This is a genomic window from Pseudoxanthomonas sp., from assembly GCF_035999195.1.
Lineage (GTDB): Bacteria > Pseudomonadota > Gammaproteobacteria > Xanthomonadales > Xanthomonadaceae > Pseudoxanthomonas_A.
This window is the reverse complement of sequence record NZ_DASYGY010000009.1, coordinates 2,144,583-2,371,548: the sequence shown is the minus strand read 5'-3', so window position 1 is coordinate 2,371,548 and position 226,966 is coordinate 2,144,583. Positions and strand designations below refer to the sequence as shown.

The window sequence follows — 226,966 nt, the reverse complement described above, 5'->3', positions numbered from 1 at the left end:
GTCGCCAGGCCGCCGGCGCCGCGACATTCCGCCTTCAACCGACCGTCGACGATGTCCGACCCGGAAACCCGCGCACTGGCGTTGTTCGACACCTTCGCCGAACTCGCGCCACCGCAGCGCTCGGCCGCCCTGAAGCGACTGAAGGCGCGCGAGCCCGCCCTGCACGACGCGCTGCTCCGCCTGCTGGCGGCGGATGCCGCCACGCACCCGCTGGAAGACGTCGCCTTCGATGCCCTGGTCGGGGCGCATGCCGGCCACGACGCCGACGCGGCGATCGACCGCATCGGCAACCGGCTGGGTCCGTGGCGGATCGACCGCGTGATCGAATCCGGCGGCATGGGAACGGTCTACGAGGCCAGCCGTGCCGATGGGCAGTACGAGAAGCAGGTCGCGCTGAAGTGCATGCGGGCGGAGATGTCCACGCCCGTGCTGATCGATGCGTTCATGCGGGAGCGCAACCATCTGGCCCAGCTGGACCATCCGCACATCGCCCCTCTGCTGGACGGTGGCGTCGAAGGCGATGGCCGCCCCTGGTTTGCCATGCGCCTGGTGCACGGCACCGCGCTGGACGTGTACGCCAACCGGCATCGCCTGCCGCTGGAAGCGCGCGTGCGCCTGCTGTTGCAGGCCTGCGAAGCGCTGCGCTATGCGCACGGCCGGCGCGTACTGCACCAGGACATCAAACCGTGCAACGTGCTGGTGTCCGCCGATGGCCGCGTGCAGCTGATCGACTTCGGCCTGTCGGCGATGATCGACGGCCTGGAGGGTGGCCACCTGCCGCGCCTGGCCATCACCAACGGCTACACGGCGCCGGAAGTGCTGGCCGGCGGCGCCGCCACGGCCGCCAGCGACATCCATTCGATCGGCGTGATGCTGTACCAGTTGCTGGTCGGCGACTGGCCGCGCCCGCTGCAGTCGTTGCATGCCGGGCTGCTCGGCCGCGCCGCCGCGTCACCCGCCCGCGCTCCCTCCATGCTCGCCTCCACCGCGTCGGCGGAGGTGGCCTGGCAACGCGCCCTGCGCAGCCCGCGCCAACTGCGCAACCGCCTGCGTGGCGACCTGGATGCGATCGCGCTGAAGGCGGCCGCGTATTCGCCGGCCGACCGCCATGCCAGTGTCGATGCCCTGATCGAGGATCTCGAGCACTGGCTGGCGCGACGTCCCGTGGCGGCGCGCGAAGGCGGCCGGGCCTATGTGGTCGGGCGCTTCCTGCATCGGCATGCCGTGGCATGCACGCTGGCCGGCGGCGTGGCGCTGGCGACGGCCGGAGGCGCTGGCGTGGTCGGCTGGTCCTACCTGCGCGACCGCCAAGAGCTGCGCGACATGCAGTCGGTATCCGCCGTGTTCGAGCAGACCCTGGGCGCAGTGACGTTGTCGGGCCTGGCCGAGGCGCGCCCGTCGTCGCGCCACATGCTGGAGCAGACCGAGCGGCAACTGCGCGCACTGCCGCTGCAGTCCAGCCCGGCGATCAAGGCGCGGGCCATGGCATCCCTGGCGCGCAGCTACGCCGCGCTGGGCGACTACACCCATGCCCTGGCGCTGGCGGACGAAGCCCAGCGCCTGCTGGCGGCCGGTGCTGCCGCTTCGATCGATACCCAGGCCATGCTCGCGCGGCTGCTCAACCTGCAGGCCCGGCATGCGGAAGCGCGCGACATCGCCACGCGCGCCCTGGCGCAGTCGGCGCGCAACGCCCCGGTCGGAGACCCGGCCGTCGTCGACCTGCTCGTCGAACTGGCCCGCGCGCACTGGGCGCTGGCCGAATACGACACCGCCTTCGCCACGCTGGCCTTCGCGCTGGACGGCACCGCCGGCGCGTCGTCGCACCCGGCCATGACGGCACGCGCGACGCTGCTGCTCCTTCGCGCCCAATGGCATCTGCAGTTGCTGGAGCTGACCGCCGCCGAGCGCGACCTGCGGGATGCGACGGCAGCCACGCCACCCGGCGCACCGGCCCTGACGAGCGATATCGACGAGACGCGCCTGTCGCTGCTGCTGCTGCAGCGACGGCATGAAGCCGCCGCGCACCTGGCCGCGTCGTTGCTCGCCGACCGCCGTCAGCGCCTTGGCCCCGCGCACCCCGATACCGCGCGCAGCCTGCGCCTGCAGCTGGAAGCGGCCGCGCTGGCGCCCGGGGGCGCAGACGTCGCCGCGCCGGCGCTGCAGACGGCCCGCCGCGCGATCGCGCACGCCTACGGCACCCGCCACCCCGAGTACGCATACCAGATGTTGCTGGAGGCGCGCGTGGCCCTGCATCGCGACGCACGAGAGGGCCTGGCATGGGCGAGGCAGGGCGTCGCGTTGCTCGAGCAGACACTCGGACCCCGTCATCCCGCCACCCTCGCCGCCAAGGAAACGCAGGCGCGCGCGCTGGCCGTGCTGGCCGCCGAGGCCACGACCGACCAGGCCGACACGTGGCGGAATGAAGCGACCGGCCTGCTGCAGGAATCCCTCCACGCCGCGCGGCAACGCCAGTGGCCCGCCCCTACCGCCAGATACTGGCTGGCCTACACGTTGCTGCAGCAGGCGGAACCGGTCCCGTCCGACGACCGTCGGCGCGCCGAAATCCTGTTGCAGGATGCGCTGGTGGAAGCCCGCCGCCAGTTGGGGGCCGGCCATGCCACCACCGTGATGATCCGCGACGCGCTGATCCGGCACTACCAGCCGCCATCGACGCCGCCTGACGCGGCGTCGACCGACGCGCCATCGTCGTCCTCCTGACACGAAGCCGGCGCGTGCGCCGGCCGCGAAGTGCGTGTCAGTACGTGCCGACCAGGTTGAGGAACCAGCCCTTGTGGTCGTAGTCGAAGTCGGTCAGGTCGTCGCTGAACTCGGTGAAGTTGTAGCCCAAACCGATGCGGAAGTTCCTGCCGAGGTCGCGATCGACGCCCACCAGGAAGCCCTGGCGTGTACCGCCGTCATCGACATCGAGCCAGCGGTATTCCGCCAGCGCATGCCACTTCGTGCGCAGGTCGTACCGCACCTGGGCCGCACCGAAGGTGGTGGCCGAATCCAGCCACACGCCGGTACCGCGCCCCAGGCGCACTTCGCCTTCGCGGCGCGCCAGCTTGCCGGCGAACTCCCAGCGCTGGTCCAGCTTGTACACGCCCTCGAACGAGAGGATCTGCGACTTCTGGTCGTAATCCGCGCCGCCCACCTGGCCGAGCGTGGCCAGGTCGTACAGGTAGGTGTAGCGACCGTACAGGCCCCAGCGCTGGTTGTTCCAGGGACGGTAGGCGAAGCCCACATTGCCCTCGATGAAGCGCGCGCTGGCCAGCGGATCGCGCTCGTCGTCGGTGTCGGCGTAGTTCAACCGCGCCGCGATGCGCCAGCTCTCGTTGATCCTGTGCGTCAGGCGGTGGGTGCTGACCCACTGCTCGCGCTGCTCGGCACCCTGGTCCTCGCGCCACTCCAGCTTGCTCTGCCAGTCGGTCTCCGGCGACGTGCGGCCGCCGGAAATGCTGATCGCACGCCGGTCGATGTTGCCGCCTGCGCTGTTGGTGAGCTCGCCATCGGACAGCGTGAAGCCCAGGTTCCAGCCCTGCGCGGGATAGAAATCCATGCCGAACGTGTGCGCCAGCCCCGACTCGTCGCGTTCCTTCAGGAACTGGCTTTCGTTGTACAGGTTGACCTGGTTGGACAGGCGCCAGCGCTGGCCCAGCGTCCAACCGTTCTGCGCGCCGCGGTTGAACAGCGACTCGTAGTCGGTGGTGTCGGTGGAATAGGTGTAGGCGCCATAGACCGAATGTTCGGCGGTCAGGCGATGCTCGGCATTGACGGTGGCGGCTTCGCCACGGTCGCCGGTGGTGACTTCCGCGCCCACGGACGACTGCTGGCCGTACAGGACCTTGCCGCCCAGGGTCAGCGCGTTGTTGTCGGCATACGCGCCGCCATCGTCGTCCAGTGTCACCTGTCCGATGCCGTACAACTCCAGCGTGCTGCCGAAGCGGTGCAGGTATTTCAGCGCGCCCAGCGTGCCGGCGGCATCGGCCGTCGTGCCTTCCTGGTCCACGCGGCGCAGCTCGGCGCTGAAGGTGCCGGCATCGTTGACGCGCCATTCCAGCGTGGCCTGCGCCTGCGTCAGCGACTCCGCGCCGCTTTCGGCGCGGGTGTAGCGCGTGTACAGGCCCAGGTTGGGCGTGAACTGGCCCAGCAGCTCGGCGCCGTATTCGGTCACCGGCCGGCCGGTGTCGTAGCGGGAGATGGAATAGCCGGCGCTGGTGTTGCGCCACCACGCGCCCACGCTCCAGTCCTGTTCCGTCCAGCCCAGTTCCTTGAAGTTGGCGCGCGCTTCCAGCGACTTGGCCTCGCCCTCGCGGAACAGCGCGGTGTCGTTCTGCTGGCTGAAGCTCAGGCCGCCGTTGTCGGAGAAGAACACCGGGGCGCCGAACGATTCGGTCTGCGCGTATTCGGCCTTGACGTAGGTGCCCTTGCCCGCCTGCAGCGTCAGGTCGCCGGCGGCCTGGGTGTAGTCCTCGCCCGCCCGGTTTTCCTGCACGTAGGTCGCGCCGACGCCGACATGATTGCCGAACCAGTGCTTGCCGCGGAAACCGGCGGTCACATCGTCGGCATCGAAGCCGGACGGCACCCATTCGTAGTCCACGATCAGCCGCTGCTCGAAGCCGTCCAGCGGCGTGTCGCGGGTCAGCGTGGGAATGTTCTCGCGGGTGATCTGCGCCAGCGGGCGGGTCAGCAGCACGCGTCCCTGCAGTTCGTCGATCTCATAGTCCGTACCGCGCTGCAGGACCACGCGGTTCTCGGTGCGGCCGGTGGTCAGGTCGCGGATCTCCAGGGTCACCACGTCCGAGCCCGGCAGCAGGTCGGTATGGCGCAGGTAGTACAGGCTGCCGCCGGTACCGATGAACTCGTTGTGGCCCGGCGCGGTCTCGGCCTGCGAGCCGAACACGCGCAGCTCGCTGCCGGGATCGCCCCAGCGGTTGGTCGCGTTGGAGCGCCAGTTCAGCGCCGCACCGTACAGCGAGCGCTGGTACTGCGCATATTCGGTGCCGGTGATGCCGGTGCTGTAGTTGCCCCACAGCGCCTGGTTCTTGTCCCAGTCCACGCGCAGGTAGAAGCGGCCCATCGTGTCCACGTCGCGGTACGTCGTGGAATCGTCGCCGTAGACCGGATAGTAGAGATCCGGGTCGAGGCGACGGAAGATGTCCTGCGGGTCGGCTTCGGTGAAGCCGTCGAACAGGCGCTCGAGGTCGCGCTGGGTGGTGTCGGCCTGCGCCGTGACCAGATACTTGCCGGCGTACTTGGCCTTGCCGTAGAACGCGAGGCGGCCGTCGCTGATGACGTCGTCCTGGTAGCGGGTGTCGTTGGCGAACGCCGCGCCGGAGCCGCTGACCTTGTTCTGTGCGATCGTGACGTCGGCCAGGCCGACGCCGAAGAAGTAGCGGCCGGTGACATCGACGTCCAGCGTGTACGCAGGCTTGGCCGACGGCGCGCCCTCACCCCCGCCCACGCCGATGTCGAACCGGTGCCGGCCCACCGGGACCAGGTACTCGGCCACGAACTTGCGCTCCAGGTCGACCGGATAGCTTTCGCCGTTGATCGTCAGCTGGCCGGGCTCGGGAATGTTGCGGCCCTGGATGCGGATGCGCGAGCCGTACAGCGGGATGTTCTGCTGGCGCAGGCCGTTGTCGGCGAACGCCGTGTCCAGCAGGCTTTGCGCCTGTGCCTGCTCACCGGTCAGCGCGGTGCCGAGTGCGCGCTCCACGCTGCCGCGGAGCAGGTCGGTGCCGCGCTCGGCCTCCTCGGGCGACACCAGCTGCAGCGTCCGCGGATAGGTTTCGTCGAAACTGTCGCCCTCTCCATAGGCACGCAGCACATAGACGAGCTCATCGCCCTTGCGGAACGGATACTTGGACGGCAGCGTGCCGTCCCAGTCCGCCTGGCTGACCGCCGCCACGTCCATCGGCACGGTGGCGATGGGCTCGATCAGGTCGGCGTCGCCGCTGCGATAGAGCGAGATCTCCAACCGCTTGATGAAGGCCGGGTAGTTGCCACGGACGTAGAACTGCACCGGCCTGGTGATGCGCTGCCCATCGAAGGCCACCATCGTCGGCGCGGACACCGAAAGCTCGGGCTGGCCCAGGGTGGGATCTTCCGTCGCCCAGATGACGCCGCCGCCCGGCAGGTCGATGGAGAACTTGCCCATCGCCGTCGCCTTGCCCGGCTGCTCGGTCGCCACGGTCACGCGGCGGTCGGGCTGCAGGGCCTCGGAGGACGAGCGCGCATCGGTTCCCTGCGTCACCGGCCTGTCGTAGCTGCGCGTGCGCAACCGGAACAGCAGGCCTTCCTCGCCGCGGCAGCCGTCGTCCCCGCAGTCAACCGACGCGGCGGCATCGCCGCTGCGCGGCGCCGGGGAGGCCGGCGTCTGCGCCGCGGCAACGGGCACGGTGCCGGCGAGCAGGCCGATCAGCGTGTAGTCCAGTAGCTTCATCTTCATACGCTTCTTCATGATCGGCCCCCTCACTTACGCACGCCGACAGGGGCGGTCGGATCGTTGCTGGCGTCCACGCGCACCTTGGCGCGCACCTCCGGACTCAGACGCGTGGCGATGGCGTCGTAGACGGCCTTGGCGCGACGCATGCCCAGCGCCGTGTTGTAGGCGTGGGAGCCGCGCTGGTCGGTGTGGCCGACGATGGCGATGCTGCCGCCGCCGCGCATCTCGAGCGATGCCGCGATCCTGTCGAGCAGGGGCGTGAACTCGGGACGGATCACCGCCTTGTCGGTGTCGAACAGCACCGTGCCCAGCAAGGCTCCGCCCTCGTCGACGCCGACCACCAGCGAACCCGGGTCGTCGACGTTGCCGCGTGCACTGACCACCAGCGCCTTCGCGGCCTGGTCGTCCAGCTTGGCCAGCAGCGCCGTCTTGACCGCCTCGGCACGCTGGAAGGCCAGGCCCTCGCTGTCGCCGTTGGCGTCGATGACCACTTCGCCACCCCGGTACTTGCGCACCTGCGAGGCCATCGCGTCGATGACCGGCAGGTACTGCGCACGCACCTCGGCGCTGCCCGGGGCGAAGAACACCTCGCCCAGTTCCAGCTCGACCTGCTCCTCACCGCCCTCGATCACCTGCTCCGGCAACGTCACGCCGAAGTCGAAGCGGACCGGTACGCCGGGGGTGATCCGGCGCAGCAGCGGGTTGTCGGTGGTGAACTCGGCACCGGCCGGCAACGTGGACGGATCGACCTTCAGGATGAAGTTGCGACCGCGTTCCCACGTGCCACCCGACACGCCGGTCAGGTGGTAGCGGCCGTACTGGTCGGTCTCGATCAGCAGACCTTCCACCGAGGCGATGCGCACGCCGGGGATACCGCGTTCGTCGATGCCGGCGTTGCGGATGACGTAGTCGACCACGTAGCCGCCCTCACCCTGCGACACACGGCGCTCGACCGTCGGCGTCGCGGCATTCAGGCCCTTCGCCGCATCGCCCGATTTCTCGACGCGGGTATTGCCCGCCGCATCCATGCGCACGGTCACGCCCTGGTCGCTGGTCAGCACGAAGTCGTCGGTGAAGCTGGCCTCGCTCAGGCGCTGGCGGATCACCACTTCCTGCGCATCGGCCGGCTCGGCCACCGACTGGCGGCCCGCGATGGCGCCCACCGCGATGCCGTGCAGCAGCGGCGAGCTGGCATCAGGCTCCGGCTGCGGGCCGGCGCCACGGTCCACCGTGGTGGAGTTGGCGATGTACGCACCCGGCGCGAAGCCGCCGCGCACCCTGACACCGCTCAACGCAGCGCTGTCCTGCCAGCCATCGCCATCGCGGTCGTTGAAGACCGTACCCATCAGCAGGCTGTCGTCGATCAGGGCGTCGGCCGTCAGCGTCACCTCCGCCGTCGCCATGTTAGACAGCGGCTCATCGGTGGCCGAACGCACCTGCGCCTGGTTGACGTGGGTGCCCGGGCGGACGCCGGCACCGACGCGCATCACGTAGACGAGGGTGGCGGTTTCGCCCGCAGGCACGTCGAAGCCGTCGATGCGGATCGGGTACGTCCCCGACACTGTCGCCATCCGGTCGGCATCGCCGGCCACCAGCGAGCCTTCGACATAGGTGAACCCTGCCGGCGGCGTGTCGATGATGCGGCCGTTCACCAGGTCGCTGGTGCCCACGTTCTCCACGGTCAGCGTGTAGCGGACCAGGTCGCCGAGCTTCACCTCGCGCGCACCGGCCGACTTGCTCAGGCGGATCTCGGGCAGGTCGACCTGATGCTCGGTGCTGCAGCTCTGGCAGGTCGGCGGGTCGCCCGTCGTGTCACCGCTGGTCGCCACGACCACGTTCGATACGCGGCCGCTCGCCGAGGCATCGACGGTCGCGGTGTAGGTGAACGTATGCATGCCCACCGGCGTACCGGCCGGCAACGTGCAGGTGATCGTGGTGCCGTTGTAGTCGCAGCCGGCGGGCATCGGACGCGGCACCAGTCCTGCGCCGGGCGTATCGACCAGCGTCACGGTCGCGCGGGTGGCCGCCTGGCCGACTTCGACGGACAGGACGTAGGTGATCACCTGGCCGGGTTCGACCGTCGTGCCATTGCCCGGATCAGCGCTCTTGTTGACGGTGATGACCGGGGCCGCGACCGGCGTTTCGACATCGCAATCCGTCGCACAGACCGGGTTGTCGTCGCTGCTGCCGACCACGCTGTTCCGGACCACGCCGGACGCCTGCGCGTTCACGGTGGCGGTGTAGCTCAGCGCGTACACCCCGGGCGCCGTGCCGGCCGGCAGGGTGCAGACCAGCGGCTGCGTGCCCGAGCAGGTGTAGGCGCCGGCACTGGTCACCGCGCCGAACGTCAGGCCATTGCCTGGCGTGTCGGTCAGCGTCAGCACGCCGGACGTCGGCGCCGCCGCCACCGTGGTGGTCAGCGTGTAGGTCAGCACGTCGCCCGCCACGACCTGGGTACGACCGGCCGGCAGCGTCACGGTCTTGCCGTAGCTGATGATGGCCGGCAGCGGCTCGGTCACGATGGTGTCGGTCTGGCAGCTGCCCTGGCAGGTCGGGGCATCGTCGCCCGTCGCGATCACGGTGTTGCGCACGAAGCCCGTGGCGAGCTCGTTGACGATCGCGGTGTAGGTGACCGCATAGGTCCCCGGCGCCGTGCCGGCCGGCAGCGTGCAGACCAGCGGACTGCCGGCGGCGCAGCTGAAGGCCCCCGCGTTCACCACACCCGGCGTGAGGCCCTGGCCCATGGTGTCGGTCAGCATGACCGGCGCCGTGGTGGCAGCATCGGCCACAACCACCTGCAGCGTGTACGTCAGCGTATCGCCCACCGAAACCTCGGTCTGGCCGACCGGCAGGGTGACCGACTTGCTGTAGGTCACCTGCGGATTCTCGACCGGGGTGTCGATCGTCGTCGTGCACGACGGATCCGTGCTGCCCGCCGGGCAGACCGGACTGGTCACCACCGCCGTGTTGCGGACCGTGCCCGCATCGGCGTCGGCCTGGGTCACCGTGTACGTACCCACCAGCTGGCAGGTCGCACCCGGCGCCACGCTGGCGCAGGTGGTGCTGTTCGGGGTGATCAGCGCATCGCTCACCACCACATTGGTCAGCGTCGTGTTGCCCGTATTGGTCATCGTGACCGTGTAGGTCAGCTCGTCGCCCACCGCGACCGCACCACCGGTGCTGTCTCCGGTCAGCGCCTTCACCAGTGTCTGCGAGGAGCTCTGCGTGATCGGCGTGCTCGTCGTGTCAGGCGGCGAGGTCACCGACGGACCCGTCGGCGGCGTGCCCGTGGCCGTGGCGCTGTTGTTCACCACACCGGCATCGATGTCCGCCTGCGTGATCGCGTAGCTGCCCGTGCAGGTCGTGCTCGCACCCGGGGCCAGCGTCGTCACCGGGCACACCGGCGCCGTGGCCAGCAGCGGGTCGGTGATCGCGATGCCCGTGAGCGTCACGTTGCCCGTGTTGGTCACCAGGAAGCTGTAGGCGATCGTGCTGCCCGCCGTGCTGCCCGTCGGCGCGCCGGCCGTCTTCTCGATCGTCAGCGCAGGCGCCGGGGCGACGACGATGGTCGCGATGGCGGTATCGCAGGTCGGCGGCGCCGTGGCAGGGCTGGTGCAGATCTGGTACGGATAGCCGTAGCTGCCTGCGGTGGTGTTCGGCGCCACGCTGATGGTGCCGTCGGCATTCATCGCGATGCTGCCGGCCGACGGAGTCGGCGCGGTGCCGGGCGTCAACGTGACGTTGGTGCCGATGACGGCGGCTACATTATTGGTGGTGTCGTTGACGATGACGCTCGCGGTGGTACCGCCCGTGGCGGCCACGTTGTAACTGTCGTCGAGCGCGTCGATGACCGGCTGCACGGGCGTCTGGATCGAGCTCGTGCAGCGGGTATTGGCCGGACACGTCGGATCGCCGCCACCGGTCACGGTGGCGGTGTTCGTCAGGCCGGGGGCCGGCGACGGTGCGGTCGGTGTCACCGGAATCACGAAACCGGCGCTGGCGCCGGCGGCCAGACCCGTCCCCACCGTACAGGTGACGGTCTGTCCGGACGCGCTGCAGCCCGAGGGCAGTGTGCCGAGGGCCAGGCCGGTCGGAATCGTGTCGGTGATGGTCGCCGGAGCCGTGGTGGCCGCGGTCCCGGTGTTCTGGACCGACAATGTGTAGCTGGCCGCCACCCCCACCGTGAAGCTGGCGGCGCTTGCCGTCTTCGTCATCTGCAGCCGGGGCGCCACCACGCCGACCGTGACGCTCGACGTGTTGTTGTCGGTGTCCGTATCCACCACGTTCGCCGGCAGCGTGACGGTGGCGGTGTTGGTGACCTGGGTCTGCGCGAATACCGGTGCCGCGAACGCGCCATGGAGAGCCAGCGCCCCGAGAACGAGGACGGAACGGCTCTCGCTGGCCAAACGACGGAATTGAGTCGAGACGTACACGGTGGTCCCTTGCGCTGGATCGGGAGTGAGGCCAGCCGGGACTGCCTCCCCCAAGGCTGTCTTGAAAGTCGCACTGCCCGTCAGCCGGCCGATGTCGGCCTGCCTGAACGGGCACACGTCACAAATCGCGCTTCGTTCCCTGAAGCGGACATTTCACACAAAAACGAGACGCCTATTACACATTTACTTTAATTTAACGTCAACTCGTTGGCGTCAATAGATAAACGCGTGAACTTCATCACAGAAGATCGCGGCATTGACGCCAGAATCCCGCCGATCCCGACAGATGGCCTGTGTCGACAGACCGGCGGCGGCCTGTATCACGCACAACAAAGCTCGCCCCACCGGTCCGGATCAGGACAGGCAGGGGCGGAAAAGGCGGAAATTGCCGGCCTGGCCGGCGGGAATCAGTCGCTCTGCAGTTCGGCGACGAAGTCGTAGGCGTCGCCGCGGTAATACGACCGGGTGGATTCCACGACCCGGCCATCCTCAAGGAACGCCCGGCGCTCGACCAGCAGGCCGGGCGCCCCGACCGGCAGCTCCAGATGGCGGGCCGCTTCTTCGTCCAAGGCCACGGCGCGAAGACGCTGCAGGGCGCGACGCGGGCGGTGCCCGTGCGCATCCAGCGCCTCGTACAAAGAAGTGGTCACGCTCTCCGGGTCCGGCAGCAGGGCATAGGGCACGAGCGTGCGCTCGATGGCGATCGGGGCGCCGTCCACGTGGCGGAGCCGGTACATGCGCACCACGCCACTGCCCGGTGACAGGTTCAGGGCCATCGATTCTTCCGGGGTCACTTCCCCGACCGAGCGCTCCAGGAACTTCACCTGCGGGTTGAGGCCACGCTCGCGCAGGTCGTCGGTGAAGCTGGTCAGGCGCGAGAACTGGCGAAGGATGCGCTCGGCGACGAACGTGCCGGCACCCTGACGCTGCACGAGCAGACCACTTTCGATCAACCCGGCCAACGCTTTGCGGATGGTCACCCGGGACAGATCCAGCAGCTGGGCCAGGTCGCGCTCGCTCGGCAGCGCCTGTCCGGGTCGCAACACACCGGCATCCATCAGGTTCTGCAGCGCGCGACGCAGGCGCAGGTAAGCCACGGCCCGGGTGGATTCCCCGGTCTGCAGCCGCTGGTATTCCTCGAGCAGGTTCGTTTGCATACGAATCAAGATACCAGTGAGGTACCAATGCCGCAACAATCCGCCCACAGCACCACACCTGTTGGCATCGCTTGGTAACGCGGTGGTATTGTTGGCCTCCTCACTCCCGCTGCACCGAGACGCCCGTGACCGCGAAGACCCTGCCTGTCGACACCTTCGATCTCGTCATCTTCGGCGGCACCGGCGACCTGGCGTTGCGCAAGCTGCTGCCGGGCCTGCTGCGGCGCTACGCCGACGGCCAGATTCCCGAGGACAGCCGCATCATCGGCGTGGCCCGCGACAAGCAGGGCGACGCCGAATACCAGGCCAAGGTCGGCGACGCGCTGGCCCGCATCGCCGCCAGCGACGAAACCCTGAAAGCCAAGCTGCCGGCGTTCCTGCAGAAGCTCGGCTACCTGGCGCTGGACGCCACCAAGGACGAAGGCTGGGACGAGTTCGCCGGCCGCCTGCAGACGACCGGCGACCGCATCCGCGTGTTCTACCTGTCCACCAGTCCCACCCTGTTCGTCGCCATCTGCGACCGCCTGCGCGCGCACGGCCTGAACACCGGCAACGCGCGCGTGGTGATCGAGAAGCCGATCGGCCACGACTCGGCCAGCGCGGCGGTCATCAACGACGCCGTCGGCAGCGCCTTCGCGGAACGCCAGATCTTCCGCATCGACCACTACCTGGGCAAAGAGACCGTCCAGAACCTGCTGGCCCTTCGGTTCGCCAACATCCTGTTCGAGCCGCTGTGGAACGCCAGCCGCATCGACCACGTGCAGATCACCGTGGCCGAAACCGTCGGCCTGGAGAAGCGGGCCGGCTACTACGACACCTCCGGCGCCCTGCGCGACATGGTGCAGAACCACCTGCTGCAGCTGCTGTGCATGGTGGCGATGGAACCGCCGGCGGCGCTGCAGGCCGATGCCGTACGCGACGAGAAGCTCAAGGTGCTGCGCTCGCTCAAGCCGATCCGTGGCGAAGACGTCGCCCACCTGTCCGTGCGTGGCCAGTACCGCGCCGGCGCCAGCAGCGGCGCCGCCGTGCCGGGCTATCTGGACGAACTGGGCAAGCCCGATTCGCGCACCGAAACCTTCGTGGCGCTGAAGGCTGAAGTCGACAACTGGCGCTGGGCCGGGGTGCCGTTCTACCTGCGCACCGGCAAGCGGCTGGCCGAGCGCGTGTCGGAGATCGTCATCGCCTTCAAGCAGATCCCGCACTCCATCTTCGAGGACAGCGCCGGGCCGGTGATGGGCAACAAGCTGGTGCTGCGCCTGCAGCCGGACGAGGGCGTGAAGCTGTGGATCATGATCAAGGATCCCGGCCCGGGCGGCCTGCGCCTGCAGCACGTGCCGCTGGACATGAGCTTCGCGGAGGCCTTCGGCGTGCACCAGCCGGAAGCCTACGAGCGCCTGCTGATGGACGTGGTGCGCGGCAACCAGACGCTCTTCATGCGCCGCGACGAAGTCGAAGCCGCGTGGGCGTGGATCGACCCGATCCTCGCCGCCTGGGAGACCCAGCGCGATGCGCCCAAGCCGTACACCGCCGGCTCGTGGGGCCCGAGTGCCGCCGTGGCGCTGGTCGAACGCGACGGCCGCACCTGGCACGAAGACACCGTGTGACGCCGCCGGCCCCGCATCCGCGGGGCCCGATTCCGGCCGCCGGCCGGCCTGCCTTCCCCCGGGAAGCCCCCACTCCCGAGTCCCGCAATGCCCCCCACCGATCTCTCGCTGCAGATCCAGCTGCACCCGTTCCCGGACGGAGACGCCGTCGCCTCCGCGCTGGCCCAGGCCGTGGCCGACGACCTGCGCGCCGCACTCGCGACGCGCGGGCAGGCCAGCATCGCACTGTCGGGCGGCACCACGCCGCGTCGCTTCCTGCAGGCCCTGTCGCGCCAGCCGCTGGACTGGGCGAACGTCACCGTCACCCTGGTCGACGAACGCTGGGTCCCGGACGACCACGAACGCTCCAACGCGCGCCTGGTGAAGCAGCATCTGCTGCAGCATGAAGCCGCCGCTGCCCGCTTCGTCCCCCTGCACCGCGCCACCGACACGCCCGAGGCCGCGCTGGCCGAGGTCGGCGCCGCGCTGCCGGCCTCACTGGACGTGGTGGTGCTGGGCATGGGCGGCGACGGGCATACCGCCTCGTTCTTCCCGGGCGGCGACCGGCTGGCCGACGCCATGGACCCCGCCGCCACCGTCCCCGTACTGCCGATGCGCGCACCCGGCGCAGGCGAACCGCGGATCACCCTGACCCTGCCGATGCTGCGCGATGCCGGCCGCCTGTACCTGCATATCGAAGGCGGCGAAAAGCGGCAGGTACTGCAGCAGGCGCTGTCAGGGCATGGCATCGGCGCGGGCTATCCCATCCGCGGGCTGCTGCAGGGCCTGCGCGCGCCCTTGCAGGTCTATCTGGCCCAGTGACCGGGCCGTGCCGGTGTTGAGGCAAAGACGGCCGCACTGCTTATAATGCGCCCTTGCCCGCGGCGCCCCGGCGCCCGGTCCCGCCTGGATCGCGCAGCGCGTTGTCCGTCGGCCCTCGTTTTCGTAGCCATGCGCGGCCCCGCGGCCGTGCTGCCAAAGGTGGAAAGTGCGTAACTACGACCTGGAATTCCTCAAGCATTTCTCGATGGTGATCGGCTTCCTGATGCTGGTCACCGCCGGCCTGATCGTCGGTGCGTACTTCCTGCACGACAGCCTGCCGCCGGAAGTGAATCCGAAGGCCGCCCAGATCACCGAGGCGCGCATCGCGCCGGCCGGTGCCGTCTACGCCGGCGAAACCGGTGCCGCTGCGCAGGCGGCCGCCGCCGCTGCCGCCGCCGCGGCCGCTTCGTCCCAGGTCGCCTACGGCGGCACGCTGGACGGTGGCGAGATCTACAAGAACCTCTGCGGCGCCTGCCACACCAACGGCGTCGGCAAGGCCCCGATGCTGACCGCCGCCGGCATGGGCGCGCGCGCCGCCAAGGGCGTGGACACGCTGTACAAGCACGCCATCGAAGGCTTCACCGGTCCGGACGGCGGCATCATGCCCCCGAAGGGCGGCAACCCGGCGCTCACCGACGAGCAGGTGCAGGTGACGGTCGACTGGATGCTGGCCAACAGCAAGTAAGGCGCGAGCCTTCGACGAAACGCCGCCTTCGGGCGGCGTTTTTGTTTGGGCTGGCGAGCACTGGATGGATGCCCTCGCCCCGCGCGCGGGGCGAGGGGGAACACGCGGGCACCGCATCGTCCGTCACCCGATCCGTTTACCCTTGCTACCTCGCTTTTCCGGTTGCCTCCCGATGACGTCTCCCCGTTCGCTGCTCATCCTCGCCCTGCTTGCCTCGTTGACGCTGCCCGCCTGCGCGGCGATACCCAGGCAGTCCGTCATCCCCATTGGCCAGGTCCAGGGCGAAGGCGCGCGCAGCGCGCTCGACGGGCAGACCGTCACGGTCGAAGGCATCGTCAGCGGCGCATTTCTTGAGGGCCTCGGCGGCTTCTTCGTGCAGGACAGCGGCGACGGCAACCCGAAGACCTCCGACGCGCTGTTCGTTGCCGTCGAAGAGGGAGCGTCCGTGCCGACCCTTGCGGCGGGCGATCGTGTTCGCGTCCGGGGCATCGTCGGCGAGCGCAAGGCCGGCGGCGACGACACGCTCACCGCCCTGCATGCGCCGGTGATCCAGCCGCGTGGCAGGGGCAGCATCACGCCGACGGTGCTGACCGCGCAGCCTGCGGACTGGGAGCCGTACGAAAGCATGCAGGTCCGCATCGACGCGCCGCTGACGCTCAGCGGCACGCACACGCTGGAGCGCTTCGGCGAACTGATCGCCAGCTTCGATGGCCGCCTCTGGCAGCCGAGCGAACTCGCCGCGCCCGGCAGCACGGACGCCGAACGCCTGGCCGACGACAACGCACGCCGCACCCTGCTGCTCGACGACGGCAGCACGCAGCGCGATCCCGCCACCGTCTGGTACATCAGGGATGGCCTGCCGCTGCGTACCGGCACCGTGCTGACCGGCGTGGAAGGCATCGTCGAACAGCGTCTCGGCAGCTGGCGCCTGCAACTCACCGCCGCGCCCACCATCGCCGCGCCACCGCGCCCGGCCGCGCCGCAGGTTGCCGGCAACGTGCGCGTTGCCGCCTTCAACCTGGAAAACCTGTTCAACGGCGACGGCCAGGGCGGCGGCTTCCCCACCGAACGGGGTGCCAAGACGCCCGACCAGCTGAAGGCGCAGATGGCCAAGCTCACCGCCACCATCCGCGGCCTCGATCCCGACATCGCCGCGCTGATGGAGCTGGAGAACGACGGCTACGGTCCCGACTCCAGCCTGGCCCAGCTGGTCGCCGCTCTGAATGCCGGTGGTGGCGCGTGGCGTTTCGTCGATGCGAAGCAAGGTCCCGGCCCGGACAGCATCCGCGTCGGCATCATCTATCGCAGCGACAAGGTGAGGCCCACCGGCAAGCCGGCCACGCTGGAGGAAGGTCCGTTCGGCGAACGCAGCCGCAGCCCGCTGGCGCAGGCGTTCGTGCGCGGTAGCGGCAAACCCTTCGTCATGGTCGCCAATCACCTGAAGTCGAAGGGCTGCTCGGAAGCCACCGGTCTGGATGCCGACCAGAAGGACGGCGCCGGCTGCTGGAATGCGCTGCGGCTGGAGTCGGCCAAGCGCCTTGACGCATGGCTGAAGAGCGACCCCACCCGCACGCGCAGCGATCGCGTGGTGATGCTGGGCGATTTCAACGCCTATGCGATGGAAGATCCGATGCGCTGGCTGCGCCTGGACGCCGGCTGGGTGGATGCGTTCACCCATGCCGGCGTCGACCGCCCCTACAGCTACGTCTACAACGGCCTGACCGGCCGCCTCGATCACGCCCTGCTCAGCCCCTCGCTGGCGAAGCAGCTGCGCGGTGCGGCCGAATGGCACATCAACGCCGACGAGCAGGATGCGCAGGGCTATGCCGAAGGCGATGCGTCCACGCCCTACCGCAGTTCCGACCACGATCCGCTGCTGCTGGGATTCGATCTGTAGGCGGGACGGCCGCCGGCCACTTTCCTGTGGGAGCGACGTCAGTCGCGATGAACCACCGCGGAGATGTCTTCGCGACTCACGTCGCTCCCACAAGATGGCGAAGGTGGGCCAAGGCCCACCCTACGCGTGCACTAGCGTTCGACCTTCTCCACCAGCGCCTGCAGCTTCTGCACGGTCGCCCAGTTGCGCGTCGTTGCGGCCTTTCCCGCCTTGCCGAGCAGCGCCTCGGCTGCCCTGCTTTCCAGGATGCCGCTGGCGCAGTGCAGGTACGCCGCCTGCGTGCCGACATGGAACTGTTCCGGCGCCACGACGTGTGCCCCGATCGCCGACATCGCGGCGAGAACGTTGGCGTCCGCCACGAACGCCACCAGCAGGCGCGAGGCATCCTCAACCGTGTTCGCGAACGGATTTTCCCTGGCGATCAGCGCCAGCTCGCTGGCCGACACCACGATGACGGGCACCTCGACGCCGAGCCGGGTGGCGATGGCGGCCGAAATGTCGGCGGCGAGCCTCTTTGCAGCACCTCTGCCGACCTTGAAGACCACGTTGCCGCTGTTCAGCAGCGTGGCGACATCCGTGTAGCCGAGACCTTCCAGCAGCGCGCGCAGATCCGCCATCGCAATGCGCTTGGCTTTGCCGACGTTGATGCCGCGGAGCAGGGCGACGTAGGTGGTCATGGCGATGTCGGGTCAGGAAAGCGTGGAGAGGCCGAAGCGTTCAGGCGTCATCGCGGCGATCATCGGCGATGCCGCCCAGACACCACGAGGCGAGACCGGCAATCCCCACGCCAATCGCCCAGCCCACGTGCAGATCGAGATGCCAGTGCAGCTGCGACAGGATCAGCGAGGCCACGAAGGCGAGTCCACCGATGATGCTCCAGGGACCGATCGCAGTATTGCCCGCCCGGTAGAATCGCCCATCGTCGCGGTTGATCGAGGCGCGAAGGTTCGACAGCCTTCCCATGCCGCTCACTCGCGTGCAGGCACGACGGGGGCGAACCGGCGCATGCTGCGTCCGTCCACCACGACGTCCTCGCAGAACATCGCATACGGCCGTACCCACAACCCGCCTTCGCCATACAGCGCGCGATACACCACCACCGGCTCCAGCGTCTCGGAGTGCCGCGCCACCGCGACGACTTCGTAGTCGTTGCCCTTGTAGTGGCGATAGAGGCCGGTGGCGAGTTCGGGAAGTGCGGGGAGTGTGGCCATGGTGATCTCGTCGATCCGTAGGGTGGGCCTTGGCCCACCGGTGCGGGCATTGTCCACGAACGGATCGTAGGACGGAGGACCGCAGGATGGGTTGAGCGAAGCGATACCCTTCATGCGAGCCTCAGATGTGCGGCGTTGGGTATCGCTGCGCTCGACCCACCCTCCTCAAGCGATGTTCTGGCCCCTCAATACCCCGCGGCCTGCCCATCCTTGCGGCTCTCGCTAGCGCCGTAGTACACGCCGGTGTCCGGGTCGCGCTTGATCGCCTGGTAGCCGCCGTACGGGCCGAGCGCCCATTCGACGTGGTGGCCCTTGTCCATCAGCGCGCGCACGGTTTCGTAGGGGAAGCCGGACTCCAGCTGCACCACGCCGCCGTCGGTCATCGCCTTGGCGCTGCCGACCGGGTCGGTGGAGCCGTCGTGCTGCACGCGTGGGGCGTCGCCGGCTTCCTGCAGGGTCATGCCGAAGTCGACCAGGTTCATCACGATCTGCACGTGGCCTTGCGGCTGCATCGCGCCGCCCATTACGCCGAAGCTGACCCACGGCTTGCCGTCCTTGGTGAGGAAGGCCGGGATGATGGTCTGGAACGGACGCTTGCCCGGCGCGTAGCAGTTGGGATGCGGCGTGGCGCCCTCGCAGCCGTTCAGCACGAACATCTCGCCGCGGTCCTGCAGGATGAAGCCCAGGCCGGTCGGCGCCATGCCGCTGCCCATGCCGCGGTAGTTGGACTGGATCAGCGAGACCATCATGCCGTCCCTGTCGCCGACGGTCAGGTAGATGGTGTCGCCTTCTTCCAGTTCCTTCGGCGTACCCGGCTGGACTTCGCGCAACACCTTGTCGGGCGAAATGAGTTTCGCGCGGTCGCGTGCGTACGGCTTGGAGATCAGGCGCGCGACCGGCGCGGGCTGGAACGCGGGATCGGCGTACCAGCGCGCGCGGTCGGCGAAGGCCAGCTTCTTGGCTTCCACCAGCAGGTGCACATGCTCGGGACTGCCGAAGGGAATCCGGCTGAAGTCGTAGCCTTCCAGCACGTTGAGCATTTGCAGCGCGGCGATGCCCTGCCCGTTCGGCGGCAGTTCCCACACGTCGACGCCGCGGTAGTTGGTGCTGACCGGTTCGACCCACTCGCCCTGGTGCGCCGCCATGTCCTCGTACGACAGGAAGCCGCCGTTGGCCTTGAAGTACGTGTCGATGGTGCGCGCGATGTCGCCCTTGTAGAACGCGTCGCGACCGCCGTCGGCGATCTTCTGCAGCGTGTCCGCCAGATAGGGGTTCTTCCACATCTCGCCGGTGCGGGGTGCGCGACCCTCGATGGTGAACTGCTCGGTGAAGCCGGGGAACTTCGACAGGCGCGGGACCGAGCGCTCCCAGTAGTAGGCGATGGTCTGGTGGACCGGATGGCCTTCGCGCGCGTAGCGGATGGTCGGTGCCAGCACATCACGCATCGGCAGCTTGCCGAAGCGTCCGTGCAGCGCGAACCAGCCGTCGACCGCGCCGGGCACGCTGACCGGCAATGGGCCATGCGCCGGGATGTCGGTGATGCCCTGTTGCTTGAAATAGTCGAGCGTCAGCGATTTCGGCGACCGGCCGGAGCCGTTGTAGCCGTGCAGCTTCTTCGTCTTCGGATCCCACACGATGGCGAACAGGTCGCCGCCGATGCCGTTGCCGGTGGGCTCCATCAGGCCGAGCGCGGCGTTGGCGGCGATGGCCGCATCCATCGCGGTGCCGCCCCGCTTCATCACGTCCAGCGCGATCTGCGTGGCCAGCGGATGCGAGGTGGCGGCCATCGCGTGCGGCGCGATGACATCGGACCGGGTGGCGAAGGCGCGACCGGTGATGCGGTCGGCGGCGGACGCGGGAACACCGGCGGCGGCGGTCAGCGCCGTGGCCAGGCACAGCGAAGCAAGAGTGCGCATCGTGGACAGGCAATGGCGCGCGGTGCGCGCCTTCACCCGCCGATAGTACGCGCTACGGCCAGACCGGCGGATTGGCCTGCCAGGCGCCCAGCACTTCGGCCAGCGTGTCGCGGTCTTCCTGGCGCCATTCGGGCAGCAGCGTGGCGTAGTTGCGCGCGTCGGTCCACAGCAGCGGCTCGGTGCGCACGGCGGCACCGTACCACTGCACCGCTTCGTCCCGGCGACCCAGCTTCCACAGCGCCAGCGCGAAGGTCGGCGGCATCCACGACGCCCCGCCCACCGCCCCGATCAGGGGCGTCCACTGCTGCAGCGCGGCTTCGTGTTCGCCCAGGCGGTAGAGGTCCCAGCCGTAGTTCCAGCTGATCGAGCGCCACTGGGTGCCGCCGGTCTGGGCGCTGCCGAGTGCCTGCTGGTAGAGCTGGCGGCCCAGGTCGACGCGGCCATCGTTCAGCGCGATGTGCGCCAGTTGCGCGGTGGCCTCGATGGTCTTGCGGCCGCGTTCGCGCGCCTTCACCAGCTGGTCGACGAGGGCATCGCCTTCGACCCCGGTCACGGCGATCACGGGCGCCGCCGCGCGGTCCTCGTCGAAATAGAATTCCTTCGGCTTAGGCACCGTCTGCGCCTGCGCGGAAAACACCACGGATGCCAGCACGGCGGCCAGCAACATGCACTTACCGGATTTCACGTACGTCCCCCAGACACCCCATAACCCCCGGCGTTCATCCTAACCGCTGCAACGCACAACGGCGGAGTGATGGCGGTCACAGAAAAGGCCGCTGTTACAATGCGCGCCTTCACGCCCGAGGGGTTTTCGGGCCACGCCAGCCGCCTTGGGCCCGCCATGACCAGCACCGCCGAACTCACCTCGCCTTCGTCCGCCAATCTGCCGCAGCTCGGGGTGATCGACAGCGATTACACGCTGGAACACAAGTACACGCGCACCGACGGGCGCATCTATCTCAGCGGTGTGCAGGCGCTGGTGCGGTTGCCGCTGATGCAGCGGCTGCGCGACCAGGCCGCCGGTCTCAACACCGCCGGCTTCATCAGCGGCTACCGCGGCTCGCCGCTGGGTGGCTTCGATCTGGAGCTGTGGCGCGCGCGCAAGCATCTCGAGTCCGCCGGCGTGAAGTTCACCCCGGGCCTCAACGAGGACCTCGGCGCCACCATGGTGTGGGGCACCCAGCAGACCAACCTGTTCCCCGGCGCCAAGGTCGATGGCGTGTATGCCATGTGGTACGGCAAGGGTCCCGGCGTGGACCGCTGCGGCGACGTGTTCAAGCACGGCAACGCGGCCGGCACCTCGAAGTTCGGTGGCGTGCTGGCGCTGGCGGCCGACGACCACAACTGCCGCAGCTCGACGCTGCCGCATGGCTCGGAAGACGAATTCGTCAGCGCGATGATGCCGGTGCTGAACCCGGCCGGCGTGCAGGACATCCTCGACCTGGGCCTGGTGGGCTGGGCGATGAGCCGTTACACCGGCCGCTGGATCGGCTTCAAGACGATTGCCGAGACGGTGGAATCGTCGGCGTCCGTGCAGGTGGATCCGTTCGCGCGGCAGATCGTGATGCCGGAAGACTTCGCCATGCCCGCCGGCGGCCTCAACATCCGCTGGCCGAATCCGCCGCTCGACCAGGAGATGCGCCTGCACAAGTACGCGGTGGCGGCGGCGCAGGCGTTCGCGCGGGCGAACAAGGTCGACCGCATCGTGCTGGACTCGCCGCGCGCGCGCCTGGGCATCGTCACCACCGGCAAGAGCTACCTGGACGTGCTGCAGGCGCTGGAATACCTCGGCCTGGACGAGCAGGCCTGCGCCGACATCGGCATCCGCGTCTACAAGGTGGGCATGACCTGGCCGCTGGAACCGGTGGGCATCACCGAATTCGCCAAGGGACTGGAAGACATCGTCGTGGTGGAGGAGAAGCGCGCCTTCATCGAGCGGCAGATGAAGGAGTATTTCTACAACTGGCCAGCCAGTGCGGGCACGCGTCCGTCCATCGTCGGCAAGTACGACGAAGGCGGCGAGTGGATCCTGCCGTCCACCGGCGAACTCACCCCGGCCACCATCGCCGGCGTGATCGGCCGCCGTATCCAGCGCTTCTTCACGACCGAATCCATCGAACAGCGCCTGCGCTGGATGGAGGAGAAGGAAGCCGAGATGGCGCTGCCGCGCGCCAACTTCCCGCGCGTGCCGCACTACTGCAGCGGCTGCCCGCACAACACTTCGACGGTGGTGCCGGAAGGCTCGCGCGCGCTCGGCGGCATCGGCTGCCACTACATGGTCACGTGGATGGACCGTGACACCGACACCTTCACCCACATGGGCGGCGAAGGCGTGACGTGGTCGGGGCAGGCACCGTTCACCGAGACCGAGCACGTCTTCCAGAACCTCGGCGACGGCACGTTCTTCCACTCCGGCTCGCTGGCGGTGCGCCAGTCGGTGGCCACCGGGGTGAACATCACCTACAAGATCCTCTACAACGACGCGGTGGCGATGACCGGCGGCCAGCCGGTGGACGGCACGCTGTCGGTGCCGCAGATCGCCCACATGATGCGCGCCGAAGGCGTGGACACCATCGTCGTGGTCAGCGACGAGATCGGCAAGTGGAGCAAGCGCGAGATCTTCCCCTCGGGCGTGGAGTTCTTCGACCGCCGGGAACTGGACGACGTGCAGCGCCGCCTGCGCGAGGTGAAGGGCGTCTCCATCCTGATCTACGACCAGGTCTGCGCCACCGAGAAGCGCCGCCGCCGCAAGCGCGGCAAGCTGCCGGACCCGGCCAAGCGCACGATGGTCAACACGCTGGTCTGCGAAGGCTGCGGCGACTGCGGCGTGAAGAGCTTCTGCGTCTCGGTGCTGCCGAAGGAGACCGAGTTCGGCCGCAAGCGCGAGATCGACCAGTCGAACTGCAACAAGGACTTCCGCTGCGTCGACGGCTTCTGCCCCAGCTTCGTCACCGTGCACGGCGGCACGCCGCGCAAGGGCAAGAAGGCGAACGCGGCGGACCTGCTCGCGTCGCTGCCGGCGCCGACGTTCAAGTCGGACCTCGGCCAGCCCTGGAACATCCTGATCACCGGCGTCGGCGGCACCGGCGTGGTGACCATCGGCGCGCTGCTCGGCATGGCCGGCCACCTGGAAGGCAAGGGCGCCAGCGTGCTCGACCAGACCGGCCTGGCGCAGAAGGGCGGCGCGGTGACCACGCACATCCGCATCGCGCGCACGCCGGAAGACATCCACGCCGTGCGCATCGCCGCCGGCGAGGCCGACCTGGTGCTGGGCTGCGACATGGTGGTGGTCAACGACTACTGGGTACTGTCGAAGGTGCGCGGCGAGCGCTCGCAGGTGGTGCTGAACACCTACGAGGCGATGCCGGGCACGTTCACCACGCACCCGGACATGCAGTTCCCCGCCACCGACATCATCGCCGGCGTGAAGGTCGCCCTCGGCGGCCGTGATCCGATGCTGGTCGACGCCACGCAGATCGCGACCGCGCTGATCGGCGACGCCATCGGCAGCAACCTCTTCATGCTGGGCTACGCGTGGCAGCAGGGGCTGGTGCCGATCTCGTTCGACGCCATCATGCGCGCGGTCGAGCTCAACGGCGCGGCGATCGAGATGAACAAGACCGCGTTCGCCTGGGGTCGACTGGCGGTGGTGAATCCGCAGGCCGTGCAGGAAGCCGCCGGCCTGATCCGCAACACCCAGACCGAGAGCGAACGCACGCCGGGCACGCTGCAGATCCTGCCGCCGGGCGAGTGGGAGAGCACGGAGTGGGGCGCGAATACCGCGCCGCGCAACCCGGGCAACGAGAGCGAGCTGCGCGGACTGCCCGACAACGGCGCGGGCAGCGGCGATACCGTCGCCTTCCTGCCGCTGGACGACCTGCGCCTGTCGCGCTCGCTGGACGAACTGGTCGCGCGCCGCTCGGCCTTCCTGACCGAGTACCAGGACGCCGCCTATGCGCGCCGCTACACCGACCTGGTGGCGAAGGTGCGCGCGGCCGAGAACATCAAGGCGCCCGGCTCGACCGCGCTGACCGAGGCGGTGGCCCGCTACTTCTTCAAGCTGATGGCGTACAAGGACGAGTACGAAGTGGCGCGCCTCTATACCAGCGGGGACTTCCAGCGCCGGCTGCAGCAGCAGTTCGACGGCGACTACGAGGTGCACTTCCACCTCGCGCCGCCGCTGTTCGCCAAGAAGGACGCGCACGGCCGCCTGATGAAGAAGGAATACGGCCCGTGGATGTTCAAGGCCTTCGGCCTGCTGGCGAAGCTGCGCTTCCTGCGCGGCGGTACGTTCGACGTGTTCGGCTATACCGAGGAGCGCAAGGGCGAGCGCCAGCTGATCGCCGACTACGCGAAGACCGTGGACGAACTGCTGGGCGCGCTGGATGCGGATCGCCTGGGGCTGGCGGTGGAGATCGCCAGCATTCCCGAACACATCCGCGGCTACGGTCACGTCAAGGAGAAGCACCTGCACGCGGCCAAGGCGCGCGAGGCGGAACTGCTGGGCCTGTGGCGCAATCCGAAGTCGCTGCATATCGTGCAGGCCGCGTAAGAACAGAACCCCGCTCCGGCGGGGTTTTCTTCGTGTGGCATGCGCCATGCGCACGATGTTCAGACACTGGAGGTCCGTGGGAGCGACGCAAGTCGCGAACGCGAGCCTGGAGCAATCTTTCGACACGGATCAGAGCGGATAAACGCCGATGAACAAGACTCTACGGTCGACCCGGATTCCGTAGCGTGCGCCATGCGCACGACCTCATGATCCTCCCGACAGCGCCGCGTCGTGCGCAGGGCGCACGCTACGCTGTCAGCTGCACACACGACTCCTCGCCATCCCCGAAATCACGGTGGGAGCGACATCAGTCGCGAGCGCTGTCCTGGGAAAACGTTCGACTCGGATCAGAGCGGAAGATGCGGATGCATCACGTGGTGCATTCTTCTCGATCCGCTGTTCTCGCTCTGATTCGTGTCGAATGAATGCTTTCGATCCGCGGTCGCGACTCACGTCGCTCCTACACGTATGTCCGTCGTCGCCAGACCAGGCAGCGGTTGTTGGCCGGCATGGGGTTGTCTTCGACCAGTGCCAATCCGATGCCGCGCGCCAGCGTATCGACGGCCTTGAAGTCGCGGATGCCCGAGGCGGGATCGCGGTCCTTCAGCCATTGCTCGAAGGCGCGGTTGCTGTCGCTGGTGAATTCGCCGCCATAGTTGAAAGGGCCGTAGACGATCAGCAGACCGTTCGCTTCCAGCACCTTGCTGACGCCGGCGAAGAACGACTCGACCTGCGGCCAGCCCATGATGTGCAGGCTGTTGGCGGTGAAGATCGCGTCGAAGCCGGCGTCGGGCCACGGCCCGTCGACGTCCAGTTCGAAGGCCGCTGGCGTGTTCGGCAACGCCGCGTCGTCCAACCATGCGCCGATGCCCGCCAGGTTGTCCGCGCGATCACTGCTCTGCCACACCAGCCACGGCATGGCCGCCGCGAAGTGCGCCGCATGCTGGCCGGTGCCGCTGCCGATCTCGAGCACGCGACGGGTGCCGGCAAGATGGCGCTGCAGAACCTCCAGGATCGGGCCCCGGTTGCGCTCGCACGACGGCGCAAAGGGTTTGGTCACGAGGCGTAGCGTGCGCCATGCGCACGACCTCGTATCGCCCGAAAGACCATGACGCCGTGCGCGCAGCGCACGCTACGCAGCCCGCACATAGAACCGCTTCGCACCGCCCTCGCCCGCCCGTTCCTCGACGACGAAGTGGCGCGGATGCGCCTTCAGCAGGTCGCTGAGTTTCTTGTGGCCGTACAGGCGGGTGTCGAAGTCCGGACGCACCTTGCTGAGGTAGCTGCCGACGCTGCCGAGGAAGGCCCACCCCTGGTCGTCGCTGGCCTCCTCGATGGCCTGTCGGATCAATCTCAGCGGCAGCGATTCGTTCCGGGCCGGCTCGGCCGCGGGTGCCGCCGTCGGCTCTGCCTGCGCGGCCGGCTTGTTCGCGGTCGGCTTGGCGGACTTCTTCGCCGGCTTCATGGGCTTCGCCGGCGGCGGGGCCGCCGGCGCGGGCGCCTCGCTGCGCAGCACCTCGACGTAGATGAACTTGTCGCAGGCCTGCACGAAGGCGTCCGGCGTCTTGCGCTCGCCGAACCCGTACACGGTCAGCCCCTCTTCGCGCAGGCGCTGCGCCAGCCGGGTGAAGTCGCTGTCGCTGGAGACCAGGCAGACGCCGTCGAAGCGGCGCGTGTACATCAGGTCCATCGCATCGATGATCAGCGAGCTGTCGGTCGCGTTCTTGCCGCTGGTGTAGGCGAACTGCTGCACCGGGTTGATCGAGTGCTTCAGCAGCGCCTGCTTCCACTGCGTCATGCGGGTGCTGGTGAAATCGCCGTAGATGCGCTTGACGCTGGCCACGCCGTACTTGGCGGTTTCCGCCAGCAGGCCCTCGATCACGGCGGGCTGCGCGTTGTCGGCGTCGATCAGCACCGCCAGTCGCGGCTGCTCTTCGTCGTTCTCGGACCGTCCGAGCGGGCGGGACTTCATGGGCGCGATTCCTGTGCGGGATGCGGCGCATTGTGCACCACGTCGCCGTGGCATGACCGGCGTCACTTGACGCTGCGGCGCGCGCCGACGACAGTCCGGGGGCTTCCGTTTCCGGACCCGATCCATGCAACGACGCGACTTCCTCGCCCTCGGCGGCCTTTCCGTGGCAGGCCTCCTGTTGCCCGGCACGCGCGTCATCGCCGCCGAGGCCCTGCTGGAACCGGGCGACGTGGCGAAGAAGAAGCGCCTGGCCGACGCCGCGCTGGCGGCGGCGACCGCGGCGGGCGCGACCTACTGCGACGTGCGCATCGGCCGCTACCTGCGGCAATCGCTGATCACCCGCGAGGACAAGGTGCAGAACGTGGTGAACAGCGAATCTTCCGGCGTCGGCGTGCGCGTGATCGCGCAGGGCGCGTGGGGCTTCGCGGCGACCCACGACCAGACCGCCGACGGCGTGGCCGCGGCGGCACGGCAGGCGGTGGCGATCGCGCGCGCCAACGCGCGCATCCAGGGCAAGCCGGTACAGCTCGCACCGCTGGCAGGCGTCGGCGAGGTCGCGTGGAAGACGCCGATCGTCAAGAACGCCATGGCGGTGCCGGTGAAGGAGAAGGTGGAACTGCTGCTCGGTGCCAACGCCACCGCGCTGGCGGCCGGTGCCAGCTTCGCGGCCTCGCGCATGTTCGTCATCAACGAGCAGAAGTACTTCGCCAGCACCGACGGTTCGTACATCGACCAGGACGTCCACCGCATCTGGGTGCCCTTCACGGTGACCGTGGTCGACACGGCGACGGGGAGGTTCAAGACGCGCGACGGGCTGTCCGCGCCGATGGGCATGGGCTACGAATACCTGGACGCCAATCCCGCCGACAAGGTCGCGCTGCCCGGCGGCGTGGTGGCGTACGGTGCGTCCTACGACCTGCGCGAGGACATCGTGGCCGCGGCCAGGCAGGCACGCGCCAAGCTGACCGCGCCGTCGGTCAAACCCGGCAAGTACGACCTGGTGCTTGACCCCTCCAACCTGTTCCTGACCATCCACGAGAACGTGGGCCATCCGCTGGAACTGGACCGCGTGCTCGGCTACGAGGCCAACTACGCCGGCACCAGCTTCGCCACGCTCGACAAGCGCGAGCAGCGCTTCCAGTGGGGCAGCCCGATCGTCAACTTCACCGCCGACAAGACCGAACCGCGCAGCCTGGGCGCGGTGGGCTACGACGACGAAGGCGTGAAGACGCGCCGCTGGGACCTGGTGAAGGATGGCGTGCTGGTCAACTACCAGGCCACGCGCGACGAGGTGCATATCCTCGGCGAGGACGCGTCGCACGGCTGCAGCTACGCGGACTCGTGGAGCAGCGTGCAGTTCCAGCGCATGGCCAACGTGTCGCTGGCGCCGGGCAAGACGCCGCTCACGGTCGCCGAGATGGTGAAGGACGTGGAGAACGGCCTCTACATCCATGGCCGCGGTTCCTATTCCATCGACCAGCAGCGCTACAACGCCCAGTTCGGCGGCCAGCTGTATTTCGAGATCAGGAACGGCGAAGTCACCCGCCAGGTCGAGGACGCCGCGTACCAGATCCGCACCCCGGAATTCTGGAACGCCTGCACCGCGATCTGCGACGCCCGCGACTTCCGTCTCGGCGGCTCCTTCTTCGACGGCAAGGGACAGCCCAGCCAGGTGTCGGCGGTCTCGCACGGCTCGGCGACCACGCGCTTCAACGGCATCAACATCATCAATACCGCGCGCAGTCTGGGGTGAAGAGCCGGGAATGGGGATTCGGGAGTGGAGATTCGCAGGAGCGCCACCGCGGTCGGCCCCGGATCGCGCACGCTGTTGCCAATCCCGAATCCCGAATCCCCAATCCCGTCGCTCTATGCCTAAAGTCATTTGACGCTGTCGGCACGCGGGGCAAGAATCGGGAGTGACCTGCGCGGGGATGGCGTGGGCCGCAGCGTTACCGTCGCAGCCCCGCCTGCTCCGCAGGCCCAACCGGTGGAGAACAGCCTTGCAACGTCGTGACTTCCTGGCCCTGACCGGCCTGACCGTGGGCGGCCTGATGGTGCCGTCCTACTTCGGCAAGGCGATCGCCGCCGAGCAACTCCAGTCCACCCTCGATGTCGCGCTGAAGAAGCGCCTGGCCGACGCCGCGCTGGCCGCGGCCAAGCAGGCCGGTGCGACCTACTGCGACGTGCGCATCGGCCGCTACCTGCGCCAGTTCGTGATCACCCGCGAGGACAAGGTGCAGAACGTGGTGAACACCGAGTCCACCGGCGCCGGCATCCGCGTGATCGCCAACGGCGCCTGGGGCTTCGCCGCCACCAACACGCTGACCGCCGAGGGCGTGGCCGCCGCCGCGCGCCAGGCCGCCGCCATCGCCGCCGCCAACAGCAAGACGCAGACCGCGCCGGTGCAGCTGGCCAAGGCGCCGGGCTTCGGCGAGGTGTCGTGGAAGACGCCGATCAGGAAGAACGCGATGGAGGTGCCGATCAAGGACAAGGTCGACCTGCTGCTGGGCGTCAACGCCGCCGCGATCAACGCCGGCGCCGACTTCGTCAACTCCATGATGTTCGTGGTCAACGAGCAGAAGTACTTCGCCAGCACCGACGGCTCCTACATCGACCAGGACGTGCACCGCCTCTGGGTACCGATGACGGTCACCGCGATCGACAAGGCCACGGGCAAGTTCCGCACCCGCGACGGCCTGTCCTCGCCGGTCGGCATGGGCTACGAATACCTGGACGGCGATGCGTCGCAGAAGTACACCACGCCGAACGGCGTGATCAACTACGGCCTGTCCTACGACATGCAGGAGGACGCCATCGCGTCCGCCAGGCAGGCCCGCGCCAAGCTGACCGCGGCGTCGGTCAAGCCCGGCAAGTACGACCTGGTGCTGGATCCCTCGCACACCTGGCTGACCATCCACGAGAACGTCGGCCATCCGCTGGAACTGGACCGCGTGCTGGGCTACGAGGCCAACTACGCCGGCACCAGCTTCGCCACCCTGGACAAGCGCAACGAGGCGTTCCAGTACGGCAGCGGCATCGTCAACCTGTTCGCCGACAAGGTGCAGACCGGCAGCCTGGGCGCGGTCGGCTACGACGACGAAGGCGTCAAGACCAAGCGCTGGGACCTGGTGAAGGAAGGCAAGCTGGTCGACTACCAGACCATCCGCGACCAGGCCCACATCCTGGGCAAGGACGAATCCGACGGCTGCTGCTACGCCGACTCGTGGAGCAGCGTGCAGTTCCAGCGCATGGCCAACGTGTCGCTGGCGCCGGGCAAGACCAAGTTGTCGGTCGCCGACATGATCAAGGACGTCGAGAACGGCATCTACATCATCGGCGACGGGTCGTTCTCGATCGACCAGCAGCGCTACAACGCGCAGTTCGGCGGCCAGCTGTTCTACGAGATCAAGAACGGCAGGATCACCCAGCAGATCGAGGACGTGGCCTACCAGATCCGCACGCCGGAGTTCTGGAACGCCTGCGTGGCGATATGCGACGAGAGCGACTACCGCCTGGGTGGTTCGTTCTTCGACGGCAAGGGCCAGCCCGGCCAGGTGTCCGCGGTCTCGCACGGGTCGTCCACCGCGCGCTTCAACGGCATGAACGTCATCAACACCGCCCGCAGCCTGGGATGACACCTGGAGAGCCGGGCTTGCCCGGCTGCGTCAGACGTAGGTCCTGCCACACAACGAAGAGCAGCGGAGCGAGCTCCGCTCTACAAGGAAAAACTCCATGAGCATCCTCACCGAAGCGCAGGCCAAGGCCATCCTGGACAAGGTCCTGGCGCTGTCCAAGGCCGACGAGTGCACCGCGTCCCTCACCGGCTCCGTCGACGGCAACATCCGGTTCGCGCTGAACAACGTCTCCACCAGCGGCATCGTCAGCAACACCGACCTGGCCGTGCAGGTCGCGTTCGGCAAGCGCACCGGCGTGGCGACGATCAACGAGTTCGACGACGCCGCGCTGGAGCGCGTGGTCCGCCGCGCCGAAGACCTCGCCCGGCTGGCGCCGGAGAACCCCGAGTTCATGCCGGCCGTCGAGAAGCAGACCTACAAGCCCTCGCCCACCTTCAGCGAATCCACTGCCGCCATCACGCCGGAGTTCCGCGCGCAGGTCGCGGCCGATTCCATCGCGCCGTGCAAGGCCGAGAAGCTGATCGCCGCCGGCTTCCTGGAAGACGGCCAGAGTTTCGTCGCCTTCGCCAACAGCAAGGGCAACTTCGGCTACCAGAAGGCGACCGCGTTCAACTACACCTGCACGGTGCGCACCGAGGACGGCCGCGGTTCCGGCTGGGTCGGCCGCAACCTGAAGGATGCGAACGCCTTCAAGGCCGACAGCGACATCCGCACCGCCATGCGCAAGGCCAGCGAGTCGGCCGACGCCAAGGCGCTGGAACCGGGCAAGTACACGGTCATCCTGGAGCCCGCCGCGGCCGCCGGCCTGATCTCCTTCATGATGAACTTCTTCGACGCGCGCCAGGCCGACGAAGGCCGCAGCTTCCTGTCCAAGAAGGGCGGCGGCAACAAGCTGGGCGAACAGGTCTACGACCCGCGCGTCAACATCAGCGCCGACCCGTGGCACCCCGGTGCCGAGGTGATGCCGTGGGACAGCGAGGGCCTGCCGCGCGAGAAGATGGCCATCGTCGAGAACGGCAAGGTGGTCAACCTGCAGTACTCGCGCTTCTGGGCGCAGAAGCAGGGCAAGCGCGCGATCGGTTCTCCGGGCAACCTGCTGGTCGCCGGTGGCACCAAGTCCACCGCCGAACTGGTCGCCGGCACGCAGAAGGGCATCCTGGTCACGCGCACCTGGTACATCCGCATGGTCGATCCGCAGACCGTGCTGCTGACCGGCCTGACCCGCGACGGCACGTTCTACATCGAGAACGGCCAGATCAAGCATCCGGTGAAGAACTTCCGCTTCAACGAGTCGCCGGTGATCATGCTCAACAACATCGAGGAACTGGGCAGGCCGGTGCGCGTGGCCGGCGACGAGTCCAGCTTCGTGATGATGATCCCGCCGATGAAGCTGCGCGATTTCACCTTCACCTCGTTGTCCGACGCGGTGTAACGGTGCTGCCCCTCCCCCGCTTGCGGGGGAGGGCTGGGGTGGGGACCCGACGAAGCCGCCTGCGCATCCGCGCCACGGATCGCACCGACGCCCGCTCCTTCTCTCGACGCCTTTCGATGAAACCCCTTCTGCCCTCACCCCCATCCCAGCCTTCCCCCGCATGCGGAGGAAGAGGCGGTTCACCGTGGGGATGACGCGCAGCGAGTTCCTGCGACTCATGGCCGGCGGCCTCGCGGGCGCGCTGCTGGCCGGCGCTACCCGCGGTGCGCATGCGGCGGGCAACTACGACTTCTGGTTCACCCGCCTGAAGTACGACTCGGGTGATTGGGACGTGGATGCGCGCATGCCGTCCAACCTGATCACCTCGCTGATCGACTACACCAGCCTGCGCGTGGACCCGAAGGAACACGTGCTGGCGCTGTCCGACCCGCGCATGCTGGCCGCGCCGTTCTGCTACCTGGCCGGGCACAAGCTGGTCGACTTCAATCCGGCCGAGAAGCGCAACTTCGAGCGCTACGTGCGCAACGGCGGCTTCGTCTTCGTCGACGACTGCAACCACGACATCGACGGGCTGTTCGCCAAGTCGTTCGAGGCGCAGATGGCGGCGATCTTCGGCGCGAAGGCGATGAAGAAGCTGCCCAACACGCACGCGATCTATTCCTCGTTCTTCAAGTTCGACGGTCCACCGGCCACCAGCTTCGAGCTCAACGGATGGGGCGACGACCTGGTGCACGAGTACCTGCAGGGCATCGAGATCAACGGCCGCCTCGGCGTGCTGTACAGCAACAAGGACTACGGCTGCGAGTGGGACTACGACTGGCGCAACAAGCGATTCCTGGCCGAGGACAATACGAAGTTCGGCGTCAACCTCGTGATCTATGCGTTGACGACATGAACCCGTTCGCCTGCCGCACGCTCTCCAACGTCATCCCAGCGAACGCTGGGATCCATTTTCGCTTTCTCGCGGACCGCACACGAACCATCAAAGATGCAAAAGCAACGTCAAACTGGATCCCAGCGTTCGCTGGGATGACGGTACGTCCTATTGCAACCCGCTGCATTGAAAGCAGTAAGGAAACCCCATGACCACCTCCCTCACCGAATCCGACCTCCAGCAGCAACTCGCGAAGCTGGGCGAACTCCGCGCCGCCATCGCCCAGGCCATCGTCGGCCAGCAGGACGTGGTGGAGCAGCTGCTGATCGGCCTGCTCGCGGGCGGGCACTGCCTGCTCGAAGGCGTGCCCGGCCTCGGCAAGACGCTGCTGGTGCGCTCGCTGGGCGAGGCGCTGCACCTGCAGTTCCGCCGCGTGCAGTTCACGCCGGACCTGATGCCCAGCGACATCCTCGGCACCGAACTGCTGGAGGAAGATCACGGTACCGGCCATCGCCATTTCCGTTTCCAGCCCGGCCCGATCTTCACCAATCTCCTGCTCGCTGACGAACTGAACCGCACGCCGCCGAAGACGCAGGCGGCGCTGCTGGAAGCGATGCAGGAACGCACGGTCAGCTACGCCGGCACCACGCATGCGCTGCCCTCGCCGTTCTTCGTGCTGGCCACGCAGAATCCGCTGGAACAGGCCGGCACGTATCCGTTGCCGGAAGCGCAGCTGGACCGCTTCCTGCTGCACGTCCGCGTCGACTACCCGACCGAACAGGAAGAGCACGACATCCTGGCGCAGACCACCGGCCGTGCCGGCGGCGCGGTGCCGCGGGTGATGGAAGGCGAGGCCGTGCTGGCGCTGCAGCGACACGTGCGCGATGTGCACGTCAGCGAGGACCTGCTGCGCTGGATCACGAAACTGGTGCGGGCGAGCCGTCCCGGCGACGGCGTGCCCGACGAGATCCGCAAGTACGTGCGCTGGGGCGCGGGTCCGCGCGCCGGCCAGTCGCTGGTGCTCGCGGCGAAGGCGCGCGCCCTGTTGCACGGCCGCCTGGCCGCCACGCGCGAGGACATCGTGGCACTGGCGAAGCCGGTGATGCGCCACCGCCTGCTGCTGTCGTTCGCGGCGGAGGCGGAGCAGGTCAGCGCCGACGACGTGATCGCCGCGCTGCTGCGCGGCGTGCCGCTCGCCGCCTGATCGACGCTCCATGGCGCACGACCTGATCCCCGCCGACGTCCGCAGCCGGTTGAAGGACCTGCGGCTGACCGCGCGCCGTGCCATCGGCGCGCAGGGGATCGGCGTGCACCACAGCCGCAGCCGCGGTGCCGGACTGGAGTTCGCGCAGTACCGTGCCTACGAGCCGGGCGACGAACTGCGGCAGATCGACTGGAAGCTGTACGCGCGCTCGGACCGTTTCTTCGTACGCGAAGCCGAGCGCGAGAGCCCGCTGACGGTGTGGATCGTGCTCGACGCCACCGCCTCGATGAACCAGCGCGATGGTGAACGCGGCACGCGCTTCGATGCCGCGCGCCGACTCACCGCCTGCATCGCGGAGCTGGCGTTGCGCCAGGGCGACCGCTTCGGCCTGCTGATGCTGCACGGTGACGGCGTGCGCCTGGTCTCGCCGGGCAACGGCGCACGCCAGCGCGACCAGCTGCTGCTGGCACTGCATGGACTGACGGCCGGCGGCACGTTTCCTGCGGCCGAAAAACTTTCCCCGGTCTGGGAACGCATCGGTGCCGGCGATCTGGTGATGGCACTGAGCGATGGCTTCGACGAGGCGATGGTCGCGCTGATGGAACGGCTGGCCGCCGCGCGGCGCGAAGTGCTGGCGATCCAGTTGCTGACGACGGACGAGCGCGACTTCCCATTCACCGGCGGCCATCGCTTCCGCGATCCGGAAACTGGCGAGGAACTGCTGGGCGATGCCGCCGCGCTGCGTGCGGATTACCTGCAGCGCTTCGCCGAAGCGCAGCGCCTGCTCGACGCGCGCCTCGACGCCAGCGGCATCCGACACGCGCGCTACTACACCGACCAGCCGCTGGACCTGCCGCTGCGGCGGCTGTTCGGCGCCCGCGACGCGGCGGAGTACGCATGAGCCTGGCGTTGCTGCTGCCTGCCGGCCTGGCCGCGCTCGCTGCGCTGCTGCTGCCGCTGCTGCTGCATCTGGCGCGTCGCCACGAACAGACGCCGACCGACTTCGCCGCGCTGCGCTGGCTGCGGCAGAAACCCAAGCCGCGCCACCGCATCCGCTTCGACGAATGGCCGCTGCTGTTGCTGCGCCTGCTGCTGCTCGCGTTGCTGGCGCTGTGGCTGGCGCGGCCGGTGCTGTCGGGCATGGACGACGCACGTCCGTGGATCGTCGCCGTGCCCGGCGTGGATGCGACAGCGATACGCACGCAAGCAGGCGATGCGCAGGCGCGTCTGCACTGGCTGGCGCCCGGCTTTCCGTCGCTGGACGACGCCGCGCCCGCAGGCACACCCGCCGTGGCCAGCCTGCTGCGCCAGCTGGATGCCGAACTGCCGGCGGGCACGCCGCTGACCGTCGTCGTGCCGGCGACGCTGCAAGGCGCGGACGCGGAGCGCCCCGTACTGTCGCGCGCAGTGACGTGGAACGTCGTCGAAGGCGCAATGCCGGCGCCACCCGCACCCGCGTCGGCGCCGCCCACCCTGGCCGTGCGCCACGCGGCAGGCAACGACACGGGACTGCGCTATCTGCGCGCCGCTGCGCTGGCCTGGCAACCCGCGTCCTCGACATCGCCGACGTTGCAGGTCGGCGCGGCTGACGAAGCACTGCCGGGCACCACGATGCCGCTGGTCTGGCTGGTGCCCGGCCCGGTGCCCGCAGCCGTCGTGCAGTGGATCGCGTCCGGCGGCACGGCGCTGCTGGCGAACGACAGCACGCTCGACGGTTTCGCTGCCGATGCAACGCCATGGCGCGATGCCGATGGCGTCCCGCTGGTCGAAGCGGCCACGCGCGGCAACGGCCGCGTGCTGCGATTCACCCGGCCGCTGCGGCCAGATGCGATGCCGGAACTGGTCGAGGCCGACTTTCCGCAGCGCCTGCGTGCATTGTTCGATACGCCCGTTGCGTCTCCCAGCCGCGTGCTGGCGAGCGACTATGCGCCGGTCACCGGCGGCGCGACGTATCCCGTCGCACCGCGCGACCTGCAGCCCTGGCTGGCGCTGCTGATCGCGCTGCTGGTGCTGGTCGAACGATGGATGGCGACGCGACGCACGCGGAGCGTGGCGCCATGACGTGGTCGGCGACCGACCGTCTCTTGCAGGTGCGTCGGCACGCGTTGCTCGGCCAGCTGCTGCTGGGTGCGGCGATCCCGGTCGCCGTGGGTGCGGTGCTGTGGCGGATGGCATCGCCCGCGGTCGCCGTCGTCATCGCCGTCACCGGCATCGCGCTGCTGGCGTTCCTCGCCTGGCGGCGGACCGCCGTGTTCGACACACCGTGGCTGGTCCGTCAGCTCGATGCGCGACGCGCCGATCTGGACGACAGCGCCGATCTGCTGCTGACGCCGCCCGCCGCACTGACGCCGCTGCAGCAGTTGCAGCAGACGCGCGTGCGTGAGCGCCTGCGCGCACAGCCGGCGCCGGACCTGCGCTCGCCGTGGCCATGGGCACGGATCGGCGCGCTGTGGCTGGCCGCCGCCGTCGTGATGGCGGCGACCGCACTGTGGTCTCCAGGCCGCGATGATGCAGGCCCACTCGCCGCTTCGGACGAACCCGCACCGGCCGCACCCGGCATTCCTCATCTCGTCGCCCAGCGCCTGCACGTGGCGCCGCCGGCCTACACCGGCATCGCCGCCCATGCGGAACCGACACTCGATGCGAAGGCGCCGGTCGGCTCGCGACTGACCTGGACCTTGCGCTTCGAGCCGCAGCCGACCGCGGCGACGCTGGTCTTCCACGACGGGCAACGGACCGCACTGACGCGCGACGGCGACACGTGGCGCGCGACGCATCTGCTGGCGAAGTCGACGCTGTACCGCGTGGTCGCTGCCGGCACGGACGGCCAGCCGCCGACGAAGCTGCGCCGGCTGGATGCCATCCCCGACCGCACGCCGGAGGTGAAGGTGCTGGCACCGGACCGCGGCCTCAGCCTGGTGACGGTCGGGCAGGCGCGATGGCCGCTCGCCTTCGAGGCCCGCGACGACTACGGCATCGCCCCGACCGCCACGCTGAAACTGACGCTGGCGCAGGGCAGCGGCGAGAACATCGCGTTCAAGGAACAGGTAATGACACTGCGCGGCAGCGGTCCGGCGACGGCGCGCCGCTTCAGCGCCTCGCTCGACCTGAAGGCGCTGGGCATGGCCGTCGGCGACGACCTGATCGCGCAGCTCACCGTGCAGGACACGCGCTCGCCGTCGCCGCAGCGCGCGCAGAGTCCCGGTCTGATCCTGCGCTGGCCGGCGGACCTGGGCCAGGAAAGCACCGGCCTGGAAGGGCTGGTGAAGAAGGTGATGCCGGCGTACTTCCGCAGCCAGCGCCAGATCATCATCGACGCCGAAGCGCTGCAGAAGCAGAAGCGCAGCCTGGCGGCCGACACCTTCGTCACCCGTTCCGACGCGATCGGCGTGGACCAGCGCATCCTGCGCCTGCGCTACGGCCAGTTCCTCGGCGAGGAAGCCGAAGGCGAGCCGCAACCGCCGCCGACCAACGACGCCGAGGACGGACACACCGACGACGATGGTCACGACCACACCGGCGACACCGCGCACGCCGAGGACGGACACGACCACGGCGGAGCGACCAGCGCGACCGGCGCCAGCTTCGGCCGCGAAGCCGACGTGCTGGAAGCCTACGGCCACACGCATGACCATGCCGAAGCGGCGACGCTGCTCGATCCGGAGACGCGCGCGACGTTGAAGAAGGCGCTGGACCAGATGTGGCAGTCGGAGCTGCACCTGCGCCAGGGTCATCCGGACCGCGCGCTGCCGTTCGCGTACAAGGCGCTGGAGTACATCAAGCAGGTGCAGCAGGCCACGCGCATCTACCTGGCGCGGGTGGGGCCGGAACTGCCGCCGATCGACGAGACGCGCCGGCTCGGCGGCGACCGCACCGGCATCGCGCCGCGTCCGCTGGGCGCGTTGGCGCGCGCGCAGGACGATGAGGCGCCGGCACCGGCGCGTGCCTGGTACGCGCTGGCGAGCGACGGCGTGCCGGCCGACGTGGCGGAACTCGATGCGCTGCAGGCCTGGCTGCGCGGCAACGAAGCGCGCGTGCCGGATGCGCTGGACCTGTTCGCCGCCATCGACGAAGTGCGCGGCGATCCGGCGTGCGCGCCGTGTCGCCAGCGCCTGCGCGCGCTGCTGTGGTCGGCCTCTGCGCAGCCGCCGGCGCAGGTACCGCGTCGCGGCGCGGCGGATGAGGCGGGTCGGCGCTACCTGGACGCATTGCGGCAGGAGCCTGCGCGATGAACCTGGCCGCGTCGTTGGCCGTGCTGCTGGCGCTCGCCGTGGCGATGGCGTGGCTGCGCCTCGCGTTGTGGCGTCGCAGGACACCGCATGACCGCAGGGGTTCGCCGACGCGCTTCGTCTTGTTGTGCGCGCTGCAACCGGTGGTCGCGGTGCTGCTCTATCTCACCCTCCTGCCGCCGCGCCAGACCGCGACCACCGGCACGCTGGTGGTGATGACCGCGCAGGCGGACCGCGTAGCGCTGCCCGCGACGCTGCAAGGCCAACCGCGCGTCGCGTTGCCGGAAGCACCGGCCGGCATCGATGCCGAACGCGTGCCGGATCTCGGGACCGCATTGCGCCGTCATCCGGACGTCCATGCGCTGCACATCGTCGGCGCCGGCCTGGAAGCGCGTGACCGCGACGCCGTCGGCGATCACGCACTCGCATTCTCCGCATCGGCGCTGCCGCGCGGCATCGTGCAGCTTTCTCCCATCGCCCCCGTGGCGACGGGCGCCCCCTTCCCCGTCAGCGGCCGCGTGCATGGCGTCCCGCAGGCGACGGTGGTCCTGCGTGATCCGGCAGGCCAGCGCATCGATGCGACGACGGTCGATGCGCAGGGCGGTTTCCGCCTCGACGGACTGGGCCGTCTGCCCGGGCCGGCGTCGTTCCGCGTCGAAGTGCTGGATGCGCAGCGGTCGGTGGTCGATGCCGCCACCGTGCCGGTGTGGACGCAGCCCGCGCCGGCGCCCCGGGTCTGGGCCCTGGCCGGCGCGCCGAATGCGGAATGGAAGTACCTGCGCCGCTGGGCCGCTGACGCGGGGATGCCGCTGCATCTGCAGATCAGCCTGGGCGGCGGCCTGCAGCTGGGCGACGCGCCGCTGCCGATGACGGCCGACACGCTGCGCCGCTTCGACCTGGTGCTGCTGGATGCGCGCAGCGCCGCCGCGCTCGGCGACGGACAACGCGCAGCCCTCGTGGCGGCGGTCCGTGACGGCCTCGGTGTGCTGGTGCGCACCGATGGCGCGCTGGCACCGGGCGTGCAGCGCATGCTCGGCCTGGCGCTCGCCGGCAGCGACGAAGCCGAGCTCCAGCTACCGCGTCCCGCACCCGACGACGATGCCTGGCGCGCGCGCCGCGGCGCCGGCACGGCGGACGCACCGGTCGATGCGGAGGCGGTTCCGGCCGGCCTGCCGACACTGACGCGGCGAGCGCTGCGCACGGCGTCGCCGGACGCGATCCCGCTGCTGCGCGCGGCCGACGGCACGGCCATCGCGTGGTGGCGGGCAGAGGGACGCGGGCGGATCGGCGCGTGGACGCCGACCGACACCTACGCGCTGGTGCTGGCCGGCCATGGCGATACGCATGCCGCGCTGTGGGCGCAGGCGCTGGGCACGCTCGCGCGGACGGGCACGGAGAGGGCGCTGGCGACGCCGGACGACGCACGCGTGTCGCAACGCGTGGCGCTGTGCGGCCTCGCCGACGACGCCCAGGTCACCGCGCCGGACGGCACCGTCACCCGCGTGCAGCGCGATGCCGCCACCGGCGCCGCCCGCTGCGGCGGCTTCTGGCCGCGCACGGCGGGATGGCACCGGCTGGCAACGGGCACGACGACGGCGCCGTTCTTCGTCCGCGCGACGGACGATGCACCGCACCTGCACGCGACCGTGGTGCGCGAACAGACCCGGCGGCTGGCATCGCGATCTCCCACCGCCGCCGCGTCCGCAACGGAAGGCACCCGCGGGCCGGCGTGGCCGTGGTTCCTCGGCTGGCTGTTCGCCGCCGCCCTGCTCTGGTGGCTGGAGCGACGGCGGCCCGTGGCGACCTGAGCAGACCCGGGTTTCCGGCCCGTTCGTGGTGAGCCCGTCGAACCACAGGCCTTGCGATGCCGAGGCAGACCAGGGCAGCCCCGTTGTTCCGCGAAGCATGTGGCTCGACAGGCTCACCACGAGCGGCATCGAGGCGGCCGCGCCTGATCGACGGAACCTGCCGCACCCTGCTTAACGACTAGCGAATGTCCGGTGCGTAATCTCTCCTTCAGACCCATCCTCCGGAGCTCCGCATGATCCGAACGGCGATCCCCGCCCTGCTGCTGACCCTGTCGCTGGCCGCGTGCACCGCACCCGATGCCGACGAACAGACCGCCGCCGCCGAGCAGTCCCAGGCCGCCGCCAGCGAAGCCGCGACACCCGCGCCCGCACAACCGGCACCCACGGAACTCGCCGGCACCTGCGACGACACCCAGGCGCAGTGGATCATCGGCAAGACGCCGACCGACCAGGAGATCGAACAGGCCAAGACCGACAGCAAGTCCGAGGCCGTGCGCGCCCTCAAGCCGGGCGATGCCGCGACGATGGACTTCAATCCGAACCGCCTGAACATCATCCTCGATGACAAGGGCGCCGCGACCTCGGTCAACTGCGGCTGACCTCGCCCGCGTTGCCGGGCAGCCCTGCGCCGTCCGTCTTGCACGGACGGCGTTTTCCTTACTCTGGCCGCGCCTTACCTGGCAAAGCCGGGTTCTTCCCTGCGGCGCGATTCGTCAACGGAGCCAGCGCCGGGCGCATCGTGCGATGGCGCGATTCCTTGCTGCGCGAGCAGGCGCTACTGCCCGTTCTTCAGCCACGCATGCGCATCGGGCGAAGCATGCAGGCGCTCCATCGCAGCCCGGCAGGCGTCCGCATCACCCCTCGATGCCGCGTCGAGCATGCGTGTCAGCGCCTCGCGGCCGGCTCCGCTGAACAGCGTAGGGCCGGTCGCCGGGAACGTGGCCCCATGCGGCGGTGCTTCGCGGCTTGCCAGCGGCGGCTCGGGAGGCAAGGCACGCTCGCCGAAGATGGGCAGCGGCTGCCGCTCGCCCTGCTCCTGCCGACGCACCGCTTCCTCGAACACGCCCACGATGCGGCTCATGTCGTGGCGGTCCAGCGCATCCACGCCGTGCTGGCTGCCATGCGCGACCGGTCCCACCAGGTTGCCCAACCTCCCAAGCCCGCTCGCCTTGATCGCCTGGCCGGCCAGCGGTGTCTCGCTCAGACCACCTCCGACCAAGCCGGCGACATAGCGCGCGTGCGATCCGAAACCTTCTCGCCCCTCCAGGCTGGATATCGACTGCGATGCACCGATATGCGGCCCGGTCTGGTGCGAGACCACGCTGTTGTTGACCTTGTAGTTGAGGAAGCCGCCATCGAACGCATCCGCCCGGAAGTCCGGTGCCTGCACGGGTGTCATCCGGTGCTCGCCAAGCCACTGCCGATACCCGTCCGACGCCACGATGTTCGCGGCCCCGGGTGCGTCGAAGGTGCGTCCACCCCAGCCGAAGGTATGGCTGAGCACCTGCGCATGCGCACCGCCTGCCGAGTGGCCGGTCACCTCGATCCGGTAGTCATGGCGGCCGTAGGTGTCGTGCACGCGCTTGGCAAAGTCGAGCGCCTGCCGGAACTGCGGGTCCCACGCATCGCCGGGCAGCAACGCCTCCTGCACCCGGGCCATCTGCGCCCGTGTGCGGTCGGTGGCCGGCGCAGGCGCGCCCATCAGATCGAGCAGTTCGCCATCGCGCGCCACCGCGATGTTCGGACCCTTCCAGTCCAGCGGATCGTCGCTCCCGCGGACGGCGATGACGATGCGCTTCTCGGCTTGGTTGGCGAAGGCGTGGATGACGAGGCCGGTTCTGGCGTGGTCGTCGTACGACACGCGCTCCCACATTGCTTCTCCGAGATCTTCCGCGAAAAGGTGTGGCCAATCTGGATTGACCTGCGGGTTTCGGTTGTGGATCTCGTTCTGATCCAGATAGCTGACTCGACTGAAGCGGGCCAGCTGGAGCTCTTTCTCGTGATCCACGCCACGTGACCATTCGGCGGGCGGATCCGGAATCGTGTGTTCGCTCATTCTCGACGTCCCTGTTGGTGTATCGCGGTCTAGTCTTGGCGTTCGTCATGATCCAGGTCGTACAGCTCGATCCGGACACGGCGGGTACTGTTCTGGAGCAGATGCGTGGTCTTGTACTCGGGAAACTCGTTGCAGATGAACACCGTGCCTCGGGCTGGGAGCGGTGGTGGCTTGACACGCTTGCACCGTACTTCTACGGGAATGGTGTCGTCGGAATTGGAAAGACGCCTGCTGCGTTCCTCCGAGCACCGTGGATTGCCAGGCTGGCAGCGCGGCGCGTTCTCATCCCGGCCACGAGCATCGCCGACCACCAGTCGCATGCCCTCCACGAACGTGTCGCCCTCGCGGGCATCCGTCGGCTCCACCATGATCATCGCGTTGCCCCGGATGTTCCATGCACACCGCCCCGACAGGTAGCGGTCCACCACCAGATCGGCTTCCCACGTATCTCCCCTGCGGACCGGGTAGATGTCATAGGCGAACGTCTTCGCGCCTCCGCCTTCCCAGAACCCCGCATGGTTCCAGCAATCGCCTTCGCGGTTGGTGGAGGCGAAGGCGACGCGGAAGCGGAAGTCGAGCGTCTCCGGCGCGCGGCCATGCAGTCGGACGACGTGCATCGGGTTCGGGTTCAACGGTGGATCGGATTGCTCCACCTTCGAGGGCGTGACGATGCGGCCCACGGGCCCTGGCGTCTGGCAGGCCGCCAGCAGTGGCAGCATGAGCAGGGCCAGCGTCGCCGTCCCGACGGTGCCGAGCAAGTGCGCAATGCGTCCGGACATGGTCCAACCTCCGTGTCAGATATCCGCCGGGCATACCGGCCGGTGACCTTATTACCGCATCGGCCCGCCATTTGCGTGAACACGCGGGCCGGCCGCCCGTTCTTCCATTCCGCCGGTCCATCGCATGGCGAAATTGGCCGCTTGATCTGCCATCGCTGACACGTGCGTGGTGCCCGTCCACATCGCGAGTAAAACGCAACGAAACGGCCAGAAAAAAGTTGCTCTTGCAACCAACGCAGTGGCTACTAATAGGTGTTGTTGCGGCATCGCAACAACTGTGATTTAGTCGGGTTTCCGGTGACATTTCGAAGTGCCGCTGCGTGGGCAGGGCACGGTGTCGCCGTCACTCCGGTTTGAGGCGACACATGGCCCCTCGCAATCGCCAAGGCGGCTTTGAACAGGGTCTCTACGACCCGAACGACGAGCGCGATGCCTGTGGCTTCGGCATGATCGCGCAACTCGACGACCAGCCTTCGCGTGCGCTGGTCGATACGGCCATCGCCGCGCTGTCGCGCATGACCCATCGCGGTGGCGTGGCCGCCGACGGTCTCACCGGTGACGGCTGCGGCCTGCTGATCCGCAAACCCGACGCCTTCCTGCGTGCGCTCGCCGGCGAGGCGAACATCGCCGTCGGCGCGCGCTTCGCATCCGGCCTGGTGTTCCTGCCGCACGACGAGGCGCGCGCGGCGCAGTGCCGCGCCACGCTGGAAGCCGAACTGTTCCGCACCGGCGTCGCGGTGAAGGGCTGGCGCGTGCCGCCGACCAACGACGCGGTGTGCGGCCAGCTCGCCAAGGACACCCTGCCGCGCATCGAGCAGCTTTTCGTCGAAGCCGACGAAGGCCAGAAGGACGAAGCCTTCGCACTGGCGCTGTTCCTCGCGCGCCGCCGCGCCGAACAGCAGCTGCGCACCACCGAACCGGATTTCTACGTGGTCACGCTGTCGCCGCATGCGATCGGCTACAAGGGCATGGTGCTGCCGGACAAGCTGGCGACGTTCTATCCCGATCTGCAGCGCGCGGAACTGTCCAGCAGCGCCGTGGTGTTCCACCAGCGCTTCTCCACCAACACGCTGCCACGCTGGCCGCTGGCGCATCCGTTCCGCCTGCTGGCGCACAACGGCGAGATCAATACCATCGAGGGCAACCGCCGCTGGGCGCAGGCGCGCAGCAAGGTGTGGAAGACGCCGTGGTTCGACATCGGCGAATTCGACCCGGTCATCTCGATGCACGGGTCCGATTCGCAGAGCCTGGACAACATGCTGGAACTGCTGGTCGCCGGCGGCATGGAGCTGATCCAGGCGCTGCGCATCCTGGTGCCGCCGGCCACGCAGTCGCTGGAGTTCAAGGACGCCGACCTGGCCGCGTTCTACGAGTTCTACGGCCTGAACACCGAACCGTGGGACGGTCCCGCCGGCATCGTCTCGATGGACGCGCGCTACGCCGCGTGCACGCTGGACCGCAACGGCCTGCGCCCCGCGCGCTGGATGCTGACCAGCGACCGCCACTTCATCGTCGCCAGCGAGGCCGGCGTGTGGGAAGTGCCGGCCGAACGCGTCACCCGCAAGGGCAAGCTGGGGCCGGGCGAGATGATGGCCATCGACCTGCGCCGCGGCGACCTGCTCGACAGCGAAGCGGTGGACCGCATCAACCGCGGCCGCGCCCCGTACAAGCAGTGGCTGCACCAGGGCGTGACCTACCTGCAGACCGAACTGATCGATCCGTCGCTGGTCGAGGAACCGTTCGACGAGAAGACGCTGCGCAGTTACCACAAGCTGTTCCAGCTGACCTCGGAGGAAGTCGAGGGCGTGCTGCGCCCGCTGGCGGAAACCGAGCAGGAAGCCACCGGCTCGATGGGCGACGACACGCCGATGGCCGTGCTGAGCCGGCAGACGCGGCCGCTGTACGACTACTTCCGCCAGGCGTTCGCGCAGGTCACCAACCCGCCGATCGATCCGCTGCGCGAAGACTGCGTGATGTCGCTAACCACGCAGCTGGGACGCGAGACCAACATCTTCCACGCCGGCGCGGAGACGGTGAACCACGTCATCCTCAATTCGCCGGTGCTGAGCCAGCGCAAGCTGCGGCAGTTGCTGAAGATGCCGCAGTACGTCGAGAAGAATCGCCTGATCGACCTGTCGTACGCGCCCGACGAAGGCCTCAAGGCCGGCCTGGAGCGGATATGCCGCGAAGCCGAGCAGGCCGCGCGCGATGGCGACGTCATGCTGCTGTTATCGGACCGCTACCCGCAGCCGGGCCGGCCGATGGCGCATGCGCTGCTGGCTACGGGCGCGGTGCACCACCACCTCTGCCGCGTGGGTCTGCGCTGCGACGTCAACCTGATCGTCGAGACCGGCACCGCGCGCGATCCGCACCACATGGCCTGCCTGATCGGCGTGGGCGCCACCGCGGTGTATCCGTACCTGGCCTACCAGACGCTGTTCGACCTGGGCCGGCGCGGCATCCTGCAGATCAAGAAGGGTGGCGAGCAGACGCAGATCGGCCGCAGCTACCGCAAGGGCATCTACAAGGGCCTGTCGAAGATCATCTCGAAGATGGGCATCTGCACCATCAGCAGCTACCGCGGTGCGCAGCTGTTCGAGATCGTCGGCCTGGATCCGGACGTGGTGGACCTGTGCTTCGCCGAAACGCCTGCGCGCATCGGCGGTGTCGGCTTCGAGCGGCTCGACCTGGAAGCACGCCAGCTCGACGCGCGCGCGTGGAACGACCGCGAATCGCCGGAGGTCGGCGGCCTGCTGAAGTACGTGCACGGCGGCGAGTACCACATGTACAACCCGGACGTGGTGATGACGCTGCAGCGCGCGACGCGCACCGGCGACGCCCGCGACTGGCAGGCCTATGCGGACGCCGTGAACTCGCGCCCGCCGTCGGCGCTGCGCGATCTGCTGCAGCTGAAGAAGGCCGAGGTGCCGACGCCGATCGACGAGGTGGCCGACGCCACCGACCTGCTGCGCCGCTTCGATACCGCGGCGATCTCGCTCGGCGCGCTGTCGCCCGAAGCGCACGAGGCGCTCGCCATCGCGATGAACCGCCTTGGTGGACGCAGCAACTCCGGTGAGGGCGGCGAGGACCCCGCACGCTACGGCACCGAGAAGCGCAGCAAGATCAAGCAGGTCGCGTCCGGCCGCTTCGGCGTGACCCCGGAATACCTGGTCAATGCCGAGGTGCTGCAGATCAAGGTCGCGCAGGGCGCCAAGCCCGGCGAAGGCGGCCAGCTTCCCGGCCACAAGGTCAACGAGCTGATCGCGCGCCTGCGCTATGCCAAGCCCGGCATCGGCCTGATCTCGCCGCCGCCGCACCACGACATCTATTCGATCGAAGACCTCGCCCAGCTGATCTACGACCTCAAGCAGGTCAACCCGAACGCGCTGGTCTCGGTGAAGCTGGTCAGCCATGCGGGCGTGGGCACCATCGCCGCCGGCGTGGTGAAGGCGGGCGCCGATCTGATCACCATTTCCGGCCACGACGGCGGCACCGGCGCCAGCCCGGTCAGTTCGATCCGCTACGCCGGCGTGCCGTGGGAACTCGGCGTGGCCGAAGCGCATCACGCGCTGGTCGTGAACCAGCTGCGCGACCGCACCGTGCTGCAGACCGACGGCGGCCTGAAGACCGGCCTGGACGTGGTCAAGGCCGCCCTGCTCGGCGCGGACAGCTTCGGCTTCGGCACCGGCCCGATGATCGTGCTCGGCTGCAAGTACCTGCGCATCTGCCACCTCAACAACTGCGCGACCGGCGTGGCCACGCAGGACGAGCGCCTGCGCACGCAATACTTCACCGGCCTGCCCGAGCGCGTGGAGAACTTCTTCCGCCTGTTGTCCGAGGAAGTGCGGCAGTGGCTGTCGTACCTGGGCGCGCGATCGCTGGACGAGATCGTCGGCCGCACCGACCTGCTGCAGCAGATCGACGTATCGCCGCGCGAAGGCGTCAACATCGACCTGTCGCGCCTGCTGAAGGGCGCGAAGGTCGACAGCGGCGGCTGCGCGGCGCAGCGCCTGTACGAATCGCCGGACAGCCTGGCCACGCAGCTCGACGGTCTGCTCGCCGAGCCGATCCGCAAGAAGACCGGTGGCGACCATCGCTTCCTGATCCACAACACCGACCGCAGCATCGGCACCCGCCTGTCCGGCGCCATCGCGCGCCAGCACGGCAACCAGGGCATGGCCGATGCGCCGCTCAACCTGCGCTTCCGCGGCGCCGCCGGGCAGAGCTTCGGCGCGTTCAACGCCGGCGGCCTGCAGATGGAGCTGGAAGGCGAAGCCAACGACTACGTGGGCAAGGGCATGGCCGGCGGCCGGCTGGTGGTGCGTCCGCCGCGCGGCGCGCGCTTCGAGGCCCGCAACACGCCGATCATCGGCAACACCTGCCTGTACGGCGCGACCGGCGGCGAACTGTTCGCGGCGGGACGTGCGGGCGAGCGCTTCGGCGTGCGCAACTCGGGCGCGCTGGCGGTGATCGAAGGCGCCGGCGACCACTGCTGCGAGTACATGACCGACGGCATCGTGCTGGTGCTGGGCAAGGTGGGCCTGAACTTCGGCGCCGGCTTCACCGGTGGCCTCGCCTACGTGCTCGACCTGGACCGCGATTTCGTCGACCGCTACAACCACGAACTGATCGACATCCACCGCATCAGCCCGGAAGGCTTCGAGAGCCATCGCCAGCACCTGCACACGCTGATCAGCCGCCATCGCGAACTGACCGGCAGCATCTGGGCACAGCAGATCCTCGACGAGTTCCGCGACTACGTGGGCAAGTTCTGGCTGGTGAAGCCGAAGGCGGCGAGCATCGATTCGCTCAACGAGACCCTGAGGCGGGCGGCATGAGTGCGCTCGGCCTTTCTCCTCCCCCCTCGCGGGGGAGGATGCCCGCAGGGCAGGAGAGGGGGCGCGAGCGCAGCGACGCGTGCCGTTGCTTCCGTGCACTCGATGCGATGGCGTGGCGCTTCGCCGCAACCGGCTCCGGCTCACCTTCTCCCGGCCTTCGGCCACCCTCTCCCATCAAGGGAGAGGGGAATCAGGTACTGTCCTCATGAGCAAGAAGCAGGTATTCCAGTTCCTCGACCTGCCGCGGACGATGCCGCAGCGCATTCCGCTGGAACTGCGCACGTCCGGCGACTGGGGCGAGCTGTACGGCAGGTTCGGTAAGGAGGAGGCGCAGTACCAGGCCGGCCGTTGCCTGGACTGCGGCAATCCCTACTGCAGCTGGAAGTGCCCGGTGCACAACGCCATCCCGCAGTGGCTGCAGCTGCTGCAGGAGAACCGCATCGAGGAAGCGGCGGAACTGTGCCATTCCACCAATCCGCTGCCGGAAGTCTGCGGACGTGTCTGCCCGCAGGACCGCCTGTGCGAAGGCAGCTGCACGCTGGAGGAATTCGGCGCGGTCACCATCGGTGCGGCGGAGAAGTACATCGTCGACACCGCGCTGGCCAACGGCTGGCGGCCGGACCTGCGCGACGTGCAGCCGACCGGCAAGCGCGTGGCGGTGATCGGCGCGGGGCCTGCGGGCCTGGGGTGCGCGGACCGTCTGGCGCGCGCCGGCATCCAGGCGGTGGTCTACGACCGCTATGAACAGATCGGCGGCCTGCTGCAGTTCGGCATTCCCAGCTTCAAGCTCGACAAGCGCGTCATCGCCACGCGCCGCGAGGTACTGGAAGGCATGGGCGTGGAGTTCCGCCTGGGCGTGGACGTCGGTCGCGATGTCGCCCTGTCGCAGTTGCTGGACGACTACGACGCTGTTTTCCTCGGCACCGGCGCCTACCGCTACACCGATGGCGGCCTGCCCGGACAGGACCTGGACGGCGTGCTGCCGGCCCTGCCCTTCCTGGTGCAGAACGGCCGCATCGTCGGCGGCAGCGATCCATGGGGCCGCCCGATCGCCGGCTGGGAAGACAAGCTGGCGCTGCCCGACCTGCATGGCAAGCGCGTGGTGGTGCTGGGCGGCGGCGATACCGGCATGGACTGCGTGCGCAGCGCCATCCGGCTTGGCGCGGCGAAGGTCACCTGCGCCTATCGCCGCGACGAGGCCAACATGCCCGGGTCCGCGCGCGAGGTGGCGAATGCGCGCGAGGAAGGCGTGCGCTTCCTGTTCAACCGCCAGCCGCTGGCCATCGTCGCCGGCGAGGATGGACGCGTGGCCGGCGTGCAGGTGGTGGAAACGACGCTCGGCGAACCGGACGAGCGCGGTCGCCGGAGTGCGGTGCCCATCGACGGCAGCGAATCGGTGCTGGACGCGGACGTGGTGATCATCGCTTTCGGGTTCTCGCCCAGCGTGCCCGCGTGGCTGGCCGAGCTGGGCGTGGAAGGCACGCCGAACGGCCGCATCGTGGTCGGCGGCGGCGACCGCCTGGCGTTCCAGACCACGCATCCGAAGCTGTTCGCCGGTGGCGATGCGGTGCGTGGTGCGGATCTGGTGGTCACGGCGGTCGCCGAGGGACGCGATGCCGCGGGCAGCATTGCGACGTTGCTGCTGACGTAGGGTGGGCTCCGGCCCACCGTGTCGCGGCGTCGCGGACCGTCCCGACACGCTTCGTGGCAACGACGGCGGGCCAAGGCCCGCCCTACGCTAGACTCGCGGCTCTTCCTCTCTTCTCGATCGACATGCGCCTGGGCCTGGCCGCCAACCGCCTGCACCACCACACCGAGGATGCCGCGCTGTTCCGCTGGCTGCGTGCCAGCGAACCCGGTATCCGCGAGCTGGGCCTGGGACTGCACGTGGTAGGCCGCACGCACGATGCGATCGCCGCCGCCGGCATGCTGCGCGGCTACGAGGGCCTGAAGCGCTATCCGTACGGCCGCGATGGCGGCCTGATGAAGCTGGTGGCGGAAGTCGTCGGCCTGGAAGGCGCGGAACGCAGCCTCGACGGTGCGATCTACCTGATCGATCCGGTCGATCCCTCCTCGATCTTCCCCGAAGCGACTGCGCTGAAGCGCCAGTGCGTGATCCACGGCAAGCCGTTCCTGTCGACGGTGGCCTCGGCGCGCGACTGGATCGAGATGGAACGCATCCATGCCGGCTTCGCGCCGGACCGCGGTGCGGACCGGTTCCATGCGCTGGAATCACAGACATTGGCCCTGATCGCGCACGACGCCATGAAGCCGCAGATGCTGGCGTTCGCCGATGCGCACTTCGATGTGCTCTCCCGCTTCGCGCACCGCATGGCCACCGGCACCACCGGCCAGCGTCTCAACGAACTGGCCTGGAGCCGGGGCTGGCCGCAGGACACGCCGTGGGTGGAGCGCTTCCAGAGCGGCCCGCTCGGCGGCGACGCGCAGATCGCCGACCGCGTGCTGGAGCATCGATGCCAGCGGGTGATCTTCTTCGAGGACCCGCACGTCGCGCGCCAGCACGAAGCCGACATCCAGCTGCTGGAGCGCGCGGTGACCACGGTCACCGACGACGCGGTGTGCACCACCTCGCTGGCGGTGGCGAAGCGTTGGTGCGAGGCGGTGACGAAGCGTGCGCTTCTTGTAGGAGCGACGTGAGTCGCGACCGCGCACCCTCATCTCCTGTAGCGCCATCGGGAAACCGGTGACAAGGTGAATCCATTCTCGCGGTCGCGACTCACGTCGCTCCTACAGGAACGGCAGAACGCATGAACACCCCACCCCGCCACCTGCTGAAAGACCTCTCCCTCTCCGCCATCGCGGCCGGCTTTGTCACCGTGCTGGTCGGCTTCGCCAGTTCGGCGGTGATCGTGTTCCAGGCCGCGCAGTCGCTGGGCGCATCGCCGGCGGAGATCAGCTCGTGGATGTGGGCGCTCGGGCTGGGCATGGGCCTGACCTGCATCGCGCTGTCGCTGCGCTACCGCATGCCGGTGGTGACGGCGTGGTCCACGCCTGGCGCCGCCATGCTGATCAGCAGCGCCGCCGGCTTGCCGCTGTCCGATGCGATCGGTGCGTTCCTGCTGTCGGCGCTGCTGATAGCGGTCTGCGGCTTTTCCGGCTTCTTCGAGCGGATGATCAGCCGCATCCCGGTGTCGCTGGCGTCGGGCATGCTGGCGGGCGTGCTGCTGCGTTTCGGCATCGATGCTTTCGCGGCGATGAAGACACAGCTGGGCATGGTGCTGACGATGTTCGCCGTCTACCTGCTCGCGCGTCGCCTGCTGCCGCGCTACGCGGTGATCCTGACGCTGCTGGTGGGCATCGCGTTCGCCGCCGGCCTCGGACTTCTGCACGTGGACGGGCTGTCGCTGCAGCTGGCGACGCCGATCTTCACCGCGCCGACGTTCTCGTTCGCCGCCGTCGTCGGCATCGCATTGCCGCTCTTCATCGTGACGATGGCCTCGCAGAACGTGCCGGGCGTGGCGGTGATCCGTGCGTCGGGGTATCCGATCCCGATCTCGCCGGTCGTCGGCTGGATCGGCGTCGCCAACCTGCTGCTCGCGCCGTTCGGTGCGTTCGCGCTGAACCTCGCCGCGATCACCGCCGCCATCTGCATGGGCCGGGAAGCGCATGAGGATGCGTCGCGCCGCTACGTCGCCGCCATCGCCGCCGGCGTGTTCTATGTGGTGGTCGGCCTGTTCGGTGCGACGGTGGCGGCGCTGTTCGCCGCGTTCCCGAAGGAACTGATCCTGGCCATCGCCGGCATCGCCCTGCTCGGCACGATCGGCAACAGTCTCGCGGCGGCGCTGCGCGAAGAGGGCGATCGCGAGCCGGCGTTGGTGACGTTCCTGGTGACGGCGTCCGGGCTGTCACTGGCGGGTATCGGTGCGGCGTTCTGGGGTCTGGTCGCCGGCGTGGTCACGCTGTTGGTGCTGCGGCGTCGCTGAGCCGCGTTTGCGTTCGGCTCATGCAGGTGAAAGCGGCGTGGAGCATTCAGTTCCAGCGGACCGGATTCACCGGCGGCTGATGCGGAGAGGGGCACGATCTGCGCTCCATCCTTGCAGGAGATTCCCATGCAGACCATCCGCCTTCGCCATCGCCTGTTGACCCTGGCCACGCTCGCCGCCCTGTCGGGCGCCGCGTTCGCCCAGGCGCCCGCGCCCACCGCCGGCAAGGACGCGTTGAAGGAACCGCAGGTGCGCGCGCTGCTGACGGAGAAGGGGTATACCAACATCGACGACCTCGATTTCGAGGACGGTATGTGGGAGACCGACGCCACCAGCGCCAACGGCGACCGTGTGGATGTGCGCATCAATCCCGCCAGCGGTGACGTCATCGCCGAGAAGCTGGTGTCCAGCCTGAGCGAGAACGACGTCAAGGCCAAGCTGGCCGCCGCCGGTTACTCCAAGATCCACGACGTCGATTTCGATGACGGCGTGTGGAAGGCCGAGGCCGAACGCGCCGATGGCAACGATGTGGAGATCCACCTGGCCGCCAACACCGGCGAGATCATCCACGTCGAGAACGATTGATCCCGCTCGCCTGCCGCACGACGTAGAAGGCCGCCCATCGGGCGGCCTTCTACGTTCTGCACGGATCCGTCAGCGTGGCGAAACGGCGGGCGGCCTCGCGAACCGCCATCCCACCAGCATGCCGGCCAGCAGCAGGAGAGCGGCGAGGAACCACGGCGCGCCGGGCAGGTGCGCGGGCGCATCCCTTCCGATGAACACGGCGAACGTGCCGGCGAACAGCAACGGCCCGATGATGCCCGCCAGGCTCGCAAGCCCCATCAGCGCACCCTGCATGCGACCCTGTTCGCGCTCGTCGACTTCGCGGGTGATCAGCGCCTGCGTGGCCGGCGTGGCCAGCGCCCACAGCGCGCTGATCGGCAGTCCGACCAGGAACGCCGCACCCACCGGTGCCCAGCCGTAGACCACGAAACCGAGCGCACCGCAGGCCAACCCGAGCAGCAGGGTGCGACGCTCGCCGAGCGCCCTGACCACGCGTCCGACCAGCAGCGCATTGACGATCACGCTCAGCACGCCCACCGCCGCCAGTACCCAGCCCACTTCCTTCGGCCCCCACTGGAAGCGGTAGCCCGCGAACAGCACGAACACGCTGGGGTAGACGAAATGCGCCAGGTTGGCGATGAACACCACCACGACCAGCCCCAGCACCTGCGGGTAGCGTTTCAGCAACACCAGCGAACCGAACGGATTGGCGTGCTTCCAGTCGATGCGGCGGCTCCGCTTCTCCGGTGCCAGCGATTCCGGCAGCACGAACCAGCCGTAGAGGAAGTTGAGCAGGGCCAGCGCGGCCGAGAACCAGAACGGCAGCCGCAGATCGATCTCGCCCAGCGCGCCGCCGATCAATGGCCCGATCACGAAGCCCACGCCGAACGCCGCGCCGATCATGCCGAACGCCTGCGCGCGCTTCTCCGGTGGCGTGACGTCGGCGATGTACGCATTGGCCGTGGTGAAGCTGGCCGAAAACATGCCAGAGAACACCCGCGCGAGCAGCAGCAGCGGCAGCGTACCGGCCACCGCCATCAGCACGAAGTCCGCGCCCAGGCCCAGGCAGGAGAACAGGATCACCGGCCTGCGCCCGTAGCGGTCCGACAGTGCGCCCTGGACCGGCGAGCTGATGAACTGGATGGCATAGAAGACCGTGCCGAACACGCCCACCCACAGCGCCGCGCGGGCCGCATCGCCGCCGGTGAACTGCTTCACCAGGTCCGGCAGCACCGGAATGATCACGCCGAACGACAGGATGTCGATCAGCACCGTAATGAAGATGAAGATCAGGGCGGCACGACGGCCGGCGTGGGCAGGAGCTTCGGCGTTCACGGACGGCACCGTCGGAAGGTGCGCAAGTGTAGGGCATGCCAACCGCGGTGGTGGAGTCTCGTTGTGGGAGCGACGTCAGTCGCGATCGCAGACCATGGCGGTCCATGATGTTCGATGTTCGCGGTCTGGACGCACTTCCGCACCCTTGGCACCGTGTACGGTGGTACGCGTGCGATCGCGACTCACGTCGCTCCCACAGGTCGGTTCTACAGGACGGCCGCCGAGATCACGTGGCTCAGCCGGTGGCGCTGCCCCGGTTCCAGTTCGATGGCGTCGTTGCCCGCATTGGCCGCTTCCAGGCAGACGAAGCTGCGCCAGCCATCGTCCGGCATGTCGGCAATGGCACGTGCGCCGGCGTCGCCCGGGTTCCACACCACCAGCGAGCGGCTGCCGAAGGTATCCAGCCGGATACGGCGGCCCCCGGCGGGATCGAGCAGGTCGAAGCGGTGCCCGGTGCAGGCATAGAGTCGGTCGCTGCGGCCGGGATCGCGCGGCTCGTGCAGCGACCAGTCGCCCATCTGCACATGCGTGGCCCCGTCGTACTTGTCGTCGTAACGCAGGCCATCGAGTCCGGTGACCGTCGCCTGCATCGCATCGGCCACCCGAACGTAGGTATGCAGCGCCTGCGTCAGCCGATACGGCGCATCGCCGCGATGCAGGGTGTCGATGCTCTGCCGCAGCTCGCGCCCGATATGCACCGACATCTGCAGTTCCAGCGGCACGCCGTCGCGCAGCGGCAGCGCGAGCTTCAGCACGACGGCGCCGTCGGCCTCGCGCTTCACCTCGGTCAGCGACCAGTGCGAGATGCGCGCATGGCCGTGCTGGATCGCATCGTCCGGCTGTCCCTGCCTGCCGAAGTACGGCCAGCAGACCGGCACGCCGCCGCGGATCGCCTTCGGTGGCAACGCGGTCGTCGGCGACAGCCACAGCAGGTCGTCGAAGCCGGTCGGTACGAACGACAGCACCTGCGCGCCGTGCAAGCTGATACGCGCGACGGACAATGGCGTCTCCACGCGCACCACGTCGTCGATGTCCCGCCAGCGTTCGCGGGTCACACCTTCGGGCAGGACCGTCATGGCCGGGACGTCTCCGGCAACGCCACCGGCGGACCCTCCGCCTTCAGGGCGGCGAGGATCTTCGCCCCGGCCCGGCCATCGGCCGGCTGCAGCCCCAGGCGCTGCTGTTCGATGACGATGGCGCGCCGCGTCTGCGTACCGATCATGCCGTCCACCGCGCCGATGGCATGCCCGCGCGCGAGCAGCAGGGTCTGCAGCTCGCGGCGCTGCGGGCGACCGATGCCGGGGTCGTCGGTCGGCCAGGCGGCGACCAGCCCGGCGCCGCCACGCAGGCGATCCGCCAGCAGCGCGATGGCCAGCGCATAGCTTTCCGCCGCGTTGTAGGAGTAGATCGCGTCGTAGTTCTTGAACACGATGAAGGCGGGCCCTGCAGCGCCGGTCGGCACCAGCACGGCGGCGTTGCGGTCATCCGCCGGCAACGGTTGGCCGTCGATGCGGGTCACGCCTTGCGTCACCCACTTCGTCAGCGGCTTGCGATTGGTCCGGCCAGCCTGGGCGAGGTCGAAGCCGGACGGCAGCGTCACTTCGTAGCCCCACGGCTCGCCCGTGCGCCAGCCGGACGTCACCAGGTAGTTCGCGGTCGAGGCCAGCGCGTCGGGAATGCTGTCGATCAGGTTGCGCCGGCCATCGCCATCGAAATCGACCGCGATGCGCTGGTAGGTGCTGGGCATGAACTGGGTGTGGCCGAACGCGCCGGCCCAGGACCCGTTCAAGCCCTCCACGCGCACGTCGCCGGCCTGCAGCAGTTCCAGCGTGGTCAGGAACTCGCCACGGAAGAACGCCTGCCGCCGGCCGAAGCACGACAGCGTGGACAGCGACACCAGCAGCGGCCGCTTGCCGGACACGCGCCCGTAGTCGCTCTCCACGCCCCAGACCGCGACGACGGTGGCCGGATCCACGCCGTACGCCTGCGACACGCGGCCCAACAGTTCGGCATGCGTGGTCAGCATGGTCTGCCCGTCGCTCACGCGCTGGTCATCCACAAGCGCGGCCAGATAGTCCCACAGCGGTGTGGTGAACTCGGGCTGCGCGTCCAGCAGGTCCAGCACGCTCATGTCGGCGGCGAGGCCGTTCGTGTAGGTGTCGAACGTGGCCGTCGTGATGCCCTGCTTCTCGGCGACGGCGCGCAGGCTGGTCATGCAGGCGGTGAAGACGGGGTCGGCCGCAACCGGTGAAGCGACAACGGGCGGCGCGGTCGATGGAGCCTGTGCTGCCGCAGGAATCGCGGCCATCAGGGTCAGCCAGAGAACGGATGCGCGCAGGATCATGGTGGCCTCCCTGGCCTTCGGGGGAGGGCTCACTTTGCCTCGTGGGACGGATGAAGCCAAGTCGCAGCAGGTGGCGCCACATGGTTGCGGATCGCGTGCAGCAACCAGGACATTCAATCGGTCCTGCACGATGACGGCGCGAACAGCACGCCCGCGGGCCATGTCAACTTGACGCCGTTGCCGCTTGATGAAAGCTGCTGCACCCAGCAGTAGAAGGGTTCAAGCCCGATTTCCTGCCTGCGCTCATCCAGCTTAGCGGGCGTCACGATGTCGTAGAACTCGATGACACCCTGCGGACTCCGGAAGTACTGCATGCCATACACCTGCGGCTGATCCGTCAGGCGCCGGTTCCTGTCCACCAGTGACGCCAGTTGCCTGGCGTCGGCCTCACCTGCAAGCACGGCCTGCTTCATGTGCTGGGCCGCCATCGCCTGATGCTGCGGATCCATGTCGGCGTGCTGGCTCAACAGCCATGCGGCCTTCGCTGCGTCTTCCCCCACCGTCGAGCGCTTGGGCCACCCGCACTCGGCGAGGATGCTCCGCATGAACTTCGTATTGTCGGCATCGACCCTCAACACCTTGTCCAACGCCTCCCCTGACTCCGGCGATGCCGCCAGCTCATTGCGCGCGGACTGATCCGCATCTCGGCGCTGCAGCAGTTCACTTCGCAACGTCGCCTCCGCGCATTCGGCCGGCCTCCTGTCGGCTGCGAACGCGAACATCGGAATCGCCAGCAGCAGACAGGCCGTTGCCAGAAGTCCTTTTCTTACCGTCATCTTCGTCACCTTCCCTGGACCCGGATTCGATACTCCACCACCTCCACCGGCGGCACCGTCTCCCACGGCCGCCGATAGACCATCCGCACCGTCGCCTCGCCCGGCTGCTCCGCGCGGAACCACCAGCGCGCGAGCGCCGGCCTGCCGGGCATCGGCGGCTGCGTATCCATGGGTGGCGGCGTGGCGGGACCGGTGGTCCGGGCCAGCACGGGTGCCCCGTCCGAGGTGAACTCCCACTCATAGCCAGTACTGGCATTGGCCATCTGCGCGATCTCCAGCACCTGGCCCACCCGCATCGACACCGGCCCCTCGCCCTGCGGACGGACCAGCCCGTCGTCCGGCAAGGTCGCCGGGGGCGGCGCGCTGCCGATGGCAGGATCGCTGGCGCAGGCGCACAGCAATACGCACAGGCCGGGCAGCAGCAGTGATCGCATGGTCGCGTCCTCCCTGGAGACGCCGCCGTTATACACCCCGGCTTTAGGCCCCGTCCGTAAAATGGCGGCATGAACAACACCCCCCAGGATTCCTCGCTGGGTCGCGAGGTCGCGTATCCCGCGCACTACGACCCGACCCTGCTGTTCCCGATCCCGCGCCAGGGCGCGCGCGACGAGATCGGCATTGCCGCCGATGCGCTGCCTTTCATCGGCCACGACCGCTGGCATGCGTACGAACTCAGCTGGCTGGATGCCCGCGGCAAGCCGCGCGTGGCGACCGCGACGCTGACCGTGCCCTGCACCTCGCCCTGCCTGATCGAATCCAAGTCGCTCAAGCTCTACCTCAACTCCCTCAACAGCACGCGCTTCAACAGCGATGCCGCCGTACTCGAACGCATCGTGACCGACCTGTCGGCACGCGCCGGCGCGGATGTGCAGGTGGTGTTCGGCCTGCCGCCGATGACGGACGCGACGGAAGGCGAATCGATCGACGGGCTGGATGTCGAGATTGACCACTACGGTCCGCCGCGCGCCGAGTTCCTCGCGGCGGATCCGGAAGCACAGGTGGAGGAGACGCTGTCGTCCGACCTGTTGAAGTCGAACTGCCCGGTCACCGGCCAGCCGGACTGGGCGACCGTGGTGATCCATTACCGTGGACCGCGCATCGACCGCGTGGAGCTGCTGCGCTACCTGGTGAGCTTCCGCGACCACGCCGAGTTCCACGAGCAGTGCGTCGAACGGATCTTTCACGATCTGCGCGCGCACTGCCGTCCGGCCTCGCTGTCCGTCGAGGCGCGCTACACGCGCCGCGGCGGCCTGGACATCAATCCGTGGCGCGCAACCGCCGGCATGAATGTCCCGCTCATGAAGCGCGATCTGCGTCAGTAAAGTTACTCAGGTAACAATAGAAGCGTTTTCACGCACGCGCTATGGATTCTTAACAGGGCGCGTGCAAGGCTGATCGCATCCCAAAGGCCCGCCAGGAAGGGTGGATGCAATGAGCACAGAAAAGAAGGCGGATTTCTCCGGTGTGACCGCCAAGGTGGATTCGACTGAGCAACTCGTCGAGAAAGCCGATTTCTCCGGCGTCACCGCCCGAGTGGACAGCACCGAGGAACTTATCGGCGAGCGGACCTACACCATCGAGAAGGGCGACACGCTCTCCAAGATCGCGAAGGACCATCTCGGCAACGCGAATGCGTGGAAGCAGATCTTCGAGGCCAACCGCGACACCATCGACGATCCGGACCGCATTTTCCCGGGGCAGGTCATCAAGCTGCCGCCCAAGCCCGCCGACGCCTGATCGCCCCTCCACTTCATCCACAAGGATCGAACCCATGAAGCACAACCGCATGTCCTATGCCTTGGCCGCCGCACTGGTCGGCACCGTCGCCCTGGTCGGCTGCAAGAAGAAGGAAGAACCCGTCGTCGCGCCGCCGACTGCCGTCGAACCCGCGCCGGCTCCCGCCGAGCCCGCTCCCGCCCCGATGCCGGTCAGCGCCACCAGCGTCACCGTCGGCAACACGGCCGCCGCGGACAAGTCGGTCGCCGCGGTCGGCATGTTCGGCGTGAAGGACAAGATCATCGTGTCGGTCAAGACCGACGCCACCACGCCGGCCGACGCCACCATCGAGGCCAAGCTGACCTTCCAGGACGGCCAAGAAGCCGGCAAGCAGTCCGCGACCGTCAAGGCCGAGGATGCGGGCACCACCAATATCGAGTTCACCAACGCCAATGCCTGGCCTGCCGGCAAGTACAAGGTCGACGTCACCTTGAACGGTCAGCCGGTCGGCATGACGCAGGAAATCGAAGTCAGGTAATTCCCCATCAGCAGGCTCTCTCCCACTGGTGTGGGGCAAGCTCGGGCGTGGAGCGATCCACGCCCGCTTTTTTTGCCCGCGTGCAGGCGGCGACCCGCCTGTCCCGAGGACATGGCCTGCGCCGTCCGTACCCCCTCGTTTTGCCCTGCGTGCGATGGCGCGCGACAATGGCGCGCTGAATTCCCCGTCGCCCCTTGTCGAGAGTCCTGATCCCCATGTCGGATACGCCCCGCATCATCTACACACTCACCGATGAAGCCCCGTTCCTCGCCACCCAGTCGCTGCTGCCGATCGTGGAAGCGTTCACCGCGCCGGCCGGTATCGCCGTGGAGACCCGCGACATCTCGCTGGCCGGCCGCATCCTGTCGCAGTTTCCCGAGTACCTGAGCGACGCGCAGAAGATCAGCGACGACCTGGCCGAGCTGGGCCAGCTGGCGACGCAGCCGGAAGCCAACATCATCAAGCTGCCCAACATCAGCGCCTCGGTGCCGCAGCTGAAGGCCGCGATCAAGGAACTGCAGTCCCAGGGCTACCCGCTGCCGGACTACCCCGACGAACCGAAGGACGAGAAGGAAAAGGACGCCAAGGCGCGCTACGACAGGGTCAAGGGCAGCGCGGTGAATCCGGTGCTGCGCGAAGGCAACTCCGACCGCCGCGCGCCGCTGTCGGTCAAGAACTTCGCGCGCAAGCACCCGCATCGCATGGGTGCGTGGAGCAGCGATTCGAAGTCGCACGTGGCGCACATGGCATCCGGCGATTTCTTCGGCAGCGAGCAGTCGGCCACGCTGGCCAGCGATGGCGCGCTGAAGATCGAACTGGTCGCCGCCGACGGCACGGTCACCGTGCTGAAGGACAAGGTGAAGGTGAAGGCCGGCGAGATCGTCGATGCCGCCTCGATGAGCCGCAAGGCGCTGGCCGCGTTCGTCGCTGCCGAGATCGCCGATGCCAAGGCCCAGGGCGTGCTGTTCTCGCTGCACCTCAAGGCCACGATGATGAAGGTCTCCGACCCCATCATGTTCGGCGTGGTCGTCAACGAGTTCTACAAGACCGCGCTGGCGAAGCACGCCGTCGTGCTGGAGCAGGTCGGCTTCGATGCGAACAACGGCATCGGCGATCTGTACGCGCGCCTGGGCGCGCTGCCGGCCGAGCAGCAGGAGGCGATCAAGGCCGACCTGCAGGCCGTCTATGCCGACAGCGCCGCGCTGGCGATGGTGAACTCCGACAAGGGCATCACCAACCTGCACGTGCCCAGCGACGTGATCGTCGACGCCTCCATGCCGGCGATGATCCGCGACTCCGGCAAGATGTGGAACGCCGACGGCAAGCTGCAGGACACCAAGGCGGTCATTCCCGACCGCTGCTATGCCGGCATCTACCAGGCGGTGATCGACGACTGCAAGGCCAACGGTGCGTTCGACCCGGCCACGATGGGCAGCGTGCCCAACGTCGGCCTGATGGCGCAGAAGGCCGAGGAGTACGGCAGCCACGACAAGACGTTCCAGATCCCGGTCGACGGCACCGTGCGCGTCACCGACGACGCCGGCACGGCCGTGTTCGAGATGAAGGTCGAGGCCGGCGACATCTGGCGCATGTGCCAGACCAAGGACGCGCCGATCCAGGATTGGGTGAAGCTGGCCGTCGGCCGCGCGCGCCTGAGCAAGACGCCGGCGATCTTCTGGCTGGACAAGGACCGCGCGCACGATGCGCAGGTGATCGCCAAGGTCGAGCGCTACCTCAAGGACTACACCACCGACAATCTCGACATCCGCATCCTGCCGCCGGTCGAGGCCATGAAGGTGTCGCTGGAACGCATCCGCAAGGGCGAGGACACCATCTCGGTGACCGGCAACGTGCTGCGCGATTACCTGACCGACCTGTTCCCGATCATGGAGCTGGGCACCAGCGCGAAGATGCTGTCGATCGTGCCGCTGATGGCCGGTGGCGGCCTGTTCGAGACCGGCGCCGGCGGCTCCGCACCCAAGCACGTGCAGCAGTTCGTGGAAGAGGGCTATCTGCGCTGGGATTCGCTGGGCGAGTTCCTCGCGCTCGCGGCCTCGCTGGAGCACCTCGGCCAGCGTTACCTCAACACGCCGGCGAAGGTGCTGGCCAATGCGCTGGACGTGGCCAACGGCCGCATCCTCGACGAAAACCGCTCGCCCGCGCGCAAGGTCGGCGAACTCGACAACCGCGGCAGCCACTTCTACCTAGCCCTGTACTGGGCGCAGGCGCTGGCCGCGCAGGACGAGAATGCGGAGCTGAAGGCGAAGTTCGCGCCTCTGGCGAAAGCCCTGGCCGACAACGAAGCCGTCATCCTCGGCGAATTGAACGGCGCGCAGGGCAAGGCGCTCGACATCGGCGGGTACTACCATCCGGACCTGGCGAAGACCGCGGCCGCGATGCGGCCGAGCAAGACGTTCAACGACGCACTGGCGACGCTGTTGGCCTGACGCGGATCGCTTCGCTGCCGCCTCCAACGCCCGGCCCCGTGCCGGGCGTTGTGTTTTCGGCGACCCTCGTGCCTGCTGCCGCTATCCGGTACCTCCCGCCATGACCGACGCCGCCGATATCCTGTTGTTCTCCTACGGCACCCTGCAGCTGGAAAGCGTGCAGCGCGCCTCGTTCGGCCGCCGGCTCGATGGCGAACCGGATGCGATGACCGGCTATGCGCGGACGATGGTGGAAATCACCGACCCCGACGTGCTCGCCGCCAGTGGCGAACGTTTCCACCCGATCGTCAGCCCCAGCGACGATCCGTTCGACGAAGTGGCGGGCACCGTGTTCCGGATCACCGCCGACGAACTTGCCGCAGCCGATCGCTATGAAGTCGCGGACTATGCGCGCATCCAGGTGCGCCTGACCTCCGGACGCGACGCCTGGGTCTACGTGAGGGCCTGAGTGCAGCGAGGAAGCCGGCGTGGGAGCGACGTCAGTCGCGATTGGGCACCGCGGCGCTTCATCGCGACTGACGTCGCTCCCACAGGATGACCTCCGTGTCTTGAAGTCGCTCAACGGAACAAGGACAGCGACGTCATCGCGCGCAGCCAGCGTTCGCCCAGCCGCTGCACCGCGCGCTGGTGCCGGGCCTTGCCCGCCGCGTCATGGGCATGGTGGCGGCGCTCTTCCTGTCTGGGCGCCGGGTCATCGATGGAATGCGCGACATGCCCCTGCAAGAACAACATGCCCTGGCTCATGCCGCCCAGCTGCTGCCACCACGGCTTCTTCGTTTCCGATTGCATGCGACCGCTCCGTGACGCCGGTGCTCCGGCTTGAAGGATGGCCAAGGTAGGCGCATGATCGGCGCCGAAAAAGCGAAAGCTCCGCAAGCCAGCCTTGAGATGGATTCAAGATGAGCCGACTGCCGCTGGACCAGGTGGATGCCTTCGTCACCGCCGCCCGCCTGCGCAACCTGACCCGGGCGGCCGAGGCCATGCACCTCACCGTCAGTGCGCTGAGTCACCGCATGCGGCTGCTCGAACAGCGGCTGGGCCACAAGCTGCTGGCGCGTGGGCCGCGCGGCGTCGAACTGACGCCGGACGGGCAGCGGCTGTTCGACGCGATCTCCGGCCCGCTCGACACCATCGACCACGCCCTGCGGCGCGCCACGCTGCGCAACGACCACACCGTCACGCTCAGCCTCATCCCGTCGATGGCCACGGCCTGGCTGGTGCCGCGGCTGCCCGCCTTCCTCGCCGCGCATCCGGAGCTCGGCCTCAACCTGCAGTCGAGCACGCATGTGGTCGACTTCGAGCGCGAGCCGGTGGACCTGGCGCTGCGCCTGGGCGGCGGCCGCTGGGCGAACGTGCACGCCGAGTTCCTTTTCCACGAATGGATCACGCCGGTCGCCAGTCCCGCGCTAGTGAAACGGCACGGCAAACCGGCGCCGGACCAGATGGCGAAGCTGCCGCTGCTCGGGGACCCGGCCAACCGCTGGAAGGACTGGTTCGAGCATTTCGGCGGCCAGCCGCCGGCGCGTTACGTGGCGCAGTTCGACGACACCGAGACGCTGCACCAGGCCGCGGCGCAGGGCGTGGGCGTGGCGCTGGCGCGCTGGACGCTGGCCGAGCCGCTGGTGAAGGCCGGCCGGCTGGTGACCCTGACGAGGAAGCGGCTGCAGGCCGACTTCGCGCACTACCTGGTGTATCCCGAACGCAGCGTGTCGCATCCGGGTTTCCGCAAGGTACGCAGCTGGTTGCTGGAACAGGCCGGCGTGGTGGTGGAGCGATGACTCCAGCGCGCGCCGGCTAACATCGGCCGCATGGTCCACGACGATGCCCTCGCCCGCCTGATCCACGACGCGTTCGCGGACTACCACGCGCGTTTCGCGGCGATCACCCGCCGCGCCAAGCGCCGCTTCGAGACGATGGACTGGGCCGGCGCGCGCGCCGATGCCGTCGAACGCATCGCGCTGTACGACCAGTGCATCGCCGAATGCGCGCTGCGCCTGCAGGCGGTGTTGCCGGGCCGGGCCCATGATCGCGAGCCGTGGATCACCGCTCGCGCCGCGTTCGAGCGGCTGATCGCCGGGCAGATCGATCGCGAGCTGTACAAGACGTTCTACAACACGCTCTGCCGCCGCTTCCTGCGCATCCGCGGCGTGGATCCGGCGCTGGAGTTCGTCGCGCTGGACGTGGAACCGACCGATGCGATCACCCATCCGGTCGCGCGCCACAGCTATGCCGTCTCCGAACAGCGTCCGACGGATACGTTCGCGCGCGTGCTCGGCGATTACGGGTTCGACGTCCCATACGCGCATCGCACCCGCTGCGCCGCGGCGATCGCGGTGCGTCTGCAGGACGACCTGGCGCACTGGGGCGCGAATCCGGTCCGCGGCATCGAACTGCTGGACACCGTGTTCTATCGCGAACGCCGCGCCTACCTGGTCGGGCGCGTATTCGGCGAGCACCGGTTCTCGCCCTGCGTCATCGCCCTGGTCAACGATGGCGGGCAGTTGAAGGCGGAAGCCGCGCTCACCCATCGCGGCGACGTGGCGCACCTGTTCGGCACCTCGCGCAGCTACTTCCATGCCGACCTGGCGACGGTGGGCGATGCGGTGGTGTTCCTGCGTTCGCTGCTGCCGGGCAAGCCGATCGACGAGATCTACACCGTGCTCGGCCGTGCCAAGCAGGGCAAGACCGAGCGCTACCGCACCTTCTTCCACCACTTCGCCGCGCATCCGGACGAACGGCTGGTGCATGCCGAGGGCACGCCCGGCATGGTGATGGCGGTGTTCACCCTGCCCAGCTATCCGCTGGTGTTCAAGGTGATCCGCGACCGCTTCGCCTACCCCAAGGCGATGAGCCGGCAGGACGTGGAGGACAAGTACGACCTGGTCTTCCATCTGGACCGCGTCGGCCGGCTGCTGGATACGCAGGCGTTCCGCTTCCTGCGCTTCCCGCGCGCGCGCTTCTCGCCGGCGCTGCTGCAGGAGCTGCGCGAGAGTTGCGGTCAGAGCCTCAGCGAGGACGGCGACGACCTGGTGATCCACCTCTGCTATGTGCAGCGCCGGCTGAGGCCGCTGAACCTGTACCTGCGCGAGCAGAAGGCCGACGCCGCGCGCACCGCCGCGCTCGACTACGGGCAGGCGATCAAGGACATGGCGCGCAACAACATCTTCCCCGGCGACATGCTGCTGAAGAACTTCGGCGTATCGCGGCATGGACGCGTGGTGTTCTACGACTACGACGAGCTGCGGCTGGTCGCCGACTGCCGGTTCCGCGACTGGCCGCAGCCGACGACCTACGAGGAACAGATCGCGGATGGCCCGTGGTTCCATGTCGATGCCGGCGACGTCTTCCCCGAACGCTTCCCGCAGTTCCTCGGGCTGCCCGACGCACAGGCGAAGGCGCTGAAGGCCGCGCATGGCGACCTCTTCAGGCCCGCCTGGTGGCGCGACCTTCAGTCGCGCCTCACCGCGGGCGACTATCCGGATACTCCGCCTTACCCGGACACGCTCAAGCTGGCGTGACGGCGCGCATGCCCCTGCGACAGGCCGCGCGTTACCCTAGCCGCCACGTGGAGACCGCCTTCCCGCCATGAGCACCTACCGCCTCGACTCGATCTTCCGCCCGCGCGCCGTCGCCGTGGTCGGCAGCCAGTCGCGTCCGCGTTCGGTGGGACGCGCGGTGGTGGAGAACCTGCGGGCCGCCGGCTTCGATGGCCGGATCGGATTGGTCAACAAGCACCCGACGCCGATGGACGGCGTCACCATCGCACGCCACCTGCGCGACCTGCCGTGGACGCCCGACCTGGTGGTGATCGCCACGCCCGCGGCCACGGTTCCGTCGCTGGCCGCCGAAGCCGCGGAGAAGGGCGCCGCGGCCGTCGTGGTGTTGACCGCCGCGATGGGCAACGGGCCGGGCTCGCCTGCCGCGCAGCTGGAAATCCTGACGCGCGAGAAGGGCCTGCGCGTGCTGGGTCCGAACTGCCTGGGCGTGATCGCGCCGCATGCGCGCCTCAACGCCAGCCTGGCGAGCCGCTTCCCGAAAGCGGGCGACCTGGCGCTGATCTCGCAGTCGGGCGCGATTTCCGGCGGCCTCGTCGAATGGAGCATGAGCCAGCCGGTCGGCTTCTCCGCCGTGGTGTCGCTGGGCGATGCACTGGACGTCGACTTCGCCGACCTGCTGGACTACTTCGCCACCGACCATCGTACGCGCGCGATCCTGCTGTACGTGGAAGCCATCCGCGATGCGCGCAAATTCATGTCGGCCGCGCGCGCGGCTGCGCGCACCAAGCCCGTCGTCGTGGTGAAGTCCGGCCATGGCCTGCCGGTGCGGGTCACGCCGGCCGGCAGCACGCACACACAGAACCTGGCCAAGCCGAACGCCGTCTACGGCGCCGCGTTCCGGCGCGCCGGCCTGCTGCGCGTGCGCTCGCTGCACGAGCTGTTCGCGGCGGCGCGCACCCTGGGCCAGGTGCGTCCGTTCCAGGGGCGACGACTCGCCATCCTCACCAACGGCGGCGGCGTGGGTGCGCTGTCGGTCGACCATCTGTACGAACAGGGCGGCACGCTGGCGACGCTGTCGGAGGCCACGCGCGACACCCTGGACCGCCTGCTGCCGGTGGGGTGGTCGCGGACCAATCCGGTCGACCTGCTGACCGACATCGACGCCGACCGCTACGCCGCGACGATCGAAGCCCTGCTCGCCGATCCGGAGAACGATGCGCTGCTCGCGGTCAACGTGCCGACGGTGTTGTCGTCGTCGTCGGAAGCGGCACATGCGGTCACCCGTGTGCTGTCGCAGCGCCCCGCGCATGGCGCGCGCAAGCCCGTGTTCACCGTCTGGCTGGGCAACGACCCGCAGGCCGAAGCGCTGCTCGATGCCGCGCAGATCCCGCGCTATCCGAACGAGTCGGACGCGGTGGCCGGCTTCATGCACCTGGTCCGCCATCGCGAGGTGCAGGCCGCGCTGATGGAGACGCCGCCCAGCCTTCCGGAGGATTTCAGCCCCGATGTCGGCAAGGCCCGCGCGCTGGTCGATGCGGCGCTGGACGCCGGCCACGCATGGCTGGATCCACTGGCCACCACGCAGCTGCTCGCCGCCTACGGCATTCCGATGGCGCCGGTCTGGCGCGCGGTCGATCCCGACGATGCCGCACGCATCGCCGCGCCGCTGCTGGCCGACGGCATGACGGTGGCGGTGAAGATCCTGTCGCCCGACATCCCGCACAAGTCGGACGTGGATGGCGTACGCCTCAACCTGCCGCACGCGAATGCCGTACGCGAGGCGGCGGCCGGCATCCTGCAGCGCGCGCGCGAACGCCGCCCGGATGCCCGCATCGAAGGCGTGATGGTGCAACCGACGCTGCTGCGGCCGAAGGCGCGCGAACTGATCGCCGGCATCGCCGACGATCCGGTGTTCGGCCCGGTCATCGCATTCGGCCGGGGCGGTACGGCGGTGGAAGTCATCAACGACCAGGCCGTCGCCCTGCCGCCGCTGGACCTGCGGCTGGCGCACGAGCTGATCGCACGCACGCGCGTCTCGCGCGTGCTGAAGGCCTACCGCGACGTGCCGGCCGCCGACGAGCGCGCGGTCGCACTGGTGCTGGTGAAGCTGGCGCAACTGGCCGCCGATATCCCGGAGATCCAGCAGCTCGACATCAATCCGCTGCTGGCCGACCGTGACGGCGTGGTCGCCGTCGATGCACGCATCGCCGTGGCGCGCGGTCGCGCATTGCACAAGGGCCGCGGCCATCCGCGCTTCGCGATCTTCCCGTATCCGACCGAATGGGAACGGACCATCGAACTCGCCGACGGTCAATCCGCGCTGGTGCGACCGGTGCGGCCGGAAGACGACGCGATGTTCCGCGCGTTCTTCACCCACGTGACCGACGACGACCTGCGCCTGCGCTTCTTCCAGTCGGTGCGCCATTTCAGCCACGAGTTCATCGCCCGCCTCACCCAGCTCGACTACGCGCGTTCGATCGCCCTGGTCGCCGTGCATCCGGACACGCACGAAATGCTCGGCGCCGTGCGCCTGCATGCCGACGCCAACTACGAGACGGGCGAGTACGGCATCCTGGTGCGCTCGGACCTCAAGGGGCACGGCATCGGCTGGAAGCTGATGCGGATCATGATCGAGTACGCGCAGTGGCAGGGCCTGAAGACCATCGAAGGCCAGGTACTGCGCGAGAACCGCACCATGCTGGCGATGTGCGAGAGCCTCGGCTTCCGCGTGAAGCTGGATCCCGACGATCCCACGCTGATGCATGTCAGCCTGCCGGTGCCGAGCAAGGCATGACGCGTCGTGCCGCGCTCATTGGTGCATCGATGGCGCTGCTGGCGCTGGCCCTCGCCGTAATCGCATGGCAGCGCACGCGTCCCGAATCGCTTGCCTCACCCGCTCACGCACCGGCTGCGCACATACCGGTGGCGGCGACGCTGCTGCAGACAGCGCATTACCGCGTGCACAGCACCGCCACCCCGGCGCAGACGCAACAGGTGGCCGACGCGGTCGAGGGCCTCCATGCAGCCTACATGGCGCTGTTCGCCGACCAGGTCCGCCCTTCGGGCCGACCGCTCACGCTGGTGCTGTACGCCGATCGCGAAGAGTTCCAGCGCAACAACCGCAGCCGGCCGTGGGCCGAGGCGTACTACCTGCGGCCGGCCTGCTACGCCTACTACGGCGGCGGAAGGCAGAATCCGTATCACTGGATGCTGCACGAGGCGGTGCACCAGTTGAACACCGAGGTCGCCGGCTGGCGACTGCCCGCATGGGCCAACGAGGGTGTCGCCGGCTACCTGGGCGCGAGCTGGCTCCAGGATGGCGTGCTGACGCCGGGGCGCAGCGATCCCGACACTTATCCGATCTGGTGGTTGTCACGGATGAAGCTGACGGGCAGCCTGCACACAGACATCGCTGAGGCTCGCTTCATCCCGTTGCGCGACCTGCTGGAAGGCCGGGGGCCCGGCATCGACCGGCACGTCAATCTCTACTACCTGCACTATTGGGGCCTGACCCACTTCCTGTTCCACTACGAGAACGGCAGGCATGCAGCCGCCTACAAGCAGTTGCTTTCCCGTGGCGCATCGACACCCGACTTCGAACGCCTGATCGGACCGCTGGGCGATGTCGAGCAAGCGTGGTACGCGTACATGCTGGACGCCATCGCGACGATGCAGAAGTACGAAGCCGAGAACGGCATCGAGCGCTGACAGGAACCGGGTTGCCGATCTTTGCACCCAGCCGTCGTCATTTCCACGGAGGCGACACCCCCGTACCTTTGCTTTCGCGCGTTCGTGTCGCTGGATCCCCGCCTGCGCGGGGATGCCGATCTGCAGTTTCACCGCCACCTCGCGGACGCTCTCCCCGCGCGGCAGTCCGATCAATGCGCGCGGCGCATTCTCCCGACCCTGCACGAGGCTCTCGCATCAGCGGACCTCTCGCCCGCAAGACAGCCGCCCATCTCGGGCACGAACTGCGGATACCGCTTCTCCGTCATTCCCGCGAAGGCGGGAACCCAGCGACTTTCGTGAAACTAGAGGCACTGGATCCCCGCCTTCGCGTGCATGACGCTCTACAGCTTCACCACCACCTTGCCGAAGTTCTCCCCGCGCAACAGCCCGATCAGCGCGTGCGGTGCGTTCTCCAGGCCTTCCACGAGGTCCTCGCGGTAGCGGATCTTGCCCTCGGACAGCCACGCTCCCATCTCGCACAGGAACTGCGGGTACAGCGCGATGAAATCGTGCTGGATGAACCCGCGCACGGTGAGGTGGCGGGTCAGGATCTGGCTCATCAGCCACGGCATGCGGTCGGGTCCGGGCGGCAACGCGGTGTCGTTGTAGTGCGCGACCAGTCCGCAGACCGGGATGCGGGCGAAATCGTTGAGCAGCGGTACCACGGCGTCGAACACGGCGCCGCCGACGTTCTCGAAGTAGACGTCGATGCCGTCCGGGCACGCGGCCCGCAACTGCGCGGCGAAGTCCGGCGCGCGATGGTCCAGCGCCATGTCGAAGCCCAGTTCGTCGCGCAGATAGGCGCGCTTGGCGTCACCGCCGGCGATGCCGACCGTACGCGCGCCCTGCAGCTTCGCGATCTGGCCGACGGTGGCGCCGACCGGTCCGCTGGCGGCGGCGACCACCACCGTCTCGCCGGGCTGCGGCTTGCCGATTTCGTGCAGCCCGACGTAGGCGGTGAAGCCCGGCATGCCGTAGACGCCGAGCGCAGTGGTCAGTGGCGCGACCGACCCATCCAGCCTGCGCTTCAGCAGGCGGCCGTCGGCGATGGCGTGGGTCTGCCAGCCGCCATGCGCCAGCACGAGATCGCCGGCCTTCAGGTCTGGATGCCGCGAGTGGATCACTTCCGACACCGTGCCGCCGTCCATCACCTCGCCGATCTCCACCGGCTTGGCGTACGAACGCCCTGCGTTCATGCGGCCGCGCATGTACGGATCCAGCGACAGATAGCGGTTGCGCAGCAGCACCTGGCCCTCCGCGGGTTCGGGCACGGGCGCGTGTTCCAGGCGGAAGTCGTCGGCCGTCGGCTCGCCCTGCGGGCGTGCGGCCAGCACGATGCGCGTGTTGCGTTCTCCATCAGGGTGGACCATGTCGCGGCTCCGGTGTCGACGATTGCGCTGCAGTCTAGCGACCGCACGTGCGGATGCGATGAAGCGTGCCGCGTGCGCGGTGATCGCCATGCCCCCTGAACATGCTGCGTGCTAGGCTCCGCCCACCTTTCTGGAGGGCTGACGCATGACGATCCGCATTGTTCCGCTGTCCCTGGCGCTGGTGGCTGCATTCGCTGCCTCCACGCCTTCGTTCGCCGCCTCGCCTGCCAAACCGGCCGGCACCGCGCACGCACTGACCGCGGCTGACGCCGCCGCACTGGACGCCACCCTGAAGGGCGACTGGCGCGATCCCAAGAACGTGGCGCGCGACGCTTACCGCCACCCGAAGGAAACGCTGTCGTTCTTCGGCGTGACGCCGACGCAGACCGTCGTGGAGATCACGCCCGGCGGCGGCTGGTATGCGGAAGTGCTGGCGCCGTACCTGAAGAACGGCGGACGGTACGTGGCCGCGGTGGTGGATCCGGCGTCCGCCCCGGAGAAGAGCCGTGGCTATTACCAGCGCAGCGTGGACGGCCTGCAGAAGAAGTTCACCGACGCGCCGGCGCAGTTCGACAAGGCGGCGACGGTGAAGTACGACCCCGCCGCGCCGGTGTTCGGCGCCGCAGGGTCTGCGGATGTCGTGCTGACCTTCCGCAACGTGCACAACTGGCGCAGCGCCAACCAGGCGGAGGGCATGTTCAAGGGTTTCTTCGAGGTGCTGAAGCCGGGTGGGGTGCTGGGCGTGGTGGAACACCGCGCGAACCGGGACGTGCCGGCCGACGACAAGAGCGGCTACGTCAGCGAGGCGCAGGTGATCGCGCTGGCGGAAGCGGCCGGCTTCCGCCTCGACGCGAAGAGCGAGGTCAACGCCAACCCGAAGGACACCAAGGACCATCCGAACGGCGTGTGGACGCTGCCGCCGTCCAACAACCATCCCGAAGCCGACCGCGCGAAGTACCAGGCCATCGGCGAGAGCGACCGCATGACGCTGCGGTTCGTGAAACCGCGTTGAGTCCCGGCAGGTGCGGCCCCGGTCGGGCCGCACCTGCGATCACCCGTTGTCCAGCAGGTTTGGCAGCGCGCGCGCCGCGACGTCGGCGGCATCGCTGACCAGCGCGAAGCTGGTGTCGCGGTGCGACCAGTACTGCGCCAGCAGATCGCCGTCGCGGCGCTGCCCCTCGCCCGCCAGCCGGCCACGCGGCCGCAGATAGAAGCCCACCCGTGCGCCCGAGCCGTCCTGGTAGACCAGCATGGCGGCGGCGCCCTGTTCGGTGGACAGCAGGCGGCCCCCCATCCACCGGTAACCGGCCTGGCTGAGATCGGGCACCCGTCCGGCCTCGCCGAAGTGGCGCAGCAGCCAGCGTTGCAGGTCGTCCGCGCGGGCCGGGTCGAATTCCATCGGCGGCGCATCGGCCTCGGCGAACTGGCGGTACGCGGCCACCGCGTCCGCCATGGGCAGGGCCGACGGCGCCGGGCGCAGGTCGCGCATCTGCCAGCCGGCACCGCCGCCGATGACGAAGGCCAATACCCAGGAGGCGGCGATGCCCAGGCGCCTGCGGCGTCGCGCCCGCAGGCCGCGCCGTATCAGCGCGGGCATCAGCGCCGCATTCGCCGGCCAGCGCTCGGGGTTCGCCGACAGCGCGCGCAGGCGTTCGGCATCCCGCTTCCAGGCATCCACCTCGGCGGCGCGTCCGGGATGTGCGTCGAGCCAGGCGACGATGGCCGCGCGGCGTGCGGGATCGAGGCGGCCGTCCACGTACGCGTGCAGTTCGTCGTCCGTCGGTGCGTCGTGCAGGGGCTTGATGTTCATCGCAAGGCCTTCAGGGCAGACGTGGGCGGCGTTTCCTCCTGCATCGCGCGCAGCGCCTGGCGCGCGCGCGACAGGCGCGACATCACCGTGCCCACCGGGATGCCCAGCGCCTCGGCGGCCTCGCGGTAGGCCAGTCCCTCCACGCTGACCAGCATCAGCAACGCGCGCTGCTCGGTCGTCAGGCCGCCGAAGCCGGCCAGCGAGGTGCGCGCGTCGAACACCTGCTCGGGGGTGGGCGGCGAGGCGTCGTCCTCGGCCGAGAACAGCCGCGCGATGCGCTTCCATCGCGCCGCACGCCGACGCTCGTCGACGAAGATGCGGTACAGCACCGAGAACAGCCAGGTCTGCAGGGCCGCCGGATCGCGCAGGTCGGCGCCGCGCGTCAATGCACGCTCCAGCGCCGCCTGCACCAGATCGTCGGCCGCCGCGGCGTCGGACGCCAGCGAGCGCGCGAACCGGCGCAGGCGCGGAATCAGCGCGTGCAGGGTCTCGTCATCCAGGCGGGGCGGTCGGGCGGGCATGGGCCGGTCGTTGCGGTAACAGGGGTAGGACGTACCACGCATCCGATTATTCCCGTTCCCGGTACGCTCTGGCGGGATACGCCCAACCCGGGGAATAAAGCCGGCGCCCGCGCGTCCCACCCGCATCCCACGCCACAGGAACGCCCATGCCACCCCTCGCCGACGATCCCTCCTCGCCCGCGCCGCCGCCCCGCCCCTGGCGCGCCTGGGCCGTCATCGCCGGCCTGGTCCTGGCCCTGTCGCTGGCCTTCGCCTGGGTGGCGGGCTGGATCGGTCCGTCCGCCCGCCTCACCGCGCCGCGGCTGGTGGACGACATCGAGAACGGCAAACCCTATCCGGGGTTCCGGCGTGCGCACAGCAGGGGCGTCTGCGTCGCCGGTCATTTCGTGCCCACTGCGCAGGCCGCCGCGCTGTCGCGGGCCCGCGTCTTCGACCAGCCCCGCACGCCGGTGAGCGGGCGCCTGTCGATCGGCGGCGCCGATCCGTTCGGTGCCGAGGCGCAGGCGCGCGTGCGCAGCCTGGCGCTGGCACTGCGCACCGACGACGGACAGGAATGGCGAATGGCGATGAACAGCTTCCCGTTCTTCGCCGTCGCCACGACGGCGGGCTTCCGTGCGCAGATGCTGGCGTCGCGACCCGACCCGGCCACCGGCAAGCCCGACCCGGCGAAGATGGCGGCGTTCCTGGCGCAGTATCCGGAAGCCGCGCGCTTCCAGGCCTGGGCGAAGTCCGCGCCCTGGTCGGACAGCTGGGCGAATACCGAGTACAACGGCGTGAATGCCTTCCGCTTCATCGACGCGCAGGGCCGCTCGCGGTTCGTGCGGTGGTCGATGCGGCCCCAAGCGCCGTTCCAGCCGCTGGCCGACACAACGCGCCAGCAGGCCGAGGCGGACTACCTGCAGGGCGAGCTGCAGGCCAGGCTCGCGCGGGGCCCAGTGCGCTGGGACCTGGTGGTGACCGAGGCGGCCGAGGGCGATCCGGTCGACGATCCTTCGCAGCCATGGCCGGCGTCGCGTCCGCAACATGTCGTCGGCACGCTGGTGCTGGACCGCAGCGAGCCGCAGGACGCCGGTGCCTGCCGGGACGTCAACTATGACCCGACGGTCGTGCCGGACGGCATCGCCCTGTCGGGCGATCCGATCCTGGCCGCGCGCGCGGCGGCCTACAGCGTGTCGTTCAACCGGCGCGAACGCGAAACCGCCCGCGGCCAGATCGCGACACCGACGGACACGAAGACGACGGAGGCGACGCGATGAACCGGCACGGTCATTTCGACGCGTTCGCGCGCGCGCTGCACTGGAGCATGGCGGTGCTGATCCTGGCCATGCTGTTCATAGGCGTGGGCATGGTCGCGTCGCTGGAACTGCGGCCGCTGCTGATCGACCTGCACCGCCCGCTGGGCATGGCGCTGCTGGTGCTGGCGGCGATCCGCATGCTGCACCGCTGGCGTCATCCGCCGCCGCCGCTGCCGGCCTCGCTCTCCCGCGCGCAGGCGTTCGCCGCGAAGGCGTCGCATGTGGCGTTGTACGCCGCGATGCTGGCGATGCCGTTGCTCGGCTGGGCAATGCTGTCGGCAGGCGGCTACCCGGTGCGCATGACGGCGTCGTTCTCGCTGCCACCGATCCTGCCGCACGATCCTGTGCTGTACAGCCTGCTGCGGCAGGCACACGGCTGGGTGGGCTATGCGCTGTTCGCGCTGATCCTGCTGCACGTGGCGGCGGCGCTGCACCATGCCTGGGTGCGCCGCGATGGCGTGTTCGAGGCGATGGCGCGCGGAAGGACCCGTGCAGCCGCATCGCCCGACACCCCGCCGCCGACACCCGCAACCTGAAGGCTTTACGCGACACGGCATTGGCGTTGCAATGCGTGTCGTCTTCGACTGCCGGACTGCCGCGCGTGCTGATCGCGTTCAACAAGCCCTTCAACGTGCTCTGCCAGTTCACCGACCGCAGCGATCCGCCAAGGCGGACGCTGGCGGAATTCGGTCTGCCGCCCCGCGTGTATGCGGCGGGGCGACTGGACTACGACAGCGAAGGCCTGCTGCTGCTGACGGACGACGGCGCGCTGGCGCATCGGCTGACCGATCCGCGCCACAAGCAGCCGAAGACCTACTGGGTGCAGGTGGAAGGCACGCCGACGGAAGAGCACCTGGAGGCGCTGCGGCGCGGCGTGGCATTGAACGATGGGCCGACGCGGCCGGCACAGGTCGAACGGCTCGATCCGGTGCCCGCCTTGTGGCCACGCGACCCGCCCGTACGCTCCCGCAAGACCGTGCCGGACGCGTGGCTGTCGGTGACGATCACCGAAGGCCGCAACCGTCAGGTCCGGCGCATGACCGCCGCCGTCGGGTTGCCCACCCTGCGGCTGGTGCGTGCCGCCATGGGCCACACGCGGCTGGGCGACCTGGCGCCCGGTACCTGGCGCCCGCTTTGACGCAGGCCGCGCGGATGGCGACGGATCAGCTCTCGGTGGAACGGGCGGTGCTGCGCGGCTTGCGCGGCGTACCGGTCTTGCGTGCGGTGGACGTCCTGGACGTGCCGTTGACCTTGCGCGCCTCGACGCGACGGGACTTCCCTTCGATCGGGCCCGTGGCCTGCTCCTGCTTGCGCTTGCGGTAGGCCACCAGCGCCAGCAGACCGACACCGATGCCGGTGGCGACAGCGACGGCCGGATTGCGGCGCACGAAGCCCACGGCGAGCCGGCCGCCGGTCTTGGCGACGCCCAGCGCGGCACCGGTCTGCAGCAGCTTGTCCGCGCTCGGCACGGCATGCTTGAGGCTGGTGCCCGCCTGGCTGGCCAGCTCGAGGGCGCGGTCGGTGATGGTGGTCAGCTTGCTCATGTTCATTGCCCCTAGGGTCTGTTGACCGGGACAGTGTCCCCGTCGCGGTGTTTACGTCGCGTCATTCCGTGCCACGGTTGCCCACCGAATGCTGAACGGCGATCATGGCGCATGATCCATGTGCTGCCGAACATCCTCAACGCGGGCGAGCTGGCGACGGTGCGTGAGCTCATCCCGCAGGTGCGGTTTGCCGATGGCCGCATCACCAACCAGGCGTCCACGGTAAAGCGCAACCTGCAGGCGCCGGTCGACGATCCCGCGAACGCGCGCATCGCCGAGATCGCCCGCAACGCGCTGATGCGCCATGCCGATGTGCGCCTGTTCGGACAGCCACGACAGATGGCGCGCACGACCGTGGTCCGTTACGAGCCGGGCATGACGTACGGATGGCACGTGGACGAGGCGTTGTTCCCGTCCACGCCGCCGATGCGCAGCGACCTGTCGTGCACGGTCTTCCTGAATCCCCCGTCCGAGTACCAGGGCGGCGAACTGACCATCCAGCTCGGTTCGCAGGAACTGAGCTACAAGCTGCAGGCCGGCGATGCACTGCTGTATCCGTCGACGACGGTACACCAGGTCGCACCGGTGACGCAGGGTATCCGCATCGCGGCGATCACCTGGCTGCAGAGCTGGGTGGCGGACGTATCGCGCCGCGAGCTGCTGGCGCAGATCGAGGAAGCGCGTTCGCTGGCCGATCCCGCCAACGCACGCCAGCGGGTGCTGCTGGAATCGCTAAGGACCAACCTGTTCCGCATGTGGGCCGATACCTGACGCGCGCGACACGCCTCAGGCCAGCGACGGATGCCGTTGCTGCAACGTGCTGACGAAGGCTTCCGCGTCGACGATGGCCTCCCGGTGCAGGCCAAGCGAGCGCTCCAGGTCGTGGCGCCGATCCTCCACGCTGTAGCCGTGCTGCGGGGCCTTGGAATAGCGTGCCCACGCGGATGACGTCTTCGCCGCACCGATCCAGGCGGCATCCCAGCCGAGATGTCCGGCAATCGCCTCCAGCGTGGACTCCGGGGTTTCCAGCAGTCGCTCGAAATCCACGTGCAGCACGCGATCGCCCTCCGGACCCGCCTGCAAGGCCTTGCGGCGCGCATGCTCGGCCAACCACACCATGGCGCACTGCTGCGACAGCGTCAGGCGATGGAGCTGCAATGCCGCATCGTCCCCGACACGCTCGCGCAGCCACGCCAGCCGTGCGGGCGCGGTGGTGAGCGCGTCGCGCACGGAGTCAGGCGATTTCAGCACCGTGGCCAGATAGGGCCGCAGCGGCATGTCCATGAAGATCGCGCGGGCGCCAGGAAACGCGGCCAGCAACGGCGACACCAGGCTGTTGCAGCTGCTGGTCGCCTTGATGATGCAATGCCGGTCCGGTGCGAGCGGTCGCGCCAGCCGGCCCACGGTGTCGTGCAGCAACGCCTGCCATTCGTCGCGGGAAAAGCGGCCTTCCGGCAGGCCGGCATCGCGTTGATGCTCCGCCAGTCCCCGCAACGTCAGCGGTTCCCGCAACACCTGGGTCTGCGGATGTTCGGCCAGCAACCGACTGAGCAGCGTGGAGCCGCAATGGCCGATGTGGAACAGGAAATGGCATCCGGGCGGCGCGCCGGTCAGCGGCGGCAGCGCGTCCAGTGGCACCCAGCCACCCTGGGGCTTGTCGGCCAACGCCCGCTCATCCAGGAAGGCGGCCCGCGCACGTTGCGTGCGGTCGAGCCGCACGAACAGCATCCGCCTGCCGACGGCGTCCAGCCGGAACGGCATGAAGGCGGCGTCGTGCAGCATCGGGACGGGAGCGGTCATGGCGACAGGCAAGGGTGAAGACGGAAGAGTCTAAGCGTTTCGGCCGACGCGGCCACGCGCAAAGAAGACACGCATCGGCATGCGGTGCCCGCCGCCGAGGGGAAACCGCCGCGAACGTAATGGGTGCGCCGCCGCCGCGGCAGGCGATAACGACGCGCTACGTACCGCGCGGCTTCGCCCGATGGGTCGCCTGGGCGCTCCACGGGTCGTCGGGCCACGGATGCTTCGGATACCGCCCCTTCATCTCCTTCTTTACCTCGGCGTAGGTCGAGTTCCAGAAGTTGCGCAGGTCCGAGGTCACCTGCAACGGTTTGCCGCCGGGCGACAGCAGGTGCAGCAGCACCGGCACGCGACCGTCGGCCACGCGCGGTGTGTCGGCCAGGCCGAACAGCTCCTGCAGCTTCACCGCCAGCACCGGCGGTTGGCCGTGCGTGTATTCGATGCGGCGCTCCATCCCGGACGGCACGCTGATACGCACCGGCGCCAGCTGATCGATGCGCTGCCGGAGCGACCACTCCATGCCCGACTTCAGCGCGTTGGCCAGCTCGTCCTCCTCCAGCGCATCGAGCCGTGTCTTGCCGGCGAAGGCCGGCTTCAGCCAGTCGTCGAGCGTGGCGATCAGCGCGTCGTCGGACAGGTCGGGCAGGCCGAGATCCGGCATCCACTCGCGCAGGCAGCGCACGCGTTCGCGCCATTGCTGCAGCGACTCGGGCCACGACAGCGCGTCCAGGCCGAGATCGCGCACCGCGTCGGTCAACGCGGCGGCGGCGAGCGCGGGATCGACGCGGCCGGCAGGGCGCGCGTCGAAGACGATCTGGTCGAAGCGCGATTCGCGTTGCGCGGACAACGCGCGGCGCGAGGCATCCCAGCGCACCGTGTCTTCGGTGACGAAGCGGTCGGCGAAGTCGCGGCGCAGGCGCTGCTCGTCCACCGGCGCTCCCCGCTGCACCAGGGCGTCGCGGTTCTCGTGCCGCAGTTCGCTGACGACGATCCAGGGTTCGCCCACCAGCGCGCTGTCGTCGAACAGCCGCGCACTGCGCCCGTTCGCGAGCAGGTAGCGGCGTGCGTCCTGCGGATGCCGGAAGCCGATGCGGTCCGGAAACGCATGCATCAGCACGTCGCCCAGGCGATGCGCTTCAACGGACGATGGCGGTGCTGCATGCTCACGCACGCGGCGGCGCCACTGCTTCGCGGCGGCGTCGATCGCGGCCAGGCCGGACCGGTTCACGTCCTGTGGCGCGCGGCCGCTGCGGAACGCCGCCAGCGCACGCCAGCGCGCAGCCAGCGCATCGCCGCCCATCCGCAGCGGATCGCGCGCTTCGACCAGCGCGGCAAGATCGCAGGCGAGCGCGCGGTCCTCGCCCTCGCCTGCCGACAGCAGCATCGCCGCGAGCCGCGGATGCGTGCCGAGCGCGAGCATGCGCTTGCCCAGCGGCGTGATGGCATTCGTCGACGTCAGTGCGCCGAGGCGGCGCAGCAGATCGCGGGCCGCATTCATGGCGCCCGGCGGCGGCGCATCGACGAAACGCAGATCGTCGCTGCCCCACGCGGCCAGTTCCAATGCCAGCGCACCGAGCTCGACCAGCGCGATCTCCGGCCGCCGCTGCGGGTCCAGGCGCTGCGATTGCGGCCACAGGCGGTAGGCCCAGCCGTCGGCGACACGGCCGGCACGACCGGCGCGCTGGTCGGCGGAGGCCTGCGAGATGGTCGTCACTTCCAGTCGGGAGAAACCGCTGTTCGGATCGTAGGACGGCTCGCGCGCCTGTCCGCTGTCGACCACCACGCGCACGCCGGGCAGCGTCACCGACGATTCGGCCACGTTGGTCGCCAGCACCACGCGGCGGCGACCCTGCGGATCGGGCTGCAGCGCTTCGGACTGCTTTTCCACCGGCAGGTCGCCGTGCAGGGCCAGGACGATGAAATCGTCTTTCCCTTCTCCTCTCGGGAGGAGGTGCCCGGAAAGCGCGCCCCGGACCTGATCCGGGGGCGGATGAGGGGCGAGCGCAGCGTTGCTGCCGGAACCATCGCGTCCTTCGTTGCCCCTCTCCCCAACCCCTCTCCCGGCGGGAGAGGGGCTCAACAGTGCCTCCACGCGCGCGATCTCGCGCTGGCCGGGGAGGAACACCAGCACGTCGCCGGGATGCGACTGGACCGCCTGTTCGATGGCGCGGCGCACTTGGGATTCCTGCGATTCGTCTCGACGTGCGGGGACGTGCGACACCTGCACCGGGAAGCTGCGGCCCTCGCTGCTCAACCGTGGCGCATCGAGGAAGCGCGCCAGCTTCTCGCCGTCGAGCGTGGCGGACATCACGACGATGCGCAGGTCCTCGCGTACCTGCGCCTGCACGTCCAGCGCGAGCGCCAGGCCGAGGTCGCCGGCGAGGTGGCGTTCGTGGAACTCGTCGAACAGGATCGCGCCGACGCTCTCCAGCATCGGATCGTCCTGGATCATCCGGGTCAGGATGCCTTCGGTGACCACCTCGATCCGCGTGTCGGGTCCGACCTTGTTCTCGAAACGGATGCGGTAACCGACCGTGCCGCCCACCGCTTCGCCCCGCTGTTTCGCCATGAAGCCGGCCGCTGCGCGTGCGGCCACGCGGCGCGGCTCCAGCATCACGATCTTGCGGCCCTGCAGCCACGGCGCATCGAGCAGCGCCAGCGGCACCTGCGTGGTCTTGCCCGCACCGGGCGGCGCTTCCAGCACCAGGCGCGGATGCCCGGACAGGCTGCGGGCGATGTCCGGCAACAGCGGCGTGATGGGGAACGTGGGGGATGGCATGCGGTGCAAAGGATAAGCCCTTCCTGGTCGAACTCATGCACACGGATGTGGGAGCGACGTGAGTCGCGATGAACTACCGCGGAGGCCACTTCGCGACTTACGTCGCTCCCACATCGCACATCGCAGAACCCAGCGCTTACACCGGCTAAAATGCCACGATGGATCTCATCGACATCGGCGCCAACCTCACCCACGAAAGTTTCGACCACGACCGCAACGCGGTGCTGCAGCGCGCGCGCGAGGCCGGTGTGGTGCAGCAGGTGGTCACCGGCGCCAGCCGCGAACATTCGCCGACCGCGCTGCGCCTGGCGCAGGCGCATCCGGGCGAGCTGTTCGCCACCGCCGGCGTGCACCCGCACCACGCCACCGAGTACACCGACGAGTGCGATGCCGAGATGCGCGCGCTGCATGCGCACCCGGAAGTCGTGGCGGTGGGCGAATGCGGACTGGATTACTTCCGCGACTTCTCGCCGCGGCCGGCGCAGCGCAGGGCGTTCGAGCGGCAGCTGCAGATCGCGGTGGACACCGGCAAGCCGCTGTTCCTGCACCAGCGCGACGCGCACGACGACTTCGTGGCGATGATGAAGAACTTCGACGGCCAGCTCGGCCCTGCGGTGGTGCACTGCTTCACCGGCACGAAGAAGGAACTGTTCGACTGCCTGGACCAGGACTGGCACATCGGCATCACCGGCTGGCTGTGCGACGAGCGCCGCGGTCTGCACCTGCGCGAGCTGGTGAAGCACATCCCGGCGAACCGGCTGATGATCGAGACCGACGCGCCCTACCTGCTGCCGCGCACCGTGAAGCCGCAGCCCACGCACCGCCGCAACGAGCCGATGTACCTGGCCCACATCGTGGCCGAACTGGCGCGCGACCGCGGCGAGGACATCGAGGTCACCGCCGCCGCGACGACGGCGACGGCGCGCGCGTTCTTCCGGTTGCCGGAAACCACGCGCGGCTGAGTCACGCGCGGGGCGGACGACCTTCGCCGGCCTGCCAGAGCGCGTCCAGCCCGTACCGGTAGTTCGGATGACGGGGGCGCCAGTGCAGGGCCTCATAAGTCCCGCTGGCGTCGATGCGCTTGCAGCTGCCGTAGAAGCGCCGCTGCGCGGGCGACGCCTGCACCGGGTCGTAGGGGCGGGCGGGAGGCAGCGGCAGCCCGCTGAGCACGGCAGCATGGGCCAGCACGTCCTGCGGGGCGGCCGGCAGCGTGTCGGCCAGCAGGTAGATCGCGTCGGCGGTGCGCGTGCGGTGCAGCGACGCGACCACCGCATCGCAGGCATCGTCCACGTGGATGCGGTTGAACACCAGGCCCGGTTTCACCACGTGGCGCGCCGTGCCGTCGGCCAGCGACCGCAGCGCATTGCGGCCGGGTCCGTAGAGGCCGGCCAGACGGAACACGCCGCAGGCGACGCCGCGACGCTGCGCCAGCGCCTGCCATTGCGCCTCGGCCCGCCGGCGCGCCTCTGCCGTCGGATCGGTTCCGTCGGCAGGGGACGTCTCATCCACCACGCCTCCCTGACGGTCGGCGTAGACGCCGGTGGAAGAAAGGTAGCCGAGCCAGCGCAGGCGGGGGTTGTCCGCCAGGGCCGCGGCGGCGGTACGCAGCGACGGATCGCCTTCCGCATCCGGTGGTATCGAGCCGAGCACGGCGTCGGCTTGCGCGAGCGCCGCCTGCAGGCGCGCATCGAGCGGCGCGTCGGCGATGAAGGGCAACCGCGAGGCCGCGTCCGCCGCCGTCCGCGAGGTACCGATGCATTCCACCCCATGTGCGCGCAGGCGATCGGCCAGACGGGTACCGGTATAGCCCATGCCCAGCACGACCAGCCGCCGCAGCCACGGCGGAGGCGCGGGCGCCGTCATGGGGTGCGCAGTCGCTCGTAGGCCTGCAGGTGCACCCAGGCGGTGTGCAGGCGGGGAACGGCGATGCCGTGCAGGCCCGCGCGATGGACCATGTCGCCGACGATGTGCGCCGCTTCGACGCGTTGGCCGGCTTCCAGGTCGCGCAGAATCGAAGCCTTCATCGGCGAGCCGGCGGCGGTCAGGATGTCGCGTGCGGTCGCCTGCGCCGTTGCCGGCACCGGCTGTCCGGACGCGGCGGCCACGGCCAGGCATTCGTCATGCAGCGCGATCATGACATCCGCACCCCCCTCGCCCGCGACGATGGTGCCGATCGGCGCGCGCATCAGGCAGGTGCCGGCGGCGAGGGCGGTGAGGAAGGTGTACTTGATCCACTGCGCCTGCGCGATGTCCGCCGTGTGCGCGTGATCGACGCCCGCCCGTGCGCAGGCGTCGGCAAGCGCGTGCAGGCGCGGATCGGGCGCCTGGCCGGCGCGCTCACCGAAGGTCATCGACGCCGGTGTGCCCAGGTGCAGGATCTCGCCCTGCTGGCCGAGCGTCGCGCTGATGAAGCACAGACCGCCGAGCACATGGTCGGATCCGAAACGCGCGTCCAGCGCATCGTAGTGGCGCAGCCCGTTGAGCAGCGGCAGCACGCGCGCACCGGTGTGGACAGCCGGTGCGATGGCGTCCATCGCACTGTCCAGGTCGTAGGCCTTGCAGCTCAGCAGCACCAGGTCGAACGGGGCGGCCTCCGCCAGCGTATCCGCCGTCAGCAGTTGCGCGGACACATCAGCGTCGCCGAGCGGACTGCGGATGCGCAGGCCGCGTTCGCGCAGCAGCGCCGCGCGCGCCGGGCGCACCAGGAAGCTGACGTCGATCCCCGCCTGCGCCAGCCGGCCACCGAAGTACCCGCCGGTGCCACCGGCGCCGAGCACGAGCAGCCGCATCAGCTGCGCAGTCCCACGCCCTTCCTCAACAGCCACAGGCCCAGCGCGGCCAGGCCGACCACGAAGGCCAGCATCAGCGCATACGCGATCCACAGCGGCACGTCGCTGGTGCCGAGCAGGCCGTAGCGGAACGCGTTGACCATGTAGAAGATCGGGTTGGCGTGGGTCAGCGCTTCCGCCCACGGCGGCAGCAGCTTGACCGAGTAGAACACGCCGCCCAGGTAGGTCAGCGGGGTGAGGATGAAGGTCGGCACGATGGCGATGTCGTCGAACTTCTTGGCGTACGCGGCGTTGACGAAGCCCGCCAGCGAGAAGATCGTCGCGCCCAGCAGCACGGTGCTGATCGTCACCAGCGGGTGCGGCACGCGCACCTTGGTGAAGAACATGGCGATCACCAGCACGATGGCGCCCACCATCAGCCCGCGCAGCACGGCGCCGGCCACGTAGCCGAGCAGGATCACCCAGTTCGGCATCGGGCTGACCAGCAGCTCCTCGACGTGGCGGCCGAACTTGGCGCCGAAGAAGCTGGAGCTGATGTTGCCGTAGCTGTTCTGGATGATGCTCATCATCACCAGGCCCGGCACGATGAACTCCATGTAGCTGTAGCCGCCCATGTCGCCGATGCGGCTGCCGATCAGGCCGCCGAAGATCAGGAAATACAGCGTCATGGTGATGGCCGGCGGTACCAGGGTCTGGCCCCAGATGCGCAGGATGCGGGCGACTTCGCGGCGGACGATGGTGCCCAGCGCCACCAGGTTCTTGCGGAACGGCGTGCTGGCGGCGGAGTGCAGGTCGGTCGTGCTCATGCGGCCTGCTCCCGCTTGGCGGCGGCTTCGTCGCCGGTCAGGCGCACGAACAGCTCCTCCAGCCGGTTGCTCTTGGTACGCATGGAGCGCACGCGGATGCCCGCATCGCCCAGGGCGGTGAAGACGCGGTTGAGGTCCATCGCGCGCGGCATGTCCAGGTCCAGGGTATGGCTGTCGCTGGCGGACAGGGTGGTGCCTTCGATCACCGGCAGCTGCGCGGGCAGCTCGCCGTCGATGTCGAACAGGAAGCCTTCGACATCCAGTTTGGCCAGCAGCGCCCGCATCGGGCCCTGCTCGACGATGACGCCGCGGTCGATGATGGCGAGGTTGCGGCAGAGGCTCTCGGCCTCTTCCAGGTAGTGCGTGGTCAGGATGATGGTGGTGCCGGCTTCGTTGATGTCCTTCAGCGTCTTCCACATGCCGCGGCGGATCTCGATGTCCACGCCGGCGGTGGGTTCGTCGAGGATCAGCAGCTTCGGCCGGGTCATCATGGCGCGGGCGATCATCAGCCGGCGCTTCATGCCGCCGGACAGCGTGCGGCTCATGACGTTGGCCTTCTCCCACAGCTGCGCGCGCCTGAGTTCCTCTTCGGCCCGCACCAGCGCCTCGGCGCGCGGGATGCCGTAGAAGCCCGCGTAGTTCACGCAGATGTCGAGCGGCTTCTCGAACATGTTGAAGTTGATCTCCTGCGGCACCAGGCCCAGCAGGCGCATCGCACCGTCGCGGTCGCGGTCGATGTCCACGCCGAACACGCTTACCTGGCCGCCGCTCTTGTTGACCAGCGAACTGACCACGCCGATCAGCGTGGACTTGCCGGCGCCGTTGGGCCCGAGCAGGGCGAAGAAATCGCCGGGCTCGACCTGCAGCGACACGCCCTTGAGGGCCTGCACGCCGGTGTCGTAGACCTTGCGCAGGTCGGAGATGGCCAGCGCGGGCGCCGCCGCGGAAGCCGTTGTCGCAGACGCCATGGGGTACCTTGTGGCGCCACGACGGCGCCCGGGGAATCGAACGCTTATTATAGGCGTCCCGCCGGGGCCGCCCCGGGCCACACAGTGTTCCAGCCGCCTTGGCGATCGCGCATTTCCCGTTGAAACTCGTCGGACGCCGCATGCTGGCGCCCAGCGTGGGCCACTACTGCTTCGTCCGCGACGACGGGCTGCCGCTGGATTTCATCCCCGGGCAGTTCATCCAAGTGCACTTCCACTACGCCGACGGCACCGCCACCAAGCGCAGCTATTCGCTGGCGACCCTCCACGACCATGCGATGGGGCCGGGCGAAGCGGTCGAGATCGCGGTCAGTTACGTGCCGGGCGGTGCGGCGACCGCCCTGTTCGAGGGCCTGCCGGAAGGCGGGCGCGTGGAAGCCAGCGGCCCGTTCGGTCGTTTCTGCCTGATGCCCGGCGACCGCAATGCGCGCTACCTGCTGATCGCCACGGGCACGGGCGTGACGCCCTACCGCTCGATGCTGCCGCAGCTGGCCGCGCTGATGGCCGAACGCGGCGTCGAGGTCGTGCTGCTGCAGGGCGCGCGCACGCCGACGGAACTGCTGTACGGCGACGACTTCCGTGCCTTCGCCGACGCACACCCCGGCTTCCGCTACGTGCCCTGCCTGTCGCGCGAGCGGCCGGCCGATCCGCACCCCGACGTGCGCCAGGGCTATGTGCAGCAGCACCTGGCCGAGTTCGCGCCGGATGCCGCGCGCGACATCGCCTACCTGTGCGGCAATCCGGACATGGTGGATGCCTGCTTCGAGGCGCTGAAGGGACACGGCCTGCCGGTGCCCCAGATCCGCCGCGAGAAGTACGTCTCCAGCAAGTAGCGCCACGTCCGTGCCGGCCGGTACGGGCTGCGGCCGGTGCATGCGTCTACACTGGGGCAGGGGGAACGCATCGCGATGCCGGATCACACCTTCGATGTCGCCTCGCTGTATCCGCGCGATGCCGCCGGCCCCGCGGCATCGCGCTGGCGCGGGTGGGGATCGATGCTGGTCGGCATGGGCGTCGGCGCCATCGTGGGTGCCGCGCTTGCACTCGCCGGGGTCACCCTGGGCCGTCAAGTCGCGGCGCTGGACTGGCTCATCGCTGGCCTGCTGCTGGGGTTGTGGCCGAACGTCGTGCTGCACGAAGCCGGGCATCTGCTGGCCGGCATGATGGCGGGCATGCGGCCCATCGCGCTGGGCATCGGTCCGTTCCGCTACGAGCGCACGCTGGCCGGATGGCGCGGTTATCGCGGCAGCGCACTGCAGGGGATCGCCGGCTTTGCGGCGTTGCTGCCGCACGGCACGACCGGCGGGACACGCGGTGCTCAGGCGATGATGCTGGCAGGCGGCCCGATGGCGAACCTGCTTACCGCCGCCGTGTGCCTCGTCGCCGCTTCCCTGCTCGATGGCTCCCCGCGGATTGAGGGCCTGTTGATGGGCGTTGGCGGCGGCGCGCTGGTACTGGGCGCCGCCAACCTGTTTCCGTTCACGGTCGCGGCGGGATGGCGTTCGGATGGACGCAATCTGCTGGACCTGGCTCGTCGCGCGCCCGATGCCGATCTTTATCTCGCCCTGCAGCGTGTCGTCGGCCTGAGCCTGGCAGGTCAGCGACCGCGCGACTGGCCCGCGAGCGCACTGCCCGCCGCCACGCCTGATCTTCCACCCATGATGCTCGCGTTCTCCGTCCACATGCTGTGCCTGTCGCACACGATGGATCGAGGCGATGCCGAGGCCGCTTCCGCGCACGCACGTTGGCTGGCCCACCACTGGACGGCGGCACCTCCGGGCCAGCGACCCGCGATTGCCACGCAGATGGGCGGCTACGCGGCGATCATCGCCCGCGACGGCGCCCTGCTGTCGGCCTGGCGCCCGCTGTGCGAAGGCGGCCTGCTCGATCTTTCGCCCTATCGCGCGTGGCTGGATGCCGAACTGGCACTGCTGCAGGACGACCCCGCCCTCCCGCAACGGGTCACGCAGGCGCGCGCGCTGCTTCCCCGTGTGCACGACGCCGGCAGTGCGCGGGTACTCGAGGACCATATCGACCGCTTGCTGCAGCGGCAGTGCACGTCCTCGCACTGATTGCCGGCTCTCCGGTCACATCCGTCCCGCCGCAGCGTCATGGCATGCTGGGACCCGCCTCCAACGGAACTGATACATGGCACTTCTTCATCGATCACTCGCACTCGCCCTGGGTGCCACACTGCTGGCCGGCTGCAGCGGCAGCGCGACCGGCCCCGACCAGCAGGCCGTGCGCCACTACGGCGACATCGCGTTCACGCCCTGCACCCTGACCGCACCGCATCTGACCACCACGGTAGAGGCGCAATGCGCCACCTACGAGGTGGCCGAGGATCCGGCGAAGCCGGAGGGCCGCAAGGTGGCATTGAACATCGCGTGGCTGCCGGCCACCAACGAAGGCGCCGCGACGGACGACCCGGTGTTTTTCCTGGCCGGTGGCCCGGGGCAGTCCGCCGTGCAGGTCTGGCCGAGCATCGATGCGGCCTTCCGCGACGTGCGCAAGTCGCGGCACATCGTGCTGGTCGACCAGCGCGGTACCGGCAAGTCGAATCCGCTGGCCTGCAAGGACGGCGAGGGCCGCAACGCCTACACCGATCCGGACGACATGAGCGAAGCGGCGGCGGCCGCCTTCGCCCGCGACTGCGCGGCGTCGCTGCAGGCCGATCCGCGCTTCTACACCACCACCGACGCCGTCCGCGACCTGGACAGCGTGCGCAAGGCGCTGGGTGCGGCGAAGATCAACCTGGTCGGCGGCTCGTACGGCACGCGCGTGGCGCAGCAGTACGCGATGCGCCACCCCGACCGCACGCGCAGTGTGGTGATCGATGGCGTGGTGCCGAACGAGCTGGTGCTGGGCAGCGAGCACGCCCGCAACCTGGACGCGGCGCTGGCGCTGCAGTTCCAGCGCTGCCAGGCCACGCCGACCTGCAGGCAGCGTTTCGGCGACGACCTGCGCGGCCAGTTGCGCACCTTGATGACGCGGTTGGCCGCGGCACCGGTGAGCACCGAGTACCGCGATCCGTCGACCGGCGAGCTGGTCACCGGCGAGGTCACCGCCGCGACGGTCGCGGGCATCACCCGCATGTATTCGTACGTGCCGCAGGGCGCCGCCCTGCTGCCGCTGGTATTGAACGAAGCGCAACAGGGCCGCTACGGCTCGCTGATGTCGCTGTCGAAGCTGCTGGAAAGCCAGGTCGGCGACCAGTTCATGCATGGCATGCAGCTGTCGGTGATCTGCGCCGAGGACGCGGACCTGCTGAAGGCCGATCCCGCCGACGCCGACACCGTGCTGGGCAGCCTGCTCGGCGATACGCTGAAGACGCAATGCACGGCGTGGCCCACCGGCAAGCGGCCGGCCGACTTCCACACCGCGTGGACCTCCGACATCCCCACGCTGATCACCTCGGGCGAACTGGACCCGGTCACCCCGCCGCGCTACGGCGAGCAGGTGCTGCGCACGTTGTCGAACGCCCGCCACCTGACGCTGAAGGGCCAGGGCCACGGCACGTTCGCCGTCGGCTGCATGCCCAAGCTGCTGGGCCGCTTCCTGGAGACCGCCAACGCCAAGGACCTGGACGCCACGTGCCTGGACAGTCTCGACTACGTGCCGCCCTTCACCAGCTTCAACGGCTGGGAGCCGTGAGCCGCGCCCCCGCGCGCCCGCCCTCTTCAATGGACATGACCGAATGATCATCGCCAACGACCTGCACAAGTCCTTCAAGACCAAGACCGGCACGGTCACCGCCGTGGACGGCGTCAGCTTCACCGCCCACGACGGCCAGATCACCGGCCTGCTCGGCCCCAACGGCGCCGGCAAGACCACCACCATGCGCATGCTGTATACGCTGATGACGCCCGACCGCGGCGAAGTGCGCGTGGACGGCCTGGATACCGCGCGCGAACCCGTCGCGGTGCGCCGCGCGCTGGGCGTGCTGCCCGACGCGCGCGGCGTCTACAAGCGCCTGACCGCGCGCGAGAACATCGCGTACTTCGGCGAGCTGCACGGGCTGTCGTCGAAGCAGATCGCGGAGCGCACGAAGGCGTTGTCCGAGGCGCTGGACATGGGCGACATCCTCGACCGCCAGACCGAGGGCTTCAGCCAGGGCCAGCGCACCAAGACCGCGATCGCGCGCGCGCTGGTGCACGACCCGCGCAACGTCATCCTCGACGAACCCACCAACGGCCTGGACGTGATGACGACGCGTGCGATGCGCGGCTTCCTGCGCCAGCTGCGCGACGAGGGCCGCTGCGTGATCTTCTCCAGCCACATCATGCAGGAGGTGGCCGCGCTCTGCGACCGCATCGTCATCATCGCCAAGGGCACGGTAGTGGCCGCCGGCACGGCGGACGAACTGCGGGCGCAGGCGGGTGAGGACAACCTGGAGGACGCCTTCGTCAAGGTGATCGGGTCGGAGGAGGGCCTGCTGGCATGAACATGTTCCGTACCGTCTTTACCGTGATGCGCAAGGAACTGCGTGACCTCTCGCGCGACCGCCGCACGCTCGCGCTCGCCCTGTTCCTCGGCCCGCTGCTGTATCCCGCGCTGATGCTGGGCATGGGCTACCTGACCGAGAACCGCATCCGCACCCAGGTCGACAAGACGCTGGAAATCCCGATGGTGGGCGCCGAACATGCGCCGAATCTGGTGAAGTTCCTCGCCACCAACGGCATCACCGCCGGCAAGGCACCGGACAACCTGGATACGGCGATCCGCACGCAGGAGATCGATGTCGCGCTGCGCATCAGCCCCGACTACGCGGACGACTGGCGCAACGGCCGGCCGGCGCTGGTGGAGATCATCCGCGACAGCACGCGCCGCGATGCGGACATTCCGACCCAGCGCGTCAATGCCGCACTCTCCGCGTACAGCCAGCAGGTCGGCGCGCTGCGCCTGCTCGCACGTGGCGTGGATGCCTCGGTCGCGCGGCCGGTCAGCGTCGGCATGCAGGACCTGGCTACGCCTGAAGCCAAGCAGGGCATGCTGCTGTCGGTGCTGCTGCCGTACCTGCTGATCCTCACCTCGTTCATCGGCGGTGCCTACCTGATCCTCGATGCCACCGCCGGCGAGCGCGAACGGCAATCGCTGGAACCGCTGCTGGCCACTCCGGCGCCGCGCAGCGCGGTGGTCAGCGGCAAGATCGCCGCGGCCTGCGTGATCGGCCTGACCACGCTGCTGCTCACGCTGCTGGCGTTCAAGTTCAGCGCGCAGTTCGCCGGCACGCTGGGACGGCAGTTGAACGTGTCGTTCCTGTCGATGGGCAAGATGCTGCTGATCCTGCTGCCGATGCTGTTCATCGGCACCTCGCTGCTGACCTACCTCGCGGCTTCGGCCAAGAGCATGAAGGAAGCACAGAGCCACATGACGTGGCTGATGCTGCTGCCGATGATCCCGACCTTCGCGCTGATGGCCAACCCGCTGAAGAGCCAGCCGTGGCAGTTCGCCGTGCCGTTCCTTGCGCAGAACCAGCTGCTGCTGAAAGTGATCCGCAACGAGTACATCGGCCCGCAGACGTGGGGCATCTACATCGCCGCAGCGTTCGGCGTGGCGGCGCTGCTGTGGTACGCGGCCGTGCGCCGCTACCACCAGGAGAAGCTGGCCATCGCCGGCTGACACGATCGATACGCCGGCACGAGAACGGCCACCTCGGGGTGGCCGTTTTTTCTTCGAGCTCAGAAGCGGTACTCGTCGCCGAGACGTCAGCGTCTGCGCGGTAACATCGGCATTGAACAGGTCGCCCGTGTTGTCGTCGTAGTTCAGGCCCAGCGCGTTGTGGTGGTCGACGTCGTAGCCCGCACCCATGCCCAGCCAAGGCCTGGTGGAACGCGGCGGCACAGAAGGCGGCGTCCCGACTTCGCTCGAGCGCCGACCCACTTCGGTTGAGCGAGACCGACGCGCAAACGAAAACGCCGGCACGGGGCCGGCGTTTCGTCTCACGCGGAGGGAGCGGCGGTCAGCCCGGGCTGAAACCGATCGTGCGGCGCGTGGTGACCGGTGCATCGACCGGCTCGAAGCGCCAGCGGCGCACGGCGTTGAGCGCCTCGCGGTCGAATACGCGCGCCGGCGTGGCACGCACCACGCGCGCATTGGTCACCGAGCCGTCGGTGCCGACGGTGATCTCCACCAGCACTTCGCCGCTGGTGCCCGAACGCAGGGCTTCCGGCGGATAACGCGGTGCCGGCGTGCTGACCGCGCGCAGCGACTGCGCCGGAGCGGCGGCAGGCGCGGCGGCACGGGCCGCGGCGGCCTGGCGGTTGGCCGCCTCGCGCTGGGCGGCCGCCTGACGCTCGCTTTCCTGCCGGGCCGCTTCCGCACGCGCGGCTTCCTGCTGCTGCGCGAGCTGCTGCGCGGCGGCGGCCTCGGCGGCGCGCTGCTGTTCCGCCTGCTGGGCCAGGCGCTGCTGTTCCCTGAGGCGGGCGTCCTCTTCGGCCTTGGTCTTGGCGGCCTCGTCGGTGACGGCGCGCTGGGCGACGGCCTGCTGCGCGGCGGCGATGTTCTGCTGCAGGCGCGGCAGCGCGGGCGCCTTCGGATCCGCCTTCTCGATGATCGCGGTCAGGCGCTGGGCTTCGGTGAACTCCTCGCGCGCGATGCTCTGTTCGGCGGCGATCAGGGTGTACGGCATCAGGTCGGTCAGCGCGCTGGTCACGCCGGGGTCGTTCGGCAGCTTGTCGCGCAGTGCGAGGTAGTACTCCATCGCGTTGTCGCCGCCGGGCGCGTAGATGCGGTTCTCGCGCAGTGCCTTGGTCGCGGCATCGCGGAGCGTGTCGGCATCCATCGCCTGGACCTCGGCGGACACGGCCGGCGGCGGCGGTGCGGCGGGCGTGGCGGCCGGTGTCGCGGCGGGCGCGGCGGCGTCGTCCTGCTTGGAACACGCCGCCAGCGCGACGATGAGCAGCAGCGGTGCGGCGTAGCGCAGGCGCCCGGTGGTCTGGATCAAGGACATCGTTTCAACTCCCCCAAGTACGTTTCTAATGGTGTCGACACGGCCGGCACTGCGCGCAGGCACGCAGGACCGGAGGTCGCGAATCGGCACGGGCCCGCGCTCGACCGGGCCCGTACGGGCCGGCGTGGCGCGATGCCTTCCGGGTACCCCTACCCGGACGCCAGAGTACGTCGGCGCATCGGAAGCAACACTTGATGTTCGTCACACTTTTGGCGGGCTACCGCCACGCGTCGTCATTTGCCGATGCAGAACGTCGAAAAGATGTGCCCCAGCATGTCGTCGGCGCTGAGGCGGCCGGTGATGTCGCCCAGGGCATCGTGGGCCAGCCGCAGCTCCTCCGCCGCCAGTTCCAGCCGCTCGTGCTGAAGCTGATCGGACGCGGAGCCGGCGTGAGCGGCCGCGCGATGCAATGCCTCCACATGACGCGCCCGTGCCGAGAACTCGCCATCGCCGCCATCGCTGGCCGGTCCGCCGGCGAGCGCACGCAGGCGCACGTGCAGCCGGTCGAGACCGATGCCGTGCGCGGCGGATACGAACACGCGATCGCCGTCATCCGGCGGCACGCTGGCCAGCAGGTCGGCCTTGTTGTGGATCCACAGCACCGTGGCGACGCCGTCGATGCTGTCGGCGATCGCCGCACGGCCGGCGTCCGGATCGCGCGCATCGATCACCGCAAGCGCCACGTCGGCGCGCGCGAGTTCCGCACGTGCGCGGCGCATGCCTTCGCGCTCGATCGCGTCGCCGCCGTCGCGCAGTCCGGCGGTGTCGACCAGGTGCAGTTCGAGCCCATCGAGGCGGATGGTCTCGCGCAGGGTGTCGCGGGTGGTGCCGGCCACGTCGGTGACGATGGCGCGGTCGCTGCCGGCCAGCGCGTTGAGCAGCGAGCTCTTGCCGGCGTTCGGCGGGCCGACGATCACCGCATGCACGCCGTCGCGCAGCTTGCGCCCGCGTTCGGCATCGACGATCAGCGCGTCCAGCTGTTGCCATGCTTCGGCCAGGCGCAGGCGGACCTGTTCGCCGCCGAGCGTGTCGAGCGATTCGTCGGCGAAGTCGATCGCGGCCTCGATGTGGACGCGCAGCGCCAGCAACGACTGGCCGATGTCGTCGACGCGCCGCGAGAAGACGCCATCCAGCGAACGCCGGGCCGCGCGCGCGGCACGCGCATCGGCAGCGGCGATCAGGTCGGCGATGGCTTCGGCCTGGGCGAGATCGAGCCTGGCGTTGAGGAAGGCGCGCTCGGAGAACTCGCCGGGGCGCGCCATCCGCGCGCCGAGCGCACAGGCGCGCGCGACCAGCTGCTGCAGGACGACCGGACTGCCGTGCGCCTGCAGTTCCACCACGTCTTCGCCGGTGAAACTCGCAGGGCCAGGAAACGACAGCGCGATACCGTCGTCGAGCGTGCCGCCATCGGCATCGCGGAACCGCACGTGATGGGCGCGGCGCGGCGACAGCGCGCGCGCGCAGATCGTCTTCGCGATGGTCTGCGCCGCCGGTCCCGACAGCCGCACGATGCCGACGCCACCGGCGCCGGGAGCCGTGGCGATGGCGACGATGGTGTCCTGGGCTGGCGGCATGGAAATGGGTTCGCGAAGGAGCGTTCAGGGTAGCGGAAACACGAAGCCCGCCGGAGGGCGGGCTTCGTGGTCTCGCGGGAGGCGCGGATTACTTCGCGACCGCGGTCTTCGGCGGCGTGGCGGATTCGCCGTGGCGCTTGGTCATCCACCACTGCTGCAGCAGACCCAGCGCGCCGTTGGTGACCCAGTACAGCACCAGGCCCGACGGGAAGAACGCCATCATCACGCCGAACACCAGCGGCATGAACTGCATCATCTTCTGCTGCATCGGGTCCATGCCCGGCGCCGGCGTCAGCTTCTGCGTCAGCCACATCACCAGCATGTTGAGCACCGGCAGGATGAAGTACGGATCGCGCGCGGTCAGGTCCTGGATCCAGGCGAACCACGGCGCCTGGCGCAGCTCGACCGATTCCACCAGCACCCAGTACAGCGCCAGGAACACCGGCATCTGCACGAGGATCGGCAGGCAGCCGCCCATCGGATTGATCTTCTCCTTCTTATACAGCTCCATCATGGCGACCTGGAACTTCTGCTTGTCGTCGCCGTAGCGTTCCTTCAGCTGCTGGATGCGCGGCTGGAACTTGCGCATCTTGGCGAAGCTCTTGTACTGCGCCGCCGACAGCGGATACAGCGCCAGCTTCACCAGGATCACCAGGCCGATGATCGACCAGCCCCAGTTGCCGAGGAAGCCGTGCAGGAAGTTCAACACCCAGAACAGGCCCTGGCCGAGCAGCGCGAGGATCGAGAACTGGCTGTAGTCGACCACGCGGTCGATGCCCGGCGCGTTGATCGCATGGATCTTGTCCACCAGCTTCGGGCCCACCCACAGGCGCGCGGTGGTGGTGGCCTGCTGGCCGGGACCGACGTTCACGCCCGGGCCCATCTCGCGGATCAGCGCGCGCGCGCCGTTATCCGGGGTGTCGAGCGAGATGGTGGTGGTGTCATCCGCCTGCGGGATCCACGCGCTGAAGAAGTGGTGCTGCGGGATGGCGATCCAGCCGCCTTTCACCTGCGCGTTGACGCGGCCGTCTTCCAGATAGTCCTCGTCGAACTTGCGACGCTGGTAGCTGCCGTCCCACCAGGTGGCGCCGTTGAAGCTGAAGGATTCCGGGTTGGTCATGCCGCTCTTGACCACCGGCGGCGTGCGCAGCAGCTGGCGATAGACCGTGCCCTGCCACGTGCCCGCACCGGCGTTGACGACCTGGTCGCGGACCTCGATCTCGTAGCTGGCCCGCTTGAACGTGTAAGTGCGACGGATGGTGACGCCGTCCGGACCCTGCCACACGAAGGGCACGCTGACGCTGTCGGCGCCCTTGGCCAGCGCGACGGCGCCGGTGCCGTTCTCCGGCACGAAGGCATGGTGATCGGGGGCTTTCGAGCCGCTGCTCACCCAACCGCTTTCGGCGGCATAGAAGTGCTGAGGTTCCTGGCTGAAGAGGCGGACCGGGCCGCTGCCCGGCGTCTTGCTCTGCGGGTAGTGCAGCAGATCGGCTTCCAGCACGCTGCCGCCGTCCAGCACCAGGCGCAGCACATCGGTCTGCACCGTGACCCGCGGTGCGGCCGCACCCTTGGCGGTGGCGGTCGGCATGGGCGCGACGGTCGGTGCGCTGGGCACGGTGCCGGAGGCCGTGGCGCCCGGCGCGATCGCGGTGGGCACGGTGCTGCCGGGCGCGGTCGCCGTCTGCGCGGCAACAACGGGAACGGCAGGCGCTGCCTTGTCCTTGCTCCATTCCAGCCATAGCAGGGTCGCCACCATCAGCCAGGCGAAGATCAGGAATACACGGGTCTGGTTCATCAGGCAGGCAGTCTCAACCGGCGTCGGAAACCGGTTTGGTCGGAGAAGAAGGAGTGGGAGGCGGCGCGGGGGAATTCAAGCCCGGCGGCATTGTGCCGCCCGCTGCCGGTGCCGGCAATGCGCCGGCGCGCACCAGCACGCGCTCGAAGGTCGCGCGCAGCTGGTTGGGATCGGCTTTCGCCGCAGCCGGACGCGCCACCACGACATAGTCGCCACCCGGAAGCGAATCGCGCAGGCGCCGGAAGTGTTCGCGCAGCTGGCGCTTGATGCGGTTGCGACCCACGGCCCGCGTGTCCACCTTGCGGGACACGGCAAGGCCCAGGCGCGCTGCGCCTTCGCCCGGCAACCAGTGCAGGCTCATCAGCGGATCGGAGGTGCGGCGGGCCTGTTCAAACACGCGCGCATACTCGGCGCTTGCGCGTACCCGCGCGCTGCGCGGGAAAGTCGTGCTCATTTCAGCAAGAAGCCCGCTCGTGAACGGGCGGGCTCCTTGTGATGCAGGGAACGCATGGAAGCATGGCCGCAGAGCGGCCAGGCCATCAGGCGGTCAGGCGCTTGCGGCCCTTGGCGCGGCGACGGGCCAGGATCTTGCGGCCATCGGCCGTGGCCATGCGGGCACGGAAGCCATGGTCGCGCTTGCGCTTGAGGTTGCTGGGTTGGTAAGTGCGCTTGGTGGCCATGGGGCCCTCGTGCGTGTTCGGGTGGAAAGAACCGGAAATTCTATAGTAACCGCCGGCTTACGGTCAACTCCCTCCGTGCTTTCGATGTGCTCCCGGCCCCGCGCCTCCGTGCCTGCGGCCGTTCGTCCTTTCATCCACATGTTATGCACAGGAGCGTTGGCGGGTCCCGGTGCCGGTGGTAGTCTGGCCGACCCCATGGATTCCGCCCCGCGCTGCCCCCGGCAACGCGGGAAGGCGTATTCCGCCCCCTACTCGCGAGTTGTTGCACCTGATGGATGCCTGGCCCCGTTGCCTCGAACGCCTGGAAGCCGAACTGCCGGCCGAGGATGTCCACACCTGGCTGAAGCCCCTGCAGGCCGAGCAGCGCAGCAACGCCATGGTCCTGTACGCACCCAACGCCTTCATCGTGGAACAGGTGCGCGAACGCTATCTCGGTCGCATCCGCGAGCTGCTGGACTACTTCGCCGGCCATGACGACGTGTCGCTGGAAATCGGTTCGCGCAGCCGCGTGGCGGAGGCGCCCGCCGCGTCCTCGCCCGGCGGCCTCCAGGCGGCCGCGCCGGCGGAACCGTTCGCCGGCAACATGGACCTGCACTACACCTTCGACAACTTCGTCGAAGGACGCAGCAACCAGCTCGGTCGCGCCGCCGCCTGGCAGGCCGCACAGAAGCCCGGCGACCGTGCGCACAACCCGCTGCTGCTGTACGGCGGCACGGGCCTGGGCAAGACCCACCTGATGTTCGCCGCCGGCAACGAGATGCGCCGGCAGAATCCGAACGCGCGCGTGCTGTACCTGCGCAGCGAGCAGTTCTTCAGCGCCATGACCAAGGCGCTGATCGAAAAGTCGATGGACCAGTTCAAGCGCCGCTTCCAGCAGGTCGACGCGCTGCTGATCGACGACATCCAGTTCTTCGCCGGCAAGGACCGCACGCAGGAAGAGTTCTTCCACACCTTCAATGCGCTGTTCGACGGACGCCAGCAGATCATCCTGACCTGCGACCGCTATCCGCGCGAAGTGGAAGGCCTGGAACCGCGCCTGAAGTCGCGGCTGGCCTGGGGCCTGAGCGTGGCCATCGACCCGCCGGATTTCGAGACCCGCGCCGCCATCGTATTGGCCAAGGCGCACGAGCGTGGCGCGCAGATCCCCGACGACGTGGCCTTCCTGCTGGCCAAGAAGATGCGCAGCAACGTGCGCGACCTGGAAGGCGCGCTCAACACGCTGGCCGCTCGCGCCAACTTCACCGGCCGCGCCATCACCACCGAGTTCGCGCAGGAAACCCTGCGCGACCTGCTGCGCGCGCAGCAGCAGGCCATCAGCATCCCCAATATCCAGAAGACCGTGGCAGACTACTACGGTCTGCAAATCAAGGACCTGCTGTCCAAGCGACGCACGCGCTCGCTCGCGCGCCCGCGACAGGTGGCGATGGCCTTGGCCAAGGAACTGACCGAACACAGCCTGCCGGAAATCGGCGACGCGTTCGCCGGTCGCGACCACACGACCGTGCTGCACGCCTGTCGACAGATCCGCACCCTGATGGAAGCGGATGGCAAGCTGCGCGAGGACTGGGACAAGCTGATCCGGAAACTCAGCGAATAAGCCGACGGGCCGTGTGGGGCCACGCTATCCGCGAGTCACGGGACGGTGCTTCACGCTGGAAATCAGGATCAGGTAATCGTGCGGTCCGGGCGGGTTGTCGGCGCCCGTTTTTGCGGGGCTCGTTTGCAGCGTTCAAGGGGTTAGCGCGTGATCGCGGCGCCCTCTCATGTCGCCAGCGGGACCGCGCTGCCCAGCCCGGTGCGCACTGTAGACAGGCGGTTGGGGAAGGGCAACGCATAACGTCGTGGGCAACCGGGCGCACGATCTGTGGATAAGATGTGCGCGTTTTGGAGCCTGAAAGTTGTCCACAGGTTCCGGCACAGCTCCAACCGACCCTGTCCACCGGGTTGGAAAGCCAGAAAAAACAACAGATTCAAATGGTTAGGTGGCTTTTCCCGGCTTTTCGTGCGTACCACCACCACCAGCTTTTAAGCTTTTAGTCTTGAAAATCCAAAGCGAAGGGGCTCCAACACTCATGCGTTTCAGTCTGCAGCGCGAAGCATTCCTCAAGCCCTTGGCCCAGGTGGTCAATGTGGTCGAACGCCGGCAGACGTTGCCGGTCCTGGCGAATTTCCTGGTTCAGGTGCAGAACGGGCAACTGTCGTTGACCGGCACGGACCTGGAAGTCGAGATGATTTCCCGCAGCGCGGTCGACGACGCGCAGGACGGCGAAACCACGATTCCGGCCCGCAAGCTGTTCGACATCATTCGCGCCCTGCCCGACGGCAGCAAGGTCACCGTCAGCCAGACCGGCGACAAGGTCACGGTGCAGGCCGGGCGCAGCCGCTTCACCCTCGCCACCCTGCCCGCCAACGACTTCCCGTCGGTGGACGAGGTCGAGGCCACCGAGCGGATCGAAGTGCCGGAGGCCACGCTGAAGGAGCTGATCGAACGGACTTCGTTCGCCATGGCCCAGCAGGACGTGCGCTACTACCTCAACGGCCTGCTGTTCGACCTGAGCGAGCGGACCCTGCGCTGCGTGGCGACCGACGGCCATCGCCTGGCCATGTGCGAGTCGCAGCTGGAAGGCGCACCGGTCGGCAAGCGCCAGATCATCGTGCCGCGCAAGGGCGTGACCGAACTGCAGCGCCTGCTGGAAGGCGGCGATCGCACGCTGGAACTGGAAGTCGGCCGCAGCCACATCCGGGTGAAGCGCGACGATGTGACCTTCACGTCCAAGCTGATCGATGGCCGCTTCCCGGATTACGCCGCGGTGATTCCCATCGGCGCCGATCGCGAGGTCCAGCTGGATCGCGAGGTGCTGCGTGCCGCCCTGCAGCGTGCCGCGATCCTGTCGAACGAGAAGTACCGCGGCGTCCGCGTCGAGGTGTCGCCGGGCCAGCTGAAGATCAGCGCCCACAACCCCGAGCAGGAAGAGGCCCAGGAGGAGATCGAGGCCGATACCAAGGTCGACGGTCTGGCGATCGGCTTCAACGTCAATTACCTGCTGGATGCATTGTCCGCCTTGCGCGATGAGCACATCGTCCTGCAGCTGCGTGACGCCAATTCGTCCGCCCTGGTCCGCGAGGCCAGCAGCGAGAAGTCCCGCCACGTGGTGATGCCGCTGCGTCTCTGACGTTTCGGTTCCACGTGGAACACTGACATCGCCCGGCCCCGTGCCGGGCGATGTCGTTTGGGAGCCAATCTCATCGGAGCAGCCCCGCCATCGCACGCTTGACGCCGGGGAGCGGGCGCGGGACCGCCGATCCTGCACGCTACAATCGCGTCATGCCTCCCCTTTTCTCACGATCGGTTCGTTGTCGGCGTCCAGTCGCGGACCGCCCGATCATCCTCGAGGCCCGGGAGCAGCAGTGCAGGTAACCCGACTCGAGGCCCGCGGCCTCAGGGGCTTCGAACAGGTGACGCTGGCCCCGGAGCCCGGCCTCAACCTGATCACGGGCGACAACGGTGCCGGCAAGACCAGCCTGCTGGAGGCGCTGCACCTGATGGCATACGGCCGCAGTTTCCGGGGGCGGGTGCGGGATGGCCTGGTGCGGACCCGTTCCGATGCGGTGGAGGTGTTCGTCGAATGGCGCGAAACAGCCCAGTCCCGCACGCGCCGCGCGGGACTCCGCCATACCGGACAGACCTGGGCCGGTCGGCTGGACGGTGAGAATGTCGCCCAGTTGGGGGATCTCTGTGCCGCGCTCGCCGTGGTCAGCTTCGAGCCAGGCAGCCACGCCCTGGTCACCGGTGGTGGCGAGCCGCGCCGCCGGTTCATGGACTGGGGTCTGTTCCACGTGGAACAGGGACGCGAAGCCGGATTCCTGTCACTCTGGCGTCGCTACGCCCGCGCACTCAAGCAACGCAACGCCCTGCTGAAAGCAGGCGTGGGCGGAGCGCAGCTGGATGCCTGGGACCACGAGCTGGCGGAGGCGGGAGAACCCCTCACCGATCACCGCCAACGGTACCTCGATGCCCTCCAGCAGGATCTGGCAGAGGTCGTGGGTGAGTTGGCCCCGTCGCTGGGCGCCGCGACCCTGTGTTTCCAGCCCGGTTGGCGCCGACAGGAGCTGCCGCTGGGCGATGCGCTGTTGCTTGCTCGCGAGCGGGACCGCGCGGCCGGCTACACCACCGTGGGTCCGCACCGTGCGGACTGGCGGATCGACTACGGCCGCTTCCCCGACCGGGAAGCGCTCTCCAGGGGGCAGGCCAAACTCACGGCCCTGTCCTGCCTGCTGGCGCAGGCGCAGGACTTCGCCCGTCGGCGCGGCGAATGGCCGGTCGTGGCCCTGGACGATCTGGCGTCGGAACTGGACCGTCACCATCAGCGACGCCTACTGGACCGCCTGCTCGCCAGTGGCGCGCAGGTCTTCATCACGGGCACGGAACTTCCCCTGGGCCTGATGGAAGGCGTCCATCCAGCTACCCGGTTCCACGTGGAACACGGTGCCGTCCACGCCGCGCCGATGCCCTGAGCCGGGGCTAAGTGCGCACCGGTGCTATAATTCCGCTCTGATCCCCTGACCCGCGCATGGCGCCCACCGACCCGGTGGCGCGGCGCCGGCCTTGCAGCCGACACGAAGCGAATGACCGACGAAACGACCTCTTCTGCACCGAACGGCAACACGTACGACGCCAACAGCATCACCGCACTGGAAGGTCTGGAAGCGGTCCGCAAGCGCCCCGGCATGTACATCGGCGACGTGCATGACGGCACGGGCCTGCACCACATGGTGTTCGAAGTCGTCGACAACTCCATCGACGAGGCGCTGGCCGGCCACGCCGACCATGTCGCCGTCACGATCCATGCCGATGGCTCGGTGTCGGTCTCCGACAACGGGCGCGGCATTCCGGTCGGCAAGCATGCGCAGATGAGCGCCAAGCTGGGACGTGAGGTATCGGCGGCCGAAGTCGTGATGACCGTGCTTCATGCCGGCGGCAAGTTCGACGACAACAGCTACAAGGTCTCCGGCGGTCTCCACGGCGTCGGCGTCAGCGTGGTCAACGCGCTGTCGGAGAAGCTGCAGCTGGACATCTTCCAGGGCGGGTCCCACTACCGTCAGGAATACAGCAACGGCGCCGCCCTGAGCCCCCTGGCGCAGGTCGAAAGCACCACCAGGCGAGGCACCACGCTGCGCTTCTGGCCGTCGGTGACCGCCTTCCACGGCAATGTGGAGTTCCACTACGACATCCTGGCCCGTCGCCTGCGTGAACTCTCGTTCCTCAACTCCGGCGTCAAGATCGTGCTGGTCGACGAGCGCGGCGAAGGGCGCCACGACGACTTCCACTACGAAGGCGGCATCCGCAGCTTCGTGGAGCATCTGGCGCACCTGAAGACGCCGCTGCATCCGCACGTGATCGCAGTCAGTGGCGAGCAGAACGGCATCACGGTCGAAGTCGCCCTGCAGTGGACCGACGCGTACCAGGAAACGATGTTCTGCTTCACCAACAACATCCCGCAGAAGGATGGCGGTACCCACCTGATCGGTTTCCGCGCGGCGCTGACGCGCACGCTGACCAACTACATCGAACAGAACGGCATCGCCAAGCAGGCCAAGGTCAACCTGTCCGGCGACGACATGCGCGAAGGCATGATCGCCGTGCTGTCGGTCAAGGTGCCGGACCCGAGCTTTTCGTCGCAGACCAAGGAAAAACTGGTCAGTTCCGACGTCAGGCCGGTCGTTGAGAGCACGTTCGGTGCACGTTTGGAGGAGTTCCTGCAGGAACACCCCCATGAAGCCCGTGCCATCGCCGGCAAGATCGTCGACGCCGCCCGCGCCCGCGAGGCCGCCCGCAAGGCCCGCGACCTGACCCGCCGCAAGGGCGCGCTGGATATCGCCGGCCTGCCCGGCAAGCTCGCCGACTGCCAGGAGAAGGATCCTGCGTTGTCCGAACTCTTCATCGTCGAGGGCGATTCGGCAGGCGGTTCCGCCAAGCAGGGCCGCAACCGCAAGAACCAGGCGGTGCTGCCGCTGAGGGGAAAAATCCTCAACGTGGAACGCGCGCGCTTCGACCGCATGCTCGCCTCGGCGGAAGTCGGCACGCTCATCACTGCGCTCGGCACCGGCATCGGCAAGGACGAATACAACCCGGACAAGCTGCGCTACCACCGCATCATCATCATGACCGACGCCGACGTGGACGGCTCGCACATCCGCACGCTGCTGCTGACGTTCTTCTACCGGCAGATGCCGGAGCTGATCGAGCGCGGCCACGTCTACATCGGGCTGCCGCCGCTGTACAAGCTCAAGCAGGGCAAGCAGGAGCTGTACCTGAAGGACGACGCGGCGCTCAACGTCTACCTGGCCAACAACGCCGTGGAAGGCGCGTCGCTGATTCCCGCCGAAGGCGAGCCGCCGATTTCCGGCGAAGCGCTCGAGAAGCTGCTGCTGGTGTTCTCCGGTGCGCGCGATGCGATCGCCCGCAACGCCCACCGCTACGATCCGGTGCTGCTGGAGTCGCTGATCGATTTCACCCCGCTGGATGCGGAACACCTGCAGCAGAACATCGACGAGCGCCATGAACTTGCCGCGCTGGAAGCCAAACTCAACCGCGGCAGCATCGGCAGTGCGCGTTATGCGCTGACGTTGCAGACGGCGACCGAACAGCGCCCGGCGGCGTTGCTGTCCACGCGCCGGCACATGGGCGAGGAACTCGTGCAGGTGCTGTCGCTGTCGGCCTTCGAGACCGGCGAACTGCGTCCGCTGCGGGAGGCCGCCGCGCTGTTGCATGGCCTGGTGCGCGAGGGCGCGCAGGTCATCCGTGGCAACAAGGCGCAGCCGGTGGCGACCTTCGCCGAGGCGCAGGCCTGGTTGCTGGAAGAAGCCAAGAAGGGCCGCAGCATCCAGCGCTTCAAGGGCCTGGGCGAAATGAATCCCGAACAGCTGTGGGACACCACGGTCAATCCGGACACGCGCCGCCTGCTGCAGGTACGGATCGAAGACGCGGTCGCCGCGGACCAGATCTTCAGCACGTTGATGGGTGACGTGGTGGAGCCGCGTCGCGAGTTCATCGAGGACAATGCGCTGAAGGTGTCCAACCTCGACGTCTGACGCTGCGCGCATGAGCCAGCCGCATCTCTCGTCCGAGGCGACGGATCCTGCGTCGGCCGCGCTGCCGTTGCGCCGCGTGCTGCCGGCCTTCGCGGTCGATGTGGCGCTCGCTGCGACGCTGTCATTTTCGACATTGATGCTCGGCCTGTTCGGATGGGCCGTGTGGCGGGGCATCCAGCTTGCGCAACAGCACGGCGGTGCACCGGATGCGCACGCCTTGCAGGCACAGATCGGCACGCCGCCGGTTCTCTTCCTCATCGTTACGACGCTGGTCAGCACGGGCGGAACGGCGCTCCTCCTGTACGTCTGGCGTCGCCGCGCCACCGCCGCAGAACGACGTGAGTCCACCCGGCGACTGGGCAAGCCAAGCACCTGGGGCTGGGCGTTGGCGGCGGGAGGCGTGACGTTTCTTTTCAGTTCGCTGATGAGCGCCGGTGGGCGCGCGCTCGGGCTGGATCTCCAACCCAGCAACCTGGATCTGATCCGGGAAGGATTCGCCCGCTTCCCGGTGTTCCTGACGCTGTTCGCGGTGGTGCTGGCGCCGCTGTACGAGGAGCTCCTGTTCCGGCGCGTCCTGTTCGGGCGCCTGTGGCGGGCCGGGTGGCCGGTGCTGGGCTTGGTGCTCAGCAGCGTGGTCTTCGCGCTGGTCCATGAGCTTCCCGGGCTCAACGGCAAGCCTGCGGACAGCACCTTGTTCCTGATCCTGGTGTACGCCGGGATGGGGGCGATCTTCGCTTGGGTATACCGCCGGACCGGCACCCTGTGGGCACCGATCGCGGCGCACATCCTGAACAATGCGATAGCGCTGGCTGTCCTGCAGATTTACGGCGACGCGCCGGCCTAAATGTGATTGACGAAAGTTTAAGACGCGCTTGCCCAGACTCGGGCGTCACGCAACACCGAAGGGGGCACGCATGAAACTCCGGATCCTGGGAACCGCCATGGTGCTGGGCCTCACGGCCTGTGCCACGACCACCTCACCCACCGGGCGCACGCAGATCGTCGGCGGTGTCTCGCAAGCGCAGCTGGACCAGCTGGGTGCGCAGGCGTTCGCCGAGACCAAGGCCAAGGAAACCCTCAACCGCGATGCGCGTCAGAACGCCTATGTCACGTGCGTGGTCAACGCGCTGGTGCGCCAGTTGCCGCCCGCGCAGCGCAGCGTGGCCTGGGAAACGGCGGTCTTCACCGACAAGGAACCCAACGCGTTCGCGCTGCCCGGTGGCAAGGTGGGCGTCAACACCGGCATATTCACCGTCGCGAAGAACCAGGATCAGCTGGCGGCCGTCCTGGGGCACGAAATCGGCCACGTGATCGCGCGGCACCACGAGGAGCGCATCACCCGTCAGATGGGCGCCCAGACGGGCGTTGGCGTCGTCAGTGCATTGCTGGGTGCGCGCTATGGGCAAGGCGCGGCCAACACCGCGAGCCAGATCGGCGGCATGACCGCCCAGACGATGTTCCTGCTGCCGGGTTCGCGGGAACAGGAAAGCGAAGCCGATGTGGTCGGCCAGCGCCTGATGGCGCAGGCCGGCTTCGATCCGCGCCAGGCCGTCGGCCTGTGGCAGAACATGATGGCGGCCAGCGGCGGGCGTTCGCCGCAGTGGTTGTCCACCCATCCCGATCCCGCCAACCGCATCCGCGAACTCGACCGCGATGCGCCTTCCCTCGTCCCCACTTATGAGGCGGCCAGGAAGGCCGGAAACGTGCCGAAATGCGGCTGACACACGCTCCGGTATTGCTGCTGCGCAACACCTGAAACGGTATCCGCCCTCCCCCGGTTTCTGATAGTTTTGCCGGCCGCGCACGCAGACGGCACGGACCACTCCACCGCTGCATGGCCCCACGAGGTTCAGACATGAAGCAACGCACGTCCAAGAAAACCCTTCTCAGCCTGATGCTGCTGGCCGCCTTCGGTGGCGCGGTGGTGGCCGATGCCGTGGCGTACGACGCCCGCTCGGCGGATCGCGGTGGCCGCAAGAACAGCAGCAAGCCCGAAGTCCGCTATCCCGACGCGACCCGCGAGGAACCCAAGGCCAAGGGCTCCAGCAAGATGCAGGGCAAGCTGAGCAAGCTGTTCAAGGCCTACGAAAAGGAAGACAACTTCGCCGAGACGCTGACGCTGGCCAAGGAAATGCTGGCCGAACCCAACGCCAACGAGTACGACAAGGCGATGGCCGCGCAGCTGGGTGCGCAGGCTGCGTACAACCTCGACGACATGGCGACCGCCAAGCAGCTCCTGCAGCAGGCCGTCGACCTGAACGCACTGGACAACAACGGTCACTACCAGTCGCTGCTGATGCTCGCGCAGCTGCAGCTGCAGGACGATGAGTTCGAACCCGGCATGGCCAATCTCGATCGCTACCTGGCCGAGACCAAGTCCAACCGTCCGGAAGACCTCATCCAGAAGGGCCAGGCGCTCTACCAGATGGAGAAGTACGCCGACGCCATTCCGGTGCTGGAAAAGGCCATCGCCGCCACGCCGGAACCCAAGGACAGCTGGTACAGCCTGTTGCTGGCCTCGCTGGTCGGTGCCGACCGTCCGGCCGATGCGGTGAAGATCGCCGAGCAGATGGCCGCCAAGGCGCCCACGGACAAGAAGGCCCAGCTCAACCTGGTGGCGACCTACCAGCAGGCCGACCAGTTCGACAAGGCGGCCGCGGCACTCGAGAAGATGCGCGCCGCCGGTCAGCTCACCGAAGAGAAGGAATACCGCCAGCTCTACGTGACCTACGCCAACATGGACGGCCGCGAGAAGGACGTCATCTCGGTCGTCAACGAAGGCCTGCAGAAGGGCGTGCTGAAGCCGGACTACCAGACCCAGCTGGCGCTGGCGCAGGCGTACTACTACTCCGAGCAGATCCCCCAGGCCATCGAGGCCTGGCAGAAGGCCGCCCCGCTGGCGCCCAACGGCGACACGTACCTCAACCTGGCGCGCGTGCTCTGGCAGGAAGACCGCATCCCCGAAGCCAAGGTCGCGGCACGGGCTGCGCTGGACAAGGGATTGAAGAAGCCGGAAGACGCGAAGAAGATCATTGCGCTGCCATAACGGGATCGACTGACACCGAAGGCCATTAATCCATACGGATGATGGCACCGGGGCGTCGGATTGGTATAAGCTGGGGGTTCCGCCGGTGAAAACCACCTGCAGGGCCCAGAATCAACGAGGCGCCTCGGTGCCCGTATCAACCTTGAGTTAATTGGCGCATGGCTGAACAACTGGTCATCAACAGGTACCGGGAACAGGAAGAGGACAACAGCCTCAACTGGCCGCGTATCATCGGTATTGCCTTCGTGATCGCGTTGCACGCAGCGGCCCTGCTTGCGCTGTTGATCCCGGCGGTCGCTCCGCCGGCGGAAAAGGAACAGGAGCGCCGCACCTCGGTCGTCATCGTCGACGCGCCGCCGCCGCCGCCTCCCCCGCCGCCGCCGCCGCCGCCGCAGGATACGCCGCCGCCGCCGGTCAAGAATCTGGCGCCGCCGAAGACCACCCCGCTGCCGCCGCCACCGGAAGCGCCGCCGGTCGATATCGCCGAGCCACGTCCGACCGACATCGTGACTCCCCCGTCGCCGCCGGCCCCGCCGGCGCCGACGCCGGACATCGGGGCCAGCGTCGACATCTCGTCGAAGAACATGAACCCGCCGCGCTATCCGCCCGCCGCCGCGCGTGCCGGTATCGAAGGCACGGTCATCCTGATCATCGACGTGGATGCCAACGGCAACGTGACCAACGTCTCGGTCGAAAAATCCAGTCGCAACCGCGATCTCGATCGCGCCGCGATGGAGGCGGCACGCAAGTGGCGCTTCAATGCGTCCGTCGTCAATGGCCAGAAGGCCGCCGGCCGCGTCCGCGTGCCCGTGGACTTCAACATGGGCGGCTGATGCCGACAGGCATCGACAAAGTTCAACGTAACCCGCAACACTCTCAATCAACACTTATATAAAGGTAAGCGTCATGCTGCAGGAAACCCTTTTCGCCGCCGCCGCCGGGGGCAACAACGCCGCGAATGCCCTGTCGCAGATGGGCTTCGAGCACATGATGAGCGAGATGATCAACAAGCCCGGCGAGTTCATCGTCTCCTGGGTCGTGTTGCTCACCCTCGTCATCATGTCGGCGATGTCCTGGTACTGGACCGTCATCAACGTGCTCCGCAGCACCCGCCTGAAGGGCCAGGCCGACCGCGTCACCAGCTCGTTCTGGGAAACCCCGAACGCGCAGGACGCCATCCGCCTGATGGAAGAACAGCCGAAGAACGAGCCGTTCTCCAAGATCGCCCTCGACGCCGCCCAGGCCGCCGCCCACCACCAGCGTTCGGAAGGTTCGGGTGAGACGCTCAGCCGCTCCGAGTTCGTCGACCGCGCCCTGCGCCAGGCCGTGACCCGTGAGAGCACCAACCTGCAGGGCGGCATGACGCTGCTGGCCACCGTCGGTGCGACCGCGCCGTTCGTGGGTCTGCTGGGTACGGTGTGGGGCATCTACGGCGCCCTGATCCGCATCGGTGCGACCGGCCAGGCCTCGATCGACGCCGTCGCCGGCCCGGTGGGTGAAGCGCTGATCATGACCGCCATCGGTCTGTTCGTCGCCATCCCGGCCGTGTTCGCCTACAACTTCTTCAGCAAGACGAACGCCGCGGTCATCGCCAAGTTCGACACGTTCGCGCACGACCTGCACGACTTCTTCGCCACCGGCTCGCGCGTTCGCTGAGCCGGCGGTACAAGCAGTCAACGCAACGTTCTAGACGGAGCCCGTCATGGCTTTCAGTAGTGGTAATAGCGGTGGCCCGATGGCCGAGATCAACGTCACGCCCCTCGTGGACGTGATGTTGGTGCTGCTGATCATCTTCATCATCACGGCGCCGCTGATGTCGCACAAGGTGAAGATCGACCTGCCCGAAACCCCCCAGATCGCGAAGGACGAGCAGGACGGTCCGAAGACCCCGCCGATCACCATCTCCGTGAAGGAGAATGGCGACCTGTACTGGGGCGACGAGCCGGTCAGCAAGGAAATCCTCGAGTCGCGCCTGTCCAGCGCCGCCCAGCTGCAGCCGCAGCCGAAGCTCAACCTGCGTGGCGACAAGACGACCAAGATGGGCGTCATCGCCGACGTCACCAAGATCGCGCAGGGTCAGGGCATGCTGGATATCGGCTACGTGGCCACGAAAGAGAAGGGGCAGTAAGCCATGGCATTCAGCAGTGGTGGTAGCAAGGGCCCCATGGCCGACATCAATGTCACGCCCCTCGTGGACGTGATGCTGGTGCTCCTGATCATCTTCATCGTCACCGCCCCGATCATGACGTACCCGATCGAAGTGGCCCTGCCGCAGCGTGTGATCAACCCGCCGCCGCAGATCAAGGAACCGCCGCCGCCGATCGACCTGCGGATCAATGCGGATGGCACGGTCTACTGGAACAACAGTCCGGTGAACGTGGCGGATCTGCAGACCCGCATGGAGAACGAAGTCCAGCGTGATCCGACCAACCAGCCCGAGCTGCGCATCGAAGCCAACTCGGAAGCGCACTACGAGGTGATGGCCAAGGTCCTGGCCGCCGCCAAGAATGCGCAGATGCTGAAGATCGGTTTCGTGCAGTAGCACCGACGCGCAATGCAGCTTTCGACGCCGCCCTTCGGGGCGGCGTTTTTGTATGCGCCAGGCGACTCCCCTTGCGGCGCCCCGGGCACGGGCGTAGCGTCGGGCCTACGGTCCCGACAGAAGGAGGTGTGCCATGGCGTTTTCCGCTCCCGCAAGCCGTTCCGAACTGGCCGAGATCAACATCACGCCGCTGGTGGACGTGATGCTGGTCCTGCTGGTGATCTTCATGGTCACTGCGCCCATGCTGTCGCGGCCGATCGAGGCGATGCTTCCGCAGGCCACGCCGCCGGTGACGCGGGCCGAACCTCCCAACGATCTGGTGCTCAAGGTCGGCATGGCGGGCCATTACACGCTGGACGACCGGCCGGTCACCCTGGCGGAACTGCGGGCGCGGCTGGAGGATGCCCGCATCGCCGAGCCGCGCACCGTGCTGCAGGTGGAAGCGGCCGATGACGCCGACTACCAGCAACTGGTCAGCGCGCTGGCGCAGGCCGAGGCCAGCGGGATCGCCAACATCGCGATGCGGAACTGACCGGCGTCGGCAACGCCGGAGCGGTGCTCAGTCCCGGCTGGCGGCGGCGGCGTCCAGGAGGTCGAGGTAACGGCGTACCGTCGCCTCCAACCCGGCGTACAGCGCTTCGCCGATCAGGGCGTGGCCGATGGAGACTTCCAGCACGTCCGGTACTGCGGCGAGGAAACGACCCAGGTTGTCCTGGCTGAGATCGTGCCCGGCGTTGACGCCCAGGCCCAGGGCCCGCGCCTGGCGCGCGGTGCCGATGCACCGCTCCAGCGCTCCGGCGGGCTCGCCGCGTGCGGCTGCCTCGGCGAACGGCCCGGTGTAGATCTCGATCCGGTCCGCCCCGAGCTGCGCCGCCTGCTCCAGCCCTTCGCAGCCGGCGTCGACGAACAGGCTGACCCGGCACCCCATGGCCTTGAGCCCGGCCACCAGCGGACGCAGGCGCTCGCCGTCGCGGGCGAAGTCGAAGCCGTGGTCGGAGGTGATCTGGCCGTCGCCGTCGGGCACCAGGGTCGCCTGTGCGGGGCGCACCTCGTCGCACAGCGCCAGGAAGCCCGGATATCCGGCTCTCGGTGGCGCGAACGGATTGCCTTCGACGTTCAGTTCCACGCCCTGCATGCGGGTCAGCTGCGCCAGCGCGCGGACATCGTCGGGGCGGATATGGCGCTGGTCGGGCCGCGGGTGCACGGTGATGCCATGCGCGCCGGCCGCCAAGCAGGTGCGTGCGGCGCGGACCACGTCGGGTTCGCTGCCACCACGGGAATTGCGGAGTACCGCGATCTTGTTGACGTTGACGCTGAGCAGGGTCACGGCGCCGGCGGCTCCGTCGGCGGCGGTGCATTGCGCCGCGCCTCGGCCAGTTCACGCAGGCGCCGCAGCTCGACGGGATCGATCATCATCGAGGGATCGCGGCTGGTTTCGCCCAGGCGGCGGGCGTGACGCCCCAGGATCCACGCCACGAACAGGCCCAGCGACACCAGCATCAGCACGACCATCAGCGGCATCGACGTCGTGCGCACGGCCATGAACATGCAGCCGATGGCCATCAACAGGAAAAGCCAGTGCATACCCACCCCCGCGTCTCGGTGGCCGCATCTTACCGCTTCCCTCCCCGCTCAAAAACGGGCGTGCTTCACAGCAGTGGCGACATCAGCCGGGCCAGCGCCTCGGGCAGGCGGTGCCGCCAGAGCGCACGGTCGCGCTGCAGCCGGACCGGTTCGCTCGCGGCGATCTCGCCTTCCATCCATTGCGCCAGCGTGCCGGCCACGCCGGCATCGCGGAACATCATGGAGATCTCGAAGTTCAGGCGGAAGCTGCGATGGTCGAAGTTGGCGCTGCCGACGATCGCCAGCGCGTCGTCGCACAGCAGCGCCTTGCTGTGCATCATCCGCGGCCCGTACTCGTAGACCTTCACGCCGGCCGCCAGCAGCTCGTCGAAGTAGGAGCGCGCCGCCAGCGTGGCCAACCGCGAGTCGCTGACCTTCGGCACCACCAGCCGCACGTCGAGTCCCCCCAGCGCGGCCGATGTCAGCGCCATGCGCGCGGCCTCACCGGGCACGAAGTACGGCGTCACCAGCCAGACACGCCGCTTCGCTTCGTGGATCGCGGCGACCTTGGCGCGATGGATCGGCTCCCAGGCCGAATCCGGTCCCGATACCAGCGCCTGTACCGCAATGCCGCCGCGCACGTTCGCGTCGCTCGCGCTCCACAGGCGCGTGCCCTGGAAGTCCTTGCGCTGTTGCCCGGTCGCGTACACCCAGTCTTCGACGAAGACCTGCTGGATGCTGCGGACGATCTCGCCCTCCAGCCGCAGGTGCAGGTCGCGGAAGGCGTCATCGCACAACGATTCGTCCTCGTCGTCGGTGACGTTGATGCCGCCGGTGAAGGCGACGCGTCCGTCCACCACCACGATCTTGCGGTGCGTGCGCAGGTTCAGCCAGGGACGGGTGAACGGGCGGAAGCGCGTGGGATGGAACCAGGCGTGTTCGCCACCCGCGTCGATCAGCGCCCGCAGCGCGCGGCTCTTCAGGCGGTTCGAGCCCACGGCGTCCAGCAACAACCGTACCTTCACGCCTTCGCGTGCCTTCACCGTGAGCGCGTTGAGGATGCGCTGTCCGGTGCGGTCGCCGTTGAAGATGTAGTACTCCAGGTGGATGTGGTTCTCGGCCTGTGCGATCGCATCGAGGATGGCCTGATAGGTGGCGCAGCCATCGACCAGTTGCTGGACCGACGTAGCGGTCGCGGGCGGCAGGCCGGTCGTCTTCTGCGCCAGCATCGGCAGCTCGGCGCTGTTGCCGTCGCTGGACGCGAACACCTCGTAACTCTCCACGCCCTCGCGTGAGCGCGTGCGACGCAACTGGTGGCGCTTGATGCGCTGCGGGCCGAGCAGGAAGTAGATCAGGTAGCCCACATAGGGCAGCAGCGCCAGCGACAGCAGCCAGCTGAGCGTCGCGACCGGCTCCCGCTTCTGCAGCACGATCCACGCACACAACGGCACCAGGTACAGCAGCCAGGCCAGGGTCACCCAGGCCGCGAGATGGGGCAGGGAGGAAAAGTAGTCGCCCAAGGCGCCGAGCATGTCGTGCATGGGAGGATTCTATGCGGTGTCGCGCCACCTGCGACGGCCTGCGCGTATCTTCCGGACATGACGAAAAAGGACCGACCCCGCATCAAGGGACGCGGCTCCACCGGCTACCTGCCGGGCCGGTTCGCCGTGACCACGCCGGAGGCGACCGACGATGGCTGGCACGACGCCGATACCGAGGGCGACCTCGCGTCGGCGCCGCAGACCCGGGTGATCGAGGAGGTCGCGCGCAGCGTCATCACCCGCAACCAGTCGCCGGACATTCCGTTCGACCAGTCGCTGAACCCCTACCGGGGCTGCGAGCATGGGTGCTCGTACTGCTTCGCGCGTCCGTCGCATGCCTATCTCGACCTGTCGCCCGGGCTGGACTTCGAAACGAAGATCTTCGCCAAGACCAACGCGCCGGAGGTGCTGCGGCGCGAACTGGCGAAACCCGGCTATCGCGCCAGTCCGATCTCGCTGGGCATCAACACCGATGCCTACCAGCCGGCCGAACGCCGGTTGCAGCTGACCCGACGCATCATCGAAGTGCTGGCGGAAACCCGGCATCCGTTCTCGCTGATCACCAAGAACGCGCTGGTCGAGCGCGACCTGGACCTGCTGGCGCCGATGGCGCGGGAACGGCTGGTCCACGTGTACTTCTCCATCACCACGCTGGACAACACGCTGTCGTCGCGGCTGGAGCCGCGTGCGTCCGCGCCGCATGCCCGGCTGCGCGCGGTGCAGCGACTCAGCGAGGCGGGCGTGCCGGTCGGGGTGATGTTCGCGCCGGTGATTCCCTGGGTGAACGATCATGAGCTGGAAGCCTCCCTCGAGGCGGCACGCGAGGCAGGCGCGACCGCCGCCGGCTACGTGCTGCTGCGCCTGCCGCATGAAGTCGCGCCGCTGTTCCGCGACTGGCTGCAGACCCACGTGCCGGATCGCGCGGCGCACGTGATGAGCACGGTCCAGCAGCTGCGTGGTGGCAAGGATTACGACAGCCGCTTCGGCACGCGGCTGCGCGGCGAGGGCGTGTATGCGGACCTGCTGGCGCGGCGCTTCGCGCTGGCGCTCAAGCGATCCGGCTTCGCAGGGCGCCGCCATCCGCCGCTCGATGTCTCGCGCTTCGTGCCGCCGCGCGCGCCGTCGCCGCAGGGCGAGCTGTTCTGACGCGCGTGCGGCGCGTGAGCCGCCGCCGCGAACCCGCTTCAGCCGCTGCCGTACAGCCGTTCCGCGCGCTGGAACAAGACCCAGCTGGTGGCGATGTACTTGGCGCCGCCGAGCGGCCGGTTGCCGCGGTGGGTGTGGGTGAAGGCGGTCGGCGCGATCAGCAGGCTGCCGGTGCGCGGCACGATCCTGCGCTGCTGGTGGAAGAACTCGGTTTCGCCGGCCTCGAAGCCATCGTTGAGGTAGATCGTCCACAGCACATGGCGATGCAGGGTTTCGGCATCGGCCGCCTTGGGAAACAGTTCGCAGTGCCAGTAGGGATAGCCGCCTTCGCCGGCGGCATAGCGCTGCAGGTTGATCTTGCCGGGCACGAAGACCTTCATCACCAGCTTCATCAGCGCGGCATCGTCCATGCCGGCGATGTCGTCGTGGCGCAGGCGGCGCAGCGTGCCGGTTTCGTCCGGCTGCTGCAGCATCAGCGGCGCGATCAGGCTGAAAGGATAGGTGCGGAGGTACTGCTGCAGGCCGGCCAGTACGGCCAGGTTGAGGCGCTGTTCCACGTCGCGCCAGTCGGCCACCCCGCTGATGCCGATGTCGCGGCTGTGCTTGAGCTCCGGATAGAGGCCGCCGCCGACGCGACCTGGCTGGTCCTGGCCGCTAGCGTCGAAGCGCGCCACGATGGCGCGGCAGGTGTCCGCGTCCAGCGCGTCGGGGTAGACCTCGATGAAGTCGGCGGCGGACGGAATAGGCGTCATGACCCGATTCTAGCCGCCGTGCGGCCGGTCAGGCCGCGGCCATGTCGTGCGCGCGGTGATAGCTCACGGCTGCCTCGACTTCCTTCTTCGAACCGAGGAACACCGGCACGCGCTGGTGCAGCTGGGTGGGGCGCAGCGACAGGATGTCCTCGCGGCCGGTGCTGGCGGCGCCGCCGGCCTGTTCCACCAGCAGGCCCATGGGGTTGGCTTCGTACATCAGGCGCAGCTTGCCGGCCTTGCCCGGGTCCTTGCGGTCCCACGGGTAGATGAAGATGCCGCCGCGCGTCAGGATGCGGTGCACGTCGGCCACCATGCTGGCGATCCATCGCATGTTGAAGTCCTTGCCGCGCGGGCCCTCCTTGCCGGCGAGCAGGTCGGTGACGTAGCCCTGCATCGGCGCTTCCCAATGGCGCTGGTTGGACATGTTGATGGCGAACTCCTTCGTTTCCTCCGGAATCCGCATGTCGCGCTGGGTCAGCACGAAGGCGCCCTGCTCGCGGTCCAGGGTGAACGCATGCGTGCCGTTGCCGGTGGTCAGCACCAGCATCGTGCTGGGTCCGTAGATGCAGTAGCCGGCGGCCACCTGCTCGCGGCCCGGCTGCAGGAAGTGCTCGTCGCCCGGCGTCGTCACGCCGTCCGGGCAGCGCAGCACCGAGAAGATGGTGCCCACGGAGACGTTGACGTCGATGTTCGAGCTGCCGTCCAGCGGATCGAACAGCAGCAGGAAGCCGCCGCGCGGGTAGGCGTCCGGGATGGGCTGGCTGTGGTCCATTTCCTCCGACGCGCACGCGGCCAGGTGGCCGCCCCAGGCGTTGGCTTCCAGCAGGATGTCGTTGCTCAGCACGTCCAGCTTCTTCTGCGCCTCGCCCTGCACGTTGCCGGTGCCGGCGTCGCCCAGCACGCCGCCCAGCGCGCCCTTGCTGACCGCGATGGAGATGCTGGTGCAGGCGCGGGCCACCACGGCGATGAGCTGCCGCAGGTCGGCGCTGATGTGGCCGGCGCGCTGCTCTTCGATCAGATAGCGGCTCAGCGAGACGGCGGACGGAGCGGAAGCGGGCATGATGGGGTCCACGGTGAAGGTGCGCGCATTGTCCGGGATGACGAGACCAATGCAAGACCATTCGCTATGCTCGCGTGCCTGACGAGGAACGGTGGAATGGACGAAGCGACCCCGCAGACCTGGCTGGCCCTGTCCTCCGCGCTCGGCCTGGGCCTGCTGATCGGGCTGGTCCGCGAGCGCAGCCCGGGCCGCGCGCACGGCATCGCCGGGCTGAGGACGCACGCGCTGGTGGCGCTGGCGGCGGCGGTCGCCATGTCGCTGGGCCTGCCCGTGCTGCTGGTGGCGCTGGCGGTGACCGGCGTGCTGGCGGCGATGGGGTACCGGGCGACGCGCCAGGACGACCCCGGCCTGACCAGCGAGGTGACGCTGGTGGTGACGTTCCTGCTGGGCGCCATGGCAATGCGCACGCCGGCGCTGGCGACCGCGCTGGCGGTGGTCGTTGCGGTGCTGCTGTACGCCAAGCAGCCGCTGCACGAACTTACGCGGGAGACCTTCAGCGAGCGCGAGGTCTTCGACGGTCTACTGCTGCTGGCCTCGGCGCTGGTGATCCTGCCGATCCTGCCGGACCGGCCCATCGGTCCGTTCGAGGCGATCAACCTGGCGACGATCTGGAAGCTGGTCGTGCTGGTCATGGCGGTCAGCGCGCTGGGCCACATCGTCCTGCGCGTGGTCGGCAACCGCTGGGGGCTGGCGGCCGCCGGCTTCTTCGCCGGGTACGTGTCCTCGACCGCGGCGACCATCGGGTTCGGTCAGCGGGCGAAGGAAACCCCGTCGCTGCTGCGTTCCGCGGTGGCCGCGGCGCTGCTGTCCAACCTCGCCTCGCTGACCCTGTGCGTGCCCATCCTGTGGGCGGTGTCGCCGCCGCTGGTGCGCGACCTGCTGCCGGAACTCGGTGCGATCGCTGCCGTGCTGCTGGCGGGTGGACTGTTCGGCCTGCATCGCGGCGAAGACGATGCGGTGAAGCCGCCGACCTCGGAAAGCCGCATGTTCCGTTTCGGCCAGGCGCTGGGTTTCGCGCTGCTGGTCGCGGCGCTGACGTTCGTCGCGGCGGCACTGGCGGCGTGGATCGGTCCCCGCGGTGCGATGGCCGCTGCCGCGATGTCGGCATTGGCGGAACTGCACGCGGCGGTGGCGACGCTGGCCAACCAGTTCTCGCGCGGCGGGCTGGAAGCGGCCGAGGCGCGCTGGTGGATGCTGGCGTTGCTCGCCGCCAGCCTGACCGCGAAGTCGGTGATCGCCTGGGTCAGTGGTGGTGCGGCCTATGGGCTGCGCGTGTCGGCGGGGTTGATGGCGGCGTTGGTGGCGGGCGCGGCGATGGTGTGGGTGTTCTGACCTGGCGCGTCTGTAGGAGCGACGTGAGTCGCGACCGCGGAACCAACCTGCCTTGACGCCCGATGCCTCGCGCAGATGAATCGATCACGTGGTACGGGCTCCGACCAGGCGAGGCGTCCGGTCGCGACTCACGTCGCTCCTACAAACGCGCACAGGCTCAGATGATCCGCAGGGTGATCGCCTTCAGTACGGCGCGGGTACGGTCGCGGGTGCCGAGCTTGTCGAGGATGGTGGAGACGTAGTTCTTCACCGTGCCTTCGGCCAGGAACAGCGTGCGCGCGATCTCCTTGTTGGAATAGCCGCCGGCGAGCAGGCGCAGGATGGCGACCTCGCGCTCGCTGAAGGTATCCGTCGGCGGCGCTTCGTCGTGGAAACGGTAGCGCGCGCGTACCGGATCCGTGCTGACCGGTTGCAGCAGCGTGTCGCCGCCGGCGACCCGCCGGATGGCGTCGTGCAGGTCTTCCGGCGCGGCGTCCTTCAGCAGGAAACCCTGCGCACCCGCCTCGGTGGCGCGCAGCAACAGGTCGCTGTCGTCGAACGTGGTCAGCAGCAGCACCGGCGTGCGGTCGCCGCGTTCGCGCAGCCTGATCAATGCATCGATGCCGTCCACGCCCGGCATGCGGATGTCGCTCAGCACCACGTCGACCGGTTGCGTTTGCAGCTTCTCCAGCAGATCGGCGCCGTCGTTCGCCTCGAACACCACCTCCACCTGCTGGGCCTTCAACAGCGCCCGCAGGCCCGCGCGGACCAGTGCCTGGTCATCCGCCAGGGCAACACGTACCGTCATGCCGGCAGCCTCACGTCCACGAACAGGCCGCCGCCCGCGGTGCTGCCCAGCTGCATGTCGCCGCCGAGTGCGGCGACGCGCTCGCGGATGCCCGACAGGCCGTTGCCTTCGTGTATGCGGCCCTTGAGCCTGCCGTCGTCTTCTATGTGCAGGTGCATCCCGGCGTCCTCGTTTTTCAGCGACACCGTCAGCGTGTCCGCATTCGCATGGCGTGCAGCGTTGGTGAGGCATTCCTGCACGATGCGCAGCAGCGATTCGGCGATGGCGGGGTCGGAAATCCGCACGCCGTCGGCGATCCGCAGATCCAGCACAGGCCTGGGCAGCGGCGCCGCCAGCGCCCGGATCGCGGTCTGCAGGTCCAGCCCGCGCGAGTCGCGCATCGCCTGCACCACGTTGCGGATGTCGTCCAGCAGCTCGGTGGAAAGCTGCTGCGCGATGCGCACTTCCTCGCGTCCCGCCAACGCCGGGTCGCCGGCCAGCGCACGCAGGTTGATCTTCATCGCGGTGAGCTTGTGGCCCGCGACATCGTGCAGTTCGCGCGCCACGCGCAGCCGTTCGGCATCGCGCGCGCTGTCGGCCAGCAGGGCGCGCGTGGCCAGCAGGTCCGCATTGACGCGGGCCAGCGCGTCGCGGGACTCCTCGGCGCGGCGGGCGTAATGCACGCACAGGCCGGCCAGCGCCTGGAAGCCCATGTTGATGAGCGTCACCGTCAGCGGTGCGCCGAAGTCGTGCTTCGCCATGAGCAGATAGAACGCCACGTTCAACACCAGCGTCGCGCCGATCACCCCGCGTGGCGCCAGCAGGTTCACCGCGCACGCCACCCAGATGACCAGCAACACCTGGGCCGTGCCGATGCGCGGCGTCAGCGCGGCCAGGGACAGCGCCAGCAGCGCCATCACGCACAACGAGGCCAGCTTGGCGGGGCGCCATGCTTCCGGTCCGGTGGCGAGGAACAGGAACGCGGCGGCGTAGCCCGCCCACGCCGCCACGCCGAGCGGAAGGACGTCGGCGGGCATGAAGCGCAGTCCCAGGGCGACGGCCGCGAGCGTGAACACGCCGGCGAGCGTCATGGGTTCGCGAAGTCGGGTCAGGGCCATCCGCATGCGCCCATGCTGTCGCGCGGACGCGGCCGAGGCAATGGTCCGGGCGAAAGTGGTGACTTCCGGCAGGTCGCCTGGGCCTAGAACGCGTCGCCGGGGATACGCACCGTGCCTTCCATCAACACGCGCGCGCTGCGGCTCATCACCGCCTTCGTCACCACCCACCTGCCGTCGACCTGTTTGACGTCCGCACCGACGCGCAGGGTGCCGGACGGATGCCCGAACACCAGCACCTCGCGCGTGCCGCCACCGGCCGCGACATTGACCACGGTGCCCGGCACGGCGGCGGCGGTCGCGATGGCCACCGATGCCGTGCCCATCATCGCGTGGTGCAGCTTGCCCATCGACATCGCGCGTGCCAGCAGGTCGATGTCGCCTGCCTTCACAGGCTTGCCGCTCGACGACACGTAATCCTTCGGTGGTGCAATGAACGCGACCTTCGGCGTCAGCGGACGCTTCGCCGCGGCCTCCACGCTGTCGACGAGCCCCATCCGTATCGCGCCGTGCGTGCGGATCGCCTCGAGCTTCGCCAGTGCGGCCTTGTCCTCGTTGATCGCGCCCTGCAGCTCGGTGCCGTCGTAACCCAGCGCCGCCGCGTCGACGAACACCATCGGCACGCCGGCGTTGATCATCGTCGCCTTGAACACGCCCATGCCGGGCACCTCGAGGTCGTCGACGAGATTCCCGGTGGGAAACATCGCGCCACCGCCGTCGCCATCGCCCTCGTCGGCGGGATCGATGAACTCCAGCTGCACTTCTGCGGCAGGGAAGGTCACGCCATCCAGTTCGAAGTCGCCGGTTTCCTGGACCTCGCCACCGGTCACCGGCACATGGGCGACGATGGTCTTGCCGATATTGGCCTGCCAGATGCGCACCGTCACCATGCCGTTCTCGGGGATGCGTGCCCTGTCGATGAAGCCGTTGGCGATGGCGAACGGCCCGACCGCCGACGACAGGTTGCCGCAGTTGCCGCTCCAGTCGATGAAGGCCTGGTCGATCGGCACCTGGCCATAGAGGTAGTCCACGTCGTGTCCCGGCTGCGAGCTCGGCGAAATGATGACGACCTTGCTGGTGCTCGACGTCGCCCCGCCCATGCCATCGGTGTGCTTGCCGTATGGATCGGGCGAACCGATCACGCGGCACAGCAGCGCATCGCGCGCCCGTCCCGGCACCTGCGCGCGTTTGGGCAGGTCCTGCAGGCGGAAGAACACGCCCTTCGACGTGCCGCCGCGCAGGTAGGTGGCGGGAATGCGGATCTGGGGGACGTGGGACATATCGGGAACTCAGTCAGTTGGGCTGTTCACCCCTCTCCCCTTGCGGGAGAGGGGTCGGGGGAGAGGGCGCTCCTTCGCGCAGCGCCTTCCAAATGGATTCGAGCACGGCATCGGTGCGCAGGAGTATGTCGTCGTTCCAGAACCGAAGGACGCGGAATCCCTGCTGTATCAGCCAGGCATCGCGTGTCGTGTCATGGGAAGACTGAACGTGTTGTCCGCCGTCGGCCTCGACGATCACTCGTGCTCCGAAATGCACGAAATCGACGATGTAAGGACCGATCGGCTGCTGCCGGCGGAACTTCTGCCCATCGAGTCGATGCGCTCGCAGATGCTTCCAGAGCCGATGCTCGGCGTCTGTCATGTTGCGGCGAAGTTGCTTGGCGAACGTCCTTGATTCCATGGTGCCCCCTCTCCCCAACCCCTCTTCCGCGAGGGGAGAGGGGCTCGCAATGTCCGTATGCATGGAAAGGAGCATAGACATCATCACGTGCCGTCGGGAATCTCCGGCTCCACCAGCTTCGCCAGCAGTTCCAGCGATTCCTGCCAGCCCTGGTAGCAGAAGTCGACCGGGATCGCGGCGGGAATGCCTTCCTGTACGACGTTCAGTTCGGTGCCGACGACGCTCTGCTTCAGCATCACCGTGACCTGCATCTGGCCCGGAAGGCCGGGATTGTCGAACTGGTCGGTGTAGCGCAGCAGCTCGTTCTCGACCAGTTCCACGTAGGTGCCGCCGAACGAGTGGCTGGACCCGGTTGCGAAATTAGTGAACGACATCGTGTAGCCGCCGCCCACGCGCGCATCCATCGAATGGACCTTGCCGGTGAAGCCGTGCGGCGGCAGCCACTTCACCATCGCGTCCGGATCGAGGAAGGCGCGGTAGACGCGCGACGGCGGCGCGCGCAGCACGCGGTGCAGGCGGACGGTACCGGGGGTGGCGTTGTCGGACATGGTCGGTTTCCTGTGCGGTGGGTGTGCCGATGCGACGAACGGGTCAGGCCGCTTTCGACGCGTCCAGGAAATCCTGCGCGAACCGCTGCAGCACTCCGCCCGCCTCGTAGATCGACACTTCCTCGTCCGAGTCCAGCCGGCAGGTTACCGGCACCTGCACGGTCTCGCCGTTCGCGCGGTGGATCACCAGCGTCAGGTCGGCGCGCGGCTTGCGCACACCCACCACGTCGAAGGTCTCGGTGCCATCGATGCCGTAGGTCTTGCGCGTCTCGCCGGCCTTGAACTCCAGCGGCAGCACGCCCATGCCGATCAGGTTGGTGCGGTGGATGCGCTCGAAGCCTTCCGCCACGATCGCTTCCACGCCGGCCAGCCGCACGCCCTTCGCCGCCCAGTCGCGCGAACTGCCCTGCCCGTAGTCGGCGCCGGCGATGATGACCAGCGGCTGCTTGCGGTCCATGTAGGTCTCGATGGCTTCCCACATGCGCACCACCTGCCCGTCCGGTTCGATCCGTGCCAGCGAGCCCTTCTTCACTTCGCCATCGACCACCGCCATCTCGTTGACGAGCTGCGGATTCGCGAAGGTCGCACGCTGCGCGGTCAGATGGTCACCGCGGTGCGTGGCATAGGAATTGAAGTCCTCTTCCGGCAGGCCCATCTTCGCCAGATACTCGCCCGCCGCACTCGACGCGAGGATCGCGTTGGACGGCGACAGGTGGTCCGTGGTGATGTTGTCGCCCAGCACCGCCAGCGGCCGCATGCCGCGCAGCGTGCGTTCGCCCGCCAGCGCGCCTTCCCAGTACGGCGGACGGCGGATGTAGGTGCTCTGCGGACGCCAGGCGTACAACGGGTCCACGCGGCCGCCGTGCTCGACGCGCACGTTGAACATCGGCTCGTAGACCTTGCGGAACTGCGCCGGCTTGACGCTGGCCTTGACGATGGCGTCGATCTCCTCGTCGCTCGGCCAGATATCCTTGAGCGTGACGGGGGTGCCGTCGGCATCGAGGCCCAGCGCGTCCTTCTCGATGTCGAAGCGCACGGTGCCGGCGATCGCATAGGCGATCACCAGCGGCGGCGATGCCAGGAAGGCCTGCTTCGCATACGGATGGATGCGGCCGTCGAAGTTGCGGTTGCCCGACAGCACGGCGGTCGCGTACAGGTCGCGGTCGATGATCTCCTGCTGGATCTTCGGATCCAGCCCACCGCTCATGCCGTTGCAGGTGGTGCAGGCGAAGGCGACGATGCCGAAGCCCAGCTTCTCCAGCTCGGGCAGCAGGCCGGATTCTTCCAGATACAGCTGCACGGCTTTGGAACCCGGCGCCAGCGACGACTTCACCCAGGGCTTGCGCACCAGCCCCTTCGCGTTGGCGTTGCGTGCGAGCAGCGCGGCGGCGATGACGTTGCGCGGATTGCTGGTGTTGGTGCACGAGGTGATGGCGGCGATGATCACCGCGCCGTCCGGCATCAGGCCCTGCGCTTCCTCCGCCCGGCCCGAGGCCAGCTTGGTCTCGTCGGCGATGCCGTGCTCGGCCAGCGCGCTGGTCGGCAGGCGCTTGTGCGGATTCGACGGGCCGGCCATGTTGCGCACGACGGTGGACAGGTCGAAGTGCAGGGTGCGTTCGTACTGTGCGGTCTGCAGGTCATCGGCCCACAGGCCGGCGGTCTTCGCATAGGTTTCGACCAGCGCGACCTGTTCGTCGCTGCGGCCGGTCAGGCGCAGGTAGTCCAGCGTGTTGTCGTCGATGAAGAACATCGCCGCGGTGGCGCCGTACTCCGGCGCCATGTTGGAGATCGTCGCGCGGTCGCCGATGGTCAGTGCCGCCGCCCCTTCGCCGCGGAATTCGAGATAGGCGCCGACCACCTTCGACTGGCGCAGGAACTCGGTCAGCGCCAGCACCACGTCGGTGGCGGTGATGCCGGGCTGCGGCCGGCCGCTGAGTTCGACGCCGACGATGTCCGGCGTGCGCATCCACGACGCGCGGCCGAGCATCACGTTCTCCGCTTCCAGCCCGCCCACGCCGACGGCGATGACGCCCAGCGCGTCCACATGCGGCGTGTGGCTGTCGGTGCCCACGCAGGTGTCGGGGAAGGCCACGCCGTCCTGGACGTACACGACCGGCGACATCTTCTCCAGGTTGATCTGGTGCATGATCCCGTTGCCCGGCGGAATCACGTCGACGTTCTTGAACGCCTGCTTGGTCCAGTCGATGAAATGGAACCGGTCCTCGTTGCGGCGGTCCTCGATGGCGCGGTTCTTCGCGAACGCGTCCGGGTCGTAGCCGCCGCACTCCACGGCCAGCGAGTGGTCGACGATCAGCTGTACCGGCACCACCGGGTTCACCTGCGCCGGATCGCCGCCCTGGTCGGCGATGGCATCGCGCAGGCCGGCCAGATCCACCAGAGCGGTCTGGCCGAGGATGTCGTGGCAGACCACGCGCGCCGGAAACCACGGGAAGTCCAGGTCGCGCCGGCGCTCGACCAGCTGGCGCAGGTAATCGTCGCGGCGCGCCGGATCGGCACGGCGGACGATGTTCTCGGCGTGGACACGCGCCGTGTACGGCAGCGTGGCCCAGGCGCCGGCCTGGACGGCGTCGACCGCGGCGCGCGCGTCGTAGTAGTCGAGCTTCGTGCCCGGGAGCGGAATGCGGTAGTCGGTATTCATGGCGTGCCGTCAGCGGTGAACAGGTCGCGCGGCCCGATGCGCGCGATGACGGCCATTATGCGCGCCGCATGCGCGCCCGCCCGCCCGCGTGCCGGACATGGCCGCGTATTTCCCCGACCGGTTGACGGTCTTCGTCAACATGCGCGCCTGCCGCGACGCGCACGGCGCGCCATACGCGCCGCTAGGGCGACCCGAGCCGGATGCGGGCTTCGCGCAACACCGTCGCACCCTCGGCGGCGGCGACGCTTCGTGCATCGGTGCCCGGCACCGCCCGCGCCGTGGCCCCGCGGATCCCCTGTCTGTCGAGCGCGGCGACGACGCTTTCGGCGCGTGCGAGCGCCAGGGTGGCGTCGTTGCCGGCGTATCCGTCGACGGACAACTGGTTCACGCCCCAGCGCCGGAGTGCCCACGCGATCGCCTCCACCTGTGCGGTGCCCGCCGCATCCAGCGCCGACTGGTCGTCGCCGAAGGCCACCGGCGGCAGCGCCTGCAGCGCCGGCACCACCTGCACCTGCAGGGCGCCGGGGTCGTCGGTCGCCAGCGCCTGTTCCAGGCGCCGAGCCTCGACGATATCGAGTCCTGCCGTGCCGTTGAGCTGCCAGCGCGCCCGTTGCCCGCCTTCCAGGATTTCCAGCTGCCCGAAATGCGCCAGCACGCGCTGATGCATCGCTTCGCTCGCGCGGGTGCCGGCACTGCGCTGGGCCGCATCGCGCTCGGCCACGCTCTGCAGGCGCATCACGCTTTCGCGCAGCTGGGCGAGCGATGCCTGCTCGTTCGCCAGCGCCGTCTCGTCGGCGGTCAGCAGTTCGCGCAGGGACACCTCGACCGGCTTGGCGAGGACGGATTCGAGCTTGCGTTCGAGTTGCCGGTCCAGCTGCGGCAGGTGCTGCGGCAGGAGCATCACCGCGTCGACGCGGAGCACGTCGTCGTTGCGTTCCACGCGCAATGTGGTGAGCTGTCCGCCGTGGTCGCGGGCGGCTTCGTCCATGGCGTTGCGGATGGTGCGGTCGGCCACACCGCGCGCCGCGATGTCGCGCAGCGCCAGTCCCAGCGGGATCGACAGCAGCAGGAAGGTCCCCACGATCATGGCGGCCTGCCATGCGGTCTGCTTGGGTGAATCGGCCCCCCCGAAGTTGTACCAGCGCGCCATGATGGTGACCGACAGCGCGATCGCCAGCAGGTTGGTCATGAACAGGAACAGCGCGCCACCGGCGATGCTGGCGTTGAGGGTGGCGATGCCGAAGCCGACCACGGCCAGCGGGGGCATCAGCGCAGTCGCGATGGCGACGCCGACGATGGTCTCGCCCTTGCGGGTGATGGTGGCGTAGGCGCCGGCCAATCCGGAAAACACCGCGACGAGCAGGTCGAACAGGGTCGGCTCGGTGCGTGCCAGGATTTCCGGCGTGGCTTCCTGCAGCGGTGAGACCAGCACGATCGCGGTCGCGGTGATCAGGGCGACCGCGGTTCCCACCGCGAGCGTCTTCAGCGACTCGCGCAGGCTGCGGAAATCGAACGTGGCCAGCGACATGCCCAGTTCGACGATCGGCCCCATCAGCGGGGAGATCAGCATCGCGCCGATGATGACGGCCACCGAGTTCTGCAGCAGACCCAGCGTGGCGATGCCGCAGGCCATGACGGTCATGAAGGCATAGCGCGGGCCTAGCTGCCCCCCTTCGTCGACGTTGCGCAGCACCGCGACCCGGTCGACCTGCAGGTGTTCGCGTCGCCACTGGCGCAGCCAGCGCCACAATGCTTCGGCAGAGGCCATCACGAGAACTCCGTCACAGAATCGGCGCGCATCATACCAACGGCGGCCCGCCGCGAAGGTCGCGGAGAGCGGGTCGCTCAGCTCACTCGAAGACGAGGCGGCCCTTCATCATGTTCCAGTGGCCCGGGAACGAGCAGAAGAAGGTGTAGTCGCCGCCCTTGCGCAGGCGCGACGTCGGGAACACCACCTCGGTCGTCTGTCCGCCGCCGATCACCGGCGTATGCGCGATCACGCGGGCGTCGTTGCGCGGCACGTAGGCGTCGGCCAGTTTCATGCGGCCGCCTGCCAGCCCGACTTCGCGGTGGTGGCGTGTTTCGGTCAGCACCCAGTTGTGCCCCATCGCCTGTGCCGGCATGCGGCCGGTGTGCTTCAGCACGACCCGCAGCTGTGCGCAGTCGCCGGGGACGCGCATGGTCTTCAGGTCGAAGCTCATCATGTCCGTGGCCTGGATCGTCACCACGCAGTTGCGGGCGAGAGCCGAAAAGGAGAGCAGCGGGAGCGCCAGCAGGGCGAGCAGGGAGAGCAATCTGGGCATCGGAGCACGCACGATGAAGGGGACGGCGGATTGTAGAGCCGACCTTGCCCGGCTGCCCTTCCGTCCCGGGCCATGAGGGTGAATGCCTTCCGCAATCGATCAAGTTCGACGCAGCGGGCAGAAGCAGCGGAGCAAGCTCCGTTCCACGACGGCACACCCGTCAGACGTCGCCGCCGTCCGCCCAGCCTTCGCCGGTGCCACGCGTGTAGACCGTGTCGCCCTCGCGTACATCGCCGGCGGGGACTGCGTCCTGTTTTTCCAGCCGCGCATAGATCGGGGTGAAATCCGGCGCGGTCGCGTTCATCAGCTGCTCGAAGCTGTCGATCACGAAGTAGGTCTTCTGGAACGTGTCGATGCGGTAGCGCGTGCGCATGATGCGCTCCAGGTCGAAGCCGATGCGGTTGGGCGCGTCCGATTCCAGCGAGTACAGCGACTCGCCCTTCGACGACACGATGCCGGCGCCGTAGATGCGCAGGCCATCCTTCGTATCGATCAGGCCGAACTCCACCGTGTACCAGTACAGGCGCGTCAGGTGCTGCAGCGCATCCGGGCCGATCCCGTGCGCCTTCACGCCGCCCTTGCCGTAGGCCTCCATGTAGTCGGCGAACACCGGGTTCATCAGCAGCGGCACATGGCCGAACAGGTCGTGGAACAGGTCCGGTTCGGCGATGTAGTCGATCTGGTCCGGGCGGCGGATCCACCAGGTCACCGGGAAGCGGCGGTTGGCGAGGTGGTCGAAGAACTCCAGCTCCGGCAGCAGGCCCTCCACGCCGACCAGCGTCCAGCCGGTGGTGGCGCGCAGTATCTCGTTCAGCGCGTCGAAGCGCGGGATGCGGTCCGGCGTCATGCCCATTGCGTCCTGCGCCTGCAGGAACTCGTCGCAGGCGCGGCCGACCAGCAGCGCGCGCTGGCGTTCGTAGAGGGCGCCCCAGGTCGCATGGTCGTCCGCCGGGTAGTCGGCCGGCTGGTCGACGATGGCGGTGGTGTAGACCGGCACGTAGCCCTTGTCGGTCTGCTGGTGCTCGACGCGGCGCGGTTCGTTCATGACGGTTCCCCCGGTGGCGGACTGGTGAAAGACGATCCTAGCGCCCCCGCCGCGCAACAGGCTTGCAAAGTTGCGACTGTTCCTGTCATCCGCGCAATGATCGTGCATGAACAGGGTATCCTGCGCAGCATATGGCCGAAGCGACCCCCCTCGACCGCACCGACCTGCGCCTGCTGGCCCTGCTGCAGCGCGATGGCCGCGCCACCAATGCCGACATCGCCGCCCAGGTGAACCTGTCGCCGTCGGCCTGCCTGCGCCGCATCCAGCGGCTGGAGGCGACCGGCGTGATCGCAGGCTATGCGGCGCGCGTCGATCCCCAGGCCATCGGCATGGGCCTGCAGGCCTTCGTCCGCGTGCAGCTTGAGAAGCACGACCCGGCCAGCGTCCAGCATTTCGGCGACAGCGTGCGGGCGTGGGACGAGGTGGTGGCCTGCTATGCGCTGACGGGCGACATGGACTACCTGCTGCACGTGGTGGTGCAGGACCTGGAGCACTTCTCGCGCTTCCTGCTCGACAACCTGCTCAACGCCAGCGGCGTGGCCGATGTGAATTCCAGCTTCGTGCTGCGCGCGGTGAAGACCGACGCCGGACTGCCGCTGCCGAAGGCCTGACGAGGACATCGCCTGTCCGCATCGCGTGCTACAACGCGCCCGCCCCTTTCAGAGGAACTGCCATGTACGGACTGATCGGCAAGATGCGCGCCACGCCGGGTCAGCGCGACGCGCTGCTCGCGATCCTGCTCGACGGCACCGGCGCCATGCCCGGCTGCCTGAGCTACGTCATCGCGCAGGATCCCGCCGACGCCGATGCGATCTGGATCACCGAAGTCTGGACCGATGCCGCCAGCCACCAGGCCTCGCTCTCGCTGCCGGCCGTGCAGCAGGCCATCGCGAAGGCGCGCCCGCTGATCGCCGGCTTCGACCGCCATGTCGAGACGGTGCCGGTGGGTGGGCATGGGTTGCCGTCCAGGCGGTGATCGCACGCGGCATTGATGTGGGGGCGACGTCGCTCCCACGCCTGTGTTTCCCGCGCTTGCGTCTCTTTCGTCCTAGACTGCGCCATGGATCTTTTCAGCACCTCCTGGCAACGCGCATGGAGCGGCATCGGCGCGGCGGGCGAGGGCGGCGCGCTGTTCGCGCAGTTGATGGCCGCGTACGCCGAGCCGCAGCGGCATTACCACACGCAGCAGCATCTCGGTGAATGCCTCTCGGCGTTCGATGACACGCGCGCGCTGGCCGGGCATCCGGATGAAGTCGAACTCGCCCTCTGGTTCCACGACGCGATCTACGACGTCAAGGGTCACCAGAACGAGCAGCGAAGCGCCGACTGGGCACGCGATGCCTTGCGCGATGCGGGCGTGTCGACCGACGCGGCGCAGCGCGTACACGACCTGATCATGGCGACGCGGCATACCGCGGTGCCGTCCGGCCGGGACGAACAGCTGCTGGTCGACATCGACCTGTCGATCCTTGGCGCGGAACGCGCCCGCTTCGACGAGTACGAGCAGCAGATCCGCAAGGAATACGCCTACGTGCCCGGCTTCCTGTTCCGGCGCAAGCGGCGCGAAATCCTGAAGGGCTTCCTGGATCGGTCGGCGATCTACAGCACGCCGCACTTCCACGACATGCTGGAGGCGAGGGCACGCGACAACCTGCGCCGCGTGACCGAAGCGTAGAACCGACGTGGCCTGCTCCACACGGCGTCAGGCATCGCGGGGCGTGGGGTGCAGAAGCGGCGGAGCAGGCTCCGCTCTACTGTTTTACGGGCTGGCCGGCGGCATCGCACTTCACGTCGCGGCCGAACAGCTTGCCGAGACGCGAGGGTTCTTCCAGGCAGCGCGGGTCCGGCTTCGGCGGTGCGTGCCTGGCGGCATGCGCGGCGGTGCGCGTGCGCTGCAGTTCGGCGAGCTTGGCCTTGATCTGCGGCATCGCCGCCAGCGCGGCGCGTTCGCCTTCGAGGATGGCGGTGTTCTTCTGCTCGAAGTCGGCCGGGCCGATGTCGTTGACCTTCGGGCGGATGACGATGTCGGCGCGCGCCAGTTCCTGTTCGCCCAGGCGCTGTCCCATGATGCCGATGGACTGGTTGACGATGCCCAGCATGCTGCCGGGCTTGGTGCCGGGCGCCTTGGTGGAGATGTCCACGGCGATGACGAAGTCCGCGCCCAGCTGGCGCGCTGCGTCGACCGGCACCGGACTGACCACGCCGCCGTCCACGTAGCTGGCCTTGCCGATCACCACCGGTTCGAACACGCCGGGAATGCTGCTGGACGCGCGCACGGCCTGGCCGGTGTTGCCGCGGACGAACACCGTGCGCTCGCCGTTCTCCAGCTGCGTGGAGACGGCGGCGAACGGCTTCTTCAGTTGCTGGATGGTGCGCTTGCCGACCAGGTCGTTGACGTAGTCCTGCAGCTTCTGGCCCTGCACCAGGCCGCCGGAGAACAGGCGGACGTCGCGGATCTTCGCTTCGTCCAGTGCGAAGGCGGTCTTCTGCATCTGGAACGGGTCCATGCCGCTGGCGTACAGAGCGCCGACCACGCTGCCGGCGCTGGTGCCGGAGACGACCTGCGGCTCGATGCCGTTGGCTTCCAGCATCTTGATCACGCCGATGTGCGCGAAGCCCTTGGCCGCGCCGCCACCCAGTGCGATGCCGACCTTCGGTTTCGGCGCGGGCGGCACCGTCGCGACGGGCACCGGCGGGGGCGTCGGCTTGACGTTGTCGCCCCCGCAGGCGGCCAGCAGCACCGCGCAGCAGGCGAACAGGAAGGGGCGCGAACGGCGGATCAGGCGCATGGGGCGGGGCAGGGTGGGACGACAGCGGCGCAGCATACAGGGCGCGGTCGCAACGAAGGCCAACCGTGGACGGTGCCTGCCGCGTATCGATGGCCGCCCCGGCAAGCCCCGATTGGCCCTGCCGAACATACCGGAGGAACGCCGCGGGTACGGAAATCCGGTGCCAGTCGGGCATCCGGCGCGACGTGCGCCGGAAGCGGGACTTCCGGCCATTGCCCGCCCTGTTGCTGTAATGCAACATTCGCGTGCTAGCGCCGCCCGGCGCCCGACTCCCACCCACTCGGAAAGCCACCACCATGTCCCCAGTCCGCCCGGCCGCCGTCCGGCCGCATCGCCTCGCCTTCGCCATCGCCGCGCTGCTGCCCTTCGGCACCGCCCTCGCCCAGGACGCCACCCCGGCCGACAAGGACGCCGCCACGCTCGACACCGTGCAGGTCACCGCGCAGCGCAAGGTCGAGAACATCCAGGATGTGCCGGTGTCCATCTCCAGCGTCAGCGCCGAGAAGCTGGACGTGCTGGGCTCCGGCGGCAACGACGTGCGCTTCCTGTCCGGCCGCGTGCCGAGCCTGAACATCGAATCCTCCTATGGCCGCGCCTTCCCGCGCTTCTACATCCGCGGCCTGGGCAACACCGACTTCGACCTCAACGCCTCGCAGCCGGTCTCGCTGATCTATGACGAAGTCGTGCAGGAGAGCCCGCTGCTGAAGGGCTTCCCGGTGTTCGACCTGGAGCGCATCGAAGTGCTGCGCGGCCCGCAGGGCACGCTGTTCGGCCGCAACACGCCGGCCGGCGTGGTGAAGTTCGAGTCGGCCAAGCCGACCCGCGAACTGAGCGGCTACGCCCAGCTCGCCTACGGCACCGACAGCATGTGGAACTTCGAGGGCGCCGTCGGCGGTCCGCTGAGCGAGCGCTGGTCGGCCCGCGTGTCGGCGCTGTACCAGCGCAAGGACGACTGGGTGGACAACACCTACGCCGCCGGCACCAGCGACGGCTTCGAGGGGTACGACGAGTCCGCCGCCCGCGTGCAGTTCCTGTACGAAGGCGAGGGCTTCGAAGCGCTGTTCAACCTGCACAAGCGCCACCTCAACGGCACCGCGCGCCTGTTCCGCGCCAACATCATCGAGCCGGGCAGCAACGACTTCGTGCCGGGCTTCGACAAGGACAAGGTGTCGGTCGACGGCCAGAACTTCTCGTGGCTGGACACCTGGGGCGGCAGCGCGCGCCTGCGCTGGGACTTCGGCGACCTGAGCCTGTACTCGATCACCGGTTACGAGACGGCCGAATCGCTCAACCGCGGCGATATCGACGGCGGTTACGGTGCGGTATTCCTGCCGGATTCCGGGCCGGGCGTGATCCCGTTCGCCTCTGAATCGGCCGACGGCCTGCCCGATCACAAGCAGGTCACCCAGGAGTTCCGCCTGGAATCCGACTACGCCGGCAAGTTCAACTGGCAGGCGGGCGTCTTCTACTTCAGGGAAGACATCACCATCGACAGCTTCAACTACGACTCGCTGGCGCCGGGCAATCCGCGCGCTGGCTACGCCGTGCAGGAGCAGGAGAACACCGCGTGGGCCGCATTCGCCTCCGGTGAGTACGACGTGACCGAACAGCTCAAGCTGCGCGGCGGCGTGCGCTACACGCAGGACAAGAAGGACTTCAGCGCCAGCGTGCTGGAAGCCGCGCCGTTCGGTGCGCCGGTCGGCGGCCCGTACCGCGTCAGTACCGACGTCAACGACGTCAGCTGGGACCTGAGCGCGGTCTATGCCCTCAACGACGACGTCAATGTCTACGGCCGCGTGGCCAAGGGTTTCCGCGCGCCGTCCATCCAGGGCCGCCTGCTGTTCGCGGCTGCAGGCGCGCCCAACGGCGGCGTGTCCACGGCCGACTCGGAAGAGGTGATCTCCTACGAAGTGGGCGTCAAGGCCGACCTGTGGGACAAGCGCGCGCGCGTCGGCTTCAACGTGTTCCGCTACAACGTCGACGACCAGCAGATCATCGCCGTCGGCGGCGGGTCCAACATCGCCACCCTGCTCAACGCCGACAAGAGCGTGGGCCAAGGCTTCGAGCTGGACCTGGAGGCCTACCTGACCGACAGCCTGCTGGTCACGCTGGGCAGCAGCTACAACGACACCGAAATCCAGGACGCCAACCTCACCGTGCCCGGCTGCGGCGGTGGCTGCACCGTGACCGATCCGCTCACGCCGACGGGCTACGCGATCGACGGCAACCCGCTGCCGCAGGCGCCGAAGTGGGTGCACAACCTGACCGCGCGCTACGGCATCGGCATGGGCGACGGCGCCGAGCTGTACATCTACACCGACTGGGCCTACCGCAGCGAAGTGAACTTCTTCCTGTACGAGTCGCTGGAGTTCCGCGGCAAGTCGTCGCTGGAAGGCGGCCTGCGTATCGGCTATGCATGGAACTACGGCGACTACGAAGTGGCCCTGTTCGGCCGCAACATCACCGACCAGACCCGCATCGTCGGCGGCATCGACTTCAACAACCTGACCGGCTTCATCAACGAGCCGCGCACGGTAGGCGTGGAGTTCAGCGCGAAGTTCTGATCCGCACAGAAGCCCGATCGACACACGGGCGCCGCAGGGCGCCCGTGTTGCATGTAGCGTGCGCTGCGCGTACGACCTCATGATCCCCGGTCAACACCGCAGTCGTGCGCATGGCGCACGAGCCGTGCCTCGTGGGAGCGACGTGAGTCGCGAAAGGGCGCGATCCCTCATTCGCAAGAAGAAAAGGCAGACCTGTACGGCCTGCCTTTTCCTTGTGCCTCATCGACAGCAGACCTCCTTCGCGACTCACGTCGCTCCCACAGGAGGCATCAGGATGACGGCGGCTCCCGCGGCGGGCTTTCGACCGCCGGATGGCGGGTAAAACGCAGCACCACGCCACGCTGTTCTTCTTCCGGATGCTCCGGCCGTACCCACAGCAGCGGCACGTCGCGCGGCGCGGGCAGTTCGAGTTCGTCATCGCCGCGCGCGGCTTCCTCTTCCTCGATCTCCCAGCTGTACTTCTTGCGCGGCAGTTCGGGATCGAGACGGCGGAACAGGAAGGCGGCAATCAATCCCGCCACCGCGCCGCCCAGATGCGCCTGCCACGACACGCCGGCTTCGCGCGGCAGGATGGTCAGCACCATGCCGCCGTAGAACAGGAACGCGATCATGCCGGCGGCGATCGCGGCGCGGTCGCGGCGCAGCAGGCCGAGCATGAAGATCATGAACATCAGGCCGTGGGTCAGGCCGCTGGCGCCCAGCGTGTGCGTGCCGGGATCGGCCAGCAGCCACGGGCCCAGGCCGGAACCCAGCCAGACCAGCGGGATGGCCCACAACGTCGCGCGCGGATAGACCGCGCCCGCCAGCGTGCCGAGGATCAGCAGCGCAGATGCATTCGCGGCGATGTGCTCCAGCGAGCCGTGCAGCAGCGGCGCCGTCAGGATGCCGAGCAGGCCGTCCATCGACAGCGGCGTGATGGTGAATGCCCGCACGTCGAAGCTGTTCTGCGCCGAATACACCACCGCCAGCACCAGCACGAAGGCCAGGCTCAGGTTGAGTGCGCGCAGGATGCGCCTGCGGTCGTAGCGCTGCTGGGTCTCCGGATCGAACGCCGGGTCGTCGGGATGCAGGTCCATGGTCCAGTTCTGGCGGCGTGCCGTGCGATTGCAAGTCCGCCGTGCGATGGACAGACCATCCCGCAGGCGGGATGGTCTGCCGGTATCGCGTCAGGCGGCCGGACCGGCCTTCTGCGGCCTCGCCAGGCTCAGCACCACGGTCACGGCCAGGATCATGGCCACCGTGCCCAGCGACCACAGCACCGGGATCTTGTACAGGTCCACCAGCAGCATCTTGCTGCCGATGAAGGCCAGCACCACCGCCAGGCCGTACGGCAGCAGGTGGAAGCGGTCGGCCATGCCCGCCAGCAGGAAGAACATGGCGCGCAGGCCCAGCACGGCGAACACGTTGGAGGTGAGCACGATGAACGGGTCCGAGGTGATCGCGAAGATCGCCGGGATGCTGTCCACCGCGAAGATCACGTCGGTCACCGCGATCATCACCAGCACCACGAACAGCGGCGTGTACCGGCGGCGCTTGCCGCGACCCAGCCACAGGGCGGAACCGCGGTAGCGGTTGATCAGCGGCAGATGGCCGGTGATCCAGCGCAGCACGGGGTTCGTCTCGAGGTCGGGCTCCTTGCCGGCGGCGAACCACATCTTGATGCCGGTCAGCAGCAGGAAGGCGCCGAACAGGTACAGCAGCCAGTGGAACTTCGCCAGCAGCGCCGCGCCCACGAAGATCAGGATCGCGCGCAGCACGATCGCGCCCAGGATGCCGATCACCAGCACGCGCTGCCGCTGTTCCTCGGGCACGGCGAAGTAGGTGAACAGCATCAGGAACACGAAGATGTTGTCGACCGCCAGCGCCTTCTCGACCAGATAGCCGGTCAGGAACTCCAGGCCGATCCGGTTGGCCTCGACCGTGCCGCTGGTCTCGTTGAGGTACCACCAGAGCGCACCGTTGAAGAGCATGGCCAGGGCGACCCAGCCGATGCTCCACCAGGCGGCTTCCTTGAACGTCACCTTGTGTGCCCCGCCGTGGCGCATCAGCACCAGATCGACCAGCAGCGCGACCACTACCAGGCCGCCGAAGCCGGCCCACAACCAGACGTTGCCTATCGTTTCCATCGGAGTTCCCGAAATGAGTGGAGGACGGCCGCGGGCGCGGGCATCTCGGAACCGGGAAACGGGGGGATCCGGGGTATGCCTTCGCCATCGCGGCGAAGGTCTCGCTCACAGCCCGGTGGGCTGCCGTGGGACCGGAGCATCGCTGCTCGAAATGACGGCCTTCACGTCGGGAGCTACTCCCCTTCTGCCGCGGATTCTCCGGGCAGCGCCCGGCCGGGTCAACCGGGCAGGTAAAATGCCGTTCATGAACACGCCCAACCCGACCGTACGCCTGAAGAACGCCTGGCGTTCCAGCCACCCGTGGATCTTCCAGAAGCTGGTCGAGAAGCCCGCCGCCAAACCCAAGCCGGGCACGGTGGTCGAGGTCGTCGGCGTGGACGGCGAGTGGATAGGCCGCGGCTTCTACAACGGCCATTCGCGCATCGCCGTGCGCATCCTGGAGACCCACCCCGATATTCCGGTGGACGCCGGCTGGTTCTCGCGCAGGATCGCCGACGCCGTGTCGCTGCGCCGCGACGTGCTGAAACTGGACGCCGTCAGCGACGCCTGGCGTGTCGTGCATGCCGAAGGCGACGGCCTGTCCGGCCTGGTCGTGGACCGCTACGGCGACCTGATCGTGGTCGAGTTCTTCGCCGCCGGCATGTTCCGCCACCGCGAATGGATCTACCAGGCGCTGCGCGAGCAGTTCCCCGGCTGCCGCTTCCACAGCTTCGCCGACGAGCACGTGCAGAAGCAGGAGAGCTTCGAGTTCCACGGCAACACCACCACCGAAGCGGCCGTCATCACCGAGTACGGCGTGAAGTTCCGTGCCGATCCGGCCGGGGCGCACAAGACCGGGTTCTTCGCCGACCAGCGCGAGAACCGCCAGTGGCTCAGCCAGCAGGTCGAAGGCAAGACCGTGCTGGACCTGTGCTGCAACACCGGCGGCTTCGCGGTGTACGCCGCGGCGCGCGGTGCGTCCGAGGTCATCGGCGTGGACATCGACCAGGACGTCATCCAGATCGCCAAGGGCAACGCCAAGCTCAACAACGCGCGGCCGAAGTTCGTGCAGGCCGACATCTTCCCGTACCTGCGCGACGCGGCGAACCGCGGCGAGCAGTACGACGTGGTGATCCTCGATCCGGCCAAGATGACGCGCGACCGCGAACAGGTGATCGCCGCGCTGAAGAAGTACCTCGACATGAACAAGCTGGCGCTGGGCGTGGTGAAGCCCGGTGGCCTGTTCGCCACGTTCTCGTGCACCGGCCTCGTGAGCGAGGAGCAGTTCCTCGACATGCTGCGCCGCGCCGCCTACTTCTCCGGTCGCACCATCCAGATCCTCAAGGTCGCCGGCGCCGGTCCCGACCATCCCTTCATGGCGCACGTGCAGGAATCGCGCTACCTGAAGGCGGTGTTCTGCCGCGTGCTGGACTGAGTATGGACGCACGCGGCGTGTGGATCGTCCCGGTCCTGCTCGCCGCGCTGCTGGCCGGCTGCGCGTCCACGCCGGCCGCGCCCTGGCAATCGCTCGTCGACGCATCGCAATGGCGCAGTGTCGGCGACGCCACGCTGGATCCACGCTGGCAGGTCCGCGACGGCGAACTCGTGCTCACTGAAGCCGGTGGCGGCGACATCCTCAGCGTCGGCACCTACGGCGACTTCGAACTGGAATGGGAATGGCGCCTGCCGGCCGGCGGCAACAGCGGGCTGTTCTATCGCGCGGTCGATGCGATGCCGGTATGGGCGCGCGCCGTGGAGTACCAGTTGCTCGATGACCGCGGGGCCGAAGACCGCTTCGTGCCCAGCCATCGCGCCGGCGCCGTCTACGATCTGGTGGTGCCGGCACGCGATGTGCTGCGGCCGATCGACCGGTACAACCACGCGCGCATCGTCGCCTGCGGTCCGCGCGTGGAGCATTGGCTCAATGGCGAGCGCGTCGCGGTGTACGACGCGGACAGCGAGGACTGGAAGCGGCGCGTGGCCGCCAGCAAGTTCGCCGGACAGGCGGAGTTCGCGAAGGCACGCCGCGGGCATCTCGCGCTGCAGGACCATGGCAATGCCGTGCATATCCGTGGCATGCGCATCCGCGCGCTGGGTCCCGATTGCAAGCCAACTTCACTGTAGGAGCGACGTCAGTCGCGACCGCGCACTGACAGGTATGGATGGCGCCGGATGATGCATTCGACGCCCATCGTCTGTTTGATGAGATGCCTGCTGTCAGACCGTGCGGTCGCGACTGACGTCGCTCCTACAGTGGCCGGCCAGACCGGCCGGGAGCTCACCCCTCCGGCGACAACTCGATGCAGTCGAACCGCACGTCCGGATCCACGTCGGCGTCGTAGTCCACGTCGCTGCGCTCGAAGCCGAACAGCTTCAGGAACTCGTGCTTGTAGTTGGCGTAGTCGGTCAGCTGGAACAGGTTCTCGGTGGTCACCTGTGGCCACAGTGCCTTCGCCTTCTCCTGCACCTCGGGCTTCAGTTCCCAGTCGTCCAGGCGCAGGCGGTTCTCGTCGTCGGTCTCGGCCGGCGCGCCGTCCGCGCGGTACATGCGGTCGCGGAACAGGCGGTCGAGCTGCTCGATGGTGCCCTCGTGCAGGCCCAGTTCCTTCATCACCTTGAAGACGATGCTGATGTACAGCGGCATCACCGGGATCGCCGAGCTGGCCTGCGTCACCACCGACTTCAGCACGGCGACATTGGCGGTGCCGCCGGTCTTCTTCAGGCGCGCATCCAGCCGTTGCGCGGTCTGGTCCAGGTCGACCTTCGCACGGCCCAGCGCACCGTGCCAGTAGATCGGCCAGGTGATGTCGGTGCCGATGTAGCTGAAGGCCACCGTGCGCGCGCCGTCGGCCAGCACGCCGGCCTTCTCCAGCGCATCGATCCACAGTTCCCAGTCCTGGCCGCCCATCACCGTCACCGTGTCCTCGATCTCCTGCTCGGTGGCCGGTTCGATGGTCGCGTGGGTGATGACGTCCTTGTTGGTGTCGACTGCGGTCGAGGTGTACGGCGCGCCGATCGGCTTCAGCGCCGAGCGCTTCACTTCGCCGGTGGACGGCAGCTTGCGCACCGGCGAAGCCAGCGAGTACACGACCAGGTCGACCTGGCCACCCATTTCCGTCCTGATCAGCTCGATGACCTTGGCGCGCGCCTCGTCGGAGAACGCATCGCCGTTGATCGAGCGGCTGTACAGGCCGGCGTCCTTCGCGAACTTGTCGAACGCGGCCGAGTTGTACCAGCCGGCGGTGCCGGCCTTCTTCTCGCTGCCGGGCTTCTCGAAGAACACGCCCAGCGTGTCCGCACCGAACCCGAACGCCGCGCTGATACGCGCGGCCAGGCCGTAGCCGCTGGACGCGCCGATCACCAACACCTTCTTCGGCCCGTCGCTGCGCACGCCCTGCGCGCGCGTCGCGGCGATCTGGTCACGCACGTTGAGCTCGCAGCCGAGCGGATGGGTGGTGGTGCAGATGAAGCCGCGGACTTTGGGATGGATGATCAACGTGGTAACCCGGGGGATGGAATGCCTGCGCGGCATCTTAGTGCCGCCGGCGCCGGGAATGAAGCGTCCGCAATGCAGACGCAGGCGTATGGACGCTGCGTGCGCTGCACGCACGACTCGGGATCTTCACTCGATCCGGGTCGTGCGCATGGCGCACGCTACGCGGTCATGCGCTGTCCTTGGCGAGCATGCTGTTGCGCCGGCTGTAGGCCAGGTAGACGACGATGCCGACCACGTTCCAGATGAGGAACCACAGCTGCGTGCGATGCGGCAGGCTCCAGAACAGGTACAGGCAGCCGAGGATCGCGACCGGGCCCACCACCCACGCCAGCGGCGTGCGGAACACGCGCGGGCGGTTCGGTTCGCGCGTGCGCAGCACCAGCAGGCACACGCCGACCGCGACGAACGCGGCGAGCGTGCCGGCATTGGCGAGCGCGGCGATTTCGTCCAGCCGCGCAACGCCGGCCAGCGCCGCGACCAATACCGCGGTGAACACCGTGATCGCCACCGGCGTGCCGGTGCGCGGATTGACCTTCGACAGACTGCGCGGCAGCAGGCCGTCGCGCGACATCACGAAGAAGATGCGGCTCTGGCCGTAGAAGAACGCCAGCAGCACGGTCGGCAGCGCGACGATCGCCACGATGCCGATCACCAGCGCGGCGGTGCCGTGGCCGAGTTCGCGCATGATCAGCGCTAGCGGCTCGGCGCTCTGGCCGAACACCGTGTAGCTCAGCGCGCCGACCGCGGCGACGGCCACCAGCAGGTAGATCAGCGTGCAGCCGACCATCGAGCCGATGATGCCGATGGACAGGTCGCGGCCGGGGTTCTTGGTTTCCTCGGCTGCGGTGGAGATCGCATCGAAGCCGTAGAACGCGAAGAAGATGATCGCCGCCGCCGCCATCACGCCCCGCTCCACGCCGTCGGGCCCGATCGACTTCGGGAAGCCGTACGGCATGAACGGCTGCAGGTTGTCCGGATTGAACGCCGGCAGCGCGACGGCGATGAACACCGCCAGCGCGATCAGCTTGAACACCACCAGGATGGCGTTGAGCGTGGCGCTCTCGCGCGTGCCTGCGATCAGCAGGCCGGCGACGGCGAAGGTGATGACGATGGCCGGCAGGTTGATCACGCCGCCGGCGTGCGGGCCGGCCGACAGTGCGGCGGGCAGGGTGACGTTCCAGCCGAAGTTCTGCTGCACCCATTCGAGGAAGCCGACGAAGTAGCCGGACCAGCCCACCGCCACCGTGCTGACCACCAGCGAATACTCCAGGATCAGGCTCCAGCCGACGATCCAGGCAATGGATTCGCCCAGCACGCCGTAGCTGTACGTATAGGCGCTGCCGGCGGCCGGCATCATCGTCGACAGCTCGGCATAGGCCAGCGCCGCGCAGGCGCAGACCACGCCGGCGACGACGAACGAGATCAGCACGGCGGGTCCGGCCTTCTCGGCCCCCACGCCGATCAGCGTGTAGATGCCCGTGCCGACGATGGCCCCGATGCCCAGGGCGACCAGGTGAGGCCAGCTCAGCGTGGGCACCAGGCGCCGGCCCTCTTCGTGCTCGGTGATCCGGTCGATGGATTTGCGCCGTAGCCAGGTCATGGAAACTCCTCGGGATGCGTCAACGGGACAGCGCGCGGGCGATGCGCCTGCGCAGTCGAAAGGGAAATGAGGCGCGGCATGCCGCCCGCGACCGCCCGCAGCCTAAGCGGCCCGGGACGGCGCTGGCAATCGGCGGCGCACCACGCCGTGGCGGCGCGGCTCAGAGATACGAGCGTCGTGAGGGATCGAACACCGGCGGATAGCGATGCACGTCCAGCAGGTCCAGGAACACGTCCAGGCCTTCGTCCGAGCGGACCAGGTCGTACTCCGCATCCGACAGCAGGTGCACCACCAGCGCCTCCACGCCGTGGCCGTGCAGGTGCAGGTTGTCGAACAGGTGCCGGTCGCTGGCCAACGCGGGCGGCAGCAGCAGGAAGGTCGAGAACGGCGAGCCGTCCAGCGGCGGTGCAGGCAGCGGCACGGTATGCCCATAGCCCAGCCAGCTGCCTTCGGCGAACGGCAGCTTCGCCAGCCAGCGCAGCCGCTCGATGAAGGCCGGCTGCGGCTCGCGCACGTACCAGAACAGCTCGCGTGCGGCCGACTCGTCGCCGTCGTAGCGGGCCGGCAGCGTCATCAGCCGGTCGCTCATGCCGCAGGTCGCCAGCATGTAGCCGGGCCGGTCGTCGTCGGGGAAGCGGCGCGCATAGACATGGATGTCGACGCGGTGGCGGCGGTCGTCGTCGCGGTCGATGCGTTCGGGTTCGCCCAGGGCCTCGCGCAGCGCGGCGACCCGCGCGGCCGCGAACGCGGGCAGCGGATCGGGCGTGGCACCCATCAGCGTACGGAGGCGGTGCAGCATGCCGGCTTTCCCCAGGCGGTCAGTGCGTCGCGACTGTGCGGTGAGCGGGAACAGGGGGTCAACACGCGTTTCCGCATCCGTGACGCCGAGCCCGCTTGCATTGCGAGGCCGTTCGCGTCGCTCCCGCCTCAGGTCGTGAGACGCCAGCGGCTACACTGTCGGCATGGATTCCCAGACCCTGCTCGTGCTCCTCCTGATCCTCGTGGCCATCGCCGTCGTGCTGCTGGCGGTGCTGGTGCTGCGCCGCCCCGAGGCGCGCATCGGCGACCTGCTGGAACGCGCGCTGCGCGACGAGCAGCGCGAAGGCCGCAGCGAGCTGCGCGAGCAGCTGGAAGGGCTGTCGCGCGCGCAGGAACTCCGTATCGACGGCTTCGCCCGCAACCTGTCCGACCTGAGCACGCGCACCGACCAGCGCCTCGACGTGCTGCGCGATACCCTGACCGAAGACGCGCGCAAGGGCCGCCTCGACGCGTCCGAGTCGCAGCAGCGCTTCGCCGACACGCTGGGCCAGCGGCTCAACGAACTGACCCAGCGCAACGAGCAGCGCATCGGCGAGATGCGGGCCACGCTGGAGGATCGCCTGAAGGAGCTGCAGGCCGACAACGCGCAGAAACTGGAGCAGATGCGCGCGACGGTGGACGAGAAACTGCAGGCCACGCTGACGCAGCGGCTCGATGCCTCGTTCTCGCTGGTGTCGGAGCGATTGGAGGCGGTCCAGCGCGGCCTGGGTGAAATGCAGCAGCTCGCCACTGGTGTCGGCGACCTCAAGCGGGTACTGAGCAACGTCAAGGATCGCGGCGGCTGGGGCGAAGTGCAGCTGGAGAACCTGCTGGAGCAGGTACTGACGGCCGAGCAGTTTGCGCGCAGCGTGAAGGTGCGTCCGGACAGCAACGAAGCCGTGGATTTCGCCATCCGCCTGCCGGGACGCCAGGAGGGCGAGGTACCGGTGTGGCTGCCGATCGATGCCAAGTTTCCGCGCGAGGACTACGAGCGCCTGCTGGATGCCCAGGAACGCGGCGATGCCGACGCGATGCGCACGGCCGCCACCCAGCTGGAGCGGGCGATCAAGGTGCAGGCCAAGTCGATCAACGAGAAATACGTGGTGCCGCCGTACACCACCGACTTCGCGGTGCTGTTCCTTGCCACGGAAGGGCTCTATGCAGAGGCCATCCGCCGTCCCGGACTGGTCGATGCGCTGCAGCGCGACCATCGCATCGTCATCGCCGGCCCGACCACGCTGGCGGCCTTGCTCAACAGTCTGCAGATGGGCTTCCGCACCCTGGCCATCGAGAAGCGCTCCAGCGAGGTGCGCGTACTGCTCGGCGCGGTGAAGACCGAGTTCGGCAAGTTCGCCACCGTGCTGGAGAAGGCCAACAGCCAGCTGGACACGGTGCAGAACAGCATCAAGCAGGCCGGCGTCCGCACGCGCGCGATCGAGCGCCAGCTGCGCGGTGTCGAAGCGTTGCCGGGTGAGGAGAGCCAGAAGCTGCTGGGCGGCGACGAGGCGGAGTGAGCGAGGAATCGTGGGAGCGACGTGAGTCGCGACGGCAGGTCCGGGCCAATCGCGTGTCCATTCACGAGGAGGGAGACGCGTGGCGTCGGGCGTCCGGTCGACATCGGATGGTCTGACACGTCGATCGCGACTCACGTCGCTCCCACGACAGACAAAAAAACGGCGCCGGGAGGCGCCGTTTCCATTCACCGCGACCTGCCGACCTCAACCGCCGCCGCTGATCTCCGGCATCGGCATGGCATCGACCGGGACGGTCGGGTCGTTTTCGTCGTCCTGCAGGTATTCCGGCAGTTCCTCGTCAAGTTGCTGCTGGGTGCGATGGCTTTCGATCTGGTAATTGCGGCGCTGCAGCCAGGAGTCGCGGACCAGCGCGTAATCGTCCACCGCGCCTTCGCGCAGGCTGTCCAGCGACAGCAGTTGCGCCCGGGTGTCCACCAGGTTCAGGCCCTGCAGGAAGATGCGCGTCTTGTCGTCCTCGATCTTGCTGACCGGACTGAGCGGCATGTCGCCGGCCAGGCCGAGCACGTCGCGCACCGTGCGCGGGCCGAAGAACGGCAGTTCCACGTAGCGCGACCGCTTCCAGCCCCAGGTGCCCAGCGTCTGGCCGAAGTCCTCGCTGCGGCGCTTCATCTTCAGGTCGCTGGCGGGATCGAAGATGCCGCCGATGCCGACCGTCGAATTCAGCAGGAAGCGGCCGAGCGTTTGCGTGGCGTCGCGAGGGCGGCCCTGCAGCAGCTGGTTCACCATCGTCAGAGGCTGGCGCAGGTTGTCGAAGAAGTTGCCCACCCCCAGCCGTACCGGGCGCGGCACCGCCGCCACGTAGGCGCGGGCGAGCGGACGGGCAACGGCGCGGTCCACCGCATTGTTGAAGCGGTGCACCTTGCGGTTGAACTTCTCCCACGGATCGTAGGATTCCGGCCCCTGCACGGGTGCGGGCAGGGTCGGATCGGCGACCGGGTCGTAGGCGCCCTGGCCATAGATCGCGGCGAAGTCGTCCTCGCCTTCCGACGTGGCGGCGACATCGGCCGACGGCGCGGGCGCATCGATGCTGGCGGGGTCGATCGGCGGCTCGGGCGGCAACGGAGCGGCCGCCGTCGCGGTGCTGTCGATCACCACCGCATCGGCCGGTGTGGCCGTCGAGGGGTTGGGTGCCGACGCACAGGCGGTCGCCATTGCGGCCAGCAGGACCACGGTACTGAGGCGGAACAGAGTCATCCTGATTCCTGGAAACGGCGGGGGTGGGGTTACGCCGGGAAGTCCAGTTCCGGCGAAAGGCGATACGCGGCCTGGAGATCGGCCAGGCCAGCGGGCTGGCCTTCGAAACGCGGGGTCGTGCCGCCGGCGCGCAGGCGCGCGGCCAGCTCCGCCAACAGTGCCAGCCCGGCGCTGTCGACGGTAGTGACGTTGGTCAGGACAATGCGTTGCACGCCGGCCAGCTGCGCCGAGGCCTGCGGCCACAGCGCGGCGGCGGCGCCGCGGTCGAGTGCGCCCGTGAACACGAGCGCCTCGCCGTCGCGGCGGAGACCGGCGTCAGTTGCCGCCGGCACTGCCGTTGACCTGCAGCCGGCCGGACTTCAGGTCCGCCGCCACCTGGGCGATGGACTTCTGCCGCAGCGGCGTGTCGAACTGGGTCTTGAACGTCTGCACGAAGGACACGCCTTCCGGCAGCACGTCGAACACCTTCCACTGGCCGCCCACGTTGCGCGCGTAGAAGGTGATCGGGGTGACGGTCTGGTCGGCCTGCACGAACTCGGTGTCGACCTTCACGCCACGGCCGCCCGGCAGCGGGGCCTCGGACTTCACGCGCACCTTCAGGCGGGCGTTGAAGTCGGCCAGCCGGGCACCGTACGCCGACAGCAGGCGCTCGGTCAGGGCCTGGCCGAACAGCTTCACGTCGGCATCGGAGGCGCCGCGGCCATGCACGCCCAGCACCAGGCGGGCGGCGTAATCGCCGTCGAACAGGGTGTTGAACTCGCTGGTGACGAACTGGCGCAGCGCGGCCGGGTTCGACTTGAACTCGGCCCGGCGCTGGTCGAGCGTGGTCAGGATGCGCGTGCTGCTGGCCAGCACGACCTGGCTGGCGGTGTTCTGCCTGGCGGCGGCCGGGGCGGTGGTCTGCGCCGACGCGACGACCGGCGCGCTGGCCAGCAGCGCGGCCGACAGCACGACGGACAGGAAGGAAGGCTTGATCGGGTTCTTCATGGCGTGGGTTCTTCCGTAACGGGGGGAGCGGCGGTCTCGCCGCTGGCCGGGGTCTCCCCGGAGCCTGCACCGGCATTGTTGGCGCCGCCGCTGAACATGTACTTGCCGGCCAGCTGCAGCAGGTCCACGGCGGGCTGGGTGAAGGCGATCTCCTCGCCCGGCTTCAGCACCTCCGGATCGCCCCCCGGCGACAGGCCGACGTAGTTCTCGCCGAGCAGGCCGCTGGTGAAGATGCCGGCGGCGGTGTCGGCCGGCAGGTCCTTGTACCGGCTGTCGATGGACAGCGTGACCAGCGAGTCGAACTTGACCGGGTCCAGCCGGATGTCGGCCACCTGGCCGATCACCACGCCACCGATCTTCACCGGCGCCTGCTTGCGCAGCTGGCCCAGGTTGGAGAAGCGCGCGGTCAGCTCGTAGCTGCCGCCGCCCACGCCGAAACGCTTGTTGGTGGACGCCAGCGCCAGCACCAGCAGCGAGGCCAGGGCCAGCAGCAGGAAGGCGCCGACGGCGAACTCAAGACGGGGTCCACGGACGGACATGGCTCAGCTCCTGAACAGCAATGCAGACATGACGAAATTGAACATCAGCACCAGCAGCGAGGCGTTCACCACCGCGCGGGTGGTGGCCACCGAGGTGCCCTCGATGGTCGGCTCGGCGTGGAAGCCCACGTAGGCGGCGACCAGCGCGGCGGTGCCGCCGAACACGGCCGACTTCAGCAGCGCCACGCCGAAGTCGTCCCAGAAGTCCACGCTGTTCTGCAGCGCCGACCAGAACGTGCCGTTGTCGAGGCCCAGCACGTGCACGGCCTCGAAGTAGCTGGCACTGATCGCCAGCGAGCAGAAGAAGCCGGTCAGCAGCGGCACCGTCAGCACCGCCGCCCAGAAGCGCGGCGCCACGGCCTTGGCGACCGGATCGATGGCCATCAGCTCCAGCGCCTTGATCTGGTCGGTGGCGCGCATCAGGCCCAGCTCGGCGGCGATGGAGCTGCCGGCGCGGCCGATGAACAGCAGCGCCGTCAGCACCGGGCCGAGTTCGCGGTACAGCGACAGCCCCAGCAGCGTGGACAGCGCATCGCTGGCGCCGAACGTGGTCAGCGTGCGGTAGCCCTGCAGCGTCAGCACCAGGCCCACGAACGCGCCGCCCACCGCGATGATCGGCAGCGAACGCCCGCCGATCTTGTAGATCTCGCGGGTCAGCTCGGCCAGGAAGTCGCGGGTCGGCACCGACGCGCGGAACACCGACAGCGAGAACAGTCCGGCCCGGCCCAGCGAACGGATGGCGGCGACGAAGGGCATCAGGACGGATCCCCGCATGCAGCGTTCTGCCCCTCCCCCGCTTCGCGAGGGAGGGTGCGCATCGGGAGCGCTTCGACATTTCCCATCAGGCCACCTCCGCCCGCTTCACCGCATCGAACGCGATCGGCCCATCCGGCTCGCCGCGCAGGAACTGCTTCACCAGCGGATCCGGGGAGCTCTCCAGTTCCGCCGGCGTGCCGGAGAACACCAGCCCGCCGTTGGCGATGACGACGGCCTGGTCGGCGATCGGCAGCGTCTCGTGCACGTGATGGGTGACGATGATGCTGGTCAACCCGAGCGTGTCGTTGAGGCGCTGGATCAGGCTCATGATCACGCCCGAGGCGATCGGGTCCAGCCCGGTCAGCGGCTCGTCGTAGATCATCAGCGGCGGGTCCAGCGCCAGCGCGCGGGCCAGCGCCACGCGGCGGGCCATGCCGCCGGACAGTTCGCGCGGATAGGCGTCCGCGGCGGCGCGCAGGCCGACCGCATTCAACTTGAAGTCCACCAGCCGGCGGATCAGTGCGTCCGGCAGCTTGGTGTGCGTGCGCAGCGGCAGCGCGACGTTCTCGGCCACCGTCAGGTCGGTCAGCAGGCCATTGCCCTGCAGCAGCACGCCGATGCCCTTGCGCATCTCCAGCAGCGCGCGGCTGCGGTGCGGTACCGGCTGGCCGAAGACCTCCACCGTGCCCGCCGCCGGCGGCAACTCGCCGGTCAGCGCGGCCAGCATCGTCGACTTGCCGCTGCCGGACGGGCCGAGCACGGCGGCGATGCTGCCGCGCGGCACGCTCAGGTCGATGCCGCGCAGGATCGTGCGGCCGCCGCGATCGAGGCGGAGTCCGGACAGGTGCACGGCAGGGGCGTCGGCAGGCGTCATGGCGTCTTCGGCGGACCGGCAAGGGAGTTAACGGAAAAACAACGGCGTAGCTTCACGACCCGCGGCTGAACATAAACCGTACCGCGCAGTTCGATTATTGCGGTATCGACCGGCGATGTCGCGCATGGACGTGCGCAGCCGCTCGGCGCTGCCGAATCTTCCAGGGAAGGCTCGATGGGGCGCAGGATGGACATGCCGTTTTAAGAACGTCTTAAGCCTGCGCTCCCGGTGAGGACGACGCCGATGTCTCGGCATTCGCGACAGGCCTGCGGCAAGATGGCGTGATGCCTGCCGCCGCCCCGCCCGACTTCCGCCTGTACCCGTCCAATGCCCTGCAGCTGCTGGCCGCCCTGCTGGCGGACGAACTGCGTCGGCCGGTGCCGGGACAGTCGCCGCTGACGCCGGAGGTGGTACTGATTCCCCAGGTCGCCATGCGCCGCTGGCTGCAGGCCACGCTGGCGGCCGAGTACGGGATCGCTGCCAACCTGGAATTCCTCACCCCCGGCGAATTCGTCGCCCGCGCGCTCGAGGCCAACCTCGGACCGGCGGGCGACGACGATCTCGATGCCGCCTCGCTGCAGTGGCGCCTCTACGGGGCGCTGGAAGCACCGGCCCTGCGCCGCGATCCCGCCCTGGCCATGCTCGATGCCTGGATGGCCGATGGCGATCCGCTGAAGCCCTGGCGGCTGGCCGGCGAACTGGCCGGCGTCTACGAGAAGTACCAGGCGTGGCGGCGCGACTGGCTGCTGCGCTGGGAGGCCGGCGCCGACCGGGACGATCCGCAGGCGCGGCTGTGGCGCGCCGTCGCCGCCGGCCGCGACTACCGCGCGCGCCGCATCGACGCCTACCTGGCGCGCTTCGGGCGCGACGACGGTCCGCTGCCGCAGGGCCTGCCGAAACGGCTGCTCGTCTTCGCCACGCTCAACATCTCGCCCGACGTGCTGCGCGTGCTGGCCACCCAGGCGCGCGTCGGCACGCTGCACTTCTATCTGCCGACGCCCGCGCAGGGCTACTGGGGCGACCTGCAGACGCTGCGCGAGCGTCGCCGGGACGGCGACACCGACCTGTTCGCCGACGACGTGCAGGAAAACCCGCTGCTGCAGGCCTGGGGCGCCGCGGGTCGCGATTTCATGGCCCTGCTCGGCGACTACGACGTGGTGCATCCGCGCGCCGAGATCGATGTCTATGCCGATCCGCTCGCCGACGACGGTCCGGATACGCTGCTGCGCCGCCTGCAGTCGGACCTGTTCAACCGTCGCGCGCCGGCCTCGCCGCCGCCGCGTGCGGTGCCGGACCTGGCCGACGCCAGCCTGCAGGTGCACGCCTGCCACACGCGCCTGCGCGAACTGCAGGTGCTGCACGACCAGCTGCGTGCACTACTGGACGACCCACGCTTCGATCCGCCGCTGCAGCCGCGCGAGATCGCCGTGCTGGCGCCCGACATCGATCCCTACGTGCCGTACCTGGATGCGGTGTTCGGCGGCAGCGGCCACGACGATGCGCTGCCGTGGGCGCTGGCCGACACCAGTCCGCTGGCGAGCGAGCCGGTGGCCGAGGTGTTCCTGCGCCTGCTCGACCTGCCGCTGTCGCGTTTCGGCCTGGACGAAGTGCTGGACCTGCTCGCCAGTGCGCCGGTGGCCGAAACGACGGGCCTCGACACCGACGCCATCGACCGCCTGCACGGCTGGCTGCGCGAGGCCGGCGCGCGCTGGGGCCTGGATGCCGGCCACCGCGCCGCGTCCGATGCGCCCGCCGACGACGCCTACACCTGGCAGTTCGCGCTCGACCGCCTGCTGCTGGGCCATGCCAGCGGCGCGGAGGACATGATCGGGGGCGTCGCGCCGTGGCCGGAGCTGGAAGGCGGCGCCCTCGACGCACTGGATACGCTGGTGCGCCTGCTGCGCGAACTCGCCCGCCAGCGCCGCGTGCTCGGCGAGGCGGCGACGCCCGCGCAGTGGCGCGAACGCCTGCTGCACCTGCTGGTCGTATTGCTGCCGGAACAGCCCAGCGCTGCCCGTGCACAGCGCGCACTGGACCGCCTGCGCACCCTGATCGACCGCTTCGCCCGCGACGCGGAGACGGCGGGCTACGCCGGTGTCGTCCCGCCCGAGGTCGTGCGCGCCCACTTCGCCGACCAGCTGTCGCAGGCCGACACGCGCGCGCCGTTGCTGACCGGCGGCATCAGCGTGGGCCGCATGGTGCCGATGCGCCTGCTGCCGTTCCGCGTCATCTGCCTGCTCGGCATGAACGACGGCGACTTCCCGCGCCGCGATCCCGCCGCCGGCCTCAACAAGCTCACCGCGGAGCTGCATGCCGGCCGGCGCAAGCCCGGCGACCGCTCCACGCGCGAGGACGACCGTTTCCTGTTCCTGCAGCTGTTCGCCGCCGCGCAGGACGTGTTCTACCTCAGCTACCTCGGCGCCGATCCGCGCGACGGCAGCGTGCGCGAAGCGTCGGTGCTGGTGAGCGAGCTGCTCGACGTCGCCGCGCGTTACCACGCCGCGGCGGACGCGAAGCAGCGCCTCGTGGTCCGCCACACCTTGCAGCCGTTCGCACCCGCCGCGTTCGGCGGCGCCGACGAACCGCGCCGTTTCAGCTACCGCGCCGCCTGGCGTCCGGCGGCCGATCAGGTGGGCGGCGTACGCCGGGCGCTGCCGCCCTGGCTGGCAACGCCGTTGCCAGCTGCGGGCAAGCCCGAAGACACGCTGTCGCTGGAGACGCTGCGTCGCTTCTTCGCCGATCCGCACGGCCACTTCCTCGGCCAGCGGCTGAGCGTGCGCCTGCCGGCACCGGTACAGCAGACGGAGGACGTCGAACCGCTGGTGCTGCCCGGTCGTGGACTCGAGCGCATGCAGCTGCAGCAGGCGGTGGTGGAGGCTCTGGATGCGGGCGAGGAAACGGGTCTGCGCGAACGCCTGCGTGCCCGCGGACTGCTGCCCTCCGGCGCGTTGGGCGCGCGCCAGTTCGATGCGCTGCTCGCGCAGGCCCGCCCGTTCGCGCAGGCCCGCCGCGACTGGTTGGCGGGCGAGACCACGACGTCCGAACGCTTCGAGGTGGACATCGATGGCCAGCGCCTGCACGGCCGCATCGCCGACGTGCACCCGCGTGGCCTGGTGCGGTTGCGCGCGGAGGCCATCAACGGCATCACCGCCCTGCGCTGGGGCCTGGACTGGCTGCTCGCCAATGCGTCCGGCGCGCGCCTGCCACTGGTGCAGTTCCATGACGGCGACGGACCAGGTCCGCATGTGATCGACGCGCCGGATGCAGCGCAGGCGCGCGATGCGCTGCGCCAGCTGCTCGCGCAATACGCGTCCGGGCAACACGCTCCGTTGCCGTTCGCGCCCTATACCGGCTGGGACATCTGGAGCGCGGAACCCGGCAAACGCCGTGCCGCCGGCTGGAAACGCTGGCATGCCGACGGCAACGGCGGCTGGGCCGAAGGCGACGGCGAAGCGATCCGCCTGGCGTGGCGCGGTCGCGATCCCTTCGCCAGCGACGTTGACTACAGCGCACTCGAGCGCACCAGCCTGCACATCTACGACCTGGTGCGCCAGGGCCACGTACGCGCAGACGCCACCACGGACGGTGCCGCCGCATGAACGCGCTGGTCCCGGAAAACGAACCCTACCTGACGCGCGCCCTCGACGGTGTGCAGCTGATCGAGGCCAGCGCCGGCACCGGCAAGACGTACACGCTGGCCACGCTGTTCACGCGCCTGATCGTCGAGCAGCGGCTGCGCATGGGCCAGGTGCTGGCGGTGACCTATACCGAGGCCGCCACGCAGGAGCTGCGCAAGCGCATCCGCGAACGGCTGGCGCTGGCCGCCGACCTGGTCGGTACGCCGCCGTGCGAGGACGAGAAGCACGAGCCCGCGCTGACGCGCTTCATCATCGATCGGCATCTCGCCGTGGGCGGGGAAACGGCGGCGCAACTGGCGCGCCGGCTGCGCATCGCCGCCGAGGAAACCGACATCGCAGCCATCTTCACCATCCACGGTTTCTGCGCGCGCGTGCTGCGCGAACACGCACTCGAGGCCGGCCAGGGATTCGATGCGGGCGAACTGCTCGCCAATACGCGCGCGCTGCATGCGGATCTCGCGGCCGACCTGTGGCGGGCCTATGCCGCCGATCCGGCGACCGTCGATGCGCTGGCCGGCCTGTGGAGCGGTCCCGATGCGCTGGCAGAAGACCTGCCGGCGCTATGCGGGCCCTTGCCTCTGCTGCCACCGGCGCCGTCCGGCGACGACAGCGAACGTCAGATCGCCGTCCAGGCCACGCGTGCCGGCCGCGCCGCGCATCTGGTGGACGCGATCGGCCTGCACCTGGCCGACGCTCGGGCGGCGATCGCCGCGGCGTTCGATCACAAGGTCTTCGATGGTCGTCGCGCGCGTCGCCCCAGTTTCGACAAGGCGTTCGAGGAACTGCAGGCCGGTGCCGCGCTGGCCGAGTGGCCGCGCACCGACAAGACGCATGTGCAGAAGTTGCTGCCGGACGCGCTGCGCGGCTTCTGCAAGGACACGGGCGATGCCCGCGTGCCCGCCTCGCCGCTGTTCGACGCCTGGCGCGACTGGTGTGAAGCCGACGACGCCTGGCAACAGCTGCAGCTGCGCCTTCGCGCCGGCCTGCTGCACCGCCTGCGCGACGACGCGCGACGACGGCTCGATCACCTCAAGCGTGTCCGTCGCGTGCAGACCTACGACGACCTGATCGAACGCGTCGCCGTCGCGCTCGACGGCCCGCATCGGCAGGCGCTGGTCGCTGCCCTGCGCGCGCAGTACCGCGTGGCGCTGGTGGACGAGTTCCAGGACACCGACGAACGCCAGTGGCGGATCTTCGCGCGCGCGTTCGGCGATTCCGACGAAGTCCGCGCGCTGGGCGAAACGCCGGCGCTGTTCCTGATCGGCGATCCCAAGCAGGCCATCTACGGCTTCCGCGGCGGCGACGTCGCCACCTACCTGCTCGCGCGGCGTACGGCGGACGAGGCGCCGCGGCTGGCGTACAACTTCCGCTCGCGCCCTGCGGTGCTGCGTGCGGTGCGCGCGCTGTACGACCGCGCGGCAGCGGCCGGGCAGGACGCGTTTGCGCATCCCGACATCCGCTTCGAGCCGGTCGAGCCCGGCGGCAACCGCGGCGACGACGATTACCGCGCCGGCGACCATGCTGCGCCGGCGCTCACCCTGCGGCTGCTGCACAGCGACGACGGCGCGCCGCTCGATGCCGACGGCTCGCGCGAGGCCGCGACCGCCGCCTGCGTGGCCGACATCCATCGCGTGCTCGCCGACGCGCGCGCGGGGCGTGCGCGGATCGACGGACGTCCGGTGCGGCCCGGCGACATCGCGGTGCTCGTGCGCAACCACAAGGAAGCCACCCGGGTGCAGCAGGCGCTCGCCCGTGCCGGCGTGCCGGCCGTGGCGGCGGGAAAGCAGAGCCTGTTCGCCAGCACCGAGGCAGGCGAACTGCGCACACTGCTGCTGGCGCTGCTGCATCCGGCCGACAGCGGGCGCCTGCGCGCCGCGCTGGCCACCGTGCTGCTCGGCGAAGACGCCATCGCGCTCGCCGCGCTGGACGAAGACGGCGAGGCCCAGCGCCAGCACCAGTCGCGCCTGCTGCACTGGCGCGAACGCTGGCAGCGCGGCGGACCGTTCGCGCTGGTGTCCGAGCTGTGCGCCGCACAGGCCGAACGCCTGCTTGGCCTGCTCGACGGCGAGCGCCGCCTGACCAATTACCTGCAGCTCGGTGAACACCTGCAGGAAGCCAGCGCACGCACGCTGGGCCTGCACGGGCTGCTGGACTGGCTGCAGGCCCGCATGGCCGACGCCGATGCCGACGACGAAACACAGCTGCTGCGGCTGGAATCCGACGCGCTGCGCGTGCAGATCGTCACCCTGCACAAGAGCAAGGGACTGGAGTATCCGCTGGTCTACCTGCCGTTCGCCGGTTTGGGCACCTCGCGCCCCGACAGCGGCCGCCATCGCGTGGTCCACGACGGCACGCAGCGCGTGCTGCAGTGGAAGCTCGACAAGGACGATCCCGCCTGGAAGGCCGCCGGCGACGCCGCGCGGCGCGACGCGACCGCCGAAGACGCGCGCCTGCTCTATGTCGGCCTGACCCGTGCCGCGCATGCACTATGGATCGCGGCCGGTGGCGTGAAGGACTTCGACAGAAGCCGTCTCGCGCCGCTGCTCGCCGGCATCGCCGACCTGCGCGCGCACGCCGACATCCGCATCGTCGAAGGCCCGGCCGAACCGCCTCCAGCGCGCCTGCCCGCCGAGCACGACACCGCCATCGTCCCCGCGCGCGTCGCCACGCGCCGCATCGTCGCCGACTGGTGGGTCTACAGCTTCACCCAGCTCGCGCATGCCGAAGGCGGCGGCGATCCGCTGGCGGCATCGACGCAGGCCGATCCGGGTGGCGAGGACGAAACACCCGCGTCCGAGGTCGACGCGCTGCCCGACGTCATCGCCCAGCCCGCCGCGACCGTCGATCCGCGCTTCGCCGGCAGCCGCTTCGGCGTGGTGATGCATGCCGCGCTGGAACATGCCGACTTCGCCGCCTGGCGCGACTGGCGGCCCGGCGAGGCCGCCCCGGCGGGGCAGGAGGCGGTCATCGCCGAGGCGTTGTGCGAGGGCGGTTATGCCGAAGCCGACGTCGCCGACGGCCTGGCCGTGCTGGTGCCGCTGGTCGGCCACACCTTGGGCACCGCGCTGCCCGAAGGCCTCCGCCTGGCCGACCTGCCGACGGCGCAGCGCCGTGCGGAAATCGAGTTCCATTTCGCCATGCAGCCCACCCGCGTGTCCGACCTGCTGGCGCTGCTGCACCGCCACGGCCTGCTGCGTCATCGCAGCGCGTTCGGTACGCGGCAGCGGCTGGAAGGGCTGATGACCGGCCTGATCGATCTCACCTACCTCCACGACGGCCGCTGGTACGTGCTCGACTACAAGTCCAACCAGCTGCCCGGCTACGACGCGGCGGCCCTGCAGCAGGCGATGACCCACAGCGAGTACGACCTGCAGGCGCTGATCTATACGCTGGCGCTGCACCGCTGGCTGCGTTTCCGGCTGGGCGATGCCTACGACTATGCGCGCGATGTCGGCGGCATCCGTTACCTGTTCTGCCGCGGCCTGGACCTGACGCGCGACGCGTCGCCGGGCGTGCATGCACAGCGGTTCCCGCCGGACCTGGTACATGCGCTGGACGCGCTGTTCGCCGGCGCAGCGTCGGGAGCCGCCGCATGAGCCTGCTCGACGCGCTTCACAAAGGGGGCCACCTGCGCACGCTCGACCATGCCCTGGCGCAGAGCCTGCGCCGGCTGCAGCGCGACACGCCCGATGGCGTGCTCGCCGCCGCTGCGCTGGCGTCGCTGGCGGTCGCCAAGGGCCACGCCGGGCTGTCGCTGTCGGCCCCGTGGCAGCTGCTCGAGCACGACGCCGATCTTCCCTGGCCCGCCGGGGACGCGTGGCGTGCGCAACTGGCTGCATCGCGCTGGATCGCAACGCCTTGCGATGCGGTGGCGGCCTCCGATCCGCACGTGCCGCTCGTGCTGGAAGGCGACTTGCTTTACCTGCGCCGCTATCGCGAGTACGAACGCGCGCTGGCGCTGGGCCTGCAGCGCATCGCAACCCACGCACCGACTGCCGGCGACGTGGCGGCGCTGGCGCCGTTGTTCGCCATGCTCTTTCCGCAGGCCACGCACGACGACCACCAGGCGCGCGCTGCTGCGCTCGTGCTGCGGCATGCGCTGCTGTTGGTGACCGGTGGTCCGGGCACCGGCAAGACCACCACCACCGCGCGCCTGCTGGTACTGCTGGCGGCGCAGGCGCGCCATGCCGGGCACGCGGTGCCGCGCATCGCCCTGGCCGCCCCCACCGGACGCGCCGCCGAACGCATGGCCGAAAGCGTGCGCCACGCCGCGCATGCGCTGGCGGCGTCCGGTGTCGACGCCGACCTGCTCGCGGCATTGCCCGCGACCGGCACTACGCTGCATCGCCTGCTCGGCACGATTCCCGATTCGCCGCGCTTCCGGCACGACCGCGACGACCCGTTGCCGTTCGACGTGGTGGTGGTCGACGAAGCCTCGATGATCGACCTGCCGTTGATGGCCAAGCTGGTCGACGCCATCGCCGATGGCACGCGCCTGGTGCTGCTGGGCGATCCCGACCAGCTTCCCTCGGTGGAAGCCGGCGACGTGCTGGCCGCCATCCTCGGCGCCGCCGGCGACGGCGCCGCGCTCGCGCAGGATGATGCGGACGCGTTGCATCCGCTGCTCGGCGAACCGTCCCACCGTCATGCCCGCGAAGTCGTGGAACCAGCGCCTTCCAGCGCAACCGCCGATGCCGGCCCACGCCCAGACGATCGAACGACGTTCCCCGGCATCCGCGTGCACCTGCAGCGCGGCTGGCGTCAGAGCGAAGCGCTGCAGCTGGCACCGCTGGCCGCCGCCGTGCGCCAGGGCGAGGCCGACACGTCGCTGGATCTGCTCCGCAGCGGCACGCTGTCGAACGTGCATTTCCACGAAGGCCTGGCAGATCCGCTCGGTGCGCACCGCGAGGCCCTGCTCGCCCACTGGCGCGCGCTGGCCCATGCCGCGACGCCGGCCGATGCGCTGGCGCAGTCCACGCGTCTGCGCCTGCTCACCGCCGTGCGCGAGGGCGCCCAGGGCGCACGCACGCTCAACGCCCGCATCGAACGCCTGCTGCTCGATACAGGCGCCGGCACATCGCGCAGTGGACCCGGGCATTTCCATGGCCAGCTGCTGATCGTCACCGAGAACAGCTACCGCCACCGCCTGTTCAACGGCGACATCGGCCTCTGCCTGCGCGACGAGCGCGGCGCGCTGGTCGCGTGGTTCCCGGGTGAAGAGGCCGCACAGCCGCGCGCATTCCATCCTGCCGCGCTGCCCGCGCACGAGTCGGCGTTCGCGATGACGGTACACAAGGCGCAGGGATCGGAATTCGATACGGTCTGGCTGCTGCTGCCCGCCCGCAGCAACCGCGTGCTCTCGCGTGAACTGGTCTATACCGGCATCACCCGCGCCCGCCGCGAACTGCATGTCGCCGGCAGCGATACGGTGATCCGCGAGGCACTGGCCCGGCATGCCAGCCGATGGTCGGGGCTGGGGTGGCGGTTGGGCGCGGGTGCATCGCGCTGAACCGTGCGGTCCCTCGCGTGATGGCCGCTGAGATGGAGCGATCCGGAGACTGCGCTCGATCGCAGTGAAAGCGCGTGCCAGTCCCCACCTGGGCGCGCACGCATTTGCGATAACCCGCCCAACCGCGTATACCTGTCCAGGCTGACTGGCAGTCGCCTCCGCCGCCTCCTGCGGGCTGACCTCTCTTCCTCTCGGCCTGACGACGCGATCGCGCGCGTGCCGACGAGGTGCATGTGTCCCACCAGCAGGTCCAGGTTTTCATTCTCCATCTCGGGCAGCAGCAATCCATCGGGCCGGACGATCTGCGGGTGATGTGGGCGACCGCCTGCGAGTCGATGGACATCGCGGTGTCGCGACGCCCGCCGTCGCAAGGCCAGCATGCCAATGGTCGACCCTGCTTCGGTTTGTGGGCAGGCCGGCAGTTCCATCGCGTCCCGGCGGAGAAGCGCATGCGCCGTCTGCTGGAAGCACGCGGTTTCCAATTCACGTTGACGCATACCGCCCTGTAGGAGGGTGCATGACTTTTGATGTCGGGATCGGCAAGTGCCGGTCGGTGCAATCGGATTCGGTGGATGTGTGGGTGGACGGCTCCATCGTCCGGCGGCTTGCGCCGGAGACCAAGTGGCAGCGGGATGGCATCAGCGTGCTGCAGGTGCCGGCGAAGGTGTGCAGTGCGCGCCATCGCGTGGCGGTCGGTGAAGAGGTGTTCCTCGATACGGCGCTGATCAATCCCAACAGCGCGGGCAAGCTGGATGTCGAAGGCAGCGGCGACTACGCCAAGGCGCGCCTGTCGCTGCTGGTGCCCACCCTCGATCCCGCGCCCACCCCGCCCACGCCGTCGCGCAAGGCCAGCTGGCGCTGACACGTCACCGCCCGGCGCGTCCATGCCGTCGGGCACGATCTTCCCTCACGCGCTCCGCACGGGAGCTGTGCGAAGGTGAGCGCCGACGTCGCCGGGGCTCACCGTGAACACGCGCACTCCGCTCAGCTCCGCTGCCGGACGGATTCACCTGGGACATGGGCGAACGTTGCCGCACGCGGGTCCGCCATGGCGTGCGCATCGTCGAGCCGGCCCCGAGCGGCAAGGGTGGATGGCAAGGATCCTGATCAGCGGCACGGACGTGCGCCAGGAACAGATCGCCGTGCGGTCGCTGGACGCAGGCACCGCATGGGCCACGCGCTGGATGCGGGAGCGCCAGGCCGCGCTGCTCCGCCTAGTGGCCGGGCAGATGCCGTTGGCCCCGTGAGCGCTCGCAGTCCGGGTGCCGGCGCTTTTGCGCGAGCATCCCGCCGCCGCGCGTAGTCCGCGCACGGACGCCTGCCGTCCTGCTGCCGATCACCGCGCGCCTCGAAGCGCCAGGGCTTCCGCCATGAACAACCCCCCGAACGGATCGAACATGCGCCTGCTGGCCGGATGCGAACTGACGGTCGAATCGATCGAAGACTGCGCGGTGGTCGCCATGCTGCGTCCGCGCAGCGGCGATGCGCAATGGCTGATCAGCGAAACCTATGCCTTCGATCCCCACGTCCGGCCGACCGAGTTCGTCGACGTGTTCGGCAACCTGTGCCAGCGCTTCGTGGTGCCGCGCGGGCGCATGCGCATCCGCGCCGAACTGGAGGTGGAGACCGAGCGCGATATCGCCCTTGCGCCGTGGGTCGCGCCGGTGCCGGCGGCCCTGCTGCCCGATCACACGCTGCAGTACCTGTTGCCGAGCCGCTACTGCCCGAGCGATCGCACGTTCGAGCAGGCGCAGGCGATCGTCGAGGCGGCCGGTCCGCGCAGTGGCCAGGTCGGCGCCGTCGTGGAATGGATCCGCACGCACATCGCGTACCGGTACGGCGTCAGCGATGCCAGCACGGACGCACTCGGCACGATGGAAGCGGGCGCGGGCGTCTGCCGCGACCAGGCCCATGTCGGCATCACGCTGTGCAGGAGCCTGCGGATTCCGGCCCGCATGGTGGTCGGCTATCTGCACGGACTGGCGCCGATGGATCTGCATGCGTGGTTCGAGGCGTATCTGGATGGACGCTGGTACACCTTCGATCCGACGCAGTCCGCGCCGCGCGGCGGCCGCATCGTGGTCGCCTACGGTCGCGATGCCGCAGACGTGGCGTTCCTGACCCATCACGGCTGGCTGCAGACGTTGGATCTGCAGGTATGGGTCGGTGAGCGAATGGATGAAATACGGCGTTGATTCACTGCAGGACGTCAACCTTAGTGGAGCGGTTTTCCAACAGGTTTCACGCTTTCCGGCCGCTGCGCGACGCGATTTCTTTCTGACGGACGGCCAACGCGTGAACACCGTCTTCACAGCGTCTCGACGTACGCCAATTCCAGCTGAAGGCGGTTGCCGGGGTGAACGAAAAAGGCCGCTATATTCCGGTTCCCCCAGACGAAGGAGGATTGGAATGTTCCAGAAAAAACAACACCTGACGATCGGCGTGGCGCTGCTGGCCACGCTCGCCTTTTCCGGCTGCGCCACGTACGACGACGAGTTCGCGGGCATCAACTCGCGCCTCGACCAGCTCGACACGCGCGTGCAGGGCGCCGCACAGAGCGCCGAGTCGGCCAATCAGTCCGCCCAGCAGGCCAACCAGCGCCTGGACCAGATCGAAGGTCGCGTCCGTCAGCTGGAAGCCGCACCGCGTCGCGTGCCGCGCGGTTGATGTCACCGGACCGGTGGCCCCTGCGGGCCACCGGTCTGCCCATCGTCACCCTTCACTCCCTCACTGAGCCGAGGAACGTCCCATCGGTACGCATACTCATCCCTTGATCCGGACCGCCTGTGGAGCGCTGGCGTTGACGCTGGCATTCGCGTGCGCGGACGTCGCCAGCGCCCGGGACGGCAAGGACAAGGCAGGTGCCGCGCCGCCCGCCGCGGCCCTCGACCAGCTTCCCCCCGGCCAGGACGTGGCCGACACCGTCATCGAACTCGCCGGCTGGGTCGTGGCGAGCAAGGACAGCCAGGGCTATCCGTTCGCGATCATGGACAAGGCCGCCGCACAGATCCTCGTGTTCGACGGCAATGGCCGGCTTCGCGGTGCGGCGCCCGGGCTCTTCGGCTCGGCCGTCGGCGATCACACCGCGCCCGGCGTGGCCGGCCTTGCGCTGCGTGAAATCCCGGGCAGGGATCGCACCACGCCTGCGGGCCGTTTCGTGGGCGGCTACGGTCCGTCCATCGACGCCGGACGCGTGCTGTGGGTCGACCACGAATCCGCCGTCTCCATCCATCCGACCGCCACCGGCGTCCCGGCGGAAAGGCGCGTCGAACGCCTGGCATCGCCGACGCCCGACGACAACCGCATCACGCACGGCTGCATCAACGTCTCGCCCGAGTTCTACGAACAGGTCATGCGCACGACGTTCGAGCGCGGCGGCGTGTTCTACATCCTGCCCGACAAGAAATCACTCGCGGACACCTTTCCCGAGTTCGCGCAAAGCCGCGCGGCGGCCGAACGCGGCGATCGCAAGGGCGCACGCGCCTCGCGCGATTGACGCAGGCCTGATTGCGCGCAGCCCACGCGCGTGCCGGCGATGACCCTCGCGCTTGGCAAAGACACGGCGCGTGCGTCGCGCCGCTGTCCTGCGTCGTTGCAACCTGCTCAACCCAGGTCGCGATCGAGCAGGCAGTCGATGAAGGCCCGGAGCGCCGGCAGCATGTAGCGCCGGCTCGAGTAGTAGAGGAACAGGCCGGGTACCGTCGGCGACCAGTCGGCGAGCACGCGCTTGAGCCGTCCATCGCGCAACGCCTCGGCGATGTCGTCGTCGTTGTACGCGTACAGGATGCCGAGCCCCTGCAGCGCGGCGGGCACGATGATGTCCTGGTGGTTCGAGATCACCTTTCCCTCGCCGAAGAATTCGACCGCCTTGCGCTTCTTCTCGAACGACCAGCCGGCGATCTTGCCGCTGCCGGGGAAGCGCCAGTTGATGCACGCGTGCTGGCTCAGATCCGCCGGCGTCTTCGGTTCGCCGTGCCGGGCGAGGTAGTCGGGCGACGCCACGGCGAGCAGCTCGAAGTCGGGCGTGAGCCGCACCGCCACCATGTCCTTCTGCAGCCGGCCGCCCACCCGGATGCCGGCGTCGAATCCTTCGGCTGCGATATCGCTCAGGCCGTCGTCGATGACGATGTCGAGCACGACGTCGGGATGCGCGAGGGCGAACCGTCCCAACCGTGGCGCGATCACTCGCTTGGCCGCCATGCTCAGCGTGTTGATGCGCAGGGTCCCGGCGGTGCGCGCACGCGTGCCCACGGCCTGCGCCACGGCGTCATCCATGTCGCGGAGCATCGGCGCGATGCGCTCGTGCAGCTGCCGTCCGGGTTCGGTCGGTGACACGCTGCGGGTGGTGCGGTTCAACAATCGAACGCCGAGCCGGGCTTCCAGCTGCCGGATGATCTGGCTGAGGGCCGAGCGCGACAGCCCCAGGTGGTCGGCGGCCCGGGCGAAGCTGGCCCGGTCGACCACGGCCACGAAGGCCTTGAGTTCGGCAAATTCCGAACCGCGCATTGTGTACCGATTCCTACATGGCCTGATCGGATAATAGGCGATTCTCTAATCCTGCAGGGCGCTTCAAGCTGGCTCCACCCACCCCACCGGAGCCCTGCCATGAAAGCGCTGGACCTGCCTGAACCCATTGCCGCCTACTTCGAGGCCGACCGTCAGGACGGCCAGGCCGTCGCCCGCTGCTTCACCCGGGACGGCGTCGTCCTGGACGAAGGCCATACCCATTCGGGCCTCGCCGCGATCGAAGCCTGGAAGACCGCGTCGTCCGCCACGTACACCTACACCGCGACGCCCCACACGCTGGAGACGCAGGGCCGCAGCTACACCGTGACCAGCCAGGTGTCGGGCGACTTCCCGGGCAGCCCGCTGGACCTGCGTTATCGCTTCACGCTGGAGCGCGGCAAGATCGCCACGCTGGAGATCGCGCCATGAGTTTCGACCTCCAGCTGGCTGGCAAGCGCATCCTGGTCACCGGCGGCACGCGAGGGGTCGGTGCGGCCGTCGTCGAACGGCTGATCCAGCTCGGAGCGCGCGTCGCGACGACCGCGCGCTCGGTGCCGGACACGCCGCTCGAGCATGTCCACTACGTGGCGGCCGACCTGGCTACCGCCGACGGCGTGCGCGCGGCGGCGGAGGCGGCCCGGCACGAACTCGGCGGCATCGACATCCTGATCAATGTGGTCGGCGGGTCGTCGGCCCCCGCAGGCGGTTTCGCCGTGCTGGACGATGCGGAGTGGGCCAAGGCGCTCGACGTGAACCTGATGTCGGCCGTGCGGATGGATCGCGCGCTGCTGCCGGCGATGCTCGCGCAGGGGTCCGGCGTGATCCTGCACGTGACGTCGATCCAGCGCGTGCTGCCGCTGCACGACGCCACCATCGCCTATGCCGCCGCCAAGGCCGCGCTGTCCACCTACAGCAAGGCGCTCTCCAAGGAAGTGACGCCCCAGGGCGTGCGGGTGGTCCGCGTCTCGCCGGGCTGGGTCGAGACGGAAGCCGCGGTCGACTTCCTCGGCGGCATCGCGGCCAATGTGGGCACGGATTACGAAGGCGCCAGGCGGATGGTCATGGAGGCGCTGGGCGGCATCCCGTTGGGACGGCCTGCCCAGCCGAGCGAGGTCGCCGACCTCATCGCGTTCCTGGTGTCGCCGCGGGCGGCGTCCGTGTCGGGGTCGGAACACGTGATCGACGGCGGCACCGTCCCGACCGCGTAAGCCCTGCCGCTGCTCCCGGGCCCTCGCTGCCTGTCGCGACCCGGCGGGCAGCTGCAGGGGTGATTGTCGGAGCGGTACTTACGATCAAGTTATCAGGACTATTCGTAACTGAAAGTTCTGCGCGTGCCGGCAAAGTACCCCTGCCGGCCGACGCCGCACCCCGAACGCCACCCACCACCGCTCCGAGGACACGACCATGTTCAAGCTCATTCCCGCCCTGCTCGCCGCCGCGCTGGCCGCCAGCCTGTCTCCCTCTGCCCATGCCACCGAGGCCGTCCGCGACGGCGGCCAGGTGAGGAACGTCGTGCTGGTGCACGGCGCCTTCGCCGATGGATCCGGATGGCGCCCGGTGTACGAGGATCTCACCGCGCGCGGCTACCGCGTCTCCATCGTGCAGAACCCGCTGACCTCGCTGGCCGACGATGTGGCCGCCACGAAACGCGTACTGGACCGCCAGGACGGCCCCGCCATCCTGGTCGGACACTCCTGGGGCGGCACGGTCATCACCGAAGCCGGCGTGCACGACAAGGTCGCCGGTCTGGTCTACGTGTCGGCGCTGGCGCCGGACGCCGGCGAAACCACCGCCCAGCAGTACACCGGCTTCGCGCCCACGCCGGAGTTCGTGATCGAGACCAGCGCCGACGGCTTCGGCTTCATCCATCCTGCCAAGTTCAAGGCCGGCTTCGCCCACGACACCACCGATGCCGATGCCGCGTTCCTGCGCGACTCGCAGGTGCCCATCAACATGTCGGCCTTCGGCACCCCGCTGACCCACGCCGCGTGGCGCAGCAAGCCCAGCTGGGCCGTGATCGCCACCGAAGACAAGGCCTTCGACCAGGCGATGCTGATCCACATGGCCGAACGCATCGACGCGCGCATCACCAAGGTCTCCGCCAGCCATGCGGTCTTCATGACGCAGCCCAAGGTGGTCGCCGACACGATCGACCGCGCGGCGCGCGACGCCGGCCAGGCGGCCAGGTAAGCACGCCGGGGCGCGACGGTCGCACTCGCCGCCGCGTCCCCCTCCTTTCTCCTCTCCCCCACGACGGGTGGCCCCGGCCGGCTGCCCGAAGGTCTTTCCCTGCCCGGAGCCTCTGCCGTCATGTCCATTCCTCCCGCGTCGTACGCGCCCTCCCTGACGACCGGCGCACCCTCCGGCCGTTTCGATTTCATCGTCTGCGGCGCCGGACCGGCCGGCTGCGCCCTCGCCGGCCGGTTGGCCGAGCATCCGGGCGTGCGTGTGCTGCTGGTGGAAGCGGGCGGCGCCGATACGCTGCCGGAGATCCTCGAGCCGACCCAGTGGCCGCTCAACCTGGGCTCGGATCGCGACTGGGGTTTCGTGGCGCAGTCCAACCCGCACCTCAACCACCGCGCCATCCCGCTCAACATGGGCAAGGTGCTGGGCGGCAGCTCCAGCATCAACGTGATGGTGTGGGCACGCGGCCACCAGGCCGACTGGGACCAGTTCGCCGAGGAAGCCGGCGACGATGACTGGGGTTATCGGTCCGTCCTCGGGATCTACCGGCGTATCGAAGACTGGCGCGGCCTGCCCGATGCCGCCCGTCGCGGCACCGGCGGGCCGGTGCACGTGGAAACCCCGCCGCATCCGCAGCCCGTGGCGATCGCCATGGTCGAAGCGGCGAAAACCCTCGGAATACCCACGTTCGACAGCCCCAATGGCGCGATGATGGAAGGCCGTGGCGGGGTCGCGCTCAACGATCTGATCGTCAAGGCCGGACAGCGCTCATCGCTCTTCCGCGCCTACATCCTCCCGAAACTGGGGCAGCCCAACCTGACGGTGATGACGGGCGCACAGGTCAGCAGACTCGTGCTCGAAGGCACTACGGTCGTCGGCGTCGAGATCACCCAGGGTGCGCAGCGCACGCGCATCCTGGCCGATCGCGAAGTGATCCTGTCGATGGGCGCGATCAATACGCCCAAGGTGCTGATGCAGTCCGGCATCGGCCCCGAGGAGGAACTGGCACCGCATGGCATCCCGGTGATCCAGCACCTGCCCGGTGTCGGGCGGAACCACCAGGACCACGTGTCCTTCGGCTGTCTGTTCGAGGCGAACGCGCCGGTGGGTGTGGGCAACGGCGGATCGGAAGCCACACTGTACTGGAAGACCGATGCCGCATTGGCTGCGCCCGACGTCTTCCATTGCCAGCTGGAGTTCCCCGTACCGACGCCGGAAACCGCGCATCGCGGCGTGCCGGCGCATGGCTGGATGACCTTCGCCGGACTGTCGCATCCCAAGAGCCGCGGCTCGGTGCATCTCACCGGTGCCGATCCCGACGCGCCCCCGCGGATCCAGGCCAATACGCTGTCGCATCCCGACGATCTGCGTGACGCCAGGGCGACTGTCGCGCTGGCCCGGGAGATGGCGCACGCCTCGCCCTTCAGGAACCTCTTGAAGCGCGAAGCGATGCCCGGAAACCTGGGCACCTCCGAGATGGACACCTATCTCCGCGACGCGGCCGTGACCTTCTGGCACCAGGCATGCACGGCGAAGATGGGACGCGATGCGATGTCCGTGGTCAACGGCAACCTGCAGGTCTACGGCATCGAGCGTCTGCGCATCGCCGACGCCTCCGTCCTGCCGAATGTCCCGAGCGGCAACACGATGGCGCCGTGCGTCGTGATCGGCGAGCGGGCGGCGGAGATCATCGGGCGTGCGCACCGGCTCTGACGCGTCCCCGCGCGGTCAGCGCAGCGGCGGTCGCTCGCCCGATTCCACCCAGCCGGTCAGCACGCGGAATGCATCCTTGACCTGATCCGCAGAGAATCGGCAATGCCCGCCCGGCGCGTCCGGCAGCGTCAGCGGCACCACGGTGGCGTCCCGCGCCTTCTGCGCATACACCGGCCGGAAGCGGGGGTTGATGGTCGGGTCATCGGCGTTGTACTGCAGCACCAGCGGCTTCTGTGGCCGGCCCGACAGGGCCGGCGCCGCAGCCACGTAGTCCATGGCCGCCACATCGCCGACATAACGCGGCACGCGACGGTTGAATGCGTCGTCGTCGCCGAATCCCGTGTAGCGCACCAGGCGATTGTCCACCGGCATGCCACCGCCGCGCGCGATCAGGTCGCGGATCACCAGGTAGTGCAGGCCGAGCGTGCCGGGCAGCGCCTCGACGGACACCTCCAGCCTGGTCGCGAGTCTCTGAGCGGCGGCCGGATCGCGCGGCAGGGCGGCATCGACGCGGTCCATCACCGTGTTCTGGTCGAGCACCGGCGCGGCGGGATCGGACAGGCGGAACCCCGCTTCACCCTCGTGCGGCGGGAACAGGGCATCGAACGCGACCAGCGAGGTGAACAGTTCCGTCGCCAGCACCTCGCCGGGCAGGTTGGCGCCGCAGAGCGACAGTGCGCCGTCGTAGTGCGCGGCCTGCTGTTCGAGGCTGGCGATGGCGATGCCGCCGCCCATCGACATGCCGACCATCCATGTCTTCGTCGGTTGGCCATGCCGCTGCACGAAGTGCGCGCGCAGGCGTTCGCTGTCGGCAATGGCGTCGCGCACTGCCCAGCCCTGCGTCGCGTAGCCGCTCTGCGCCACCGCATAACGTTCGGAAGTGAACATCGGGGTGGCGGGATCGGCGGGCCAGGGTGTTTCGCGCGCTACGCCGACCGGTTCGAAGCCGTGTGCCAGTACGACCAGCTCGCCGTTCCAGTCAGCCGGGATATCGATGCGGTAGGGCGCGCCGGCCAGCGTGCCGGTGTCCTCCACCGGCGGCGATATCGCGGTGGACGCGTCCTGCGCGAAGGCGGGCGACAGCAGAAGGGACAGGGCGAGCGACAGGCAGGGCAGGCGCATGCGATCTCCGGGGGCGCGAGGCGGTGGCGGTCGGACTAGCCTACCCTGCCGTGCGGGCGCACCAGCCATGGATCATCCCGGCCTGGTGGAAGCGCAGCGGCGACAGGAAGCCACCGGCTTGCGCCAGCGCAGCCACGTGGTCGGGCGGCAGGATGGCGACATCGCGCGCGTAGTTGGCGCGGATCTGTTCCAGCGCGGCGGCGTCGAGGCCGGCGCCGGACATGGTTTCCATCCACAGCTTCAACATGGCCGGGTAGTCGGCCGCCGCGGTGTCCCAGGCGAGATCGGCCCAGGCGAGCGTGCCGCCCGGACGCAGGCGCCGCGCGATCGAGGCGAAGAACGCCGTGCGCACGGCCGGATCGAGCAGGAACTGCGAGACCAGCAGGCAGGTGGCGCCATCGAACGCGGCGGCCTCCGGCAGCGTGTCGACCACGTCGGCATGGAAACCACAGCGGTCGGCGAAGCCTTCGCGCTCGGCGCGTGCGCGGCAGGTGGCGATCATCTGCGTGGAAGGATCCAGTGCGAGGAAGGTCCAGCGCGGGAAGCGCCGCGCCAGGTGCGCGATCTCCGCGCCGGTGCCCGCGCCGACGCACAGCAGGCGCGCGTCCTCGGGCAGGTCCGCGAACACGGTTTCCATCAGGAACAGCAGGCTCTCGCGGATCGGCGCCATGCGCACCCAGCGGGCATCGTAGCCGGCGGCCTGCTGGTCGAAGAGGGCATCGAGTTCGTGCTGCTGCATGGCGGTCTCCTCAGGGGTCTCATTCCACCCTACAGGAGCCGTCAAGCCCGGTCCGGCAGTGCGGCCGTCACCACATCAGGTCGTCGGGCACCTTGAACTGGGCGTAGTAGTCGTCGTCCTCGGAGGTGGATGCCGCAGCATCCGTTCCCTGGGCATGATCGAGCACGATCATGTCGGGATCGCGCTCGCGCACCTTGTCGGCGGCCACGCGCGGCAGCAGTTCGTAGCGGTCGTCGATGTGCGCGATCACCAGCAGGCCGGCGGCCAGTTTCTTCTTCAGGTCGTCGTTGACCAGCACGGTGCGGATGGCGCCGTTCGCGGTGAAGCGGTATTCCAGCTCGCCGCTGCGCGGCACCTTGCGGTCGGCGATGATCTGCCGCGCCTGGGCGCGCAGTTCCGCGGTGCGGGCGTGCGCCTTGCGTTCGGCTTCCAGCGCCCGGTCGCGTTCGGCCTTCTCGGCGCGCGCGCGTTCGGCCTCGCGCTGGATCTCGTTGGGCGCGGCGGGGCCCTTGCCGTGGCGGGCCTTGTTCTGCTCGCGTGCGACCTCGGCCAGCTTGGATTTCTTGACCAGGCCGGCCTTGAGCAGTTGTTCCTGGAGAGGATTTCCCTTCGCCATGTCGCGGTGTCTTGATCGGGTGTGATGGTCAATCATACCCGCCGTCCCCGGCCCTCCGCGTCCGCACGCCACTCCCATGGAACCCCTGAAGTATCTCGCCGGCTATCCCCAGGACCTGCAGGAACGCGTGCGTGCGCTGATCGCGCAGGACGGGCTGGCGCCGATGCTGGCGAAGAAGTACGCCGAACCCCATGCCGTGCGCAGCGACGGCCAGCTGTACGACTACGTGCAGGCGCTGAAGGAGCAGTACCTGCGCCGCTCGGTGCCGCTGGGCAAGGTGGTCTACGACAGCACGCTGCAGGTGATGAAGCATGCGCTGGGTACGCATACGGCCATCTCGCGGGTACACGGCGGCAAGCTCAAGGCCCGCCGCGAGATCCGCATCGCCACCGTGTTCCGCGACGCGCCGGCGGCGTTCCTGAAGATGATCGCCGTGCACGAACTGGCGCATATCAGGGAAGCCGAGCACAACAAGGCCTTCTACCAGCTGTGCACGCACATGGAACCGGACTACCACCAGCTGGAGTTCGATCTGCGGTTGTATCTGACGCTGATGGAGATGCGCGAAACGAAAGAGCCGTAGCGCCGGACAGGGCCGATGCCCGCAGCCGTGAGCCTGGATGCCGCCCGTGGCGGGCCGTCCCGGTCCTGGGCTCATCCGGGGAAGGTGGGCATCCCGGATCCGAGCGGGCGCACGTGCGCGGACCCCGCAGGCCGCACCGGCATCAGTCCGTCAGTTCGAGTATCGCCCCGCCATTGAGCGTCGCCGACCAGCGTCGCGCGCCGGTGGCGCGCAGGTCGTACAGGCCGTAGGGCGTGGCCAGCGCCGCGCGCGCCAGGCTGCCGTCGTCGGCGAGGGCGACGATGCGCAGGCGGCGGTCCGGCCAGGCCGACGCGCTGGCGAAGAACGCCTGCAACGGCGGGGGCGCGATGAGTTCGCCCACGCAGCGTCCGCGTTCCTGCCGGAAGGTCGCGTCGACCTCGAAGCGCTCGCCCTTCAGCAGGCCGACCAGGCGCGTCGCGGTGGGGCAGTCGGCGCGCGCCAGTCCGGGCGGCGGTGCCCGGAACGGCGCGGCGAGCATCTGCGCGGTCGATTCGATGGACGACACCCACATGGCGTTCGACAGCACCGCGACCGCCGTGTCCTGCCCGGGCCAGAGCAACAGCACGCTGCGCGCGCCCGGGGTGGTACCCGCGTGGTGCGCGATGCGGGCGCCGTCGGCATCGCGGCCGAGGCGCCAGCCGAAGCCCACCTCGTAGTCGCGATCCCGCACCGGTGTGCCATCGGCCAGCCGCGCAGGCTGCTGCATGGCCTGCCAGCGCTCGGCGGACACGATGCGGTGTTCCAGCACACGGCCGCCGAACATCGCCAGCGCCTCCGGTGTCGCGGCCAGTCCGCCGCCGGGCCAGGTGTAGCTCATGTCGGTGCGGGGCACGCGGCGTGCGCTGCCGTGCTCGATGTCGTAGAGCGACGACGCGTTCGCACCGTCGGTTTCCCCGTCCGCGCCGATCGCCAGCCCGGGCGTGACGTGGCGTTGCACGTAGTCGACGAACGACGTGCCCGTGCGCGCTTCGATCACCGCGCCGAGCAGCGTGTAACCCCACGAGGAGTAGCGATACGCGGTGCCGGGCGGCGACAGCAGCGCGCGGCCGGAGAAGATGCCGACCGCATCGCGCGAGGTCGGATACCGCACCTTGCCCAACACCTGCAGATCGTTGCCGGCGTAGTGCGGTGCGCCGGACGTATGCGCCGCCAGCTGGCGTACCGTCACCGGCGCCCATGCCGCGGGCAGCCAGGGCAACGTGTCGCCGACCGGTGCGTCGAGGTCGAGCCGGCCATCGTCGACCAGCCGGGCTGCCGCGGTGGTGGCGATGACCTTGGAGACGCTCGCCAGCCGGAACACCGTGTCGCGCTGCACCGGGGCGGCCGCTTCGATATCGCGCAGGCCGGCGCAGCCGGTCCAGGCCACGCGACCGTCGCGCCACACGGCGGCGCCCATGCCGGGCACGCCGTTGGTGGCGACCAGCGCTTCCAGCACGGACTGCGCGGTCGCGGCGGCCGCGTGGTCCGTGGCGCGCCCGCAGGTGTCGCGGGCGAACGCCGGAGTGGCCAGGCACGCGAGGGCGAGGGCAAGCGCGCGGGTGAGCAGGCGCGAACGGCGGACGGACGCGCGACAGGGAGAGGGCATCGACGGGCTCCGGAGGAAGATGCGTCCACCGTAGGAGACGCGAGGGTCCGCTGTCGTGGCGGCCGCGCCCGGACGTGCCTGCGCTGCGCCTGCCCGGTGATCCATGCGCAGGCCATCGCGCGCGCATGCCCCGCCGACCACCCCGTCAGCTGCGCGCGTGCAGCGCCTGCAGCAGTGCGTCGGTATAGGTGCGGCTGACGCGCACCGGCGTGCCGTCGTGCAACCTCAGCATGGCATCGCGGTTGCTCAGGGGCTGGATCTCGGCCACCTGGTCCACCCGCACGATCGAGGAACGGTGCACGCGCACGAATCGTGCCGGGTCCAGCTGCGTGGCGAGCTGGTGCAGCGACTCGCGCACCATGTACGTGCGTTCGCCGACATGCAGCACGGCGTAGTCGCCGTCCGCGCCGATCCACGCCACGCTGTCGGCGCGGATGAGGCGCGTGCGATGGCCGATGCGCACGGTGAACGTCTGCAGGTGCCGCGTCGGCGCGAGCCCGATGCCGGCCGGCGCTGCCGTCTCCAGTTCGCGCAGCCGCAGCAGCCGGCGTGCGCGCGCCAGCGCTTCGGCCAGGCGGGCGTCGTCGATGGGCTTGAGCAGGTAGTCGACCGCGTTCAGCGCGAACGCCGCCACCGCGAAGCCCTCGTGCGCCGTGAGCAGGATCGTCAGCGGCCGCTGGTGCGCGGGCAGCGCCGCCAGTACGTCCAGGCCGCTCATGCCCGGCATCTGCACGTCCAGGAACACCAGGTCCGGCGGTCGCGCCTGCAGGCCGGCCAGCGCCGTGGTGCCGTCCTCGTATTCGCCCACCACCTGCACGTCGTCGAACGCGGCCAGCCGCGACAGCACCCCGCGACGCGCCAGCGGCTCGTCGTCGACCACGCAGACGCGGATCACGTGCCGGCCTCCGGCGCGGGACGCAGCGGCAGCAGCAGCCGCGCGCGGTACCGCCCGGCCACGATGCCGGCTTCCACGCGCGCCAGACCGGGATACAGCTGCGCAAGACGGCCGCGCACATTGGCCAGTCCCACGCCCGTGCGAAGCAGGTCCGTGGTCGTCGGCATTTCCTCGGGCGGGGGCAGGTCGTTGTCGATGCGGATTTCCAGCTGGGCGCCCTCGCGCGCGATGTGGACGTCCACGCGGCCGGGCGTGCGGCGTGGCGCGATGCCGTGACGGATCGCGTTCTCCACCAGCGGCTGCAGCAACAGCGCCGGCACCTGCGCCCCCAGGACGCCGTCGCCGACCTGCCAGGACAGCTGCAGGCGCCGGCCGAGCCGCGCCTTCTCCACCTCCAGATAGGCCTCGGTCATGGCGATCTCCTCGGCCAGCGCCACTTCGTGGCTGGCGCGCGCCTCCAGCACCGCGCGCAGGAAATCGCCCAGTCTCGCCAGCACCTGCCGGGCTTCGCTGCCGCGTTCCTCGGCGACCAGGGTGGAGATCGCGTTGAGCGTGTTGAACAGGAAGTGCGGCTGCAGCTGGTAGCGCAGTGCGCGCAGTTCCGCGTCGCGGGCCAGCGCGCGCGCCGCCAGGTGTTCCGCCTGCTCGTGCCGGAGCGCCGCGTAGTAGGTCACCACCGCGTGGATCGCGCAGTACGCCACCAGCACCAGCCAGGCGCCTTCCAGCCCACGGAAGATCAGGGTCGGGTCGACGACACCGGGCTGGAGCAGCCGCGTCACGTCGCCGGACAGGAACGCCTGCAGCGCCATGCTCAGCAGGCGCGTCGCCAGCGCCATCGCATACGTGGCCAGCAGCAGCGCCACCGCCATCTTCCAGCCCGCCACGCCGCGACGCCACATGCCGCGCTGCATCGCGGTCAGCGGCAGCAGCCACAGCACGAACGCCGCCAGGTACAGCGTGCGCGACAGCGTCGCATTGCCATGGCCGAGGATCGGCAATGCCATCAGCAGCAGGCACGCCCCCAGCGGCAGTCCGGCAAGGACCGGCAGCCAGAAGGGAGGCAGCGCATGGCGCGGGACGGAAGATGTCATGGGCGATCGGCAGGCCTGGGGACGGAACGGGGAACGGCCGCGAGGGTCCGGCCGTGTACCGCGCCACGGCATTCCCATTCCATCATGGTATGCGGACGTCCGCCGGCGACCCTGCGCCCGCCCGGTACTCCGGTGCGCCGCACCGGTGCGGGCCGTCGCCCCGGCGCGCATGTCGACGAGTGTGGCGCGTTGACGGCTCCTGCACGCGTGGCGGCCGATGCTGGCGCCCCCTGCAGACCCTGGCACGACGACCATGAAATCCCGGCATCTCCGCATGGGCATCGGCTTTCTTCCGCTGTTCGAGGCCAACGGCGTGCAGGCGGCGCAGATGGTCATCCGGCCCGGGGACCGCGAAGGCGGGCCGGACAATCGCCACCGCGGCGCGGACCAGTGGCTGTTCGTCGCCGCGGGTCACGGTGTGGCCATCGTCGAAGGCGAGCGGCGTGCGCTGCGGCCCGGCAGCCTGCTGCTGATCGAGCGGGGCGAGCGGCACGAGATACGCGCGACCGGCCGCACGCCGCTGAAGACGGTGAACTTCTATTCACCGCCCGCGTACACGCCGGAAGGCGACGAGCGCCCGGCGGGCCGGCCCTGACACGGACGAGGTGACGACGATGGAAAGCGTGGCGCGCAGCCTGTTCGACCTCGGCATGCCCTGGTGGGAATTCGTCCTGCGGGCCGTCGCGGTGTACGTGGTGGTCCTGCTGATGGTGCGCCTGAGCGGCAAGCGCACGGTGGGCCAGTTCACTCCGTTCGACCTGCTGGTGGTGGTGCTGCTCGGGACGGCCGTGCAGAACTCGCTGATCGGCGAGGACACGTCGTTGCTGGGCGGACTGATCCTGGCCGCGACGCTGCTGGGGCTGAACTGGAGCGTCGGCAAGCTGTCCTCGCGTTCGCGCCGCTTCGACGAGATGGTGGAGGGAAAACCGGTGATCCTGGTGCGCCACGGCCACCTGTTCCGCGACGAACTGGCGCGCCAGTCACTGAGTGAGCACGACTTCGCCATCGCCCGGCGCTCGGCCGGTTACGCCACGCTCGGTGACATCGCGCTGGCGGTGCTGGAGTCCTCCGGCGAGATCACCTTCATCCGCCGCAAGGAGCGCGCCGGCGGCGACGACGCCTGACGGGCGCTCAATGCACCAGGCGAGCCGCCACGCTTTCCAGGTCGTAGGCGAAACCGCCGTCGTCGCGGCGCACGATGTCCGCGCCCGCCGCGGCCTGCAGGAAGGCGGTGGTGATCTGGTAGCCGCCGGCATGGGCGGGGGCCACGTGGCCGGCGATGCGCGTGTCGTGCTCGGCCCGTCCCAGCAGATCGCCGAAGGCCACCACGCGCAGGACCAGCGACGCCTCTTCCTGCGGCGTCAGCCCGTGGCCACCGACCTGCCGGCTGATCGCGTCCATGCCGATGCAGGGCAGGTCGGCGCCGTCATAGTCGTCCACCGGCATGGCGCCCGCCATCACCGCCTGGAACACCTCGATGCCGAAGGTGAGCAGCTCGGAATCCACCGGCACCACGTCGCTGACGGGGTGGGTGGCGGGCGCACCGGGATGGGACATGCGGGCGATCTCAGTGCTTGCGGCCGAGCATCTGCTCGCGCGCCTGCTCGGCGCGCGAAGCGCCGATGGCCGTCTCGACCTGCTTGACCTCTTCCGGTGGCGGCAGCACGGCCGGCATGCCGAGCGACTTGATCCACAGCTCACGGCACCAGCCCATCGTGTGGTACAGGTGGTGGTCCTCGTCGCTCTCGACGGCCTTGTAGGCGGGCTCGAGCACCTTGGCCAGTTCGCCGCCCTGCTCGACGACCTTGCCGATCAGTTCCCAGTTCTGGTGGTCCTTGGTTTCGGCCAGCACGACGCACTCGGCGGCCACCCGTTCGGCGGCGTCCGGTGTGTCGTGCTTCATGGCCATCTGGATGGCCTTCACCAGCGAGGCGCCCTGGTGCGCGACGACGGCGCGACCCGGCGAGGCCTCCTCGGTGTCCATGCCGAGCTGTTCGAAGACGCGCGTGAGTATCTCCTCGTGCGTGCGCGTCTCGTTCAGGTATTCGCCCCATTCCTTCTTCAGGTCCTTGTTGACGGCCGCTTCGATCGCCGCGGTGTAGATCCGGATGCCGCCGCGCTCGGTCTCGAGCGCCTGCAGCAGCAGTTCGTGAACTTGCGCCTTGTTGACGTGGCCGGAACGTGCCATGGCGGGACTCCTGTGGTGGAAGAGCCTTGTTTTTAGGCCTGCAGGAGGAAACACGAGGTGACGAACCTGCATGCACCACGTTCACAACGCGGAACGGAGACGGCGAGGCAACGCACCGCGCTGCCCGTCCTCGACACGGTCAACCTGTTCGATGTCGATGGGCTTGCGTCATTGGGCCGCGCCGCCAATCGCATGACGCCGACATCGCAGCGCCGGCGATCCGCGTGAACGGTGTGCGCTCCGGCGCTACCATGCCGGCATGGGTACCGCCGCCGACATCCGCTTCACGGCCACGCTGCATCGTCCCGCCGAACCGGCCGGCGCCGCGTGGACTTTCCTCGTGCTGCCCCAGGCGGCCAGCGCCAGGCTGCCGGCGCGCGGCATGACGACGGTGGCGGGGACGTTCGCGGGCCAGCCGTTCCAGGCCACGCTGCAGCCCGACGGCGAAGGCAGCCACTGGCTGAAGGTCGAGAAGACGCTGCGCGAAGCCGCCGGCGTCGCGGCCGGCGAGCAGGTCGCCCTGGTCATCGCACCGGTGAAGGAAGAACCCGAACCGGTGGTGCCGCCCGATATCCGCAAGGCGCTCGCCGCCGCACCGGAAGCCAAGGCGGTGTGGACCCGCCTCACGCCGGTGGCGCGCCGCGACTGGATCCACTGGATGACGTCGGGCAAGAAGGCCGAGACGCGCGTGAAGCGCATCGCCACGGCCTGCGACATGCTCGCCGCCGGCAAGCGCCGCGCCTGCTGCTTCGACCGCTCGGGCATCTACAGCAAGGGCAACATGGGCGCGCCGGTCGCGGCGGACTGACGCCACGCCTCTCATCGCCCCAGCGCACCGGACCGCATCACGGCGGCGGTGCGTCGCAGCCGTCACTCGATCAACTGCTGCAGCGCCCACGTGTCGAGGAAAGCGGTGACGCGGACGATGCGGCCTTCGTCGAACACCATGTGCCAGGCATAGCTGTTGCGGTAGGTGCCGCCCTCGACGGTGGTCGCGGTGCCGTCCCACAGGACGACCACCGCGTCGTCCTGCGCCATCACGTGCTTCACGTCGGGCGTGATCGGCGTGGCCAGGCGGGCCGTGATCGGCGCGACCGCGCGGTCCATGAAGACCTGCTTCGACCGGTAGGTGCCGGACACCGGGCTGTGCCCGGCGACGGTCCAGACGGCCTGCGGATCGAGCAGGTCGAAGACGGTGCCGGTGCCGGCACGCCACGCGTCGAACGCGGCTCGGGTCCGGGCGGCGTTCTGCTGTTCCATGGTGGACGCCGCATCGGTGGCCAGGGCCGGTGCGCTGAGCAGCGCGGCCGCGATCAGGCCATGGCGGAGCAGGGGACGGAGGGTCATGGGGAATCTCCTTGGCGTGGACGGATCAGTCGGCGTCGCGGGTGGCGCGCGGGTGTTTCGGCACGGAAGCGCGGCGCAGCACCATGCCGCCGTGGTACAGCACGCCGTCGATGAACTCGCCGTCGGCGGTGAAGCCGGTGTCGTCGACGTAGTCGATGTGGTGGCCGGTGATCGTGTAGCGGCCCCGGTAGGCGCTCTCGCGCTGGCCGCGGGCTTCGTCGTAGCGGCCATTGGGGAGCAGTTCGTGGCGGACGCGGCCGTCGGCGGTGACCCACATGCCGACATAAGGGTGGGGTGGCTCGGCGGGGGTGGCGGCGTCCGTGGCGCCAAGGCCGGAGGCGGCGAGCAGGGTCGGGGCCAGGGTGGCGCCCAGGGCGCGGCGGCGCAGGGTGTCGGGGGAACGGGAGGTCATGGCGGTCATCTCCGGACGGGGTGTGCGAACACCGTAATGCCCGGCCGCTGTCGAGAGAATCCGCCTGCTGCTAACCAGATTGGTTAGCATGACTGGACTATGGAACCCGATCTCACTCTCCTGCGCGTCCTGGATGCGGTGGCCCAGGCCGGCAATTTCCGCGCGGCGGCCGACCGGCTGGGCGTCACCCGCTCGGCGGTGAGCCAGGCGATCCGCCGGCTCGAAGACAGCGTCGGCATCGCGCTGGTGCAGCGGTCCACCCGCAGCGTGCGGCTGACCGAGGCCGGCGAGCGCCTGCATCGCCGGATCGCCACGCCGCTCGCGATGATCGGCCAGGCGCTGGACGACGTGCAGGGCGACGGTCCGCCCCGGGGACTGCTGCGCGTGGCGGTCACCTCGATCGCCGAGCGTTTCCTGGCCGGTCCCTTGGTGGCGCGCTTCGCCGAGGCGTATCCGGGCATCACGCTGGATGTGACCGTCACCGACGAGGAATTCGACATCGTCGCGGCCGGCTTCGATGCCGGCGTGCGCCTGGGCGAAGTGATCGAGCAGGACATGATCGCCATTCCGGTCGGCGGCCCGCAGCGCGAGATCGCCGTGGCCTCACCGGCCTATTTGCGTCGGCACGGCACGCCGACGCATCCGCGCGAGCTGGCGTCGCACCGCTGCATCGGCTGGCGCCGCGCGCCGCAGGTGGCGCCGCACCGCTGGGAATTCAGCGAGGCCGGCCGCGCGTTCGCCGTGGAAGTCGCCCCGCAGGTCACCACCAATGACCTGCAGGTGATGCTGCGCACCGCCCTGGCCGACGGCGGCATCACCTTCGCGCCGGAAGAGTGCTTCCTGCCCTGGCTCGCGAGCGGCGCGCTGGTGCCGGTGCTGCTGGACTACGTGCAGGCGTTTCCCGGCTTCTTCCTCTACTACCCCAGCCGCCACAACCCGCCGCCGAAACTGCGCGCACTTGTGGCGCATGTGCGCGCCTTCAACGACGCATCGTAGTCGTGGCGCGATGGCGGTCCGCCGCATGCGCCGCGCCATGCCGCAGATCCGGCGATGCGATGGCAGGTGCCGTGCGCGCGAGGCAAGGCGTCAGCGTTGAGCGTACGCGTACCGCTCCACCAGGCCGACCGCCATCGCAAGACCCTCTTTGTCCTGCATGGCCCGGCCCAGCGCAGCGGCCGCCCGCTTCGCAGCGGCGCCGTCGGCATGGGCGACGGCATCGCGCAGGAAGGACGCTGTGATCGAGGCGCCCTTCAATGCATGCCGCATCACGCCCGCCTCGCGCAGGCGCGCGTTCCAGAAGAACTGGTCGCCGGCGAACGGCACGATGACCGAGGGGATGCCGGCGCGGCAGGCGGAGTGCGTGGTGCCGGAGCCGCCGTGGTGGATCGCCATCGCGCAGCGCGGCAACAGCCAGTCGTGCGGCACGTGGCCGACCGGATGGAAACTCGACGGCAGACGCGACGCCTCGATGCCGCTCCAGCCGGCATGGAACAGCGCACGACGCTCGCCGAGCGCCCCGACCACGGCGTCCACCAGCCGCACGTTGTCGAAGCCGGCCATGCTGCCGAAGCCGACATAGACCGGCGGCTCGCCCGCATCGAGAAAGGCGAGCAGATCGTCCGGCGGCGCGAACGCCGTCGCCAGCGGCGGTATCCACTGTCCGCAGACATGCGCATTCTCCGGCCAGTCGGCAGGACGCGGCACCAGTGCGGGCGAAACGCCGTACAGCATCGGGTGGTCGGTCCACAGTGAGCGTCGCGGCGGCAATCCCTTGTCCGCGCGTGCGCGGTTGGTGGCCTTGCGGAACAGCTGCCAGCTCAGCCGGCCGAACAGCACATGGCTGGCGTGGTTGAAGAGGCGCGGCGGCGTAAAGGGCAGGAACGGCGAGGCGAACGCGGAGGTCGGCGAGATGGGGATCAGCATCGCGCCGATCGCCGGCACGCCCAGCGCGTCGGCCGCCGACAGGCCGACGAAGACGGCAAGGCCGGAGACGATGATGGCGTCGCAGCCGCGGCCGGCGTCGACCGCCTGGCGCAACCAGTCGCCGCTGTGCGCGATGGTGAGGCGGGCCAGGTTGCGCGTGATGTCGCGCATCGCGCCGTCGGCGACGATCGTCGCGCGGATGTCACCGGCCAGCGCCTGCGACGGCACGCCGAGCGCCTGCGCGATGCCGAGCGTGCTGGCATCGCCGAGCAGCTCGACCTCGTGTCCGGCCTGCATCAGCGCATGGCCCAGCGCGGCCAGCGGGCGCGTGTCGCCCTCGGTGCCGTAGGTGATGATCAGCAGCTTCATCCGCGCAGGATAAGCGCGGCGCGATTCACGCTGCGTCGATGCCGCATGCCGCCGTCAGGGAAGGAACAGTTGCGCGCCGTCGCTATGGAGCAGGACAAGACGCTTGCCGTCGAGCGGCACGCGGACCTCGGTCGTGCGCCCGTCGTCGAGCAGAGTTCCCTTCGCCATCGTCCCGCAATCGCCACGGATCGGGCAGCGGTCGATGGCGATGTGCAGCTCATCGCCCGTCGCGCGGTAGGACACGCCGGCCGCGTAGTACAGGCTTTCCGGTGGCGATACGAAGCGGATCCGCGCTTCGCCGGCAGTGCCCGCCTGCACGACGACAGGCTGCACCGCGTCCCGCGAGTAGCCCGGTGTCAGCTCGGGGCCTGCGCAGGCCAGGAGGGGAGCGAACAGCAGGAAACCCAGCAGGTGGAAGGGAACGGGACGGCGCTCCGTGCCCTGCCTGCCGACGGAGGTGTCCGTCATCGCCTGTCCTCCCGGATGATCGTGGTGTCGATGCATGCAGCCGACTCTAGTGCGTACACCCATGTACGACAAACCATCGCGCCTTCATCCGCACAGGCGCATGCAGGCAAAAAAAAAGGCCCGCGCAAGCGGGCCTTCTTCGTGTCGCCGATGCGGCGCGTGCCTACTTCAGCCCGCGATGCTCCAGCAGCGGCTCGACGCTGGGATCCTTGCCGCGGAACTCGCGGTAGGCGGTGGCCAGGTCGCGCGAGTGGCCGATCGACAGCACCTTGTCGCGGAAGATCTGGCCGTTCTGCCGGGTCAGGCCGCCGTTCTCGCGGAACCACTGGAAAGCGTCGTGGTCCAGCACTTCCGCACCGAAGTAGGCGTAGTAGCCGGCCGCGTAGCCGCCGCCCCAGATGTGGCTGAAGTAGCTGGTGCGGTAGCGCGGCGGCACCGCGGCCAGGTCCACCTTGTACGTCGCCAGCGCCTGCTTCTCGAAGGCGTCTACGTCCTGCTTGCCGGCACCGGCCGGCTGCAGGTGCCAGGCGAGGTCGAGCAGGGCGGCGGACAGGTACTCGGTGGTGGCGTAGCCCTGGTTGAAGGTGCGCGCCTTGACGATCTTGTCGACCAGCGCCTGCGGCATCGCCTCGCCGGTCTGGTGGTGCCTGGCGTAGTGGGCGAACACCTTCGGATCCAGCGCCCAGTGCTCGTTGAACTGCGAGGGGAACTCGACGAAGTCGCGCGGCACGTTGGTGCCGGCCACGCTGGGGTACTGCGTCTTCGAGAAGAAGCCGTGCAGCGCATGGCCGAACTCGTGGAACAGCGTGGTCACGTCGTCGAAGCTCAGCAGCGCGGGCTGACCGGCGGCGGGCTTGGTGAAGTTCTCCACGTTGTAGACCACCGGGATGTCGCCGGTCAGGCCGTTCTGCTCGACGAAGTTGCCCATCCACGCGCCGCCCTGCTTGCTCTCGCGCTTGAACGGATCCAGGTAGAACAGCGCCAGCTGCTTGCCGTCGGCATCCATGATGTCGAACACGCGCACGTCCGGGTGGTAGACCGGGATGTCCTTGCGCTCCTTGGCGGTGATGCCGTACAGCTCGTGCGCGGCGAAGAACACGCCGTCCTTCAGCACGCGGTCCAGCTCGAAGTAGGGCTTGATCTGCGACTCGTCCAGGTCGAACTCGGCCTTGCGCACCTGCTCGGCGTAGAAGTCCCAGTCGGCCGCGCCGGCGGTGAATCCGCCCTGCTGCGCGTCGACCACGCCCTGGATCTTCGCCAGCTCGGCGCGCGCACGTGCGGTGGCGGCCGGCACGGTGTCGGTGAGCAGCTTCAGCGCGACCTCGGGCGTGCCGGCCATCTGGTCCGCGATGCTGTAGGCGGCGTAGGTGGGGAAGCCAAGCAGCTGCGCCTTGCGCGCACGCAGTTCCGCCAGGCGCTGGATGGTCGCGCGGGTGTCGTTGCCGTCGCCCTTCTCGGCACGGCCGAGCGAGGCGGCCATCACCTGCTCGCGCAGCACGCGATCCTTCAGCGAGGCCAGCACCGGCTGCTGGGTCGTGTTCTGCAGGCTCAGCAACCACTGGCCCTCCTTGCCGGCGGCCCTGGCGGCGTCGGCCGCGGCGGCGATGCCGCCTTCGTCCATGCCGTCCAGCGTCGCCTTGTCGGCGACGAACACGCCACCGGCGTTGCCGGCCGCCAGCAGCTTGGTGCCGAAGGCGGTGGTCAGCGAGGATTCTTCGCTGTTGAGCTTGCGCAGCTCGGCCTTGTCGGCATCCGACAGTTGCGCGCCGGCGCGCACGAAGCCGTCGTAGGTGTGTTCGACCACGGTCTTCTGCTCGGGCGTCAGGCCGAGCGTGTCGCGCTGGTCGTAGACGGACTTCACGCGGGCAAACAGCTTGGGATCCAGGTGGATGCTGTCGCTGTGCTCGGCCAGCTTGGGCGCCAGCGCTTCTTCGGCCGCCTGCAGGGCGGGATTGGTGTGGGCGCCGGCCATCGCGAAGAACACGCTGCTCGCGCGTGTCAGCAGCGCGCCGCTGCGCTCCAGCGCCTCGAAGGTGTTGGCGAAGGTGGCGGGCTCGGCGTTGTCGGCGATCCTGCGTACCTCGGCGAGGTGCTGGCGCATGCCTTCCTCGATGGCGGGCTGGTAGTCGGCGTCCTTGATCCTGTCGAACGGCGGCGCCTGGAACGGCAGCGTGCTGGCGGTGAGCAGGGGGTTCGCGCTTTCGGCGGGCGTGGCGGTGGTGGCGGGCATGGCGGATTCGGCAGCGGGGCGGTCGCCGCAGGCGGACAGGGCGACGGCGATGGCGGAGGACAGCAACAGCGTACGCAGCATGGAGGAACTCCGGAACAGGCGATGGCGAGACGACGGGAATGCCCGTCAGGCAGAGGCATGCGTAGCGTGCGCCCGCGCACCCGGTTTGGCGAGTCTCACTTGACGCCTGGCCGTGCCGCCGCGTCGGGCGAAAGCGCGCAGACTGCATCCAGTGCGACGGTGGTGCCGTAAGGGCCCGGCCAGACAGATGCGTTATCCTCCACGCCCCCCGCAGGAATCGATGCGATGAGCCAGTCTCCCGACAATCCCGGCAAGGTCACCCAGGCGCAGGCCGAGGATGCGGTGCGTGTGCTGCTCGAATGGGCGGGTGAGGATCCCACCCGCGAAGGCCTGCTGGATACGCCCAAGCGGGTGGCCAAGGCCTATCGCGACTGGTTCAGCGGCTACCAGATGGATCCGCGCGAGTACCTGGCGCGCACCTTCGAGGAAGTGGCCGGCTACGACGAGATGATCGTGCTGCGCGACATCGAGTTCGAGAGCCATTGCGAACACCACATGGCGCCGATCATCGGCCGCGCCCACGTGGGCTACCTGCCGGACGGCAAGGTCGTCGGCATCAGCAAGCTGGCCCGCGTGGTGGACGTGTACGCGCGCCGCTTCCAGGTGCAGGAGAAGATGACCGCGCAGATCGCGCAGTGCATCCAGGACGTGCTGCAGCCGCGTGGCGTGGCGGTGGTCGTCGACGGCGCGCACGAATGCATGACCACGCGCGGCGTGCACAAGCGCGGCGTCAGCATGATCACCAGCAAGATGCTGGGCACCTTCCGCGAGGACGCGCGCACGCGCGCGGAGTTCCTGCGGTTCATCGAGACCGGTCACGGCAGGCGTTGAGGGCGGGAATGCCTGATGACCGGTGTGGGAGCGACGTAAGTCGCGATGGACTGCCGCGGCGTTCCCTTCGCGACTTACGTCGCTCCCACAGGAAGCACTCCCCGTGAGCCCCTGCCCCTGCGGCACCGCACGCGACTACGCTGCCTGCTGCGGCCGTTACCACGCCGGTGAGCCGGCGCCGGATGCCGAGGCGCTGATGCGCTCGCGCTACTGCGCCTTCGTGCGCGGCGATGCGGACTACCTGCGCACCAGCTGGCATCCCGACACCCGTCCGGCCGAACTCGGCCTAGACACGCCGGGAGCGCCTGCAACCACCTGGCTCGGGCTGACGGTGAAGGCGCACCGCGTCACCGGGCCGGACACGGCCGAGGTGGAGTTCGTGGCGCGCTACCGCATCGGCGGCGGCCGCGCGGTACGCCTGCACGAACGCAGCCGCTTCGTGCGCCAGGAAGGGCGCTGGTACTACCTGGATGGCGAGCACGCCTGAGCGTGCACGAGGGCATTCACGGCAGCGCGGGAGGTGCGCCGCCCTGGCCGAAGGTGTCGATCTCCCGGCGCAGGCGCCGCGTGGCCACGTGGTCGCGGCCGAAGGCCGATTCCATGTGTCTCAGCGCATCGGCGAGGAAGACGCGGGCCTGTGCGCGATCGCCGCGTCCCGCCGCGATCCCGGCGCGCAGCAGCCACAGGTTGCGCAGGAAGTAGCGGTTGTTGGTGACGTTCTGGTGTCGCCGCAGTGCCGGTTCCAGGGCGGCCAGCTGCGCGTCGGCGCCGGCGGCATCGCCTTCGCGCAGCCGCAGCCGGGCCTGGAGGATGGCGTCGTTGAAACGGAAGCTGTAGCCCGGCGGATAGGCCTGCATCATGCGCGCGTTCTCTTCGAGCAGCGTGCGGATGCGGTCGCGGTCGCCGGGGGCGTCGCGTGCCATCAGCGCCTGCACCAGCGACGAGCGGTGCGCCGGTTGCAGCGGCAGTTCGTTGACGATGGGCCGGGCCAGGGCCGATTCCAGGAGGGCTATCCCTTCCTCGCGCAGCCGTGCGCGCTGGTCCGGCGGCGCGGTCGCGCTGGCGAACACCAGGCGCCCGGCGAGCAGCGTGCGGATGCGCTGCACGTTCTCGTGGTCGTCGGGGTAGGCGGCGCGCATGATCGCGTGCGCCCGGCGCAGCAGCGCCAGGACGTCGGACTGCGGCGCCTGTCCGTAGGTGATCAGCAGGGAGCGTATGCGCAGCACGTCCGCGTATTCCGGATGGCCTTCGCCGAAGTGCCGGCGCACGATCATCTCGGCGCGGGCGGTGGACGCGGCGCAGGCTTCCAGTTCGGTGCGCACGCACTCGACGTTGGCGACGATGCGCCAGGCGCGGCCGACCAGCGGGTGATCCTCGCCCAGGCGCCGGCTGGCCTCGTGCAGCAGGTCCGCCGCGATCTGCGCGGCGTCCGTGGCGCGCTCCTGCAGCAGCATCACCGTGATCAGCGACTGGCGCGCATCGTTGGCGACCAGGGGCGCGCGTGGGGACGCCAGCGCGATGGCCTGGCGCAGGTCGGCTTCGGCGTCGCGGAAACGGATCAGGCGGGTCCGCCAGTGGCCGCGCAGGCGGTACAGCTCGGCCTGGGCGACCGCGTCGCCCGACGCCGTGGCCAGCGCTAGGGCGGCGTCGAGCGTGCGCTGCGCCTGACTGCGTTCGATCTGGTCCCATTGGCTGCGCGCCAGCGTGGTCATCAGTTGCAGGCGCAAGCCGGTCTGTTCCTCCTCGTGGGGTCCGAGCGAGTCGAGGGCGGCCTGCGCGAGGCGGCGCGCTTCGGCCGGTTCGCCCTGCAGGGTGAGCAGGGCCGCGAGCGTGGCCTGCTGCTGGACGCGCGCCAGCCGGTCGTTGCCCTGCAGGGCGGCGGCCTCGCGGGCGAGCGCGGTGGCGCGCCGGTAGTCGCCCAGCACGGTGTAGTTGCGCGCCAGGATCGCCAGCCCGCGCGCCAGCACGGCCGGATGGCCGTCGCCGGCGACTTCGCGCACGCGTCGTTCGGTGTCCTGCAGCAGGTCGCGCGACGACAGCGTGGTATCGCCCAGCCCCGACAGCGTGGCCACGCCCAGGGTCTGCTCGAATACCTGCGACAGCGCCATCGTCGCGGCGGTTTCGCGCGTGTTGCGCTCGGCCTGCCAGGCGGCCAGCGCGCCACCGAGCAGCAGGCTGAGGCCGGCCAGGCCGGCCAGTCCCACGACCAGGCGATGGCGGGCGATGAAGCGTCCGCTGCGATACAGGGCGCCGCCCCGGCGGGCCTGCACCGGGCGGTGGCGTTGCCACGCGAGCAGGTCCTCACGCAGCGCGTTGGCGGAGGGATAGCGCTCGGCGGGATCGAAGGCGATGCAGCGCAGGGCGATGGCATCCAGGTCGCCGGCCAGCCGGCGCGCCAGCGTGCGCGCATCCCTGGCGCCCCGTACGTGCGCCTCGGCTTCGGGCAGGTCCACGGCCAGCTGCGACATCGGGGCGGGCGGAGGCGCCGTGGCGGGGTCCATCAGCCACCACCGTGATGCGGTGGTGGGCAGGCGCTCGGACAGCAGGCGGTACATCACCATGCCGAGCGACCAGATATCCGAGGCCAGGGTGGGCCGATCACCGCGCGTGGCCTCCGGCGGCGCGTAACCTTCGGAAACCGCCATGCGCGGCGCCGGCGCGCCGGCCGCCAACGAGGCGGTCAGGCCGAAGTCCAGCAGCTGCACCTGTCCGTCGGCGGTCACCAGCAGGTTGGTCGGCTTGATGTCCTGGTGCAACACCAGGCGCGCATGCGCATAGGCCAGCGCCTCGCAGGTCTGTATCAACAGGTCGACGCGCTGTTCGATGCCGGCACGGCGCGTGCGACACCACGCATCGATGGGCTGGCCATCGACGTAGCGCATCGCGAACCAGGGGCGCCCCGCGCCGTCGACGCCGCCATCCATCAGCGTGGCGATGCCGGGATGGTCGAGCGCCGCCAGCGTTTCGCGCTCGCGCAGGAAGCTCTCCACCAGCCGCGGCGAGGACAGTTCGTGGCGCATGCATTTCAGCGCGACGCGCTGCCGGTACTGGCCGTCGTCGCGCCAGGCCTCGTACACGGTGCCCATGCCGCCGCTGTCGACGATGGCCTCGATCCGCCACGGCCCGAGCCGCGAACCCAGGTGCGGATCGGCGATGGTCGCCCCGGTGTCGGCGAAGAGGACATCCTGCAGGCCATCCATCGCGTGCGCTTCGTCGCCGACGCTGTCGTCGGTGGCCAGCAGCCGTTGCAGCGCGTCGTGCGCCGCCGGTTCATCGCGCGCCAGCGTGGCCAACCGCTCCGCGCGCTGCGCGGGCGCCAGCGCCACCACTTCATCGAACAGCGCGAGCGCGCGGGCGAACGCGATGTTCACGCGAGCGCCCCGGCCGCGTGGGCCGCCGTCGCCGCACCGGGCGGCACGCAAGGCGTGGCGATGGCAGGAGCGACGCGGGCGGCGGCTGCAGCGATGAACCTTCCCTCGGGCAATGCGTGACGCGGCATTGTTGTCCGCGGCAGCCACCGCATCAATCCCTGCGCGCCCGCCTTACTGTGAGGCGAAACGCCGCGCGGTGGCTCGCCCTGGTTACCGTGAGGCGAAACGCCGTGCGGCGGTCAGCGTGCGGTGTGCAGGTAGTCGAGCGTGACCTGCAGCAACGCACGCAGGCCGATGTCGAGCGAGCCTTCGTCCAGCATGAATTCCGGCGAATGGTTGCTGGGCGCGGTGACGGGATCGACACCCTTGGCGGTGCTGCCGACGAAGAAGAACATCGAGGGCACTTCGCGCGCATAGAACGAGAAGTCTTCCGCGCCCATCTGCAGCGGCGGGGTGATGACGTTGTCGGCGCCCACCACCGCCTGCAGGCTGGGCAGCATGCGCGCGGTGAGTTCGGGGTTGTTGACGGTGACCGGATTGCCGTCGTTGTCGGGCACGCTGGCTTCGACCTTGGCGCCGTGCGCGGCACTGACGTGGGTGGCGACGTTCTTCAGGTCGGCGAAGATCTTCTGCCGCATGCCTTCGTCGAAGGTACGGATGGTGCCGACCACTTCCACGTCGTCGGGGATGATGTTGTAGCGGATGCCGCCCTTGATGGCGCCGAAGCTGACCACCGCCGGCAGTTTCGAGATGTCGGTGCGGCGGCTGACGATGGTCTGGGTGGTGCCGATCACGTCGGCCATCGCCACGATCGGGTCGATGCCGCCCCACGGGCGCGACCCGTGCGTCTGCCGGCCGACGACCTTCAGCGTGAAGCTGTCCGACGCCGCCATCAGCGGGCCCTGCCGCACGCCGATCTGGCCGACCGGGATGGACGAGAACACGTGCAGGCCGAACACCGCTTCCGGCTTGAAGTCCTTGAACACGCCTTCGGCCAGCATCAGCGACGCACCGCCTTCCTCGCCGGCCGGCGCGCCCTCCTCGGCGGGCTGGAACACCAGCAGCACCTCGCCGGGCAACCGGTCCTGCATCGCCACCAGCGCCTTCGCCACGCCCAGCAGGATGCCGGTATGCGCGTCGTGGCCGCAGGCATGCATCACGCCGACGGTCTCGCCGCGGTAGGTCGACGTCGCCTTCGAGGCGAACGGCAGGTCGTTGCGCTCGGTCACCGGCAGCGCATCCATGTCCGCGCGCAGGGCGATGCGCGGACCGGGCCTGCCGCCCTTGATCACCGCGGTGACGCCGTGGTGCGCGATGCCGGTGCGCGGCTGCAGGCCCAGCTTCCGCAGTTCCTCGGCCACGCGCCTGGCGGTCTGTTCCTCGCGGTTGGACAGTTCCGGGTACTGGTGGAAGTACCGGCGCCACTCGATCACCTGCTGCTGCACGGCCTTGCCGGCGGCGGCGACCTCGGGGCGCTGCGAGGCCGCGGCGTCCTGCGCGGCGGCAGGCAATGCGGCGGACAGCGCGGCGGCAAGCAGGGAAACGAGCAACGGACGTGCATGGCGCATCGTGTCGGACTCCGGACGGGATGCCGCGATGCTAACCGCAATGGCCTGGCGGCGTGGGAAAGGGCGCCGACGCTTGCGGTCGACGACGAACGACGGCGCCGAACTGCGCGCGTGGATACCGTTCGTGGTGAGCTTGTCGAACCGCGCGGTTTGCCATGAAACGGCGCGCCAGAACGGCCGCTTTCCGCACCAGGCGGAGTTCGACGGGCTCACCACGGACGGAGTTCCGGGGTCCGCCTCAACTAGAATGACGTGGTGTCGTGTCCGTCGACGTTCCGGCGGACGCGCATCGTCGTCACACCGGAACCCCCATGCCCGACCTCGCCCTGCAGGTGCTCCCGCTGCTGTTCCTCGCCGCGATGCTGGCGGGCTTCATCGATGCCATCGCCGGCGGCGGCGGCATGGTGACCATTCCGGCGATGCTGCTGGCCGGCATTCCGCCGCTGCAGGTGCTGGGCACCAACAAGCTGCAGTCGCTGTTCGGTTCCGGGTCCGCGAGCTGGGCGTATGCGCGGCACGGGCACGTCGATCCCAAGGGGCAGTTGCCGATGGTGCTGACGGCGGCGCTCGGCGCCGTCGGCGGTGCGCTGCTGGCGACGGTGATTCCGGTGGAATGGCTGAAGTGGGCGCTGCCGTTCCTGCTGGTCGGCATCGCCGTCTATTTCGGCCTGAAGCCGGACATCGGCCACGTCGACCGCCACCAGCGCATGCGGCCGCAGGTGTTCGCGCTGACCTTCGTGCCGGCGATCGGCTTCTACGACGGCGTGTTCGGTCCCGGCACCGGGTCGTTCCTGATGCTGGGCTTCGTGGCGCTGGCCGGCTTCGGCATCCTCAAGGCCACCGCACACACCAAGTTCCTCAACTTCGGCTCCAACCTCGGCGCGTTCGCGGTGTTCCTCGCCCACGGTGCGGTGCTGTGGAAGATCGGCCTGCTGATGGGTGCAGGCCAGTTCCTCGGCGCGCAACTCGGCTCGCGCTTCGCGATGAAGCAGGGCGCCCGCATCATCAAGCCGCTGCTGGTGACGGTCTCGATCGCGCTGGCGATCCGCCTGCTGGCCGACCCGCAGCATCCGCTGCGGGCGTGGGTGGTGTCGTTCTGACCCGGCTGGTACCAGGCCCCGGCCGGCACTTGTGGGAGCGACGTAAGTCGCGATGCTCTTCCTCGGGCCATACCAAAAGCTCGCGACTTACGTCGCTCCCACAACCATTCGCGATCAAGGCGAGCGCAGGTAATCCAGCGCCACCTGCAGCATCGCCCGGCTGCCGGTCTGCAGCGCCTGTTCGTCGAGCAGGAACTGCGGCGAGTGGTTGATCGGCGCGGTGGCCGGATCGATGCCCTTCGATGTGGAGCCGACGAAGAAGTAGAAACCGGGCACCGTGTGGGCGAACTGCGAGAAATCCTCCGCCACCGTCACCAGCGGCATCTCCACCACGTTCGCCGCGCCGACGGCCTTCTCCAGCGACGGCCGCACGCGCTGGGTGAGCGCAGGCTGGTTGATGGTGGCCGGTGCGTTGTTGGCGACCTTCAGTTCGGCGCTGCCGCCGCTGGCGTGCGCGTAGTCGTCGGCGATGCGGCGGAACCGCGCGATCACGTCCTCGCGCACGGTGGGGTCGAAGGTGCGCAGCGTACCGACCAGCGTCGCTTCGTCTGGAATGATGTTGAAGCGCACGCCGGCCTGGAACTGACCGGCCGTCAGTACCACCGGGCTGGTGGCGATGTTGATCTGCCGCGCGATCATGCTCTGCGTCCCCAGCAGGATCTGCGCGCCCAGGGTGATCGGGTCCACGCCGTCCCACGGCCGTGAGCCGTGCGTCTGCCTGCCCTTCACCACCAGCGACCACTCGTCCGCCGCCGCCATCAGCGGGCCGCTGCGGTAACCCACGCTGCCGACCGGCAGGCCGGCCCACACGTGCAGGCCGAACACGGCATCGGGCGTGAAGTCCTCGAACACGCCGTCCTGCAGCATCAGCGCGGCACCGAACACCTCGCCCGCAACCGGCGGGCCTTCCTCGGCAGGCTGGAAGACGAACATCACTTCACCCGGCAACTCGTCCTTGGCGGCGACCAGTGCCTGCGCCACGCCCATCAGGATGGCGACATGCGCATCGTGGCCGCAGGCATGCATCACGCCGACAGGCTGGCCGCGGTAGTCGGCCTTCACCTTGGACGCGAACGGCAGGCCGGTCTGCTCGGTGACCGGCAGCGCATCCATGTCGGCGCGCAGCGCGATGCGCGGACCGGGTTTCGCGCCCTTCAGTACCGCGACCACGCCGGTCTTGCCGACACCGGTACGCACCGTCAGGCCGAGCGAACGCAGGTGGTCGGCGACGAGTTTCGCCGTCCGCGTTTCCTGCTCGCCGAGTTCGGGGTGCTGATGGATGTCGCGGCGCCACTGCACGAGCTTCGGCTGCACCTGCTCCAGCGCGGCAACGGCGGTCGACTCCGCGGCATGTCCTGGCAGCGGCAGCAGCGTGGAGAGCACGAGCAGGCAGGCCGCCTGCAGGGAACGGCGGTGGCAGTGGGACATGGCAGGGGACGCAGGGTGGTCGGAGCCCGATGCTAGCCCGGTCGACGCGCGCGTCCAATGGCGAATCGCCATGAGCGCATGCGGGCGCGCGGCTCGCATTCGCCGTGCGCGCGTGGCAGGCTCGCAGGCCGCCGACCACCCCGCATGCCCATGACCCGCGACGCCGAACCTGTTCCCTCCCGCCCGTTGCAGGGCGACGCCGCGTTGCTGCGTGCGGTCGGCAGCCTGGCGCTGGCGGCGGCCGTCATCAACATCATCGTCGGCGGCGGCATCTTCAAGATGCCCGCCGCGCTGTCGGCCCAGGTCGGCGCGGCCGCGCCGCTCGCGCTGCTGGCCGGTGCGCTGGTGATGGTGCCGGTGGCGCTGTGCTTCGCCGCCATCGGCAGCCGCGCGTCGGCGACCGGCGGCCCCTACACCTACGTCAGCGCGGTGTTCGGCACGCTGCCCGGCTTCCTGGCCGGCGCCCTGATGTGGATCTGCAACGTGGCCTCCAGCGCGGGCGTGGCGGCGGCGCTGTCGCTGCAGGTCGCCAGCCTGTGGCCGGTCTTCGCCGCGCCACTGCCGCGCGCGCTGCTGCTGCTGGGCGTGTACGCCGCGATCTACGCGCTCAATGCCTTCGGCGTGAAGCTGGGCGCACGCGCGGTGATGACGCTGGCCACGCTGAAGCTGCTGCCGCTGTTCCTGCTGGTGATCGTCGGGCTGGCCTTCGTCGACACCACGCAGGTCAGCTTCGCGTTCGCCGACGTGCCGTCGTGGACCGCACTGGGCGCGGCGATGGTAATGGTCGTGTTCGCCTATTCCGGCGTGGAGACGGCGCTGATCCCCGGTGGCGAAGTGCGCGATCCCTCGCGCAGCGTGCCGCGCGCGGCGATGAGCGCCATCCTGCTGGTGGTGCTGCTGTACCTGGGTCTGCAGATCGTCTGCCAGGGCGTGCTGGGTCCGGCGCTGGCCAGCAGCAGCGTGCCGATCGCCGAAGCGGCGGGCCGCCTGTGGGACCCGGCACGCATCGCCCTGCTGGTGACCGCGTGCATCTCGATGGCGGGCTTCCTGCTCGGCAACCTGCTGGGCTCGTCGCGGCTGCTGTTCGCGCTGGGCCGGGATGGCTACCTGCCGCAGGCCTTCGGCCGGGTCAGCGCGACCCATCGCGTGCCGCTGCTGGCGCTGGCCGCGCATGCCGGCATCGCCTGCGTGCTGGCGGTGCTGGGCAACTTCGAGGCGCTGGTGCTGATCTCCGGGGGCGCGGTCTGCCTGGTGTACGTGATGGTGTGCATCGCGGCCTGGCGCGCGCAGCGCAACGACCTGCGCGAGCGTGGCCAACCGTTCGTGCTGCGCGGTGGTCCGCTGGTGCCGGGCCTGGCGGTCGCCGGCATGGTTGCCATCCTCACCACGCTGAGCACGCGCGAATGGACGGCGATCGGGGTGGCGGTGGTGGTGCTGGCGGTGGTGTATGCGGTGCTGGTGGGATTGCGGCGGCGCGGCGGGGGCTGACGCTTGGACGGATGGGAACCGGTTGTGGGAGCGACGTAAGTCGCGAGCTTTTCCGCTGAGCTGCACGAAAAACATCGCGACTTACGTCGCTCCCACAGTTGTTGATCCCCCACCGGTCAGACTTATCGGAACACCACCGTCCGGTGCCCGTTCAGCAGGATGCGGTGCTCCACGTGGCGGCGCACCGCGCGCGCGAGCACCAGCGATTCGATGTCGCTGCCCATGCGCACCAGTTCCTTGGGCGTCATGGCGTGGTCCACGCGGGCGACGTCCTGTTCGATGATCGGGCCTTCGTCCAGGTCGCGCGTCACGTAGTGCGCGGTGGCGCCGATGATCTTGACCCCGCGCTGGTGCGCCTGGTGGTACGGCTTGGCGCCCTTGAAGCTGGGCAGGAAGCTGTGGTGGATGTTGATGGCGCGGCCGGCCAGCGCGTCGCACAGCTCGGGCGAGAGGATCTGCATGTAGCGCGCCAGCACCACCAGGTCGATCCGCTCGCGTTCGACCAGGTCGACGATCTGCCGTTCCTGCGCGGTGCGGTTGTCGGCCGAGACCGGCAGATGGTGGAAGGCCACGCCGTAGGACTGCGCCAGCGGGGCGAAGTCCGCATGGTTGGAGGCGATGCAGGCGATCTCCACCGGCAGCTGCCGGCTGTGCACGCGGAACAGCAGGTCGTTGAGGCAATGGCCCTGCTTGCTGACCAGCACCATCAGGCGCGCCTTGCGGCTGGCATCGTGGATCCGCCAGTCCATGCCGAACATCTCCGCCAGCGAGGCGAAGCCCTCCTGCAGCACGTCGATCTCGGCCGTGCCGGGTACGTCGAAATGCACGCGCAGGAAGAACCGTCCCGATTCCTCGTCGCCGAACTGCTGCGCGTCGAGGATGTTGCAGCCGGATTCGTACAGCAGCCCGGTGACGCGGTAGACGATGCCGGTGGTGTCGGGGCAGGAAAGGGTCAGGATGTGGTCGCGGCGCATGGGGGTATCGGTAGGATCATTCGCAACGTGCGGCGGTGATGCGGTTCTGCGCATCGAGGTAGACACGCAGGCGGTCGCGGCGGGCGTCGTGCTTGACGGCGGTGGTCGGGCCGATCGGATTGACCAGTCCGGCACCGCTTTCGCTGGACAGCCGCTTGAGCGTGGCTTCGTCCGCCGGTCGCCCGACCGCCCAGCCCAGCGACGCATCGCTGCACAGGCCGTCCCCGGCCACCTGCGGTCCCGGCGTGCTGACGCAGGCGGACACCGCCAGGGCGCCGGCGATCGCGCCGACGACACGGAGGGACGAACGAAGGAAGTGATGGGGGAAGGCCATGGCAGCGTCTCCGGGGCGGTGAGGCTCGCTGTTTAGCACATCGCCGGGACGGCCGCTGTGGCGGCGCATGCCTACAGATCGAACGCCAGCAGGTCGTGCCCGGTGGCCGCGCGTACCACGCGCCGGTACAGCACGTTGCCGCTGCCGCCGTTGGTCAATGCGACGAGCGCGCGCCGGCCGCGGGCATCGCCCAGGGCGAAGTTCTTGAAGATGCCGCCGTTGCTGCCCGAGTGGTAGAACACCGGGCCGCGCGGGGTGACTTCCAGGTTCCAGCCCAGGCCCTTGTCGGTCCAGCGGCCGGGCGCGTCGATCTGCTTCGTCAGCATCGCCGTGCGCGTGGCCTCGCTGATCTGCCAGGGCTCGCGTTGCGTGCGCACCATCAGCGCCATGAAGCGCGCGTAATCGGTCGGCGTGGTACGCAGGCTGGCCGCCGCATTGGCGAGGATATCGCCGGGCCAGTTCACCAGGCCTTTCGGCGTGATGGCCTGCACCTCGGGCAACGCCCGCTGCGCGTCTTCGTACCGCCATGCCGACAGCGGCTTGCCCCAGCGCTCGGCGACGGTCTGCGCGGCGTTCCAGGTGTCGCGCAGCATCTGCGGGGGCATGCCGTGCCCTTCGTCATCGACCGCGCGATGGCCATACACCGAACGCGTGGCGAGGTCGGTATTCCAGGTGTAGCTGCTGTCGCGCATGCCGGCGGGGCCGAACAGCAGGCGCTGCATCGACGCGTCCAGGCTCTCGCCGGTCAGCGTCTCCACCACCAGCTGAAGCCAGAAGATCGCTTCGCCGGAGTAGTCGATGCGCGTACCTGGCTTCACTGCGGGCACCAGCTTCTCGTTCGCCGGGTCTTTGCGCCAGTTGGGCATGCCGGTGGAATGGCGCAGCACGTCGCGGGCGGTGACCAGGTCGGTCCACGGATGATCGGCCAGGTAGTCCATGCGCCGGTAGCGCACCAGCGGTGCATCCAGATCGATCACGCCCTGGTCCGCCAGCTGCAGCACCAGGTAGGCGAACACCGGCTTGCTGAGCGAGGCGTCCTCGAACAGGGTGTTGTCCGCCACCGGCGTTCGCGTTTGCGCATTCAGCACGCCGAGGTTGCGCGACCACACGACGTCACCACGCTCGACGACGGCCATGCCGATGGCGGGCACGCGCAGCGCCTGCATCAGGCGAGGGAGATCGGCGAGAAAGGCGTCGGGTGGAACCCAGTCCGCGGCATCGTCGCAGGCGGCGGCCGATGCGAGGGGTGGCCAGACACCTGCCGCCAGCTGCGTGGCCACCAGTGCGGACAACCAGCGGCGGCGGTGGGGGCAACGTGGAGCGGCGTCAGGCGTCATAGGGCTGCACGAAGAAGGAGCCTGCAGAAGCATGACGAACGACCTAGCCGAACCCCGCTCCGGGTCCGGAGCGATCCCCGATGCGATCACGCTCGGCGACCTGTATCGCGCAATGGCCTGGTCCGGGGCATGCAGGGTGTCGCGGTGGCGGGCCAAGGCCCGCCCTACGCGTCGGCAGGGACCAGGGGCGGCGCCTGCGTGGGTCGGCCCAGCGGGTCGAGCGCGATCATCACGAAGTGGCCGCGCGTGCACAGTTTGCGCTCGCCGGTCAGCAGGTTCTCGGTGATGACCTCGACGTCGACGTTCATCGAGCTGCGCCCGACCTTGACCACGCGCGCGACCACTTCCACCAGATCGCCCTTGTGGATGGGCTGGTTGAAGTCGACCTGTTCCGAACGCGCGGTGACCACGGTGGTGCGCGCGTAACGCGACGCGGCGATGAAGGCCGACATGTCCATCCACGCCAGCGCCTGGCCGCCGAACAACGTGCCCAGGTGGTTGGTGTGGTCGGGGAAGACCATGTGCAGTAGGCGCGCCTCGGTAGGGCGCGCTTCCGCGGTGGGCAGATCGGTCATGGTAATGCTCCGGTATGCGTGCTCCCGGCGGGAGCATAGCGCGGAGGATGTTGTGCTGATGTAGGAGCGACGTGAGTCGCGACCGCATGAACGAATGGCCAGGATACCTGGAGGACGGCTTATGACGCGGTACCCAGCGCCGATCTCGCAGGGGCGACGCTGCGACATGGGGGTTTCATTGCCGCGGTCGCGACTCGCGTCGCTCCTACAACGCGTGCATGCTAGAACGCGTGGTCGAAGCCGACTTCGCCCTGCACGCCCAGCTGGTACGCGGAGACGCGGCGCTCGAAGAAGTTGGTCAGTTCCTGCACGTCCTGCAGCTCCATGAAGGGCAGCGGGTTGCGCACGTCGTAGCGCTTGGGCATGCCGAGCTTGGCGAAGTGCTGGTCGGCGCAGTGCTGCAGGTACTGGCGCATGTCCCGCGTGGAGATGCCGGCCACCCCGCCGGACAGCACGTCCTCGGCGAACTGCACTTCGCACTCGATCGCCTCTTCAAGCATGTCGTAGACCTGCTGCTGCATGCGGTCGTCGAACAGGTCCGGCTCTTCCTCGCGCACGGTACGCACGCACTCGAACGCGAACTCCATGTGGCAGCTCTCGTCGCGGAACACCCAGTTGGTGCCGCTGGCCAGGCCCGGCAGCAGGCCGCGCGAGCGGAAGTAGTACACGTAGGCGAACGCGGCGAAGAAGAACAGGCCTTCAATGCAGGCGGCGAAGCAGATCTGGTTGAGCAGGAACTGGCGGCGCTGCTCGCGCGTCTCGATCCGTTTCATGTCCTGCAGCGAATCGATCCACTTGAAGCAGAAGTCGGCCTTCTTCTTGATCGCCGGGATGTTCTCGACCGCGGCGAACGCCTTGAAGCGCTCGGACGGATCGGGCAGGTAGTTGTCCAGCAGCGTCAGGTAGAACTGCACGTGCAGCGCTTCCTCGTACAGCTGCCGCGACAGGTACATGCGCGCCTCGGGCGCGTTGAGGTGCTGGTAGAGGTTCAGCACCAGGTTGTTCGACACGATGGAATCGCCGGTGGCGAAGAAGGCGACCAGCCGGTGGATCAGGTGGCGGTCGGCCGGCGTCATCTTCGAGTGCAGGTCGGTGATGTCGATCTGGAAGTTGATCTCCTCCACCGTCCACGTGTTCTTGATGGCGTCGCGGTACATGTCATAGAACTGCGGGTAGCGCATCGGGCGCAGCGTCAGTTCGAAGCCGGGGTCTAGCAGCATCTGCTTGGGGTGTGCGGACATGGTGCGGTGGTCTCTTGGTTCCTTCTCCCTCCGGGAGAAGGTGCCCGTAGGGCGGATGAGGGTGCGGCGACGGCAGCGGCGGCGACACGTCGTGACGCCGCCGTACCCTCACCCCAACCCCTCTCCCGGTGGGAGAGGGGCTCGATCGAGAAGGTGGCGCGTCCTTGCGCCGGGAACGTCCGTGTTCCTGTTCCAGGGGTCGTCGGCCGGAGCCGGCGCAGGGGAGCGGTTACTGGCAGGCCTCGCAGGCTTCGGGGTTCTCGAGCGAACACGCAATCGCCTCCGCCGGCGTGTATTCGCGCTTCGGCTCCGCGGCGGCGGCGCTGCTGACCGTGGTCTTGGCGATGCGGGTGGCCGGGCGCGAGCGCAGGTAGTAGGTGGTCTTGATGCCCCGCTTCCAGGCGTACATGTACATGGACGACAGCGCGCCGATGTTCGGGCTTTCCATGAACAGGTTGAGCGAGGCCGACTGGTCGATGAAGGCGCCGCGGTCGGCGGCCATGTCGATCAGCGAGCGCATCGGCAGTTCCCACGCCGTGCGGTAGACCTGCTGCAGCGTCTCCGGGATCTGCGCCATGCCCTGGATGGAGCCTTCCGCCAGCTTGATCGCATCGCGGGTTTCCGGCGTCCACAGGCCGAGCTTCTTCAGCTCGTCCACCAGGTAGCGGTTGACCTGCAGGAAGTCGCCCGACAGCGTCTCGCGCTTGAACAGGTTGGACACCTGCGGCTCCACGCATTCGTAGCAGCCGGCGATCGAGGCGATGGTCGCGGTCGGGGCGATGGCAATCAGCAGCGAGTTGCGCAGGCCGTGCTCCCTGATGCGCTCGCGCAGCGCGTCCCAGCGCTCGCGGTTTTCCGGTACCACGCTCCATGCGTCGAACTGCAGCTCGCCGTTCGCCGCGCGGGTGTCGGCGAAGGACGGATGGCGGCCGCGTTCCTGCGCCAGGTCCACCGACGTCTCCAGTGCGTGGAAATAGATGGTTTCGGCGATCTTCGCCGACAGCGCGCGCGCCTCGGCGCTGTCGAACGGCAGGCGCAGCTTGAAGAACACGTCCTGCAGGCCCATGCAGCCCAGGCCCACCGGCCGCCAGCGCAGGTTGCCGCGGCGCGCGGTCTCGATCGGATAGAAGTTCAGGTCGATCACGCGGTCCAGCTGGCGCACGGCCAGACGGACGGTTTCGGCCAGCTTGTCGAAATCGAACCACTCGCGGCCGGTCTCGGCATCGCGGTCGAAATGGCGCGCCAGATTGATCGACCCCAAGTTGCACACCGCGGTCTCGTCCGCCGAGGTGACCTCCAGGATCTCGGTGCACAGGTTCGACAGGTGGATCACGTTGCCCGGCCGCAGCGTCTGGTTGCTGGCGGCGTTGCACTTGTCCTTGAACGTCATCCAGCCGTTGCCGGTCTCGGCCAGCGTGCGCATCATCCGGCCGTACAGCTTGCGGGCGGAAACGGTCTTGATCGCCTTGCCCTGCAGCTCGGCCTGCGTGTACGCCAGATCGAATGCCGCGCCATACAGATCTGTCAGTTCCGGCACCACGCGCGGATCGAACAGCGACCAGTCCTGGTCGGCCTCCACGCGCTTCATGAACAGGTCCGGCACCCAGTTGGCCAGGTTGAGGTTGTGCGTGCGGCGCGCTTCGTCGCCGGTGTTGTCGCGCAGTTCCAGGAAATCCTCGATGTCGGCATGCCAGGTTTCCAGGTACACGCAGGCCGCGCCCTTGCGCTTGCCGCCCTGGTTGACCGCCGCGACCGAGGAGTCCAGCGTCTTCAGCCACGGCACGATGCCGTTGCTGTGGCCGTTGGTGGACTTGATCAGCGAGCCGCGCGACCGCACGCGCGTGTAGCTCACGCCGATGCCGCCGCTGAACTTGCTCAGCTGGGCGATATCGCCGTACCTGGCGTAGATCGATTCCAGCGTGTCCTGCGGCGAGTCCAGCAGGAAGCACGAGGACAGCTGCTCGTGCGTGGTGCCGCTGTTGAACAGCGTCGGCGAGCTGGGCAGGTAGTCCAGGTGGCCCATGCGGCGGTACAGCGCCAGCGCTTCCGGCACGTCCTCGCTCAGCGCGCAGGCGATGCGCAGGAAGAACTGCTGCGGCGTCTCGATCACCTTGCGCGTGTGTGGGTGGCGCAGCAGGTAGCGGTCGTACAGCGTGCGCAGGCCGAAGTAGTCGAAGTGCAGGTCGAGCGAGGCGTCCAGCGCATCGTTGAGCTTGCGCGCGTTGGTCTGCACGAAGTTCAGCAGGCGCTCGTTGATCAGGCCGACCTCGTGGCCGCGCGTCACCGACTGCGAGAACGCATGGATCTCCTGGCCGGTGACTTCCTTGGTGATGTAGCCGGCCAGCAGGCGCGCGGCCAGGCGGCTGTATTCGGGCTCCTCGCCGGTCAGCAGCGCGGCGGTGCGGATCGACAGTTCGTCCAGTTCGCGCGTGCTGGCGCCGTCGTACAGGCCGGAGATGGTGCGGGTGGCCACGCGCATCGGGTCGATGGCATGCAGGCCTTCGCAGTTGCGCTGCACCGCGCGCACGATCTTGTTGAGGTCCACCGGCTCGCGGCTGCCGTTGCGCTTGGTCACGCTCATGGCGGTGGCGGTGGGCGGCGGGGTCAGGGCGAACGCGTCCTTCTGGGACGGGATGGTGCCGGCGTCGGCGACGGCGGTGTCGGTCGGGGTCATGCGAGTCCTCCATGCGTGGTGCACGCGGCGGCCCGTCCCTCGCAGGGCTGCGCAAGGCCGGATGGAGGATCACAGTGGGGAAGCGGCGTCGCAGGGGACGCGACCGCGCAGACGGACTGCGGGCGCCCTGCTTCGCCAGCCCTCTCCCCCCGGAGAATCCGCGGCCGGCACCGCGCGGTGTGCATCGCGCGGCTGTCGGCAGGTCTTCGGACTCATGGGCGCGAAGGGCGAGCCTTCTTCCTACACCCACCGCTTCCCAAGGCATGGCGCCTCAGTGCTGGTGGCGGGTTCGTTCCCAATTACCGCTGCGGGGCAGTGCCGGAGTGGCGCGAACGCGTCACCGGCTTCCCGTTTTAATCCCGTGGCTTGCGACCACCGGAACCGACGGCCACAAGATAGTGGGGGTGCCGGGAAGCGTCAACACGAAATGTTGTGTGGAACAGCGCTCGTCGGTGCCATGCGGGTTTCACGGTTTCGCATTGCTGCGCTGAGTCCTTCTCCCCGCTGGGCGGGGAGAAGGTGCCCGAAGAGCCTGCCCCGTACTTGATACGGGGGCGGATGAGGGGCAGGCGCGGTCACGACTCGCGAGTGGAGCGCTTCGTTATCAACGGAATGTTGTCCCGATCCAACGAAGTGAGGTGTCCGGACTCCGTTCGCCCCTCACCCGCCCGTTGGGCACCCTCTCCCCGTTGTACGGGGAGAGGGAGTAAGACGTCAGGCGTCAGCATCGTAGGGTGGGCCTTGGCCCATCGCACGCGTCGAGTGCCGTGGAGAGGTGGCGACACCGCCGATCGCCGGGTCGCGTCGTGAGGCCCGGCGTGGCAATGGCGGGCCGGGGCCCGCCCTACGTCAGCGCCGCAGCGCGGCGATTGAGGCATCCTGCGCCCGCGCGTACAGCGCGAACGGATCATGGATCGCCTTGCCCAGCGCAGCCTCGAACGCCTCCTGGTTGGCATGCGCGTCGTAGGCGCGCTGTTCGCCGCCGCCGAGGTTGGACTGGAAGATGCCGGCCGCGCTGACCGGCAGGAAGTCCTCGTAGACGATGGGGTCGGCGACGGCGAAGCCGGCGTCGACCAGCGCATCCGGCGTCAGCGCGGCGCGTTCGCTGGCCGGCATGGCCGCGCCGGCATCGATCAGGCGGTAGCGGAAGTAGCCCAGGCCATCGCGGCGCAGCGCGGTCTCGTCGTCCGGAAATTCCGCGAACGCCTCCGCCAGCCGCTGCGGATAGTCCGCCGCGGTATTGCCGGCGCCGCCCGCCTGGCGCACCTGCGCCAGCAGGCGGTCGTAGAGCTCGCGCCCGGCCGGGGTCAGCGCCAGGCCGCGCTGTTCGATCTCGCCGAAACGCGCGCTGTGGCTGCCGGGCACCAGCGTGCCGGTGGCGTCGGGGAAGGCGACCTCCTCTTCCAGCGCCTTGAAGCTGGTCTGCCGCAGCAGGATGGGCACGGCGCGGCGCGGTGGGCCTTCGATCAGCGCCTTGGCCTGCAGGCCGCGTTCCAGCATCGCGGCCTGCGCGGCGTCGATGTCCAGGGTGCGCGGGGTGAGGTGGTTGATGTGCGGGCCGCGGAAACTGACCACGTCGGCGACCAGGCGGTGCAGGCCATGCAGCGCGCGGTAGGTCTCCAGCGAGACGGTCGCATCGCCATGCCAGCGGAAGGTTTCCAGCACCTCGGCGACGAAGCGCTGCGCATCGGCGTCGGACAGGCCGCCGTCGCGTTCGGCCTGGTCCACCAGCGCGCGCGCGCCGGCGGTGAAGATGTCGCGCCGCGCCAGGATCGCCTCCGCTTCGGCACGCAGCGCGGCATCGGCGATCAGCTCCAGCCGCAGCAGCGAGGTGAAGATGCGGAACGGATTCGCCGCCAGCGCTTCTTCGGTCAGCGGCCGGAAGGCGGTGGCGTGCACCGGCACGCCGGCCACGGTCAGGTCGTAGTAGCCCACCGGGTGCATGCCCATCAGCGCGAACACACGGCCCAGCATCGCCAGTTCCGCCGGCGTGCCCACGCGGATGGCGCCATGGCGCTCCAGGTCCAGGCGCTCGGTTTCGCCGGTGCGCTGCAGGCGTTCGGCCAGCGCCGGATCGCGTTGCAGCGTGTCGGCGTTGATGTCGCCGACCAGCGCGATCAGGTCGCCATACAGCGGCACCTCGGCGCGGTACATGTCGGACATGGCCTGGGCGAACAGGCAGCGGATGCGGTCGGGCGAAACGAAGGCGGTCATGGGGCTCGGCGTGCGGGCGGCGTGGGGCCGCCGGGGGCGCGTATTGTCGCCGGCCGCGCCGGCCCGGGCCACTCTCAACCCCTCGGACGACCGTCGTCCGTGCCGCCGGGGACATACCCGGGCGGACCGAACAGGGTCATGCCCACCTGCCGCAGGCCACGCGCGCGCCGCAGGTCGCGCAGCAGCTTCACCCAGGCGTGGAAGGCGATCTTCACCGGGTTGTAGCTGCGCACCGGATCCACCAGTCCATAGCGGATCGGCACGCCGGGGCGTTCCTCGCGGCAGGTACCGAACAGGCGGTCGAACACGATCAGCACGCCGCCGTAGTTGCAGTCCAGGTATTCCGGATTGCTGGCGTGGTGCACGCGGTGGTGCGCCGGCGTGTTGAACACGAACTCGATGGGGCGTGGCAGGCGCGGCACCAGTTCCGTGTGCAGCCAGTACTGGTACAGCAGGTTCAGCGCCAGCGCGCCGACCACGTACGGCACCGGGAAGCCCAGCCAGACCAGTGGGCCGAAGAACACTGCCGCGCCGGTCAGCTTGCCGGTCCAGCCGAGGCGGTACGCCGTGGACAGGTTGTACTGCTCGGCCGAGTGATGCACCGAATGGTTCAGCCAGAACCAGCGCACGCGGTGGTCGGCGCGGTGCATCCAGTAATAGCAGAACTCCTGGCCGACGAAGAGCGCGATCCAGTGCCAGGGGCGGTCCATCGCGATCGTGGTCAGGCGGAATTCCCAGATCGCGAACAGCAGCACGCCCACCAGGCCGCCCTGGATCAGCAGGCCGAGCAGCGCGCGGCCGGCCGCATCGCCGAACGAGGCCCAGTAGCCTTTCCAGTCGTAGCGCACGCCGCGCCGGGCGAGCCACGCCGCCTCCAGCGCGGCGATGGCGACGAGGATGAGCAACGGCAGCGGCAAGCCGGCGAACAGGCGGAGGTCCTCCATCGCTCGGACTCAGCGCGTGCGCCGCGCGGCCATCTTCTGGCCCGCCGCGCGCATTTCGTCCGGCGACAGCGTGCCGTTGCCGTCGGCATCGAGCGTGTCGAAGCGCTTGGCGAGGCGCGGCAGTTTCGCCTCCGCCTCGGCCTTGTCGATCACGCCATCGCCATTGGTGTCGGCGGCTTTCAGGCGTTCAAGCAGGGCGGCCTTCTGCTCGTCGGTGAGCGCGCGCTGCTGCGCGGCGACGGGGGCGGCCAGCGCGAACACGGACAGCGCGGTGGCGAACGGAAGCAGGATGGAACGCGACATCGGGAATCTCCAAGTGAAGGAAAGAAAAGGTGCAGGCGCGGCGGCGCGGGAATGCATCCGTGCGGCAGGGGGGAGTGCCCTGCCACCGCGCCTGCGGGAAAGCAGGTGCCGCCGTCCGGTCAGTGGCCGCGCGGACAGGCGATGACGTCACCGGCGGCACTGGTGCAGCTGCGGCTGTGCACCAGCGTGCCGTCCGAGACCGTCGTGCTGCCGGTATAGCCGTTGCCGTTCGCACCGGTGGCGGTGGTGGTGCGCGCGCCGGTCACGTTGCCGTCGGCATCGCGGCTGATGCCGCCGCTGGTACTGGCGCTGCCGCCGTTGGGGCCGTTCGCGTACGCGCTGCCCTGGCGGCCGGCGCTGCCATCGGCGTTGCGGTAGGCGCTGCGCTCGGCACCGGCGCTGCCTCCGTGGACGCCGGCGATGCGGCCGTTGCGCGACGCGCTGGCGTTGCCCTGGCCGTCGGCCTGCCACGCGCGCTGGCGCTGGCTCTCGAAGCGCGCGTTGCTGCGCTCGACGGCGACGCTGCCGCCCTGCGGGGTGCGCTGCACGGCGCGGCTGCGCTCGCGGGCGTCGGCGTGGCCGGCGAACAGCGCGGTGGCGCACAGCACGAAGGCGGTGGCGATCAGGAGCGGGGTCTTGCTCATGGCGGAATCCTCGTCGGGGAAGGGAAGGCCGCACGGGGAAGCGGCGGCAGCGCCACGGTAGGCCGGGCCACGCGGGCAGGTGTGTCGTGGTTGCCAGCGGATGTGTCTGCCGGCCATGACGGACATATCTGCTTACAAACGGGCCGCTGACAGGGTTTGCCGGCCGTCGCGACGGCGGGCGATAGTGGCCGCATGGACGACACCCTGCCCCGTGTGTTGCTGGTCGACGACGATCTGCGCCTGCGCGAGCTGCTGCAGCGCTACCTGCAGTCGCAGGGCTTCGACGTGCGCGGCGTGGGCGATGGCGTGCAGCTGCGGCAGGCGCTGGACCGCGGCCACTTCGACCTGATCGTGCTGGACCTGATGCTGCCCGGCGAAAGCGGCCTGGACATCTGCCGCCGCCTGCGCGGCCAGGGCGATGCCACGCCCATCGTCATGCTCACGGCGAAGGGCGACGAGATCGACCGCATCGTCGGCCTTGAGATCGGCGCGGACGATTACGTGCCCAAGCCGGTCAATCCGCGCGAACTGCTGGCGCGCATCCGCTCGGTGCTGCGGCGCACGCGCCCCGTCCCGGGCGCACCGCAACCCGAGGGCGGCGAGGTGGCGTTCGGTCCGTTCCGTCTCGACCTCGGCCGGCGCGAACTGACCCGCGATGGCGCGCTGCTGCGGCTGACCGGCGGCGAGTTCGCCGTGCTGTCGGTGCTGCTGCGGCACCCGCGCCAGCCGCTCAGCCGCGACCGCCTGATGAGTCTGGCGCGCGGGCGAGAGCACGACGCCTTCGAGCGCAGCATGGACGTCACCATCGCGCGCCTGCGCCGTTTGCTGGAAGACGATCCGCGGCAGCCGCGCCTGATCCAGACGGTCTGGGGCGTGGGCTATGTGTTCGTGCCGCCGGAGGCCGCGCCATGAGGTCGCCGCTGCCGCGCAGCGTGTTCGGCCAACTGGTGCTGGTGATCGCGCTGGTGCTGATCGGCGCGGGCGTGCTGGCGCTGGTGCTGGGGCGCGAACTGGCCACGCGACCGGCGGCGGACCAGTTGCTGCGCGCCATGCAGGGCTTCGCCGACGTCGTCGAAGCGCTCGATCAACACCAGCCGCATGCGCGCACCGTCGCGCAGCTGCGCGATGCCGGCCTGGAGGTGCGCAGCACGCCGCCGGCCGACGCGCGGCCGCGCTTCGCGCCGTTGCTGCGTGAACTGCGCGAACAGGCCGCCGGCACGCTGGGCGCCGGTCGCGAGCTGCGCATGGATGCCGGCCGTGGCTTGCGGGTGATCTGGCTGAAACCGGCCACGCGTGAACCGCTGTGGGTCTCGTTCGCCTACGACCGCCCCGGCACCGGCGTGCGCCGGTTCTCTGTGTTCATGCTGATCGGCTGCGTGGCGCTGGTGTGGCTGGCTGCGGCGTACTTCGCCCGTCGCCTGGTGCAGCCGCTGCGCCGGCTCGCCGCCGCCGCGCCGGCCATCGTGCGCGGCGATGCGCCGCCGCCGGTGCATGCGCGTGGCCCGCGCGAAGTGACGGACCTGGCGCAGGCGCTGGGCGATGCCAGTCGCGATGTGCGGGCCGCCGCGGACGAGCGCGCGCTGCTGCTGGCCGGCATCTCGCACGACCTGCGCACGCCCTTGACGCGCCTGCAGTTCGCGCTGGAGATGGTCCCCGATAACGATCCCGACCTGACCCGCAGCATGCATCGCGACATCGCCGAGATGGACGCCATCCTCGGCCAGTTCATCGCCTTCGCGCGCGACGGTCGCGACGAAGGCAGCGAGACCGTCGACCTGGCCGCGATCTGCCGGCACGCGGTCGCCGCGTCCTCGAAGGGCTGGCGGGTCGACCTTCCCGAGCACGCGCTGCTGCCCGGCAAACCGATGGCGCTGCTGCGCGCGGTCGAGAACCTGCTGGTCAACGCCGAGCGGCATGGTGCGTTGCCGCTGTCGCTGCGGCTGTGGGCCGAAGGATCGGCCTGGGTGGTCGAGGTCGCCGACGGCGGCCCCGGCCTGTCCGCCGAGGCTGCCGAACGCGCCCGCCAGCCCTTCGTCCACGACCAGGCACAGGGCGGCAGCGGCCTGGGCCTGCCGATCGTCGACCGCGTCGCGCGCCAGCATGGCGGCGCGCTGCGACTGTTGCCGAACACGCCCCACGGCCTGCGTGCGCAACTGGTGGTGCGCGCCGGCTGAATCGATGGCCCCACGAGGTGATGCGATGAAGAAGCCGTTCCGCGCCGGCCTGCTGGCCGTCGCCCTGATCGTGATGCTGCCGCCGCTGGCGGCCCAGACCTTCCGCGAACGCCTGCAGCAGGCGCGCGAGGCCTCGCGGCAGCCCGCCGCGCGCGCGCCGGCCCTCCCGGCGGGCGCGAGGGCGCTGCGCGATGTCGCCTATGGCGACGATCCGCGCCAGCGTTTCGATGTCTACCTGCCGGCGCAGCCGCGCAACGCGCCGATCCTGCTGTTCGTCCACGGCGGCGGCTGGGCCAACGGCAACAAGGACAATCCCGGCGTGGTCGAGAACAAGGCCGCCTACTGGCTGCCGGAGGGCTACATCCTGGTCTCCACCAACTACCGCCTGCGGCCGGACACCGCGCCGCTCGACCAGGCACGCGATGTCGCCCGTGCGTTGGCCGCCGTGCAGCGGCGTGCACCCGGGTGGAACGGCGACGCCTCGCGCGTGCTGCTGATGGGCCACTCCGCCGGCGCGCATCTCGCCGCGCTGGTCGGTGCCTCGTCCACGCTGTGGCGCGAGGCCGGCGCGACGGCACCGCGCGCCGTCGTGTCGCTGGACAGCGGCGCGCTGGACGTGCCGCTGACGATGAAGAAGCCACCACTGCCGCGCATCTACGACACCGCCTTCGGCAGGAACCCGGCCGACTGGATCGCCGCCTCGCCGTACCACCAGCTCACCCGCGACGCAGTGCCGATGCTGTTCGTCTGCTCCTCCCACCGCAGGGATGCCTGCCCGCAGGGCCGCGCGATGGCCGAGAAGGCCGAGACGCTGGGCCTGACGATGGCGGTGCTGCCGCAGGATCTCTCGCACGCGGAAGTGAACCGCGAGCTCGGCTTGCCGTCGGATTACACGAACGCGGTGGATGGGTTCATGCGACGCCACGTGCCGTAACCGACGCATCCCCGTGGGAGCGACGTGAGTCGCGATGGCCATCGGTAAAGCCTCATCGCGACTCACGTCGCTCCCACAACAGCGCCCCTCATCCGCCTTCGGCACCTTCTCCCCGTCGGCACGGGGAGAAGGAACGACGAGACACCTCAGCGCATGATCCGCACCGCGCCGAGGGCCTGCTGCAGGCGTGCCTGTGCCGTGGCCTCGTCGAACGGCGGCGTGGTGGCCGGGTCGTGCGTGCCGGTGACGATCAGGTCGATGGCGAGGCAGTGGCCGTTGCGCACGCTGCGGTAGGCGTCGAGCGTGCGGTAGTGGTGCGGCGAGGATTCGGCCACGTGGACATGACGGAAGGGTTGGCCATCGATGCGGACATCCTCGCCCCTGGCCACACCCGGCACCGCGGGAATCTGCCGGCAGGTCACCACGGCGTGCGCATCGCGGCTGGCGCCGATGCGGAATTCGGCGGCGGCCGTGCGATCCGATCCCTCCAGCACCAGGGCCAGCAGCGGCGCGCCACCATCGCGCTCGCGTCCCGGCAACGCATTCCATCCCGCGTCGCCGCCGGGCAGGTCATGCCGGTCTTCGTGGCGCGGAACGAAACCGGGCACGGGGGCGAGGGCGATGCCGCGCGTCGCGTCGGCGAACTGCGCGTCGGGCGGCGGGGCCTGCGGCGGTGGCCGGTGTTCGGCGATCACCAGCGCCGTTTCCAGCGCCGCGACCACGTCGCCGCGTTCGGGTGGGCGTTCGCAGCCCAGCGCCAGCAGGGAGGCCAGGGCGGCGGCCAGACAGGCCGGAAGCGGCGGCGTTCTCATCGCATCCTCCTCGACGGAGACCCGGGCGCAGTGTCGCACGGCGCGCGTTAAACATCCGCTGCGGCAGGGGTCAGTGTCCGGCGCCTGCCAGCAGTGGCAAGGCCATGGCCGCCGTGGCGCGCCAGACGTGGTCGGCCTGCGCGGACAGCGCGGTCGGCTCCGGATTGATCTCGACGACGACGGCGCCCCGGCGCTGTGCAAGGGCGGGCAGTCCGGCCGCCGGATACACCAGCCCCGACGTACCCACCACCAGCATCAGCGCGCAACCGGTCGCCGCTTCCGTGGCGGCCTCCCACGCATCGTCCGGCAGCGCTTCGCCGAACCACACCACGCCCGGGCGGATGCGGTCCCCGCAGCCGGTGCAGCGCATCGGTTCGACCCGCTGCGCGCCGTCGACGCAGTCGTCGAGCGGGCCGTCATGTGCGCGCCCGCAGGCGAAGCAGCGCAGGGCGAACAGGCTGCCGTGCACATGCGCGTCGACCACGCTGCCGGCGCGCTCGTGCAGGTCGTCCACGTTCTGGGTGACCAGCGACAGCGGCAGGCGACGCGCGAGATCGGCCAGGGCGCGATGCCCCGCATTCGGCTGCGCATCGCGCACCCCTTGCATGCGCCAGCGATACCAACCCCAGACGAGTGCGGGATCCTCGCGCCACGCCTCGGCGGTCGCCAGCCGCATCGGATCGAAGCGCGACCACAGGCTGTCGTGGGTGCCGCGGAAGGTCGGGATGCCGCTTTCGGCCGACATACCGGCGCCGGTCAGCACGCACACGTTGCCGCCCTCGTCGATGGTCCGCTGCAGCGCGTGTGCGATCGCGGCGGGCACGCGCTCCATCGCTCAGGCCTTGTGCGGCGTGGCCAGGTACTCGGCGCTCTGCATCTCGATCAGGCGCGAGGCCGTGCGCTCGAACGCGCCCTGCAGCCGGGTGCCGTCGTACAGTGCGGTCGGCGCGGCGGCCGCGGTGCAGACCAGGTTGACGTGGCGGTCGTACAGCTCGTCGATCAGGTTGACGAAGCGGCGCGCCGCGTCCTCGTTCATGCGGTCGAAGGTGGGAATGCCGCCCAGCAGCACGGTGTTGAACTCGTGCGCGACCTCGATGTAGTCCGTCGTTCCGCGCGGACCTTCGCACAGCGCCGCGAAGTCGAACCACGCGATGCTCTTGCCGCGCCCCCGCACCGGGATCTTGCGGCTGTCGATCTCGATGTTGCCGCCCTGCGCCGCGTCGCCGCCGCTGAGTTCGCGCCAGCGCATCGCCAGCCAGTCGTCGGCGGCGCCGTCCAGCGGCGTGCGATACACCGGCGAACGGGTCAGCGCGCGCAGGCGGTAGTCTTCCTGCCCGTCCGAGCGCAGCACCACGCAGTGCTGTTGCAGCAGCTCGATGGCCGGCAGGAAGCCCGCGCGCTGCAGGCCGTCCTTGTACAGGTTCTCCGGTGCGGTGTTCGACGTGGTCACCAGCGCAATGCCTTCGGCGAACATGCGTTCCAGCAGCCGGGCCAGCAGCATCGCATCGCCGATGTCGGTGACGAAGAATTCGTCCAGCACCAGCACCCGCAGCTTGCCGCGCGCCTCGCGCACGATCTTCGCCAGCGGATCGGCTTCGCCCGCATGCAGGCGCAGGCGCTCGTGCACGCCGCGCATGAAGCGGTGGAAGTGCGTGCGGTACTTGCCGCCGCCCTCGCCGTGCGCCTTGTTCTGCGACACGGAATACGTCGGCAGCGGCAGGTTGTCGTAGAACAGGTCGACCAGGAAGGTCTTGCCGCGGCCGACCTCGCCCCAGTAGTACAGGCCCTTCACCGTCTCCGGAGGCTTGCCGAACAGGCGGCCGAGCAGGCCGGGCGCGCCGTCGTCCGCCAGCAGCGCCGCATGGATGCGGTCCAGTTCCGCCAGCGCCGGATGCTGCGCCGGATCGTCCTGCCACTGGCCCTGCGCCGCGCCGCGCGCGTACACCTGCGACGGCGTGGGCGCCTCGCCGTTCGCTTCGTCCGTCATCACGCCGGCACGTAGCCTTTCATCGCGTGCTTGATGGCGCCGCGCAGGTCCATCAGCTTGCGGTGGAAGAAGTGGCTGGTCTCCGGCATGCGGATCAGTTCCGGCGGCTGCTTCAGGCTGTCGATCCAGTCGTAGACCGCCTGCGGCTCGACGATCTCGTCCTCCTCGCCCTGGATCACCAGCCACGGACAGGTCGGGGGCACGATCGCGGCGAAATCCCAGCGGCCGGCGGGCGGCGCGATCGACAGCAGCGCATCGGGCTGCAGCGCGTCGGTCGCGCGCAGCGACACGTACGCACCGAAGCTGAAACCGGCCAGCCACAGCTGCGTGCCGGGCCGGTGTTCGCGCACCCACCGCACCACCGCGCGCAGGTCGTCCACTTCGCCATCGCCATGGTCGAACAGGCCGGCCGACGCGCCGGTGCCGCGGAAGTTGAAGCGCACCGTCACCGCGCCGAGTTCGCGCAGGCTGCGCGCGGCCATCACCACCACCTTGTTGTGCATGGTGCCGCCTTCGGTGGGCAGCGGATGGCAGACCACGGCAGTCAACGGCGCGACCGGCTCGCCTTCTTCCGGCCAGTCGACGTGGGCTTCCAGCGGGCCGTCGGGGCCGTCGAGGGTGATCGGGCCGGACGCGGAGGGGAAGGCGGGATTCGTCATGCCGCCATGATAAGCCCTGGCTGCGCACGGCGATGTCAGTCCCAGCTTCCGTCATTCCGGCGGCTCGCAACAGCCGAACGGCTGGTCAAGCCGGAAGCGCTTTACAACGACCGCATGGCCGGTCACCCGGCGACGTTCCCCGGGGAGCAAGAAGCGTCACTGGGCCCCGGCCAGCGCCGTGGTGACGCGCAAGGAATGACGGCGTCAGGCGTGCGACCAAGGTCCCGCAGCGCCGCGCGCAGCGCTGTGCGATCCTGCCGTCCCCACGCCGCACCCGCCGCACCATGGCATTCGATGCCTTCGCCCTGATCCTGACCCTGCTGGCGCTCGGCATGCTGTTCGCGCGCCTGCGCGTGTTCCCCGACAACGCCGCCGACGTGCTCAACCGCGTGGTGCTGTACGTCTGCCTGCCGGCGGCGGTGCTGACCTACGTGCCGCGGCTGCGCCTGGACATTTCGCTGGCCGGCGTGATCGTCACGCCGTGGCTGTTGACCGTGGCCACCGTCGCGCTGGTCGCGCTGGCCACGCGCGTGCTGAAGTTCCGCCGCGACGAGCACGCCGTGCTGCTGCTGTGCGTGGCGTTGTGCAACAGCAGCTTCATCGGCTACCCGATGGTGCGCGCGCTGCTGGGCGAGCAGGCGCTGCCGTATGCGGTGGTGTACGACCAGTTCGGTACCTTCATCCTGCTGTACACGTTCGGCCTGTACGTGCTGGCGCGGTATGGCGGCGATGCGCCGCCGACGGCACGCGAGATCGGCCTGCGCATCCTGAAGTTCCCACCGGTGTGGGCGCTGCTGTTCGGCCTGACGCTGATGCCGGAACAGCCGCCGGCGTGGATCGGCTCGGCGCTGCAGAAACTCGCCGATGCGATGCTGCCGCTGGTGATGCTGGCGGTCGGCCTGACCCTGCAGCTGAAGCTGCCGCGCGACGAACTCAAGCCGCTCGCCGTCGGCCTGCTGCTGCGCCTGCTGGTGATGCCCGCGCTCGCGGTGCCGCTGTCGCTGGCGTTCGGCATGACCGGCGGTATGCTGCAGGCGAACGTGCTGGAATCGGCCATGCCGCCCATGATCACCGCCGCCGCGCTGGCCATCGCGCACCAGCTCGCGCCACGGCTCGCGGCCGCACTGGTCGGCTACGGCATCCTGCTGTCGCTGGTGACGTTGCCGCTGTGGGCGTGGGTGGTGGGACAGCTGGTGCGCTAGCGACGGTCTGGACCACCGCCGTCGTTCCCGCGCAGGCTGGGATCCAGCGACTTCATGGCAAGCGAGGACACCGGGTCACCGGTCAGTCGGCTGTCGAGGCGCGCGTCACGCCTTACCAGACGTGCGTCTGTTGAAAGCCGCGGGAATGCCAGAGGCAGAGGCCGCTGGCGCAGGATGTATCGTTCGTGCGAACGTGGCCGCCGTTCCCGACAGGAGTGGGCAATGCGCAAGGCAAGGCAGATCGGTGCGTGGCTGGTATTGATGGCGTCGGCTTTGGTTTCATCGCCGTCCTTCGCACAGGAAGGTCCGCCCCCGGAGGTGCCGGGCCGGGTCGAATCCGATCCAAGGCTCGCGGCCGCCAGCCAGGCCTGGCACGACGCATGGCGCGTCAACATCGAAACGCACCTGCGCACCGTCGCTGCGCGCGGTACGCCGCGCGACCTCTTGATCGCGGGATGGCTGTGGCCAAGGAGTGGCGACGATGTGGACATCCAGGCGCGCGCCTGGGACCAATCCCGTACCTGGATCCAGGCCGCCTACGACGCCTCCACCGGCGACGATCCGCTGGTGGACTGGGCGCTGCTGAATGCCTGCCCCAAGAACCATGCCCGCTGCGACCGCGACCGTCTGCTGCAGTGGTTGATGGCGGTCGATGAGGGCAACGCCGAACTCCTGCTCACGGCCTACCACGACGCCGTCGAACGCAAGGACATGGCATCCGCCGAGCGGTACTGGCAGGCAGCCGCCGATGCGACCCACTATCGCGGGCATTTCAACAACGTCGGCCTGCTGATGGCCGCGACGCTGCGACAGGTACCGGCGCCGCCGCTGGATCCCGCGTTGGCGGCCGCGATGGGCGAGGACTTCCGGATCGGTCGGGCCGTCACGCCGCAGGAGCTTGCCGACATGGGGGTGATGGGCATCAATGCGGCGATCGCCATGCCTTCGCTGCTTCCGGTCACGCAACGATGCCGGCCGCAGGTCGGTGAATTGCCGGCCGATGCGCGATCCACCTGCAAGCACCTCTACACGCTGATGGCCGCCGACACATCCATGCTGATCATGCCCGCCGTCGCGTTGCCGCAACTGGTGCGGTGGGCCGATACGGAGGTCGAACGCACGACCGCACGCGAGCGCCTGCGCCAGTTCGCCTGGGTGTACGAGAACGTCATGCAGCTGTACCAGCGACCTGCAGAGGCGCGACGCTTGCCGGACGATCATGTCGATGTCTTCCTGCGCGACGGCGAACTCGCCGCCATGCGCCACCAGCTGCAGGCCAACGGCATCGCCGGCGAACCGCCCGCTGGCTGGCAACCGGCCGACCCGAACTACCGCGCCCTGCTGACCGGCACGCCGCCAGCCCCCTGACCACCTTCGCATCGCGTTGACCATGCCGGTGGAAGCATCGGCTGCGGAGGTCACGCCATGTTCGATGGATGGGAATCGCAGGTGTCGGTGGTCGCGCGCATCGCCTTCGCGATGCTGCTGGGCGGCATGATCGGGCTGGAACGCGAGATCAAGGACCGGCCCGCCGGCTTTCGCACGCATACGCTGGTGGCCGCCGCCGCCGCGATGCTCACCGGCATGGGCGAGATGATGCTGGCGCAGGCGCAGCACAACGAAGAGCGGGTGCAGATCGATCCGTTCCGGCTGGTGGAAGCGGTGATCGCCGGCGTCGCCTTCATCGGCGCCGGCACCATGATCGCGCAGCGCGGCCGCACCATCGCCGGCATCACCACCGCCGCCTCGCTGTTGATGGTGGCGGTGATCGGCGTGGCGGTCGGCTTCGGCCATGGCTGGCTGGCGCTGCTGGCCACGCTGCTGACGCTGGCCGTGCTCTCGGTGCTGGCGTGGATCGAGCGGCGCGTGTCGCGGGGCAAGGCGCGCGACGACCTGCCCGACCGCTGAGCGACCGGCCGCGACAGCGCGACGCCGCCGGCATCACGCGATCAGCCGCGTTCCGCGTCGCGACGGCACGCCCGGCTCCTGCGGGCGTGCCGACCATGCGTCCGCCATCACCCGCACCGCCTGCACCAGTTGTTCCTCGGGTCGCGCGAATGGAATCCGCAGCCACTGGTCGGCACCGCCTTCCACGCTGAAGACCGGCCCCGGCGCCAGGTGCACGCCGCGGCGCTCCACATCCACGGCCAGTTGCGTCGCGCTGCCGTGCGGCATCCGCACCCACAGCGACATGCCGCCGTCGGGCAGGCGGAAACGCCAGTCGGGCAGGTGCTCGCGCAGGGCGCCGGCCAGGGCGTCGCGGCGTTGCCGCAGCTGCTCGCGGCGTGCGGACAGCACGTCGTCGGCATCCAGCATCTCCGCCACCACCAGCTGGTCGAACAGCGAACTGCCCAGGTCCATCTGCACGCGTGCGGCGATCAGGCGGTCCACCGCCTCGCGTGGTGCGCGGATCCAGCCCACGCGCAAGCCGCCCCAGCACAGCTTCGAGGCGCTGCCGACGGTATAGGTGTCCGGTGCGTGCAAGGCGAACGGCGCCGGCATGGGTGCGTCGCCCAGGCCGGTGGACTGCAGCGTCTCGTCGACGATCGCCACCGTACGCGTGGCGTGCAGCGCGGCGGCATAGCGGGCGCGCTGCGCGTCGTCCATCAGGAAGCCGGTGGGGTTCTGGAAATCCGGAATCAGGTAGGCGATGCGCGGCGCGGTCTGCCGCAGCGTCGCGTCGATGGCGGCCAGGTCCCAGCCTTCGTCGCCCAGCGCATCGGCCAGCGGCGCGCTGACCAGGCGTCCGCCGCCGAGCCGCAGCGCTTCGATCGCGTTCGAGTACACCGGCGATTCGATCATCACGCGGTCGCCCGGCCGCGTCAGCGCCCGCGCGATGATCGCGGTCGCCGACAGCGCGCCGGTGGTGATGACGATCTGTTCCACCGCCGTCGGCAGGCCGCGCTGCGTGTAGCCCGCGGCGACGCGTGCCCGCAGCGCCGGCAGTCCCGAGGGCAGGTAGCCGTCGCTGGCCAGGTAGGCGGGCAGTGCGTCGAGCGCGCGCGCATAGGCGGCGGCAACGCCCGGCGTGGCGGCACCGGCCGCGCAGTTGAGGTCGATCACGCCATCGGCCGCGTGCGCCCGGTCCACCGTGTGCAACGCATGGTCGTGCGCGCGCCGGCGGTCGATGGGCACGGTGGCGTAGGTGCCGGCGCCCTGCCGCGCGGTGGCGAAGCCGGCCGCCACCAGGTCGGCGTAGGCGCGGGTCACGGTGTTGCGCGAGACGCCCAGTGCCCGGGTGACCGCGCGCTCGCTGGGCAGTCGCGTGCCCAAGGGAATGCGGCCGTCGCCGATCAGTTCCTGCAGCGCCTGGCGCAGGCCGCGATAGGCGGGCGAGCGAGGAAAGTCGCCGACCAGCGTGGCGAGGCGATCGGGGGCCAGTGAGCGTTCCATGGGGCCACTATCGCAGGATTGGCTCTGGAGAAAAGGGCCAATATTGGAGATGGTGGCCCCATGAAACCGCTCACGCCGCCCAACGGCCTCGCCAATCTCGGTCCCCTCGCCCAACTGAAAGCCGGCCGCCTGCCGGAACGCCTGCTGCGCCTGCTGGTCGGCCTGTGGCTGTACGGGCTGGCCATCGCGCTGATGATCGAAGGCGCGGTCGGCGCCTCGCCGTGGGACGTCTTCCACCTGGGCGTGTCGCGGCACGTGCCGCTGTCGTTCGGCATGGTGATGGTGCTCACCGCCGTGGGCGTGCTGCTGGCGTGGATTCCGCTGCGGCAGATGCCGGGCGTGGGCACGCTCGCCAACACGCTGCTGCTGGGTCCGTTCGCCGACCTCAACCTGGCCCTGCTGGGCACGCCGGAGGGACTGCCGTTGCGTATCGCTTACCTGGTCGCCGGTGTGGTGCTGTGCGCGATCGCCACCGCGCTGTACATCGGCGCGCAGCTGGGCCCGGGTCCGCGCGACGGCTTGATGACGGGACTCGCGCGCCGTACCGGCTGGTCGATCCGCCGCATCCGCACGCTGATTGAAGTCACCGTGCTGATCATCGGCATGCTGCTCGGCGGCGTCGCCGGTGTCGGCACCGTGCTGTTCGCGTTCGGCGTGGGCCCGCTGACGCAGTTCTTCCTGCGCTACCTCGTGGTGCGCCTCGATCCGCCCGTCGCCGTCGCCGGAGAAACGCCATGACCGCTGCCGTGCTGCGCTACAGCGCCTTCACCACCGACCCGCACGGCGGCAATCCCGCCGGCGTGGTGCTGGATGCGCGCGGCCTGTCGGCCGATGCCATGCAGCGCATCGCCGCCGACGTGGGGTATTCGGAAACCGCGTTCCTGTCGCCGCGCGCGGACGGCGATCTCGATGTGCGCTATTTCAGTCCGCTGGCCGAAGTGAGTTTCTGCGGGCATGCCACCATCGCAGCGATGGTCGCGCGTGCGCACAAGGAGGGTCCCGGCGATGTCCTGCTGCACACGCAGGTCGGCCCCGTGCGGGTCACCGTCGATGCCGGCTTCACCGCCACGCTGACCAGCGTCGCGCCGCGCGTCGATGCGTTGTCGTCCGCCGATCTCGACGCACTGCTCGCGACGCTCGGTTGGCATCACGAAGATCTCGATCCCGCACTGCCGCCCGCGCTGGCGTATGCGGGTGCATGGCATCCGGTCATCGCCGCCGCCTCGCGTGCACGCCTGGCCGACCTGCACTACGACTTCGATGCCCTCGCCACCCTGATGGCCGCACGCGGCTGGACGACCATCAACCTGGTCTGGCGCGAAGACGCGCACACCCTGCACGCACGCAATCCCTTCCCGCCAGGTGGCGTGGTGGAAGATCCGGCGACCGGCGCGGCGGCCGCGGCATTGGGTGCATATCTGGCGTCGCAGGATCTGTTGTCCGACCAACGCAGGTTCACCATCCACCAGGGGCATGATCTCGGGCGACCGAGTGTGTTGCGGGTGGCGGTGCCGGTGGATGTAAGCGAGGGGGTAAGGGTGAGTGGGACGGCGGTGGAGATTGGGGTGGGGGGTTGAGGCAGCCATCACCAAGGTTGGGGTTGATGGCTGACGGGTGAAGCATGTCTGTGGCGCTTCTGCACTCCACGTTCCGGCATGCGCCCAACGCCGGCGTGCACTAACGCATCGCCTGCCTTGACGCATGATGGGTAGGGCGTGAACATCCACACAGCCCTGGGAATGGGGCCTACTGGGCGTTAGCCGCGCATGGGGGATTTGGGTGTCTGACGTCTACGTGGGGCTGACTGGCTTGGAACTCGCGTCAGATGCCATTGACCTCGGCGAAGGGGTTCTAATCCAGCGCACAAGCGCCCGCTTCCTCACTCCGCTCACCTTAGAAAATCCAGACAAAACTGTTCGCCTAGAAGACATACGCCCAGCGTATTGGCAGTTCGGGGCTAGGCGCATGGATATAACCGCTGAGCTGAAGCTCTCGTCTGCGGGTGAACCGGACATCGCGAAGTGCATAGAACGCGCATCGATCATCGTTCTCACCATCAGGTTATGGTGCGACCCTTCCGTCACCATGGCGGTTGTCGCAGATCGACCGTTTGGCCAGCTGACCGAGATGAGAGGCAACGATCATGCAAAGGTGTTCCCGCTAGAGGTCTCGCCTCGCTTCTTTGCTCTTGAGCCGGCGAATCGTGAGCAAATGGCTGAAAAGCTTGAGTGGGTGCAGCAAAATTGGGTGAAAGCAGAGGTCCTCTATCGGCAGAGCCAAGAATTTAGACTCGCAGCTGATGCATTGAGCGCTGGCCAGTTCATAAAAAACGACGCTTTGGCCCTGATCTCGTTGTGGGGAGCACTGGAAGCTCTTTTTTCTCCGTCCACGTCTGAGCTTAAATTCCGCGTTTCCGCCCTGATCGCCGCCTATCTAGAGCCGTTGGGACCCGCCCGCCTCGCAAAGCAGAAGGAGATCGGAGCGCTTTACGATAAGCGATCGGCTGCGGCGCACGGGAAACCTCGTCACAACGCAAGTGATCTACTGAGCACTTTTGATCTCGTCAGAACGGTGCTGTTGCGCATGGTTAGAGAAGAAAAGATTCCTTCAAAACAGAAGCTTGAAGAGCTGCTGTTTGGATGCAGCTAGCGACCCTCTGCGCGGCGCAGCTAACAATTCGCCCAAGCCGACGCCGTTTCGCGGCGGAGTTAACTAAGGTATTAAGCGGCATGGACAATATCAGGCAACGTGTAGCAACTTGGGTCGCATCTCTTCCTCTAGAGGTTGACGCTGGCTCGTTGTATGCACGTTGTCCTATAGCTCACAAATGGAAAGCAACATTCCGGAGCGTCCTCGTCCGTGAAGCGTCGTTGTGGCGCATGGCAGATCTCGGAGCGGCGTTTATCGACTTGGTTGATTCAAGTAGGTACTTGTCTGCCCGTATAGTTCTGCGCAGTGCTTGTGAGACGTCTGCGCTGCTCGCTTATCTAAACAAGAAGCTAAACGATGTGGTCTCTGGCCAAATTGACTTCGATTCTTTTGATGAAATTACAAAGCAGTTGCTGCTCGGCGGAAAGAATGAAGATTATTTTCAGCCAGTGAATGTTCTTACGGCTTTGACGCACTTCGCCAAGGATCATCCTATGATCCTTGAGATCTACAATAGGCTGAGTGAGGATGCTCATCCAAATGCTGCTGGGATGATCTACGGATTTAGCACCAGCCAGCCCGAGATCTTCTTGACCAGCTTTTCAAACAGATTCTCTGCAATAGACCCCATTAGAAATCACACGATCGCTTCTGCGGATTTGGTGTTCTTATGCTACGAACAGCAGTACAACGAGATTTGGCCTCATAGATTTGAGGCACTCGAGCAATGGCTACGGGACAATGATCAGAGGCTTGAGGCGTTGCGAACTCGCGCCTAGCGATTCGACTTCGCTTCGCGGCGCATCTTTATTCATGCATTAACCAGGACTGATGGAAGAATACGAGCGCAACATCCTCCAGCACATCGAAGAGCACGGGTGCAGCGTCACCTCCGTCTTCGACCCGGACGGGAAGGAGCCGCCGTTCTCGTACTCCATCGGCATCGCCAGGTCATCCGGCGCGCCGGAGATCATCGTCCTCGGGCTCAACGGTAAGCTGTCGCACGGGATGATCAACGACTACAACCGGCGGTGCCAGGCGGGCGAGCGGTTCCAGCCCGGCGTTCTCTACCTCGGCTTCCTCGACGGATTCGCCGTTCAATTCGGCGCGGTCGCGCGCGAGCATCGCGCCGGCTACATGCGGTCCGCCTGCTGGCTGCACGACGGCCCCGATTTCGAGGCCGTGCAACTCATCTGGCCCACCACCTCGGGCGTATGGCCGTGGGAGCCGGCGGCATCGGAGTGGTTCCGCGACAACCAGCCGTTGCTTGCGAGTGAGGCCGCATGACGCACGCTGATGCCGAGCCCCCAACCATCCTACGAATCCGACTCAGAGGCGTCATGAAGAGACTCGTCGCCATCCTGCTGCTTGGCTTCTCGCCGGGCATGGCCTTCGCTCACCAGGACCGCATCCTGCCCATCAAGCCAGACGGCACACTGGCGGATCTTCCTGCCGAGTACGGTCCCGTCCGGATCAGCATCGTCCGCTCCAAGGACAACGCGAGCAAAGTCCAGCAGGTCGTCCTTTCTTCACCGAAGTTCCGGGTCGCCCTCAACAAGTGCGTGATCGATCTCCTTGGCGATGTCACGCACGTTGAAGCGAGCGGTTCCTGGTACCACGAGCGAGGGATTCTCCCTCCTTACGTGTCGCTGGACTTCTACTCGGGACCCTACAATCCGAGAAGCCACGACAACCAGTATTCCTCCGTCACCTACTCGCTCGTGGACGGTCGAATCCTTATGGGTACACGGATGTGGAAGCCGCTGATCGGCGGGACACGTGGCCGGATCATCAACCCTGCCGACAAGTGTTCCCACTGGCAGCAAGCCAAGTGAGTTGAGACTTTTCCGTAGGATGGGTGGAGCCGAAGGCGATACCCATCGCGTGGATGGCGGACGTCACATGTTTCAATCGTGGGCGCGAGCCTCGACCATAGGTGGGCACAGGGCGCTGGCTCACCGCAGAGATTCGATGGGTATCGCCTTCGGCTCCACCCATCCTACGACGGCGTGACGGATCGCTTCTTCAGTCATGCCGCAACGCCGCGATCGGGTCCAGTTGCGCGGCCTGCCGTGCGGGGTACACGCCGAAGCCCAGGCCGACCACGGCGCAGAAGCCGGCCGACAGCAGGATCGGCAGCGGCGCCCACGCGACCTGCCAGCCGGCGAAGGTGGCGATCAGATAGGCCAGCACGCCGCCGAACAGCAGTCCCAGTCCCGCGCCGGCGATGCAGATGACCGTGGCCTCGCGCAGGAACTGCGCGATCACGTCCCGCCGCCGCGCGCCGAGCGCACGCAGCAGGCCGATCTCGCGGCGCCGCTCCAGCACGTTGGCCAGCATGATGTTCATGATGCCGATGCCGCCGACCAGCAGGCTGACGCCGGCGATCGCGCCCATCACGATCTGGAAGATGCGCTGCGTCTGCTGATGCTGCTGGAACAGCTGCTGCGGCACGATCAACTGGTAGTCCGCCATGCCGGCGTGGCGCTGGTCGAGCACCGCCGCCAGCACGCCGGCTCCGGCGGCCAGCCGCTGCGGATCGTCGAGGCGCAGCAGGAAACGGTCCACCTCGTCTTCCTGCGGCTGGAAGCGGAAACGCGCGCGCACGCTGGCCAGCGGCGCGTAGATGCGGTTGCTTTCCGAACCCAGCTGCACGCCCTCGAAATCGTCCTGGCCCAGGTCGCGGTCGGCCAGCACGCCGATCACTTCCAGCCAGACATGATTGACCTTGACCAATCCGCCCACCGCATCGCCTTTCGGGAACAGGTCGGCCGCCGCCTGGTGGCCCAGCACCGCCACCGCCGCCAATGCGGCTTCATCGTCGGCGGTGAACGCGCGACCCTGGGCGATCTTCAGCGAGGACAGCTCGAACCAGTGGGCGCTGACGCCGCTGGCCTGCGCGTCGCTGCGGCCGGTATCGCTGAACACCGTGTGCGTGCGCACCTGTTTCTCGGCGGCGTGGCGTTCCGCGCCGGGCACCACGCTCAACGCCGCATCCGCATCGGCGACGGTCAGGCCCAGGCTGCGCTCGCGGGTTTCCTTCAGCGTGTCCTCGTCCTGCGCCTTGGCCTCGGCGATCAGGTTGTGCAGGCCCAGGCCTTCGACCAGTCGCAGCGCTTCGCGCCGGCTGCCTTCGCCCACCGCCTGCATCGCCACGATCGCGCCCACGCCGAAGATCATGCCCAGCAGCGTCAGCAGCGTGCGCAGGCGGCGCCGCCACAGTTCCTCCACCGCTTCGCGCCAGACCGTGGGCAGGCGGTTGAACAGGCCGGTCATGCGCTCTTTCCTTCTGCGTCATCGGTGGCGGCGTCTTCGCCGTCGGTCGCGTCCTTGTCCTTCGCGTTGCCGTCGTCACCCGGCGCGGGCACCTCGACCTGCGACAGCCGCACCTGCTCGCCTGGCGTCAGGCCCGACAGCACCTGCGAACGCGCGGTGCCGCGCACGCCGAGTTTCACTTCGCGCGCCACGTAGTCGTTGCCCTGCTTCACCTGCACCCAGTGGCGGTCGTCGCGCTGCTCGATGGCCACGTTCGGCACCGCCATCGCATCCTTGGCGTCGAGCAGCACCACCGAGGCGGCGAAGCGCTGGCCGGGGATCAGCCGGTAGCGCTCGATCGCGTCGGCCGGGATCGGCGCGCGCATCGACAGGAACTTCACCGGGCTCTCGCGGTTGCGCACCTTGGCGGCGCTGGCCACCCACGAGAGCGTGCTGTCGATGCGCTGGTCCGGGCGGCCGAGCGGATGCAGCATCGCCGGCCTGCACGCCCTGCGCCTCGATCTGCGGCAGGTCGATCTCCACTTCCATCGCCGAGGTGTCCGGCAGGCTGCCGAACTCGAAGCCCGCGCGCAGGTTGGCGCCGACCGTGGGCTTGTCGCCCGACCAGTTGGCGGCGAGCAGCAGCACGCCGTCGTTGGGCGCGCGCAGTTCCAGCGCTTCCAGGTCGTCCTTGCGCGTCTTCGCGTTCATGTCGAAGGTGGCGCGCTGCGCGTCCAGCACCGCCAGTTCGGCGCCGCCGCGCACGCCGGACTGGTCGCGCTGCCATTGCAGCACGCCCTGCCGCACCTGCAGGTATTCCTTGTCCTCGATCGCATCCAGCACCTGGTTGCGCGCCACCGTGCTGAGGTCGGCATCGGCATAGCGCTGGGCGATGCCCAGTTGCACGGCCACCCGCGACAGGTCCACTTCCACGCGGCCCTGCGCCGAATCCAGCCCGCTTTCCTTGGCCGCGCGCGCCAGGGCGTTGCGCTGCAGGTCGATCATCGCCTGCGCCAGTTGCTGCTCGCCCTCGGGCGAGACGAAGCGGGCCAGCACGTCGCCCTTCTTCACCAGGCTGCCTTCCGGCAGCATCCATTCGACCTGTCGCTGCGCCCAGTTCTTGCCGGGCACGTTCAACGGCGTGGGCTTGGCCGAACGCAGTTCGCCTTCGCCGCGCACACTGATCGTCAGCGGGCCCTGCACCACGGTCTCGCTGGCCACGGGCGTCTCGTCGCTGCCGCAGGCGGCCAGCGCAGCGGCCAGCGCCACCATCCACGCGGATCGCAGCACGCGCTTCATTTCGCACCTCCGGCGATGTCGGGCACGGTCAGCTCCACGCGCACCGCCTGGCCGGGACGCAGCTTGGCTTTCGCATCGTCCAGCCGGATCTCCAGGTCGAGCACGGGCACCGGCTGCACCTGCGACTTGCTGCGCACCGCGCGGCCGATGCCGGCCACCTTGCCGTGGTACGCGCTGCCGCCACCGCCTTCCACCACGATGCGTGCGCGCACGCCTTCCTTGACCCGTTGCAGGTCGCGCTCGGGCAGCTGCGCGCGCACGGCGAGGGTGGCGGGGTCCGGGATCTCGGCCACGGTCTGGCCGCGCCAGACCTGCGAGCCGACGTCGAACTTCTCGCCGTTCCAGTTGCTCTTGTGCATGATCACGCCGTCGCGCGGCGCAGGCAGGGTGAGCGCGGCGATCGAGGTCTGCAGGCGGGTGACGTCGGCCTGCGCCTGTTGCAGTTCCGCGGTCACCAGGCGCAGTTCCTGCCGGCGCTGTTCGGCGGCGGCGCGCTCGGCCTGCTGCGCCAGCACGGCCAGGCGCTCGGTCCGGCGGCGGTCCTCCACCAGCTTGTCGTAGTCCAGCGCGGCGATCAGCTCGCGCGGCTGCTGGGTCTTGCGGGCGGCCTTGTCGCGCTCGGCCTCGGCCTCGGCGGTGGCCAGGCGCTGGCTGCGTTCGCGTTCGGCCACGTCCAGGGTCAGGTTTTCCAGCTCGCGCTTCTTTTCCTGCAGCAGGCTCTGCTTCTCGGCCAGCTGGCGCACCAGTTCGTTGGTGTCGAAGGCGACCACGATGTCGCCCTTCTTCACCGTGCTGCCGTCGGGCGCCAGTTGGGTCAGGTTGAACTGCCACAGGCGGTCCACCGCCGGCGGCACCAGCTGCACGCTGCGCTGTGCGTACACCTCGCCGTCCACGCGCAGGGTGGCGGCGTGCGCCACCGGCAGGGCCGCCAGCAGCGCCAGTGAAAGCATGCAGGCACGCGCGTTCATGGCGCCTTCCCCTGGCCGGCCGGCGCCTGCGCCGGGGTCGCGATCACGCGCACGCTCATGCCCGGCATCAACGCCAGCGTGTGCGCGTCGAGGGTGATGTCGAGGGTGAAGTAGCGGCCCTCGCCCCATTCCGGGCGCCGCTCGGGCGCGCCGGAGATGAAGGCGATGCGGCCACCCAGCTTGCGCCCCGGCACCGCATCGAACGCCAGCGTCACCGGCTGGCCGACGGCCAGGCCGCGGCGGTCCGGTTCCAGCGCCCAGGCGCGCACGTTCATGCGGCCGCTGCTGACCACTTCGCCGGCCTTGCTGCCGGGCATGGTGGAGGAGCCTTCGTCGATGCGGCCGCCGATCCAGTTGTTGTTGAAGCCGTGCACGACCACGCCATCGCGGTCGGCGATCACTTCCGACGTACGCACGAGGGCGGCGTGGTAGTCGCGCTGCAGCACCAGTTTCTCGATCTGCAGGCGGCCGTCCTGGATGCGCCGCTGCACGGCGGCGTTGGCGGCAGCCAGGTCCTTGCGCTTCAGCGCGACCTCGCGGGTGGTGCGGTCCAGTTCGCCCTGGTGGCGGTCGTAGTCCAGGCCGGAGATCAGGTCGCGCGGAATGGTGGCGTCCAGTTTGGCGGCGGCCAGCTCCGCTTCGGCTTCCACCAGCGCCATCTCGGCCTGCACCGCCTTGACCTGCAGTTCGGCCACGTCCTTGGCGTCCTTGGCGCGGCCCTGTTCGATCTGCGCCTCCAGGTCGGGAATGCGGCTGGCGGACTGGCCGGGGTCGATGCGCAGCACCACGTCGCCCTTCTTCACCCGCTCGCCTTCGGGCACGTAGTAGCGGATCACCACCGGCGCGCTGTTCGACTGCGGGGTGAGGATCTGCTGCGCGTCGATCGCGCGCACTTCGCCGGTCAGCACCACCGCGTGCGCGGGAGCGGCGGCCAGGGCCACGGCGATCAGGACGGACTTACTGCAGCGCATCGGATTCCACCTTGCCGTCGCGCAGCTTCACCTGGCGCGGCGCGTGCGCGGCGATGTCGTGGTCGTGGGTCACCAGCACCACGGTCTGGCCACCGGCATGCACTTCGTCGATCAGCGCCAGCACGTCGGCGGCGCTCTTCGAGTCGAGGTTGCCGGTGGGCTCGTCGGCCAGCAGCAGGGCCGGTTGCAGCAGCAGGGCGCGGGCGATGGCGGCGCGCTGCATCTGCCCGCCGGAGAGTTCGCTGGGGCGGTGGTCGCGGCGCTCGGCCAGGCCGACGCGGTCGAGCAGGGCGAGCGCGCGCTCGTGCGTGCCCGGCGGCGGCTGCCGGTGGAAGCGCAGCGGCAGCAGCACGTTCTCCAGCACGGTCAGCCGCGGCAGCAGGTGGAAGCTCTGGAACACGAAGCCGATGCGGCGGTTGCGCAGGTCGCTGCTGGCCTCGTCGTCGAAGCTGGCCACGTCGCGGCCCTCGAACCGGTAGGTGCCGCTGCTGGGGTGGTCCAGGCAGCCCAGGATGTTCAGCAGGCTGGACTTGCCCGAACCCGAGGCGCCGGTGATGGCGACGAATTCGCCCTGCCCGATGTGCAGGTCCACCCCGGCCAGGGCCCGCACCGTCTGTCCACTCATGGCGTAGTGCCGCTGTACGCCCTGCAACTCGATCATCGTGTCCCCTTCGTTCCTTCGTGGTGATCGACCGCCCCGGTCCGCCAGGGTTCCCGACCGGTGGGTCGGAACGCGGGCGGCGGTCGAGTGTCCTGTGCGTCGAACCGAGAGCATCCCAGATGCCTGCGCGGGGGTGCAACTGCGGGAGGGTGGTGAGCGCGGCGGAGTAGGGAAGAAATTTTTCGCCGCCGGGATGGTCATGCGCGGCGAAGGATGGCAAGTTCACCCATGTAAGGACGACAGCACAGGGGCTGACAGTCCGACCTTGGAGGGTGCCGGAATCGTGAAGGTGAAGAGGCTTCTGCTCATCCTGTGTCTGGCTGGATGCGCACACAGCGCACCGCGCACCGACTCTTCCAGCGTTGTCAAGGACATGATCCTGCCGCTGGGCGCAGTGCGTGAGCAGTTGCGGCAGAACCAGGTGTTCTTGGCGCCAGTGCCGATCAACGAGCCCATGCCGGACTTTCCGGACGGGTATCCGACACAGGGCGATGCGGATATCGACATCTGTGTAGAGCTGTCGGTTTCTTCCGACGGCGCCATCGATGATGTTAAGCAGATATCCGCTGCGGACGGCTGTGAACCGCCCGGGTCCGCTGCCAGTGTCCTGTTTTATCCGCAGGTGGCGGCTGCGGTTGGACAATGGACCTACTTCGGTGCCGCCATCTGCACATTCGAGTCGAGGGAAGGCGAGTGCGATTCGACCGATGCGGCGCTCCAGGCGGTTCCCGTGAAGCTCGCGTACCGCTTCAAGTTCCGGGTCGTCGATGGACGTCGATCTGTAAGAAGGGCCGAGCGCTGACGAAGAGCGCGGAGAATATTCTGGCTCGCAGGCGATACCCTTCATCGTCGTTTGCGATTGAGGGAATGCGTGTCGGACCAGCGCGACCCTGAGGCAATCGTCTGTGCCGGGGTTTCCCGATTGCGCGATGGGGATCCCATCCCGCGGTTGGTTTTCGGTGCCTTGACGCGGAAGTGTTCCTTCTTGAGCATCCGCATCATCACCCCGGCAACGGGATCCATCACGCGTCGGGGCGTACAGATGCCGTCATGCATGCTCAGGGTTTCCGGATCTACTGCCAAGGTACGCAAGTTCCTTGCGGAGTCGTCACTTCAGCCGGTTCGCGTATTCTGGAAGGGACAGCCGGGCGTTATCCAAAGCCGTGGCCCGATCCAGACCTCCGGTTTCAACATCACGCTGTCTCGCGCCGAGGGCTTGCCCGCCCAGGCAAGGCGAGCGGTCAGGTTCATGCGAAAGCACCGGGACGACATGCTGCTCATCAGGAGCCTTGGCTTCTCCTCTGTGACGTTGGATTTCGGTCTGTACGACCTGGCGACCGAGGACAGGCCGTGGCCGTCCTACCGACTGCCAACCACGCTCGTCCAGCTGGCAGCCGAGCTCGGCTGCAACATCGACCTTTCGTTCTATGGGGCGGCGCCGCATGAGTCGTAGCGCCCCCTGCTATTTCCGGGTCCCATCCATGGATCACGCACGAAATGCGATGAAACCACTCTCATGGCTCTGCCTGCTGTTGCTCGTCGTGACCCTTGCCGGCTGCGCGCCGTCGCTTCCACGCGACCATGCGGAGCGTCTGATCGCCGTACGCGACGCGCTGCTTGATTACCCGGAAGGCGAGATACCATCGTCGAATTGGCCCCAAGCCGTGGCAGAGTTGAAGCCCAAAAGGGTCTATCGAAATGATGAAGGCCTCTACATCATCACGTATGAGTTCTTCGTCGAGCAGCGCGGCGTCTTCATCCTCGACCCGGCGTCCTCGTTCATTCCCTCGGAGCTCCAGGATCCGAGCTATGACGTGGTGATTGCGGGTGTTTTCTTCTACCGCAGCGCGGGCTAGAGGGATACCCGCTGATTGATGGGCGCTACCGAACCAGCAAGCAACCCGAAAGACTTGGGGCGACAAGGGGGACAGGTGGACTTCAGCGATCTCGAAAAAGCGGCACTCCAGTTGAACGCGCTGTACGAGCAGCTCGAGACCCTGCGGTATGGCCGTGTATGGACGACGCAGGAACTTGCGCTGGGCTTCGTGGGGGATGTGGGCGATCTGGCGAAGCTCATCCAGGCCGAGGCGGGCGTCCGGACCATCGACGACCACAAGGCGAAGCTCGGCCATGAACTGTCGGACTGCCTGTGGTCGATTCTGGTCCTTGCCAATAAATGCGGCATCGACCTGGAGGCGGAGTTCGTCAGGAATACCCGGGAGATCGCCGCGCATGTGGCGGGCGAGCTGGAAGGCCATACCAGCACCGGCTGACCATTCGCGCACACTAGCGTCGCTTGAAAGCCGGGTCTCAGGCGCCGCATCCTTCAAACTCCGTCCAGCACCACACCACAGGGGACACCAGCATGGCCAGGGAAGATCTCGTTGCCGTTGCAGTACGCATCTTCGCCGTGTTCCTGCTGGTGACCGTCGCGCGCTCGTTCCCGAGCGCGATGGCGCTGCTCGATCAGCCGGAGTCGCGACCCTCGCTGGTGCTGGTCGGGCTGGTGCTGGCGGGCAGCCTGTCCGTGTGCGCGGTGCTCTGGTTCTTCCCGCTCACCCTCGCCAGAAGGCTGCTGCCTGCCATGCGCGAGCCACGCTCCGAGACCGCGATGAGCGGCCCGGTGGCGCTCTCGGTCGGGCTGACCCTGCTGGGCGTCTGGGTGCTGGCGTATGCACTGCCGGACGCGCTGTACTGGGCCACCCTGTTCCTGCTGTCCCGCCAGGTGGGCGCGGCGTACGTCCCGTGGGGTTACGAGCAGATCGCCAGTGTCGTCACCACGGTGGCGGAACTGGCGCTCGCCGCCTGGCTGATCTTCGGCAGCTCGGGCATCAAGCGGCTCATCCTCCGCTACCGTCACGGGCCGCTGGCGGATGTGGCCTGACCATCCGCCAGACATCCGCTGCCGGAGTCAGACCTCATGGCCGAATCCCATCCCCGCGCCGACCGCATCGGACCTGTCGCCAGAGTCGCGTACCTGGGCATGGCGCTGCTCTGCATCCATCTGGCCGTAACGCTCGAACTGGACCATCCCATGCAGCTGACCATGGACGTCCTGGCGCCGATTCCGCCGCTGCTGTTGGCCGCAGCGCCGTCGTACCGGAGCGGCATGGCCAGGCTGGCGCTTGCGTTCGCGCTGCTGGCCTGGGCCGCCATGATCACCGCGCCGTCGGTGTTCCCGTCGCCGCTGCGGTACTGAGTCGAAAGCGGCTTGCTATGCTTGCGGCGGGTCAGCACTCCGAAGCACGGCCCGTACACGCACATCCCCTCCAACCACAAGGAAGATCACGATGAAGCACCGTTTTGCTGTCGCAGCACTGGCCGCCCTGCTTGCCGTATCGACGGTGTCGGCGAAGGAGCCCGTGCGGCTCGATGCGTCATCGGACGCTGCCGCAGAGGCGAGTTGGAAGGCCATGCATGAGGAAGCCTCTCCCGAGCAGAAGCGGGAACTGCCGCTTGCGCTGCTGAAGATCAGCCTCGCCGGCGCGAACTCGGCGTATGACGTGGTCGGCGCCCCCGACCTGCAGACCCTCGGCATCACCCGCATCAAGGACAAGGTCTCGGGCATGACGGCCGAGGAGATCATCGCGTTGGGCAACCGCGTGTCTACGATCAAGCTCGAACAGGCCAACGAGTGACGCGATCGGCCAGCGCGGCATGACGGCCCTCCTCCTGTTCGTCCTGCTGATCGGTTTCTGCGTCATGGCGGCGGTCTTCCTGCTGGCCTCGCGCGGCGTGAACAGAAGGGGCGCGTGGCTGGGACTGGCGGCGATCGTCCTGGCCGCGCCGTTCTTCTTCTGGCTGGGCGCGTTCTCCGAGCAGTTCACGGCCGGGCAGTGCTACACCGCCACCATCCATTCGATCGCCAATGCGGTCGCCGCGACGGACGACCCGGCGGGGCTTGCCGGGCAGATCAGGGCGTTACCGCTGCACGGGTACGAAACTGCGTGTCCGCAGGTCAAGGCGGCTGCCGTGAAGCTGCCGCACGCGTACGTGCGCTGACTCGATACGCGGCAAGGCGATTGGCGATAGGTGCGTGCCGGCTTGTGGAGGTGGTGGGACGCGAGGCTTGATGGGGCTGTAGGCGTGCGGTCGCGACTGACGTCGCGCCTACAGCGCTACGCGCTTGCCGATCACCGGCGCGGTGTGCGCTTGCTCAGGCGGCGGTGGTTGGCCACGGCGATGCGACGGTAGGGCTGCACGCCGGCGGAGGCCATCGAGATCAGCGCGTCCTCGGCCGACGGCAGCGGCTTGGCGGCGAAGACCCACGGCAGCCAGAACGCCATCGCGGCCTGCGTGGCCGCCGTATTCAGTGTCATCGCGTAACCGGCCATCGCGCCCCACGACTCCCAGGCCGCGGTCACCTTCTCGCTGGACATGCGGGTGAACTCGCGGCGGTCGCGCGCGGAGGGGGTGGCGCCGGCGGTGGCCATCTGCATCAGGCGCCGCGATATGACGGGCGCGGACGCGGCTCCCAGATCGATCAATTGCGTGCCCAGGACACGTGAGGGGCTGCGCTTGCGGGGCATGGCGGTGTCTCGATGGGAACGCCAGCATGCGTCCGTGACCGTATGCGGTGGGTGAAGCGGGGAGCTCTCCGCTGGCTGCTACCGCCTCGCGTGCTGACCGGGGCTGCCGAAAAGCTCGCGACTTACGTCGCTCCCACAGAGGGTGCGATGGCAGCGGCGCGCTCAGTCGGCGGGCACGGTGCGCTCGCGCGCCCATTCGCGCAGGGCCTGCACTTGTTCGGCCATCAGCACGGACAGGGGGCGGGTGCTGCGGATCTCGTGCATGACCAGGTCGGTGTCGAGGGGCTTCTGTTCGGCATGCGCGGCGTACAGGGCGGAGACGATGGCCTGTTCCAGTTCGGCGCCGGAGAAGCCGTTGGCCGCGGCGGCCAGTGCCGGCAGGTTGAAGGCGTCCGGGTCCAGCGCACGACGCGACAGGTGCACGCGCAGCACGTCGACGCGCGCCTCCGGCGAGGGCAGGTCGACGAAGAAGATCTCGTCGAAGCGGCCCTTGCGCAGCAGTTCCGGCGGCAGGTCCTGCACCTGGTTGGCGGTGGCGACGAGGAAGACCTGACCGCTGGTGGCGCCGGCCTTGCGTTCGGCCATCCACGTCAGCAGGTAACCGAGCACGCGGCGCGAGACGCCGCCGTCCTCGTCGCCGCCGCTGGCCAGGCCCTTCTCGATCTCGTCGATCCACAGCACGCACGGCGCCAGCTGTTCTGCGGAAGCCAGTGCGGCGCGCAGGTTCTTTTCGGTCTCGCCGTGGTACTTGTCGTACAGCGTGCCGAAGTCCAGGCGCAGCAGCGGCACGCCGAAGCCGGCGGCGGTGGCCTTGGCCAGCATCGATTTGCCGCAGCCCTGCACGCCGAGCAGCAGCACGCCCTTGGGCAGGTCCAGGCCCGGCGGCGGATTGCCGGCGACGAACACCGCGCGGCGCTGTTCGATCCAGCGCTTGAGGCGTGAGGCGCCGGCGACGTCGGCGAACTTGGCGGTGTCGTATTCGTAATGCAGGTGGCCGCTGCGGTTGAGCAGCTCGAACTTCAGCTTGTTCAGCGCCGGCAGGTCGCTGGCGGTCAGGGCGCCGTCGGCGAAGATCAGCTGGCGGGCGATGCGGCGCGCGTCGACCAGGCTCAGGCCCTGCAGGTTGCGCACGATCTGCTTGACCGCCTCGCCATCGGCCTCCACGCGACGGCCGCCGTGTTCGCGGGCGTAGTGCTCGGCTTCCTCGCGCACCATCTTCAGCAGCGTGGGGCCGTCGGGCAGGCGCGGGTTGAAGCGCACCGCCAGCGCTTCGAGTTCGGCCGGCAGTTCGATCTTCGCGCCGACCAGCACCACCACGTGCGGCAGGCTGTGGCGCCGCTGCAGGATGTCGCGGAGCTGGCGCTGGCTGCTGGCGTAGCCCAGGTAGGGATGGAAATCGAGCAGCAGGTAGATGCCGCGCTGCTCGGCCTGCCTGATGGCCTGCAGGGCGGCGCTGGCGTCGGGCGGCCCGACGGCGTCGTCCTCGCGGTCCATGTCCAGCCGGCGCAGGCCCTCGGTGATGCTCCAGCGGAACAGCGCCCGCCACACCTGGCCCAGCGCCTGCCGGAACAGGTCCACCACCCGGCCCTCGTCCTGGGTCTCGATGACGATCAGCGGGGTATTGGCGCGGATCAGCGCGGTGAGGTCCTGCAGCTCGTTCATGGGGCGTCCGGTCCGTGGGGACGGAACGATAACAGCAAGGAGTGAGTGGGGAGGAGTGAGGAGTGAGCGAAGGCAAGACCCGGCTTCCCCTCACTCCTCACTCCTCCCCTCACTCCTGCCTCCCCGCCTTTCTGCTTCACCGCCCCCGGTGTACCCTCCGGGTTCTCCAGCAACGAGGTGCGCGCATGAAGACGATTCTGGTCGCCAGCTCCAAGGGCGGCGCGGGCAAGACCACCCTGGCGACCAATCTGGCCGCGTACTTCGCACTGGATGGCAAGCGCACCGTGCTGGTGGACGTGGATCCCCAGCATTCCTCGACCCGCTGGGCCGAGCGCCGGGCCGAACTGGAGACGGCGGTGCTGCCGATCGACGCCAGCGGCAAGCGCGCCTGGCGCGCCTGGCTGCCGGAAGACGCCGAGCGGGTGGTGATCGATGCCCCGGCCGGCGCGATGGCCGACGACCTGGACAGCTTCCTGGAGCACGCCGACGCGGTGGTGGTGCCGGTGCTGCCGTCGGCGCTGGACATCGAGGCCACGGTCGGCTTCCTCAACACCATGGCCAAGGTGCCGCGCGTGCACAAGCGCAAGCTGCCGGTCGGGCTGGTGGTCAACCGCAGCAAGCCGTGGACCAACGCCTCGCAGCAGGCGGTGGAGATGCTGAAGACCTGGCCCTACCCGGTCATCACCCAGCTGCGCGACACCCAGGCCTACGTGGTCATGGCCGGCCTGGGCCGCAGCCTGTTCGACTACCGCTCGGCCCAGGTGCGGGAGCACCAGGCCGACTGGGAACCGTTGCTGAAATGGATCAAGAAGGCCTGAGGCCTGAGGAGAAAGTACCCCATGCGTGAACTGATCCTGCTGCGCCATGCCCATGCCGAACCGGCCATCACCGGCCAGTCCGACCTGGACCGTCCGTTGTCGCCGCAGGGCCTGGCCGAGGCCGAAGCCGCCGCGCGCTGGCTGCTGGAGAAGGGGCTGGTGCCGGATCGGGTGCTGTGCTCGCCCGCACGCCGTGCC

General features: G+C 69.0%; 205 protein-coding genes and 1 riboswitch (1 of these 206 running past the window's edge). Of the genes, 107 read left to right on the top strand and 98 right to left on the bottom strand.

Annotated features, from left to right (window positions below):
• Nucleotides 1-51: 51 nt before the first annotated feature.
• Nucleotides 52-2,718: a serine/threonine-protein kinase gene (locus tag VGN58_RS17995; RefSeq protein ID WP_327484541.1), complete on the top strand. Its 2,667-nt coding sequence runs from the start codon at nt 52-54 to the stop codon at nt 2,716-2,718.
• 37 nt (nt 2,719-2,755) lie between these two features.
• Here VGN58_RS17995 and VGN58_RS17990 read toward each other — a convergent pair whose 3' ends face one another.
• The 3 genes from VGN58_RS17990 to VGN58_RS17980 all read right to left on the bottom strand — a co-directional run bounded on the left by VGN58_RS17990 (nt 2,756) and on the right by VGN58_RS17980 (nt 12,038).
• The gene (locus tag VGN58_RS17990) at nt 2,756-6,463 is read right to left on the bottom strand and encodes a hypothetical protein (RefSeq protein WP_327484540.1); all 3,708 of its coding nucleotides are present in this window, start codon (nt 6,461-6,463) and stop codon (nt 2,756-2,758) included.
• 11 nt (nt 6,464-6,474) lie between these two features.
• Complete coding sequence (locus VGN58_RS17985; RefSeq protein ID WP_327484539.1) at nt 6,475-10,881, bottom strand: DUF7507 domain-containing protein; 4,407 nt, start codon at nt 10,879-10,881, stop codon at nt 6,475-6,477.
• A 407-nt stretch (nt 10,882-11,288) separates the two neighbouring features.
• Entirely contained in the window at nt 11,289-12,038 is a 750-nt protein-coding gene (locus VGN58_RS17980) for a GntR family transcriptional regulator (protein WP_327484538.1), read from the bottom strand.
• A gap of 125 nt (nt 12,039-12,163) precedes the next feature.
• Between VGN58_RS17980 and zwf the strand changes: the two genes are divergently transcribed.
• From zwf to VGN58_RS17960, 4 genes are all read left to right on the top strand, one after another.
• Nucleotides 12,164-13,642, top strand: a complete 1,479-nt coding sequence (gene zwf, locus VGN58_RS17975; protein WP_327484537.1) for a glucose-6-phosphate dehydrogenase — start codon at nt 12,164-12,166, stop codon at nt 13,640-13,642.
• An 87-nt stretch (nt 13,643-13,729) separates the two neighbouring features.
• On the top strand, nt 13,730-14,443 hold the full coding sequence (gene pgl / locus VGN58_RS17970) for a 6-phosphogluconolactonase (protein WP_327484536.1): 714 nt from the start codon (nt 13,730-13,732) through the stop codon (nt 14,441-14,443).
• A gap of 166 nt (nt 14,444-14,609) precedes the next feature.
• On the top strand, nt 14,610-15,128 hold the full coding sequence (locus VGN58_RS17965; protein WP_327484535.1) for a c-type cytochrome: 519 nt from the start codon (nt 14,610-14,612) through the stop codon (nt 15,126-15,128).
• A 172-nt stretch (nt 15,129-15,300) separates the two neighbouring features.
• The gene (locus VGN58_RS17960) at nt 15,301-17,025 is read left to right on the top strand and encodes an ExeM/NucH family extracellular endonuclease (RefSeq protein WP_327484534.1); all 1,725 of its coding nucleotides are present in this window, start codon (nt 15,301-15,303) and stop codon (nt 17,023-17,025) included.
• A 131-nt stretch (nt 17,026-17,156) separates the two neighbouring features.
• On the opposite strand, the gene VGN58_RS17955 is transcribed toward VGN58_RS17960, so the two are convergent.
• The 5 genes from VGN58_RS17955 to VGN58_RS17935 all read right to left on the bottom strand — a co-directional run bounded on the left by VGN58_RS17955 (nt 17,157) and on the right by VGN58_RS17935 (nt 20,819).
• On the bottom strand, nt 17,157-17,702 hold the full coding sequence (locus tag VGN58_RS17955) for a DUF1697 domain-containing protein (RefSeq protein ID WP_327484533.1): 546 nt from the start codon (nt 17,700-17,702) through the stop codon (nt 17,157-17,159).
• 40 nt (nt 17,703-17,742) lie between these two features.
• Nucleotides 17,743-17,988, bottom strand: a complete 246-nt coding sequence (locus VGN58_RS17950; protein ID WP_327484532.1) for a hypothetical protein — start codon at nt 17,986-17,988, stop codon at nt 17,743-17,745.
• A 5-nt stretch (nt 17,989-17,993) separates the two neighbouring features.
• Nucleotides 17,994-18,236, bottom strand: coding sequence for a DUF1653 domain-containing protein (locus tag VGN58_RS17945; RefSeq protein ID WP_327484531.1), 243 nt, complete (start codon nt 18,234-18,236; stop codon nt 17,994-17,996).
• A gap of 185 nt (nt 18,237-18,421) precedes the next feature.
• Nucleotides 18,422-20,152: a gamma-glutamyltransferase gene (gene ggt, locus VGN58_RS17940; protein WP_327484530.1), complete on the bottom strand. Its 1,731-nt coding sequence runs from the start codon at nt 20,150-20,152 to the stop codon at nt 18,422-18,424.
• A gap of 52 nt (nt 20,153-20,204) precedes the next feature.
• Nucleotides 20,205-20,819 carry a tetratricopeptide repeat protein gene (locus VGN58_RS17935; protein ID WP_327484529.1) on the bottom strand — a complete coding sequence of 205 codons (615 nt, stop codon included), beginning with the start codon at nt 20,817-20,819 and terminating at the stop codon, nt 20,205-20,207.
• A 174-nt stretch (nt 20,820-20,993) separates the two neighbouring features.
• On the opposite strand from VGN58_RS17935, the gene VGN58_RS17930 reads away from it, so the two are divergent.
• A complete protein-coding gene (locus VGN58_RS17930) occupies nt 20,994-24,704 on the top strand; it encodes an indolepyruvate ferredoxin oxidoreductase family protein (RefSeq protein ID WP_327484528.1) in 3,711 nt (1,236 codons plus the stop codon).
• Nucleotides 24,705-25,164: 460 nt separating this feature from the next.
• Here VGN58_RS17930 and VGN58_RS17925 read toward each other — a convergent pair whose 3' ends face one another.
• Both VGN58_RS17925 and VGN58_RS17920 read right to left on the bottom strand, forming a co-directional pair.
• The gene (locus VGN58_RS17925) at nt 25,165-25,764 is read right to left on the bottom strand and encodes a DUF938 domain-containing protein (protein WP_327484527.1); all 600 of its coding nucleotides are present in this window, start codon (nt 25,762-25,764) and stop codon (nt 25,165-25,167) included.
• A 72-nt stretch (nt 25,765-25,836) separates the two neighbouring features.
• Nucleotides 25,837-26,676 carry an NYN domain-containing protein gene (locus VGN58_RS17920; protein ID WP_327484526.1) on the bottom strand — a complete coding sequence of 280 codons (840 nt, stop codon included), beginning with the start codon at nt 26,674-26,676 and terminating at the stop codon, nt 25,837-25,839.
• Between the two features lie 124 nt (nt 26,677-26,800).
• Between VGN58_RS17920 and VGN58_RS17915 the strand changes: the two genes are divergently transcribed.
• From VGN58_RS17915 to VGN58_RS17870, 10 genes are all read left to right on the top strand, one after another.
• Nucleotides 26,801-28,429 (top strand): TldD/PmbA family protein, encoded by a 1,629-nt coding sequence (locus VGN58_RS17915; RefSeq protein WP_327484525.1) that lies wholly within the window; start codon nt 26,801-26,803, stop codon nt 28,427-28,429.
• Between the two features lie 247 nt (nt 28,430-28,676).
• Complete coding sequence (locus VGN58_RS17910) at nt 28,677-30,311, top strand: TldD/PmbA family protein (protein WP_327484524.1); 1,635 nt, start codon at nt 28,677-28,679, stop codon at nt 30,309-30,311.
• A gap of 97 nt (nt 30,312-30,408) precedes the next feature.
• Entirely contained in the window at nt 30,409-31,743 is a 1,335-nt protein-coding gene (locus tag VGN58_RS17905; RefSeq protein WP_327484523.1) for a TldD/PmbA family protein, read from the top strand.
• 217 nt (nt 31,744-31,960) lie between these two features.
• The gene (locus VGN58_RS17900; RefSeq protein ID WP_414710833.1) at nt 31,961-32,638 is read left to right on the top strand and encodes a DUF4159 domain-containing protein; all 678 of its coding nucleotides are present in this window, start codon (nt 31,961-31,963) and stop codon (nt 32,636-32,638) included.
• A gap of 187 nt (nt 32,639-32,825) precedes the next feature.
• Nucleotides 32,826-33,821, top strand: coding sequence for a MoxR family ATPase (locus VGN58_RS17895; protein ID WP_327484522.1), 996 nt, complete (start codon nt 32,826-32,828; stop codon nt 33,819-33,821).
• Between the two features lie 10 nt (nt 33,822-33,831).
• Nucleotides 33,832-34,722, top strand: coding sequence for a DUF58 domain-containing protein (locus VGN58_RS17890; RefSeq protein WP_327484521.1), 891 nt, complete (start codon nt 33,832-33,834; stop codon nt 34,720-34,722).
• Nucleotides 34,719-35,882, top strand: coding sequence for a BatA domain-containing protein (locus VGN58_RS17885; protein ID WP_327484520.1), 1,164 nt, complete (start codon nt 34,719-34,721; stop codon nt 35,880-35,882). Before VGN58_RS17890 ends, VGN58_RS17885 begins: the two co-directional genes overlap by 4 nt.
• Nucleotides 35,879-38,053: a hypothetical protein gene (locus VGN58_RS17880; RefSeq protein ID WP_327484519.1), complete on the top strand. Its 2,175-nt coding sequence runs from the start codon at nt 35,879-35,881 to the stop codon at nt 38,051-38,053. The genes VGN58_RS17885 and VGN58_RS17880 overlap by 4 nt, the downstream gene beginning before the upstream one ends.
• Entirely contained in the window at nt 38,050-39,858 is a 1,809-nt protein-coding gene (locus VGN58_RS17875) for a carboxypeptidase-like regulatory domain-containing protein (RefSeq protein WP_327484518.1), read from the top strand. Before VGN58_RS17880 ends, VGN58_RS17875 begins: the two co-directional genes overlap by 4 nt.
• 233 nt (nt 39,859-40,091) lie before the next feature.
• Nucleotides 40,092-40,457: an I78 family peptidase inhibitor gene (locus VGN58_RS17870; RefSeq protein WP_327484517.1), complete on the top strand. Its 366-nt coding sequence runs from the start codon at nt 40,092-40,094 to the stop codon at nt 40,455-40,457.
• Nucleotides 40,458-40,633: 176 nt separating this feature from the next.
• Here VGN58_RS17870 and VGN58_RS17865 read toward each other — a convergent pair whose 3' ends face one another.
• Both VGN58_RS17865 and VGN58_RS17860 read right to left on the bottom strand, forming a co-directional pair.
• Complete coding sequence (locus tag VGN58_RS17865) at nt 40,634-41,914, bottom strand: hypothetical protein (RefSeq protein WP_327484516.1); 1,281 nt, start codon at nt 41,912-41,914, stop codon at nt 40,634-40,636.
• A gap of 29 nt (nt 41,915-41,943) precedes the next feature.
• Nucleotides 41,944-42,693, bottom strand: a complete 750-nt coding sequence (locus VGN58_RS17860) for a hypothetical protein (RefSeq protein WP_327484515.1) — start codon at nt 42,691-42,693, stop codon at nt 41,944-41,946.
• Between the two features lie 365 nt (nt 42,694-43,058).
• Between VGN58_RS17860 and gltB the strand changes: the two genes are divergently transcribed.
• The 5 genes from gltB to VGN58_RS17835 all read left to right on the top strand — a co-directional run bounded on the left by gltB (nt 43,059) and on the right by VGN58_RS17835 (nt 52,060).
• Nucleotides 43,059-47,531 (top strand): glutamate synthase large subunit, encoded by a 4,473-nt coding sequence (gene gltB, locus VGN58_RS17855; protein ID WP_327484514.1) that lies wholly within the window; start codon nt 43,059-43,061, stop codon nt 47,529-47,531.
• A 205-nt stretch (nt 47,532-47,736) separates the two neighbouring features.
• Nucleotides 47,737-49,182, top strand: a complete 1,446-nt coding sequence (locus VGN58_RS17850) for an FAD-dependent oxidoreductase (protein WP_327484513.1) — start codon at nt 47,737-47,739, stop codon at nt 49,180-49,182.
• A gap of 122 nt (nt 49,183-49,304) precedes the next feature.
• Complete coding sequence (locus VGN58_RS17845; RefSeq protein WP_327484512.1) at nt 49,305-50,189, top strand: methylglyoxal synthase; 885 nt, start codon at nt 49,305-49,307, stop codon at nt 50,187-50,189.
• A 110-nt stretch (nt 50,190-50,299) separates the two neighbouring features.
• Nucleotides 50,300-51,475 carry a benzoate/H(+) symporter BenE family transporter gene (locus VGN58_RS17840; RefSeq protein ID WP_327484511.1) on the top strand — a complete coding sequence of 392 codons (1,176 nt, stop codon included), beginning with the start codon at nt 50,300-50,302 and terminating at the stop codon, nt 51,473-51,475.
• Nucleotides 51,476-51,601: 126 nt separating this feature from the next.
• Nucleotides 51,602-52,060 carry a PepSY domain-containing protein gene (locus VGN58_RS17835; protein ID WP_327484510.1) on the top strand — a complete coding sequence of 153 codons (459 nt, stop codon included), beginning with the start codon at nt 51,602-51,604 and terminating at the stop codon, nt 52,058-52,060.
• Nucleotides 52,061-52,129: 69 nt separating this feature from the next.
• On the opposite strand, the gene VGN58_RS17830 is transcribed toward VGN58_RS17835, so the two are convergent.
• From VGN58_RS17830 to VGN58_RS17810, 5 genes are all read right to left on the bottom strand, one after another.
• Nucleotides 52,130-53,383 (bottom strand): TCR/Tet family MFS transporter, encoded by a 1,254-nt coding sequence (locus VGN58_RS17830; RefSeq protein ID WP_327484509.1) that lies wholly within the window; start codon nt 53,381-53,383, stop codon nt 52,130-52,132.
• Nucleotides 53,384-53,580: 197 nt separating this feature from the next.
• Nucleotides 53,581-54,450, bottom strand: a complete 870-nt coding sequence (locus VGN58_RS17825) for a D-hexose-6-phosphate mutarotase (protein ID WP_327484508.1) — start codon at nt 54,448-54,450, stop codon at nt 53,581-53,583.
• The gene (locus tag VGN58_RS17820) at nt 54,447-55,718 is read right to left on the bottom strand and encodes a lytic murein transglycosylase (protein WP_327484507.1); all 1,272 of its coding nucleotides are present in this window, start codon (nt 55,716-55,718) and stop codon (nt 54,447-54,449) included. The genes VGN58_RS17825 and VGN58_RS17820 overlap by 4 nt, the downstream gene beginning before the upstream one ends.
• 113 nt (nt 55,719-55,831) lie before the next feature.
• The gene (locus tag VGN58_RS17815) at nt 55,832-56,494 is read right to left on the bottom strand and encodes a DUF6624 domain-containing protein (RefSeq protein WP_327484506.1); all 663 of its coding nucleotides are present in this window, start codon (nt 56,492-56,494) and stop codon (nt 55,832-55,834) included.
• A gap of 5 nt (nt 56,495-56,499) precedes the next feature.
• A complete protein-coding gene (locus VGN58_RS17810; protein WP_327484505.1) occupies nt 56,500-56,928 on the bottom strand; it encodes a protease inhibitor I42 family protein in 429 nt (142 codons plus the stop codon).
• 69 nt (nt 56,929-56,997) lie between these two features.
• Here VGN58_RS17810 and queF point away from each other — a divergent pair, with 69 nt between their 5' ends.
• From queF to VGN58_RS17785, 5 genes are all read left to right on the top strand, one after another.
• Entirely contained in the window at nt 56,998-57,816 is an 819-nt protein-coding gene (gene queF / locus VGN58_RS17805) for an NADPH-dependent 7-cyano-7-deazaguanine reductase QueF (RefSeq protein ID WP_327484504.1), read from the top strand.
• A 109-nt stretch (nt 57,817-57,925) separates the two neighbouring features.
• On the top strand, nt 57,926-58,231 hold the full coding sequence (locus VGN58_RS17800) for a LysM peptidoglycan-binding domain-containing protein (protein WP_327484503.1): 306 nt from the start codon (nt 57,926-57,928) through the stop codon (nt 58,229-58,231).
• A gap of 34 nt (nt 58,232-58,265) precedes the next feature.
• A complete protein-coding gene (locus tag VGN58_RS17795; RefSeq protein ID WP_327484502.1) occupies nt 58,266-58,748 on the top strand; it encodes a hypothetical protein in 483 nt (160 codons plus the stop codon).
• A gap of 215 nt (nt 58,749-58,963) precedes the next feature.
• Nucleotides 58,964-61,195 (top strand): NADP-dependent isocitrate dehydrogenase, encoded by a 2,232-nt coding sequence (locus VGN58_RS17790; RefSeq protein ID WP_327484501.1) that lies wholly within the window; start codon nt 58,964-58,966, stop codon nt 61,193-61,195.
• A gap of 100 nt (nt 61,196-61,295) precedes the next feature.
• On the top strand, nt 61,296-61,643 hold the full coding sequence (locus tag VGN58_RS17785; protein ID WP_327484500.1) for a gamma-glutamylcyclotransferase family protein: 348 nt from the start codon (nt 61,296-61,298) through the stop codon (nt 61,641-61,643).
• Nucleotides 61,644-61,753: 110 nt separating this feature from the next.
• On the opposite strand, the gene VGN58_RS17780 is transcribed toward VGN58_RS17785, so the two are convergent.
• Nucleotides 61,754-61,984 (bottom strand): hypothetical protein, encoded by a 231-nt coding sequence (locus VGN58_RS17780; RefSeq protein WP_327484499.1) that lies wholly within the window; start codon nt 61,982-61,984, stop codon nt 61,754-61,756.
• Nucleotides 61,985-62,094: 110 nt separating this feature from the next.
• Between VGN58_RS17780 and VGN58_RS17775 the strand changes: the two genes are divergently transcribed.
• The 4 genes from VGN58_RS17775 to VGN58_RS17760 all read left to right on the top strand — a co-directional run bounded on the left by VGN58_RS17775 (nt 62,095) and on the right by VGN58_RS17760 (nt 68,400).
• Complete coding sequence (locus VGN58_RS17775) at nt 62,095-62,973, top strand: LysR substrate-binding domain-containing protein (RefSeq protein ID WP_327484498.1); 879 nt, start codon at nt 62,095-62,097, stop codon at nt 62,971-62,973.
• A 30-nt stretch (nt 62,974-63,003) separates the two neighbouring features.
• Complete coding sequence (gene aceK / locus VGN58_RS17770; protein ID WP_327484497.1) at nt 63,004-64,713, top strand: bifunctional isocitrate dehydrogenase kinase/phosphatase; 1,710 nt, start codon at nt 63,004-63,006, stop codon at nt 64,711-64,713.
• Nucleotides 64,714-64,780: 67 nt separating this feature from the next.
• Complete coding sequence (locus VGN58_RS17765) at nt 64,781-67,486, top strand: bifunctional acetate--CoA ligase family protein/GNAT family N-acetyltransferase (protein WP_327484496.1); 2,706 nt, start codon at nt 64,781-64,783, stop codon at nt 67,484-67,486.
• Complete coding sequence (locus tag VGN58_RS17760; protein WP_327484495.1) at nt 67,483-68,400, top strand: hypothetical protein; 918 nt, start codon at nt 67,483-67,485, stop codon at nt 68,398-68,400. The genes VGN58_RS17765 and VGN58_RS17760 overlap by 4 nt, the downstream gene beginning before the upstream one ends.
• A 362-nt stretch (nt 68,401-68,762) precedes the next feature.
• Here VGN58_RS17760 and VGN58_RS17755 read toward each other — a convergent pair whose 3' ends face one another.
• Nucleotides 68,763-69,791, bottom strand: coding sequence for an NADP-dependent oxidoreductase (locus VGN58_RS17755; RefSeq protein WP_327484494.1), 1,029 nt, complete (start codon nt 69,789-69,791; stop codon nt 68,763-68,765).
• Nucleotides 69,792-69,936: 145 nt separating this feature from the next.
• On the opposite strand from VGN58_RS17755, the gene VGN58_RS17750 reads away from it, so the two are divergent.
• On the top strand, nt 69,937-70,803 hold the full coding sequence (locus VGN58_RS17750) for a methyltransferase (RefSeq protein ID WP_327484493.1): 867 nt from the start codon (nt 69,937-69,939) through the stop codon (nt 70,801-70,803).
• 39 nt (nt 70,804-70,842) lie between these two features.
• Here the strand turns inward: VGN58_RS17750 and VGN58_RS17745 are convergent, their stop codons facing one another.
• On the bottom strand, nt 70,843-71,601 hold the full coding sequence (locus VGN58_RS17745) for an anti-sigma factor (protein WP_327484492.1): 759 nt from the start codon (nt 71,599-71,601) through the stop codon (nt 70,843-70,845).
• Nucleotides 71,598-72,122, bottom strand: a complete 525-nt coding sequence (locus VGN58_RS17740; protein ID WP_327484491.1) for a sigma-70 family RNA polymerase sigma factor — start codon at nt 72,120-72,122, stop codon at nt 71,598-71,600. Before VGN58_RS17740 ends, VGN58_RS17745 begins: the two co-directional genes overlap by 4 nt.
• A gap of 146 nt (nt 72,123-72,268) precedes the next feature.
• On the opposite strand from VGN58_RS17740, the gene VGN58_RS17735 reads away from it, so the two are divergent.
• The 3 genes from VGN58_RS17735 to VGN58_RS17725 all read left to right on the top strand — a co-directional run bounded on the left by VGN58_RS17735 (nt 72,269) and on the right by VGN58_RS17725 (nt 74,555).
• Entirely contained in the window at nt 72,269-73,378 is a 1,110-nt protein-coding gene (locus VGN58_RS17735) for a catalase family peroxidase (RefSeq protein ID WP_327484490.1), read from the top strand.
• Complete coding sequence (locus VGN58_RS17730; RefSeq protein WP_327484489.1) at nt 73,375-73,953, top strand: cytochrome b; 579 nt, start codon at nt 73,375-73,377, stop codon at nt 73,951-73,953. Before VGN58_RS17735 ends, VGN58_RS17730 begins: the two co-directional genes overlap by 4 nt.
• Before the next feature lie 65 nt (nt 73,954-74,018).
• A complete protein-coding gene (locus tag VGN58_RS17725; RefSeq protein WP_327484694.1) occupies nt 74,019-74,555 on the top strand; it encodes a pseudouridine synthase in 537 nt (178 codons plus the stop codon).
• A 25-nt stretch (nt 74,556-74,580) separates the two neighbouring features.
• Here the strand turns inward: VGN58_RS17725 and VGN58_RS17720 are convergent, their stop codons facing one another.
• Nucleotides 74,581-74,961, bottom strand: coding sequence for a hypothetical protein (locus VGN58_RS17720; protein ID WP_327484488.1), 381 nt, complete (start codon nt 74,959-74,961; stop codon nt 74,581-74,583).
• A gap of 111 nt (nt 74,962-75,072) precedes the next feature.
• Between VGN58_RS17720 and VGN58_RS17715 the strand changes: the two genes are divergently transcribed.
• Complete coding sequence (locus VGN58_RS17715; RefSeq protein WP_327484487.1) at nt 75,073-75,732, top strand: Fe2+-dependent dioxygenase; 660 nt, start codon at nt 75,073-75,075, stop codon at nt 75,730-75,732.
• 15 nt (nt 75,733-75,747) lie between these two features.
• On the opposite strand, the gene VGN58_RS17710 is transcribed toward VGN58_RS17715, so the two are convergent.
• On the bottom strand, nt 75,748-76,761 hold the full coding sequence (locus tag VGN58_RS17710; protein ID WP_327484486.1) for a sulfotransferase: 1,014 nt from the start codon (nt 76,759-76,761) through the stop codon (nt 75,748-75,750).
• Between the two features lie 157 nt (nt 76,762-76,918).
• Nucleotides 76,919-79,540: an ATP-dependent helicase HrpB gene (gene hrpB / locus VGN58_RS17705; protein WP_327484485.1), complete on the bottom strand. Its 2,622-nt coding sequence runs from the start codon at nt 79,538-79,540 to the stop codon at nt 76,919-76,921.
• A 158-nt stretch (nt 79,541-79,698) separates the two neighbouring features.
• Between hrpB and VGN58_RS17700 the strand changes: the two genes are divergently transcribed.
• Nucleotides 79,699-80,502: a TatD family hydrolase gene (locus VGN58_RS17700; protein ID WP_327484484.1), complete on the top strand. Its 804-nt coding sequence runs from the start codon at nt 79,699-79,701 to the stop codon at nt 80,500-80,502.
• A 1-nt stretch (nt 80,503) separates the two neighbouring features.
• Here VGN58_RS17700 and VGN58_RS17695 read toward each other — a convergent pair whose 3' ends face one another.
• Genes VGN58_RS17695 through VGN58_RS17680 form a run of 4 tightly spaced genes read right to left on the bottom strand, consistent with a single transcriptional unit; the run spans nt 80,504 to nt 84,103 of the window.
• Nucleotides 80,504-81,403, bottom strand: a complete 900-nt coding sequence (locus tag VGN58_RS17695) for an NAD-dependent epimerase/dehydratase family protein (protein WP_327484483.1) — start codon at nt 81,401-81,403, stop codon at nt 80,504-80,506.
• Nucleotides 81,400-82,329, bottom strand: coding sequence for a 2-dehydropantoate 2-reductase (gene panE / locus VGN58_RS17690; protein WP_327484482.1), 930 nt, complete (start codon nt 82,327-82,329; stop codon nt 81,400-81,402). Before panE ends, VGN58_RS17695 begins: the two co-directional genes overlap by 4 nt.
• The gene (locus tag VGN58_RS17685) at nt 82,329-83,135 is read right to left on the bottom strand and encodes an ABC transporter permease (protein WP_327484481.1); all 807 of its coding nucleotides are present in this window, start codon (nt 83,133-83,135) and stop codon (nt 82,329-82,331) included. The genes panE and VGN58_RS17685 overlap by 1 nt, the downstream gene beginning before the upstream one ends.
• Nucleotides 83,132-84,103: an ABC transporter ATP-binding protein gene (locus VGN58_RS17680; RefSeq protein ID WP_327484480.1), complete on the bottom strand. Its 972-nt coding sequence runs from the start codon at nt 84,101-84,103 to the stop codon at nt 83,132-83,134. The genes VGN58_RS17685 and VGN58_RS17680 overlap by 4 nt, the downstream gene beginning before the upstream one ends.
• 98 nt (nt 84,104-84,201) lie before the next feature.
• Here VGN58_RS17680 and VGN58_RS17675 point away from each other — a divergent pair, with 98 nt between their 5' ends.
• From VGN58_RS17675 to VGN58_RS17655, 5 genes are all read left to right on the top strand, one after another.
• Nucleotides 84,202-84,954: a ferredoxin--NADP reductase gene (locus tag VGN58_RS17675; RefSeq protein WP_327484479.1), complete on the top strand. Its 753-nt coding sequence runs from the start codon at nt 84,202-84,204 to the stop codon at nt 84,952-84,954.
• Between the two features lie 75 nt (nt 84,955-85,029).
• Nucleotides 85,030-86,193, top strand: coding sequence for a hypothetical protein (locus tag VGN58_RS17670; RefSeq protein WP_327484478.1), 1,164 nt, complete (start codon nt 85,030-85,032; stop codon nt 86,191-86,193).
• A gap of 76 nt (nt 86,194-86,269) precedes the next feature.
• Nucleotides 86,270-87,775 carry an alpha/beta fold hydrolase gene (locus VGN58_RS17665; protein WP_327484477.1) on the top strand — a complete coding sequence of 502 codons (1,506 nt, stop codon included), beginning with the start codon at nt 86,270-86,272 and terminating at the stop codon, nt 87,773-87,775.
• Nucleotides 87,776-87,818: 43 nt separating this feature from the next.
• On the top strand, nt 87,819-88,565 hold the full coding sequence (locus tag VGN58_RS17660) for an ATP-binding cassette domain-containing protein (protein ID WP_327484476.1): 747 nt from the start codon (nt 87,819-87,821) through the stop codon (nt 88,563-88,565).
• Nucleotides 88,562-89,743, top strand: a complete 1,182-nt coding sequence (locus VGN58_RS17655) for an ABC transporter permease (protein ID WP_327484475.1) — start codon at nt 88,562-88,564, stop codon at nt 89,741-89,743. Before VGN58_RS17660 ends, VGN58_RS17655 begins: the two co-directional genes overlap by 4 nt.
• 340 nt (nt 89,744-90,083) lie before the next feature.
• Here VGN58_RS17655 and VGN58_RS17650 read toward each other — a convergent pair whose 3' ends face one another.
• The 5 genes from VGN58_RS17650 to rpmH form a co-directional block, all read right to left on the bottom strand.
• A complete protein-coding gene (locus tag VGN58_RS17650; protein WP_327484474.1) occupies nt 90,084-91,073 on the bottom strand; it encodes an energy transducer TonB in 990 nt (329 codons plus the stop codon).
• A 233-nt stretch (nt 91,074-91,306) separates the two neighbouring features.
• The gene (gene mnmE / locus VGN58_RS17645) at nt 91,307-92,647 is read right to left on the bottom strand and encodes a tRNA uridine-5-carboxymethylaminomethyl(34) synthesis GTPase MnmE (protein WP_327484473.1); all 1,341 of its coding nucleotides are present in this window, start codon (nt 92,645-92,647) and stop codon (nt 91,307-91,309) included.
• An 88-nt stretch (nt 92,648-92,735) separates the two neighbouring features.
• Complete coding sequence (gene yidC / locus VGN58_RS17640) at nt 92,736-94,442, bottom strand: membrane protein insertase YidC (protein ID WP_327484472.1); 1,707 nt, start codon at nt 94,440-94,442, stop codon at nt 92,736-92,738.
• A gap of 13 nt (nt 94,443-94,455) precedes the next feature.
• Complete coding sequence (gene rnpA, locus VGN58_RS17635) at nt 94,456-94,896, bottom strand: ribonuclease P protein component (protein ID WP_327484471.1); 441 nt, start codon at nt 94,894-94,896, stop codon at nt 94,456-94,458.
• An 85-nt stretch (nt 94,897-94,981) separates the two neighbouring features.
• Nucleotides 94,982-95,122, bottom strand: a complete 141-nt coding sequence (gene rpmH / locus VGN58_RS17630) for a 50S ribosomal protein L34 (protein WP_027083663.1) — start codon at nt 95,120-95,122, stop codon at nt 94,982-94,984.
• A gap of 271 nt (nt 95,123-95,393) precedes the next feature.
• Here rpmH and dnaA point away from each other — a divergent pair, with 271 nt between their 5' ends.
• The 12 genes from dnaA (at nt 95,394) to VGN58_RS17570 (ending at nt 108,334) form a co-directional block, all read left to right on the top strand.
• Nucleotides 95,394-96,719 (top strand): chromosomal replication initiator protein DnaA, encoded by a 1,326-nt coding sequence (gene dnaA, locus VGN58_RS17625; RefSeq protein WP_327484470.1) that lies wholly within the window; start codon nt 95,394-95,396, stop codon nt 96,717-96,719.
• A gap of 475 nt (nt 96,720-97,194) precedes the next feature.
• On the top strand, nt 97,195-98,295 hold the full coding sequence (dnaN, locus tag VGN58_RS17620; protein WP_327484469.1) for a DNA polymerase III subunit beta: 1,101 nt from the start codon (nt 97,195-97,197) through the stop codon (nt 98,293-98,295).
• Between the two features lie 235 nt (nt 98,296-98,530).
• Nucleotides 98,531-99,637 (top strand): DNA replication/repair protein RecF, encoded by a 1,107-nt coding sequence (gene recF / locus VGN58_RS17615; RefSeq protein WP_327484468.1) that lies wholly within the window; start codon nt 98,531-98,533, stop codon nt 99,635-99,637.
• Between the two features lie 111 nt (nt 99,638-99,748).
• On the top strand, nt 99,749-102,214 hold the full coding sequence (gene gyrB / locus VGN58_RS17610) for a DNA topoisomerase (ATP-hydrolyzing) subunit B (RefSeq protein ID WP_327484467.1): 2,466 nt from the start codon (nt 99,749-99,751) through the stop codon (nt 102,212-102,214).
• Between the two features lie 10 nt (nt 102,215-102,224).
• On the top strand, nt 102,225-103,058 hold the full coding sequence (locus VGN58_RS17605; RefSeq protein WP_327484466.1) for a CPBP family intramembrane glutamic endopeptidase: 834 nt from the start codon (nt 102,225-102,227) through the stop codon (nt 103,056-103,058).
• 70 nt (nt 103,059-103,128) lie between these two features.
• Nucleotides 103,129-103,935 carry a M48 family metallopeptidase gene (locus VGN58_RS17600; RefSeq protein WP_327484465.1) on the top strand — a complete coding sequence of 269 codons (807 nt, stop codon included), beginning with the start codon at nt 103,129-103,131 and terminating at the stop codon, nt 103,933-103,935.
• 134 nt (nt 103,936-104,069) lie between these two features.
• Entirely contained in the window at nt 104,070-105,260 is a 1,191-nt protein-coding gene (locus tag VGN58_RS17595; RefSeq protein WP_327484464.1) for a tetratricopeptide repeat protein, read from the top strand.
• Nucleotides 105,261-105,418: 158 nt separating this feature from the next.
• A complete protein-coding gene (locus VGN58_RS17590; protein WP_327484463.1) occupies nt 105,419-106,093 on the top strand; it encodes an energy transducer TonB in 675 nt (224 codons plus the stop codon).
• A 73-nt stretch (nt 106,094-106,166) separates the two neighbouring features.
• On the top strand, nt 106,167-106,916 hold the full coding sequence (exbB, locus tag VGN58_RS17585) for a TonB-system energizer ExbB (protein ID WP_327484462.1): 750 nt from the start codon (nt 106,167-106,169) through the stop codon (nt 106,914-106,916).
• Between the two features lie 46 nt (nt 106,917-106,962).
• Nucleotides 106,963-107,388, top strand: coding sequence for an ExbD/TolR family protein (locus tag VGN58_RS17580; protein ID WP_241045921.1), 426 nt, complete (start codon nt 106,963-106,965; stop codon nt 107,386-107,388).
• Between the two features lie 3 nt (nt 107,389-107,391).
• The gene (locus VGN58_RS17575) at nt 107,392-107,802 is read left to right on the top strand and encodes a biopolymer transporter ExbD (RefSeq protein WP_327484461.1); all 411 of its coding nucleotides are present in this window, start codon (nt 107,392-107,394) and stop codon (nt 107,800-107,802) included.
• Between the two features lie 133 nt (nt 107,803-107,935).
• Entirely contained in the window at nt 107,936-108,334 is a 399-nt protein-coding gene (locus VGN58_RS17570; RefSeq protein WP_327484460.1) for a biopolymer transporter ExbD, read from the top strand.
• Between the two features lie 27 nt (nt 108,335-108,361).
• Here the strand turns inward: VGN58_RS17570 and VGN58_RS17565 are convergent, their stop codons facing one another.
• From VGN58_RS17565 to cls, 3 genes are all read right to left on the bottom strand, one after another.
• Nucleotides 108,362-109,129, bottom strand: a complete 768-nt coding sequence (locus tag VGN58_RS17565; RefSeq protein ID WP_327484459.1) for a pyridoxine 5'-phosphate synthase — start codon at nt 109,127-109,129, stop codon at nt 108,362-108,364.
• Nucleotides 109,126-109,386: a hypothetical protein gene (locus VGN58_RS17560; RefSeq protein ID WP_327484458.1), complete on the bottom strand. Its 261-nt coding sequence runs from the start codon at nt 109,384-109,386 to the stop codon at nt 109,126-109,128. Before VGN58_RS17560 ends, VGN58_RS17565 begins: the two co-directional genes overlap by 4 nt.
• A gap of 65 nt (nt 109,387-109,451) precedes the next feature.
• Nucleotides 109,452-110,906 carry a cardiolipin synthase gene (cls, locus tag VGN58_RS17555; protein ID WP_414710813.1) on the bottom strand — a complete coding sequence of 485 codons (1,455 nt, stop codon included), beginning with the start codon at nt 110,904-110,906 and terminating at the stop codon, nt 109,452-109,454.
• Nucleotides 110,907-110,963: 57 nt separating this feature from the next.
• Between cls and VGN58_RS17550 the strand changes: the two genes are divergently transcribed.
• Nucleotides 110,964-112,052, top strand: coding sequence for a PA0069 family radical SAM protein (locus tag VGN58_RS17550; protein WP_327484457.1), 1,089 nt, complete (start codon nt 110,964-110,966; stop codon nt 112,050-112,052).
• 38 nt (nt 112,053-112,090) lie between these two features.
• On the opposite strand, the gene VGN58_RS17545 is transcribed toward VGN58_RS17550, so the two are convergent.
• Nucleotides 112,091-112,804 carry a 2OG-Fe(II) oxygenase gene (locus VGN58_RS17545; RefSeq protein WP_327484456.1) on the bottom strand — a complete coding sequence of 238 codons (714 nt, stop codon included), beginning with the start codon at nt 112,802-112,804 and terminating at the stop codon, nt 112,091-112,093.
• Nucleotides 112,805-112,832: 28 nt separating this feature from the next.
• Nucleotides 112,833-113,864 (bottom strand): class 1 fructose-bisphosphatase, encoded by a 1,032-nt coding sequence (locus VGN58_RS17540; RefSeq protein ID WP_327484455.1) that lies wholly within the window; start codon nt 113,862-113,864, stop codon nt 112,833-112,835.
• Nucleotides 113,865-113,960: 96 nt separating this feature from the next.
• Here VGN58_RS17540 and VGN58_RS17535 point away from each other — a divergent pair, with 96 nt between their 5' ends.
• A complete protein-coding gene (locus VGN58_RS17535) occupies nt 113,961-115,196 on the top strand; it encodes an MgtC/SapB family protein (protein WP_327484454.1) in 1,236 nt (411 codons plus the stop codon).
• 157 nt (nt 115,197-115,353) lie between these two features.
• Here the strand turns inward: VGN58_RS17535 and VGN58_RS17530 are convergent, their stop codons facing one another.
• The 9 genes from VGN58_RS17530 to phhA all read right to left on the bottom strand — a co-directional run bounded on the left by VGN58_RS17530 (nt 115,354) and on the right by phhA (nt 125,312).
• Nucleotides 115,354-115,983 carry a response regulator transcription factor gene (locus VGN58_RS17530; RefSeq protein WP_327484453.1) on the bottom strand — a complete coding sequence of 210 codons (630 nt, stop codon included), beginning with the start codon at nt 115,981-115,983 and terminating at the stop codon, nt 115,354-115,356.
• Nucleotides 115,980-117,086 carry a sensor histidine kinase gene (locus VGN58_RS17525; protein WP_327484452.1) on the bottom strand — a complete coding sequence of 369 codons (1,107 nt, stop codon included), beginning with the start codon at nt 117,084-117,086 and terminating at the stop codon, nt 115,980-115,982. Before VGN58_RS17525 ends, VGN58_RS17530 begins: the two co-directional genes overlap by 4 nt.
• A 77-nt stretch (nt 117,087-117,163) precedes the next feature.
• Nucleotides 117,164-118,357, bottom strand: coding sequence for a 2-methylaconitate cis-trans isomerase PrpF (gene prpF, locus VGN58_RS17520; RefSeq protein WP_327484451.1), 1,194 nt, complete (start codon nt 118,355-118,357; stop codon nt 117,164-117,166).
• 13 nt (nt 118,358-118,370) lie between these two features.
• Complete coding sequence (locus VGN58_RS17515) at nt 118,371-118,757, bottom strand: endonuclease domain-containing protein (protein ID WP_327484450.1); 387 nt, start codon at nt 118,755-118,757, stop codon at nt 118,371-118,373.
• Nucleotides 118,758-118,840: 83 nt separating this feature from the next.
• Entirely contained in the window at nt 118,841-119,305 is a 465-nt protein-coding gene (locus VGN58_RS17510) for an SRPBCC family protein (protein WP_327484449.1), read from the bottom strand.
• A 43-nt stretch (nt 119,306-119,348) separates the two neighbouring features.
• Nucleotides 119,349-121,964 (bottom strand): Fe/S-dependent 2-methylisocitrate dehydratase AcnD, encoded by a 2,616-nt coding sequence (gene acnD / locus VGN58_RS17505; protein WP_327484448.1) that lies wholly within the window; start codon nt 121,962-121,964, stop codon nt 119,349-119,351.
• Nucleotides 121,965-122,145: 181 nt separating this feature from the next.
• Nucleotides 122,146-123,732, bottom strand: coding sequence for a TIGR00341 family protein (locus tag VGN58_RS17500; protein WP_327484447.1), 1,587 nt, complete (start codon nt 123,730-123,732; stop codon nt 122,146-122,148).
• A gap of 82 nt (nt 123,733-123,814) precedes the next feature.
• The gene (azu, locus tag VGN58_RS17495; protein ID WP_327484446.1) at nt 123,815-124,267 is read right to left on the bottom strand and encodes an azurin; all 453 of its coding nucleotides are present in this window, start codon (nt 124,265-124,267) and stop codon (nt 123,815-123,817) included.
• Nucleotides 124,268-124,427: 160 nt separating this feature from the next.
• Entirely contained in the window at nt 124,428-125,312 is an 885-nt protein-coding gene (gene phhA, locus VGN58_RS17490; RefSeq protein ID WP_327484445.1) for a phenylalanine 4-monooxygenase, read from the bottom strand.
• Nucleotides 125,313-125,443: 131 nt separating this feature from the next.
• Between phhA and VGN58_RS17485 the strand changes: the two genes are divergently transcribed.
• The 3 genes from VGN58_RS17485 to VGN58_RS17475 all read left to right on the top strand — a co-directional run bounded on the left by VGN58_RS17485 (nt 125,444) and on the right by VGN58_RS17475 (nt 126,987).
• Nucleotides 125,444-125,923: an Lrp/AsnC family transcriptional regulator gene (locus VGN58_RS17485; protein ID WP_327484444.1), complete on the top strand. Its 480-nt coding sequence runs from the start codon at nt 125,444-125,446 to the stop codon at nt 125,921-125,923.
• Nucleotides 125,924-125,985: 62 nt separating this feature from the next.
• A complete protein-coding gene (locus tag VGN58_RS17480; protein WP_327484443.1) occupies nt 125,986-126,288 on the top strand; it encodes a putative quinol monooxygenase in 303 nt (100 codons plus the stop codon).
• Between the two features lie 84 nt (nt 126,289-126,372).
• Nucleotides 126,373-126,987 (top strand): N-methyl-D-aspartate receptor NMDAR2C subunit, encoded by a 615-nt coding sequence (locus VGN58_RS17475; protein ID WP_327484442.1) that lies wholly within the window; start codon nt 126,373-126,375, stop codon nt 126,985-126,987.
• Nucleotides 126,988-127,063: 76 nt separating this feature from the next.
• Here the strand turns inward: VGN58_RS17475 and VGN58_RS17470 are convergent, their stop codons facing one another.
• Nucleotides 127,064-128,101 carry a patatin-like phospholipase family protein gene (locus tag VGN58_RS17470; RefSeq protein WP_327484441.1) on the bottom strand — a complete coding sequence of 346 codons (1,038 nt, stop codon included), beginning with the start codon at nt 128,099-128,101 and terminating at the stop codon, nt 127,064-127,066.
• A gap of 296 nt (nt 128,102-128,397) precedes the next feature.
• Between VGN58_RS17470 and VGN58_RS17465 the strand changes: the two genes are divergently transcribed.
• On the top strand, nt 128,398-130,665 hold the full coding sequence (locus VGN58_RS17465; RefSeq protein ID WP_327484440.1) for a TonB-dependent receptor: 2,268 nt from the start codon (nt 128,398-128,400) through the stop codon (nt 130,663-130,665).
• 269 nt (nt 130,666-130,934) lie between these two features.
• Here VGN58_RS17465 and VGN58_RS17460 read toward each other — a convergent pair whose 3' ends face one another.
• Both VGN58_RS17460 and VGN58_RS17455 read right to left on the bottom strand, forming a co-directional pair.
• On the bottom strand, nt 130,935-131,741 hold the full coding sequence (locus VGN58_RS17460) for a rhomboid family intramembrane serine protease (protein WP_327484439.1): 807 nt from the start codon (nt 131,739-131,741) through the stop codon (nt 130,935-130,937).
• A 90-nt stretch (nt 131,742-131,831) separates the two neighbouring features.
• Nucleotides 131,832-132,791: a TerC family protein gene (locus VGN58_RS17455; protein WP_327484438.1), complete on the bottom strand. Its 960-nt coding sequence runs from the start codon at nt 132,789-132,791 to the stop codon at nt 131,832-131,834.
• A gap of 244 nt (nt 132,792-133,035) precedes the next feature.
• Between VGN58_RS17455 and VGN58_RS17450 the strand changes: the two genes are divergently transcribed.
• On the top strand, nt 133,036-134,205 hold the full coding sequence (locus tag VGN58_RS17450; RefSeq protein ID WP_327484437.1) for a class I SAM-dependent rRNA methyltransferase: 1,170 nt from the start codon (nt 133,036-133,038) through the stop codon (nt 134,203-134,205).
• Between the two features lie 2 nt (nt 134,206-134,207).
• The gene (locus VGN58_RS17445) at nt 134,208-134,894 is read left to right on the top strand and encodes a DUF1080 domain-containing protein (RefSeq protein WP_327484436.1); all 687 of its coding nucleotides are present in this window, start codon (nt 134,208-134,210) and stop codon (nt 134,892-134,894) included.
• Between the two features lie 154 nt (nt 134,895-135,048).
• Here the strand turns inward: VGN58_RS17445 and fabV are convergent, their stop codons facing one another.
• From fabV to VGN58_RS17430, 3 genes are all read right to left on the bottom strand, one after another.
• Complete coding sequence (fabV, locus tag VGN58_RS17440) at nt 135,049-136,266, bottom strand: enoyl-ACP reductase FabV (RefSeq protein WP_327484435.1); 1,218 nt, start codon at nt 136,264-136,266, stop codon at nt 135,049-135,051.
• A 166-nt stretch (nt 136,267-136,432) separates the two neighbouring features.
• Nucleotides 136,433-137,866 carry an amino acid permease gene (locus tag VGN58_RS17435; protein WP_327484434.1) on the bottom strand — a complete coding sequence of 478 codons (1,434 nt, stop codon included), beginning with the start codon at nt 137,864-137,866 and terminating at the stop codon, nt 136,433-136,435.
• 160 nt (nt 137,867-138,026) lie between these two features.
• The gene (locus VGN58_RS17430; RefSeq protein WP_327484433.1) at nt 138,027-138,665 is read right to left on the bottom strand and encodes a suppressor of fused domain protein; all 639 of its coding nucleotides are present in this window, start codon (nt 138,663-138,665) and stop codon (nt 138,027-138,029) included.
• Nucleotides 138,666-138,882: 217 nt separating this feature from the next.
• On the opposite strand from VGN58_RS17430, the gene rmuC reads away from it, so the two are divergent.
• Nucleotides 138,883-140,178, top strand: coding sequence for a DNA recombination protein RmuC (gene rmuC, locus VGN58_RS17425; RefSeq protein WP_414710832.1), 1,296 nt, complete (start codon nt 138,883-138,885; stop codon nt 140,176-140,178).
• 204 nt (nt 140,179-140,382) lie between these two features.
• On the opposite strand, the gene VGN58_RS17420 is transcribed toward rmuC, so the two are convergent.
• The 6 genes from VGN58_RS17420 to VGN58_RS17395 all read right to left on the bottom strand — a co-directional run bounded on the left by VGN58_RS17420 (nt 140,383) and on the right by VGN58_RS17395 (nt 144,549).
• Entirely contained in the window at nt 140,383-141,393 is a 1,011-nt protein-coding gene (locus VGN58_RS17420; RefSeq protein ID WP_327484431.1) for a VacJ family lipoprotein, read from the bottom strand.
• A gap of 29 nt (nt 141,394-141,422) precedes the next feature.
• On the bottom strand, nt 141,423-141,725 hold the full coding sequence (locus VGN58_RS17415) for an STAS domain-containing protein (protein ID WP_327484430.1): 303 nt from the start codon (nt 141,723-141,725) through the stop codon (nt 141,423-141,425).
• On the bottom strand, nt 141,709-142,368 hold the full coding sequence (locus VGN58_RS17410; protein ID WP_327484692.1) for an ABC transporter substrate-binding protein: 660 nt from the start codon (nt 142,366-142,368) through the stop codon (nt 141,709-141,711). The genes VGN58_RS17415 and VGN58_RS17410 overlap by 17 nt, the downstream gene beginning before the upstream one ends.
• 8 nt (nt 142,369-142,376) lie before the next feature.
• Nucleotides 142,377-142,919, bottom strand: a complete 543-nt coding sequence (gene mlaD / locus VGN58_RS17405; RefSeq protein ID WP_327484429.1) for an outer membrane lipid asymmetry maintenance protein MlaD — start codon at nt 142,917-142,919, stop codon at nt 142,377-142,379.
• Nucleotides 142,920-142,922: 3 nt separating this feature from the next.
• Nucleotides 142,923-143,675, bottom strand: a complete 753-nt coding sequence (locus VGN58_RS17400; protein ID WP_327484691.1) for an MlaE family lipid ABC transporter permease subunit — start codon at nt 143,673-143,675, stop codon at nt 142,923-142,925.
• 85 nt (nt 143,676-143,760) lie between these two features.
• Nucleotides 143,761-144,549: an ABC transporter ATP-binding protein gene (locus VGN58_RS17395; RefSeq protein WP_327484428.1), complete on the bottom strand. Its 789-nt coding sequence runs from the start codon at nt 144,547-144,549 to the stop codon at nt 143,761-143,763.
• 284 nt (nt 144,550-144,833) lie between these two features.
• Here VGN58_RS17395 and recC point away from each other — a divergent pair, with 284 nt between their 5' ends.
• The 9 genes from recC (at nt 144,834) to VGN58_RS17350 (ending at nt 157,192) form a co-directional block, all read left to right on the top strand.
• Complete coding sequence (recC, locus tag VGN58_RS17390; protein ID WP_327484427.1) at nt 144,834-148,148, top strand: exodeoxyribonuclease V subunit gamma; 3,315 nt, start codon at nt 144,834-144,836, stop codon at nt 148,146-148,148.
• The gene (locus tag VGN58_RS17385; protein WP_327484426.1) at nt 148,145-151,783 is read left to right on the top strand and encodes an exodeoxyribonuclease V subunit beta; all 3,639 of its coding nucleotides are present in this window, start codon (nt 148,145-148,147) and stop codon (nt 151,781-151,783) included. The genes recC and VGN58_RS17385 overlap by 4 nt, the downstream gene beginning before the upstream one ends.
• Entirely contained in the window at nt 151,780-153,696 is a 1,917-nt protein-coding gene (recD, locus tag VGN58_RS17380; RefSeq protein ID WP_327484425.1) for an exodeoxyribonuclease V subunit alpha, read from the top strand. The genes VGN58_RS17385 and recD overlap by 4 nt, the downstream gene beginning before the upstream one ends.
• A gap of 233 nt (nt 153,697-153,929) precedes the next feature.
• Entirely contained in the window at nt 153,930-154,205 is a 276-nt protein-coding gene (locus VGN58_RS17375) for a hypothetical protein (protein WP_327484424.1), read from the top strand.
• Between the two features lie 8 nt (nt 154,206-154,213).
• A complete protein-coding gene (locus tag VGN58_RS17370) occupies nt 154,214-154,558 on the top strand; it encodes a hypothetical protein (RefSeq protein WP_327484423.1) in 345 nt (114 codons plus the stop codon).
• 229 nt (nt 154,559-154,787) lie between these two features.
• A complete protein-coding gene (locus tag VGN58_RS17365; protein ID WP_327484422.1) occupies nt 154,788-154,943 on the top strand; it encodes a hypothetical protein in 156 nt (51 codons plus the stop codon).
• Between the two features lie 123 nt (nt 154,944-155,066).
• Nucleotides 155,067-155,891 (top strand): transglutaminase family protein, encoded by an 825-nt coding sequence (locus tag VGN58_RS17360; RefSeq protein WP_327484421.1) that lies wholly within the window; start codon nt 155,067-155,069, stop codon nt 155,889-155,891.
• Nucleotides 155,892-156,105: 214 nt separating this feature from the next.
• Nucleotides 156,106-156,363 (top strand): hypothetical protein, encoded by a 258-nt coding sequence (locus VGN58_RS17355; protein ID WP_327484420.1) that lies wholly within the window; start codon nt 156,106-156,108, stop codon nt 156,361-156,363.
• 133 nt (nt 156,364-156,496) lie between these two features.
• A complete protein-coding gene (locus tag VGN58_RS17350) occupies nt 156,497-157,192 on the top strand; it encodes a hypothetical protein (RefSeq protein ID WP_327484419.1) in 696 nt (231 codons plus the stop codon).
• Nucleotides 157,193-157,299: 107 nt separating this feature from the next.
• Here VGN58_RS17350 and VGN58_RS17345 read toward each other — a convergent pair whose 3' ends face one another.
• A complete protein-coding gene (locus VGN58_RS17345) occupies nt 157,300-158,202 on the bottom strand; it encodes a LysR family transcriptional regulator (RefSeq protein WP_327484418.1) in 903 nt (300 codons plus the stop codon).
• 99 nt (nt 158,203-158,301) lie between these two features.
• On the opposite strand from VGN58_RS17345, the gene VGN58_RS17340 reads away from it, so the two are divergent.
• The 4 genes from VGN58_RS17340 to VGN58_RS17325 all read left to right on the top strand — a co-directional run bounded on the left by VGN58_RS17340 (nt 158,302) and on the right by VGN58_RS17325 (nt 162,099).
• Nucleotides 158,302-158,631, top strand: a complete 330-nt coding sequence (locus VGN58_RS17340; protein WP_327484417.1) for a nuclear transport factor 2 family protein — start codon at nt 158,302-158,304, stop codon at nt 158,629-158,631.
• Nucleotides 158,628-159,410: an SDR family oxidoreductase gene (locus tag VGN58_RS17335; RefSeq protein ID WP_327484416.1), complete on the top strand. Its 783-nt coding sequence runs from the start codon at nt 158,628-158,630 to the stop codon at nt 159,408-159,410. Before VGN58_RS17340 ends, VGN58_RS17335 begins: the two co-directional genes overlap by 4 nt.
• A gap of 196 nt (nt 159,411-159,606) precedes the next feature.
• Complete coding sequence (locus VGN58_RS17330) at nt 159,607-160,392, top strand: alpha/beta hydrolase (protein WP_327484415.1); 786 nt, start codon at nt 159,607-159,609, stop codon at nt 160,390-160,392.
• 120 nt (nt 160,393-160,512) lie between these two features.
• A complete protein-coding gene (locus VGN58_RS17325) occupies nt 160,513-162,099 on the top strand; it encodes a GMC family oxidoreductase (RefSeq protein ID WP_327484414.1) in 1,587 nt (528 codons plus the stop codon).
• Nucleotides 162,100-162,114: 15 nt separating this feature from the next.
• Here the strand turns inward: VGN58_RS17325 and VGN58_RS17320 are convergent, their stop codons facing one another.
• The 3 genes from VGN58_RS17320 to VGN58_RS17310 form a co-directional block, all read right to left on the bottom strand.
• Nucleotides 162,115-163,221 (bottom strand): hypothetical protein, encoded by a 1,107-nt coding sequence (locus VGN58_RS17320; RefSeq protein ID WP_327484413.1) that lies wholly within the window; start codon nt 163,219-163,221, stop codon nt 162,115-162,117.
• A 40-nt stretch (nt 163,222-163,261) separates the two neighbouring features.
• Complete coding sequence (locus VGN58_RS17315) at nt 163,262-163,960, bottom strand: class I SAM-dependent methyltransferase (RefSeq protein ID WP_327484412.1); 699 nt, start codon at nt 163,958-163,960, stop codon at nt 163,262-163,264.
• Nucleotides 163,961-164,027: 67 nt separating this feature from the next.
• Nucleotides 164,028-164,576 (bottom strand): DUF2058 domain-containing protein, encoded by a 549-nt coding sequence (locus tag VGN58_RS17310; RefSeq protein WP_327484411.1) that lies wholly within the window; start codon nt 164,574-164,576, stop codon nt 164,028-164,030.
• Nucleotides 164,577-164,652: 76 nt separating this feature from the next.
• Between VGN58_RS17310 and VGN58_RS17305 the strand changes: the two genes are divergently transcribed.
• Nucleotides 164,653-165,159: a YgjP-like metallopeptidase domain-containing protein gene (locus VGN58_RS17305; protein WP_327484410.1), complete on the top strand. Its 507-nt coding sequence runs from the start codon at nt 164,653-164,655 to the stop codon at nt 165,157-165,159.
• A 142-nt stretch (nt 165,160-165,301) separates the two neighbouring features.
• Here the strand turns inward: VGN58_RS17305 and VGN58_RS17300 are convergent, their stop codons facing one another.
• From VGN58_RS17300 to VGN58_RS17290, 3 genes are all read right to left on the bottom strand, one after another.
• The gene (locus VGN58_RS17300) at nt 165,302-166,765 is read right to left on the bottom strand and encodes a serine hydrolase domain-containing protein (protein ID WP_327484409.1); all 1,464 of its coding nucleotides are present in this window, start codon (nt 166,763-166,765) and stop codon (nt 165,302-165,304) included.
• A 145-nt stretch (nt 166,766-166,910) separates the two neighbouring features.
• A complete protein-coding gene (locus VGN58_RS17295) occupies nt 166,911-167,660 on the bottom strand; it encodes a LytTR family DNA-binding domain-containing protein (RefSeq protein WP_327484408.1) in 750 nt (249 codons plus the stop codon).
• Nucleotides 167,657-168,751, bottom strand: coding sequence for a sensor histidine kinase (locus tag VGN58_RS17290; protein WP_327484407.1), 1,095 nt, complete (start codon nt 168,749-168,751; stop codon nt 167,657-167,659). Before VGN58_RS17290 ends, VGN58_RS17295 begins: the two co-directional genes overlap by 4 nt.
• 253 nt (nt 168,752-169,004) lie before the next feature.
• Between VGN58_RS17290 and VGN58_RS17285 the strand changes: the two genes are divergently transcribed.
• Together VGN58_RS17285 and VGN58_RS17280 are read left to right on the top strand one after the other, a co-directional pair.
• Entirely contained in the window at nt 169,005-169,346 is a 342-nt protein-coding gene (locus VGN58_RS17285) for a cupin domain-containing protein (protein WP_327484406.1), read from the top strand.
• Between the two features lie 19 nt (nt 169,347-169,365).
• Nucleotides 169,366-169,875 carry a DUF421 domain-containing protein gene (locus VGN58_RS17280; RefSeq protein WP_327484405.1) on the top strand — a complete coding sequence of 170 codons (510 nt, stop codon included), beginning with the start codon at nt 169,366-169,368 and terminating at the stop codon, nt 169,873-169,875.
• Between the two features lie 7 nt (nt 169,876-169,882).
• Here the strand turns inward: VGN58_RS17280 and VGN58_RS17275 are convergent, their stop codons facing one another.
• Nucleotides 169,883-170,308: a hypothetical protein gene (locus tag VGN58_RS17275; protein WP_327484404.1), complete on the bottom strand. Its 426-nt coding sequence runs from the start codon at nt 170,306-170,308 to the stop codon at nt 169,883-169,885.
• Nucleotides 170,309-170,318: 10 nt separating this feature from the next.
• Nucleotides 170,319-170,939 carry a hypothetical protein gene (locus tag VGN58_RS17270; RefSeq protein ID WP_327484403.1) on the bottom strand — a complete coding sequence of 207 codons (621 nt, stop codon included), beginning with the start codon at nt 170,937-170,939 and terminating at the stop codon, nt 170,319-170,321.
• A gap of 57 nt (nt 170,940-170,996) precedes the next feature.
• Here VGN58_RS17270 and VGN58_RS17265 point away from each other — a divergent pair, with 57 nt between their 5' ends.
• The gene (locus VGN58_RS17265) at nt 170,997-171,167 is read left to right on the top strand and encodes a hypothetical protein (RefSeq protein ID WP_327484402.1); all 171 of its coding nucleotides are present in this window, start codon (nt 170,997-170,999) and stop codon (nt 171,165-171,167) included.
• Between the two features lie 31 nt (nt 171,168-171,198).
• On the top strand, nt 171,199-171,747 hold the full coding sequence (locus VGN58_RS17260) for a YdeI/OmpD-associated family protein (protein ID WP_327484401.1): 549 nt from the start codon (nt 171,199-171,201) through the stop codon (nt 171,745-171,747).
• A 62-nt stretch (nt 171,748-171,809) separates the two neighbouring features.
• Here the strand turns inward: VGN58_RS17260 and VGN58_RS17255 are convergent, their stop codons facing one another.
• Entirely contained in the window at nt 171,810-172,286 is a 477-nt protein-coding gene (locus tag VGN58_RS17255) for a nuclear transport factor 2 family protein (RefSeq protein ID WP_327484400.1), read from the bottom strand.
• Between the two features lie 25 nt (nt 172,287-172,311).
• On the bottom strand, nt 172,312-172,698 hold the full coding sequence (locus VGN58_RS17250) for an Atu4866 domain-containing protein (RefSeq protein WP_327484399.1): 387 nt from the start codon (nt 172,696-172,698) through the stop codon (nt 172,312-172,314).
• A gap of 99 nt (nt 172,699-172,797) precedes the next feature.
• On the opposite strand from VGN58_RS17250, the gene VGN58_RS17245 reads away from it, so the two are divergent.
• On the top strand, nt 172,798-173,694 hold the full coding sequence (locus tag VGN58_RS17245; RefSeq protein WP_327484398.1) for a LysR family transcriptional regulator: 897 nt from the start codon (nt 172,798-172,800) through the stop codon (nt 173,692-173,694).
• A 90-nt stretch (nt 173,695-173,784) separates the two neighbouring features.
• Here the strand turns inward: VGN58_RS17245 and VGN58_RS17240 are convergent, their stop codons facing one another.
• The 3 genes from VGN58_RS17240 to dcp all read right to left on the bottom strand — a co-directional run bounded on the left by VGN58_RS17240 (nt 173,785) and on the right by dcp (nt 177,769).
• Nucleotides 173,785-174,990 (bottom strand): glycosyltransferase, encoded by a 1,206-nt coding sequence (locus VGN58_RS17240; protein WP_327484397.1) that lies wholly within the window; start codon nt 174,988-174,990, stop codon nt 173,785-173,787.
• Nucleotides 174,991-175,044: 54 nt separating this feature from the next.
• On the bottom strand, nt 175,045-175,458 hold the full coding sequence (locus VGN58_RS17235; RefSeq protein WP_327484396.1) for a hypothetical protein: 414 nt from the start codon (nt 175,456-175,458) through the stop codon (nt 175,045-175,047).
• 163 nt (nt 175,459-175,621) lie between these two features.
• A complete protein-coding gene (gene dcp, locus VGN58_RS17230) occupies nt 175,622-177,769 on the bottom strand; it encodes a peptidyl-dipeptidase Dcp (RefSeq protein WP_327484395.1) in 2,148 nt (715 codons plus the stop codon).
• Nucleotides 177,770-177,994: 225 nt separating this feature from the next.
• Here dcp and folE point away from each other — a divergent pair, with 225 nt between their 5' ends.
• Both folE and VGN58_RS17220 read left to right on the top strand, forming a co-directional pair.
• Nucleotides 177,995-178,600, top strand: coding sequence for a GTP cyclohydrolase I FolE (gene folE, locus VGN58_RS17225; protein WP_327484394.1), 606 nt, complete (start codon nt 177,995-177,997; stop codon nt 178,598-178,600).
• Between the two features lie 103 nt (nt 178,601-178,703).
• Complete coding sequence (locus VGN58_RS17220) at nt 178,704-179,087, top strand: YchJ family protein (RefSeq protein ID WP_327484393.1); 384 nt, start codon at nt 178,704-178,706, stop codon at nt 179,085-179,087.
• Between the two features lie 16 nt (nt 179,088-179,103).
• On the opposite strand, the gene VGN58_RS17215 is transcribed toward VGN58_RS17220, so the two are convergent.
• Together VGN58_RS17215 and VGN58_RS17210 are read right to left on the bottom strand one after the other, a co-directional pair.
• Nucleotides 179,104-181,971, bottom strand: coding sequence for a serine/threonine-protein kinase (locus VGN58_RS17215; RefSeq protein WP_327484392.1), 2,868 nt, complete (start codon nt 181,969-181,971; stop codon nt 179,104-179,106).
• A 239-nt stretch (nt 181,972-182,210) separates the two neighbouring features.
• Nucleotides 182,211-183,539 (bottom strand): M20 family metallopeptidase, encoded by a 1,329-nt coding sequence (locus tag VGN58_RS17210; protein WP_327484391.1) that lies wholly within the window; start codon nt 183,537-183,539, stop codon nt 182,211-182,213.
• Nucleotides 183,540-183,850: 311 nt separating this feature from the next.
• Between VGN58_RS17210 and VGN58_RS17205 the strand changes: the two genes are divergently transcribed.
• Nucleotides 183,851-184,639, top strand: coding sequence for a TSUP family transporter (locus tag VGN58_RS17205; RefSeq protein ID WP_327484390.1), 789 nt, complete (start codon nt 183,851-183,853; stop codon nt 184,637-184,639).
• A 114-nt stretch (nt 184,640-184,753) separates the two neighbouring features.
• Here VGN58_RS17205 and VGN58_RS17200 read toward each other — a convergent pair whose 3' ends face one another.
• Nucleotides 184,754-186,043 (bottom strand): M20 family metallopeptidase, encoded by a 1,290-nt coding sequence (locus VGN58_RS17200; protein WP_327484690.1) that lies wholly within the window; start codon nt 186,041-186,043, stop codon nt 184,754-184,756.
• Between the two features lie 168 nt (nt 186,044-186,211).
• On the opposite strand from VGN58_RS17200, the gene VGN58_RS17195 reads away from it, so the two are divergent.
• Entirely contained in the window at nt 186,212-187,555 is a 1,344-nt protein-coding gene (locus VGN58_RS17195; RefSeq protein WP_327484389.1) for an APC family permease, read from the top strand.
• 122 nt (nt 187,556-187,677) lie between these two features.
• Here VGN58_RS17195 and purU read toward each other — a convergent pair whose 3' ends face one another.
• The 10 genes from purU to VGN58_RS17145 all read right to left on the bottom strand — a co-directional run bounded on the left by purU (nt 187,678) and on the right by VGN58_RS17145 (nt 198,795).
• Entirely contained in the window at nt 187,678-188,529 is an 852-nt protein-coding gene (gene purU, locus VGN58_RS17190) for a formyltetrahydrofolate deformylase (RefSeq protein WP_327484388.1), read from the bottom strand.
• A gap of 16 nt (nt 188,530-188,545) precedes the next feature.
• Nucleotides 188,546-188,863: a hypothetical protein gene (locus VGN58_RS17185; RefSeq protein WP_327484387.1), complete on the bottom strand. Its 318-nt coding sequence runs from the start codon at nt 188,861-188,863 to the stop codon at nt 188,546-188,548.
• A 71-nt stretch (nt 188,864-188,934) separates the two neighbouring features.
• Complete coding sequence (locus tag VGN58_RS17180; protein ID WP_327484386.1) at nt 188,935-190,200, bottom strand: serine hydrolase domain-containing protein; 1,266 nt, start codon at nt 190,198-190,200, stop codon at nt 188,935-188,937.
• Nucleotides 190,201-190,364: 164 nt separating this feature from the next.
• Complete coding sequence (locus VGN58_RS17175; protein WP_327484385.1) at nt 190,365-190,775, bottom strand: acyl-CoA thioesterase; 411 nt, start codon at nt 190,773-190,775, stop codon at nt 190,365-190,367.
• 221 nt (nt 190,776-190,996) lie between these two features.
• Nucleotides 190,997-192,016, bottom strand: coding sequence for a ribonucleotide-diphosphate reductase subunit beta (locus tag VGN58_RS17170; protein ID WP_327484384.1), 1,020 nt, complete (start codon nt 192,014-192,016; stop codon nt 190,997-190,999).
• Between the two features lie 229 nt (nt 192,017-192,245).
• Nucleotides 192,246-194,690 carry a ribonucleoside-diphosphate reductase subunit alpha gene (locus VGN58_RS17165; protein WP_414710812.1) on the bottom strand — a complete coding sequence of 815 codons (2,445 nt, stop codon included), beginning with the start codon at nt 194,688-194,690 and terminating at the stop codon, nt 192,246-192,248.
• 180 nt (nt 194,691-194,870) lie between these two features.
• Nucleotides 194,871-195,091: riboswitch (cobalamin riboswitch) on the bottom strand.
• A 448-nt stretch (nt 195,092-195,539) separates the two neighbouring features.
• On the bottom strand, nt 195,540-196,904 hold the full coding sequence (gene hglS, locus VGN58_RS17160; RefSeq protein WP_327484383.1) for a 2-oxoadipate dioxygenase/decarboxylase HglS: 1,365 nt from the start codon (nt 196,902-196,904) through the stop codon (nt 195,540-195,542).
• 74 nt (nt 196,905-196,978) lie between these two features.
• Nucleotides 196,979-197,848, bottom strand: coding sequence for a sterol desaturase family protein (locus VGN58_RS17155; RefSeq protein WP_327484382.1), 870 nt, complete (start codon nt 197,846-197,848; stop codon nt 196,979-196,981).
• Nucleotides 197,849-197,857: 9 nt separating this feature from the next.
• Nucleotides 197,858-198,151 carry an EF-hand domain-containing protein gene (locus tag VGN58_RS17150; protein WP_327484381.1) on the bottom strand — a complete coding sequence of 98 codons (294 nt, stop codon included), beginning with the start codon at nt 198,149-198,151 and terminating at the stop codon, nt 197,858-197,860.
• A 119-nt stretch (nt 198,152-198,270) separates the two neighbouring features.
• On the bottom strand, nt 198,271-198,795 hold the full coding sequence (locus VGN58_RS17145) for a hypothetical protein (RefSeq protein ID WP_327484380.1): 525 nt from the start codon (nt 198,793-198,795) through the stop codon (nt 198,271-198,273).
• A 192-nt stretch (nt 198,796-198,987) separates the two neighbouring features.
• On the opposite strand from VGN58_RS17145, the gene ompR reads away from it, so the two are divergent.
• The 3 genes from ompR to VGN58_RS17130 are packed head-to-tail and all read left to right on the top strand — an operon-like array spanning nt 198,988 to nt 201,903.
• Nucleotides 198,988-199,707, top strand: a complete 720-nt coding sequence (gene ompR / locus VGN58_RS17140) for a two-component system response regulator OmpR (protein WP_327484379.1) — start codon at nt 198,988-198,990, stop codon at nt 199,705-199,707.
• Nucleotides 199,704-200,969 (top strand): ATP-binding protein, encoded by a 1,266-nt coding sequence (locus VGN58_RS17135; RefSeq protein WP_327484378.1) that lies wholly within the window; start codon nt 199,704-199,706, stop codon nt 200,967-200,969. The genes ompR and VGN58_RS17135 overlap by 4 nt, the downstream gene beginning before the upstream one ends.
• Before the next feature lie 25 nt (nt 200,970-200,994).
• The gene (locus tag VGN58_RS17130) at nt 200,995-201,903 is read left to right on the top strand and encodes an alpha/beta hydrolase (RefSeq protein ID WP_327484377.1); all 909 of its coding nucleotides are present in this window, start codon (nt 200,995-200,997) and stop codon (nt 201,901-201,903) included.
• 146 nt (nt 201,904-202,049) lie between these two features.
• Here VGN58_RS17130 and VGN58_RS17125 read toward each other — a convergent pair whose 3' ends face one another.
• The 4 genes from VGN58_RS17125 to VGN58_RS17110 all read right to left on the bottom strand — a co-directional run bounded on the left by VGN58_RS17125 (nt 202,050) and on the right by VGN58_RS17110 (nt 205,361).
• Nucleotides 202,050-202,715, bottom strand: a complete 666-nt coding sequence (locus VGN58_RS17125; protein WP_327484376.1) for a hypothetical protein — start codon at nt 202,713-202,715, stop codon at nt 202,050-202,052.
• A gap of 70 nt (nt 202,716-202,785) precedes the next feature.
• A complete protein-coding gene (locus VGN58_RS17120; RefSeq protein WP_327484375.1) occupies nt 202,786-203,547 on the bottom strand; it encodes an NAD-dependent deacylase in 762 nt (253 codons plus the stop codon).
• A gap of 3 nt (nt 203,548-203,550) precedes the next feature.
• Nucleotides 203,551-204,702 (bottom strand): cell division protein ZapE, encoded by a 1,152-nt coding sequence (gene zapE / locus VGN58_RS17115; protein WP_327484374.1) that lies wholly within the window; start codon nt 204,700-204,702, stop codon nt 203,551-203,553.
• A complete protein-coding gene (locus VGN58_RS17110; protein ID WP_327484373.1) occupies nt 204,702-205,361 on the bottom strand; it encodes an alpha/beta hydrolase in 660 nt (219 codons plus the stop codon). Before VGN58_RS17110 ends, zapE begins: the two co-directional genes overlap by 1 nt.
• Before the next feature lie 284 nt (nt 205,362-205,645).
• On the opposite strand from VGN58_RS17110, the gene VGN58_RS17105 reads away from it, so the two are divergent.
• The 3 genes from VGN58_RS17105 to VGN58_RS17095 all read left to right on the top strand — a co-directional run bounded on the left by VGN58_RS17105 (nt 205,646) and on the right by VGN58_RS17095 (nt 208,471).
• Nucleotides 205,646-206,563 carry an AEC family transporter gene (locus VGN58_RS17105; RefSeq protein ID WP_327484372.1) on the top strand — a complete coding sequence of 306 codons (918 nt, stop codon included), beginning with the start codon at nt 205,646-205,648 and terminating at the stop codon, nt 206,561-206,563.
• A gap of 222 nt (nt 206,564-206,785) precedes the next feature.
• Nucleotides 206,786-207,931 (top strand): hypothetical protein, encoded by a 1,146-nt coding sequence (locus tag VGN58_RS17100; protein ID WP_327484371.1) that lies wholly within the window; start codon nt 206,786-206,788, stop codon nt 207,929-207,931.
• Between the two features lie 57 nt (nt 207,932-207,988).
• Entirely contained in the window at nt 207,989-208,471 is a 483-nt protein-coding gene (locus VGN58_RS17095) for an MgtC/SapB family protein (RefSeq protein WP_327484370.1), read from the top strand.
• Nucleotides 208,472-208,504: 33 nt separating this feature from the next.
• Here VGN58_RS17095 and VGN58_RS17090 read toward each other — a convergent pair whose 3' ends face one another.
• Nucleotides 208,505-209,956, bottom strand: a complete 1,452-nt coding sequence (locus tag VGN58_RS17090) for a PLP-dependent aminotransferase family protein (RefSeq protein WP_327484369.1) — start codon at nt 209,954-209,956, stop codon at nt 208,505-208,507.
• A gap of 60 nt (nt 209,957-210,016) precedes the next feature.
• On the opposite strand from VGN58_RS17090, the gene VGN58_RS17085 reads away from it, so the two are divergent.
• The 6 genes from VGN58_RS17085 (at nt 210,017) to VGN58_RS17060 (ending at nt 214,440) form a co-directional block, all read left to right on the top strand.
• Nucleotides 210,017-210,694 (top strand): hypothetical protein, encoded by a 678-nt coding sequence (locus VGN58_RS17085; RefSeq protein ID WP_327484368.1) that lies wholly within the window; start codon nt 210,017-210,019, stop codon nt 210,692-210,694.
• Nucleotides 210,691-211,533 (top strand): PhzF family phenazine biosynthesis isomerase, encoded by an 843-nt coding sequence (locus VGN58_RS17080; RefSeq protein ID WP_327484367.1) that lies wholly within the window; start codon nt 210,691-210,693, stop codon nt 211,531-211,533. Before VGN58_RS17085 ends, VGN58_RS17080 begins: the two co-directional genes overlap by 4 nt.
• Before the next feature lie 202 nt (nt 211,534-211,735).
• Nucleotides 211,736-212,605, top strand: a complete 870-nt coding sequence (locus VGN58_RS17075; RefSeq protein ID WP_327484366.1) for a hypothetical protein — start codon at nt 211,736-211,738, stop codon at nt 212,603-212,605.
• A gap of 80 nt (nt 212,606-212,685) precedes the next feature.
• Nucleotides 212,686-213,384 carry a hypothetical protein gene (locus tag VGN58_RS17070; RefSeq protein ID WP_327484365.1) on the top strand — a complete coding sequence of 233 codons (699 nt, stop codon included), beginning with the start codon at nt 212,686-212,688 and terminating at the stop codon, nt 213,382-213,384.
• A 52-nt stretch (nt 213,385-213,436) separates the two neighbouring features.
• Nucleotides 213,437-213,892, top strand: a complete 456-nt coding sequence (locus VGN58_RS17065; RefSeq protein ID WP_327484364.1) for a DUF4262 domain-containing protein — start codon at nt 213,437-213,439, stop codon at nt 213,890-213,892.
• A gap of 53 nt (nt 213,893-213,945) precedes the next feature.
• Nucleotides 213,946-214,440, top strand: a complete 495-nt coding sequence (locus tag VGN58_RS17060) for a hypothetical protein (RefSeq protein ID WP_327484363.1) — start codon at nt 213,946-213,948, stop codon at nt 214,438-214,440.
• Nucleotides 214,441-214,630: 190 nt separating this feature from the next.
• On the opposite strand, the gene VGN58_RS17055 is transcribed toward VGN58_RS17060, so the two are convergent.
• The 5 genes from VGN58_RS17055 to VGN58_RS17035 form a co-directional block, all read right to left on the bottom strand.
• Nucleotides 214,631-215,881 carry an ABC transporter permease gene (locus VGN58_RS17055; protein ID WP_327484362.1) on the bottom strand — a complete coding sequence of 417 codons (1,251 nt, stop codon included), beginning with the start codon at nt 215,879-215,881 and terminating at the stop codon, nt 214,631-214,633.
• Between the two features lie 75 nt (nt 215,882-215,956).
• Nucleotides 215,957-217,159 (bottom strand): hypothetical protein, encoded by a 1,203-nt coding sequence (locus tag VGN58_RS17050; protein WP_327484361.1) that lies wholly within the window; start codon nt 217,157-217,159, stop codon nt 215,957-215,959.
• A complete protein-coding gene (locus VGN58_RS17045) occupies nt 217,156-218,127 on the bottom strand; it encodes an HlyD family secretion protein (protein ID WP_327484360.1) in 972 nt (323 codons plus the stop codon). The genes VGN58_RS17050 and VGN58_RS17045 overlap by 4 nt, the downstream gene beginning before the upstream one ends.
• Complete coding sequence (locus tag VGN58_RS17040; protein WP_327484359.1) at nt 218,124-219,098, bottom strand: HlyD family secretion protein; 975 nt, start codon at nt 219,096-219,098, stop codon at nt 218,124-218,126. The genes VGN58_RS17045 and VGN58_RS17040 overlap by 4 nt, the downstream gene beginning before the upstream one ends.
• Entirely contained in the window at nt 219,085-219,759 is a 675-nt protein-coding gene (locus tag VGN58_RS17035; protein ID WP_327484358.1) for an ABC transporter ATP-binding protein, read from the bottom strand. Before VGN58_RS17035 ends, VGN58_RS17040 begins: the two co-directional genes overlap by 14 nt.
• A gap of 94 nt (nt 219,760-219,853) precedes the next feature.
• On the opposite strand from VGN58_RS17035, the gene VGN58_RS17030 reads away from it, so the two are divergent.
• From VGN58_RS17030 to VGN58_RS16995, 8 genes are all read left to right on the top strand, one after another.
• Nucleotides 219,854-220,561, top strand: coding sequence for a hypothetical protein (locus VGN58_RS17030; protein WP_327484357.1), 708 nt, complete (start codon nt 219,854-219,856; stop codon nt 220,559-220,561).
• Nucleotides 220,562-220,744: 183 nt separating this feature from the next.
• The gene (locus tag VGN58_RS17025; protein ID WP_327484356.1) at nt 220,745-221,212 is read left to right on the top strand and encodes a hypothetical protein; all 468 of its coding nucleotides are present in this window, start codon (nt 220,745-220,747) and stop codon (nt 221,210-221,212) included.
• 49 nt (nt 221,213-221,261) lie between these two features.
• The gene (locus VGN58_RS17020; RefSeq protein WP_327484355.1) at nt 221,262-221,615 is read left to right on the top strand and encodes a hypothetical protein; all 354 of its coding nucleotides are present in this window, start codon (nt 221,262-221,264) and stop codon (nt 221,613-221,615) included.
• A gap of 18 nt (nt 221,616-221,633) precedes the next feature.
• Nucleotides 221,634-222,032, top strand: coding sequence for a nucleotide pyrophosphohydrolase (locus VGN58_RS17015; RefSeq protein ID WP_327484354.1), 399 nt, complete (start codon nt 221,634-221,636; stop codon nt 222,030-222,032).
• A gap of 92 nt (nt 222,033-222,124) precedes the next feature.
• Nucleotides 222,125-222,643 carry a hypothetical protein gene (locus VGN58_RS17010; RefSeq protein ID WP_327484353.1) on the top strand — a complete coding sequence of 173 codons (519 nt, stop codon included), beginning with the start codon at nt 222,125-222,127 and terminating at the stop codon, nt 222,641-222,643.
• 36 nt (nt 222,644-222,679) lie between these two features.
• The gene (locus tag VGN58_RS17005; protein WP_327484352.1) at nt 222,680-222,958 is read left to right on the top strand and encodes a hypothetical protein; all 279 of its coding nucleotides are present in this window, start codon (nt 222,680-222,682) and stop codon (nt 222,956-222,958) included.
• Between the two features lie 91 nt (nt 222,959-223,049).
• Nucleotides 223,050-223,397: a hypothetical protein gene (locus tag VGN58_RS17000; protein ID WP_327484351.1), complete on the top strand. Its 348-nt coding sequence runs from the start codon at nt 223,050-223,052 to the stop codon at nt 223,395-223,397.
• 19 nt (nt 223,398-223,416) lie between these two features.
• Entirely contained in the window at nt 223,417-223,761 is a 345-nt protein-coding gene (locus tag VGN58_RS16995) for a hypothetical protein (protein ID WP_327484350.1), read from the top strand.
• 131 nt (nt 223,762-223,892) lie between these two features.
• On the opposite strand, the gene VGN58_RS16990 is transcribed toward VGN58_RS16995, so the two are convergent.
• The gene (locus tag VGN58_RS16990) at nt 223,893-224,288 is read right to left on the bottom strand and encodes a hypothetical protein (protein ID WP_327484349.1); all 396 of its coding nucleotides are present in this window, start codon (nt 224,286-224,288) and stop codon (nt 223,893-223,895) included.
• 162 nt (nt 224,289-224,450) lie between these two features.
• On the bottom strand, nt 224,451-225,950 hold the full coding sequence (locus tag VGN58_RS16985; protein WP_327484348.1) for an AAA family ATPase: 1,500 nt from the start codon (nt 225,948-225,950) through the stop codon (nt 224,451-224,453).
• 185 nt (nt 225,951-226,135) lie between these two features.
• Between VGN58_RS16985 and VGN58_RS16980 the strand changes: the two genes are divergently transcribed.
• Both VGN58_RS16980 and VGN58_RS16975 read left to right on the top strand, forming a co-directional pair.
• A complete protein-coding gene (locus VGN58_RS16980) occupies nt 226,136-226,768 on the top strand; it encodes a ParA family protein (RefSeq protein WP_327484347.1) in 633 nt (210 codons plus the stop codon).
• A 21-nt stretch (nt 226,769-226,789) separates the two neighbouring features.
• Nucleotides 226,790-226,966, top strand: partial view of a histidine phosphatase family protein gene (locus VGN58_RS16975; RefSeq protein WP_327484346.1) — the 5' end (the start) only. Its footprint extends 300 nt past the window's final position; only the first 177 of its 477 coding nucleotides appear in the window; its start codon is at nt 226,790-226,792; its stop codon lies off the right edge, out of view.

Coding starts and splice junctions, on each gene's coding strand:
- aceK (WP_327484497.1), top strand. CDS start 63,004: ATGGTCCACGACGATGCCCTCGCCCGCCTGATCCACGACGCGTTCGCG.
- VGN58_RS16985 (WP_327484348.1), bottom strand. CDS start 225,950: ATGAACGAGCTGCAGGACCTCACCGCGCTGATCCGCGCCAATACCCCG.
- VGN58_RS17090 (WP_327484369.1), bottom strand. CDS start 209,956: ATGGAACGCTCACTGGCCCCCGATCGCCTCGCCACGCTGGTCGGCGAC.
- gyrB (WP_327484467.1), top strand. CDS start 99,749: ATGACCGACGAAACGACCTCTTCTGCACCGAACGGCAACACGTACGAC.
- VGN58_RS17860 (WP_327484515.1), bottom strand. CDS start 42,693: ATGTCCGGACGCATTGCGCACTTGCTCGGCACCGTCGGGACGGCGACG.
- acnD (WP_327484448.1), bottom strand. CDS start 121,964: ATGAATACCGACTACCGCATTCCGCTCCCGGGCACGAAGCTCGACTAC.
- dnaN (WP_327484469.1), top strand. CDS start 97,195: ATGCGTTTCAGTCTGCAGCGCGAAGCATTCCTCAAGCCCTTGGCCCAG.
- VGN58_RS17930 (WP_327484528.1), top strand. CDS start 20,994: ATGACCAGCACCGCCGAACTCACCTCGCCTTCGTCCGCCAATCTGCCG.
- VGN58_RS17865 (WP_327484516.1), bottom strand. CDS start 41,914: ATGAGCGAACACACGATTCCGGATCCGCCCGCCGAATGGTCACGTGGC.
- VGN58_RS17010 (WP_327484353.1), top strand. CDS start 222,125: ATGGCCAGGGAAGATCTCGTTGCCGTTGCAGTACGCATCTTCGCCGTG.
- VGN58_RS17595 (WP_327484464.1), top strand. CDS start 104,070: ATGAAGCAACGCACGTCCAAGAAAACCCTTCTCAGCCTGATGCTGCTG.
- VGN58_RS17070 (WP_327484365.1), top strand. CDS start 212,686: ATGGACAATATCAGGCAACGTGTAGCAACTTGGGTCGCATCTCTTCCT.
- VGN58_RS17945 (WP_327484531.1), bottom strand. CDS start 18,236: ATGGCCACACTCCCCGCACTTCCCGAACTCGCCACCGGCCTCTATCGC.
- VGN58_RS17055 (WP_327484362.1), bottom strand. CDS start 215,881: ATGACCGGCCTGTTCAACCGCCTGCCCACGGTCTGGCGCGAAGCGGTG.
- VGN58_RS17540 (WP_327484455.1), bottom strand. CDS start 113,864: ATGCCCGCTTCCGCTCCGTCCGCCGTCTCGCTGAGCCGCTATCTGATC.
- VGN58_RS17420 (WP_327484431.1), bottom strand. CDS start 141,393: ATGACTCTGTTCCGCCTCAGTACCGTGGTCCTGCTGGCCGCAATGGCG.
- VGN58_RS17360 (WP_327484421.1), top strand. CDS start 155,067: ATGAACAACCCCCCGAACGGATCGAACATGCGCCTGCTGGCCGGATGC.
- VGN58_RS17305 (WP_327484410.1), top strand. CDS start 164,653: ATGGAACCCCTGAAGTATCTCGCCGGCTATCCCCAGGACCTGCAGGAA.
- VGN58_RS17015 (WP_327484354.1), top strand. CDS start 221,634: ATGGGCGCTACCGAACCAGCAAGCAACCCGAAAGACTTGGGGCGACAA.
- VGN58_RS17290 (WP_327484407.1), bottom strand. CDS start 168,751: ATGACATCTTCCGTCCCGCGCCATGCGCTGCCTCCCTTCTGGCTGCCG.
- dnaA (WP_327484470.1), top strand. CDS start 95,394: ATGGATGCCTGGCCCCGTTGCCTCGAACGCCTGGAAGCCGAACTGCCG.
- VGN58_RS17065 (WP_327484364.1), top strand. CDS start 213,437: ATGGAAGAATACGAGCGCAACATCCTCCAGCACATCGAAGAGCACGGG.
- VGN58_RS17095 (WP_327484370.1), top strand. CDS start 207,989: ATGTTCGATGGATGGGAATCGCAGGTGTCGGTGGTCGCGCGCATCGCC.
- VGN58_RS17980 (WP_327484538.1), bottom strand. CDS start 12,038: ATGCAAACGAACCTGCTCGAGGAATACCAGCGGCTGCAGACCGGGGAA.
- VGN58_RS17325 (WP_327484414.1), top strand. CDS start 160,513: ATGTCCATTCCTCCCGCGTCGTACGCGCCCTCCCTGACGACCGGCGCA.
- VGN58_RS17915 (WP_327484525.1), top strand. CDS start 26,801: ATGCAACGACGCGACTTCCTCGCCCTCGGCGGCCTTTCCGTGGCAGGC.
- VGN58_RS17040 (WP_327484359.1), bottom strand. CDS start 219,098: ATGCGCTGCAGTAAGTCCGTCCTGATCGCCGTGGCCCTGGCCGCCGCT.
- VGN58_RS17685 (WP_327484481.1), bottom strand. CDS start 83,135: ATGAGCACGACCGACCTGCACTCCGCCGCCAGCACGCCGTTCCGCAAG.
- hglS (WP_327484383.1), bottom strand. CDS start 196,904: ATGACCGCCTTCGTTTCGCCCGACCGCATCCGCTGCCTGTTCGCCCAG.
- queF (WP_327484504.1), top strand. CDS start 56,998: ATGAACAACACCCCCCAGGATTCCTCGCTGGGTCGCGAGGTCGCGTAT.
- gltB (WP_327484514.1), top strand. CDS start 43,059: ATGGCCCCTCGCAATCGCCAAGGCGGCTTTGAACAGGGTCTCTACGAC.
- prpF (WP_327484451.1), bottom strand. CDS start 118,357: ATGTCCCACGTCCCCCAGATCCGCATTCCCGCCACCTACCTGCGCGGC.
- cls (WP_414710813.1), bottom strand. CDS start 110,906: ATGCACGACATGCTCGGCGCCTTGGGCGACTACTTTTCCTCCCTGCCC.
- VGN58_RS17180 (WP_327484386.1), bottom strand. CDS start 190,200: ATGACGCCTGACGCCGCTCCACGTTGCCCCCACCGCCGCCGCTGGTTG.
- zapE (WP_327484374.1), bottom strand. CDS start 204,702: ATGACGGACGAAGCGAACGGCGAGGCGCCCACGCCGTCGCAGGTGTAC.
- VGN58_RS16980 (WP_327484347.1), top strand. CDS start 226,136: ATGAAGACGATTCTGGTCGCCAGCTCCAAGGGCGGCGCGGGCAAGACC.
- VGN58_RS16990 (WP_327484349.1), bottom strand. CDS start 224,288: ATGCCCCGCAAGCGCAGCCCCTCACGTGTCCTGGGCACGCAATTGATC.
- VGN58_RS17670 (WP_327484478.1), top strand. CDS start 85,030: ATGCCGGATCACACCTTCGATGTCGCCTCGCTGTATCCGCGCGATGCC.
- VGN58_RS17845 (WP_327484512.1), top strand. CDS start 49,305: ATGCGCCTGGGCCTGGCCGCCAACCGCCTGCACCACCACACCGAGGAT.
- VGN58_RS17655 (WP_327484475.1), top strand. CDS start 88,562: ATGAACATGTTCCGTACCGTCTTTACCGTGATGCGCAAGGAACTGCGT.
- VGN58_RS17480 (WP_327484443.1), top strand. CDS start 125,986: ATGTACGGACTGATCGGCAAGATGCGCGCCACGCCGGGTCAGCGCGAC.
- VGN58_RS17780 (WP_327484499.1), bottom strand. CDS start 61,984: ATGCAATCGGAAACGAAGAAGCCGTGGTGGCAGCAGCTGGGCGGCATG.
- recD (WP_327484425.1), top strand. CDS start 151,780: ATGAGCCTGCTCGACGCGCTTCACAAAGGGGGCCACCTGCGCACGCTC.
- VGN58_RS17570 (WP_327484460.1), top strand. CDS start 107,936: ATGGCGTTTTCCGCTCCCGCAAGCCGTTCCGAACTGGCCGAGATCAAC.
- VGN58_RS17560 (WP_327484458.1), bottom strand. CDS start 109,386: ATGCACTGGCTTTTCCTGTTGATGGCCATCGGCTGCATGTTCATGGCC.
- VGN58_RS17990 (WP_327484540.1), bottom strand. CDS start 6,463: ATGAAGAAGCGTATGAAGATGAAGCTACTGGACTACACGCTGATCGGC.
- VGN58_RS17050 (WP_327484361.1), bottom strand. CDS start 217,159: ATGAAGCGCGTGCTGCGATCCGCGTGGATGGTGGCGCTGGCCGCTGCG.
- VGN58_RS17100 (WP_327484371.1), top strand. CDS start 206,786: ATGCGCAAGGCAAGGCAGATCGGTGCGTGGCTGGTATTGATGGCGTCG.
- VGN58_RS17695 (WP_327484483.1), bottom strand. CDS start 81,403: ATGACGGCGCCCGCGCCTCCGCCGTGGCTGCGGCGGCTGGTCGTGCTG.
- VGN58_RS17320 (WP_327484413.1), bottom strand. CDS start 163,221: ATGCGCCTGCCCTGCCTGTCGCTCGCCCTGTCCCTTCTGCTGTCGCCC.
- VGN58_RS17045 (WP_327484360.1), bottom strand. CDS start 218,127: ATGAACGCGCGTGCCTGCATGCTTTCACTGGCGCTGCTGGCGGCCCTG.
- VGN58_RS17905 (WP_327484523.1), top strand. CDS start 30,409: ATGAGCATCCTCACCGAAGCGCAGGCCAAGGCCATCCTGGACAAGGTC.
- VGN58_RS17135 (WP_327484378.1), top strand. CDS start 199,704: ATGAGGTCGCCGCTGCCGCGCAGCGTGTTCGGCCAACTGGTGCTGGTG.
- VGN58_RS17600 (WP_327484465.1), top strand. CDS start 103,129: ATGAAACTCCGGATCCTGGGAACCGCCATGGTGCTGGGCCTCACGGCC.
- VGN58_RS17370 (WP_327484423.1), top strand. CDS start 154,214: ATGACTTTTGATGTCGGGATCGGCAAGTGCCGGTCGGTGCAATCGGAT.
- VGN58_RS17550 (WP_327484457.1), top strand. CDS start 110,964: ATGACGAAAAAGGACCGACCCCGCATCAAGGGACGCGGCTCCACCGGC.
- VGN58_RS17020 (WP_327484355.1), top strand. CDS start 221,262: ATGAAACCACTCTCATGGCTCTGCCTGCTGTTGCTCGTCGTGACCCTT.
- VGN58_RS17870 (WP_327484517.1), top strand. CDS start 40,092: ATGATCCGAACGGCGATCCCCGCCCTGCTGCTGACCCTGTCGCTGGCC.
- VGN58_RS17895 (WP_327484522.1), top strand. CDS start 32,826: ATGACCACCTCCCTCACCGAATCCGACCTCCAGCAGCAACTCGCGAAG.
- rpmH (WP_027083663.1), bottom strand. CDS start 95,122: ATGGCCACCAAGCGCACTTACCAACCCAGCAACCTCAAGCGCAAGCGC.
- VGN58_RS17545 (WP_327484456.1), bottom strand. CDS start 112,804: ATGACGCCTATTCCGTCCGCCGCCGACTTCATCGAGGTCTACCCCGAC.
- azu (WP_327484446.1), bottom strand. CDS start 124,267: ATGCCCAGATTGCTCTCCCTGCTCGCCCTGCTGGCGCTCCCGCTGCTC.
- VGN58_RS17450 (WP_327484437.1), top strand. CDS start 133,036: ATGAACACGCCCAACCCGACCGTACGCCTGAAGAACGCCTGGCGTTCC.
- VGN58_RS17755 (WP_327484494.1), bottom strand. CDS start 69,791: ATGGTCCACCCTGATGGAGAACGCAACACGCGCATCGTGCTGGCCGCA.
- VGN58_RS17445 (WP_327484436.1), top strand. CDS start 134,208: ATGGACGCACGCGGCGTGTGGATCGTCCCGGTCCTGCTCGCCGCGCTG.
- VGN58_RS17255 (WP_327484400.1), bottom strand. CDS start 172,286: ATGACCCTCCGTCCCCTGCTCCGCCATGGCCTGATCGCGGCCGCGCTG.
- VGN58_RS17455 (WP_327484438.1), bottom strand. CDS start 132,791: ATGGAAACGATAGGCAACGTCTGGTTGTGGGCCGGCTTCGGCGGCCTG.
- VGN58_RS17935 (WP_327484529.1), bottom strand. CDS start 20,819: ATGTTGCTGGCCGCCGTGCTGGCATCCGTGGTGTTTTCCGCGCAGGCG.
- VGN58_RS17130 (WP_327484377.1), top strand. CDS start 200,995: ATGAAGAAGCCGTTCCGCGCCGGCCTGCTGGCCGTCGCCCTGATCGTG.
- VGN58_RS17395 (WP_327484428.1), bottom strand. CDS start 144,549: ATGACGCCTGCCGACGCCCCTGCCGTGCACCTGTCCGGACTCCGCCTC.
- VGN58_RS17485 (WP_327484444.1), top strand. CDS start 125,444: ATGGCCGAAGCGACCCCCCTCGACCGCACCGACCTGCGCCTGCTGGCC.
- dcp (WP_327484395.1), bottom strand. CDS start 177,769: ATGCTGCGTACGCTGTTGCTGTCCTCCGCCATCGCCGTCGCCCTGTCC.
- VGN58_RS17890 (WP_327484521.1), top strand. CDS start 33,832: ATGGCGCACGACCTGATCCCCGCCGACGTCCGCAGCCGGTTGAAGGAC.
- VGN58_RS17120 (WP_327484375.1), bottom strand. CDS start 203,547: ATGGAGCGCGTGCCCGCCGCGATCGCACACGCGCTGCAGCGGACCATC.
- VGN58_RS17275 (WP_327484404.1), bottom strand. CDS start 170,308: ATGTCCCATCCCGGTGCGCCCGCCACCCACCCCGTCAGCGACGTGGTG.
- VGN58_RS17330 (WP_327484415.1), top strand. CDS start 159,607: ATGTTCAAGCTCATTCCCGCCCTGCTCGCCGCCGCGCTGGCCGCCAGC.
- VGN58_RS17825 (WP_327484508.1), bottom strand. CDS start 54,450: ATGACGGTCCTGCCCGAAGGTGTGACCCGCGAACGCTGGCGGGACATC.
- VGN58_RS17185 (WP_327484387.1), bottom strand. CDS start 188,863: ATGGCCTTCCCCCATCACTTCCTTCGTTCGTCCCTCCGTGTCGTCGGC.
- VGN58_RS17815 (WP_327484506.1), bottom strand. CDS start 56,494: ATGACGGTAAGAAAAGGACTTCTGGCAACGGCCTGTCTGCTGCTGGCG.
- VGN58_RS17535 (WP_327484454.1), top strand. CDS start 113,961: ATGGACGAAGCGACCCCGCAGACCTGGCTGGCCCTGTCCTCCGCGCTC.
- VGN58_RS17245 (WP_327484398.1), top strand. CDS start 172,798: ATGGAACCCGATCTCACTCTCCTGCGCGTCCTGGATGCGGTGGCCCAG.
- VGN58_RS17400 (WP_327484691.1), bottom strand. CDS start 143,675: ATGCCCTTCGTCGCCGCCATCCGTTCGCTGGGCCGGGCCGGACTGTTC.
- VGN58_RS17475 (WP_327484442.1), top strand. CDS start 126,373: ATGGATCTTTTCAGCACCTCCTGGCAACGCGCATGGAGCGGCATCGGC.
- yidC (WP_327484472.1), bottom strand. CDS start 94,442: ATGAACCAGACCCGTGTATTCCTGATCTTCGCCTGGCTGATGGTGGCG.
- ompR (WP_327484379.1), top strand. CDS start 198,988: ATGGACGACACCCTGCCCCGTGTGTTGCTGGTCGACGACGATCTGCGC.
- VGN58_RS17715 (WP_327484487.1), top strand. CDS start 75,073: ATGATCCATGTGCTGCCGAACATCCTCAACGCGGGCGAGCTGGCGACG.
- VGN58_RS17240 (WP_327484397.1), bottom strand. CDS start 174,990: ATGAAGCTGCTGATCATCACCTACGGCACCGAGGGCGACACGCGCCCG.
- recC (WP_327484427.1), top strand. CDS start 144,834: ATGCCTGCCGCCGCCCCGCCCGACTTCCGCCTGTACCCGTCCAATGCC.
- VGN58_RS17820 (WP_327484507.1), bottom strand. CDS start 55,718: ATGATCCTGCGCGCATCCGTTCTCTGGCTGACCCTGATGGCCGCGATT.
- VGN58_RS17950 (WP_327484532.1), bottom strand. CDS start 17,988: ATGGGAAGGCTGTCGAACCTTCGCGCCTCGATCAACCGCGACGATGGG.
- VGN58_RS17850 (WP_327484513.1), top strand. CDS start 47,737: ATGAGCAAGAAGCAGGTATTCCAGTTCCTCGACCTGCCGCGGACGATG.
- VGN58_RS17000 (WP_327484351.1), top strand. CDS start 223,050: ATGAAGCACCGTTTTGCTGTCGCAGCACTGGCCGCCCTGCTTGCCGTA.
- VGN58_RS17795 (WP_327484502.1), top strand. CDS start 58,266: ATGAAGCACAACCGCATGTCCTATGCCTTGGCCGCCGCACTGGTCGGC.
- VGN58_RS17210 (WP_327484391.1), bottom strand. CDS start 183,539: ATGCGCCATGCACGTCCGTTGCTCGTTTCCCTGCTTGCCGCCGCGCTG.
- VGN58_RS17085 (WP_327484368.1), top strand. CDS start 210,017: ATGAAACCGCTCACGCCGCCCAACGGCCTCGCCAATCTCGGTCCCCTC.
- VGN58_RS17525 (WP_327484452.1), bottom strand. CDS start 117,086: ATGCGGATGGCCCTGACCCGACTTCGCGAACCCATGACGCTCGCCGGC.
- VGN58_RS17195 (WP_327484389.1), top strand. CDS start 186,212: ATGCCCATGACCCGCGACGCCGAACCTGTTCCCTCCCGCCCGTTGCAG.
- mlaD (WP_327484429.1), bottom strand. CDS start 142,919: ATGTCCGTCCGTGGACCCCGTCTTGAGTTCGCCGTCGGCGCCTTCCTG.
- mnmE (WP_327484473.1), bottom strand. CDS start 92,647: ATGCCGCCAGCCCAGGACACCATCGTCGCCATCGCCACGGCTCCCGGC.
- VGN58_RS17580 (WP_241045921.1), top strand. CDS start 106,963: ATGGCTTTCAGTAGTGGTAATAGCGGTGGCCCGATGGCCGAGATCAAC.
- VGN58_RS17155 (WP_327484382.1), bottom strand. CDS start 197,848: ATGGAGGACCTCCGCCTGTTCGCCGGCTTGCCGCTGCCGTTGCTCATC.
- VGN58_RS17340 (WP_327484417.1), top strand. CDS start 158,302: ATGAAAGCGCTGGACCTGCCTGAACCCATTGCCGCCTACTTCGAGGCC.
- VGN58_RS17730 (WP_327484489.1), top strand. CDS start 73,375: ATGAACCGGCACGGTCATTTCGACGCGTTCGCGCGCGCGCTGCACTGG.
- VGN58_RS17785 (WP_327484500.1), top strand. CDS start 61,296: ATGACCGACGCCGCCGATATCCTGTTGTTCTCCTACGGCACCCTGCAG.
- VGN58_RS17575 (WP_327484461.1), top strand. CDS start 107,392: ATGGCATTCAGCAGTGGTGGTAGCAAGGGCCCCATGGCCGACATCAAT.
- VGN58_RS17165 (WP_414710812.1), bottom strand. CDS start 194,690: ATGACCCCGACCGACACCGCCGTCGCCGACGCCGGCACCATCCCGTCC.
- VGN58_RS17790 (WP_327484501.1), top strand. CDS start 58,964: ATGTCGGATACGCCCCGCATCATCTACACACTCACCGATGAAGCCCCG.
- VGN58_RS17430 (WP_327484433.1), bottom strand. CDS start 138,665: ATGCTGCACCGCCTCCGTACGCTGATGGGTGCCACGCCCGATCCGCTG.
- VGN58_RS17810 (WP_327484505.1), bottom strand. CDS start 56,928: ATGCGATCACTGCTGCTGCCCGGCCTGTGCGTATTGCTGTGCGCCTGC.
- VGN58_RS17150 (WP_327484381.1), bottom strand. CDS start 198,151: ATGTCGCGTTCCATCCTGCTTCCGTTCGCCACCGCGCTGTCCGTGTTC.
- VGN58_RS17385 (WP_327484426.1), top strand. CDS start 148,145: ATGAACGCGCTGGTCCCGGAAAACGAACCCTACCTGACGCGCGCCCTC.
- VGN58_RS17080 (WP_327484367.1), top strand. CDS start 210,691: ATGACCGCTGCCGTGCTGCGCTACAGCGCCTTCACCACCGACCCGCAC.
- ggt (WP_327484530.1), bottom strand. CDS start 20,152: ATGCGCACTCTTGCTTCGCTGTGCCTGGCCACGGCGCTGACCGCCGCC.
- VGN58_RS17310 (WP_327484411.1), bottom strand. CDS start 164,576: ATGGCGAAGGGAAATCCTCTCCAGGAACAACTGCTCAAGGCCGGCCTG.
- hrpB (WP_327484485.1), bottom strand. CDS start 79,540: ATGCCATCCCCCACGTTCCCCATCACGCCGCTGTTGCCGGACATCGCC.
- purU (WP_327484388.1), bottom strand. CDS start 188,529: ATGCGCCGCGACCACATCCTGACCCTTTCCTGCCCCGACACCACCGGC.
- VGN58_RS17345 (WP_327484418.1), bottom strand. CDS start 158,202: ATGCGCGGTTCGGAATTTGCCGAACTCAAGGCCTTCGTGGCCGTGGTC.
- VGN58_RS17700 (WP_327484484.1), top strand. CDS start 79,699: ATGGATCTCATCGACATCGGCGCCAACCTCACCCACGAAAGTTTCGAC.
- VGN58_RS17500 (WP_327484447.1), bottom strand. CDS start 123,732: ATGGCCTCTGCCGAAGCATTGTGGCGCTGGCTGCGCCAGTGGCGACGC.
- VGN58_RS17720 (WP_327484488.1), bottom strand. CDS start 74,961: ATGAGCAAGCTGACCACCATCACCGACCGCGCCCTCGAGCTGGCCAGC.
- VGN58_RS17435 (WP_327484434.1), bottom strand. CDS start 137,866: ATGACCTGGCTACGGCGCAAATCCATCGACCGGATCACCGAGCACGAA.
- VGN58_RS17760 (WP_327484495.1), top strand. CDS start 67,483: ATGACGCGTCGTGCCGCGCTCATTGGTGCATCGATGGCGCTGCTGGCG.
- VGN58_RS17170 (WP_327484384.1), bottom strand. CDS start 192,016: ATGTCCGCACACCCCAAGCAGATGCTGCTAGACCCCGGCTTCGAACTG.
- VGN58_RS17765 (WP_327484496.1), top strand. CDS start 64,781: ATGAGCACCTACCGCCTCGACTCGATCTTCCGCCCGCGCGCCGTCGCC.
- VGN58_RS17680 (WP_327484480.1), bottom strand. CDS start 84,103: ATGGCGTCTGCGACAACGGCTTCCGCGGCGGCGCCCGCGCTGGCCATC.
- VGN58_RS17590 (WP_327484463.1), top strand. CDS start 105,419: ATGGCTGAACAACTGGTCATCAACAGGTACCGGGAACAGGAAGAGGAC.
- VGN58_RS17355 (WP_327484420.1), top strand. CDS start 156,106: ATGTTCCAGAAAAAACAACACCTGACGATCGGCGTGGCGCTGCTGGCC.
- VGN58_RS17465 (WP_327484440.1), top strand. CDS start 128,398: ATGTCCCCAGTCCGCCCGGCCGCCGTCCGGCCGCATCGCCTCGCCTTC.
- VGN58_RS17060 (WP_327484363.1), top strand. CDS start 213,946: ATGAAGAGACTCGTCGCCATCCTGCTGCTTGGCTTCTCGCCGGGCATG.
- VGN58_RS17235 (WP_327484396.1), bottom strand. CDS start 175,458: ATGACGGACACCTCCGTCGGCAGGCAGGGCACGGAGCGCCGTCCCGTT.
- VGN58_RS17710 (WP_327484486.1), bottom strand. CDS start 76,761: ATGACCGCTCCCGTCCCGATGCTGCACGACGCCGCCTTCATGCCGTTC.
- VGN58_RS17745 (WP_327484492.1), bottom strand. CDS start 71,601: ATGAACATCAAGCCCCTGCACGACGCACCGACGGACGACGAACTGCAC.
- VGN58_RS17995 (WP_327484541.1), top strand. CDS start 52: ATGTCCGACCCGGAAACCCGCGCACTGGCGTTGTTCGACACCTTCGCC.
- VGN58_RS17250 (WP_327484399.1), bottom strand. CDS start 172,698: ATGACCTCCCGTTCCCCCGACACCCTGCGCCGCCGCGCCCTGGGCGCC.
- folE (WP_327484394.1), top strand. CDS start 177,995: ATGAGCCAGTCTCCCGACAATCCCGGCAAGGTCACCCAGGCGCAGGCC.
- VGN58_RS17280 (WP_327484405.1), top strand. CDS start 169,366: ATGGAAAGCGTGGCGCGCAGCCTGTTCGACCTCGGCATGCCCTGGTGG.
- VGN58_RS17885 (WP_327484520.1), top strand. CDS start 34,719: ATGAGCCTGGCGTTGCTGCTGCCTGCCGGCCTGGCCGCGCTCGCTGCG.
- exbB (WP_327484462.1), top strand. CDS start 106,167: ATGCTGCAGGAAACCCTTTTCGCCGCCGCCGCCGGGGGCAACAACGCC.
- VGN58_RS17335 (WP_327484416.1), top strand. CDS start 158,628: ATGAGTTTCGACCTCCAGCTGGCTGGCAAGCGCATCCTGGTCACCGGC.
- VGN58_RS17260 (WP_327484401.1), top strand. CDS start 171,199: ATGGGTACCGCCGCCGACATCCGCTTCACGGCCACGCTGCATCGTCCC.
- VGN58_RS17665 (WP_327484477.1), top strand. CDS start 86,270: ATGGCACTTCTTCATCGATCACTCGCACTCGCCCTGGGTGCCACACTG.
- VGN58_RS17205 (WP_327484390.1), top strand. CDS start 183,851: ATGCCCGACCTCGCCCTGCAGGTGCTCCCGCTGCTGTTCCTCGCCGCG.
- VGN58_RS17875 (WP_327484518.1), top strand. CDS start 38,050: ATGAACCTGGCCGCGTCGTTGGCCGTGCTGCTGGCGCTCGCCGTGGCG.
- VGN58_RS17460 (WP_327484439.1), bottom strand. CDS start 131,741: ATGGACCTGCATCCCGACGACCCGGCGTTCGATCCGGAGACCCAGCAG.
- VGN58_RS17530 (WP_327484453.1), bottom strand. CDS start 115,983: ATGACGGTACGTGTTGCCCTGGCGGATGACCAGGCACTGGTCCGCGCG.
- VGN58_RS17920 (WP_327484526.1), bottom strand. CDS start 26,676: ATGAAGTCCCGCCCGCTCGGACGGTCCGAGAACGACGAAGAGCAGCCG.
- VGN58_RS17800 (WP_327484503.1), top strand. CDS start 57,926: ATGAGCACAGAAAAGAAGGCGGATTTCTCCGGTGTGACCGCCAAGGTG.
- panE (WP_327484482.1), bottom strand. CDS start 82,329: ATGCGGCTGCTCGTGCTCGGCGCCGGTGGCACCGGCGGGTACTTCGGT.
- VGN58_RS17270 (WP_327484403.1), bottom strand. CDS start 170,939: ATGGCACGTTCCGGCCACGTCAACAAGGCGCAAGTTCACGAACTGCTG.
- VGN58_RS17125 (WP_327484376.1), bottom strand. CDS start 202,715: ATGAGAACGCCGCCGCTTCCGGCCTGTCTGGCCGCCGCCCTGGCCTCC.
- VGN58_RS17840 (WP_327484511.1), top strand. CDS start 50,300: ATGAACACCCCACCCCGCCACCTGCTGAAAGACCTCTCCCTCTCCGCC.
- VGN58_RS17900 (WP_414710833.1), top strand. CDS start 31,961: ATGGCCGGCGGCCTCGCGGGCGCGCTGCTGGCCGGCGCTACCCGCGGT.
- VGN58_RS17175 (WP_327484385.1), bottom strand. CDS start 190,775: ATGACCGATCTGCCCACCGCGGAAGCGCGCCCTACCGAGGCGCGCCTA.
- VGN58_RS17110 (WP_327484373.1), bottom strand. CDS start 205,361: ATGACGAATCCCGCCTTCCCCTCCGCGTCCGGCCCGATCACCCTCGAC.
- rnpA (WP_327484471.1), bottom strand. CDS start 94,896: ATGAGCACGACTTTCCCGCGCAGCGCGCGGGTACGCGCAAGCGCCGAG.
- phhA (WP_327484445.1), bottom strand. CDS start 125,312: ATGAACGAACCGCGCCGCGTCGAGCACCAGCAGACCGACAAGGGCTAC.
- VGN58_RS17955 (WP_327484533.1), bottom strand. CDS start 17,702: ATGACCACCTACGTCGCCCTGCTCCGCGGCATCAACGTCGGCAAAGCC.
- VGN58_RS17365 (WP_327484422.1), top strand. CDS start 154,788: ATGGCAAGGATCCTGATCAGCGGCACGGACGTGCGCCAGGAACAGATC.
- VGN58_RS17650 (WP_327484474.1), bottom strand. CDS start 91,073: ATGTCCTTGATCCAGACCACCGGGCGCCTGCGCTACGCCGCACCGCTG.
- VGN58_RS17005 (WP_327484352.1), top strand. CDS start 222,680: ATGGCCGAATCCCATCCCCGCGCCGACCGCATCGGACCTGTCGCCAGA.
- VGN58_RS17285 (WP_327484406.1), top strand. CDS start 169,005: ATGAAATCCCGGCATCTCCGCATGGGCATCGGCTTTCTTCCGCTGTTC.
- VGN58_RS17035 (WP_327484358.1), bottom strand. CDS start 219,759: ATGATCGAGTTGCAGGGCGTACAGCGGCACTACGCCATGAGTGGACAG.
- VGN58_RS17510 (WP_327484449.1), bottom strand. CDS start 119,305: ATGTCCGACAACGCCACCCCCGGTACCGTCCGCCTGCACCGCGTGCTG.
- VGN58_RS17960 (WP_327484534.1), top strand. CDS start 15,301: ATGACGTCTCCCCGTTCGCTGCTCATCCTCGCCCTGCTTGCCTCGTTG.
- VGN58_RS17750 (WP_327484493.1), top strand. CDS start 69,937: ATGACGATCCGCATTGTTCCGCTGTCCCTGGCGCTGGTGGCTGCATTC.
- VGN58_RS17880 (WP_327484519.1), top strand. CDS start 35,879: ATGACGTGGTCGGCGACCGACCGTCTCTTGCAGGTGCGTCGGCACGCG.
- VGN58_RS17315 (WP_327484412.1), bottom strand. CDS start 163,960: ATGCAGCAGCACGAACTCGATGCCCTCTTCGACCAGCAGGCCGCCGGC.
- VGN58_RS16995 (WP_327484350.1), top strand. CDS start 223,417: ATGACGGCCCTCCTCCTGTTCGTCCTGCTGATCGGTTTCTGCGTCATG.
- VGN58_RS17300 (WP_327484409.1), bottom strand. CDS start 166,765: ATGCCCTCTCCCTGTCGCGCGTCCGTCCGCCGTTCGCGCCTGCTCACC.
- VGN58_RS17835 (WP_327484510.1), top strand. CDS start 51,602: ATGCAGACCATCCGCCTTCGCCATCGCCTGTTGACCCTGGCCACGCTC.
- VGN58_RS17660 (WP_327484476.1), top strand. CDS start 87,819: ATGATCATCGCCAACGACCTGCACAAGTCCTTCAAGACCAAGACCGGC.
- VGN58_RS17605 (WP_327484466.1), top strand. CDS start 102,225: ATGAGCCAGCCGCATCTCTCGTCCGAGGCGACGGATCCTGCGTCGGCC.
- pgl (WP_327484536.1), top strand. CDS start 13,730: ATGCCCCCCACCGATCTCTCGCTGCAGATCCAGCTGCACCCGTTCCCG.
- VGN58_RS17740 (WP_327484491.1), bottom strand. CDS start 72,122: ATGCCCGCCCGACCGCCCCGCCTGGATGACGAGACCCTGCACGCGCTG.
- VGN58_RS17775 (WP_327484498.1), top strand. CDS start 62,095: ATGAGCCGACTGCCGCTGGACCAGGTGGATGCCTTCGTCACCGCCGCC.
- VGN58_RS17145 (WP_327484380.1), bottom strand. CDS start 198,795: ATGAGCAAGACCCCGCTCCTGATCGCCACCGCCTTCGTGCTGTGCGCC.
- VGN58_RS17735 (WP_327484490.1), top strand. CDS start 72,269: ATGCCACCCCTCGCCGACGATCCCTCCTCGCCCGCGCCGCCGCCCCGC.
- VGN58_RS17515 (WP_327484450.1), bottom strand. CDS start 118,757: ATGGAATCAAGGACGTTCGCCAAGCAACTTCGCCGCAACATGACAGAC.
- VGN58_RS17470 (WP_327484441.1), bottom strand. CDS start 128,101: ATGCGCCTGATCCGCCGTTCGCGCCCCTTCCTGTTCGCCTGCTGCGCG.
- VGN58_RS17105 (WP_327484372.1), top strand. CDS start 205,646: ATGGCATTCGATGCCTTCGCCCTGATCCTGACCCTGCTGGCGCTCGGC.